136 protein-coding genes, 1 tRNA gene and 1 pseudogene (2 of these 138 cut by a window edge) are annotated in these 230,686 nt (G+C 42.2%); 63 read left to right on the forward strand and 75 right to left on the reverse strand.

All coding sequences use genetic code 11. The features are described from left to right. From HC965_RS16160 to HC965_RS16190, 7 genes are all read right to left on the reverse strand, one after another. On the reverse strand, positions 1–148 hold the 5' portion of the coding sequence (locus HC965_RS16160; protein ID WP_191032423.1) for a RagB/SusD family nutrient uptake outer membrane protein. It extends 1,604 nt beyond the left edge of the window; only the first 148 of its 1,752 coding nucleotides appear in the window; it begins with the start codon at positions 146–148; the stop codon falls past the left edge of the window. Positions 149–170: 22 nt separating this feature from the next. Further along, positions 171–3,716 carry a TonB-dependent receptor gene (locus HC965_RS16165; protein WP_191032424.1) on the reverse strand — a complete coding sequence of 1,182 codons (3,546 nt, stop codon included), beginning with the start codon at positions 3,714–3,716 and terminating at the stop codon, positions 171–173. 23 nt (positions 3,717–3,739) lie between these two features. Continuing rightward, positions 3,740–4,726 (reverse strand): FecR family protein, encoded by a 987-nt coding sequence (locus HC965_RS16170; protein ID WP_191032425.1) that lies wholly within the window; start codon positions 4,724–4,726, stop codon positions 3,740–3,742. Positions 4,727–4,893: 167 nt separating this feature from the next. Next, positions 4,894–5,826, reverse strand: coding sequence for a glycerophosphodiester phosphodiesterase family protein (locus HC965_RS16175; RefSeq protein ID WP_370539985.1), 933 nt, complete (start codon positions 5,824–5,826; stop codon positions 4,894–4,896). A gap of 19 nt (positions 5,827–5,845) precedes the next feature. Continuing rightward, a complete protein-coding gene (locus tag HC965_RS16180) occupies positions 5,846–6,727 on the reverse strand; it encodes a PL29 family lyase N-terminal domain-containing protein (protein ID WP_191032427.1) in 882 nt (293 codons plus the stop codon). Positions 6,728–6,745: 18 nt separating this feature from the next. Next, positions 6,746–9,166: a PL29 family lyase N-terminal domain-containing protein gene (locus HC965_RS16185; RefSeq protein WP_223854918.1), complete on the reverse strand. Its 2,421-nt coding sequence runs from the start codon at positions 9,164–9,166 to the stop codon at positions 6,746–6,748. A 30-nt stretch (positions 9,167–9,196) separates the two neighbouring features. Beyond that, on the reverse strand, positions 9,197–12,541 hold the full coding sequence (locus tag HC965_RS16190) for a PL29 family lyase N-terminal domain-containing protein (protein WP_191032429.1): 3,345 nt from the start codon (positions 12,539–12,541) through the stop codon (positions 9,197–9,199). Positions 12,542–12,846: 305 nt separating this feature from the next. On the opposite strand from HC965_RS16190, the gene HC965_RS16195 reads away from it, so the two are divergent. Further along, entirely contained in the window at positions 12,847–13,434 is a 588-nt protein-coding gene (locus HC965_RS16195) for an RNA polymerase sigma-70 factor (RefSeq protein ID WP_191032670.1), read from the forward strand. An 86-nt stretch (positions 13,435–13,520) separates the two neighbouring features. On the opposite strand, the gene HC965_RS16200 is transcribed toward HC965_RS16195, so the two are convergent. The 11 genes from HC965_RS16200 to HC965_RS16250 form a co-directional block, all read right to left on the reverse strand. Beyond that, positions 13,521–15,152, reverse strand: a complete 1,632-nt coding sequence (locus HC965_RS16200; RefSeq protein ID WP_191032430.1) for a beta-N-acetylhexosaminidase — start codon at positions 15,150–15,152, stop codon at positions 13,521–13,523. A gap of 5 nt (positions 15,153–15,157) precedes the next feature. Then, a complete protein-coding gene (locus HC965_RS16205; protein ID WP_191032431.1) occupies positions 15,158–16,711 on the reverse strand; it encodes a family 20 glycosylhydrolase in 1,554 nt (517 codons plus the stop codon). A gap of 10 nt (positions 16,712–16,721) precedes the next feature. After that, positions 16,722–17,531, reverse strand: coding sequence for a glucosamine-6-phosphate deaminase (locus HC965_RS16210; RefSeq protein WP_223854920.1), 810 nt, complete (start codon positions 17,529–17,531; stop codon positions 16,722–16,724). Beyond that, complete coding sequence (gene nagA, locus HC965_RS16215) at positions 17,515–18,699, reverse strand: N-acetylglucosamine-6-phosphate deacetylase (RefSeq protein WP_191032432.1); 1,185 nt, start codon at positions 18,697–18,699, stop codon at positions 17,515–17,517. Before nagA ends, HC965_RS16210 begins: the two co-directional genes overlap by 17 nt. After that, on the reverse strand, positions 18,675–20,009 hold the full coding sequence (locus HC965_RS16220) for a sugar MFS transporter (protein ID WP_191032433.1): 1,335 nt from the start codon (positions 20,007–20,009) through the stop codon (positions 18,675–18,677). The genes nagA and HC965_RS16220 overlap by 25 nt, the downstream gene beginning before the upstream one ends. Positions 20,010–20,015: 6 nt before the next feature. After that, the gene (locus tag HC965_RS16225; RefSeq protein WP_191032434.1) at positions 20,016–21,137 is read right to left on the reverse strand and encodes an acyltransferase family protein; all 1,122 of its coding nucleotides are present in this window, start codon (positions 21,135–21,137) and stop codon (positions 20,016–20,018) included. Between the two features lie 20 nt (positions 21,138–21,157). After that, a complete protein-coding gene (locus tag HC965_RS16230) occupies positions 21,158–22,492 on the reverse strand; it encodes a glycosyl hydrolase family 18 protein (RefSeq protein WP_191032435.1) in 1,335 nt (444 codons plus the stop codon). 62 nt (positions 22,493–22,554) lie between these two features. After that, the gene (locus HC965_RS16235) at positions 22,555–24,138 is read right to left on the reverse strand and encodes a SusD/RagB family nutrient-binding outer membrane lipoprotein (RefSeq protein WP_191032436.1); all 1,584 of its coding nucleotides are present in this window, start codon (positions 24,136–24,138) and stop codon (positions 22,555–22,557) included. 17 nt (positions 24,139–24,155) lie between these two features. Continuing rightward, complete coding sequence (locus tag HC965_RS16240) at positions 24,156–27,296, reverse strand: SusC/RagA family TonB-linked outer membrane protein (RefSeq protein ID WP_191032437.1); 3,141 nt, start codon at positions 27,294–27,296, stop codon at positions 24,156–24,158. Between the two features lie 90 nt (positions 27,297–27,386). After that, complete coding sequence (locus tag HC965_RS16245) at positions 27,387–28,460, reverse strand: family 16 glycosylhydrolase (protein WP_191032438.1); 1,074 nt, start codon at positions 28,458–28,460, stop codon at positions 27,387–27,389. A 285-nt stretch (positions 28,461–28,745) separates the two neighbouring features. After that, positions 28,746–29,918: a DNA-binding transcriptional regulator gene (locus HC965_RS16250; protein WP_191032439.1), complete on the reverse strand. Its 1,173-nt coding sequence runs from the start codon at positions 29,916–29,918 to the stop codon at positions 28,746–28,748. 232 nt (positions 29,919–30,150) lie between these two features. On the opposite strand from HC965_RS16250, the gene HC965_RS16255 reads away from it, so the two are divergent. The 3 genes from HC965_RS16255 to HC965_RS16265 all read left to right on the forward strand — a co-directional run bounded on the left by HC965_RS16255 (position 30,151) and on the right by HC965_RS16265 (position 32,874). Next, a complete protein-coding gene (locus HC965_RS16255; RefSeq protein WP_191032440.1) occupies positions 30,151–30,654 on the forward strand; it encodes an HU family DNA-binding protein in 504 nt (167 codons plus the stop codon). 103 nt (positions 30,655–30,757) lie between these two features. Beyond that, complete coding sequence (locus HC965_RS16260; protein WP_191032441.1) at positions 30,758–32,299, forward strand: glycine--tRNA ligase; 1,542 nt, start codon at positions 30,758–30,760, stop codon at positions 32,297–32,299. An 11-nt stretch (positions 32,300–32,310) separates the two neighbouring features. Continuing rightward, the gene (locus tag HC965_RS16265) at positions 32,311–32,874 is read left to right on the forward strand and encodes an FKBP-type peptidyl-prolyl cis-trans isomerase (RefSeq protein WP_191032442.1); all 564 of its coding nucleotides are present in this window, start codon (positions 32,311–32,313) and stop codon (positions 32,872–32,874) included. A 133-nt stretch (positions 32,875–33,007) separates the two neighbouring features. Here HC965_RS16265 and HC965_RS16270 read toward each other — a convergent pair whose 3' ends face one another. The 7 genes and pseudogenes from HC965_RS16270 to HC965_RS16300 all read right to left on the reverse strand — a co-directional run bounded on the left by HC965_RS16270 (position 33,008) and on the right by HC965_RS16300 (position 39,864). Continuing rightward, entirely contained in the window at positions 33,008–33,913 is a 906-nt protein-coding gene (locus HC965_RS16270; protein ID WP_191032443.1) for a hypothetical protein, read from the reverse strand. 27 nt (positions 33,914–33,940) lie between these two features. Continuing rightward, positions 33,941–34,963: a thioredoxin domain-containing protein gene (locus HC965_RS16275; RefSeq protein WP_223854921.1), complete on the reverse strand. Its 1,023-nt coding sequence runs from the start codon at positions 34,961–34,963 to the stop codon at positions 33,941–33,943. A gap of 8 nt (positions 34,964–34,971) precedes the next feature. Beyond that, the gene (locus HC965_RS16280; RefSeq protein WP_191032444.1) at positions 34,972–35,346 is read right to left on the reverse strand and encodes a DUF3244 domain-containing protein; all 375 of its coding nucleotides are present in this window, start codon (positions 35,344–35,346) and stop codon (positions 34,972–34,974) included. A gap of 161 nt (positions 35,347–35,507) precedes the next feature. Continuing rightward, positions 35,508–37,064, reverse strand: a complete 1,557-nt coding sequence (locus HC965_RS16285) for a tetratricopeptide repeat protein (protein WP_191032445.1) — start codon at positions 37,062–37,064, stop codon at positions 35,508–35,510. A gap of 192 nt (positions 37,065–37,256) precedes the next feature. After that, a pseudogene (locus tag HC965_RS16290) lies at positions 37,257–37,385 on the reverse strand (LacI family transcriptional regulator); the annotation flags it as partial. 12 nt (positions 37,386–37,397) lie between these two features. Continuing rightward, the gene (locus HC965_RS16295; protein ID WP_191032446.1) at positions 37,398–38,717 is read right to left on the reverse strand and encodes an ATP-binding protein; all 1,320 of its coding nucleotides are present in this window, start codon (positions 38,715–38,717) and stop codon (positions 37,398–37,400) included. A 115-nt stretch (positions 38,718–38,832) separates the two neighbouring features. After that, positions 38,833–39,864: a LacI family DNA-binding transcriptional regulator gene (locus tag HC965_RS16300; protein ID WP_191032447.1), complete on the reverse strand. Its 1,032-nt coding sequence runs from the start codon at positions 39,862–39,864 to the stop codon at positions 38,833–38,835. Between the two features lie 178 nt (positions 39,865–40,042). Between HC965_RS16300 and HC965_RS16305 the strand changes: the two genes are divergently transcribed. The 17 genes from HC965_RS16305 (at position 40,043) to HC965_RS16390 (ending at position 71,048) form a co-directional block, all read left to right on the forward strand. After that, entirely contained in the window at positions 40,043–40,975 is a 933-nt protein-coding gene (locus tag HC965_RS16305; protein WP_191032448.1) for an aldo/keto reductase, read from the forward strand. 15 nt (positions 40,976–40,990) lie between these two features. Then, positions 40,991–41,914: an amidohydrolase gene (locus HC965_RS16310; RefSeq protein ID WP_191032449.1), complete on the forward strand. Its 924-nt coding sequence runs from the start codon at positions 40,991–40,993 to the stop codon at positions 41,912–41,914. 18 nt (positions 41,915–41,932) lie between these two features. Further along, the gene (gene fucP, locus HC965_RS16315) at positions 41,933–43,198 is read left to right on the forward strand and encodes an L-fucose:H+ symporter permease (protein WP_191032450.1); all 1,266 of its coding nucleotides are present in this window, start codon (positions 41,933–41,935) and stop codon (positions 43,196–43,198) included. Between the two features lie 24 nt (positions 43,199–43,222). Next, positions 43,223–44,239, forward strand: a complete 1,017-nt coding sequence (locus tag HC965_RS16320; protein WP_191032451.1) for a zinc-binding alcohol dehydrogenase family protein — start codon at positions 43,223–43,225, stop codon at positions 44,237–44,239. A 167-nt stretch (positions 44,240–44,406) separates the two neighbouring features. Further along, a complete protein-coding gene (gene xyl3A, locus HC965_RS16325; protein ID WP_191032452.1) occupies positions 44,407–46,992 on the forward strand; it encodes a xylan 1,4-beta-xylosidase in 2,586 nt (861 codons plus the stop codon). A gap of 441 nt (positions 46,993–47,433) precedes the next feature. After that, positions 47,434–49,161, forward strand: a complete 1,728-nt coding sequence (locus tag HC965_RS16330; RefSeq protein ID WP_191032453.1) for a glycoside hydrolase family 43 protein — start codon at positions 47,434–47,436, stop codon at positions 49,159–49,161. A gap of 158 nt (positions 49,162–49,319) precedes the next feature. Further along, positions 49,320–50,747 (forward strand): DUF1593 domain-containing protein, encoded by a 1,428-nt coding sequence (locus tag HC965_RS16335; RefSeq protein WP_223854922.1) that lies wholly within the window; start codon positions 49,320–49,322, stop codon positions 50,745–50,747. Between the two features lie 673 nt (positions 50,748–51,420). Further along, positions 51,421–52,752 (forward strand): glycoside hydrolase family 43 protein, encoded by a 1,332-nt coding sequence (locus HC965_RS16340; protein ID WP_191032454.1) that lies wholly within the window; start codon positions 51,421–51,423, stop codon positions 52,750–52,752. An 88-nt stretch (positions 52,753–52,840) separates the two neighbouring features. Next, entirely contained in the window at positions 52,841–54,226 is a 1,386-nt protein-coding gene (locus tag HC965_RS16345; protein ID WP_191032455.1) for a glycoside hydrolase family 43 protein, read from the forward strand. 662 nt (positions 54,227–54,888) lie between these two features. Continuing rightward, positions 54,889–55,095, forward strand: coding sequence for a glycoside hydrolase family 97 N-terminal domain-containing protein (locus HC965_RS26875; RefSeq protein WP_191032456.1), 207 nt, complete (start codon positions 54,889–54,891; stop codon positions 55,093–55,095). A gap of 1,031 nt (positions 55,096–56,126) precedes the next feature. Next, a complete protein-coding gene (locus HC965_RS16360) occupies positions 56,127–57,821 on the forward strand; it encodes a glycoside hydrolase family 43 protein (RefSeq protein WP_191032457.1) in 1,695 nt (564 codons plus the stop codon). Positions 57,822–57,908: 87 nt separating this feature from the next. After that, entirely contained in the window at positions 57,909–61,889 is a 3,981-nt protein-coding gene (locus tag HC965_RS16365) for a two-component regulator propeller domain-containing protein (RefSeq protein ID WP_191032458.1), read from the forward strand. Between the two features lie 195 nt (positions 61,890–62,084). After that, complete coding sequence (locus tag HC965_RS16370; RefSeq protein ID WP_191032459.1) at positions 62,085–65,369, forward strand: TonB-dependent receptor; 3,285 nt, start codon at positions 62,085–62,087, stop codon at positions 65,367–65,369. 13 nt (positions 65,370–65,382) lie between these two features. Continuing rightward, positions 65,383–67,233: a RagB/SusD family nutrient uptake outer membrane protein gene (locus HC965_RS16375; protein ID WP_191032460.1), complete on the forward strand. Its 1,851-nt coding sequence runs from the start codon at positions 65,383–65,385 to the stop codon at positions 67,231–67,233. A 12-nt stretch (positions 67,234–67,245) separates the two neighbouring features. Beyond that, positions 67,246–68,607: a glycan-binding surface protein gene (locus HC965_RS16380; RefSeq protein WP_191032461.1), complete on the forward strand. Its 1,362-nt coding sequence runs from the start codon at positions 67,246–67,248 to the stop codon at positions 68,605–68,607. A gap of 25 nt (positions 68,608–68,632) precedes the next feature. After that, positions 68,633–70,606: a glycan-binding surface protein gene (locus HC965_RS16385; protein WP_191032462.1), complete on the forward strand. Its 1,974-nt coding sequence runs from the start codon at positions 68,633–68,635 to the stop codon at positions 70,604–70,606. Between the two features lie 22 nt (positions 70,607–70,628). After that, positions 70,629–71,048: a hypothetical protein gene (locus tag HC965_RS16390; protein WP_191032463.1), complete on the forward strand. Its 420-nt coding sequence runs from the start codon at positions 70,629–70,631 to the stop codon at positions 71,046–71,048. Between the two features lie 411 nt (positions 71,049–71,459). On the opposite strand, the gene HC965_RS16395 is transcribed toward HC965_RS16390, so the two are convergent. Beyond that, on the reverse strand, positions 71,460–73,928 hold the full coding sequence (locus HC965_RS16395) for a glycosyl hydrolase 115 family protein (RefSeq protein ID WP_191032464.1): 2,469 nt from the start codon (positions 73,926–73,928) through the stop codon (positions 71,460–71,462). Positions 73,929–74,224: 296 nt separating this feature from the next. On the opposite strand from HC965_RS16395, the gene HC965_RS16400 reads away from it, so the two are divergent. Continuing rightward, positions 74,225–77,026: a glycoside hydrolase family 98 domain-containing protein gene (locus tag HC965_RS16400; RefSeq protein ID WP_191032465.1), complete on the forward strand. Its 2,802-nt coding sequence runs from the start codon at positions 74,225–74,227 to the stop codon at positions 77,024–77,026. A gap of 16 nt (positions 77,027–77,042) precedes the next feature. After that, the gene (locus tag HC965_RS16405; protein ID WP_304522378.1) at positions 77,043–80,012 is read left to right on the forward strand and encodes a glycosyl hydrolase 115 family protein; all 2,970 of its coding nucleotides are present in this window, start codon (positions 77,043–77,045) and stop codon (positions 80,010–80,012) included. A 95-nt stretch (positions 80,013–80,107) separates the two neighbouring features. Here HC965_RS16405 and HC965_RS16410 read toward each other — a convergent pair whose 3' ends face one another. The 7 genes from HC965_RS16410 to HC965_RS16445 form a co-directional block, all read right to left on the reverse strand. Continuing rightward, positions 80,108–82,474, reverse strand: coding sequence for a beta-L-arabinofuranosidase domain-containing protein (locus HC965_RS16410; RefSeq protein ID WP_191032466.1), 2,367 nt, complete (start codon positions 82,472–82,474; stop codon positions 80,108–80,110). Between the two features lie 194 nt (positions 82,475–82,668). Then, entirely contained in the window at positions 82,669–85,101 is a 2,433-nt protein-coding gene (locus HC965_RS16415; RefSeq protein WP_191032675.1) for a glycoside hydrolase N-terminal domain-containing protein, read from the reverse strand. 27 nt (positions 85,102–85,128) lie between these two features. After that, complete coding sequence (locus tag HC965_RS16420; protein ID WP_191032467.1) at positions 85,129–87,081, reverse strand: glycoside hydrolase family 97 protein; 1,953 nt, start codon at positions 87,079–87,081, stop codon at positions 85,129–85,131. Positions 87,082–87,086: 5 nt separating this feature from the next. Next, positions 87,087–88,481 (reverse strand): glycoside hydrolase family 43 protein, encoded by a 1,395-nt coding sequence (locus tag HC965_RS16425; protein WP_191032468.1) that lies wholly within the window; start codon positions 88,479–88,481, stop codon positions 87,087–87,089. A gap of 48 nt (positions 88,482–88,529) precedes the next feature. Beyond that, positions 88,530–92,594 carry a family 43 glycosylhydrolase gene (locus tag HC965_RS26705; protein WP_223854923.1) on the reverse strand — a complete coding sequence of 1,355 codons (4,065 nt, stop codon included), beginning with the start codon at positions 92,592–92,594 and terminating at the stop codon, positions 88,530–88,532. Positions 92,595–92,673: 79 nt separating this feature from the next. Continuing rightward, positions 92,674–95,214 carry a glycosyl hydrolase 115 family protein gene (locus HC965_RS16440; protein ID WP_191032469.1) on the reverse strand — a complete coding sequence of 847 codons (2,541 nt, stop codon included), beginning with the start codon at positions 95,212–95,214 and terminating at the stop codon, positions 92,674–92,676. Positions 95,215–95,233: 19 nt separating this feature from the next. Next, positions 95,234–95,683, reverse strand: a complete 450-nt coding sequence (locus HC965_RS16445) for a hypothetical protein (protein WP_191032470.1) — start codon at positions 95,681–95,683, stop codon at positions 95,234–95,236. Between the two features lie 372 nt (positions 95,684–96,055). Between HC965_RS16445 and HC965_RS16450 the strand changes: the two genes are divergently transcribed. The 11 genes from HC965_RS16450 (at position 96,056) to HC965_RS16500 (ending at position 121,643) form a co-directional block, all read left to right on the forward strand. Beyond that, a complete protein-coding gene (locus HC965_RS16450; RefSeq protein WP_191032471.1) occupies positions 96,056–100,036 on the forward strand; it encodes a hybrid sensor histidine kinase/response regulator transcription factor in 3,981 nt (1,326 codons plus the stop codon). A gap of 417 nt (positions 100,037–100,453) precedes the next feature. After that, the gene (locus HC965_RS16455; RefSeq protein ID WP_191032472.1) at positions 100,454–103,612 is read left to right on the forward strand and encodes a TonB-dependent receptor; all 3,159 of its coding nucleotides are present in this window, start codon (positions 100,454–100,456) and stop codon (positions 103,610–103,612) included. Between the two features lie 16 nt (positions 103,613–103,628). Continuing rightward, the gene (locus HC965_RS16460) at positions 103,629–105,500 is read left to right on the forward strand and encodes a RagB/SusD family nutrient uptake outer membrane protein (protein WP_191032473.1); all 1,872 of its coding nucleotides are present in this window, start codon (positions 103,629–103,631) and stop codon (positions 105,498–105,500) included. A gap of 32 nt (positions 105,501–105,532) precedes the next feature. Beyond that, complete coding sequence (locus HC965_RS16465) at positions 105,533–108,376, forward strand: SusC/RagA family TonB-linked outer membrane protein (RefSeq protein ID WP_191032474.1); 2,844 nt, start codon at positions 105,533–105,535, stop codon at positions 108,374–108,376. A gap of 24 nt (positions 108,377–108,400) precedes the next feature. Then, positions 108,401–110,170: a RagB/SusD family nutrient uptake outer membrane protein gene (locus HC965_RS16470; RefSeq protein ID WP_191032475.1), complete on the forward strand. Its 1,770-nt coding sequence runs from the start codon at positions 108,401–108,403 to the stop codon at positions 110,168–110,170. Between the two features lie 31 nt (positions 110,171–110,201). Then, positions 110,202–111,236: a DUF5627 domain-containing protein gene (locus HC965_RS16475; protein WP_191032476.1), complete on the forward strand. Its 1,035-nt coding sequence runs from the start codon at positions 110,202–110,204 to the stop codon at positions 111,234–111,236. A 36-nt stretch (positions 111,237–111,272) separates the two neighbouring features. Next, a complete protein-coding gene (locus HC965_RS16480) occupies positions 111,273–113,504 on the forward strand; it encodes an endo-1,4-beta-xylanase (RefSeq protein ID WP_191032477.1) in 2,232 nt (743 codons plus the stop codon). A gap of 50 nt (positions 113,505–113,554) precedes the next feature. Beyond that, positions 113,555–116,350 carry a glycoside hydrolase family 98 domain-containing protein gene (locus tag HC965_RS16485; RefSeq protein WP_223854924.1) on the forward strand — a complete coding sequence of 932 codons (2,796 nt, stop codon included), beginning with the start codon at positions 113,555–113,557 and terminating at the stop codon, positions 116,348–116,350. Between the two features lie 116 nt (positions 116,351–116,466). Next, positions 116,467–118,044, forward strand: coding sequence for a glycoside hydrolase 43 family protein (locus tag HC965_RS16490; protein ID WP_191032478.1), 1,578 nt, complete (start codon positions 116,467–116,469; stop codon positions 118,042–118,044). A 58-nt stretch (positions 118,045–118,102) separates the two neighbouring features. Next, a complete protein-coding gene (locus HC965_RS16495) occupies positions 118,103–119,002 on the forward strand; it encodes an alpha/beta hydrolase (RefSeq protein ID WP_370539986.1) in 900 nt (299 codons plus the stop codon). 10 nt (positions 119,003–119,012) lie between these two features. Then, positions 119,013–121,643, forward strand: a complete 2,631-nt coding sequence (locus tag HC965_RS16500; protein ID WP_191032480.1) for a glycoside hydrolase family 2 TIM barrel-domain containing protein — start codon at positions 119,013–119,015, stop codon at positions 121,641–121,643. A gap of 429 nt (positions 121,644–122,072) precedes the next feature. On the opposite strand, the gene HC965_RS16505 is transcribed toward HC965_RS16500, so the two are convergent. The 24 genes from HC965_RS16505 to HC965_RS16620 all read right to left on the reverse strand — a co-directional run bounded on the left by HC965_RS16505 (position 122,073) and on the right by HC965_RS16620 (position 153,065). Continuing rightward, positions 122,073–124,148, reverse strand: coding sequence for a hypothetical protein (locus HC965_RS16505; protein WP_191032481.1), 2,076 nt, complete (start codon positions 124,146–124,148; stop codon positions 122,073–122,075). Positions 124,149–124,434: 286 nt separating this feature from the next. Continuing rightward, positions 124,435–125,241 (reverse strand): N-acetylmuramic acid 6-phosphate etherase, encoded by an 807-nt coding sequence (gene murQ, locus HC965_RS16510; RefSeq protein ID WP_191032482.1) that lies wholly within the window; start codon positions 125,239–125,241, stop codon positions 124,435–124,437. 67 nt (positions 125,242–125,308) lie between these two features. Continuing rightward, positions 125,309–126,157: an ATPase gene (locus HC965_RS16515; RefSeq protein ID WP_191032483.1), complete on the reverse strand. Its 849-nt coding sequence runs from the start codon at positions 126,155–126,157 to the stop codon at positions 125,309–125,311. Between the two features lie 47 nt (positions 126,158–126,204). Further along, a complete protein-coding gene (locus HC965_RS16520) occupies positions 126,205–127,488 on the reverse strand; it encodes an MFS transporter (protein WP_191032484.1) in 1,284 nt (427 codons plus the stop codon). A 15-nt stretch (positions 127,489–127,503) separates the two neighbouring features. Next, positions 127,504–128,844, reverse strand: a complete 1,341-nt coding sequence (locus HC965_RS16525; protein ID WP_191032485.1) for a SpoIID/LytB domain-containing protein — start codon at positions 128,842–128,844, stop codon at positions 127,504–127,506. Then, complete coding sequence (locus HC965_RS16530; protein WP_191032486.1) at positions 128,841–131,306, reverse strand: DUF4922 domain-containing protein; 2,466 nt, start codon at positions 131,304–131,306, stop codon at positions 128,841–128,843. Before HC965_RS16530 ends, HC965_RS16525 begins: the two co-directional genes overlap by 4 nt. Further along, positions 131,306–132,799: a sodium:solute symporter gene (locus tag HC965_RS16535; RefSeq protein WP_191032487.1), complete on the reverse strand. Its 1,494-nt coding sequence runs from the start codon at positions 132,797–132,799 to the stop codon at positions 131,306–131,308. Before HC965_RS16535 ends, HC965_RS16530 begins: the two co-directional genes overlap by 1 nt. Before the next feature lie 306 nt (positions 132,800–133,105). Further along, complete coding sequence (locus HC965_RS16540) at positions 133,106–133,303, reverse strand: DUF2007-related protein (protein WP_191032488.1); 198 nt, start codon at positions 133,301–133,303, stop codon at positions 133,106–133,108. A 215-nt stretch (positions 133,304–133,518) separates the two neighbouring features. Next, a complete protein-coding gene (locus HC965_RS16545; protein ID WP_191032489.1) occupies positions 133,519–135,174 on the reverse strand; it encodes an AMP-binding protein in 1,656 nt (551 codons plus the stop codon). Between the two features lie 7 nt (positions 135,175–135,181). Beyond that, positions 135,182–135,736: a helix-turn-helix domain-containing protein gene (locus HC965_RS16550; protein WP_167961623.1), complete on the reverse strand. Its 555-nt coding sequence runs from the start codon at positions 135,734–135,736 to the stop codon at positions 135,182–135,184. Between the two features lie 39 nt (positions 135,737–135,775). Beyond that, positions 135,776–136,549, reverse strand: a complete 774-nt coding sequence (gene proC / locus HC965_RS16555; protein WP_191032490.1) for a pyrroline-5-carboxylate reductase — start codon at positions 136,547–136,549, stop codon at positions 135,776–135,778. 144 nt (positions 136,550–136,693) lie between these two features. Beyond that, positions 136,694–137,815, reverse strand: coding sequence for an aspartate aminotransferase family protein (locus HC965_RS16560; protein ID WP_191032491.1), 1,122 nt, complete (start codon positions 137,813–137,815; stop codon positions 136,694–136,696). A gap of 124 nt (positions 137,816–137,939) precedes the next feature. Then, positions 137,940–138,908, reverse strand: a complete 969-nt coding sequence (gene argC, locus HC965_RS16565) for an N-acetyl-gamma-glutamyl-phosphate reductase (protein ID WP_191032492.1) — start codon at positions 138,906–138,908, stop codon at positions 137,940–137,942. Further along, complete coding sequence (locus HC965_RS16570) at positions 138,905–140,113, reverse strand: argininosuccinate synthase (protein ID WP_191032493.1); 1,209 nt, start codon at positions 140,111–140,113, stop codon at positions 138,905–138,907. Before HC965_RS16570 ends, argC begins: the two co-directional genes overlap by 4 nt. Positions 140,114–140,128: 15 nt before the next feature. Continuing rightward, the gene (locus tag HC965_RS16575) at positions 140,129–140,707 is read right to left on the reverse strand and encodes a GNAT family N-acetyltransferase (RefSeq protein ID WP_073346749.1); all 579 of its coding nucleotides are present in this window, start codon (positions 140,705–140,707) and stop codon (positions 140,129–140,131) included. Positions 140,708–140,731: 24 nt separating this feature from the next. Continuing rightward, positions 140,732–141,205: an arginine repressor gene (locus HC965_RS16580; RefSeq protein ID WP_008776404.1), complete on the reverse strand. Its 474-nt coding sequence runs from the start codon at positions 141,203–141,205 to the stop codon at positions 140,732–140,734. Between the two features lie 107 nt (positions 141,206–141,312). Next, positions 141,313–143,193 carry a hypothetical protein gene (locus tag HC965_RS16585; RefSeq protein ID WP_191032494.1) on the reverse strand — a complete coding sequence of 627 codons (1,881 nt, stop codon included), beginning with the start codon at positions 143,191–143,193 and terminating at the stop codon, positions 141,313–141,315. A gap of 2 nt (positions 143,194–143,195) precedes the next feature. Then, a complete protein-coding gene (locus HC965_RS16590; protein WP_191032495.1) occupies positions 143,196–145,349 on the reverse strand; it encodes an O-antigen ligase family protein in 2,154 nt (717 codons plus the stop codon). Continuing rightward, positions 145,346–146,176 (reverse strand): hypothetical protein, encoded by an 831-nt coding sequence (locus HC965_RS16595; protein WP_191032496.1) that lies wholly within the window; start codon positions 146,174–146,176, stop codon positions 145,346–145,348. The genes HC965_RS16590 and HC965_RS16595 overlap by 4 nt, the downstream gene beginning before the upstream one ends. A gap of 382 nt (positions 146,177–146,558) precedes the next feature. Continuing rightward, complete coding sequence (locus HC965_RS16600) at positions 146,559–148,865, reverse strand: carboxypeptidase-like regulatory domain-containing protein (RefSeq protein ID WP_191032497.1); 2,307 nt, start codon at positions 148,863–148,865, stop codon at positions 146,559–146,561. 158 nt (positions 148,866–149,023) lie between these two features. After that, a complete protein-coding gene (locus tag HC965_RS16605; RefSeq protein WP_191032498.1) occupies positions 149,024–149,254 on the reverse strand; it encodes a hypothetical protein in 231 nt (76 codons plus the stop codon). 22 nt (positions 149,255–149,276) lie between these two features. Continuing rightward, the gene (locus tag HC965_RS16610) at positions 149,277–150,602 is read right to left on the reverse strand and encodes a radical SAM/SPASM domain-containing protein (protein WP_223854925.1); all 1,326 of its coding nucleotides are present in this window, start codon (positions 150,600–150,602) and stop codon (positions 149,277–149,279) included. 38 nt (positions 150,603–150,640) lie between these two features. Next, positions 150,641–151,021 carry a DUF3244 domain-containing protein gene (locus HC965_RS16615; protein WP_191032500.1) on the reverse strand — a complete coding sequence of 127 codons (381 nt, stop codon included), beginning with the start codon at positions 151,019–151,021 and terminating at the stop codon, positions 150,641–150,643. Positions 151,022–151,148: 127 nt separating this feature from the next. Further along, complete coding sequence (locus HC965_RS16620; RefSeq protein ID WP_191032501.1) at positions 151,149–153,065, reverse strand: lipopolysaccharide assembly protein LapB; 1,917 nt, start codon at positions 153,063–153,065, stop codon at positions 151,149–151,151. A 1,232-nt stretch (positions 153,066–154,297) separates the two neighbouring features. Here HC965_RS16620 and rhaB point away from each other — a divergent pair. The 17 genes from rhaB (at position 154,298) to HC965_RS16705 (ending at position 183,110) form a co-directional block, all read left to right on the forward strand. Then, positions 154,298–155,755, forward strand: coding sequence for a rhamnulokinase (gene rhaB, locus HC965_RS16625; RefSeq protein WP_191032502.1), 1,458 nt, complete (start codon positions 154,298–154,300; stop codon positions 155,753–155,755). A gap of 42 nt (positions 155,756–155,797) precedes the next feature. Then, entirely contained in the window at positions 155,798–157,054 is a 1,257-nt protein-coding gene (locus tag HC965_RS16630; protein ID WP_191032503.1) for an L-rhamnose isomerase, read from the forward strand. A 3-nt stretch (positions 157,055–157,057) separates the two neighbouring features. Further along, positions 157,058–158,077 carry an L-rhamnose/proton symporter RhaT gene (gene rhaT, locus HC965_RS16635; protein ID WP_191032504.1) on the forward strand — a complete coding sequence of 340 codons (1,020 nt, stop codon included), beginning with the start codon at positions 157,058–157,060 and terminating at the stop codon, positions 158,075–158,077. A 93-nt stretch (positions 158,078–158,170) separates the two neighbouring features. Then, positions 158,171–158,980 (forward strand): rhamnulose-1-phosphate aldolase, encoded by an 810-nt coding sequence (gene rhaD / locus HC965_RS16640; RefSeq protein ID WP_191032505.1) that lies wholly within the window; start codon positions 158,171–158,173, stop codon positions 158,978–158,980. 97 nt (positions 158,981–159,077) lie between these two features. Beyond that, positions 159,078–160,232, forward strand: coding sequence for a lactaldehyde reductase (fucO, locus tag HC965_RS16645; protein ID WP_191032506.1), 1,155 nt, complete (start codon positions 159,078–159,080; stop codon positions 160,230–160,232). 140 nt (positions 160,233–160,372) lie between these two features. Next, positions 160,373–161,272, forward strand: coding sequence for an AraC family transcriptional regulator (locus HC965_RS16650; protein ID WP_191032507.1), 900 nt, complete (start codon positions 160,373–160,375; stop codon positions 161,270–161,272). A gap of 103 nt (positions 161,273–161,375) precedes the next feature. After that, positions 161,376–165,401 (forward strand): hybrid sensor histidine kinase/response regulator transcription factor, encoded by a 4,026-nt coding sequence (locus tag HC965_RS16655; RefSeq protein WP_191032678.1) that lies wholly within the window; start codon positions 161,376–161,378, stop codon positions 165,399–165,401. Positions 165,402–165,734: 333 nt separating this feature from the next. Then, on the forward strand, positions 165,735–168,872 hold the full coding sequence (locus HC965_RS16660) for a TonB-dependent receptor (protein WP_191032508.1): 3,138 nt from the start codon (positions 165,735–165,737) through the stop codon (positions 168,870–168,872). A 13-nt stretch (positions 168,873–168,885) separates the two neighbouring features. Continuing rightward, complete coding sequence (locus tag HC965_RS16665; protein WP_191032509.1) at positions 168,886–170,346, forward strand: RagB/SusD family nutrient uptake outer membrane protein; 1,461 nt, start codon at positions 168,886–168,888, stop codon at positions 170,344–170,346. Positions 170,347–170,359: 13 nt separating this feature from the next. Further along, complete coding sequence (locus HC965_RS16670; RefSeq protein WP_191032510.1) at positions 170,360–170,968, forward strand: fasciclin domain-containing protein; 609 nt, start codon at positions 170,360–170,362, stop codon at positions 170,966–170,968. Positions 170,969–170,995: 27 nt separating this feature from the next. Continuing rightward, positions 170,996–172,531 carry a hypothetical protein gene (locus HC965_RS16675; protein WP_191032511.1) on the forward strand — a complete coding sequence of 512 codons (1,536 nt, stop codon included), beginning with the start codon at positions 170,996–170,998 and terminating at the stop codon, positions 172,529–172,531. Positions 172,532–172,814: 283 nt separating this feature from the next. Next, positions 172,815–174,359 (forward strand): hypothetical protein, encoded by a 1,545-nt coding sequence (locus HC965_RS16680; RefSeq protein ID WP_191032512.1) that lies wholly within the window; start codon positions 172,815–172,817, stop codon positions 174,357–174,359. A 54-nt stretch (positions 174,360–174,413) separates the two neighbouring features. Continuing rightward, a complete protein-coding gene (locus tag HC965_RS16685; protein WP_191032513.1) occupies positions 174,414–175,406 on the forward strand; it encodes a DUF6528 family protein in 993 nt (330 codons plus the stop codon). A gap of 38 nt (positions 175,407–175,444) precedes the next feature. Then, a complete protein-coding gene (locus HC965_RS16690) occupies positions 175,445–177,238 on the forward strand; it encodes a glycoside hydrolase family 71/99-like protein (protein ID WP_191032514.1) in 1,794 nt (597 codons plus the stop codon). A gap of 8 nt (positions 177,239–177,246) precedes the next feature. Then, a complete protein-coding gene (locus HC965_RS16695) occupies positions 177,247–179,604 on the forward strand; it encodes a TIM-barrel domain-containing protein (RefSeq protein ID WP_191032515.1) in 2,358 nt (785 codons plus the stop codon). Between the two features lie 19 nt (positions 179,605–179,623). After that, complete coding sequence (locus tag HC965_RS16700) at positions 179,624–182,299, forward strand: glycoside hydrolase family 2 TIM barrel-domain containing protein (protein WP_191032516.1); 2,676 nt, start codon at positions 179,624–179,626, stop codon at positions 182,297–182,299. A 16-nt stretch (positions 182,300–182,315) separates the two neighbouring features. Then, a complete protein-coding gene (locus HC965_RS16705; protein WP_191032517.1) occupies positions 182,316–183,110 on the forward strand; it encodes a sialate O-acetylesterase in 795 nt (264 codons plus the stop codon). A gap of 342 nt (positions 183,111–183,452) precedes the next feature. Here HC965_RS16705 and HC965_RS16710 read toward each other — a convergent pair. Next, positions 183,453–183,525, reverse strand: a tRNA-Met gene (locus HC965_RS16710). A 237-nt stretch (positions 183,526–183,762) separates the two neighbouring features. Between HC965_RS16710 and HC965_RS16715 the strand changes: the two genes are divergently transcribed. The 4 genes from HC965_RS16715 to HC965_RS16730 all read left to right on the forward strand — a co-directional run bounded on the left by HC965_RS16715 (position 183,763) and on the right by HC965_RS16730 (position 188,220). Beyond that, positions 183,763–184,353, forward strand: coding sequence for a TetR/AcrR family transcriptional regulator (locus tag HC965_RS16715; protein ID WP_191032518.1), 591 nt, complete (start codon positions 183,763–183,765; stop codon positions 184,351–184,353). A gap of 16 nt (positions 184,354–184,369) precedes the next feature. Beyond that, positions 184,370–185,116 (forward strand): 3-oxoacyl-[acyl-carrier-protein] reductase, encoded by a 747-nt coding sequence (gene fabG / locus HC965_RS16720; protein ID WP_191032519.1) that lies wholly within the window; start codon positions 184,370–184,372, stop codon positions 185,114–185,116. Between the two features lie 9 nt (positions 185,117–185,125). Continuing rightward, positions 185,126–185,797, forward strand: a complete 672-nt coding sequence (locus tag HC965_RS16725) for an RluA family pseudouridine synthase (RefSeq protein WP_191032520.1) — start codon at positions 185,126–185,128, stop codon at positions 185,795–185,797. 152 nt (positions 185,798–185,949) lie between these two features. Beyond that, on the forward strand, positions 185,950–188,220 hold the full coding sequence (locus HC965_RS16730; RefSeq protein WP_191032521.1) for a GH92 family glycosyl hydrolase: 2,271 nt from the start codon (positions 185,950–185,952) through the stop codon (positions 188,218–188,220). A 179-nt stretch (positions 188,221–188,399) separates the two neighbouring features. Here HC965_RS16730 and HC965_RS16735 read toward each other — a convergent pair whose 3' ends face one another. The 5 genes from HC965_RS16735 to HC965_RS16755 form a co-directional block, all read right to left on the reverse strand. After that, positions 188,400–189,563, reverse strand: coding sequence for a glycoside hydrolase family 130 protein (locus tag HC965_RS16735; protein ID WP_191032522.1), 1,164 nt, complete (start codon positions 189,561–189,563; stop codon positions 188,400–188,402). Between the two features lie 530 nt (positions 189,564–190,093). Continuing rightward, a complete protein-coding gene (locus HC965_RS16740; protein WP_191032523.1) occupies positions 190,094–191,539 on the reverse strand; it encodes a glycoside hydrolase family 125 protein in 1,446 nt (481 codons plus the stop codon). Positions 191,540–191,674: 135 nt separating this feature from the next. Then, positions 191,675–192,832, reverse strand: a complete 1,158-nt coding sequence (locus HC965_RS16745) for a glycoside hydrolase family 76 protein (protein ID WP_191032524.1) — start codon at positions 192,830–192,832, stop codon at positions 191,675–191,677. Positions 192,833–192,884: 52 nt separating this feature from the next. After that, a complete protein-coding gene (locus HC965_RS16750; RefSeq protein WP_191032525.1) occupies positions 192,885–193,835 on the reverse strand; it encodes an endonuclease/exonuclease/phosphatase family protein in 951 nt (316 codons plus the stop codon). A 53-nt stretch (positions 193,836–193,888) separates the two neighbouring features. Beyond that, complete coding sequence (locus HC965_RS16755) at positions 193,889–196,171, reverse strand: GH92 family glycosyl hydrolase (RefSeq protein WP_191032526.1); 2,283 nt, start codon at positions 196,169–196,171, stop codon at positions 193,889–193,891. Between the two features lie 210 nt (positions 196,172–196,381). Between HC965_RS16755 and HC965_RS16760 the strand changes: the two genes are divergently transcribed. The 7 genes from HC965_RS16760 to HC965_RS16790 all read left to right on the forward strand — a co-directional run bounded on the left by HC965_RS16760 (position 196,382) and on the right by HC965_RS16790 (position 212,141). After that, positions 196,382–200,422, forward strand: a complete 4,041-nt coding sequence (locus tag HC965_RS16760) for a response regulator (RefSeq protein ID WP_191032527.1) — start codon at positions 196,382–196,384, stop codon at positions 200,420–200,422. A gap of 260 nt (positions 200,423–200,682) precedes the next feature. Further along, the gene (locus HC965_RS16765) at positions 200,683–202,638 is read left to right on the forward strand and encodes a LamG-like jellyroll fold domain-containing protein (RefSeq protein WP_191032528.1); all 1,956 of its coding nucleotides are present in this window, start codon (positions 200,683–200,685) and stop codon (positions 202,636–202,638) included. An 18-nt stretch (positions 202,639–202,656) separates the two neighbouring features. Continuing rightward, complete coding sequence (locus tag HC965_RS16770; RefSeq protein WP_191032529.1) at positions 202,657–203,904, forward strand: SusE domain-containing protein; 1,248 nt, start codon at positions 202,657–202,659, stop codon at positions 203,902–203,904. 14 nt (positions 203,905–203,918) lie between these two features. Then, positions 203,919–205,313: a glycoside hydrolase family 76 protein gene (locus HC965_RS16775; protein ID WP_191032530.1), complete on the forward strand. Its 1,395-nt coding sequence runs from the start codon at positions 203,919–203,921 to the stop codon at positions 205,311–205,313. Between the two features lie 36 nt (positions 205,314–205,349). Continuing rightward, a complete protein-coding gene (locus HC965_RS16780; RefSeq protein ID WP_191032531.1) occupies positions 205,350–208,595 on the forward strand; it encodes a TonB-dependent receptor in 3,246 nt (1,081 codons plus the stop codon). Between the two features lie 15 nt (positions 208,596–208,610). Next, positions 208,611–210,539 carry a RagB/SusD family nutrient uptake outer membrane protein gene (locus HC965_RS16785; RefSeq protein ID WP_191032532.1) on the forward strand — a complete coding sequence of 643 codons (1,929 nt, stop codon included), beginning with the start codon at positions 208,611–208,613 and terminating at the stop codon, positions 210,537–210,539. A 36-nt stretch (positions 210,540–210,575) separates the two neighbouring features. Then, positions 210,576–212,141, forward strand: coding sequence for a LamG domain-containing protein (locus HC965_RS16790; RefSeq protein ID WP_191032533.1), 1,566 nt, complete (start codon positions 210,576–210,578; stop codon positions 212,139–212,141). A gap of 116 nt (positions 212,142–212,257) precedes the next feature. Here HC965_RS16790 and HC965_RS16795 read toward each other — a convergent pair whose 3' ends face one another. The 5 genes from HC965_RS16795 to HC965_RS16815 form a co-directional block, all read right to left on the reverse strand. Further along, positions 212,258–212,524: a hypothetical protein gene (locus HC965_RS16795; RefSeq protein ID WP_191032534.1), complete on the reverse strand. Its 267-nt coding sequence runs from the start codon at positions 212,522–212,524 to the stop codon at positions 212,258–212,260. A 312-nt stretch (positions 212,525–212,836) separates the two neighbouring features. Next, positions 212,837–214,393, reverse strand: coding sequence for a sulfatase (locus HC965_RS16800; RefSeq protein ID WP_191032535.1), 1,557 nt, complete (start codon positions 214,391–214,393; stop codon positions 212,837–212,839). Between the two features lie 60 nt (positions 214,394–214,453). Beyond that, entirely contained in the window at positions 214,454–215,836 is a 1,383-nt protein-coding gene (locus HC965_RS16805) for an alpha-L-fucosidase (RefSeq protein WP_191032536.1), read from the reverse strand. 291 nt (positions 215,837–216,127) lie between these two features. Further along, the gene (locus HC965_RS16810; RefSeq protein WP_191032537.1) at positions 216,128–217,999 is read right to left on the reverse strand and encodes a RagB/SusD family nutrient uptake outer membrane protein; all 1,872 of its coding nucleotides are present in this window, start codon (positions 217,997–217,999) and stop codon (positions 216,128–216,130) included. Between the two features lie 20 nt (positions 218,000–218,019). Beyond that, complete coding sequence (locus HC965_RS16815) at positions 218,020–221,238, reverse strand: TonB-dependent receptor (protein WP_191032538.1); 3,219 nt, start codon at positions 221,236–221,238, stop codon at positions 218,020–218,022. Between the two features lie 176 nt (positions 221,239–221,414). Here HC965_RS16815 and HC965_RS16820 point away from each other — a divergent pair, with 176 nt between their 5' ends. Continuing rightward, on the forward strand, positions 221,415–225,521 hold the full coding sequence (locus HC965_RS16820) for a hybrid sensor histidine kinase/response regulator transcription factor (RefSeq protein WP_191032539.1): 4,107 nt from the start codon (positions 221,415–221,417) through the stop codon (positions 225,519–225,521). 96 nt (positions 225,522–225,617) lie between these two features. Here HC965_RS16820 and HC965_RS16825 read toward each other — a convergent pair whose 3' ends face one another. The 7 genes from HC965_RS16825 to HC965_RS16855 form a co-directional block, all read right to left on the reverse strand. Continuing rightward, positions 225,618–226,904 carry a lamin tail domain-containing protein gene (locus HC965_RS16825; protein WP_191032540.1) on the reverse strand — a complete coding sequence of 429 codons (1,287 nt, stop codon included), beginning with the start codon at positions 226,902–226,904 and terminating at the stop codon, positions 225,618–225,620. 87 nt (positions 226,905–226,991) lie between these two features. Beyond that, on the reverse strand, positions 226,992–227,402 hold the full coding sequence (locus tag HC965_RS16830) for a HEPN domain-containing protein (RefSeq protein WP_191032541.1): 411 nt from the start codon (positions 227,400–227,402) through the stop codon (positions 226,992–226,994). Beyond that, a complete protein-coding gene (locus HC965_RS16835) occupies positions 227,393–227,719 on the reverse strand; it encodes a nucleotidyltransferase domain-containing protein (protein WP_191032542.1) in 327 nt (108 codons plus the stop codon). The genes HC965_RS16830 and HC965_RS16835 overlap by 10 nt, the downstream gene beginning before the upstream one ends. 73 nt (positions 227,720–227,792) lie before the next feature. Then, positions 227,793–228,827 carry a DUF4857 domain-containing protein gene (locus HC965_RS16840; RefSeq protein WP_191032543.1) on the reverse strand — a complete coding sequence of 345 codons (1,035 nt, stop codon included), beginning with the start codon at positions 228,825–228,827 and terminating at the stop codon, positions 227,793–227,795. Positions 228,828–228,867: 40 nt separating this feature from the next. Continuing rightward, positions 228,868–229,536, reverse strand: a complete 669-nt coding sequence (locus HC965_RS16845) for a hypothetical protein (RefSeq protein ID WP_191032544.1) — start codon at positions 229,534–229,536, stop codon at positions 228,868–228,870. A 22-nt stretch (positions 229,537–229,558) separates the two neighbouring features. After that, on the reverse strand, positions 229,559–230,446 hold the full coding sequence (locus tag HC965_RS16850; RefSeq protein ID WP_191032545.1) for an ABC transporter ATP-binding protein: 888 nt from the start codon (positions 230,444–230,446) through the stop codon (positions 229,559–229,561). A gap of 22 nt (positions 230,447–230,468) precedes the next feature. Further along, a protein-coding gene (locus HC965_RS16855; protein ID WP_191032546.1) for a PepSY-associated TM helix domain-containing protein crosses the window boundary here: on the reverse strand, positions 230,469–230,686 show its end. It continues 349 nt past the right edge of the window; only the last 218 of its 567 coding nucleotides appear in the window; the start codon falls outside the window, past its right edge — the gene reads right to left on this strand; it ends in the stop codon at positions 230,469–230,471.

The following is a 230,686-nucleotide window of genomic DNA, read 5'->3' on the forward strand; positions in this document are numbered from 1 at the left end:
AAAACTGGTTTGTCCATAACTCCAGGTCGGACTTGTTTTTAAAGTAATTATCCGGTGTCACTGCATTTTCCGGCAGAAGGGTTAAGTCACAACTACTGAATAGTGCGGTGACCATTCCCAAAATTATTATTTTGTTGATAGCTTTCATACTATATCTGATTAGTCATTAATTAAAAAGTAATATCTACTCCGACCGTGTAAACGCGCGGATAAGCATAGCCGGAACCCGTGTTGGATGAATAAGTACTGCTGGAGATAGCCAATTCCGGGTCAATCGTTTTATTATGCTTCTTCAAAGGAGACCAATAGTATAGATTCTCTCCCGATACGTAAACGCGGACTTTCTCAAAGATACGTTTGCTGACAGGCAGGGTATATCCGATAGAGAGATTCTTGAAACGCAGATAAGCAATATTCTGTATATACCGGTCGTTGACTGTGCCGAGCGAACCGCCTGAATAGGATTGATATCCCCTGATGCGTGGGAAGAAGGCATTTCTGTTATCTTCCGTCCAGCAATCTTCCGGGAACGACTTCTCAACAAAAGAGGTGGAAGGGAAGGAGTAAGGGCCCCAAAAAGAATTGGAACCTTGTGATGTCGAACTGTAAGTCGGATACCAGTCTCTTTTTCCGATTCCCTGGAAAAAGGCGGATACATCAATGCCGTTCCAGCTTGCACTCAGGCGGAAGGAGTAGTTATATCTCGGAGTTGTATTTCCGATGATACGTTTGTCACCTGGATCGTCCACTGTTCCGGCTCCGGCTCCGATCACATTGTCGCCATTCAGGTCGGCAAAGCGTACGTCGCCGGCACGCAGATAACCGTCTACCTTGCTGCTGTAAACACGTCCGTTAACAGCCTTGTCGTTGATTTTAGCCTGATATTCCGCAGCTTCCTTGTCCGTTTTGAACAATCCGTCTACTTGATATCCCCATATTTCACCCATCTTCTTACCTACATAATGGTCGGAAATCAGCTTGTCGGGATTGTTGTACTTGGTGATTGTACGCTGATAGTCGCCTAAAGTGGCTTGTATCCCGTATCTGAAAGGCTTGTTGGCTACTTTGAACGAGTCATTCCAGGAGACGGATAATTCCCAACCGTTTGTCCGTAAGTCGGCACAGTTGGCTTTCGGAGTGGAAGCGCCATATACATCGGGCAGAGTCAACGAAGTAGTCAGCATATCGGTCGTTTTACGGACATAGTAGTCGGCAGTCACACTTAACCGGTTGTTCAGGAATGACATATCTACTCCGGCATTATAGGTTGTAACAGTTTCCCAGGTCAGGCCGGAAGAGATAGGATTGGATATTTTTGCATAATATGCCTTGCCTTCTCCGTCGAAAGTGTAATTGAATTGGTTATCGGAAGTGATGGTTTGCAGGTAGGCATAATAATCTACCTGTTGATTTCCCAGGCTACCTACGGAAGCACGCAGTTTGAGACTGCTCCACCAGTCGCTTACCGGCTTGAAGAATTTCTCTTCCGAGATTCTCCAACCGGCTGAAACCGAAGGAAACACTCCCCATCTGTCTCCCTCCGCAAACCGGGAAGAACCGTCGGCACGGCATGACACTTCAAGCAAGTATTTACCCATGTAGTCATAGTTGATACGTCCGAAGAAGCCGAGTGTCTTGTAGGCATTGATATCCTGTGATACGGTAAGCACACTTTCCGGAGTTACAGCAGAAAATGAGTCCAGGTTGTCATTGGACAAGTTAGTCATGGATGTGTCCTTATTGACATTCCGATAGGTTTCATACTGACTACCTGCCACTGCTTTGAAATTATGCTTTTTTGCCCATGTATGTTCATAGGTCATATAATAGTTCAGCATATGAGTGACCGGGAAATATTCATCTTCTTCGTAGTTGTTGAAAATACTTCCGGAAGTAAAGGTCTGTGTCACTCCCTCGCTGCGTGAATAATCGAATGAATTATTCCGGTAGCGATATAGCTGCTTTCTTTGTTGATAACTGTAATTGGCGGTCAGTGTCAGTCCTTCCAGCAGAGTCAGGTCTATTTGGTTGACTACGGACAGAAGAGTCCTTGATTTCGTGTTATGTCCCCTCCGGGATGTCAGATATCCACCATCGCCGGCTCCGAGAGGAGAGTTGGCGTAGAGTTGGTTGGTGTATTGCACGATGCTGCCATCCGGGTTGAAAGGCACGAATGACGGACTGATATTCGATTCCAGGCGGGCGATGGTCATGGCATAGTTGGACGTACCATTATATTTATAATTATTATTGTCCAACCCGACGTTTGTCGACCATTTAATCCACTTGTTCAGTTGAGCATCCATCTTGGCGCGGAAAGAATAATCCTTGTAAAGGTCCTTGTCAATATTGAACATGCCATACTGTTGATAGTAACGTCCGCTGATGTAGTAATTAACCTTTTCACCTCCGCCGGTAATGGAAACATTGTGCTCCATTTGTGGGCGGGTACGATTGTAGAAATAGCCATACCAGTCTGTATTACCATAATAATAGTACTTGCCGTCATCTCCGGTTTCCACCCACGGACGTTCCGGATTTTCAGTCATATCGTTCCGGCGGTCGTATAGCTTCTGGAGTTCTTCATCTTCGTACAAATACATGTTAACCCCATTGTATGCATTGTAGAATTTGTTGGCGAACGTGACATAATCGTATCCGGTGCGGATAAAGTCGGTAGACGTCGTATTCTGCGTCCATCCGAAACGGCCGTTATAACTGATTTTTGCTTTCCCTTTCGCTGCCGCGCTACCTGATTTGGTCGTGATAAGTACGACACCTGCCGAGGCTTTTGCTCCGTAGATGGCACATGATGAAGCATCCTTCAACACTGAAATAGATTCGATATCATTGGCGTTTACCTGATTCAAGGGAACTTCCACGCCGTCACAAAGTACCAACGGAGAACCGCCGTTAACGGAAATACCCCCACGGATATTCAATGAATATCCCGATTCGGGAGAGCCGGTTCCGAAAGTCAGGTTGACAGCCGGGTCAGCCCCCTGCAACGCATTGGCGGCTGATACTACCGGGCGGTTGTTCAGATCCTTGCTCGAAATCGTTGATACCGCACCTGTCAGGTTACTTCTGCGCTGGCTGCCGTAACCTACTACGACCACTTCATCAATCATCAGACTGGAAGGAACCAACCGGATGGTTTTCATCTGTCCGTCTTTGGCATGAACGGTAATCTTCTCATATCCCACATACGAAACTTCCAGCGTGCAAGGAATGAATCCTTCCAGGGAAAACTTGCCATCCAAATCGGTAATTGCTCCCTGTGAGGTTTCCTTGATAATCACGGAAGCACCGATGACGGGATTACCCTCTTCGTCATAAACAATGCCGGCAATTGTCTGTTGTTTCTTTTTCTCGCCGGGTTTCTGCTGGCTTGTCCCCGTTTTCTTACTGATAATGATGCTATGCCCGTTGATTGTATAACTCACGTTCTGTCCCACGAATATCTGATCCAGGATCCTGTTGATGGGCGCATCTTTTGCATTGACAGACACTTTCCTATTCATGTTGATCTCGGATGATTTGATTACAACTGAATAATTTTTGGTCTTATGTAAAGCTTCTATCGCTTCTTTTACTGTAACATTCTGTAATTGTAAGGTTATGTCTTGTGCTAGAACAGGTTGAGAGAAAATTATCATCACACAAGCAAACCAGATTGTTGATATATATTTTCTATAAATATTAGTTTGCTTCATATTAGGTTACACTACTGCTGATTTTATTGAGTCGCAGAGGTAATCATGATTACTCCTTGACTCCGGGTTATGGACATTTGTCCGTCTGTATTGAGATTGGATAAAATCTCGTCGAGAGTTTCCCCGTTAGTGAAGTAAGCAATGTAGTTGCTGTCGCCTAACTTTTGATCTAATATGATGATTCTGGTATCGAAATAATATTCCAGTTCCTTCACAATGTCACTGAGGGGAAGATTACTGAAATAGAATCCTTCGTTTTTTGCCGGACACTTGTACATAGTAGCAAGGAACGTATCGCGGACAATCTTCTGTGAAGTCCGGTTATACTGAATCATCTCTCCTTTTTTCAGAATCTCATTGGGATGAGCGGGAGTTTTGAACAGTACCGAACCTTCTACGAGCGCAACTTCCACGGTTTCAAGGTTTCCGTAAGCGCGAAGATTGAATTTCGTACCCAGCACCTGCACATGGACGTCACCGGCAGAGATGATAAAAGGCTTGCCCGGGTTCTTGGCCACTTCGGCAAAGAGTTCTCCACTGACAAATATTTCTCTTTTATCTTCTGTGAAGTCGGATGGATAGATAACCCGTGTGCCTGAATTGACATGGAGTTTGGTGCCATCCGAAAGAGTGAGTGTCTGCTGCATACCGTGCGGTACGGTGATATCATTCCAGTGTGTATTCGCTTTCTTGTCAAGAAGCAAATATCCGGCTAAAAACAAAAGTGGGATGAAAAGGACTGCTGCCACCCGTTGTGTCCAGCGAATAGTACGCCGGAACTTAGGCTGTAATGTGCGAACCTGTTTGGGCTGAGTCGCTTCTTGAAATTTCAGAAAGGCTTTTTGAGATAACTCGCGATCTTCCACCTGAATTTCAGAAATGATCTCACGGAAACGTTGGTCTACCTGATCGTTATCATTTTCTGTCAACCACTTTTGGATTTCTATTTCTTCCTCGTGAGAACACTTGTCGTAGAAATAATCTTTTAATATGTCGTTGGTTATCTTCATAGCGTATCTGTTTAAAGTACAAAAATGCATCTTTTTTCTTGATCTGTGAATATATTAGTTGATTATTTCCGAATAAGGTGTTCTATCAGGGATAGATTTATATTCTTAATCTGATCTCATGTTCATAAGCATTCGTTTTTCTCTTATGTAAATAATAAATTTTCAGGTTACTCGTGGCGTCCGATTTTCTTCAGGTAGCCAATCAGTAATTCCGGACGATCTGTCTGTATAATGGACGTTCCGAGGTCGAGTACTTTCCGATAGGCTTCCGCTCCGTGTTCGAAGGCGTAGTCATCGTATATACAGGCTTCTTCTCCTCCGCAGAGAGACGGCCACAGTGTATTTACCCAAATCTTGGAGTTTTGTGCGAGGATATCTTTCATGCACTTCTCAACTTCGGGAGTATTTTGTTGCCAGCATACTTCATAAGCCAAAGGGATGATTTTCTTGCTTATGTATTGCTGGAACAGTTTTTGTCCGCTGGGCTTATTGATATCAATAATAGGCATATACATCATCTCATGTTTATACTTCTTTGCCTGGGCTTCTACAAAGTCAACGGACTTTTTTCCTTTGATAAGGATTTGTTCCGTAACACCCAATTCTTCCGTGATAGCCATTACAAGGTCATAATACTGATAGCCCTGGTCGATATTGACGACAATCCGGTCTTTGCAGACTGCCAATGCTTCTTTTAAAGTCGGCATTTTGTATTTTGTCGGGCAGTTATGTCCTGTTTTCAAGTAACAACTTTGGATGTAGTCATAAGTCACTTCGCTTACTCTCCCTTTTCCGGTAGTCGTCCGGTCGATTGTTCCGTCGTGGCAGAGCACAAGTACGCTGTCGGCGGTCAGTTTCAAATCAAGCTCCATGACATCGACTCCCATCCGGATAATGGATTCGATGGCAGGAATCGAGTTCTCGGGATAGTCCCGCCAGTCTCCCCGGTGTGAAACCACTACTACATAATTACTTTTGGGATTGTGGATTTCATCTACAATCTTTTGCGCATGTGTCCTTTCCGGAGAAACAGGATTTGCGGCAAAAGAACTTAGGGTGAGCAATGCCAAAAGTCCGGCGTAGAAGATTCTTCTTTTCATATTCATATCGTTTTAAGGATTAATTTTTCTTGAATAAAAGTGGTCTGATAACCAAATGATGCAGGTCATAAGCCGTGATAATAACATGTCCCTCGTCAAATCCGTTTTCAAACGTGACCGTAAGAATACGGGTTTCTTTATCAAGCGTTGCTTTTACGTTTACTGCCTGGGCAATGGCGACAATAGCGTCTTCTGCCGATGCTCCCGTCACTTCGTATTCTATTTTTAAGGACTGGGATGTGTCACTTACAGAAGTGGCGGCATCCGATTTGAGTTTAAGATTCAGAGAGTTGAAAACTTCCAGTGTGAACTTCTCTCCGTTGCCTAAGGTGATTTCAAGATACCCGTCTTTGGTTTTGGTTATATTCTTGAAGATGCTGGTTTCGTCGGTTGTGGCTGTTACCGGGTTTCCTTTGTTGTCTTTCAGGATTTCACCGTCGACAGTCCAGTAACCGTCTGCATTTACCCCCATTTCGGGGGTATATCCGCAGACCGGGACTTTCTTGCCGGCATTATCCTTGAGCCAGTCCGTCGTATTGCCGGTAGTCGTTGTCCAGTAGTACAACTGGTCTTCGTCATTGAGACGTACACCCAGTACGGGAATTTCTATGACGTCTTCCCGGGTTGCCACAACGACAGCTTTTTCTTCATTATTACTATCCTTGTAAGTAATGACATATTGCCCGTCGGAATTTTGTGTGACGGAAGTGATGACATTTCCTCCTGTCAGATAGCCTAGTTTGGAAACTTCTTCGTTGAGTTTATCCGCTTTCTCCTGAAGGGCGGCAATCCGCTCCTTAAAGTCGTTGAGCTTATCTTGAATAGCAGAGTCGTCGTAATCCTTGCAACTGCTTACCAGCAGAGTCAGGAGCAGCGAACAGAAGATATATATTCTTTTCATGTCTTATTCCTTTCTTTTTTAGAAGTTTATACTAGGATCATAGTTCTTGTTTGAATGGCAGAATGCATTCTCGTTAGTTGCGTCCGGTGCGGAAGTCGGATCGTCTTTGTATTTGCTGTAGTCACCTACGTAGCCGCCGCATACACAGGCTTTACAGTTAATCCAGGTGGCGGTAGAAGCTCCCGAATAGCCGCATAACCAGCCCGGGCCGTGTCTGTTGGTTCCGTTTCCTTCGGTGAATACATCTCCCAAGACTGCTCCCTTGTTCACACAACCTATAATCTGTATGTTGGAGTGGCCGATAATACCTCCTGTGCGGACACTCAGGTGAGTCATAACGTTGCCGTAGTTCGTACATGATTCTACTGTACATTCCGGTTTCGTGCGTAGGTCATCCGTACCGCCTATAATTCCTCCCATACGTTTATAATTGTAGGTGACGCTCATTTCTTTACCTTCATATTGTCCTGCCTTGTCGTCCTCGATGGTTCCTCTGTTGTCGCAGTTATATACATTGCCATACATCAATGTGGCTACAATGCCGCCTGTTCTTCCGGTCGGACTGCTGATGTCGCCATGGTTGGTGCAATAACTTAACTTACCTCCTTCGGCTTTTGCCATGAAAGCGCAGATTCCTGCCGTTTGCATACCTGTACCGCCGTTGGCAGTGTTGCTGATACGACCGGTACGGACGAATCCCCTGTTGGCACAACCCTGTGTCTTGGATTCTCCTCCGATAGTGGTATTTATAATAGCACCTGCAAGGCCGGAAAGAGCTACGAATTCCCCGGATTTATTGTCGGCGGTAAAGTCTATATTATAATAGTTTGTACAGCCTTCTATCACAGAATTTTTGGCAAAGCAGACAAGAGGTGCGATGACCGTATATTTGGGGGCTGTTCCGCTCATTGTCCAGGTAACAGTCGTACTTGCATCTCCCAATGTCAGATTTTTGACAGTCGCATTCTCTATTGAACCGAATAATCCGTAGGATAATCTTCCGTTGGTGATATCCGAACTGCCATTCAGATTTTTAATCGCATATCCCTGTCCGTTAAAGACTCCGGTGAATGGATGTACGGCCACATAAGGTTCTGCTGTTGTGTGGTTGGAAGCGTCTATATCGCCTATCGGCGTCCAGTCCGTCACGGATGCCATGTCTATATCATTCAATAAGACGACTTCTCCTGCGTCGTTCTGCCAGCGTGAAGTGCTCGAGCCATTATTTACAGCTTTGGCAAAGTTCACAAGATCGGCTGTAGAACTGATGCCACCTTTATCTTCCACTTCTTTTGCTTCCTGTATGACGTTGATGCTGGAAGAAATATTGTAGAGCGAGTTGGAGAATGTTATCTTCCCGGTACGCTCGTCACCTGTCTCGTTGGACAGGATGGTGAAGGCATGAGTGGTTGTCACCAATGCACGGGTACCTTTATAAGTGATCCACTCATTTTCAGTGCTGACCTGATAAGATATATTGGCGGATATCTGCATCTCTATCTCCATTTGAGTTCCTTTGAGCTGGATAGGGCCGACATGTCCCTGATATTGCGGCTCATCCAAAATAGCAGTTCCGTATGTGAAATACACCGGTTTCAGCACGGTATTATTACCTGCACTTGCCAGTAACAGGATGTTTCCTTCTGTTGCCCCTTCTTTCATGGTGGCAGTAAGAGTAGAGGATGCTTTGTCTATTTTTACTTCCATATTATAGGCGGTGAACAGATCCACATATGCGTTCTCTGATTGGGTTCCATATATTTCGTATGGAATATTGACAGGAGTGGCATAATCCGTTACGGCATTGTACACCGGGCTGTTGAACCGGATGCCAAGTGCTTCTTGCAGGGTCATCCGCAACTCTTGCCCGTCAGCCAGAATAAATACGGCTTCTCCTGTCTTATCGTCTATATAGGCCGATTTGAATAACAGATTGCTTACATCATTAGCCAGTACACCGGTACTGGTTCCGTTTACACTCCAATATCCGTTTTCGTCTATCTGAACTTCGGGCATGATTCCGCCTACCGGAAATTTTTTTCCGTCACCATCAAAGATGAAGGTGTAGTTCTTGCCTTTGTCAGTGGTCTGTGCCCAATAGAGTTTGCCGTCATTATCTTGTAGGGCGGTGATGATGGGCAGTTTGGTTACTTCGTCCTGGGTGGCAATGGTTACAGTATGGGTTTCTCCGCCACTGTTACTGTAAGATATGACATAATTACCATCGGCATCCTGGCTGATTAAAGTAATGAACGAACTTCCCAGCACTTCGGACAGTGAAGCCATCTGTTCGTTCAATGTACGGGTCAGAGACTCGTAATCTCCAATCGTTTGTTCTATATCGTTGAGATCCTGCCATATCCGCTCGTCATCGTAGGAACTGCAACTTCCCAGGAAGCAGGCAGATATAAATAATGAGATTCCTATAAACTTTTTCATATATTCAGTGATTAACATTCGTTTGATTCGTTATTCAAGTACTCTGACATGCAGATAATTCATACAGCTTCTTTCTCCGTTGGTGTCGGATACATGATTTATAACCTTGCCGACGCCATTCTCATATGTCCACATCACCGTAGAACCACCACCGTCGAAGCGGATTACGTCATACAATCCCAACTTTTTGGAGACTCTGTATGCTTCATAGAAATCGAGTCCTCTGTCATTATCCGTTCTTCCGTCCACACAGAAGATAATCATCTTCGATTTATCCTGTGTCATACCGAGATTGGTGGTCGGATTGATTGTTTCCGCGTCTTCTTTCTTGGGTGGTGCGGCATATACTCCGTTGTAGAGGAAACGATACATACTGGAATTATGAACCTTGATCGGATCAGTGGAGTTACCGATTTTCAGTTCTGCGCTGATCTTTACTTTATCTCCGGTTTTCAGGCTTTGCGCCAGTTCATCTGCTTTGTCTCCTGTCACTTGTAGTACCCATTCGTTTTTACCTGTCACGTACGGAGCTTCTACGACAGCATTTCTTCCGTCAATAATTTGAGTGACAGTGGCATCGAACTCGCCGGAATTTACTTTTAGTGGCTGGTCGTTTCTACCTGTTATAAACAGCGCTTTGGCGCCTATCGGATTAGTCAGTCCCGGATGAGGCTCTTTTACATATCTGAATGTGTACAGATTGGCGTCATAAGATGGCTTGCCGCCCAGGCGGACGATAGTGTCATTTACTGAATAGTACTCATATTCTTTGGTGCCCACTTTAATTTTACCGGTGAAATCCCTTTTCTCAAAGCTGACTGTACGATTATCAAAGTAAGTGAATCCCCAAACGTGATTTGTCAGGGTAGAGCGTACATAAGGATTATTGACGAATACCGGTTCTCCCTCTTCGATATGCATACCCCTTGGAAAACCGTCATGCGAATTGAAGAAGCCTGTATTAATTCCCATTACGATGTTTCTTCCTTCACCTCTCCGTCTTACACAAGTCTCGGAAAGAGTCTCACGAAGTATTTTCCCATTGTTCGAGTTGTTATTTCCATTAGGATTCGGACAGATTTCATCTGCCATCACCGTTTCGAATGTAACTTTCGGGTTGTTCATATCAATCTCGATAGCATAGATGTTCTGATTGAAATTGGTGAAAGAATAATGCTTGTATGTGACTCCCGATGCTATCTCACGATCCTCTGTTATCGTCCAGTCATAGTAAGACTCATCCTGATTGGAGAAATTATTGGCTTCTTTGGAGAAAGCTCCGTGGCGGACTGCATTGCTGTAAGTAGCTGCGGGAGTATCGTCCGGATTATCTTTATACGTGCTGTAATCTCCTACTTTTCCACCGATGTGACAATCGGCGATATAATCCACACCTGTTTTAGTGCCGCTATATCCGCATGCCCATCCGGCGCCATGCTTATTGGAACCGTCTACAGTTGCATCAGACAGGATAATGCCGTTATTAGTACAGGATTCGACATACCCGGCATTGTGTCCGACAAATCCTCCTGCCCGGCTTCCGTTTTGTGAATATACATTGCCGTTGTTGATACAGTATTTCATGTATTTGTCGGTATTTATACCACCGGCAAGTCCGCCTATGCGTTTTACATTATATCGTTTGGCTGTGCCGTCAAAGGTGTTATTGACATCATCCTGAATGAGTCCTTCATTGGTGCAGTTTTCGATACTTCCTTCCTGAAGGGTTCCCACGATTCCGCCGCCACGTCCTGAAGGTGCGCTGATTGCGCCTCTGTTGATTGCATATCCGATATAGGCTTCGTCATTTTCCATGTATCCGGCAATACCACCCTGGCTGAATGCGGAATAAGCGCCGGAACCTATATTGGTAATTGCCCCGCAGGTCAACGTACCTTCATTGATACATCCGTTCTCCTGTGTTGTACCACCTATCTTATTTCCGAATAATACACCGGTCAAACCACCTAGCCGGACACCGAAATTGGCTGCATCTGTTCCTTCGAAAGATAAATTAATCTTATTGGTACATGCCAGTAGGTTTCCTTCACAATAGCCTACTAATCCGCCGATTGCAGCCCCTTGTGGAGCATCTCCCGTAATGGTGACTTTGCCCGAAACCGTCAGGTTCTTAATAATACCGGAACTACCGAGCGCATTGAATAGTCCATGAGCGATGTTTCCGTCTTCAAGATTGTAAGTACAAGTCAGATTGGTAATGGAGAATCCCTTACCGTCGAATGTACCGTTGAAGGTCTGTTCCCCGACTGTATAGACGACTTTCGTATTGGCTTTGATCGTACTGCCGGCTACCGGGCTTCCTGCACCGCTTGTCAGCGTGATGCCTTGCATATCAATATCACTTAGAAGAACTACCTCTCCTTCTTTATTCTTGAACTTACGCAGGCTGCTTCCGCTAGTGACAGCATCTATGAATTCTTTGAAATCAGCTCCGGTGGCGATACCTCCGTTTTCAATAACAGGCAGTGTAAAACGTACGGGTTTAATCAGTATATTGTCCTCGGTATCATAGAGCATAATCATCGTTGCACCTTCTTCGAAACCATCGGCGAAAGTAATAGCCAGTGTTTTATCGGTACTGTTCAGCTTGGCTTCCAGTCCGTCGTCACTACGTGTTATCAGCATCAATGCCTGCGCAGCTTTTTTTCCGATGACGTTGTAGCTCAACGTTAAATTCTTGATTCCTTCTTCTATGGTAACAGGAGAAACGGCAGGTTGCTCTCCGTTCTTGAATTCTACATTGAATAAGGTAAAAGTATTGACCGACAATGTCTCTCCGTTTCCTAAAGTGATGGAAGCCGTTCCATTATCATTCATCTCTACTTTTGTAATTAGCGAGGTCGTTTTTCCCTCGGCCTTGACAGGCTTCTGATTACTGTCCAGGATTCTTTCTCCGTTCACTACCCAGTATCCATTTTCGTCCACTTGTATTTGTGGCGCACTGCCTGTCACGGGAATTTTCTGATTATTGGCATCGGGCAGGAAGGATGTTTTTCCTCCTGTTGTAGTAGTCCAGTAATAGACTCCGGCTTCTTCCTGTATCCCGATAATCGGGCTGGAAATCATTTGGTCGGAAGTAGCGATTGTGAAGTTGTGTTCTACATTATCAGTACCTTTATAAGAGATGATAAAGCCCCCATTACTCGCTTCTGTAACAGAAGTAATGGCGCCACCTTTAATGATTTCATTCAACGCATTCGCCTGCAATTGCAAACTGTTGAGTTTCTCTTTCAGTTGGTCGAGATCTTTATAGATTTCGTCGATGTCCTTCCATGCAGCCGAGTCATTATAATCGTCGGAGCAACTGCCAAGCATGGGCATGAGTAACAAGAATAAAAGTAGAAAATTTCTCATGTTCTTTAAATAAAATTGATTCAATGGTTAATAACAGGCTATAAAATGAGCCGTCTCTATAGTGAAGAACACATCATCCGGCAAGGGTACGTAATCACTAATGAACTTTTTTTTAATTTCGTTAGTATTTGCTGTAAGGCTTGAATTTTTCATATTAATTTCATAGTTTTGTCATCTGAAGTGTGCTGTCCCTTACCGATTTCCCCTTGATATATTACAATATGATGTGATTTCTTAGACGGGATTGGTCTATCTTCTATTTATTAATAGCTTTGTTGACTAAAATCTTTTTCGGAATATAAATGATGGATAAAACTGAATTATCTTCTGCTATTGAGGAGCAACTGTTGTTACGTCAGTTGAGGGAGGGAGACATGGCTAGCTATGAGATCCTGTTTCATCGTTATTATCCTTCCTTTTTTGCCTTTGCCAAAGGAATGCTTAAAGACGAAGGGGCTGCTGAAGATATTATCCAGAATGTATTTATGAAAATTTGGATACACCGCGAAGCTCTCGTTGAAACCATGTCCATCAAGAACTATATTTATGTCCTCTCCAAACGGGAAATATTCAATCATTTACGGGCAAAATACAATACGCATGTTGTACTGACAGAAGATATGATGACATTGGAACATTCTTCGGAACATGAAGAAACGCAGTCGGATTATAGAGAGCTGCGCGAAGCAGTGCAGAGTGTGATTGATGCCATGCCGCCCAAGCGTAAGAGTGTGTTTTGTCTTAGCCGCTTCAAATCATTGACCAATCAGGAGATTGCAGACAAATTGGGAATTTCTATCCGTACGGTGGAAAAGCATATTGAACTGGCGCTTCGCACGTTTAAGGAACAGTTGGGGGGATTCTTTACGCTGTTTGTAGGTTTGTTTATCTGATGAATGTCAGAGAGGATATAAATAATAAAAGAGATATGACAGAAGAAATTTCGTCATATCTCTTTTATTTCTAAACGGGGCACATGCTACGGAAGCACATGCTTGGCATAATTGAACCCATCTCTTTGATACAATTTTACTAACCATGGAAGCCGTTGCAGGAAACTTTCATAATCTTTTGATTGTGGCTGTGTCCATAATGCTTCGCTAAGAGCTGCCATACGTGGTAACAACATATACTCTACCTGTTGGGTAGTCGGTATATATTCCGACCATAAGTTCGCCTGTGCTCCGAGAATATGTTTTTGCTGTTCGGGCGTTAGTTCGGCAGGCACAGGATTCAGGTTATATACATTTTCTACCGGAACAAATCCACCGATAGCAAGAGGTTCTTGTTTTGTATCTTTAGCTTGATAATAATCGAAGTAACAGTGATCTTTAGGAACCATGATAACATCATGTCCCATTTGAGCCGCTTTGATTCCACTCTGAATACCGCGCCAGGACATGACGGTGGCATTAGGGGCCACATCACCTTTTAGAATCTCTTCCCATCCGATGATTTGTCGTCCTTTACCATTTAGAAACTTTTCGATACGTGTCATGCAGAATGTCTGCAAACGATCCTCGGCAGTATGGTCTTTATCTGCTTTCAAACCTTCGGTTTTGATACGTACCTGACATTTGGTACATTCTTTCCATCGGGTACGTGGTGCCTCATCACCACCGATATGAATATATTTCGATGGGAAGATTTCTATGATTTCCGCTAATACATCTTCCAGGAATGGCAAAGTCTTATCATTACCAATGCATAACACATCATCAAAAATTCCCCAGTCGGGACAAACCTCATACGGCCCGCCTGTACATCCTAATTCAGGATACGCAGCCAGTGCAGCCAGCATATGTCCGGGCAAATCAATTTCAGGAATAACAGTGATAAAACGTTCTTGAGCGTATTTTACAAGTTCTTTGGCTTGCTCTTGTGTGTAGAAACCGCCGTAAGGCGTATTATCGTACTTTCCGCTCCCGGCTTTCCCTATCACGGTTTTGTTGCGTATAGAACCGATTTCGGTCAGCTCCGGATACTTTTTAATTTCAATTCTCCATCCCTGGTCTTCCGTCAGATGCCAATGGAAGGTATTCATATTATGTAGGGCTAACAAATCAATGTATCTTTTTACGAACTCCACAGGATAAAAATGGCGGCATACATCCAGATGCATCCCCCGGTAACTGAAACGTGGTTCATCTTTAATTTCTCCGGCAGGCAATGATATTTCACCCTTTTGTGCAGTGGCGGGAATGGCTTTCCGTAAGGTTTGGATACCATAGAATACTCCGTTGGCAGTTTGTCCGCTGATACGGATGCCTTTCGAGGTAGTAGTCAGGATATATCCTTCCTTGTTTTTTACAGTAGAATCCAATGCCAATATTATTGTATTATTGGCTTTTCTTTCTTTTATATAGGTACGGATGGCGAGTGCTTTGCCTGTCGCTTGCCCGATATATTCGGACAAGAATTCAGCATTACGTTTCAATAGTTCATCACCTTTTGGGTAAACAATAGTTGTATTCTCTTTCAGGTGAAAAGAATCTTGTCCGTCAGTATTGACCATTTGCGGGGCAGGTATAACAGAATAAGACGCTGTCTGCCCATTAGAGTTGTATGTTGAAAATATACCTGCCAGTATAAGTAAAAATAGTTTTTTCATATCGTTTAGATTTTAGTCTGCCTTAGCAAAGCGTGATATAGTTCTTTCATCTTTTCTGTTCTCAAAGAATTGATCTCTTCTGACTGTCCGGGTTTTAAATACTCTTTGTTGATATGTACAAAACGTTTGTCCAGCTTATCAGCTTCGGATATTATTTTATTCAGTCTTTGAGCAAGTTCTGCTGCTTGAGTAATATCATAACTGTTTGAATTATAAATAAACTCAATCTCTTTATAACTAAGATAATTAATGCGCAGATCCAGCATTAACCGATAATGTTCAAATTCGTTGGAATGTTGCCGTGGCGAGAGCTTATCGAATCTGTTTCTGAATTCTTTGTTGCTTGAGATAACCTGCTCGATAGCCGTTCCTTTAGTATCCTTTCCATTGCGAACCAATTCTTGGGGAAGGGAGAAATAATCAAGGAAGATCTGTGCTTCTTCATTGGAAAGTCCATACCGTTGTTGCGCGTATGATAAGATAAAATCCCGTGAGTTTAATGCTTCCTGGGAGTTAGCTGCCTGGCAATAAGCATCTACCAATATCTGGAAACCGGACATCGGGTAAACCTGACGTACAGGCTGCATGCTGATAACTTCCCAGCCATTATCGTAATGAAAGCCGTACGTGCCGCTGGTAGACCAGGATGTTTCTATAATTCCTTCATACCCATGTGAACGGGCGAAAGGTAGAAACGTAGCTAGATTATCAAAGTGCTTCATCCATTGGGTTAAATACACATTGTCCGGTGCAGAGCGTAAAGCCGTTGCTCCCCACATCTTTACACCCAGTTTCAATAGATTCTCGAGCTTACCGAAACGATCCGGTTCCCAACCATAGTTCCAGTCTACGAAGATGAGGTCTTTGGGTAATTCCTGTACGGCTTCGGGATGCATCAGAATAATATCTGCCCAAATGATAGGCTGTTTTCCCATCTCTTTGACTACTTCATACATCGTCTTTATATAATCAACAAAAAGGCGTGACTTTTCTACTTTGGAACATTGTGCACAACTTCCCAATAAATAAGTTTCGTCAGCTCCTATATGAAAGTAAGGAGAAGGATGTAGCTCTGCCACTTCCCGAAATATTTCCCGGAATACTTTTTTCGCTTCTTCTTTTTTCAGCGGACATACCTGTGATATTTCTTTTCTATCTTCCCGCAAATGGGCATACCGATCATGACGCAGGATATATTCACTATGCCCGAAGCAATTCTGTAATGGTATTACATCTATTCCCAACGAAGTGCAATGCTTGATAATGTCTTTGACTTCATTGCGGCTGAAAGCCAAGTGGTTGCATAGAGTAGCATGTTTCTGAAAAGGAAAAGTTGCCTCATATTCTATCAGTAGGGTATTAATTCCTTTCGTGGATAAATCGGAAGCGAAATCTTTAATAGCCGAAACCGTCATTACTTGCGTACGGCAATCCAGGTAGAAAGCTCTGACTTTAAAGTCAGAAGAGGATTGCGCACTTTTTGCGGGAGCGCACGAACACAAGAAAATACCTAGCAGAAACAGGCTTTTGTATATAAAATAATGTAGATTGTTATTCATGGTTACTATTTTAAATGGGTAAAAGTGATGCGCTGTCTAAATCGCAATAAAGTATCGCATGCGGATGTGTACGCAGTATGGATGCCGGACAGTCTGTACTGACAGGGCCATATAATGTATTCTTCACAGCCTTTGCTTTCGGTTTTCCCGGAACCATGCAGAAAATATAGGTAGCTTTTAGCATGACGGGAATAGTGACAGTGACAGCCTGCTGGGGAACTTCATCAATATGGGAGAAACAACCGTCATGTACTTGTTGCATACGGCAGACTTCATCTAATGATACGATTTTAACTAATTGAGGATCATCGAAACGGGCTACATGCGGATCATTGAAGGCGATATGCCCATTTTCTCCGATTCCCATAAAGATAATGTCGAGAGGATGTTCCTGAAGGATTCGCTCATAAGTATTACAGATTTCTTCGGGTGTTGCTCCTTCCCTGAACAAGTAGTTTACCGACTGAAAAGGAACAGAATCGAAGATATGCTCTTTGAGAAAATTTCCGAAACGCTGTGGGGCGTCAGGTTTTAGCCCGACATATTCATCCATGTGTAAAGCATGGATACGATGCCATGGAAGGTCTTGTTTTTGCAGGACAGCAAGAAACTCGTTTTGTGAGGGAGCTGCTGCAAATAGAATATTAATTTCTTTCTTTTGGGTTAATAGTTGGTTTATGACTTGCGTTGCAGTTTGGGCGGCATCCATGCCCAGAGTGCAACGGCTGTCGCATATACGGATGCGTAAGTTGTCTTTTTTTAATTCTTTTATTTCTGTTGTTTCAATAATCTCCATAGTTACTCTAATATTGTTGTCCATTAATAAATACTTGTTGAATTTGAATGTCTGCATTGAACACTACAATGTCAGCATCATATCCCTTGGCTATTTTTCCTTTTTGCTCCTGGATTCCCATAATGGTGGCGGGAGTCAGGGACATCATGCATACAGCTTCCTCGATAGAGCGTTCTCCCAATTGGTACATATTCCGTACCAGGCGGTCGGCTGTTGCCACACTTCCCGCAAAAGACTGTCTGTCGGGCATTTTGGCTACTCCGCCTTCAATAATAATTTCCTGCCCTTTCTCGCGGCTTCCCAGTATACTTTTTCCTTCGGGCATACCTGCGCCACGCATAGAATCGGTTACTAAGGCTATCTTCTCCGCTCCTTTGTTTTTAACAGCCAATTTCATAAGAGGCGCCGGAACATGTATTCCGTCTGCAATCAGTTCAATAGTTACCTCGTCCAGCAAATAACCGGCTTCGATGCATCCTGCATAGCGGTACGCATTCCTGCGGGTGATTCCATTCATGCAGGAATAGAAATGAGTGATATGCGTAAAACCATGACGAACAGCTTCTACCACATCTTCATATATGGCATCGGTATGGGCAATGGAAGGAAGAATTCCCCTTTCTCGCAACAGATCGCCGAATTCTAAAGCACCGGGTAATTCGGGAGCGATGCTCCAACGAACAATATCCTGACTTCTGTCCAATATCTCCATATACTCTTCGGGGGCAGGATTGCGCAAATAACGAGGGTCTTGCGCTCCCCGGAACGCATAGGCAAAGTAGGGGCCTTCCAGATGCAAACCACCAAATGCGGCGCCGACATTTTGTCCTTTCACGCGATCATATACATCAAGGAAACGAAGCAATTCCTGATTATCCGAAGCCAAAGTAGTGGGATAGAGCAGGGTCGTTCCGTGTTTGAGATGCTCACGGGCAATGGTAAGGCAGTCTTCTTCCGTGCAATCCATGAAATCGGAGCCGCCTGCGCCGTGGGTATGCAGGTCAATAAAACCGGGAGCGATAAAACCGCCTTTGACATCATAATCCACACTGTCTGCCACTTTATAATTTCCAGGTTCCACGCCTATGATTTTTCCTTCGGAAATAAGTACGGTACCTATTCCGAGATTCTTTTCCGGAGTGATGATTTCTCCGTTGAATATTCTGGTTATTTGTTCTTTTTTAATTTCCATAGTTCTGACCAATGATTAATTTTATATCCATAGAAAGCATAAAAAATCAAGTAAAGAAAGCAAGGTATCAGTACAATATATCCGCTACGCAGTCCGTGATGATCTGCTATCAATCCATAGATGACAGGCATAAATGCATTTCCGCACAAAGCCATCACCATAAATGAAGAGCCTAAGTTTGTCCAGCGTCCCAGGTCGTGTATGGCAAGCGGCCATATTCCGGCGTATATCAATGCGTTACAGACTCCCATTAAGCTCAAGCACCAGATAGAAAGTGAAGTTGTATGTCCGGACATCTGTATCGTGCCGGGGATGAATAGTACGCAAACTGACAGAATCAATCCGCCTACGGTAGAAATCCGAAGCATGAGTTGCTGACTGGCAAAGCGCGGAATCAACAGGATACCCAGAAAATAACCTACAAGAGCACACGACAATGTAATACTCGGGAAGATTTTGGCTTCCTGAAGATTGAACCCCATACTCTCCGCATAGCTGATAATAGTATCAATAGAGATCACTTGTGCCGCTACGTGAAAGAAGATGGCAAATACTCCCATGATAAGATAAGGATATGATCCGATAGATTTGCGGTCTTTGCTGGCATGGGCGATATCTTCCTGCTGGTTATTCCCCACTTCCGGCAACCGGATGAAATAGATGGCGCAGCCAAATAAAAACAGGAATAATGAAAGTACGGAATAGGGGACAATGACTCTGCGGATTAAGCCATCCAGCAGAATATCTTTCTCTACGCCCGTAACGCTATTGTTTTTAAGTACTTCGAATAATTCATTATCTGTCGATTTCAGGATGACAGCCGCGAATAATAAAGGTGCGAGAATACCGGCAATCTTATTACAAAGTCCCATAATACTGATACGCCGTGCCGCGGATTCTATCGGGCCGAGTATGGTTACATAAGGATTGGCTACCGTTTGCAGTATGGACAACCCGGTTCCTATGGTGAACAATCCGGTCAAGAATATAGAATAGGCTCTTGTATAGGCGGCAGGAACAAACATGAGCGTTCCTGCTGACATCAGCCATAATCCGATCATAATGCCCCGTCTTGAACCTACCCGACCAATCAGCCGGGCGGCAGGGATAGACATGACCAGATAGGCAATGTAGAATGCCAGGGCTACCAAGTAGGATTGTGTATGCGTCAATTCGCAGGATACCTTGAAATAAGGTATCAGGATGGAATTGACCCATGACACCAATCCGAAGATGAAAAACAGCATCCCCAGCATAATCATCGGGATCAGGTTGGACGGTTGTCTTGATTGAACGTTATCCATAGACATCTCTTTTTACAGTTTTATATAAATGTGTTTACGATAGAGGACATATCCACATCCCCAAATGATAATGATGAAAATCAAGGCGTAAATGAATGAACCCAGATAATCGCCCAGCAAAGGTTGCAGTGTCTGATTATAGAGTAAACCACGTATGCTGATAACCCGATCGTCCCAAGGTATGAACGACAGGCTGAACAGTACACTGGCAATCCAGCCAACACAGTACATGAACAGGGGATTCACGCCAAAGGCTTCGAAGAAACGGCTCCATCCTTTCCGTTGGCGGACATCTATGACATCTATCAGCAGGGCGAGGAGAAGCGAGGCTGCTCCGCAAGTCACCAGCGTGTAAGAACTTGTCCACAACTTCTTGTTGATAGGGTCAAGGTATTGCAACAGGAAGCCCGCAAAGAGCAGAATTGTCCCGAACAACGCAATTTTGCGGACACGTTCTCTATTCTCGCCTGTATTGGTAATTAGACTGCCGACATATGCGCCCAGCAATACATGTGCCCAACAAGGTATAGTACTAAGTAATCCTTCCGGTTCGAAAGCGAAGCTGCCGCCATCGGCAGCTTCCTTAATCAAGTGACTGGCTCCTAATAACTTGACGTCAATCATTGCAATCAAGTTGTCGGCAGAATGTATATACCCATTGAAACCCTGTAATAAGCCGACATATACCAGCAAGATACCGCCAGCCACACCCAGATAGTATTTTTTCGGAACGATGATGGCAAGAAACGCACCTCCCGCATAGGCAAGGGCAAGTCGTTGCATCACGCCGAGAATACGCAAATTTTCCCATGAAAACGTTCCGTAGCAGAGTTTGGAAAAGCAGTCCAGGGCGATTCCTACGGCAAAGAGTGCCACGGTGCGACGGATGATTTTCATGCTGACGCCAGCGTCCAACTTCTCAAACTTATGTAATGAGAAGTGGATAGCTACGCCCATGATGAACATAAAGAAAGGGAAAACCAAGTCTGTGGGGGTTAGCCCATTCCACTGTGCATGCTTTAGCGGGGCATAAACAGACTGCCAGGAACCGGGATTGTTAACCAAAATCATTCCGGCAATGGTAATTCCTCTTATTACGTCAAGTGCAAGTAATCTATTTGATTGAGTCGACATATATCCTGAATATTGGATTGTTATTTTATAAAGGTCTTATAGATGACGTTCAGCAGACTTGTTGCGTCGTCTTCCGAGTCGTCCGACAGGTCATTCAGCAAAATTCCGCCGAAGCCGTTATCCACCACATAGTCGGATTTCTGTTGTACGAGCGGGTGACCGTTGTAGAAGACAATTTTGCCATCTTTTTCGATTTCATCTTTTTCGGTAGGACTGTCCGCAGCATATTCCGTTAAAATAACCTTGTATGCTTTGCGTACGGCGCCGGTCGGAACGGTGGTACTTTGGAACTGGATTCCATAGGCCGGTAAGCCTAAAATAATCTTACCCTTATCAATTCCGTTGATAGTGCTCCATTGAGTTGCCGCGGCAGTGAAATGCTCATAACTTGCGTGTTGGGCTACTGCGGATGAAGCCCAGGCTCCGGTAAAGTTATATATCGCCACATTGATATAATCCACAGATTCGAACATTGAGAAATCACCGTTGTAGGCATTCTGACTTCCCCACATGCCTTCACTGTCCCCTTTTACGCCGGCTGTTAATAACTTATCGCCCAGTCCGGCTTTCAGTTGTTGGTAAAGCGCTTTCAGATGGCTTGCGTAGGTTGCGTTCTCTGCTTTGTCGGAACCACCTGCGCCGCTGCCTGTCCATCCTTCAAAGAAAACATTGATTCCGTCCAGACCACAATCTTCCACCACTTGCAACGCTCTTTCTCCGAGTGATTGACGGAACTCATCCGTCATGGTTTTCATTACGCTGGCGAGATCCATGGATAGTAAGATTTTCACTCCTTTAGCCTGTCCTTGCTTGATGAAATCGGCATTTGCCTGAAGAGTAGTTGCCGCCTGGATAGTTCCGTCAGTCGTGACACCACCTACAACGCATAAATGAGACATCTGATCCCATGCGATTTCGCGGCTGGCGATAGCACCATTTGACAAGTAGCAGAATATTTTCTTCTTTAGTTCGGACGGTGTCGGTTCTTCGGGTGGTGTCACCGGCTCTTTTACCGTCAGGGCAAAGTTTCTGTAATTTAATAATCCGTTTCGTCTGACTTCGATACGTAGCCTGAAAGAACCCGCCTCGGGGAAAGTATAAACCAGTGAAGCGCTTGTTCCTATCTCTTCACCGTCCAATAACCATTTTACGGAAGTCTTTTCATCTGCCGGAGATACCAGCACTTTGAATTCCGTCACTTCACCCGCTATGGCCGATGTTGTTTCCTGCATATCCGTATAGATATAAGGTATTTCGTCGTCACCGAATACCGGATTGTTGGCAGAATCATCCTTGCAACTTCCTAACATTATACCGATGAGGCATAATAGTAAAAAAAGGTAATTTGTTTTCATATAGTATCTTATTTTATTTATTCCTGGTTTGATATTCTTATAAATCTTCAGTCTCATTTTTATTATTTGTCCCACCACATACGTTTTGTCCAGTCGTCCGTACCGCCCATGCGTTCGAGGGCAGCTTCCAGATTAGCCTTGTTTTTGGTCTGTTCTTCTATCGGATACATCATGCGGGCAGGACGTTTTCCGTTAGACTCATTCTCCGTAGGGGCGAGGTTCTTGAACATGACATATTTGCTCGGCATTTCAGTGCGGCGGATGTTCGACCATGCTTCAATCGGGTCGAGGATGTAGAGTATCCATAATTGCTTGTTTATTTCCTCTAACGCTCCGGTAGTTCCGGCATCCAACAACACAGCTTGTTTATCTACAAACGTATTGATTTGCGCATCTGTTGGCAGAGTGGCTCCGAACAGTTCCCATTGTTTGATTGCCGCTTTCAAGCCCTTCTTATAATGTTCTTTGGCACTTTCAGCCGATACGTTCCACTGGCGGACAGCCGCTTCGGCTAAATAAAATTCGGTTTCCGCATAGCTGAGATGAATATATGGAGAACCCGGATTAGTCAATAGTTTGGATGGCTGCATCTTTTGATAATTATGAGTGACGCTTACATCTTTTCCGTCAACCGTGAGCGTTAATGCCGCCGACCATGCATTATAAATAAAGTCCTGTGCGGGAACTCCCTGATAGGCTCCTAACTTTTCATATACTTGCGTGGTTATATCTACGCGGTCACCGTCGGTATAAGCGCCCCCTATATATACGGTACGCGGGTCGTTAACGGAAGTCAGCGCATCCAGCAGTTCGGTAGTCATGCGGTAATTACTGTGTTGCGGGTCTTCCAGCAATTGGTTGGCGAATCCGTTCCCCGGTCCTTCTTCCAGTCTGCTGGCTTCGTGCTCCACATAGCAGATGTCCTGGCTGGAGTTCATAACTCCTGCTTCGTAGGCAGCCTTGGCTTCCTGCTGTGCGAGTGTCGGGTTTACTTTCAGAAGCCGCATGGAGATACGCAGCCACAGAGAATTGGCAAAACGTCTCCACTTCTCTATGTCGCCGTTGAAATAAAGGTCATTCTGAGGCGCTATGGCTGCCGGGGTTAGTTGGGCGGAAGCCTCACGCAGTTCTTTCAGAAAATCCATGTAAATATCTTCCTGTTTGTCATACTTCGGCTTTACAATATTTTCCTGATAGACTTTACCTGCTTCAAAGTAAGGAATATCGCCGTAATAATCGGTCAGCTTCAGGAAAGCTTCCACTTTCAGGATACGGCCGATGGCATTCAGGTTGGTTTCTTCCGGGTTGTCGGCGGTCTGGTCTATCAGGGCGACAGCGGTTTTGATAATTTCCGGATAATAGATTGTCCAAAGACGTTCCATGTAGTCGACACGCTTTTTGCACTTTCCACCATACTCCTGCATACTCCAACCGCCAATCCAGTGGTTGACAAACGCTCCTGGAAAAATCATATAGCGGAGAGTGCTCTGCAAATATTGTGAATGAGTCAATTGTATGGTAGGTACCAGCAAATGGGAAGAGATGCTGGTTGCCTTGGTCGGATTTTCATTCAACTCTGTGAGGTCGGCACAACTGCACAGGCAGAAGAAGCAGACAATTAGGAAATTCCATTTTATTCTTTTCATATTCGGTGTGCGTTATATTAGAATTTAACATTAATGCCGAATCCGAAGGTGCGGCGTGAAGGTAGCGAGCCATACTCAAATCCTTGACCATTGCCGTTATTATAAGAAGATTCCGGATCTATATTGTCGACATTGGAATAGATTAACAATAGATTACGCCCGTAAGCAGAGAGGGTTATCGACTCGATAGGAGTGTGTACGAACCATTTCTTGGGACAGGTGTAAGAGAGTGATATTTCGCGTAGCTTAACGAATGAATTATCGTAGATGAACGGTTCAGGAGAAGTCGTTTGCAGTGCCTGCCAGTATTTCGCAGGATCTACACATACATTATTGGGCACATACATCATTTCGCCATCGTCATTCTTTATTGCCATCACTCCTTTACCCACATAACCGCCGGTAGCAATCCAGTTTCCTGCCGGAACACCTGCCGATTGCCGTTTTTGCTCGGAACTATACCATTCCTGGCGTCCTTCCAACGTTTCTTTCGACGTACCGTTTACGTGAGACTGCATAGCACTCATGGAATAAATATCCGCACCGAATTTCATATCGAACAATACACTCATCGAGAGATTTTTGTAAGTGAACGCATTGCGGAAACCCAGCGTGAAATCATAGTTGCCATTTCCTAAAACGGAAACCTTGTCGTCGAACGTGGGCAGCCCGTTTTCAAAAATAACATCTCCTTTTTCCGTACGTTTCAGTTTCTTGCCAACAATAACGCCATAAGGCTGTCCTTCGCTGGCATAGATGGAAGCGTTTGCCCAACGGGCGGAAGCCAGTTCGAAGTCTTTTACTTCATCATGCAGTTTTACCACTTCATTATAGTTTTTCGCGAAGTTGACGCTGGCATCCCATGTGAAATTCTTCGTTTTTACGGGGACAAACGAGAGAGAAGCCTCGATACCTTTGTTCGCTATTTCACCGGCATTGATAACGGCACGTTTGTATCCGGTAGCTTGTGACAATGGAAGAGACAGAATCTGGTCTTTGGTCGTCTGTTGATAGTAAGTCAGATCCAATCCTAAGCGGTTGTCAAAGAAGCGTACGTCCAATCCTACTTCGAACGAATAAGTAGAGGTCGGTTTCAGATTGGCGTTGGGTACGGAACCGGATGCTATGTACCCCAGGGATGTACCTTTGTTGGTATATGCTTTCAGACCGTATTCCAATTGCAACTGATAGGGACTTGTATCACCGCCCACTTTCGCCCACGAACCGCGTATCTTACCGAATGTCAGCCAGTCTTTGTGTTCAAAGAGGTTGGAGAATATCAAACTTCCCGATACGGAAGGATAGAAATAAGAACGGTTGCTGGCACTTAATGTAGAAGACACGTCGTTGCGGAAAGTAGCATCGATATAGATCAGTTCCTTATATCCCAGACTTACCTGTCCGAATAGGGAACGTACTGCCTTGCGCACCAATGCGTGTTCTGTCTCTATGCTGGAGTAATTGGTAATATCCTGCAGGTCGGGTATCACTTGTGACTGTCCCGTTTGTATCATTGATTCATACTCGTAACGCATGACATTGCCGCCGGCAAAAGCCGAAACATCAAAATCTTTGAAACGTTTCTGGAAACGAAGCATCATTTCGAAGTTGTATTGCATCACGTTGTTGGTCATTTCTTTCATCAAGCCGTCCACGAAACCGGGAGTGTATATGGGAGTGAAGTCCGTAAACCGGAACGTATAAGAATCCAGCCCTGCCTTGAAACTGGCTTGCAGACAGTCCATAAAGGAATAATAGACACGTCCTTGACCCATCAGACGGTCGCGTTTCGATTTATTGGTCATTTCATTGATTACCCAGTAAGGATTGATACGGTATTTGTCCCCGTTCCAATCGTTGTAGCGTCCGGCTTCGTCTTTGTAGTTGGCTGCCAGCCATTTCTGGTCGAAGTTCGGAGCGATACCGATCAGGGCATTACCTATATTGCTGGGACTGTCGGACAATGCCGGACGGTTCTTTACAGTCTCGTAGCTATAAGTACCTTGTGCTTCTACGGTCAGGCGTTTGGTCATTTTGGCACTTCCCTTGAAAGAAACACTTGTACGGTTCAAGTCCGATTCGGGAACGATGTCCCAGTTGCGCATATCCGATATGGATACACGGAAAGATGTGTTATCATTGGTCTTGTTGAAAGCTACGGCATTGGTCGTTGTGATACCGGTACGGAAAAAACTCAATATGTTATTGTTTACATTTCCGTAGTTGCGCAGTTCTCCGTTATAGATGTTGGCTTCCAGGCTCGGATCCAGTTTGCCACCCCAAGACACTTGCGACGTATTCGAGGCTGTCTCTGGGGACATGGGCGGACGGCCGTCGCGTCCCTGTCCGTAGACACGCTGGTAATCGTCGAAGTTGCTTAACAGTTTTACGATACTGAGATTGGATGAAAATTCCACTCCGATTCCCTTCTTCTTGCCGGCGGACTTGGTCGTGATAAGTACGACGCCATTGGAAGCTCTTGAACCGTAGAGTGCGGATGCCGAAGGACCTTTCAGGATAGAGATGTTTTCAATGTCATCCGGATTGAGAGAGGAAAGCACATCGCCGTAGTCGTATCCGCCCCATTTTCCGGCTCCTTCCAGTTCGGTATTGTCTACCGGCATACCATCGATGACATACAACGGTTGGTTGGAACCGCTCAACTGTGAATTACCACGTATGATGACGCGTGTGGAACCTGAAGGACCTGCTGTGGTGGAGGAAATATCGACGCCTGCCACTTTACCGGAGATGGCAGACATCACATTCTGCTCGTTACCGGCAGTCAGTGTTTCGTTATTTACTGAAGATACGGCATATCCCAAAGCTTTCGCTTCCCGTTTGATGCCGAGTGCCGTGACCACTACTTCGTCTATTTTTACTGTATTCTCTTCCAGGATTATTGTTAGTGTGGACTTTCCCTCCACCTTGACTTCCGTAGATTTCATACCTATATAGCTGACGTGGAGCGTGGCGTTGCGTGAAGATGCCTTAATGCTGAAATTACCGTTTATATCCGAGATTACTCCGATATTATTGGCTTTATCCTGAATGGTGGCGCCGATAATGGGTTCTTTGTCTGCTCCGATCACTTTGCCGGACACCGTGAACTGGCTTTGGGCAAATACTGTCAGGCTGAAGCAGCATATATATACCATTAGAAAAAAACTCCTTAGGAAAATTCTTCTTTCGGACGAATGGAATGAATGAATTGAGTTTTTCACTTTTGTATCTTTTAGGGTTAGTAATTAGTTCTTTTTGAAAATACGTACATAGTCAATTTCCATTTCCAGAGGAAATTTATCCAGGTCTATGCCATACCGGCTTCCCCAGGTTCCGCCGACGGAGACATTTATAATCAGATACAGCTCGCTGTTGAAAGGCCAGAAGCGGGGATTGTCTTTTTGCGACGGAGTGAAACTCAGGTACACATTTGACGGGTCGTCTACATAAAACTCCACTTTATCGTCTGTCCAGTTCATTCCGTAGATATGGAAACTGGTTTCTACATCGTTCACCATGATGGTGCCGGACGAAACGTTTGTTTCTTCTTTCGGATCGGCAAGTGTCGCGGTAGTGTGAGCAGTGCCATGAATCTTATTCTTTTCATAGGCTACATATTCCATCATATCCAACTCTGAATAGCAAGGGTATGCGTTTTTACCATAAAACCAGATAGCGGGAACAGTACCTTTTACTCCGGGCACTTTGGCGCGTACTTCCACACGTCCCCGGTTGATTTCTATCTTTCCTTTCGTCATGATACGTGCAGAAGTGAAATCCCCTTTCTCTTCTCCGGTTTTCCCGTCTAACTTCAGGGCTCTTATCACTAACTTCCCGTCTCTGATAAAGGAGTTTTCCGAACTGCTTGTATAGTTTTGCTTTTCGCTATTGCCCCATCCTTCAGTACCTATATCATAATTCCAGGCCATTTTGTCGAGAGTGTAGGAGGTGAATTCATCATTCCACCAGAGCTGTTCGCCTTTCTGATGGTAGTAAGAATCGTTCTCCACCGTAATTGTCTTGGTAATCGAGCCTTTCTGCGAATTCCACTCACTTGTCAGGGTGACTTCATACGTTCCTTTCTGTTCGAAATAGCATACTACGCTTCTACCTGTCAATCGTAAGTTCTTGCTGGGAATAGACCATTCGAATGATGCGTCTTTTGCATCCCCGTCCGTAATGGCTGTCAGGGTGACAAAGTTGGAATTGTTTTCCATTTGTATGGTCTGGAAAGATAGAGGTAGCGTATTTCCCGCGTCAGAGTCATTGCACGCAAAACATAGAAACAGCATGCATACATAAATTATACCTTTATTCATAATCTGCACATTTAAATTAGTGATTCATAATATTATTCTAATTGGTGAAAATGGAAATATAGTTTTTCAGACGTCTTCTATATCTGCAAAAGTATGGGTATTTTTAATCTATTTACGCACAATTTGCGCAATTGAATCTTCATTTTGCGCAAGATTGCGTGGTGATTGTGTTAAAACAATAAATAAAGTACGGGATGACGGTTCAGGTGAATCTCAAAAAACAGTGTAATGGCTTCTTCGAAAGGTGCAATCTAATAAAAGTGGGAGTTCGCTTCTTATTCTTTTTTATTCTATCGTCGAACTTCCCACATTATGTATTATCAAATTTCGTTTTTGGCGATATTCGATAGGCGAACAACCTTTGTATTTCTTGAATACACGCGAGGTGTTATTATAATCTTTGAAACCTACTTCTATGGCTAAATCGCTCAGTGGGCGATCTGTCGTAAGTAGCAAGTCCGCAAGATGGTTGCATCGGCAAGTCAGGATGTACTGATAGATAGAAGTATTCAGCGCATTCTTGAATTTCATTTCGAAGTTCCTGCGTGACAATGGAATGTTTGCAAGCAAAGATTCTATTGTCAGGTCGGAATTATAATGGGTATCGATGTATTTCACGGCTGCCAGGATATGAGGGTCTTTGATATTGTGTTTCTCCGTAGATTGCCGCAATTCGATGCGGATAGGGTTGATGACAATATTGAAAGTGCCTTCGTGTTCCTTTTTTATTTGTTGATGGATAAGTCTGCCGATGGAGTATCCGCCTCTTTCTACTTCGAGCTCTATGGACGAGATAGGAGGGTCGGAGATATTACACATCAGTTCATCATTGTCCACACCCAGTAAAGCAACTTCTTCGGGAATACGGATATTGGTCATTCGGCAAGTTTCCGAAATGAACAGGGCATGCGCGTCATCGCAGCAGAATAGGGCGACAGGCTTGGGGAGTTGCTGTAACCATTGACTCACTTCCATTCTTATTTCGTCTTCCTGTTTATCAGATTCGAAACTGAAAAACTCACCGCCAATGCGTTTTACTTCCTGGCGGTAGCCTTGGCAGCGTTCATCTGACCAGACTACTCCTTTCACACCAAAATAAGCGAAGTTGCGAAACATTCTTTTGGCAAAGAATTGGGCTGCCATTCTTCCTGTTCCTTTATAATCGCCTGTTAAGTTAGAGTAAGTGACGCTTCGATGATGATAGTTTTGTAGTACGACGGGTATATTCAGTTCTTTCTGTAAGTCTATTGTATCGTTATTCCATTGCCCGATGATGGCATCGGCTTGCCATTCTTTCGCCCATTTCAAAATTCCTTGCTCCCCATACATGGCACTATAATAGGAAGGGAGCCGGTAGAAAAGCCAGGGGCCGTTTTCTTTCGAGTATTGGACAAGCCCCCGCAGCAGCTTCCTGTCGAACTCGCTGGAATAGTCTATCAGTAGAAGGATCTTAATCATAGTCTAATGTTTTTCTTTAGTATCATGAAAGGATGCACAAATATAGAAGAATTCCTTTGTTTTCCTACAATAAAGAATTAATTTTGTTGCAGCCAACATTTGTATGACACCCGGGTCTCATTACCACTGACACCCGGGTGTTGGTATGCTTGATACCCGGGTCTCAAGGGTGTTGACACCCGGGTGTCAGGTAGAACGGAAGTATAAACGAAAAAAGAAAGGAGTATAGACGATGGCAGTGCCTTATGTAGTGAGAAAAAAAGCCGATTTAACGTCGGGAGAGAGAAAAGAATTATGGTATGGTGTACCTAAAAGACTGATTGACCCGATTCGGAATAGGGAATTTGCCGAGTACATGGAAAAAAGAAGCGGATTTCATCGAGGGCAGATAGATGGCATCTTGACGGAAATGGTCGATGCTATCCGTAGCCTGTTGGCTATCGGACAACCGGTTACTATCGAAGGACTCGGAACGTTTCATACGGCATTGACCAGTCCGGGATTTGAACGCCCCGAACAGGTAACTCCGGGTAAAGTATCCGTTTCACGCGTCTATTTCGTGGCTTGTCCTGAATTTAGCCGGCAAGTGAAAAAGATGAAATGCACGCGTATTCCTTTTAACCTGTATATGCCGGAAAGTATGCTGACCAAAGAAATGAAGAAGGCGGATAGGGAACAAGAGTTGGCGGAATATAATATGGAAGGGTCAAAAATGGATGAAGAAGTTCAGGAATAAGATAAATTAATACCCTCGCTGTCTTATTTATGAGATAAATCCCTATCTTTGTGGCACTTTTTACGAAAAAAGGAAAATCAAATTAATAGATATAGAAAAGAAAATGGCACAAGAAGACGTTTTTAAGAAGCTTGTATCGCATTGCAAAGAGTACGGTTTCGTATTTCCTTCAAGCGATATCTACGACGGACTAGGCGCTGTGTATGACTATGGTCAGATGGGCGTTGAATTGAAAAACAACATTAAGAAATATTGGTGGGACAGCATGGTGCTGTTGCACGAAAACATTGTCGGTATCGACTCTGCCATCTTTATGCACCCTACTATTTGGAAGGCTTCCGGACACGTAGACGCATTCAATGACCCTTTGATTGACAATAAAGATTCTAAAAAACGTTATCGTGCTGACGTACTGATTGAAGATCAGTTGGCTAAGTATGATGATAAAATCAATAAGGAGGTAGCGAAAGCTGCCAAGAGATTCGGTGAAACGTTCGATGAGGCTCAATTCCGTTCTACTAACGGACGTGTGCTGGAACATCAGGCAAAGCGTGAAGCTCTTCACACTCGTTTTGCAAAGGCGCTGAATGATAACAATCTGGATGAACTCCGCCAAATCATCGTTGACGAAGAAATCGTATGTCCTATTTCCGGTACTAAGAACTGGACAGAAGTTCGTCAGTTCAACTTGATGTTCTCTACTGAAATGGGTTCTACTTCAGACGGTGCAATGAAGATTTATCTCCGTCCGGAAACTGCTCAGGGTATTTTCGTAAACTACCTGAATGTACAGAAAACAGGTCGTATGAAAGTTCCTTTCGGTATTGCTCAGATTGGTAAGGCTTTCCGTAACGAGATTGTTGCCCGTCAGTTCATCTTCCGTATGCGTGAGTTTGAACAGATGGAAATGCAGTTCTTCGTAAAACCGGGAACTGAACTCGAATGGTTCAAGAAATGGAAAGAAATCCGTCTGAAATGGCATAAGGCTTTGGGCTTTGGTGATGGCAGCTATCGTTATCATGACCATGATAAATTGGCTCATTACGCAAATGCGGCTACTGACATTGAATTCCTGATGCCGTTCGGATTCAAGGAAGTGGAAGGTATCCACTCCCGTACTAACTTCGACTTGTCTCAACACGAGAAATTCTCAGGAAAGAGCATTAAATACTTTGATCCTGAATTGAACGAGTCATATACTCCGTATGTAGTTGAAACTTCTATCGGTGTTGACCGTATGTTCCTTAGCATCATGAGCGCATCTTATTGCGAAGAGCAACTGGAAAATGGTGAAAGCCGTGTTGTTCTGAAATTACCTGCTGCCTTGGCACCGGTGAAACTGGCTGTTATGCCGTTGGTAAAGAAAGATGGTCTGCCTGAAAAAGCTCGTGAGGTTATCGACGCTTTGAAATTCCACTTCCATTGCCAATATGATGAAAAAGATAGTATCGGCAAGCGTTATCGCCGCCAGGATGCTATTGGTACTCCGTTCTGTGTAACAGTCGATCATCAGACATTAGAAGATAACTGTGTGACATTGCGTAACCGCGATACTATGCAGCAAGAGCGTGTCGCTATCTCTGAACTGAATAATATTATTGCAGACAGAGTAAGCATCACTTCTCTATTGAAAACTTTACAATAAACCTTTGACGAATGAGTAAAAAGATCTATTTATTCTCCTTAGTATTGATTGCCTTGGCGTTTACTGCTTGTAGTGAAACGGAGGAAGCTAGTAAATTTGATAACTGGAGGGCACGTAACGAAGCTTTCATGGATTCTTTGCAAACAGTATATGATACTGCGCCGGATCATGGTGGATTAGATTATATCCTTCCAGAGAAGAACAAGAATGTAAAAATTTTCTATAAAAAGAAAATAGCTAAAGATACAGGTAATAGCCCTTTATATACAGAAACGGTTACAGCCTATTATCGTGGTTATTATATATTTGGTGAAAAGTTCGACGAAAACTTTTCAGGTGTTGATCCTGATGTGAATTTTGATCAACCAGCTACATTCTCGGTGCAGAATTTTTATACTACTGCTGCTGTATCAGGTTGGGCGGATATACTACAGAATATGAAAGTTGGCGAGCGTTGGATGACTTATATTCCGTGGCAGGTTGCTTATGGTAGTTCTGATAAGGATGCAATACCTGCTTATTCAACTTTACTCTTTGATATTCAATTACAATCAATAGTGGAAGAAGATAAATGATAAATTTTCTTAGAAAGAGATATTGATAGATATAAACAGTAGATACAAATATTATAGAATGTATCTACTGTTTATTTTTATGTAACTTTTTTTGTAATAGTGTTCCAATCAACCTTATTTGTAAATGAGGGTATTATTGAAGAGTATATCTAGTATTTCTATCAACAGTAATGTTTCTAAAAGTTTCTCCTTTGTTTAACATACGAGTTTCTGTACCGATAGTATTTATTCGGTGTAACCATACCCTTGCTGTATTAGCATTACTACCATTTTCATCATCAATGAACAGTGAAGGGGGAGTTACTTCTGGAGCGCTCCAAGGTTTACCTCTTAATACTTTGTATTTTATACCTAAAGGTTGAGCTGGATTGTCACTAAATCTCCAGCAAAACTCTGTATTTTTGTCGAATTTAGATACTCCTGTAGATGCTAATCCTCCATTGTCTACAATATGGTTCTTATTATTATGATCTTCGTTATCATGATGTCTTAATATAATATCTACATTTCCTTCTCTACGATTCCATGTGTAATTATATAAAAGTAAAGTTCCGCCACCATAATCACCAGCAGGAACTAAACAAAAATGAAATGTCACATTTCCATTCCCATCTACTCGTGTTGCCCCGATATCACCTGTCGATTTTGTATCACCGCCATCTTCGCAATCCATATCATATACAAATTCACGGTATCCTCCACAATTATCAACTTTAAAAACTCCGACCATATTTGCAACACTAGCGTAAGCTTTAGCTTCACTTCTTACCTTACCATAATTAGAAACTCTAGCTTCTTCTGCTGCTTTTTCTAAGGCATTAATTAGCCATGGTTCTGCATCCGTTTCTTCTTGTGTTGTCGGAGTCGATTCATCTTTTTCCTTTTTCAATTCATCAAAAGAATATCCCTTCAATACAAGTTCGTAGTCATTGGTCATGTTTGCCAATTCTTCTTCATTTGTGCCCATATTTTGCAGTTCTTCATCTGAAGAACAAGAAGCAAAGAAAGCACAGAAACATAAAAAGATAATTTTCTTCATAATACATTTTTTTAATAGTGAATACTGTTATTTTGAGAGCTCTTCATCAATAAGGTGGCAGATTTCTTCTTTAGAATCTGAATTAACAATTAGTCGTCCATTGATAATAATGGTTGGAGTAGCATATACGCCAAGAAGGACTAATTGATTAATTGTATTCTCGATTGATTTTTTTCCATTATCATCTGCGATATCTTTTTGTAATTTGTTTATATCCATAGACATATTATGTGCAATTTTGAATACGGCGGTAGAGTCAATATACCCTTTATATGCATATAGTGAATCTTGAAATTCCCAAAAACGGTTTTGTTTATTGGCAGCATCACTTGCTATTTCGGCAAATGTTGGCATTGTTGAATAATGGATATATCCAAACTTTACTTTTTCTTTGTAATCTTCATATATTGAGTTATAAAGAGGGTGAGCTTTGATACATGATTCACAATCAAAATCAGATATTATGGCAACAGAAACTTTTGACTGTAAGTCACCTCTATAATAAGCATGTAAGTTATTTAGGTTGATTGATGGGCTTTTGGGTGGATAGAGATATTGAACTATTTTTTTATTCCTTTTTAGAGAGTCTAGTAAGTCATTGACAATAGCTCCTTTTAAATGAAATGAACGTGTGGCTTTACCAGTAGGAGAATCTACAGTTACGCTATATATACTTTTTTCTCGAAATTCTGTAATTGATTCTAGCCTGTACCGTTTTAAAAGAGAATCTATTCCGAACTGCCCTATTTGAGTGTTTGTATAATCGTCTATGTATTCTTGATAAGTCATCTGTTTCTTATCAGCTTCTTTCTGTAAAAGTTTGACGTTTATCAGTTGTTCAAGGGCTTTTCTTTTAATCTCATGAATTCTACAGAGTTCATCATAAAGTTCTTGCTTTATAATTGTATTGATTTCATTAGCGTATATAACTTCTCCATCAAATTCAGCTATAATGTCTTTTGTGGCATTTGCTGAATTTGTTGGGGAATTGCAAGAGGCATAGAATAATATTATCAGCATTGCTGATATACAGTATAAGGTCAGTTTCATAATATGAGTCAATCTATGGTGAACACTCCTGTAATGAACCATGAAGGAGAGGAAATCTCAAGAGTGTATTCTATGTTTTTATCTTCTCCAAATAAGTCTACATATCTTACTTTTTCCAGGGATATAACTTTTTCATGGTATATTGTTTCCCCTGTCGCGGAATTGATAATTGTTATTGTTGCATCTTTTACCGGATACTCAAATTCGATTTCCAATAATGCATTGCTGATATAAACCTGTATTGGGTCTAAATGATGTGTAGAACGATGTTCTATTTTCTGCTTCACTTTCATCTTAATTTGTTTTCTTGTGTCTGATGGCATTGAAAAGATAAAACTGGAGCAAATAGCCATGAAGATAAATAAAAGTAAGTTTCGTTTCATAATAGTTTTATTGTTATTGATTTTCAGCAAATATACACTGGTTATCTATGTGAATCAATAACATAAAATAACAATATAACTATATGTGTATATTGTTAATCAGTATGTTATGTAATATTTATAACAAAAAACTAATAGTGATAACAGAAATAGATGTCTATTTATTTGGTCTCGAAAATAATGGAGAAAGTTTGGTCTGATAATTGCTTTTTTATGCGATATTTCCTTTGGGTCAGTGCAGATTGACTTCCTGCTTTCATGCAAATTCTGATTGTATCATTAGATAATCGAAGATAATTAAGTACACAATAATAGAGGTCATCTTGTGTCAGATTGGGGTATTGTTCTAACAACTCCTGCATAGCTTCGATGAAGGTTTCCTTTATTTCCTGATAAATAAAGGATGCTTCTTCTTGAGATATTTCTTTCTCTTTTTTAGTCTTGGATGTTTCTATTGATTGAATTCGCTTATAGGACGTAGTTGTTTTATATAGACGCATGCATATCTGGAGAGTTTGATACCATAGCTCTGTTCTTTTATTTAGTATATCTGTATATTTCTGTTCATTGATTTCATTTGTTTGAGCTAGCGTTTGTATTTCCTCTTTTAATAAGGCTTTCTCAGCTTGGTTTTTTATAAGTAATTGCTGCCAATGAATATATGTTCTCTTATTATGATTACTAATATACATTAGTGTGCCAATAAAAAGGAACACTGTAATTAATACGCCTATGAAAAGTATTAATTTCGTTTTTTGTGATTGCTTTTTTATTTGTTGCTCGTATATTTCTGTTGAATGATTTTTTATGAGTTTGCTAATCTCTGTATGATGAATTATATTTTGTATGGAATCATAATAGATTATGGCAGTATCATTGTATGAAATAGCCTGTTCTAAGTTTTTTCTTTCCTTACAGATTTCATATAAAGTTTGATAAATAGAGGCTTTGGTGTATATATCAGCGTTGATGCTGGCTCGGGAAAAATAGTAGATTGCAGAGTCTGTTTCTTCTAAATTGTAGAATATAGTTCCTTTCCAAAAGTATGTTGGAGATAAGTTTATGTTGGAAGGAGCATATTTTAATGCAAGTTCTATTTGCTTCTTGGCTTCTATATGCATTCCTTGACTGTCATACACTTTTGCTATATCACAGAACAGGGCATTCTCCCACAATGAATCTTTAATAGATTGCGCTATTGATAGGGATTTCTGATAATAGGATAATGCTTTTTCTTCTTCATCTTGTATTGCATAAATACTACCTAGTCCACGGGTGGCGTGCAAAATTCCATATTTATCTTTTATTCTTATTGCTGCTGAGTAGGATTCTTTATACGTTTTTATAGCTTGCAGATAAAACTCCTGACTTTCATAGCACGAAGCCAGATTGTTGTAGATTTGCAATAATAGAGTTTGGTTAGGGGATACTGTTTTTAATGCTGATAAATAGGCCTCTGTTGCTTTTACATATTCTTCATTGTCTTGATATACCCTTCCAAGATAATAGTATGCTTTTGTTTTTAGATTATTATCGTTATTATCTTTATAATAGTTAGTTGCTATTAATATTAGAGAATCACTATGATGGGAACTGAGATTTTTGTCTAAGGCTTCTGTCAGAAGCAGTGCATACATGGCTTTTGCCGATTTGTTCGGCATCTTCTTGATAGATAGTTTTTCTAATATAATTAATGCACTGTCAGAATGATTACCCATCAATGAGTCTGCTAGCCGAAGTTGAGGAATAATGTTTGAATTATGGCATGCGTTAGAGATAATGCAGAGTATAATAATTAGTATGGTTATATAGTTTGGTCGCATAGTATCCTGTTTTTACAAAGGTAAGCATTTATAAACAAATAGCAGAAGCATTTGTCTATAAAAACTCATTAGAAAAAGAAATAGCTTTTATTTCTTTATACTACTCTCTCTAATCTGCAAATGAGTAGGAATCATCACCTGTCTGACAGTTTTATCTCCTTTAATCTGCTCAATCAACAACTGGCAGGCTGCTTCTCCCATTTTGTGTTGTTGGTAAAGAAAGATTCCTTACATATCTTGCATAGAAAGTTTATCTATAGACAGACTATATTTTTTCAACTCTTTTTCTGCCTCCAACAAGTTTTCAACTTTCTTTTCTAATAGTGTTCGACTATACCGGGAGGCATCTCTTTTTATTTCATAAATAGCAGCGGTTTTATCAATTTCGTTCATAACTATCAGGTCAATTTCGTTTTCTCCTTTCCGATTCCAATACATACCGATATGAGTATACATTCCTGATTGCATGAACTTATCACGGAAATAGCGTTCCAGCATTATTCCTGAGAATACTTCATAGTCTCGGCGAATGATATTTTCCACAAGTTTTAATGCTCCGGATTCTATATAGCTCTGATAACGATAGATAAACCGAAACCAAAAAGTAAGGAAATTGTCAGCAATACAATACCTTACTTGCTTGGAACTTTCCTTTGAGAACATAGGCCGTTTCTTACTGATTAGAGAGTAGTATTTCTCCAGTCTACTTAAATAACCACCAATCTCAGCTTTACCTAACCGGTTTTCAATTTCTCCACGTGTGTAATCTCCTCCTGCTATACATTCTAGTATGGAGAAATAGATGGAATAGTCCGGGCCGAACTCTTCGATAAGCAAGTTCTTTCCTTCATTCAGAAATGGAGAGTTGACTCGTGTCAACAATGTTATCATTTTATCTTTAGTATAAGCTTTGTTAGTCATAAACAAGTTGACATACCAAGCAATTCCTCCTGTGAAGGCGTAGAGTGCTAATAGATCTTCCGATTGGAATGATGGATGGTAATCTCCCAATATCTCTTTAAGTACTTCCACTTTGAAAGGCTGTAGATGTATCATTTGACCTGCACGAGAGAAAAGGGGCTCTTTACGATCTTCGAATATTTGATGCATCAAAGAATAGATGGAACCACTAACGATTAGATTGACTTTGGATGTGCCTTTATTTAGGTCCCATTCATGTTGTATCTCACTGAATATGGCGGGATTGGCACGTTGGAAATCCTGAAACTCATCTATGATAAGGCTAAACGGTCGTTCGGCAGATATGATAAGTAGGTGTCGAAATAGCTTTGAGAAAGATGTATAACTGCCAATGGGTACTCCTAGCTTGTTTTCCGCTTCATATATAAAATCCTGACATAGTAAGGCTTCTGCTTTACGAGCTACAAAGAAATAGAGGGTTAAGCTGCCAGCAGTGCATTGTAATGCCAATTGTGTTTTTCCAATACGTCTTCTTCCGAATAAGACGGTCATTTGTGACTCTTGTAGAGATGCCTCACGGATATTGTTTAGCAATTCTTGTTCTTCTTCACGATTATAAAATTTCATGGTAACATCATTCTTTTGAGTTAGCTTAGTGGATGATTATCGTAACCGTCATTACCGTAATGTCGGTTACGATAATGCAAATATAGCTTTTTGTTTTGTTTCTTCTGTATAAAGTTTAAGATAAATTCGTCTTGTTCTTTATACTACTCTCCCTAATCTGCAAATGAGTAGGAATCATCACCTGTTTGACCGTTTTATCTCCTTTAATCTGCTCAATCAGCAACTGGCAGGCTGCTTCTCCCATTTTATACGTCTGATGGGATACTGCTGATAATTTAGGTTCTACATAATTAGCGTGCTGTTCATCCGTATATCCGATAATGGCAACATCATCCGGTATGCGAAGACCGTGGCTTTTGATAACTTCCATGGCTGCAAAAGCCAATGTGTCATTCATCGCAAGGATGGCATCGGGCGGTTGGGGGAGAGACAGTAACGTTTCTGTTGCAATCTTGCCTTCTTCATAATCAATCTTCCGGCAAACAACCAATTCTTTTTCGATAGGAATCCGATTCTCGCGCAATGCTTCCAAATAACCGTGTTTTCTTCTTTTTACAATATCCAGGTGGTTGGCTCCGCCGATAAAGGCTACCCGTTTGCTGCCATTATCCAATAAATGCTGCGTAGCCATTTGTGCGGATTGTACCCCGTCCGCTACGACCGATGAGAATTGCTCTGTCAGGCAAACACGGTCAAAAAGGATTAAAGGCATATTGATGTCTTTCAAGGCGGATAAATGAGAATAATCTGTCGTTTCTTGGGATAGGCAGGCAATAATGCCTTCCACACGCATATTGACCAAATTCTCAATGTTCCGCTTTTCATGCTCGTAAGATTCGTGTGATGTGGTGATAATCACAAAGTATCCGTTGGCGATAGCCATGTTTTCTATCCCGTTCAGGATAGAAGCAAAGAAATGGGTAACAATATCAGGAACTATCACACCGATAATGCGCGGAGCATTTTTCCGTAAACTCATGGCAAAAGGGTTGGGACGATAATTCATCTCTTTGGCTAGTTCCTTTGCCTTGGCACAAAGTTCACGACTGATTTCAGGGCTGTCTTTCAACGCCCTGGATACAGTGGGAATCGAGACACCCAATGCTTGGGCAATATCTTTGAGTGAAGTATGTTTCCGGTATTCCATTTAAAGGTCTCTGACTTTGAATCTTTTACAAAGAAAGCACATTTCCGGATAAATAAAAGCATTGGAAGCAATATTTTTTACGTAAACCGTTACGTTGCTTTTTACGCTCTCCTCTGTCCGACGACAATCATTCCTGACCTATTTTTGTCGCATACAAAACTATTTAAAACCCAAAAGTATGCAATACCATGAAATCGGAAAGACAGGGATGAAAGTTTCATCTCTTAGTTTCGGAGCTTCTTCCTTAGGAGGAGTTTTCCATGATTTGAAAGAGAAAGAAGGGATTCAGGCAGTGTCTACTGCTATTGAATCAGGAATGAATTTTATAGATGTTTCTCCTTATTACGGACACTATAAAGCGGAAACGGTATTGGGAAAAGCGTTGAAGGAACTTCCTCGCGACCGCTATTATCTCTCTACCAAAGTGGGACGTTATGGAAAAGATGGTGTAAACCTGTGGGATTATTCCGCCAAGCGTGCAACTGAAAGTGTATATGAGAGTATGGAACGCTTGAACATAGACTTTATCGATTTGATAAATGTGCACGATGTTGAATTTGCTGATTTGAATCAGGTTGTTAATGAGACGCTGCCTGCTTTGGTAGAACTGCGTGAAAAAGGAGTGGTAGGTCATGTTGGAATCACCGACCTGCAACTGGAAAATTTGAAATGGGTCATCGACCATTCCCCAAGCGGTACGGTTGAATCTGTACTTAGTTTCTGTCATTATTGCCTGTGTGATGATAAGTTAGCGGACTTCCTGGATTATTTTGAATCTAAAGAAATTGGTGTCATCAATGCTTCTCCACTTTCAATGGGATTGTTGAGCGAACGGGGTGTTCCCGCCTGGCATCCGGCTCCGAAACCACTGGTAGAAGCTTGTCGCAAAGCCATGGAACATTGCAAGGCGAAAAACTATCCGATAGAGAAACTGGCAATGCAATTCTCTGTCAGCAATCCCCGTATTGCTACCACTCTGTTCAGTACGACCAATCCTGAAAATGTGAAAAAGAATATCGCTTTCATCGAAGAACCGATTGATTGGGAACTCGTTCGGGAAGTGCAGGATATTATCGGAGAACAGAAACGCGTAAGCTGGGCAAACTCATAAAACGAGATCTTTTGTATGGAATACACAATTATTGATGCACACGCCCATCTGTGGTTACGACAGGATACTGTTGTGGACGGACTGCCAATCCGAACTTTGGAGAATGGACGTTCGGAGTTTATGGGAGAAATTCGGCAGATGGTTCCGCCTTTTATGATAGACGGAGTGAATAGCGCGGAAGTCTTCCTATCGAATATGGACTATGCTCAAGTGGGAGCGGCTGTTATCACCCAAGAGTTTATCGACGGTATTCAGAACGACTACCTGTCGGAAGTTGTCTCCCGTTATCCCAACCGTTTCTTAGTCTGCGGAATGTGCGAGTTTCGCAAACCGGGATTTTTGGAGCAGGCGAAAGAACTTATAGCAAAGGGTTTCAAAGCTATAAAAATTCCCGCCCAACGCCTGTTGTTAAAAGAAGGACGGGTGATGCTGAATAATGAGGAAATGATGCAGATGTTTCATTATATGGAAGAACGGAATGTGATGCTCTCTGTCGACTTGGCTGACGGAGCAACACAAGTGCCTGAAATGGAAGAGATTATTCAGGAATGTTCCCGGTTAAAAATAGCTGTCGGACATTTCGGAATGGTGACACGTCCCGACTGGAAAGAACAAATCCGCCTGGCACGCCATCCTAATGTAATGATTGAATCCGGTGGAATCACCTGGCTTTTCAATGACGAATTCTATCCTTTCAAAGGAGCGGTAAAAGCGATTCGTGAAGCCGCGGATTTAGTTGGCATGGAAAAACTGATGTGGGGTTCGGATTATCCGCGTACCATTACAGCCATCACCTACAAGATGTCTTATGATTTTGTGCTGAAGTCTACTGAACTGACGGAAAATGAAAAGAGACTTTTCCTGGGAGAAAATGCAAGGGACTTCTATGGATTCACCGACCTTCCGGTACTTCCCTATATCAAAAACATGTCTGAATAAGAAGAATACAACTATACCATGAAAAAAAATACATATACAATACCTTTAGCACTGGTCTTTAGCCTGTTCTTTCTGTGGGCGATAAGCAGTAACCTGCTTCCTACCATGATTCGGCAATTGATGAAGACTTGCGAACTGAATACCTTCGAAGCTTCTTTTACGGAAACGGCCTATTGGCTTGCCTATTTCATCTTTCCCATCCCGATAGCCATGTTTATGAAACGTTACAGCTATAAGGCAGGGATTATCTTCGGATTGATATTGGCAGCTATCGGTGGTTTGCTTTTCTTTCCGGCGGCTATCCTGAAAGAGTATTGGGCTTACCTTTGCATCTTCTTCATTATCGCCACCGGAATGTGTTTCCTGGAAACAGCCGCCAATCCGTATGTCACCGTTTTAGGAGCTCCCGAAACAGCTCCCCGCCGACTGAACCTCGCCCAATCTTTCAATGGGCTCGGTGCTTTCATCGCCGCCATGTTCCTGAGCAAGCTCATTCTTAGCGGAACTCATTATACACGCGAAACTCTCCCGGTAGATTATCCGGGTGGTTGGCAAGCCTATATCCAACTGGAAACGGATGCCATGAAACTTCCCTACCTGATATTGGCTTTACTGCTTATCGCAATAGCCATTGTCTTTGTTTTCTCCAAACTACCGAAGATTGGAGATGAAGGCGCCGCAACTTCTTCGGAAAAATTGGATAAAAAAGAAAAGCTGATTGATTTTGGCGTATTGAAACATTCGCATCTGCGTTGGGGAGTTATTGCGCAATTCTTTTATAATGGCGGACAGACGGCTATCAACAGTCTTTTCCTCGTATATTGCTGTACGTATGCCGGACTGCCCGAAGATACGGCGACTACCTTCTTCGGATTGTATATGCTCGCCTTTCTTTTAGGACGCTGGATAGGTACGGGATTGATGGTGAAATTTCGTCCGCAGGATATGCTCTTGATCTATGCCCTGATGAATATTCTTCTGTGCGGAGTGGTCATGATATGGGGCGGAATGGTCGGACTGTATGCGATGCTGGCTATCTCTTTCTTTATGTCCATCATGTATCCTACACAGTTCTCCCTGGCTTTGAAAGGATTGGGAAATCAGACAAAGAGCGGTTCGGCTTTTCTTGTCATGGCGATTGTCGGCAATGCCTGCCTTCCGCAGTTGACGGCTTATTTCATGCATGCGAATGAGCATATCTATTATATGGCTTATTGCGTGCCGATGATTTGCTTTGTCTTCTGTGCCTATTACGGCTGGAAAGGCTATAAAGTAATCGATTAATAAATTTATAATCAAACATATCAAATGAAAGCAGTTCAAATTGTCAACCCCTTCGAAATGAAGGTGGTTGAACTGGAAAAACCGACCGTTGGAGCCGGTGAAGTATTAGTAAGAATCAAGTATGTAGGCTTTTGCGGGTCGGACTTGAACACGTTTTTGGGCAAAAATCCGATGGTGAAATTACCCGTGATACCGGGACATGAAGTAGGAGCGGTGATTGAGGAAATCGGTCACGATGTTCCGGCAGGTTTCGAAAAAGGAATGAATGTGACGCTGAATCCGTATACCAATTGCGGTAAATGCGCTTCCTGTCGTAATGGCCGTGTCAATGCCTGCGAACATAATGAAACATTAGGTGTACAACGCAATGGAGTGATGTGCGAATATGCCGTATTGCCTTGGACGAAGATTATTCCCGCAGGCAATATCTCCTCCCGTGATTGTGCGTTGATTGAACCGATGAGTGTCGGCTTCCATGCAGTATCGCGCGCCCAGGTTATTGACAACGAATACGTAATGGTGATTGGCTGCGGTATGATTGGCATAGGAGCGATAGTACGTGCCGCCCTGCGCGGTGCAACAGTGATTGCTGTCGATTTGGACGATGAGAAACTGGAACTGGCAAAAAAAGTCGGTGCATCCTACGTGGTTAACTCTAAAACAGAGAATGTACACGAACGGATACAGGAAATCACGGAAGGATTGGGAGCCGATGTCGTGATTGAAGCGGTCGGCAGTCCGGTCACTTATGTGATGGCGGTAGACGAAGTCGGATTCACCGGACGTGTGGTTTGTATCGGTTATGCCAAGAGCGAAGTCGCTTTTCAAACGAAACTTTTCGTTCAGAAAGAACTGGATATCCGTGGTTCGAGAAATGCATTGCCGGCAGATTTCCGCGCGGTAATCAATTATATGAAAGAAGGTAACTGCCCGGTAGAAGAATTAATCTCGAAGATAGCCAAACCGGAAGCTGCTTTGGATGCCATGCAAGAATGGACAGCTAATCCGGGAAAAGTATTCCGTATTTTGGTGGAATTCTAAGATTCTGTCTATAAGGATGATAATAAAGGTGAAAGGTTTTATACCTTTCATCTTTTTTTATGCGCAAATGTAACGTGAATGATAGTCTTTGATACGCAGAAGTATGTATGGTTAAGTGAAATGGGTTAACTTTGCGCAGAAACATGATAACCTATAAATATAGTAGAATGAATACAAAACTAAAATTTACACTTGGACTTTGCGGCCTTTGCCTGCTTTTTTCCTGCGCTCAAAAACTACCTTACCAAGACACTTCTTTATCGGCAGAACAACGGGCTGAAGATTTATTGCCCCGATTGACTTTGGAAGAGAAAGTGTCATTAATGCAGAATTCATCGCCTGCTATTCCGCGACTGGGAATCAAAGAGTATGACTGGTGGAACGAAGCACTGCACGGCGTAGGACGTGCCGGACTGGCTACTGTCTTTCCACAGGCTATCGGTATGGGTGCTTCTTTCAATGATTCGCTATTATATGAGGTTTTCAATGCTACATCCGACGAAGCCCGCGTGAAATCACGTATCTTCAGTGAAGAAGGTCTTTTGAAACGCTATCAGGGATTAACCTTCTGGACACCGAATGTCAATATCTTCCGTGACCCTCGTTGGGGACGCGGTCAGGAGACATATGGTGAAGACCCCTATCTGACAGGACAAATGGGAGTTGCCGTTGTCCGTGGCCTGCAAGGGACAGAAGACGGCAAGTATGACAAACTACACGCCTGTGCCAAACATTATGCCGTTCATTCCGGTCCGGAATGGAACCGTCACAGCTTTGATGCGGAAAATATCGACCCTCGTGATTTGTGGGAAACCTATTTGCCCGCTTTTAAGGATTTGGTGCAGAAAGCAGATGTCAAAGAAGTAATGTGTGCCTACAATCGCTTTGAAGGAGAGCCATGTTGTGGCAGCAATCGTCTGTTGATGCAGATTCTGCGGGACGAATGGGGATATAAAGGCATTGTTGTCTCCGACTGCGGAGCAATCTCCGACTTCTACCGCCCGGGAACACACGGAACCCACCCAGACAAGGAACATGCTTCGGCAGGCGCTGTGATTTCAGGTACAGACCTGGAATGTGGTGGCGAATATGCTTCCCTGACGGAAGCCGTGAAAGCCGGACTGATTGATGAAAAACAAATAGATGTTTCACTGAAACGCCTGTTGACTGCACGTTTCGAACTGGGAGAAATGGACGAAAAGCCTGCCTGGTCTGAAATCCCTTCATCCGTATTGAATAGTAAGGAACACCAGGCACTGGCTCTGCGTATGGCCCGTGAATCATTGGTACTCCTACAGAATAAAAACAATATCCTGCCATTGAATACCAATCTGAAAGTGGCTGTCATGGGACCGAATGTCAATGACTCCGTGATGCAATGGGGAAACTACAATGGCATACCTGCACATACGGTCACTTTACTGGAAGCTGTACGTGCTAAACTTCCGGAAGGGCAAATAATCTACGAACCGGGTTGTGACCGCACCAACAGGACAGCGCTTCAAAGCCTGTTTGATGAATGTAGTATCAATGGAAAACCCGGTTTTGCAGCAGAATATTGGAACAATCGTAATCAGGAAGGTGACGTTGTTGCTACCGACCAAATTTCCACCCCGTTCCATTTTGCAACAACAGGAGCTACCACGTTTGCTCCCGGTGTGGAACTAACTGATTTCTCAGCTCGTTATGAATCCGTATTCCGTCCTTCAAAGTCGGGTAATGTTGATTTCCGTTTCCAACTGGATGGCGAAGTGGTACTTACTATCGACGGTGAACAAGTCGCTCAAAAAGCATACGTGAAGAACCCGACGAATCTCTATACATTGCAGGCAAAAGCCGGAAAAGAATATCGTGTCGAAATCCAGTTTAAACAACGGAACGAAAGAGCAACGCTCGACTTTGACTTAGGCAGAGAAGTAAATGTCAACCTGAACACCGCCGTAGAAAAAGTGAAAGATGCTGATATCATTCTCTTTGCCGGTGGAATCTCCCCAAGTCTGGAAGGAGAGGAAATGCCGGTTACTATCCCCGGATTTAAGGGTGGTGACCGTACGGACATCGAACTTCCGGCTGTTCAACGCGACTTATTGAAAGCCTTGCAGAAAGCAGGAAAGAAGATTATCTTCATCAATTATTCCGGTTCGGCTATGGGATTAGTGCCGGAAGCAGGTATCTGTGACGCTATTTTGCAAGCATGGTATCCGGGACAAGCCGGCGGAACGGCTATCGTAGATGTACTGTTCGGAGATTATAACCCAGCAGGACGTCTGCCGGTAACCTTCTATAAGGATGCCGGTCAGTTGCCCGATTTTGAAGATTACTCAATGAAAGGACGTACCTATCGCTATATGCAGCAAGAACCGCTTTTCCCGTTCGGACATGGTTTGACTTATACTACATTTACTTATGACGAGGCTAATTTAAGTAAGAATACAATAGGAGACGGAGAAACTGTTACATTGACTATTCCGGTAAGAAATGCCGGACAGCGGGACGGGGACGAAGTGGTTCAGGTTTATCTGAGATGTATGGCAGATAAAGAAGGTCCTCGCTATACATTGCGTGCTTTCAAACGCGTTCATATTCCGGCAGGTGAAACTAAACAGGTGACAATCCCCCTTACAAATGAAAGTTTTGAATGGTTTGATACGGCGACTAACACGATACATCCGCTGCAGGGTACTTACGAACTGCTGTATGGAGGATCTTCTGATAAGAATAAGTTGAAAACGATTGTAATGAACGTACAGTAATACCGCTTTTGGATTTTGTTTATTTTTACAGATAGACAATCCGGATTTATTTATTGAATGAATAAAGAAAGAACGACCTTGTTCCTTTAAAAGGAACGGGTCGTTTCTTTTAAACCAAGACCCCGTTGCTTTAAAACCAACGGGGTCTTTCTTTTAAAGGAAAATGAGCTTTTGATAGTATCTGATATTCAGTCTTTTACATAAGGAGAGATAAACGTGTTGAAGGCTTGGCTATATTAGGTAGTGCAGTCATTTATCTTACCATTTTTCTAGTTTAGAGGCCTTTTGTAACACCAAGAAAGAATTATGTTACGTGTATATGATAAATGTAACCTCCATATAGAAGCCAGTAACGTGATTGTTAGACATCGTGAAATCAAATCGATACATTTGCAAACACTACTATGGAACAGGAAATTATAGAAAATGAAAAGTTATAATATGAGAACATTAAAAATGATTTTGTCAGGCTGGCAATCAGTAAGCTTAGTCGTATTTATTATGCTGTTTTTTAATATGGAGGTAAGTGGCAAGGGTAAAATAACGAAAAATGCTCCTGTCTTTACGCAATTTATTTATCAGGGGGAGGATGCTATTTATCAAAATAATCCTTTAAAGCCGGGTGAGTTTTACAACCCTATTTTGCAGGGTTGCTATCCCGATCCGAGTATAACGCGGAAAGGTAATGATTATTATTTAGTGTGTTCATCCTTTGCCATGTTTCCCGGAGTGCCCATTTTTCATTCTAATGATCTGGTGAATTGGAAACAAATCGGTCATGTGCTCGACAGAACCTCACAATTGAAGGTTGAAGATTGTGGTATCAGTGCAGGTGTATATGCTCCTGCAATAAGATATAATCCGAATAATGATACGTTTTATATGATAACCACTCAATTTTCCGGTGGTTTTGGAAATATGATAGTAAAGACTAAAAAACCGGAAAATGGCTGGAGCGATCCTATCAAACTTCAGTTTGACGGCATTGACCCTTCTATCTTCTTCGATGATAACGGTAAGGCTTATGTGGTACATAATGATGCTCCTCCTCATGGGGAAGAGCGTTACTCGGGACATCGTGTTATAAAAATATGGGAGTATGATGTGGAGAATGATCAAGTGGTTCCGGGTTCGGATCAGATCATAGTCAACGGTGGAGTCAATATTGAAGAAAAACCGATCTGGATTGAAGCGCCTCATATTTATAAAAAAAATGGACGTTATTATTTAATGTGCGCGGAAGGAGGAACTGGTGGCTGGCATAGTGAGGTGATTTTTGTGAGCGATCATCCTAAAGGGCCTTACCAGCCTGCAAACAGCAATCCTATTCTGACTCAACGTTATTTCCCTGCCAACAGAGAGAATAAAGTAGACTGGGCCGGTCACGCGGACTTAGTGGAAGGACTGGACGGTAAATATTACGGTGTATTTTTGGGAATACGCCCCAATGAGAAAAGCAGAGTAAATACAGGACGTGAAACTTTCATTCTGCCGGTGGATTGGAGTGGAACATTCCCTGTCTTTGAGAATGGACTGGTACCTATGAAACCTACCTTGAAAATGCCTTTGGGAGTAGAGAATCAAACGGGCAAAAATGGTTATCTGCCTAATGGGAATTTTGTGTTTGACGATGATTTTTCAACGAAGGCGTTGGACTTTAGATGGATCGGACTTAGAGGTCCTCGTGAAGAATTCGTAGATATGACAGGCAAAGGTTTACGCATCATTCCTTTCATGACCAATCTTAAGGAAGTGAAACCGACTTCTACCTTGTTTTACCGTCAGCAGCATAATCATTTTACCGCCACGGCAACAATGGAGTACAGACCTAAAACAGAGAAAGATTTTGCTGGTATCACTTGCTATCAGAGTGAGCAATACCATTATGTCTTTGGTATGACTAAAAAAGAAAAAGACTATTATCTGATATTGGAAAGAACGGAAAAGGGACAAACGACAGTTTTAGGTGAAGTGAAAATAGAGACGGAACAACCTGTGACGCTACAAGTGACAGGTAAGGGAGATGAGTATCGTTTTGACTATTCGACTGACGGGAAGGCGTTTACCAATGTAGGGGGAACCGTTTCCGGTGATATCCTTTCTACAAATGTAGCGGGAGGATTTACGGGAGCGATGATTGGTCTGTATGCAACATCTGCCGGTAATTAATTAGAAAAATATATCTTCTTTATTAGTTTCTCTCACTGTAAATGTGCTGAATTAAAGTAAAATACATAAATGGTATTGTATATAAAATTATCAATTTTATTCATGTGGAATTAAATAAGTTAATGGACATTATACGAATAATCATAAATTAAAATATTATGAAGATTTTTTCTGAAATATTTATCGTACTGTTGTTTACTCCTTTTATGTTGCATGCAAATGTGATGAATAGCAATAACAGAAAACAAAAGGATAAGCCGCGTATCGTCGTACTGACCGATATTGCGCCAGGCAATATTGAACCGGATGATATGGAATCAATGATACGCTTATTGGTACATTCTGATTTGTTTGAGATTGAGGCTCTAATAGCTACAAGCGGGTGGAATAATAGTGGTGGAGATTATCCGCGTGAATGGATGGATAGTTTGCTAGTATGTTTGAGTGCTTATGAAAAGGACTTGCCAAACCTAATGAAACGATCCGGGCAAACATCATTTCTGTCGTTGGAAGAAGAGGAAAAATCGCAGAAGATAGGTTATTGGCCAAGTTCTGTCTACTTGCGTAGTCGTACTATGTCAGGCAGTCAGGGATTGGGTTTTGCAAGAATAGGTAGCAATAACGATTCTGAAGGTAGCGATTATATCATCCGGCTTTTGCAAGAGAACGATAATCGCCCGCTGTGGATATTGGCATGGGGGGGAGCTAACACACTGGCACAGGCTGTTTGGAAAATGCAACAGCAGTATAGCGAAACTCAATGGAAAGGTATGATGGAGAAACTGCGTGTTTATACTATTACTGACCAAGATGTGGGTTGGGGAGAACGGAACAACCATCTCATCAGTTCGCACTACTGGCTGCGTAAAGAGTGTGGTAAATCGCTTCGTTTCATTTGGGATGAGAGTGCTTGGCTGACACAGAACGAGATAGGTAGCAAGAATTGGAATGAATATGCTAAACACATACAGGGACATGGGCACTTAGGTCGTATTTATCCTAAAAATAAGTGGGGAGTGGAAGGAGATACTCCTTCATTCCTTCATGTAATGCCTATGGGACTGAATGACCCGTCTGTTTTTGATCATGTAGGTTGGGGAGGCTTTTTTCAATGGGGATTGAGTGCGGATGGTGAAACCTCGTGTTATACTAACATTGATCCAGAAGTGAAGCGCATATCACGCAAGTATGAAGAGTATTTTTATCCTGCAATTTTTAATAACTTTGCTGCTCGCATGGACTGGGCAAAAGATGGTAAAGGTAACCGTAATCCCGTTGTTTATATTAATAAGAATAGCCAACCGGACATTATAGATCTTGCAGCTAAAGCCGGAAAGAAACTGGTAATTAATGCTTCAAAGTCGTATGATCCTGATGGTGATGTTTTGCTGTACAAGTGGTGGGTACTGCCCGAGGCCGGTACATATAAGAAATCTGTAGCTCTTGAAAATGCAGATGCTGACAGGGTGACAGTAACGGTACCTGGTGATTTGGGTAGGGAAACAATACACCTCATTCTGGAAGTAACTGATACGGGTACGCCTGCCTTGACAGCATATCGGAGAATAGTGATAACAGTACGCTGAAATAGTAAACATTAATTCTATAATGATGAAAATATATTGTATATTCTGGAGAGATGGAAAGGCAATTTCTGTAAAATTTTAAATCAAAGAGACACAATTCCGTGAGCAGAGATAGAGAAGGGAATAAAAATAATATGATCTGGTTTAATGCCCCGCATTGGAAATACGAGGACTTTTTCTTTTATGAATTTATGCCTTACATCGAAACTCATTATAGATAAAGTCAGATAATAAATATCGTTCAATAGCTGGATACTCGATGGGAGGGCATGACTGGTGCTATTGGCGTATAGCGTTGCGTGATGCTATCGTATATGTTTCGCAAAAAATGGAATAATAACAGTACTATTTATGAAAAACCGGTATAGGCTGGAACGATTTCTTCATTTACGGTATATGAGGGTGAGGGGGACAATTATAATTATGAAAAGGGGAAGTCATCAAGTTTTGAAATGAAATAGGATGATAAAAATAACATATTGACCCTTTCTGATTGTAAAGGTAAATATCCTGATATGCCTGTATGCCGCAGACTGAAGTTAGTAAAGGTTGATAAGAAATCAGGAACAGATGTAGAAGAAAATGTCGATGGAAAGGCCGTTGAATATAGAGGAAAACATCTGAAAATAAAAATATGAAATAGTAGAATCTAAAACCATTTAAAATAAAGAATATGAGAAATTTAAAATTCCTAGGTGTGTCGTTCCTATTGGCTATGGCTGCCGCCACTTCGGGAGTGGCACAAAATCCTATTATCCAGACAAAATATACTGCCGATCCGGCTCCGATGGTATATAATGATACAGTTTACCTTTATACCACTCATGATGAGGATGATGCCGAAGGATTTAAAATGCTGGACTGGCTGCTCTATACATCCACAGATATGGTGAATTGGACCGATCATGGAGCGGTTGCTTCTTTGAAAAGCTTTAATTGGGTGAAACGCGATAACGGTGCCTGGGCGGAACAGGTGATTGAACGTAATGGTAAATTCTATATGTATTGTCCGATTCATGGTAATGGCATCGGTGTGTTGGTGGCAGATTCTCCTTATGGTCCTTTCAAGGATCCTTTGAACAAACCGTTGGTGTGGCAAAAGGAGCATTGGGACGATATTGATCCTACCGTGTTTATTGACGATGACGGACAAGCTTATATGTATTGGGGGAATCCGAATGTTTACTATGTGAAGCTGAATGAGGACATGATCTCGTATTCAGGAGAAGTTGTAAAATTGGCTAATAAGCCGCAACATTATCAGGAGGGACCGTGGGTGTATAAGCGTAACGGGCATTATTATATGGCTTTCGCTTCGACTTGTTGTCCGGAGGGGATTGGTTATGCGATGAGTGATAAGGCTACCGGACCATGGACTACAAAAGGATATATTATGAAACCCACAGAGAGATCCAGAGGTAATCATCCGGGAATTATTGATTATAAAGGAGATTCTTATGTGTTTGGACTGAATTATGATTTACTTCATCTTGAGACTTTCGATCATAAGGAACGCCGTTCGACATCTGTTGCAAAAATGTATTATAATCCGGATGGAACAATTCAGGAAGTGCCTTATTGGCAGGATACAAAATTGGATCAAATAGAAGATTTCAATCCTTATCGTAGAGTGGAAGCTGAAACAATGGCTTGGGGATATGGCTTGAAGACCGGAAATTTTGAGAAAGGCGGTTTATATGTGACAGATATTGACAATGACGAATACTTGTGTGTGCGGGGTGTTGATTTTGGAACAAAAGGGGCGAAGAAGTTTAGTGTCAGTGCCGCTTGTGTTGAAAAAGGAGGAAAAATAGAAATTCGTTTGGACAAGGTGGACGGTCCGATAGTTGGTAGTGTCAGCGTTTCGCCTACAGGAGGAATGGATATCTATAAATTGATGTCATGCCGGATTAAGGAGGCTAAGGGAGTGCACGACCTTTATTTTTGCTTTCAAGGAGAGAAAGGGAGAAAGCTTTTTAATTTGGATTATTGGGAGTTTAAATAACCTCAATGCTATAAGAGTAACATCTCCTTTCGGTTGATAGGAGATGTTGTTTGAAGGAGCTCATATATCAATTTTAATATTAAACAGTATGCGAATGAAATCTAAATTTGTGGTGGCGGCATTGCTGCTCTTGGGGACTTTGCCGGATAATCTATCTGCGCAAAATCCGATTGTGCAAACTTGTTATACTACAGATCCTGCCCCTATGGTACATGATGGTACTTTGTATGTCTATACAGGGCATGATGAAGATAAGGCCGACTTTTTCTGGATGCAGGAGTGGCGTGTATATTCTACCAAAGATATGGTGAATTGGACCGATCACGGTTCTCCCCTTGCTATTGAATCCTTCGATTGGGCGGACGACCGTGCCTGGGCAGCACAGTGTATCGAGCGTAATGGAAAGTTTTATTGGTATGTCTGCCTGCACTCTAAACTGACCAATGCCATGGCAATCGGGGTAGCAGTTGGCGATACTCCTCTAGGGCCTTTTAAGGACGCTATCGGTAAACCGCTTCATGATGGAAGCTGGGATTATATTGATCCTACTGTATTTGTGGATGATGATGGGCGTGCTTATTTATACTGGGGGAATCCGAATATCTATTATGCAGAACTGAATGAGGATATGATTTCACTTAAAGGTGAAGTTACTAAACTGGAACAAACTGTTGAGAGCTTCGGTGCACCTAATCCAGAAAAGCGTATCAAAGATATAAAATACAAGGACAGCTATACTGAAGGTCCGTGGCTTCATAAACGGGAAGGAAAGTATTATCTTCTTTATGCAGCTGGAGGTGTACCCGAGCATATTGCTTATTCTATGAGTGACGGACCTCTTGGCCCATGGAAATATATAGGTGAAATCATGCCTTTACAAGATACGGGCTCATTTACTAACCATTGTGGAGTAATAGACTACAAGGGTAATTCTTACTTTTTCTATCACACAGGTAAGTTACCGGGTGGCGGAGGTTTCGGACGAAGTGTGGCGGTAGAACAGTTCAAGTATAATACAGACGGCACATTTCCCATAATTAATGCTACCCGGGAAGGGGTATCACCGGTAGGTACACTCAATCCTTACGAACGGGTAGAAGCTGAAACAATTGCATTCTCGGAAGGTGTAAAGTCCGAAATTAATGCAAAAACAGGGGTGTATATTTCTGAAATTCATAATGGTGATTATACGAAAGTACGCGAAGTGAACTTCGGTGATAAATCTCCCAAACGGTTCACTGCTACTGTGGCCAGTGCTCTGCGTGGTGGCGTACTTGAAGTACGTACTGATAGTATAAGTGGACCATTAATTGCAGAACTAGCTGCTCCTACAACGGGAGGTTGGGAATGCTGGAAGACCTTGCAGACTGATATTGTAAAACCAGTCACAGGAATACAAGATGTTTATTTTGTATTCAAGGGACGGAAAGGTTGTAAGTTGTTTAATTTTGATTGGTACAAGTTTGGTAAATAATTATATATAGAGCAGTGGGCTACTCTTCTTTGTTGCCCAACTGCTCTTTCGTATACATCGAAGGTGGCATTCCATACAGTACCTTAAGCGTAGGTGAAAAAATATTGGGATCGGTAAATCCTGTCAACGTAGCTATTTCGGAGATGAACTATTGTTTTTCAGACAATAATCGTGATGCTTCTTTCAGGTGTAATGGATATGTTGTAACATTTCCTGATGCATTCTATAGCGGTGTCTAATCTGAATAATAGTGATAACAGGCAATAGATGTTTTTTTTGAATCTGCGGAAACGAAAGTGTTGGGCTCTGTTTTATAGATAAATAATCATTTTTTTATGCTTCCTACATAAATGTAGGCTTATATGTCTTTGTAAATATTGTCGATTGATTGAACTAGTGTATAATTCGTTGTCTGTAGTGAACAGTTTGTTGGATTGTCCATGACATAGTAATGACAATAAGGTGCCCAGTATATTTTTCATAGTCTTATTATATTATTAGCAATCTTTGTAGCCTTATTTTCTCATAGCTCGAAGATAAATGATACGGTTTCTCCTAATGGAAAACTAAAGATTACGGTTTTAGCCATGAAAAATAAATCCTACAGTGATGTGGGATTTAGAATAGAATACAAGGATAAATGTATTTTATCCCATTAAAAATTGGGATTAGAAACTAATAGTCGGATTTACGCTGGTAATTTAAGACTAAAATCTATCTCGGAGGCCCGCTTGGTGATAGATGATTATAAAATGATAATCGGTAAGCGCAGGCATTGTGTAAATGAAGCTAACGAACAAGTTTATTATTTAGAGAATGACAAGCAACAAGAGATAGAAATTACTTTCAGGGTGCATATGATGGTATAGCTTTTAAGTACAGGCTTACTACAGATACACCTGAAGAATATATCATAAATTGGTTCATAATCAATCCCTAGTTGTAAATTGGTTATATCTATTTTTTTCAATTATAATAAGAGGCAGGTATGTTGTCTTTTTTATTGCATCATCTGGTGGGAATGAAAGCTTTGATTTGATGTACTTTCTGATTTTCCCATTTAGGTTTTTAATGAGATTTGTGGCATAAATGGTTTATCTGATTTCAAGTGTAAACTGGAAAAATATAGTTAAAATCCTCTCAATTATTTCTCCCTGACAGGATTGCATAAGGATACTTACTATCCTATTTCATTTCCGGATTATTCAGTTTGGTAGGCACTTCTTAATGGGATGTATTATAAATATTCTTCATATCAGTTATAAACACCTTTTGATCTTTATGAACGACATACCTGCAGGAATTCCTGATTTGATGAATTACGTATATTTGAGGGAGGATTGAGGGAGAATGGTTCGGATTGCATCAGTAAGGTCATTCAAGTTTCCATGCAGATAATAAGTATATCATGTATTCCACGGGCTTTCATATTTAGGTATAATAATAGTCGCAAATGCGCTATTGCAATCATGAGGAATGTCAATCACTGATTCACAGTGTTTGGTTTGAATCTTCTTGGGGACTTACCATTACGGGAGTAGCCGTTGTTAGTCCTGATACAGGATTTTTCTGATAACCTAAATGAGCGTTCAGTTCACCTTCGGTCATTTTCTCCAATATTTGCACATGGAACTACTTGAGGAACTTACTTGCATCGGCTTCCGTTTTTAAACTGGCTAGAGAAATCTTTGTTCAATACCTCATCCGGCACTACTTTGTTACGTTCTGATATAATCTTAAGCTTTTTACAGTCTTTTGTAAGAATGAAACGAATCTAAAATAAAATGTAACATCGGTTTACATTTTGAAATATGTATGTAACACTGTATAATGTACTTTGTTATAATGGTTTGTATCTTTGGATGGATTTTAAAGGATATAATTAAATAATAAAAGTACCATGAAAATTTTTCAAAAAATATTGTTTACAGTAGTGCTGATAAGTAATGTTTCAGTGTTGCCATCACAGAATGTTGCCGTGTTTGATGAATTTCTGTATAAAGGCGAGAGTCAAGAGGAAATTACAAAGAACCAGTATCTGAATCCTATACTCCCTGGCTGTTATCCGGATCCTAGTATTTGTCGGGTGGGTAAAGATTATTATTTGGTTAATTCAAGTTTTAGTTATTATCCGGGAGTGCCGATCTGGCATAGTACGGATCTAGTTCACTGGACTCAATTAGGCTATGTGCTCAACAGACCTTCGCAGCTGTTAATTAAGAACAGCAAGATGTCTTGGGGAGTATATGCTCCTGATATAAAGTATAATCCTCATAATAAGACATTTTATATGATAACTACGGGTACAGGGTATGGTAGTACTACTTATGTAAAAACAGATGACCCGAAGAAATGCAATTGGAGCGATCCAGTAGCACTTCCCTCTGTGAAAGGCATTGATCCGAGCTTCTTCTTTGATGAAGACGGAAAGGCATATATCTTAAACAATGAACCTCCTGCATATGAACCGTTATATGATGGGCATCGTGCAATATGGATACGTGAGTTTGATTGGAAGAACGACCGGGTTGTCGGAGAACCGAAAGTTGTGATTGACGGTGGTCTGGATATCACTAAGAAACCTTCTTGGATTGAAGGTCCTCATTTGTATAAAATAAAAGGGAAATATTATCTGATGGCTGCGGAAGGAGGTACAGGACCCAATCATCGGGAAGTGATTTTAACCTCTAATTCTCCGATGGGGCCTTTTACTCCTTGTTCTATTAACCCCATTCTAACTCAAATGGGGCTTCCGTCCGATAGAAAAGACCCGATTACTTGTGCCGGACATGCCGATTTAGTTGAAACGGAAAACGGGGAATGGTTTGCTGTGTTTCTAGCAGTCCGTCCTTATCAGAACGGACATGAAAACACGGGGCGTGAAACTTTTTTATTACCAGTAAAATGGAATGATGAACAACCGGTAATATTGGATAAAGGAAAGGAGGTTCCTTATGTCGTAGATATGACTCCTGAAATGAAAGAACTGTCAAAATTAAATAAAATACAGGGATATGATCCTTATGCTTCAGCTTTACTATGGACTTCTGAGGGATTGTCGAAGGAGGCCACTTTTATTCGGACACCAAAGGATGAATTTTTCCGAATACAGCGTGATGGTAAATTAATCTTGGAGCCACGGGAAGTGTATATTGACCAATTTGGTAATCCTTCTTTCATTGGACGTAGGGTGAATAGTAAAAAGTTCTATGCCCAAACAGCTTTTGTTTATTCTCCTAAAGAAGAGTTGGATTTTGCAGGAATGGTTTGCTTTCAAAATGATTATTGCTATATTCAGTTTGGTAAGACGATTAATGACAGGGGGGATATGATTCTTTCTTTGAAATCATATAGTGGGCGTGGTAAGAAAGAAATCAAAGATAAATATGAATATCATTTATCTGCTAAGGAGAAAAAACAAAAAGTCAAATTGAAAGTTGAGGCTCTGACTCCAGATGAATATACATTTAGTTATGCGTTAGGCAAATCAAAGTCATGGCAAGTGTTAGGAAAAGTAAAATCAAGCCTTTTGAGTACAGCTACTGCCGGAGGCTTTACAGGTACTACAGTCGGGGTGTATGCGGCGGGACGATAATCTATATAAAGTCTTAAAATAGAATGAATGTGCTCCAACTTACAAAAAAAATAGTTTATTTGCAGAATGAATAAAATATAGATTACTATGAAAAGACTATTATCATTGATGGTTATTTGTTTGGTTGGATTTACTCAGGTGGTAGCAGAGAATATATTGTTTTATGATTCCAAGCAATTGACGTGTGATCTTGTTACATCTATCTGCCAAGATAAAGATGGTTTTATATGGATTGGGACTGACTATGGTTTGAATAAATTTAATGGAACGCAGTTTACCCATTACTATAGTAATCCTAAAGATAGCACTTCTTTGTTAGATAATTCTGTTAAGACGTTAATGCTTGATAAGGAAGGAACCTTATGGATTGGCAGTATTGGTGGGTTACAGTATTATGTGCCGGAGGAGAATATTTTCAGGCATATTATCTTTGATGAGGCTGTCCCATTACATGTTAAGAAGCTTGTTCAGTTGCGCTCTGGTGATATTTGGGTAGCCTCTTCGGGAAAGGGATTGTTTTGTATTCCTAAAAATAAAAAAGTAGCAGTGCGGATTACGAATATTCCCAAAGTTTCGGACTATCATCGTTACGGTTCTATTTATGAAGATGAGAAAGGTATAATTTGGATCGGAGTGGATAATGTAGGATTATTGTGTTATGATCCGTTTACTAACACGAGTAAAATATATACAAATACTGATATTAAGGGTGGTTCTATAATTTCTTCGATGACTGAAGATTCTGTGGGTAACTTTCTAGTCGCTACTACTACCGCAGTTTGCCGCTATGATAGGGAACATGACAAATTCATTGAAATAAAATCCAATGAGAATTGGTTACCAGCCCGTTCTATTATAACTGGTAGGAATGGAATAAGTTATTTAGCTACTTATGGAAAAGGTTTGAAAGTGGTTTCGTCCGATTTGACAGAATTATATTCAGAGTCGGTTTCACTTCCATTTTTTGATTTGAACTATGCCAAAATATCAATTATTTATGAAGATCGCGATATGAATTTATGGTTGGGATGTTACCATAAAGGTGTAGTGATGATTTCAAAAGAATCTACTCCGTTTCATTTTTGGAATGTTCCAGAGCGAGATTATCCGACAGCAAGTGTTGTTACGGTTATTAGTAAAGATAGAGAAGGCAACATACTGGGGGGAGTGGAAAATGGGGGTGTTTTTCAAATCAATTCAAAAGGTCATATTGTTGGTCATTTATTTGAGAAACAGACATTTTCTTCTATATATAAGGATAATAAGGATAATTTATGGTTCGGGGGAAGATATTGTGGCATTTTTATGGAGGAACCTAGTGGAAAAATGGTCTCCTTATTCCCGGAAATAAAATCAAAAGAGCTTAAAAGTATAATTGGTGATGATAAAGACAATTTATATTTTTCTGTTTATGGTACTGGGTTTATGCAGTATCATGTACCTACACAGACTGTCACTAATTATAAGAGTTCCTTGGGAGGATTAAAAAATGACTGGATTAATACATTTATGTATAGTTCTAAGAATCTTTTATGGATAGGGCATTGCTACGGTATAGATTGTTTTGATCCCCAAACTCGGGTTTTTGAACATTTGTCTGCAGAACTTAGTGGCTTTATTACTTACTCATTATTAGAAGATGTTAAAGGTAATATATGGGGTGGCACCAGTAAAGGACTACTCTGCTATAATCCATTGGAAAAGACTCTAAAACATTATGGTGTGGAAGATGGTCTATCTAATAATTTTGTATATGGATTGGCGGAAGATGAACATGGAAATATCTGGTGTAGTACTTTGAAAGGAATTAATCTAGTGAATGTAGATGAAAACAGGATTGTATCTTATTATTCTGAACGCGGCCTTGTTGATAATGAGTATATGCCGGGAGCCAGTTATCAGTCTATGAATGGAATGATTTATTTGGGAGGAATAAAGGGGATAACTTACTTCCATCCTGATAGTATTGTTCGGCAGCAGAAGAAACTAGAAGTTATGTTATCCAATATCTACCTTGGTGGTGAAACAGTAACGGTAAGGCAAAAGTCAAGAAAATACTCTATTATTGAGACTGTTGCAACACAAACAACTGATATAAATTTAGCCTACGAAGATAATACATTCACGCTTGAATTTTCTACGCTAGATTATAAGAATGTGGATAATATATTTTATGAGTACCGTATTCGGGAATATGGGAAAGAATGGACTGCCACTCAACCTGGTGTTAATCAGATTACATACAATCACTTAAACTCCGGCAATTATACATTCGATGTGCGTGCCTGTGAGAATGGCCAATATAGTCCGGTGAAGGAACTTCGTATTCATATTGCAGCACCTTGGTGGCGATCTGTTCCTGCTTATATTTGTTATATATCATTGTTGCTTATCGCCTTAGGACAAATCTATTTAATGATAAAACGTCGTCATCAGAAAAATTTGAATGAAGAAAAAATTAAGCTTTTTATAAATCTTTCTCATGAGATACGTTCACCAATGACTTTAATTATTAGTCCGTTAGAAAATCTCTTAAAACGTGATTATGATCCTGAAACAATGAAGCTATTGCGTTTGATGCAGAAGAATGCTAATAGAATAGTCAATCTGATGAACCAATTGTTGGATATACGTAAAATTGAAAAAGGTCAACTGCGTATACATTGTAGGGAAACAGATATGGTCAGCTTTATTCAGGAATTGGTTTCTTTGTTTGGTTATCAGGCACAAATGCGGAATATTAACTTGCTTTTTGAATATGACAAGGAAGTGATGTTGGCTTGGGTTGACCGTAATAATTTTGATAAGGTATTAGTGAATCTTTTATCAAATGCTTTTAAATATACGCCAGATAATGGTGAAATTAAAATATGTTTGCATGAAAAGGTTGACGAACGTACAACAGGTATCTTATGTCATTATATGGAGATAGAAGTGATAGATAGTGGGACGGGTATTGATACTAATAAACTTGAGAAAATATTTGAACGCTTTTATCAGGCTCCCAATAATTCAAATGGAAGTTTGGGATTTGGTATAGGATTAAATTTGTGCCGCATGATTGTCAAACTGCATCATGGTATTATTTATGCCCGTAATCGGGAGGAAGGTCAGGGCAGTAGTTTCATCATTTGTTTGCCGTTTGGAAAGGAACATCTGAAAAAGAATGAACTGGCGGAGGAAGATGGAATAGTTCAACGAATAGCACCATCGGCATTTACAATATCTAGTACAGAAGAAGATGAAATTGCCAAAACGAAATATCATAAGACAAATAACAAAATCGTCATAGTTGATGATGATGATGAAATACGTAACTTTTTAGAGGCGGAGTTGGGGCGGTTCTATAAGGTTTATGTTTGTCGAAATGGTAAAGAAGGACTGCAAACCATATTGAGGTACCAACCGGATCTTGTCATTTCTGATGTTATTATGCCTGAGATGGATGGGATTTCTTTGTTGAAAGTACTTCGTACAAATCCGAATATCGGCCATATACCAATAATTTTGTTAACGTCAAAAGCAGATTATAAAGATCGTATACAAGGATTAAACAAAGGCGCTGATGTATATTTGGCTAAACCATTTAATATAGAAGAATTGAGGGTGCATATAAAGAATTTGATTGAAACCCGGCTTTTATTGAGAGGAAAATATTCAGGTGCCCAAGATCAGGAAGGAAAGATTGAGTTTATAGAAAATAAGTCTGGGGATGAGCGTATAATGGAACGTGTAATGAATGTCGTTAATAAATATATGGCTGACTCTGATTTTAATGTAGAGATGATGGCTAAAGAAGTGGGATTGAGCCGTGTTCAGCTTCATCGTAAACTTAAAGACATAACTGGTGTTTCAGCTTCGGTTTTTATCAGGAATTTGCGTATGAAAAAAGCGGCTATCTTGTTGAAAGAACGTAAATTGAATATAGCAGAAGTTGCTGATGCTGTAGGGTTTGATAATCAGGCAAACTTTTCTACAGTCTTCAAAAAACAGTATGGAGTAACTCCTACAGAATATATTGAATCATCTCGAAATATGGATTTATTTCTTGGAAAAGAAACAGAATAAGCAGTGGGGAATCATTTTAAAAAAGGATTGAAACATTCTAAAAGGTTTATAATACGAATAAACAATCTCTTGTAACACGGAACGGCATGCGATAAGGTATAAGTTTATAATTTTGTATCGGTTGAAACTGTATAAGAATCAACCAATACAAAATTTGTTGGCTTATAGTTTATTATCAGTTTAAATATAATATGTATGAAGAACAATTATTTATTTAGATGTACAATGCTCGCAGGATTGCTTTCGGCCGGTGTCGTTTATGCAGTCACTCCTGCGTCTATTGCAGTTGGAACTTCGTCATTCCCTATCGCACAGTCTGTATCGGAAGAGAAGATTACGATTACCGGTACAGTTACCGATGAGAATGGAGAACCTTTGATTGGAGTTAGTATTCAAGTCAAAGGAACGAGTAAAGGGACTATTACCGATGTAAATGGTAAGTATACTTTGAGTCTGTCTCCGGGAGCTACCATCTCATTCTCGTATGTCGGGATGAAACCGATGCAACGTAAAGTGACCAAAGGTGGTCAATTGAATGTATCGATGGAGAATGATGCGAAAATGTTGGATGAAGTTGTTGCAATTGGGTATGGAACAATGAAACGCGGGGACTTGACAGGATCTGTTGTTTCAGTGAACGCTAAAGCTATTGAGGAATCAATGGCTTCTACTATCGACCAGGCTTTACAAGGACGTGCTGCCGGTTTGCAAATGACGCAAAACTCAGGTGTTCCGGGTGGTGGTACATCCATTCAGATTCGTGGTGTGAATTCTTTGAACAGTACCAACGAACCTATTTATGTGGTTGACGGTGTAATCATTTCCGGTGAGACAGGGTCGAATACAAGCAATGCGATTGCAGGTATCAACCCGGCCGATATTGAAAGCATCGAGATTCTGAAAGATGCTTCTGCTACCGCTATTTATGGAGCTCAAGCGGCTAATGGAGTGATACTTATATCAATGAAGGCGGGTGTCAGCGGAAAGCCTAGGATTAATTTTCAAGCCTCTGCCGGTGTGCAGGAACTACCTAATAAGATTGATATGATGGATTTGAGAGAATATGCCCGCCATTATAACGAGTTATATGCACTTTTAGATGTAAGAAAAGTAAAGGATGCTTTCAGTCATCCTGAAACTTTGGGAAGTGGAACCGATTGGCAAGATGAAATATTCCGTAAAGCTTTGTTGCAAAATTATAATATCTCAGTTCGTGGAGGTACTAAGGCAGTAACTTATAACATCTCAGGTGGATATACCGGACAGGATGGTATTTGTATAGGTTCGGATTTTGAACGTTATACATTCCGTATGGCTACTGAAGTACAGGCTACGTCGAAGGTACGTTTTGGTGGTACGGTGAATGTTTCTTATACCAAGCAAAGCACGGGGATGGCCAGCTGGTCTATTATTCCGAATGCACTTTATCAGGCACCGGATGTTCCGGTACGTGATAACGGAGGTAATTTTACGGGGCCTTCGGATAATGATCAGGAGTTCTTAAGTGGTTATAGTAATCCGGTAGCGTTAGCATCATTGACCCAGCGTAATAATGAAAAAGGTGGAGTACGTGCCAATTTATTTATGAAGATCAATCCTGTAAAATGGATTACATACCGGACGGACTTTACGGCTGACGGGAATTTGGATAATTATCAGTACTTTCTGCCCCAATATAAGCTAGGATGGTCTAAGAATCCTTATTCGACCAATGAACACTCCAAGAACTACGGTTTATATTGGGGATGGAAAAATGTATTGACGATGGATAAGACTTTTGCCAGAAAGCATAAGGTAAGTTGGATGTTGGGACATGAGATGACCTCGAGGAAGTCCGACTATCTTCAAGGTAAACGTACTCATGGAGATGCAATATTGACAGATTTGGATGCAGGTGATGCAGTTTATGCTACAAATAGCGGAAGGGCAAGCAAAACGACTTATCTTTCATTCTTTAGCCGTTTATTCTATAGTTATAATAATCGTTATCAGATGACTGCCACTATACGGCGTGATGGGACTTCAAATTTTGCCAAGGGCAATCAATGGGGAACTTTTCCTTCAGTAGCTTTGGCATGGCGTGTTTCTGAAGAACGTTTCTGGCGTCCGTTGAAAGATGTAGTCAATAACCTTAAGTTCAGAGTCAGTTACGGGGAGGTTGGCAACTCGAATGTCAGTTCGTTTGCTTACCAACGGATGGGGAGTTTTGTTCAGTCCATCTGGGGAAATAGTATACAAACGGCTAATATAGCCAATCCGGATTTGACATGGGAAAGTACACGCTCATGGAATGCGGGGCTCGATTTGAATCTCTTCAACAATCGTGTGGAATTTATCTTTGATGCTTATATAAAGAAAACCAAAGATCTGTTATTACAACAAGACTTTCCCGGTTACGTTGGAACCACTGGTACCGGTGCTGCAACTGCACAATGGGCAAATATAGGTTCCATGCAAAATAAGGGATTTGAATTTACGTTGAACACAGTCAATATTTCTAACCGTGATTTTCAATGGCGCACGAATGTGACATTCAGTTTGAATCGTAATAAGGTAGTATCAATGAATACGGAAAACGCTTTCATTGATAAGACTTACCAGCAAAGTGGGGAGACAAATGTGGTCACTCGTACGGCAATAGGAAATCCGGTAAGCCAGTTCTACGGCTATAAAGTGATAGGACGGATAAATACGGCTTCAGATTATCTGATAGATAACGGAGACGGAACCAGTACTGTGAAAATAGCGACCCCTGTATTGAGAACAGGTGATTGTGTAGTGAATGCCGGTACGGATAAAGGTAGCTTGGTGAAGCAAGTATATATTGGAGATTATATTTTTGAGGACGTAAATAATGACGGTATCATTGATGAGAAAGACCAGACTTTCTTGGGAAGTCCATTACCGAAGTTTACTTATGGTATTAATAATACATTTAAGTATAAGAACTTCGATCTCTCCATCTTCTTATATGGTTCACAAGGGAATAAGGCAATGAATTATTTGTCTCGTCGTTTGAAGAATCCGAAATCAACTGGTAATGTACACCAGGAAGTTAATAATTATGCCCGTTTGGGATATATTGACGGTAACTCTGCCAATAATGACGTTTGGAACATTTGTGTTTTGCCAGGGGCAAACCCGAACCAATGCCGTATGTCTGTGAATGATGCGAATGATAATGACCGCATCAGTAACCGCATAGTTGAAGACGCTTCTTTCTTGCGTATACAGAATATTGTTTTCGGTTATACATTGCCTAAAAGTTGGTTGCGTAAATTGAAAATTGAGAATGCACGTGTCTATGCGAATATTAAGAATGTGTATACATTTACTGGCTATAGTGGTTATGACCCGGAAATAGGCTCTACTCAAGCGCAATATTCATATTCCGGTCAGAGTATGCTGATGTATGGTGTAGATACAGGGCGTTGTCCTTCTCCGAGAATTTACACGTTTGGTATAGACTTAACTTTCTAAATAGAATATTTTCATGAAAAAATATATATTATCAATAGCATTAGGACTGACAATAGCAATGTTTACATCTTGCGATGATTTCTTGCAGGTCGATGCTTCCAGTCAAAAAGAAACCTTAAAAGCGTTTACTACTTACGATGAACTGCGTCAGGCAACAGCTTATCTCTATATGAGGCCGTGGTTTGGTTTTCACAGTACTTATTTATTCAGCTTTGGCGATGCCCGTGGAAATAATATCTATGGAGACAACAATAATGAACAGGGATATGCCCCTTACTGTCTTTTTACGAATAAGCCGAATACCCCGGGATTGAGTAATGCATGGAATTCGCTTTACACGGTCATTACCCAAGCAGATTATATTATCAATGACTATGCTCCGCAGGGACGTCAGCACTTTGATGAATCGCAAGCGAATATTTGCGAAGGAGAAGCACGTTTTATGCGTGCAGCGGCCTATTATTACCTGGCCTCCTATTGGCATGATGTTCCTTTAATTGAGGATCCGGTAGCATATACCCAAGCTGTAAATGTAGCTCCTACGCGTTTTGAAGACGTGATTCGGTATGGTATACGTGATCTGGTTTATGCAAAGGAGTATTTACCGGTTTCAGATGTGGACGGACGAGTGACCAAGTATTCTGCTGAAGGTCTTTTGGCACGCTATTATGTGACATTAGCTGCTTATGCCCGTGGCGGGCATTGTTCACAAACAACGATGGATTATTATGAAGCGAGTGATAATCATGATTTGGCGGAGAAACTGTACGCTCTAGCGAAAGAAGCTGCCGGTAATGTAATCACCAGCCAAAGCAGCTACGGACTGATGGAGGATTATGAGCAGATTTTCCGTGTTCAGAACAATAATTGTAAGGAAGTGCTATTCGCATTGCAACCCTTGAAAGGTGTGGATGTTTATGGTATGGGGAATAGCAACGGGCAGAGTCTCTGTTCTTATTCGGATTTACTTAATGGGCTCAGTGCTTATAATGCATCCTACATTTCTTATGATTGTTTGCGTATGATGATAAACTCCGGAGGACTTTCACGTCTGCGTGCCAATGTACTTTATCCGGGACAAACATATAGTTATATTGGTACTCATACGGCGGAAGGAGCTTGGAGTGCAGGTTATAAGAGCGGGCAGAAGTCGAATGGAATAGAAACCGGCAAGAAAACAGCATTTAAAAAACAGATAGTCGGTAGTCCGGAAGATACAAACAATATCGCTCTTAACGGCAATTCGGGATTCAGTACCCCAATGTTACGTATGGCAGAGGTTTACCTGCTCTATGTGGAAGCTTGTATGGGAGTAAACGATGAACTGACAGATGAAGAGGCGTTGTCATATTATGACGATGTGAAGCGCCGGGCTTATCGGTTGGAAATGGAGAGTGATCCGGAGTTTAAGATTAAGACTTACTATCTTACTCGCAATGACTTGATGAGAGAGTATAGAATGGAACTTTTCATGGAAGGGCTTTGGTGGTCTATTCTGGTCAGACGTTCATTTTATGATATGAACTGGGTGACTCAATTTATAAATAATGAGTTATTCTATACAGTAACTAATGATGAGGGAGAAGAAGTACGTGGAGACGAGTGGGATAGCAATCGCTGGTACGCTTATAATTATTCATTAAACAATACGACTCAGACTCCGGAATTCAGTTCCGATAGTCCCCGTCAGTCCGATGGTTCTAAACTGGCAATTCGGGCTACTCATACTCCATTGGCGGAAGGCGACTACGTTCATTCGGACAAGTCGAATGATAATGTATGGGCTTTCCCTTATCCGGAAACAGAGAGCACACGTGATCCGTTACTGAAAACGGCGCCTATCATTTATGACTTTAATAAATAATTGAATACTGTTATGAAAAAGACAAATAATATACTTTGGAATTTCTTGTTGACCGGTATGCTGTTGTTCCCGTTATTGGGGGTGTACTCATGTTCGGATGATGATGACGATGTAAGGATATATAGTGTATGGAGTAATATGTTGGGTGAAGAGGCGAAACAAATTACTTCTGTATACACTGGTAACTGGATTCGTTTGGATGGTTGCGGTTTTAGTGGGTTACGTGCCATTTACTGTAATGGGATGCGGGTTACTGAATACAATGCTACTTATATGGACGATGCACATTTGACATTTCGTGTCCCAAGCGGTGTCCCGATAGCGAATGAAGTGGAAGATGAATCCTTGCGGAATACAATTAAAGTAATAACTTCACATGGGGAGGGAATCTATCGGAACTTTATCTTTAAGAATATCAATAAAATGCCGGGTGTCACAGATGTCTCTTTTACTTTGCCTGAATCCGGTGATTTTATTACTATTATCGGTAAATATCTGAATGGTGCCACGGCTGTTTATTTTCCCGGAAATGATGGAAATGAAGTAGCTGTTCCTTTTATTGAAGGTGGTGAAGATATGACTGTGACTGAAGATGGTACACGGATTCGTGTAAAAGTTCCTCAGGGAGTGGGCGAACGTAGTGGCTCTATTCGCGTTGAGCTGGCAGATATGGGTGAGAATTATTATACCCCTAATTATATGTTCTATGATAAAGCCATGTTTGTGCATGACTATGATGGTACGACTGCTTTGGATTATGGGCTAGATGAGAGCTTGAACAGTCCGAAGAACTGTAAATATTATCCTATATCTTCAATCACTATACCCTCCTTACCCGAAGGGGCTAGAGATTATATCTTCTGTATGCCGGAAGTCCCTGCTACACTTCCGATAGCAACAGGGAATGACGATACGTTCGGTTTCTTCCGTTTCAGTACGGGCAAGCAATTAGCTTATTTAGTCGAACATAGCAATGGGGAATTTGCGAGAGAAACCGATGCACGTAAAGTTGCTCTGCAAGCTGATATTTATATCAATCAGCCTTGGAGTACCGGAGTGGTAGCTTGGCGTATGGACAAGGGTGGAAGTAAGGGGAATAGTGCGAGTGCATGGAATGTTGCTGCGTGGGCAAACAATAAGCCGTACGATTTTTCCGGAGGTTGGAAAACGGTGACTTTCCCTATACATACTAAATATTCAATATTGGGAGAAGCCATTGATGCTTGGTCAGGAAGTAAGGTACATTCATTGTTTGCTTTTTTGAACTATAACATACAGAATGAAGCCAATCTTACTGATATTAAGCAGCTTGATAATTTCCGGTTGTTTGTCACTAATCTGCGCTTAGTGCCTTATGAAACACCGGAAGAGTAATGTATAATTATAAAAAATGAAGAATATGAGATATTTACGATATATACAATCTGTGATGTACATCTTTATGATGACTGTCATATTGACGGGAGTATTTTCGTGTAGTGATGATGAAAAAGATGTGGAAGAGATTCTTCCTCCTACCATAACGAAAGTATGTGTATGGAATGAGGAAAGTCAGGAGTGGACAATTCCAGAGGCGGGTCAAATGGTACGTATTGGTTCTCCTTTGCGTATTGAGGGAACCAATATGGATAAAACAATTGCTGTTTATATCAATGGCGGGCAGGTTGCTGGTTTTCAGGCGGGAATGGATGAGATTGAACTCGTGATTCCGGAAATTCCTGTGGATGAAGAAGATGTAAAAGAGGTCAATCTTAATTTGGTCAGAGTTGTAAATAAAGCTGGGGCTGCAACATGTACGGCAGAGGATTTCCAGTTTTTTGGAAAGCTGATTTCTGTTAGCGGATTGTCGCTGACAGAGAATGGAGGCAGGACATGGACTACGGTGGAAGAAGCACCGATTGGTAGCCGGATTCGGATTGAAGGTGATGGACTGAAGACCATAAAAGAATTGCAGATGAATGGTATGTACATAGATTTGGCAAAGGCTACCATTAATGACGATGCTTTGATTGTGGATATTCCGGAAGATATGCCTTTTGGAAAGGCAGTGAGCGATCCTGCTAGTTTAAATAAGTTGGTAATAACAACTGCTTATGATGGTCCGAAGATTTTTGATTGTGTAGTAGCAGGTAGACAAATTGAGATTACTGAAATAACAGATGGTAATGGTAATAAAATAGAAGAAGCCGGACGAAATACTGTGGTTAAAATTGTAGGAAAATACTTCGCGACATTTCAGGGATTGCGCTTTAATGGGCAGAAAATAGAGCCCACCTCTGTAGAAAGTTCTTGTATTACATTTACAGTTCCGACTGATACAGAGAATTTTAAAGTAGGTGAAGGAACCTTGGAGATAGTAAGTGCTTATGATGAAGTCGGAATTAGTCGGGTCTTCAATTTATTAGGATTTGTCCCTAATGTGACTGCTGTTTCCTACACAATGCCTAAACCTGGTAATGTAATTCGTTTGACAGGCGTAAATCTACTTCAAGAAGCAAAAGTGTTCTTTCCTTCGTCCAGTGGAGAAAAAGAAGGTCATGTTCAAGAGGCTGCAAATGATGGAACTTCAATTGATGTACTTGTTCCGGAAGGAGTTGGTGATAAGGCGGGCTATCTGCGTATAGTAAGTGAAGGGAATGAAGCGACAGTAAAAGGTATCGTAATGTTTTATAATCAAGGAGTATTCTTACGTGAATTTACGGATGATGAATTAAAATTAGGATCAGTTTCAGGGGCTATGACGCAAAATAAGTCTGCATTATATACTCCGACTTCTCGTCCCGCCATGGATATACAACCTGTAAATCCTGATTATTTTATATGTTTCAAGAATACTTCTGTTCCGGTGAGCACTAGTAAACATGGTGCATATTTAAGATTCTCTACTAAAGCACAGATTGAAAAAGTATTGGAAAGTAGTAATGCCCAAGAAATAACAGCAAATACTTTGGTGAAAGATATAGTGCTGCAGGTAGATGTCTATATGCCCAACTCTTGGAGTAGTGGAACGTTAGCTTGGAGAGTTGATAAGGATAGAAGTATTGATGGTCCTAGAGTGCTAAATATGGCACCTTGGAGAAAGGAAAAAGAGTTTGCCTTTGGGAAGGAATGGCATACCTTTACTTATAAATTCACGGATTTTGCATTGACAGACAGTGAGAAAGAAACCTTAACATTAGGTGTGTGGTTAAGTAAGTATGCAGCGAAATCTGATGGTGCAGCTTATGTTTCCCTCTTTACTTTTGTTAATGGCAATTTGATGTATAAAGATAAAGAGCAACCGGATCCTCAATGGGATTGCGTAGATATCACAAACTTTGAAATGAACCTTGCCAATATGCGTTTGGTGCCGCTTTCATTAAATGCCGAATAAATAACTTTTAAAATAGATAACGATGAGAAAATTATTATTAGTTTTATGCTTATTCGCAGCGATAGCTGTGAATGCAAAGGAAGAACCAATTCAACTGTTTCCACGTACTTATGGCTATTTCTCCAAGGGAGATAAAGAGACACAGACAATTACTTATGACCATGGTTACGGACAATATGGCTGGAAAAATCGTAAAGGTGTGGCACTGTCTGATTACAATTATATTGTGTTGGAAATAGAACCGACTGATTCACGTGTAGAAGTTCATGTCCTTTATGACGGGGATGATAAAAGCATTTGTGTGGGAAAGATTGAAGGAGGAAAAACAAAGGCTGTCTGTGAATTTGACGGTATGCGTAAAGTTACTGCTATTTATATGGTGAAGTCGAAGCCGGGACTTACCAAGATCGTCAGATTTGCGTTGATGGATCAAGTGGATTAATCAAATCATTAGGTAGTTAGTTTAGTAGTTAAGGAAAGAGCCGTCACAATGCAATGTTGTGACGGCTCTTTTGAGCTTCTTATCTAGGCATATTTTCTACTACTTAAGATTTTTCCTACGGAGATTAAAGCTTTTGAGCGCACAAATTTAGCATGGTTTAGGTAGTCGGGTAGTTGTTGCGTTATAAGGGGATAATGGGCACTTTATAAAGAGATAAATGTCACCTTATAGAGTGATAAATATCATCTTATAAGGTGACTAACTATCTTTAAAAGAATGGACTCCCTAAAGATACAAAATTAATCAGTGAAAAGCAATAGCAAGATAGGAAATTTCACTGTATCACAAATAGCTTTATCCTGTTTTCATACTATATAGTTCAATGCTTATTACTCTTTTTTACAGCAAATGTTATTTGCAGGTCTCTGGTGCACCTAAATAACTGGTTTTCAGTCCTCCGGCATGAATCATGATTTTCTCAATGACAATACCTGGATTCAGTGGGCGAATGCGTAAAGTGTGTTTACCCTTCTTATCCAGTTGATGGATAGAGCGTGATTCGATAATCGGGTTAGCCTGCCATTTGCCTAAACCGCCTTTATAATGACCGTTAAAGTTGATAATCTGTTCTTTTTCTCCATCAATGCTGACGGCATAACTTAGCCCCTTATTATCATTGAAATTAAGTGTGGGTGCAAGTAGAAGTTCTACTCTCACTTTACCCGTCTTTTTCATCTCGATATCATACTCTAGATACATCTTCTCAGGCATTTTAGTGACAGGAATAGTGGTCACTCCCGACAATGTTTTTCCAAAATCAGGGATAATGCTCCAAGACGTTTCCCCTTCAGCTATGGCACGTGTGAAATGTTCGGCTTCCATCGCTACATACCCGTCAACTTCCTGGAATGTATATGTTTTTTCTTTCTCCGGCACACGTATTACTTTAGGCATAATCTGTTTTTGAGGATTGTTCCATGAAGTATATCCGATATGAATCTGATCCATCATGTGATTCCACTTTCCATTGGATATGACTTTGTTATAATGGTGACTCAATAGAGAGTCGCGTTGATAACAAGCCTCTACCTTATCTGCCCATTGATTCGCTTCCGGGGCTAGTTTGGCAGCCAATGCGTGATTCTTAGCCTGTGCATAGTACATATTGTAGAGGTTGGAACAAGCTTGTACAGGATATGATATGATTTGGTCGTATGTATCTCTATATGTTGCCGGTAATAGGAAACCGAGATTGTGGGCATCCAATGCCAATGCGTTGTATTCGTCTACAACCCGTTCCCATTCTCCGTAGTTAAAACTGTAAGTTTTGGCGTTCAACATTTCAGGGGTGACGCGACGATTATATTTGGCATAAAGAGAAAGGATACGCGCTGTTTCTTTGGCATATTGGTTTCCGAACAGTTGTGCGCAGAAATCTTCTGTATGCTGTTTTAAATTCTGTGCATTGAATTTCTCCGGATTCCATGCCATATCCAGGAAAAAGGTGATAGGGTACTCCATCGGTTTCAAATCTCCTACGTTGACAATCCAAAGTTTGCGTACACCGTATTCGTAGGTGAGATTCATCTGTTCCCATATACGTGGTATCGGGTTGATATTGATCCATTTAGAGTTGCGTGGAGCACCTACATAGTCAAAATGATAATACATTCCGTAACCACCGGAGCGGGGCTTCTCGTTCAAATTGGGAAGTTTCCTCACATTTCCCCAATTATCATCGCATAATAATAAGGTAATATCATCGGGAACACGCATTCCTTTATCATAATATTCTTGCACCTCTTTGTATAGCGCCCATACTTGTGGAGTCTCTTTTGCTTTTTTACCTGTTACTTTCTCTATAATTTTTCGTTGGTCTTTTACTATATTCTCCAATAAACTGATATTGGCTCCTTCACTCATGGGCTCGTCTCCATCACCCCGCATGCCGACAGTAATGACTGATTCCCAATTTTTGGCGCGTTCTATTCCGTATGTCCAAAACTCTCGTAGATTCTGTGCGTTATGGTTGTAATCCCATTCGCCTTTTCCACGTCTTTTCCAGTCTTGTTGTGCCAGAGCCATTGGTTCGTGATGGGAAGTTCCCATCACGATTCCCATGGTGTTTGCCAACTGCCCGTTTTGAGGGTCGTCATCGTAAAATGCACTTCCCCACATGGCAGGCCATACAAAGTTACCCTTCAAACGTAATACCAATTCGAAAACATGTTTATATACTTTGCTGTTAATCCCACCGAATTTGGCCTTAGCCCAATTTCCGAATGACGGCCATTCGTCGTTGATGAAAATTCCCCGATATTCTACTTTCGGTTCTCCGTCTGTGTACACTCCCGGTTTGATATATACATTCTCCTGTTGGATAACGGGTACATCTGCCCACCAATACCATGGAGAGACACCCATTTGCTTGGAGAGTTCGTAGATACCATATATCGTGCCTCGTTTGTCGCTTCCGGCAATGACTAATGCTTCGTCAACTCCATCAGCCGGCTTGGCAATAACTTGCAAAAGGAACTTTTCATTTTTGTTGATTAATTGTTCCTTATCTACTTTACCGGTAGCGATTAGCTTTTGAATGATGGCTGAATGATAGCTGCCTATAATAACACAACGATTTGCAGGAATATTATTCAAGAGTGCAGGTTGCTTATTGCATACTTGCCGGATGTCCTGTTGCAGATTGCTGATGGCCATTTTGACCCCTTCATCTTCTGTTGCATCCATTACGATGGAACAAGGAGCTCCTTTCGTGATCAGTGGAAAGTGATGTGGTTCCGGTGTGAATACAACAAATGTATCCGATGCGAAACAGGTCAAACTAATTATTGACAGATACAAGGCTAAGAATACTTTTCTCATGGTTTAAAAATTAAAGAATGATTGGTTATTGATATTTTAGTATGCTACAAAGATAATCAGTATTGGAGTAGTGTAGGTTTTTGCGTGTTTCATTAGTATTTGTTATTGATACAAGTATTACTTTTTAATGGAACAGGTATATGAGTTTGGAGGATTTCGAGAAGGAAATGCTTTTGGTTATGTTTCAAAATCTTTTATTCTTGTATGCCGCTCTTGCTTGCTAAGCAGTTAAAACTTATGTTTGTAGGACTGATTTATTGTATAATACCATCTTTGAATGGCTAAATTATTAACCTATGAAATTTATATTTTTGAAAAACAGACAGTTCCGTTTATTTATTCTATTGGGAGTGTTGGGGAGTATTGTTCTCTTGGGTAGTTGTAAAGATGACGAACTGCCGCCTACAGAGACGGATTTTCATTATACTGAACAAATGTTGGATGAAATCAATGCAAATGCGAAATCGTTGAAATTGATTGTAAATGCTTTGAAGCAGGGAATGTGTGTTAAATCGTATACCGCTTTGACCGGTGGTACAGGATATGGACTGGAATTTGCAGATGGCTCAACTACTGATATCCGGACTACATTGACAGCCTTGAATACGGAAGGTGATGAAATCGGATATATACCCCAAATAGGTACTGATGAATATGGAGGTATTTATTATTGGACCTTGGATGGGAAATGGTTGTCTGTGGGAGCTACTGATAAAAAGATTCCCGTAATAGATGGAGTGGGACGAACGCCTGTAGTCGGCATTACGGAAGATGGCTATTGGAAAGTAACCAGTGGAGGACTTACCCGTATCTTGCCGGAAAAGGTACAAGTATCAAAAGGAGAAAGTAATTTTAAACGTGTAGATGTGTCCGATCCGAAGTATATTGTATTTATATTTGCGGATGGAACACCTGCGATTACATTACCTGTAAATGCGGACGGTGGGGATGGACCCTCTCCGGTTACGGGAAATATACGGCGGGTGATTTCTCCAGAACAGCCGGCATGGTTGATTCATATAGATACATGGCTTACACCTGACCCGCAGAAGATAATAGATATGGTCCCCAAAGATATTCTTCCTTATGTAATATTCAATATCTCACTATCTGTCAGCCGTGATGGGCAAGGAGTGTGGAATCAGGTGCAATATGGCTATGAGACGGCAAAATCGTGGTTAAGGACGTGTGCCGAAAACCGGGTGTGGGCAATGGTGCAACCTGCCAGTGGGGCATATTGTCATCTGCCGGATTTGTCGGATGATTCGGAGATAGAGAATAGTCCTTATAATGAGTTCTTTCGGGATTATCCTAATTTTCTCGGCTTTAATTATTGCGAGCAGTTTTGGGGATTTGGAGATGCTGCTACTGTCAGCTATCCTCAACGTTTGGTGCATTGGACGCACTTGATGAAATTATGCCGGAAATATGGAGGTTATCTTATGGTCAGCTTTTGTAATGCTTATTGGGGAGCTGCTTTGAATCCTATTGCAATGATGAAACGGGATGCAAACTTTGCCAATGCTTGCGGACAGCACCCGGAGAATTTTATCTTATGTGAGAAATATACTTCTAAGAACGGCTTTTTTGATACGGAGAGTGCCTGCCTCGGTGCTTATTTATCGGGATTCTCTGGACAGTATGGTATCCGTTTTGATCAATGCGGATGGAAAGAGGGATTGAATGGTGATCAGAACTTTCCGGTACCGGCAGGGGCTATACCTATAGTGGAACATGTAATGTTGACGGGACAAACAGTCATCGACGGTCCGGAACTTATTACCAAACAGTGTTATCGTGAAGTCTCCGCTACGAAGGCAGACGGTGGGTATACGACCAGAAAGTGGGAGTTCTTTTCACAGTTTGATAATATCAGTGTAGATATTTTCCGTAAGATATTGGATGGAACAATCCGTATTATGAGTCGGAAAGAGGTGATTGACCGTAGCAAAGTGGTAATCATCCACGATGTCAATTCAGGTAATGATATAGATAAATATTGCACTCCAGAGACTTTGTATGAGGGACTTTATCGGATGGATGATGATGGAAATATCCGCTATAATGAGAATTTCTTTAAAAAGACAGGACGTTATCCGACTATTCCGGTTGCTTATCAGTTGAATGATGCGGAGGCGAATTCGTTTGTTTATAAATTGAATAAATCGGAGTATACGGGCAGATGGAGTAATACGCAAGCGAAGATCAGGGAGTTTAATTCTTGGTTCCCACAGGAGTATACCGGTGAGCTATATGCCGGACGGAGTGAAAACGGATGGGTAACTTATAATCCCGGACAAAGATCGGAAGCTTCTATTCCTTTTAAATATAATACGTGTGAACGAATGGAGCTTAGCTACTCTAAATATTCGTTGGGAGTGATTCGTGAGTATGTCGACAGGTTGACTTTTTATTTGACGAATTATGATAATGTGGATACTTCATTGAAGAAAGACGTTATCAAAATTTATGGTAGTTCTTCGAAACCGGGTTATTCGTATACTGACAGGGCGAAACATACTGCTAGTAAAGTGACGGAAGACTGGTCCAATGGAGTTTTTACACTGACTGTGACACACAATGGGCCATTGGATATTACCATCAATTGTTCTGGAAATGCTACGGGGAGGGAGACTGTTTATAGATCTGCGACTGTAACAGTTCCGGAGTCGCCACAAATATATGAGGGGGAACTTCAGTATGAAGCAGAGTATTTTGATTATAAGAATATTGCCGGGATACGTAAAAATGCTGTTGCTGCGTCAATCAATAATTATACAGCTTTGGGCTATCTCGAATTCGGTACCAATTCTTCTGCAGCAGTCAGAGATAAGGTTCATGTTTTGAGTGGAGGAATGTATTCACTTCGGATAAAGTACAGATCACCTGTTGCGACAGTGAACTCTATTGACTTGTATGTAAATGGGAGCAAAGTTGGGACGCCGGAGTTCGTTCAAACGGAAAATAGTGACGGTGCATGGGGGACAATTACTCAATCGGTAAACTTACGTGCAGGAGTCAATAGCATTGAGCTTCGTGCGAATGCCGGTACTCCGGGAGACTTTTATTTGGATCATATCATTATAAAGAAAATGTAATAATAAGAAATGTAAAATGAGAAGTAAACAACAATTTTTCGTATGCTTGATAGTAGCACTGTCGAGTATGTCAATAAAAGCCAATTCTATTGTTAATGAATTGGGGTTCGGTATGCCTTCGTATATCCAGCAAACAAGAGCGGAAGGTTCTTTTATAATAGCAGGCAATGGTACTGCCGCTATGATATGCGTCGATCCCTCTGATTGGAAAGGTGTGGTACGGGCTGCCAATGATCTTGGCGATGATGTATGCAAAGTATCGGGGCTATCTGCCAAAGTAATTGCAACAACATCTATTCTGCCTTCTTCTGTAATAGTGGGTACTATCGGTAAAAGTAAATTGATAGACCGATTGGTTTCTGAAAAGAAGATAGACGTTTCGGGGATACAGGGTAAATGGGAGTCCTTCTTGATACAAACAGTAGATGGGAATCTGGTGATTGCGGGAAGTGATAAACGGGGAACCATTTATGGAATTTATGATGTCTCTGAGAAAATAGGAGTATCTCCTTGGTATTGGTGGGCGGATGTCCCGGTAAAGAAGAGTGAGGCTATTTATGTTAAGTCGGGAAGGTATATTCAACCATCTCCAAAAGTAAAATATCGGGGTATTTTTATAAATGATGAAGAACCGTCGTTCGGACAGTGGACTCGTGCTAAATTTGGAGGGTTCAATTCCAAAATGTACAGTCATATGTTTGAATTGCTATTACGTTTGAAAGCCAATTATCTATGGCCTGCCATGTGGAGCAGTGCTTTTAATGAGGATGATCCGATGAATCCGGTTGTGGCTGATGAATACGGTATTGTGATGGGCACATCACATCATGAACCTATGATGAGAGCGCACAAAGAGTATACTAGGAGGAGAAAGGAAGTAGGCCCGTGGGATTACATAGTAAATAGGGAAGGGGTAGACCGTTTTTTCCAAGAAGGTCTTGAGCGTAATAAGGCTTATGATAATCTGATAACTATCGGTATGCGTGGCGATGGTGATGTGGCTATGGGCAAAGGAAGTGATGAAGAGAATATGGCTACGTTGGATTCTGTCATAAAAGGTCAGCGTGAACTGATACATAAGGTTTATGGTAAAGATCCTGCAGAGGTTCCACAGACATGGGCGATTTTTACAGAGGTACAACGCTATTATGATAAGGGATTTACGGTACCGGATGATGTGCTTTTGATGTTTTGTGATAATAATTGGGGATATATTCGTCGTATCGGTCCCGCAAAAGAAAAGGAAAGAAAAGGCGGAATGGGCTTGTATTATCATATTGATATGAATGGCGGACCGTGGAATGACCGTTGGATTAATACTACAACAATTCCGAAGCTAAGAGAGCAGTTTAATTTGGCTTATCAGACCGGAATTGATGATCTTTGGGTTGTAAATGTAGGAGATCTTAAACCCAAAGAACTTCCCATTGACTTTATTATGCGTTACGCATGGAATCCAGATGTTATTCCGGCAAATAAGGTATGGGATTATATGGTGAACTGGGCAGCTGGTATATTTGGTGAGAGATATGCGGAAGAGATAGCTGATATAGTTTCTAAATATAGTAAGTATAATCTTTGGAGGAAGCCGGAGGTGCAGGCAACGACTGTTTTTAGTGTAGTGAATCATCTTGAGGCGGATCGTGTTATCAGTCTTTGGCGTGATGTTGCGACGAAGGCTGAGGCTTTGCGAGACAAAATAGCTCCGGAAGCACAGGATGCTTACTATCAACTGGTCCTTTATCCGGCAAAGGCTTCGGCCGGAGTTGCCGAGATTTATTTGGCGGCGGCTAAAAATAATCTTTATGCGGAGCAGGGGCGTGTGAGTGCGAATGATTATGCCGGACGGGTGCGAGAGCTTTTTGAAATAGATAAGAAGTTGGGGGAATATTATAATACTTTTATGGCGAATGGGAAATGGAAAAATATGATGAAAGATGTACATTTGGGGTACGTGAAATGGAGTATGCCTAAAAAAGACTCTTTGCCAAATCTGAAAGAGGTAGTTCCGGAGGAATCTCCGAAGATGGGAGTGGCTGTGGAAGGTTGTATAAAGTCATGGCCCGGTTCTGATAATAAGGCAATTTTACCGACATTTGATTGGCTGAGTAATCAAAGTTACTACATAGATGTGTTTAATCGTGGTAACGACTCTTTCCGGTTCAAGGCTAGGGCAAATAAATCTTGGGTAAAACTGAGTCAAACAAAAGGAACGGTAGAAAAGGATGCTCGGATTCAGGTAAGCATTGATTGGGGAAAATTACCATTCGGTGAATCGGAAGCTATGATTGAAATCGTACAGAAACAAGTGACTGTTCCTGTTTATGTTCATGTCGTTAAGACTGAGCTTCCCAAAACTCAGGAACCTTATTGGGGGAATCTTGCAAATGCTGAATTCTCCATACCGGCAAATCAATATAACGCAAATATAGCGGGAAAGAATGCACGATGGATTGTTCTACCTGATTTGGGTAGAGATGAGGCCTGTATGGGGATTCAACCGGTTACAGCACCGAGTGCCGAACCGCGGAATGCACCATGTCTGGAGTATAAAGTCTTTTTACCTAAAGTAGGAAAGACTACTGTTTGTTTAGGAATATTGCCTACTCAGGATGTATATCCTCAACGGGGACTGCGCATTGCAATGGGGCTCGATAACAACGAACCGCAAATCATTGATGCCCGTAAAGGATTTGTGGATACATTTAGTGAGTATAACTCTAAAAACCTGGCAAAGTCGAAGGTGCTGAAACCATTACCTTCTAGGAATAGAAGCATAAAATTGATAGCTACCGGACAATCACGCCGGAATGAAGTATTCGATAATTTACGTTGGCTTGATGTGGAGGTTGAAGTGGTAGAACCGGGAATGCATACTTTGAAGATATTCATGATTGATCCGGAGATTGTACTTGAAAAAATCGTCGTTAACCCGGATAATAAATATCCTAGCTATTTTGGTGCTCCTTCGGTACGTCACAATTGAAGGGAGTATAAATAAAATATATAGAGCGAGACTACTTTTATAGGCAGTCTCGCTCTATTAATATGTTAAGGTTTTAATGGCTTATTTGTGGTAGTCTATTTGAGTAAACGTACTGTGGCAACTTTACCGGCTGTATTATTATTTTTACTTTGAAAAGTAACGGTGATGTATTGTTTGTTTTTCAACATTTCAGTAGGAATCGGATATTCTACGTTAACAAATGCATTTTTGTTCCATTTCTTAGCGATATTTTCTGTTACCAGTTTCTTTCCATCAATTAAAATGTCAAATGTCCGGCTCCCGGTTTCTCTTCCCCAATAACGTACCATCAGTGATAGTGCTTCATTTCCTGCTGTATGAAGCTTGTATTGGAAAAATCCGTTTTTAGCTTCTCTCCAGGCTTCTTTTTCTAGGTTTCCTGTACGTGATTTTTCATTTTTCATGAGATGATCTGCTTCCGGTTGTTGTTCGCCGGCTATGACGAAATCTATTGTCCTACGGTCAATTTGCAGTTTTTGCATCTCTTCTTCTTTTTTACTTGCTTGGTAGTACTCAAATTCTTTTTGAGACATAGACTGCCAGTAAATAACATATCGACTATCATGTATCCGGAAGAAAGGCTCAAATATCAAATCCTTGTATTTCTCTTGTTGTACAAGACCGGGAATGGTATAGCTTAACGGTTTGCCGGCTATCGGTTGCATATTATTCAATTTGTCTTGTATCTCATCTCTGCTGCCAATGATAAAAGGAGCTTCAAATGAGGGGACTAATGAACCGTAGGCAACATGTCCCATACGGCTGTCGTTAGCAATAAATCTTTTCATATTTCCCTTTTCGGTCTTAGCTCCTAATAATATCGGACCACGTAAAATGGATATATAATTCGGTACATTAGGCATCTCTTCGATAGAGACCTTCATGGGAGTATTGATATTGACAACGTCTCCATTTCTCCATATTTTGTCTATTTTTATATATGACGATGGAGACGAGCCTATGGCATAGTTCTTACCATTATGCGTTACTTTCATATCGGATGACGATACCCAGCGTGGATGGCGTATCAATAGAGTGAATCTTGTAGGCTTTTTTACATTGATTGTTATTTGACTGTTTTCTTCATCTGGGAAGAGAGTCTTTTGTGTGAGGGTGACCTTTTTATCTTTCCAGTTTAATTTAGAGGCTATGAACAGGTTAATAAATAGAGAATCTGTAGTATGGCTATAGATGAATTCACCATATTTGCCATGATTTTCCATTCCTGTTCCGACACAACACCACATTGCAGAATTCGGGGCTGAATATACCCGATAATGGCAAGGCCGAGCAGGGGTAAAATACACGTATCCACCATGTTCAGGATGTTGTGATGACAGGATATGATTAAATACTGCTCTTTCGTAAAAGTCAGAGTAACTGGCTGAAGGATGCATTCTGAACAATCCTTCTGTTAGCTTTAGCATATTATATGTATTACAGGTTTCCGGACCTTCCCGTTCTTCTGCATAACTGATACAGTCATCTTTTTCAGGAAAGTGTTCGCGACGACTGTTACCCCCTAGCGATAAAGAGCGGTGATTTACGACTCTATCCCAGAAAAAGGTAGCTGCGGTGGTATAAGTTGTATCGTTCGTTAGTTCCGCAATACGTTGGTAGCCGACAGCTTTAGGAACTTGAGTATTGGCATGTTTGTTATCTAAATTGTCTTTTCCGGCAGCCATACTGTTAAGTAGCCATTTGTGTGAAAAGCGTTTGGCCGCCTTTAGATATTGAGCATTCTTTGTTATCTGGTATGCGTCTGCATAGACTTCGGCCATCCCTCCAAATTCATTAGAGAGCATTTCTTCCATTTGCTTTTCGTTCAAGGGAGAAATGATGTCTATTCCCCAATCACATAACTTTAAAAACATATCTTTGGCCTCTTGGCTATTTCCATATAACCATGCATCTCTGAGCCCGGCAAAGGTTTTGTGCAAATTATACCAGGGAACCCATGATTCCCATACAATTTTAATATTTCCTTTTTTTATTTCTGCCCAAAGGTGTTTACTGTCGGGGACACCGCCTATGTATCCATTACCATTTGCCTTCTGACAGCGTTTAAGTTCTGAAAGCATATATTCCATCCTTTTTTTACAATCAGGATTTCCGGTGGCGGCATAATGGATGGCTAATGCACTCAAATAGTGACCTCCTACGTGTCCGCTCAGCCTTACCCAATTAGGAAAAACTTCTCCTTTAGGAGTTAATCCAGCCTCTTTAAGGAAGGGAGCAAGCAGTCGATCTGTATCATACTTTAAAAGATTCTGTGCATTCAAATTACAAGCATACTTGAAAGGTCCATCAAGCAATTCTACATCCCTTAAGGGAAATGTATTATGATATAACTTATCTTGTGCTGCAACATAGAATAATGCAACAAATGCTAAAAAGAAAGAGAGAGTAATTTGTCTTTTCATGGTCTTCATATAAAACAGTTAATAATAATTTATTTCATTCTTTACCAGTAGCAAATATACAGCTTCTTGTATTGGTTGATTGAGAAAATTGTTTCTGTTCCATATTTGAGTGTAATTGCTGTTTTTTTATTTGTAACAACTGTTTTTTTATTTGTAACATTGTATATGTTTTCTCTTTCTATAACATAAGAATTTTATATTTTCTCTTTTATTGCAGTTATGACATAGGGCTTATTAGCCTGTGTTGCAATGTCGTATTCATAAACCTTTCTCAATTCCGGCGATTGAGGAGTTATCTCTTTACTAACCAAAGGCCTTTTCACAGGAGTAGTAGCAAATAATGAGTTCGGGCATTCTCCATTCGCTTCTTTCAGCCCTTTTCCTTTCAGTGGTACATAAGACCGGATGCGAAGCGTGCCTCCTATCTTTGAGTGAATCACGGCTTTGTTTAACAGGTTATTTTTCCAATCCATTTCCACCTCGAAATTACCACGTGCCACTAATCCTTTCACATTTCCCTCTTTCCACGCATCGGGTAATGCTGGCAATAAGTGCACAGCGCCATCGTGACTTTGAAGTAACATTTCCGCTACTCCGGCAGTATATCCAAAGTTACCATCAATCTGGAAAGGCGGATGAGCGTCAAACATATTCGGATAAGTACGCCCCTCCGGATATTCTTTGGCCAGATTATCACTGGGCAATAACTGAATCATGTTTTTGATAATCTGGAAGGCATGATTCCCATCCTGCATGCGTGCCCAGAAATTGACTTTCCAACCGATACTCCAGCCAGTAGCCTTATCTCCGCGTTGTAGCAGCGTGTTCCGTGCAGCCTGGAATAATTCCGGATTGGCATAAGGAGAAATCTGATTACTCGGATATAGTCCATATAAATGAGAAATATGACGATGCTCATTTTGGGGATTGTCTACATCTTCGAGCCACTCCTGTAGTTGATGATGCTTTCCTATTTGCATAGGAGGCAGTTTATCCAATATTTGTTGGAGTGAATCCTGAAAAGAGGAGGTTTCACCAGTGATCCGGGATGCTAATAATGTATTATGCAAAGCATCAAAAGCAATCTGATTGTCCATGGTGCAACCGGCAGTAATCGGTCCATGTTCCGGCGATACGGAAGGAGCCACTACCAACCATTTAAAATCAGGATGTTCTACCAGAAAATCCATATAGAACTGTGCCGTTCCTTTCAGTATCGGGTAATATTCTTTCAGAAATTCCTTATCTCCTGTGAAAAGATAATGTTGCCAGATATGTTGGGCTAACCAGGCACCGCCACTGGGCCACATTCCTGCTGCAGCAAAGTCTACAACACCACAGATTCTCCATAAGTCAGTGTTATGATGAGCCACCCATCCGCGACAATTATACATACTTTGCGCTGTTTTTGCTCCCGTGACGGACAAGTCTTTCAACATAGAGAATAGCGGACTGTGTGTTTCACTTAGATTAGCAACTTCTGTCGGCCAATAATTCATCTCCGTATTAATATTGATGGTATATTTACTGTCCCAGGGAGCATGTGTACTGTTGTTCCATATCCCCTGTAAATTGGCGGGTTGCCCTCCCGGTTGTGAAGACGAAATCAGCAGGTAACGTCCGAACTGGAATAAAAGAGCCGCCATTGCCATATCTTCTCCTTTATTGAAATTCTCAATACGTCGGGGAGTTTCCGCTTTGGATGCTTCACTTGAAGGAAGATTCAAACGGACACGGTCGAATTGCTTCTTATAGAAAGCAATGTGATCTTTTAAAGCCTTATTGTAAGGCGTTTGAATCGCTTTTTCCAGGAATTTATTTGCCCGTTCGGATGCATTGGCGCTGACATTCTGATAATTTACGTAATTAGTAGCTGCAGCAATGTAGAGGGTAGCTTCCGTAGCTTTTTCTACCTGAAGAACTTTCCCGGCGGGACTGATTGCTCCGTTAGTTTTCACCTGAACTACACATTCCGCCTGGATAGCAGCTTTGATGCCCTCCTGTTCTTTTCCCTGGCAAGTAATAATAAGCTTGTCATCTTGAGCATTTACGTTATATTCAAGCGGACAATTATAGGTCACATTGAAATTCAGTGCCTGTGTTTTATCTGCTTGAATATGTACGATGATGACATTGTCTGTGAATGAAGCGAAAGTGGTACGGGTATAAGTCACACCGTTTACTTCATACCGGGTGGTAGTAGTCGCATTCTCGAGGTTCAAATCCCGATAGAAACCAGATGCATCTTTATGTCCGGGGAAATCTATATACAAGTTTCCCAGCGTCAAATAACTCATTCCATGCTGCTTGGTCAGAAAGTTGGCATCTACCAGACTTTGTGCTTCCCTGTTCTTACCGTCGAATATAAGATTACGTACGACAGGTAATACATACTTTGCATTTGAATTGTTGTTACTATAAGGTCCGCCAGCCCAGAATGTTTCTTCATTAAGTTGAAGTTCTTCACGTTCGGTTCCGCCATATACCATGGCACCAAGACGGGAGTTACCGATAGGAAGTGCTTCCGACCAATTTCGGGCAGGTTGACTGTACCAAAGTTTCAGGTCCTGTCCGAAACTAATGTTGCTTATTAATAGAAGCAAAAAGATGAGTGTGTTTCTATTCATCATAAAGTATGACTTAAATAATATAGATTAATTTGCGATTACGATGCCCCCATTGCAAGGTATTGAAACTTGTAACTGTTGATGTTTATTTAGTTTCTCTGTCGAAGTCTTGCCTGTCAGTCTGGTATTATCAGTATAAACGCTAATTGTTTCTCCCGCAGAAATCATCGGTAAATGAAGTTTGACTTTGATTTCTTCGGATGAAGCATTAATGCCTGCAATATACCATTTGTTTTGATGTCGTCTGGCCAATATGATATATTTTCCCGGATACCCATCCAAAAAACGTACTTCGTCCCAGGTGCTCGGAACCTCTTTCATGAAATTGATAGCCCATTCAGGAGCATCAGTCAAATTGTTGGGAGTAAGTGCGAAATGTTGTACAGGGCTTTGAAAGAGAACAGCCGTAGCAAGTGCAAATACATCCGAAGTGATCCGACGGCTGGTTCTTGTGGTTGAATCATTTCTTGCATTATAATATTTATTCAATGTGCTGCCGCCGAAGTCCATGCTACCAACCGTGTTGCGTATAAACGGATGCAAACAGGCATTGAATGCTTCAGCATCACAACTGCCTTGTGAGAAATGTAAATTTTCACTCGCTAATACCGCTTCACTTGAAGCAAAATTGGGGTACATACGTTCCCAACCGCGTGGTAGCGTACATCCGTGGAATATAACTAATAGTCCATAGTCGTTGGCATCTGCTAAAATATCTTCGTAAAGTTGCATAGTCACTTGTTTATCGCTTCCTATGAAGTCTACTTTTATCCCACGAATCCCGATACTTTGCATCCATTTCATTTCCTTGCGACGATTGATAGTAGTATTCATGATACCTCTTGGACTTTGAGGCGCATCATTCCAATAACCATTGGAGTTATACCATAAGTAAAGGGCGACTCCTTTGCTTTTTGCATATTCGGCTAATTTCTCAATACCTTTCCGTCCTATTTGCTTGTCCCATAAAGCATCGATTAAAACAGACTGGTATCCCATGGCTGCACTGAAATCGATATATCTTATCTGTTCGTCGTAATTACAACTGCTATCTCCACCGATAATCCAGCTCCATGAACCTTTTCCATATTTATATTCCTGCGAAGCTTCATAAAGTGGTTTTACAACATCGAAAGCTACTGTTGTTTCAACGATGGGGGCTAATGTCTCACCTATGGTTATGGTACGCCAGGGAGTTTCTCCGGGCAACATGATGCCGGGATTGGTAGTACCGTTACCATTATATTCGCCTGTTTGCGGGAATCCGATTTGATACACGCCGTCTGGTTTTCCTATCAGGCGACTGCCACAATAAGCGCTGCTAACCCCGGTTTCGGATATCAGTATCCAACCTTTATCATTGTTACGGAATAAGCATGGGAAAGTATATCCCTCGCCCCATCCGTTTTTCCCAACAGCATCATCCACTGTGTACGGGGTCTCATAACTGGGTGACGTACGGGCGAATCCCCCCATTGGTTTGCTTTGCGGACATAGGAAAGTTGTGCTTCCGGAAGGAAGTACGAATCCTGTCGCTTCTTCATTAATCACACAGCAGAGAGTCTCCTTTTGCGGATACATGTTATATTTGAATACGACATCCCAGTTGCTTACCTGAAAGACCACGTCATATATTACTTTTCCATTTTGAGAAAAAGTAAAAACTCCTCTATTGGCCTGATAATGTACGTTGCTTTGTTTGATAGAATGTAATTGGTACTCTTCATCCAGTTGTTCTATCGGACTTGCAGCACTCAGTTGCATTTCTTTGGTAAAGTCACCTATATTAGTATTCAATCCTAATGGCGAAGCTAGTATAAATGACACATTATTATAAGAAATGCTGTAGGATGGTACACCATTCTCATCGGTTATGCGAACTGACAGTTTCCCGTCGGGACTTGTAATTTGACTCTGTTCTGCATGGATAGACTGACTGAACAGCCATAAGATACCTGTTAATAATATTATTCTGCTCATATCTATTAGTGATTAAATGTCCAGTAATCTACGTTAAAAAGCTCTTCATCACCGCCTTTGAATAGTAAATACAAATCATGTATTCCTTTGACGGCATTCACTTGGGTTGTCTGTACTTTCCATTGTTCCGGTCCGCCTGTCGGTGAGACCTCTAATGTTCCGACAACAGAACCTCCCAGTGCATCAATGCGTAGTTCTATGCTGCCTCCCTGAATCAAACCGGCTACGCAGGCGGAGAAGTTTGTCGCCCCTTTTTCTCCGAAATCGACGGAACGAACTTTCAGCCAGTCACCATTATGAATGGAAGTGATATAATGTTGCGAACCAGCCCTGCGATTGGTCTTCAATCCATAGCTGAAAGCCATTGTTTCTGCTTCTACCCGCTGATAGGGATTCAGGTTACGAACAGGAGTACGGACACCCTCTTTGGTGAAAGGAATAAAGGGAATCTTTCCATCTTCGCCAAACTTAAATTCCTCTATACAGGTTGAACGACGGAAACCACCTCCATTGGGTAATGCTCCATTGTGATAGAACATAAAATGGCGGTTATGATATTCGATGGAGCCTCCATGAATGGTGAAACTGTTTGCTGCTTCATTCATGATACGTCCCTGATATTTCCATGGGCCATGGATGCTTTTAGCAGTGGAGTAAGCCATGTGTTCCGGAACACCACCGGCGGCATATACCATGTAGTAAAGCCCGTTGCGTTTGAACATCCATGGTCCCTCTTCATAATTTGTTTTCAGCATACGTTTATTGAACTGATAGTCTCGCTTCATAACCAATGGACCAAAAGCGATGGAATCATTCAGTTCTTTAACGGGAATGACTTCGCTGCCTAACGATATCATGTCCTTGTTTAGTTTGGCATACCACAATCCGTTATTTCCCCAGAAAAGATAGGCTTGTCCGTCATCATCAATGAATACAGAGGGATCGATATAACCGAAAGCTCCGGGGACAAGAGGTTTTTTCAAAGGATCGGAGTAAGGTCCCTCCGGTCTGTCGGCTACAGCCACACCTATACCATGCAGCTTTTTTATGGTATCATTGGCACAGATATACCAGTACCATTTACCATCCCGTTCGATAGCTTGAGAAGCCCAGGCGTTATCTCCCTGCACTGCCCACTGAAACGTTGCTGTGGAAATGGGTGTTCCCCGGTAAGTCCAGTTTACCATGTCCGTGGTGGAGTATAACTGCCATTCTTTCATCTTGAAGTATTGCGCATCATCCTCATCATGATCGGTGAAGAGGTAAACGGTGTCGTTATGCACCATAGGTGCCGGATCAGGAGTGAACCATGTTTGTATAATAGGGTTTTGCGCCAGGCAAAAAGGACTCAATAATAGGGAAAACAGGCTTATAGCCATTACTTTCTGTAAGTTTTTCATGTCTTTATTATCTTTAATTTCTATACTTTACGTACTGTCGGCTATTTTCTATTGGGCCGATATGCGAAAAATAGTATATGAGAGTGGAAGGAATTCATAATTAAAATGTTTATTGAATTCATTGTATTCGCTCTGCCGTGGATAGATCTTTTCGGGCTCGTCAAATGAGTTCTCATCTTTGCCGTTGTTGGCTGATAATGTGATAATACTTCCTTTCTTATCTATCTTCGTTACACCATCCAATTTGAAACTTGTAGAATAAGGAACATCTGCGGCATTGACAACTTTGATAATGATTTCTTTGCTTTTTTCATCGTATCCGGAAGATATGAATTGGAGCGGTATGGAATCTGGAGTGTGGACAATATTGGAGTTCCTGTCTCGACTTACACTACGGCTATGCTTGATATTGTAAGTCGGTCGGTTTTCGGCTGCCATTTTCTGTACATAATAGGAAGAACGCCCCAACACTTTGTCAGAGTCAATCCAAATAAGGTTCGTTGACCACGAACGATCGTGGCGGTTCTCAAGAAGCGGTGCATATGAAGCCATTTTCACCAAATCACCATTACGTTCCATTCCTGATATGAATGCGGCTTCAGACAGTGCGGCTGTCATGTTTCCACCGCCGACTCCCCGGTTACAAGCGTATTCGCCTACGTATACAGTATATTTGCCACGCGGATGTTGGTCAAAAATAGTAGAGTTCCGAAAGAAAAAATCAGGAGCGACATACCAATGCGGGTCAACCATATCTGTTTGGGTTATTTTGCCGGTTCCATTGATCCCATGGTTGGAAATCAATGTCAGTTGCGGATATTTTTCTTTGATTGCCTTGTAGAAGATGTCGAAACGTTTGTCATATTCATCTCCCCAGTTCTCATTACCGATTTCTACGTATTGTAGTGGAAAAGGCTTGGGATGTCCGTCAGCAGCACGTCGTGCTCCCCATACGGTCGTTTTGTCCCCCAAAGCATATTCGATAGCGTCCAGACAATCATTCAGATAAAATTCAATTTTATCTTCCGGACAAGCATCTCCCATACGGAATTGACATCCCAAACCTACATTACACACATACATCGCCTTGGCATTGATGTCTTCGCAGAACTGGAGCATCTCATAATATCCGAATCCGTAAGAACATCGGTATCCCCAAGTACTATATTCTCCGGGACGTGCGGCAGGGGCGCCCAATGTTTTTTTCCATTCAAAACGATTCTCCAGTGATATGCCTTCCACTACACAGCCGCCGGGCCAACGTACAAAAGCCGGTTTTAATCCTACTAACATCTGTGCGACATCTTTGCGCAAACCATTGGTGCGTTGATTGAACGTATTTTCAGGGAAAAGCGAAACGTAGTCCAGCCATACCTTGCCCGGTGCGTCAAATATGAGGGCTAGCTTCCCTTTGGCTGCTGTTCCGTTCGCTTTGACTTTTATTTTGAGGTCATTCCATTCTCCCGATGTGTTGAACGTAATGGGTACAGAAGCCAGCTCCTCGTTTTTTTCAGAAAGAAGTTTGGCAACGATATGACCTTTATATTCGGGAGCGATACGTACAATGATACGTAGCAGGTAGTTTTCTTCTGCCACTAGATTCATTCCCCAATATCCCTCATTGATTAGTAACACCGGTTTGGAAGCGTCTTTTATGGTTAGTTCCAGATTATTGGGGGCTATGGCGAACTTTGGTTGGTGTTTGGTTAGCCGCATCTGCGCGGCCGATGAATCCTTTGCTTGTAAGCTCCATGCCGGTATGGGTGACGTCGTCCACCTGTATTGTTCAGGACGTACTTCCCCGGTAATATGATTCTTCACAGGTTTGGGATATAATGTTTTTTCTTCGGCATGGTAACCTTCTGGCATTTCCAGTTCTTCAAAACTCCGGTTTTGCACTAATTCCGCATACAAGCCGCCATCTCCGGCATGATTGATTTCTTCGAAGAAGACTCCGTACATAGAGGGGGACACTTCCGCCCCTTTCTCCTGCAAATTGATTACTATGTCTTCTTTGGGTTGGCAGTCATTCCATATAAACACGGTTCCATTTTCACGACTGGGTGAAGCGCCTGTCCAGTCGGCAGAGTATGGCTCTCCCGTAGCCGGGTCGAGACCAACGTAACGGTTTGTTTTTAAGGACAACAGCATACATTGTCCATGCAGCATGTCCTGCCATTGGAACAGGCAACCTTCCGATTCTTTCTTTATCAGACGTACATCGGCCGAAAGTCCAGCTCCGACCACCGTGATAAATCCGGTTCCGTTCATGGCTTCGAGTGCCACACGTCCTTGTCCACGATCGTGAACACGAAAACGGCAAGCTTCTGTTTCATACTCTTTTGCTCCCTTGTCCTTAAAGTGCAAAGTGCCATGTGGATGTGCAAATATACGGGTGTTGTTTCCACGATTGAAAAGAGTGATGACTTTCCCTGTCGGAATGTTTTTGGAGCGGTCAGCCAGTGGCTCGTCAATTAGGAAATTGTCGAAGTCGGCATAGCCACCTTGTTTCCCTTCCGAATTATAAGCGAAAAGAGCATAGCGGGTTCCCTGAAATGTTTTCAATTGGTAGGGCATCAGGACACTGTCTCCTATGTTCATGAATGATTTTCCGTCTACGCTGTAGCTGAACCATGCAGTATCTTCATCAAAATTTCCGGTAACGCGGAGATAGATAGGCTGGGACGCTAATGGTTTGGAAGCGGCTTCTACCCACTTGTTATGAGTCTGGTCATACCAGCGGATTACCAACTCCTTATTTATCCGTGAAACTCCCATCCATGCATAAGGGATATTGAGCAAACCGATTCCGGCGATGTCCCCCTCTTTGAGACGTGAAGCGTCGAGAGTTACTGTTGCAGATGATACCGGGCCGATACCTCGTTGGGTGAGTGTATTCTTTGCCCATAAGAAATCTTTGGCGGGAAGAGTATGAAGGCGTAACTTTCCTTTGGTGAGCGACCATTTGGAAAGATCCGGTTCATGATTCCATTGCCAAACAGGCAACAATGTCTTTCCGTTAAAATCGTCACTGCGCTGATAGGGAGCGTGTGGTTCTACCTTTGCGTTAACAGCCGGTTTTATCCAAGTACGGGGTGAGCGTCCCAAATTACCGGGAAGTCCGAAGTATGGCCATCCGTCTTTCCAAGTGACAAGTGAGAGACAGGTGGTACGTCCTACAGCACGAAAATCCAGCATCGAAACTCCCCACCAGTCTCCGTTAGGCAGGTCTACTATTCCACCTTGATGCAGAGTGGCGCATCCCATATTATCTTTTGAAGGCTTGGATATTTTGAACTTGAATCCCATTTCCGGTACTGACGAGCCGAGGCTGATATTATCTGTCCAGTGTACACGTTCTGTACCCAGTGTTTCCTTTACGCTGATGGCCGCTGTCTCATAAGGACCTTCTATTTTATCGGCACGGGCGCATTGCATACGTCCCATAGGGGAGTAATCCGCACTGATGATATAATATTTTCCTTTAATCTTATAAATATGGTGACCTTCTCCCATTGCATTCCCGGCAGGGATAATCACTTGTTCACTACCTTCTACGTAGCCGCTGAAATCCGGCTTGATTTCGATCATCTTTACCTCGTCATATTTATATACGGCATAGATTTTATCATTGTCATCGAATAAAACAGATAAGTCGTAGATATTACCTCCCATATTTTTATGTTCCCAGGGGCCGGCGGGGTTATCGGAGATGAATACTTGCATACCGTGTCCGTTGATATTGGAGAAGATATAGAATTTTCCTTTGTGATAACGGATACAAGGAGCCCATATACCTTGGCCATAGGCTTCTTTGCCGTTAGAAAGCCGAAATTCGTCTCCCATATCCAGCCGGTTGAAAGCGTAACTAAGGAACTTCCAGTTGACAAGGTCTTTGGAGTGTAATACGACCAGTCCGGGCATACAGTGCATCGTTGTGCCGGCCATATAGAAATCTTCTCCGACGCGGATAATATCCGGATCCGAAAATTCGTCATAGAATAGAGGGTTGGTGAATGTTCCGTTCCCATTATCGGCAGTCCATGAAGTCTGGGCTGCCAAAGGACATAAGATGGAAATATTCATCAGCAATAGTAATACAATGTTTCTCATGGTTCTTGTTCTATTATGATTATAAGTGATAGATATTCTTGTAAAAATAAAGAAGCTTTATCTGTTCTTTTCCAAATCATTATTTGAGCTTTCTATAAGGACTTTCCTGAAGATTGAGCCGACTGGTTTCATCGCTGCCACAGTCTATAATGATTTTATGTAGTACAATGGCAGGACTTAGCGGACGGATAGAGAGAGTATGCTTCCCTCTTTGCAGGTTTACATCCGGGAAATTGACAACAGACTCTATGATTCGGGCAGCACCTGCCGGATACATTTTTGAATAGCAATTGGCCCAGGTCATTTCGGAATTGTAATTGATAATCTGTTCTTTACCGCCGTCTAAACTGATGGCATAACTGTGACCTTCTTTCACAAAAGGGAGAGTACTGTCCAAAATTAGGCGCAAACGTACATGTTTCAGTTCTGATTTGAAGTTCATTTGGTAAGTTAATGAAGCTCCTTTTACCGGCTGAGTATAAGGCATCAACGTTATGCCAGAAAGCGTGCGGCCTAAATCAGGAATGATTGTCCATTGGGTGTTGTCACCTTGCGTACATTTGGCAAAACGTTCTGCTTCCATAACTATCACTCCTCCTTTTTCTTCGTACTGATAGTTTCCGGGTTTGTAAAGTGACGCATCTACTCGTGCGACTTCGGGCATTATATTCCCGTTTTTGGGCTCATCCCAGCTGGTGTAGCCGATATGGGTCTGGTCCATCATGTGCTTCCACTTTCCATCAGCTATATGGTCATTATAATGGGAGCATAATTCTGCATCACGTTGAAAACAGTATACCACTCTGTCTGCCCACTCGTTGGCACGCGGATCACCGTCTGATGCCAGTTTGCGATTCATGGCGACGGCATAATACATTTCATAAAGGTTGGCCATTGCCTGTACCGGGAAAAGAATCAGTTCCTGGTAAGCATCCCTCATATCTTGGGGTAACATCGTAAACTGACGATATGCATGTGCTTCCAATGCAAGGAATTCGTCCGTTACGGCTTTAAACTCTCCATTGGTTAGATTATATGTTTTGTGGTCTAGCATTTCGGCTGTAATACGGGCAGAATATTTACAGTAAAGGTTTAAAATGCGGGCAGCTTCTGCAGCATATTTTGAACCGAATTGTTGTTGGCAGAAATTATAGGTATATCCATTTAGATTGTCTGCCGTGAATAAACCGGGATTCCATGCCATATTTAGGAAGAAATCCGTAGGAAATTCATTAGGTTTCAAATCCCCTACATTCAAAATCCACATTTTATCTACTCCATAGGTATAAGTCAGGTATAACTGTTCCCACATATGTTGGATTTGTGTCATATTAAGCCATTGGTAAGCTCGAGGTGCTCCATGAAGGTCTACATGATAATACATACCATATCCTCCTGGATGTCTTTTCCCGTTTAGCTCCGGTAATCGGCGCACATCTCCCCAGTTGTCATCGCAAAGTAGAATCATTACGTCATCGGGAATCTTCATGCCTTGGTCATAATATTCCAGTACTTCACTGTAAAGTGCCCATAGTTGAGGTGTCTTATAGGCTGGCTTTCCTGTGATTTCAGCGATGATTTTACGTTGTTCTTTTACAATGTCCTCTAATAAACGGGTATCCGTATCAGCTCCCATCGGGGCATCTCCATCTCCTCTCATGGCGATGGTGACAACTTCTTCTTTACCTTTCATCCGTTGGATTCCCTCACGGAAAAAGCGGTCTATACCTTCTTTGTTTGTCTGATAATTCCATGCGCCATACTCTTTTCGGTTACGGGCATATTCCTGGTGGTTGCGGGCCATAGGCTCATGGTGTGATGTCCCGATAATGATTCCCATTTCATCTGCTAAAGAACTGTTCAACGGATCATCGGCATAAAAAGCGGCACTCCACATGGCGGGCCATAAGAAGTTAGCTTTCAAACGTAACAGAAGTTCGTATACATGTACGTACATTTTGCTGTTGAAACCACCGAACTTCCGGGTTGTCCAGTTCCCCATACAGGGCCACTCATCGTTAATGAAGATACCGCGATATTTTACAGCGGGTTCTCCATCTGTGTAGGTTCCTTTCTTTATATATATGGCATCATGGCGAGCTACCGGGACGTCCGCCCACCAATACCAGGGTGAAACGCCTATTTGGCGTGATAATTCATAAATACCGTAAATCGTTCCGCGCTTATCACTTCCGGCTATGAGCAGAACTTCACCATCCAAACCTTCCAATGGTGCATGAAGGGTGGTGATGATAAATTTCTCATTCTTGTTCTTTAAATCTTTTGCATCCAACTTTCCCGCTTTTACCAGTTGCCGGATAAGTGGACTTTTGTCGAATGAACCGATAATGATACGAATATCCTGCCTTTTTTCATTTGTCAGAACAGGAGTGACAGCAGTCACCTTACCAAAGTCTGTTTGTAGATTATGAACGGCAGACAGTACTCCCTTGTGGTCTTTTTCATCGCACCAGATTGCAAACGCTTGTGACTGTGGAGTGACCAGTGGAAATCCTGTATTTCCCGAGATGAAGTGAACAAACGTCTCCGTAGCTTTTAAGGAGGGCGTTAACGTTAGGAAAATCAGTAAAGCTATTATTATTGATGTTTTCTTTTTCATGTTGTTTTCATTATGATGTTTAGTTGACAAGGTAGATGGACTTAATATGAAGGGTATGGTAATTCCCACTTTCGTCTATGCTTTGGGCTGCTTCTATCCGGATATCTTTCACATCATTAATAAAAGGTACTAAGGATAAATTGACTTCTCGCTTCAGTTCTGACTTTACAGCAGGTTGATAAAACTCCTTGCATAGGCCGTCTTCCCCTTCAAATTTAATGCGTATCATAACCGTGCTTTGAGGTATATTTATGATCATGAACTTATAATTGGGCAGTTCCTGATTGATAGAAGCAGGCAGTTTGATAAAGCTATTCCATTTTCCACCTTTAAATGTTACTTTACTCTGTACTTCACTAAATACAGACCTGGTGAAACTGAGTTGATTTAATGGGACCTCTTTGCTTTCTTGTGCATGGCTCATTAATGAGGTGGAACATATAAACAGATACAAAAACAGTTTCTTCATAATACTCTTTTTTTGATTTATAATGAAAACTTGTATGTGGCAAAGGTAGCTTATTGTCTTCTATTGAAGGGTTGTTCGTGTTTCCGATTTATAGCCGTAAGTTGCCTCCTGTCTTCTATTTGTTACCAATATTATCGCGTATGTTACATCCATTCTGTTTATGACGGTGATGTAACATTTGGATAGCTTGAATGAAACGAAATGCCTGTTTGTTGTTACATAGGCTTTTGGTTATTGTATCGGGTGTTTTTGCTTTTTATGTAGCAGTGCTGTATCTTTGTAGTATTAAGACTATTAATTGAGAAATTGAATAGTAAGATTGTTGGGAACCAAGCTTTTTCTTAATTTTGCAAAACATAATAACTAATACTTATGAGAAGAAATCTGATACTAATCACAACCTTTCTGCTATTGCTGGTCGGAGTTTGTAGTGCCCAACAGGTCCGTTCGTATGGCTCGGGAAAGTTGTCATGTAGCCTGATAAGAAACATTGTGCAAGATACTCATGGCTTTGTATGGATAGGGACAGAAAACGGGCTGAATAAATTTGATGGATGGACTTTCGTCAATTATTTCCATAATAAACGGGATTCTACCTCATTACTGAATAACCTTATAGAGTCTCTCCTTTGCGATAGTCAAGGTAACCTTTGGGTGGGCTCAGGCAATGGGGTGCAGTTATACTCTCCTTATGAAGATTCATTTAAAAAGGTGAAGTTTCTAGATGATAGCAAGCCTTCTGTTTTGCATCTACGGGAATTGAGCAGTGGAGAAATCTGGGCAGTTACGGCTGGATATGGCGCATATTCTATAGACCGAAAAACAATGGTCGCTACTTCCTTGGTTCGTGTGAATGACCTTTGCAGTTCTCCCTATATGCATAATATCTATCAGGACTCACACCGTAAGATTTGGATTGCTTTGCCGAATGGGCGTATTGCCCGTATTGCTCCCGATTTGAGCGATGTCGAATTTTTAGTTTCTTCGGTCGATGCGTTAGGCAAAATATATACCATATTGGAAGACCGGAAAGGGCGGATGTGGCTAACTACTGTTTCAGGCGTTTATTTATGGAATGAAGAAGAACGCCTTTTTGTGAAAATGGGGCAAGCGACGAATGAGTTTATAGGTGTGCGGGGAATGGTATGTACCAGGAACGGAGAGCTTTATGTAAATACGACAAATGACGGGCTTTATATTGTAGATGTAGAGAATAAGATGCTGAAACCCTTTAGCGGCAAACAGGAAATAGAGAAGGATAAGAACTATGCTTTGATGGAAGATAAGAATGGAAATTTGTGGATGGGCGGTTTAAAGAAAGGTATTACCATGCTTTCTAATGAAACTTCGCAGTTTAAATTCAAGTCTCTTGCTTCTTTTTCTTCATCTATGGGAAGTACCCTTTTATTTGTTTATGAAGATAAGAAAAATCAAGTTTGGGCTGGTACAATAGATGGAAAACTTGTCCGGATGGATGGAGATATGCAGGACTATCACTCATATACAGTAGGGGAGGGTGTTTTGTCTATGCTTCATGATAATGAAGGGACAATCTGGCTGGGCAGTTATTCGGGACTTTCCCGGTTTGATGAGCAGACAGGAAATGTTCATAGAATACCTTTACTGCAAGGGAAAATCATTCATAATGTTGTAGAAGGCCCTGGAGAGACCCTTTATGTATCTGTTTCGGGAGAAGGTTTTGCGGAGTACAACCGGCGAACAGGTGCATTGAAACAAATATGTGATACTACCAGACTGAGAACGACGATGCGGCTTGCGAATAACTGGGTTAATAAGGTATTATGTGATTCGGAAGGATTGGTCTGGCTAGGACATTGTATGGGAGTTAATTGTTACGATCCCGTAAAGCAGGAGTTCTTGAAGTTAGAGTGTGAAAAGGATTTGTTGACATCTTTGTGCTTCTCACTCTTGGAAGACAAGGAAGGGCATATTTGGATGGGAACTAATAATGGGTTATTTGAATATGATAAGAAAACCTTGAAGATGAAACATTATGGCATTGAAGAGGGAATACCCAGCAATATGGTTTGCGGACTGGGGCAAAGCAAGAATGGCGATATATGGTGCAGTACATTCAATGGATTATGCAAATTGAATTATCCGGAAAGGAAGGTCGCCAATTATTTTTCCGGTAATGGACTGGTTGATAAGGAATACCTGAAAAGTGTTTATTTCCAACGTGAATGTGGAAGCATCTATTTAGGCGGTTTGCATGGTATCACAAAACTGATACCCGATTCGATAGGAAAACAATTACCTTTATGTATTCCTTTATTAACCCATGTGTATTTGAATGATAAAGAAGTCAGTGCGAATACCCAATTGGGAGGGAAAGCGATTGCAGACCATGTTTGGATGGATGCCCGGCAAATCAATCTGACTTATAAAAATGATATTTTCTCTTTCGAGTTCTCTACAATGGAGTACCATGACCGGGAAAATATAAAGTTTGAATATCGCTTGGCTGAGCTGGATGGAGTGTGGCGGAGCACGTCTTCCGGAGAAAACCGAATTACTTATAATTACTTGCCGCCAGGACATTACACATTCGAGGTTTGCGTAAGCGAGAATGAACGTAAGTCACCGGTTCGTTCCTTTTCTATTTATATCGCTCCTCCCTGGTATGATACTTTATGGGCGAAGATTGGTTATCTGTTGATCTGTGCCGGACTTCTATTCTGGGTATTTTATGCTTGGTATATGCGGCAACGTCGTCGTCGTCAGGAAGAAATGAACGAGGAAAAATTGAAGTTCTTTATTAACATCGCTCATGAACTTCGTTCACCGATCACTTTGATTGTCAGTCCGTTGTCAGCTTTGATAAAAACCGAGCAGGAAGAAGGTAGGAAGAAAGCCTTGTTAACCATGCAACGGAATGCAAACCGGATTCTTAATCTGATCAACCAGCTGCTGGATATCCGTAAGATAGACAAGGGGCAAATGAAAATAGAGTGTCGGGAGACGGAAATGGTTGGGTTTATTGAAGAATTATTCCTGATGTTCGATTATCAGGCCACTAAACGTAATATCCATTTCTCATTTATTCATACTATGGAGTATTTGCCGGTATGGATTGATCGTAATAATTTTGATAAAGTATTGATGAACCTATTGGTCAATGCTTTTAAGTATACCCCGGATGGTGGTGAAGTCACATTGTTGCTCACTGTGGGTGAAGACAAAAGTGTACATGACTCTCTGTCCCAATATGCGGAAATAACTGTGAAGGATTCGGGTATGGGGCTGGACGAGAAGAAATTGGAAAAGATATTTGAACGATTCTATCAGGCTTCCACCAATTCCCATGGTTTCGGCATCGGGTTGAACTTGACTAAAATGTTGGTGGAGTTGCATCATGGTTCCATAGCCGCTGTCAATCGTATGGATAAGCAAGGAAGTTGCTTTATAGTACGTATCCCGTTGGGCAAAGAACATTTAAATTCGGAAGAACTGGTCGAAGAAGCGGCATCACTGGCTGAAGAACCGGCACGTTTAATCCTGAGCGAAGACACTTGCTGGGAAGAGGAAGAAGAAAGTAAGGCTTCCACATCGAAAAGTAAAACCCAATGGAGAGTTCTCATAGTGGATGATGACGAGGAAATGCGTGAGTATTTGAAATTCGAATTAGGAACCTACTATAAAGTGGTAACAGCTTGCAATGGTGTGGAAGCTTATCAAATAACTTTAAACCAGCGGATAGACTTGATTATCTCGGATGTCGTGATGCCGGAAATGGATGGATTCGAACTGCTTAAGAAAACCAGAGGAAATGCGAATATCAGTCATATACCATTTGTACTCTTAACTTCACAGGCGGAATATGACAGTCGTCTTAAAGGCTGGAACGTAGGGGCGGACGCTTTTCTGGCTAAACCTTTCCAAATAGAAGAGTTGCTTTTTATCTGTGAAAACTTGATTGCCGGCAGAATACGTTTGAAAGGACGTTTCGGCATGGATCAGGAAGTTGAAGAGAAGATGAAAACGATTGAGGTAAAGGCTAATGATGAGTACTTTATGGAACGGTTGATGAAGGCTATCAATGAGAATTTGGAGGATTCGAAATTCAGTGTTGAGGATTTGGCTGAGGCAGTAGGTGTGAGTCGTGTCCAGCTACACCGTAAACTGAAGGTCTTAACAGGGAACACGACTACTGAATTCATCCGTAATATCCGCCTGAAGCAAGCAGCCAAACTGCTGAAAGAAAAAAAGGTAAACATCTCTCAGATTGCCTATCTGGTTGGATTTACGAATCCCACCTTGTTTTCAATCGCTTTTAAGAAATTCTACGGATGTGCTCCTTCGGAGTATGTCGACAGGAAGACAGAGGAATAAACACTTCATATCAGATCTTTTCTCTCTCATTAATTTTAGTTTGTAATAAAGCTTTTCACCCGCTAGCGCCTTGCTTATAGACGTTAGCGGGTGAAGGCTTTTTTTATTTTCCCTTTGTTGGTTTTATGCTTTAGGAAGCCTGTGCAAGGGGGATGAAACATGTACATATGATAATTGTAACACTCGGTTACATGTCGGGATATGAATGAAACAATAGACAAGTTTACTTTGATATCATCACGTTACCTTTGTGCTGTTCCGATGACAACTTCTGCCGGGACTGATAATAAAGATAAAAATGAGTATCAACCTTAAATGAACGATTTATGAGAAACAAGTTAGATGACAGTTGAAGAGATGCCTTCTCTCACCTGTAGATTAAAAAAGAGATTATCATATTATTAAAATCTTAGACTAATGGTAATGAAAAATGTAAGATTACAAATTCAAAAGATTCCCTGCCTGGTTTTACTTCTGATTTTTAGCTGCATATCGGCTTATGCGCAGCATGGATTTGTGGTAAGCGGAACGGTTGTCGATTCAAATGGCGAGTCGATTATCGGGGCAAGTATTGCCTTGAAAGGTAATAAGACAGTAGGAACAATTACAGATTTGGATGGAAACTTCAAGTTGAAAGTTCCCGATGACAAGGCGGTACTCGTAGTGTCATTTATTGGTATGACTCCGCAGGAGGTCAAAGTTGCGGGAAAGAAAACGATAAAGGTAACTTTGGTTGATAGTAATGTACAATTGGAAGAAGTGATTGTTGTAGGTTATGGACAACAAAAGAAGGCAAGTGTGGTAGGTGCTATCACGCAAACCAGTGGTAAGACACTGGAACGTGCAGGAGGTGTAAGTAGTTTGGGTGCTGCATTGACAGGCTCTTTGCCGGGTGTTATCACTTCTGCTTCGACTGGTATGCCGGGTGAGGAAGATCCCCAGATTATTATTCGTACACAAAGTTCATGGAACAATAGCGAACCGTTGGTGCTGGTAGATGGTATTGAACGTGAGATGAGTTCTGTTGATATCTCTTCCGTAGAGAGCATTTCCGTGTTGAAGGATGCTTCCGCTACGGCAGTGTATGGTGTGAAGGGTGCTAATGGGGTTATTCTTATTACTACCAAGCGTGGTAAGGAAGGCAAGGCTAGCGTGCAGATAAAAGCCAATATCACGGCGAAGGTAGCATCCAAACTTCCGGAGAAATATGATGCCTATGATACTTTCTATCTGATGAATAACTCTATAGAGCGCGAAGCTTGTTTGAACCCGTCCGGATGGGCTAACTATAATCCTGTGGCTATTATCGACAAGTATCGTCATCCTGCCAATCAGGAAGAGTGGGATCGCTATCCGAATACAGATTGGGAAGACGTCCTCTTCAAAAAAAGTACGATGTCTTATAATGCCAGTGTCAATGTGGCGGGTGGTACGAAAGTAGTCAGTTATTTTGCCGCAGCGGATTTTGTGAGTGAAGGTGACTTGTTCAAGACATTCGACAATCATCGTGGATATAATTCGGGATTTGGTTATAACCGAATAAATGTACGTAGCAACCTCGACTTCCAGCTTACGCCGACTACCAAATTCTCGACTAATCTGTTTGGCTCTAATGCAGAACGGACAGTGCCATGGGAGTATGGAGACCAGGATGCATCTTATTGGTCTTCTGCCTATAAATCGGCTCCTGATGCAATGCGCCCTGTTTATTCCAACGGAATGTGGGGCTACTATGCACCACGTAATGCCGATGTACCCAACTCTGCATATAGCCTGGCAACTTCCGGTATAGAAAAACGTACCACAACTAAAATTACAACCGACTTTATCTTCGATCAGGACTTGAAGATGATTACCAAAGGGTTGAAATTCAAGGCTAACTTTTCTATGGACTATACGTTCAAGGAAGCCAAACGTGGTATAAACGATATGCATAAAGATGCGCAACGTATGTGGGTAGATCCGGACACAGGCTTGATTAAATTTAAAGAGGACCCAGATACAGGAACAGGACTTGATTATCCTATCAATAAGATTTATTGGGCAAGCCAGGCAGGTAGCGTGGATGTCAATGCTACTTACCGCAAGCTTTACTATTCGATGCAACTTGACTATGCCCGCACTTTTGGCAAACATGAGGTTACGGCATTGGGACTTTTCAGTCGTCTGAAAGAGGCTCAAGGTAGTGTTTTCCCCATTTATCGTGAAGACTGGGTATTTCGTCTCACATATAACTATGCATTGCGTTACTTTTTCGAAATGAACGGCGCCTACAATGGTTCTGAAAAGTTTGGTCCCGACTATCGTTTCGATCTGTTCCCTTCTTTCTCTCTCGGATGGATGCTCAGTGAAGAGAAGTTTATAAAGAAAAATCTCAAATTTCTGGATATGCTGAAGTTCCGTGCTTCATGGGGACGTGTAGGTGATGATTCATTGGTATTGCCTTGGCAGAGATTTGCTATGGGGAACCGGTTCTTGTATAAAGATCAGTTAAGCTATGGTGGTAATACTCTGATGGGGGACATCAATCCTGCCAACACTCCTTATACATATTATACTATAAGTAAACTTGGTAATCCGGATATTTCATGGGAAACTGTAGAGAAGAGAAATTTCGGTATTGACTATGCACTGTTTAATGGACTTATAGCCGGTTCGGTCGATATCTTCAACGATACCCGTACGGATATCTTGGTGAAAGGTAGTGAACGTGCCATCGCTTCTTATTTTGGACAATCAGCTCCCGATGCTAATTTGGGTAAGGTAAACAGTCATGGTTACGAACTTGAACTGCGACTGAACCACACTTTCAATAATGGTATTCGTGCTTGGTTGAATACAAGTATGACCCATGCAGTCAATAAAGTGAAATTTCGTGATGACGCGCCTTTGAAACCTACTTACCAGAGAGGGGCAGGGCATACTATTGATCAGACATATGCTTATATTGATCATGGCAATCTTGCCACTTGGGATGATGTGATAGGTAGTTCTGCATGGACAACAGGCAACGATATGAAACTTCCCGGAGACTATAATATTGTGGACTTCAATGGAGATGGTGTTATTGACGCCAATGACCGTGCTCCTTATCAGTATTCCAAGATGCCACAGAATACTTATAATGCTTCTATCGGAGCAGAATGGAAAGGCTTCAGCATTTTTGCCCAATTCTATGGCGTGAACAATGTTACTCGTGAAGTGAATTTCCCTACTTTTCGTAGTACTGCTCATGTGGCTTATGTTGAGGGTGAGTATTGGACACCCAGTGGTACGGCCGCATTACCGACTCCACGTTGGGGGACGACTGTGGATCCTGCGGCGGCAGGAACTCGCTATCTCTATGACGCCTCTTACCTGCGTTTGAAGAATGTAGAACTGTCTTATACATTTAACAATACTAAGTGGTTGAAGAAAATCGGTCTCAAGACTTGTCGCATCTATCTGAATGGAGATAATCTCTATATGTGGACAGATATGCCTGATGATCGTGAGTCTAATACCGGGTACTCTTCTTCTGACGGTGCTTACCCTACCATGCGTCGTTTCAATTTAGGAATTGACATAACTTTATAATATGAAAGTTAAGATTATGAATAAATATATCAATAAAATATTCCTGGCATCGGCGATTACCTTGATTGGCGTGCTGATTACCACCTCTTGTACCGATTATTTGGATAAATCGCCCAATAGCGATATTGCAGAGAATGATCCATACAAGAACTTTAAGAATTTCCAGGGTTTCATAGAGGAGCTTTATAAACGTGTACCAATTGTCTCTAATAACGACTATCACACATGTTTCAACTATGGTGAAGAAGAATATTGGGAACCGCAAGAAATCCGGCTTTTTGCTCGCAACATAGATTATGGTGATTTTTGGGGATGGACTACTTGCTTTTATTCTTATCCAACGACACGTAGTTCTGGCGGCCTTGCCAGAAATTCACATGGAAATCTGTGGCAGGACTGTTGGTATGGTATACGTAAAGCTAATATAGGTATTGCCAATCTGGATAAGTTGGTAAATGTTACTGAAGAAGAACGCCAATTGCTTGAGGGACAGCTCTACTTTTTTCGAGCATGGTTTCATTTCATGTTGATGGAATGGTGGGGTGGAATGCCTTATATTGATGAAGTGATTCCATCAGATGTGACTCCCACATTGTCCCGACTCACTTGGCAAGTGTGTGCCGAGAAGTGTGTGGCAGATTTTGACCATGCCATACCCCTGCTTCCTGTAGATTGGGATCAAACTACTGTCGGTAAGGTTACACTGGGCAATAATAATAGCCGTATCAATAAAGTTATGGCTTTGGCGTATAAAGGCAAGACACTGCTTTGGGCAGGTAGTCCATTGATGAACTGGGCTTCCGGAGGTACAAAAGAGTATAATGCTGGACTTTGTAAGCGTGCTGCCGATGCATTTGGAGATGCCTTGAAGATAATAGAAGAAACAGGCAGATATGAATTGGCTCCTATGGCAAACTATAATGAGATTTTTCTTGTGCATAATTCCAATGGTAAACTCAATGGTTTGAAAGAGGCTATTTTTCGTGAGAACCTTGTAGACTATGATGGACGCTGGCGTTGGAACATGATTAATGATTTCCGTCCGACAAGCATTGAATCTACCGGTATCAAAAGCTATCCTACAGCAAATTATGTCAACTATTTCGGAATGCAGAATGGTTATCCGATAAAGAATATGACTCAGGCAGATCCGGAAGCGGGTTATGACCCCGCTTATCCATGGAAAGATCGCGATCCGCGTTTCTATAAGACTATTATGTTTGATGGTGTGAAGTGGCAGAGTACGGGTGGTGCCGGTGGTTCCAGCGAACTGTTTACCAACGGGCGTGAAAGCGAAGAGAAAGATGAAAAGAAAGGTTGTTTCACCGGTTATATGAATTGTAAGCTTTGTCCGCAATTGATGAATACGGTTGATGGCTATAAGGAAAACAACATCATGGTGTTAAGCCTGATGCGTCTTGCCGATGTTTATCTGATGTATTCGGAAGCGACCGCCGTAGGCTACGGAACTCCTCAAAGCAAGGCTCTTACATTCCACAAGACTGCGGAAGATGCTATTAATGAGATTCGCAGGCGTGCCGGTGTGGAAGATGTGCTCGACCGGTTTACCGGCAATACCACGGATTTCCTAAGCGAAGTACGTCGTGAACGTGCGGTGGAACTGGCCTTCGAAGGTTTCCGTTTCATGGACCTCCGTCGATGGATGCTTATCGGACAGGCTCCTTACAATAGAAAAACGAAGATTGAGTTTGACAGGGGAGTATCTGCCGATGATTATAACTACGACAAGCCCGAAGAGAATAGGATTAAGAATCTTCGTGAAGAGGTACTGGTGGAAAGAAAGTTCACAGACCGGCACTATTGGCTGCCGTTGCCTAAGAATGATGTTTATCTCTATGAAGGCTTCGGCCAGAACCCGGGATGGTAATCTTGACGTATTAACTAATAACTACGTAAAAAATGAATAGAAAGTTTATATATATTGGCTGTACTGCTTTGGCAATGGCGTTTCTGAATGTTAGAGGCGTTGTGGCGCAAGAAGCACAGGACAGTCTTGTGAATGTGGCTTTCGGCAAAGTTGCGAAGGAAGACTTGACTCATGCCGTCTCTACCGTCAACACGTCGGAACTGTCGAAGATATTGTACAATAATAATAGTCTGATGGGACTTAACGGAATGGTGGGCGGATACAACGGTAACATTTGGGGACAAGGTGCCCTGGTACTGGTTGACGGTGTGCCACGTAGTGCCAGCAATGTCAAAGCGACAGAGGTAGAGAGTGTGTCGGTTCTGAAAGACGCTGCCGCCGTAGCGCTCTATGGCAGCCGTGCTTCGAAAGGAGTGATTCTTATTACTACCAAACGTGGTAAAAATGCGCCTATGAGCATAGATATTCGTGGTACAGTAGCCGCCAATGTTCCGGTTTCTTATCCCAGGTATCTGGACTCGGACTGTTACATGACTCTTTATAATGAAGCGTGCCGTAATGATGGAATAGCAGAGAAATACGATGCTTCTACGATTTACCAGACAACATTGGGTACCAATCCGTACCGCTATCCGGATATTGACTTTTATAGTTCGGACTATTTGCGGAAGTTTAATGTTAATTCGGGTGTCGTAGGTGAAGTGTATGGTGGAAATGAGAAGACCCATTATTATTTGGATTTCGGCATGGATTACAACAATAGTCTGTTGAAGTATGGTGAAGCGAAAAAGGCATACGATATGAGTTTCAATGTACGTGGTAATGTGGATATGTCACTTGCTTCCTGGTTGAAGGCTAGTACTAATGCTGCTGTGGTATTCAACAACAGTTATGCCGGTCGAGGTAGCTTTTGGGGAGTTGCCTCAACGCTTCGTCCGAACTGGTTTGCGCCATTGCTTCCTATCGATATGATGGATCGTACGGTTGCTACTATTGACGAGTATATCACAAACAGTAATCACTTGATTGATGGTCAATATTTGCTTGGTGGTACTTCTGCTGATACGACCAACCCATTCTCGGAATTGTTGGCCGCAGGATATACGAAAGAAAAATCGCGTATGTTTATGTTTGATGTTGTCTTGATGGCTGATCTTGACAACCTGCTCAAAGGGTTGTCATTCAAGACTGCTTATAGCGTAGACTATACGTCTTACTATTCTGAAGCATTTGCGGAGGATTACGCTGTATACCAACCTACCTGGGCGAACGTAAATGGTAAAGACATGATTGTCGGGCTGACTAAGTTCGGAGAAGATAAGAAGAGTATTAATGAATATGTAGGTAAATCGACTTATGACCAGACACTCACTTTCAGTGCACAGTTTGATTATGCCCGTACATTCAACAAATACCACAATGTGTCCGCCACATTGCTGGGATGGGGGTATCAAACTCAAAGTTCTTCGGATGAGAACAACAATGCTATCGGCAGCAGTGTAGCAGGTAGTAATTATCATCGGACCAGTAATGTGAATCTTGGCCTGCGTGCGTCCTATAATTATGCTCATAAATATTATGTAGATTTTACCGGAGCATTGGTTCATTCTGCCAAACTTCCCGAAGGTAAACGTAATGCTTTCTCTCCCTCCGTCACTTTAGGCTGGAGACTTAGTAAGGAAAAGTTTATGAAGGATGTGGACTTTGTGGACGATTTGAAATTGACAGCGTCATATGCTAAGTTACATCAGGATTTGGATATCTCTGATTACTATATGTATAAGGGTTATTACTTGATGGAGCAGAAGAAGACCGGTTGGTATCAATGGCATGACGGAACAGCAGGTGGCGTTCTTTCAGGTTCCATACGTGGTGGAAATCCGGAATTGACATTCATTACCCGCGAAGAGTACCGTGTGGGAATTGATGCGACATTGTTTAATAAACTGTTTCAGCTGAATGCCAACTATTTCACGCAGACAACCGGTGGACTGTTGACGCGTGGTGCTTCTACCATCTTCCCTTCTTATTTTAATTTGAATGATACTTCCTCATTCCTGCCTTGGATAAATAATAATGAAGACAAGCGTTCCGGCTTTGATTTTGGAGTTACTGCCAATAAAAAGTTTGGTCAACTGGATGTGACTCTGGGTTTTAATGGCATGGTTTTCTCTTCAAAAGCTACTAAGCGCGACGAAGTGACGGAATATGATTACTTACTTGCTGAAGGGCATGCGCTCGATGCGGTAAGAGGTTACGTGTGCGAGGGGTTCTTCCAAAGCGAGGAAGATATTGCGAAACACCCGAGACAAACTTTCGGAACCGTTAAACCCGGTGACCTGAAATACAAGGATATCAATGAAGATGGTGTGATAGACAGTAAAGATCAAATCGACCTGGGTAAAGGTGGATGGTGGGCAGCGCCTTTCACATTTGGTATCAATCTGAAACTAAAGTATAAAAACTTCTCGTTGTTTGCGCTTGGTAACGGACGAACCGGTGCTATTGGTATGAAGGATAACTCTTATTACTGGAACAGGGGTACAAGTAAGTTCTCCGAAGTCGTATGGAACCGTTGGACCTACAAGACTGCCGAGACGGCCACTTATCCTCGGTTAACGACAGGTAACGGTGATAATAATTATCGCAGCTCTACGTTCTGGATGTACAAGACGAATATGTTCAAATTGGCAAACGTACAATTTAGTTATGATTTCCCGGAGAGCACATTCAACGGAACGTTTGTTCATGGACTCAGCTTGTATTGTGGTGGCAGCAACTTGCTCACCATCTCAAAAGAGCGCCAATATATGGAGTTGAGTACCGGTTATCCCCAGATGCGTAACTTTTATGTAGGCTTTAAAGCTGCTTTCTAAATCTAACTAATAAGAAAACATAATATGAATAAGAAGATATTACTTTTTGTAGCCGGTGCTCTGATGTTGAGTGGTTGCGATGACCTCTTCAAACCGGGGCTCGAAAACTTCAAGGATGTAGAGCAGATGTACGAAGATGCCCAGTATGCACAAGGCTTCCTGATGAGTACATATAGTCATATCCCGGGCTACTATGACAATAGTGAATATGCTACGGACGATGCTGTGGTTAATCAGAAAAGCGATGCGTTCCTCACGATAGCTACCGGTGGATGGACAGCGTCTACGTGGACATCTCTCAATCAATGGACGAACTCGTTCAGCTCCATACAGTACCTCAACCTTTTTCTTGAGAATGTTGACCAGGTGAAGTGGGCGGATGACGCGGAGAAAAATGCTCTTTTTGCCCGTCGTACTAAAGGTGAGGCGTATGGACTTCGTGGTATGTTCCTTTATTACCTACTCCGTGCTCATGCCGGATTCGGAGAAAATGGCGAGTTACTGGGTGTGCCTATTTTGACAGAATCACAAACTGTAGAATCTGATTTTAACCTTCCACGTGCCTCTTTCCAGGCTTGCGTAGAACAAATTTACAGTGATTTGTCGAAAGCGGAAGAAATGCTGCCTTGGGAGTATGAAGATGTAACGACAGTTCCTGTTGAGTTCCAGTCTGCCACACAGGATATAAGTAAGTATAACATAGTAATGGGGGCAAAAGCACGTCAATTGTTCAACGGACTGATTGCCCGCGCCTATCGTGTACGTACGGCTATCCTTGCTGCCAGTCCTGCATTTCAAACTCCATCAAATACTTCTACTTGGGAGGAGGCTGCTATGGCTGCCGCCTCTGTTATAGACTATAATGGTGGAATTGACGGCTTGGCTGCTGACGGTGTTACTTATTATGAAGCAGCCATTGCGGATGCAATAAAAGATGGTGTGAACCCCAAAGAAATACTTTGGAGAGAAAATATCAGCAGTGGTGATACGAATCAGGAAGGAAGACATTTTCCGCCTTCATTGTTCGGTTCCGGCAATATGAATCCCTCGCAGAACCTGGTAGACGCTTTTCCTATGGCTAATGGTTATCCGATTGATGATGTTACTAACAGTGGGTATGATAAGAGTAAACCTTATGACAACCGTGATCCTCGTTTGGCTAAGTATATTATTTATAATGGCTCTACTGCGGGCAGCAGCAACAAGACTATCTATACTAGTTCAAAGTCGTCTACAGATGATGGAATCAATACTGTGGAACAGAAATCAACCCGTACAGGTTACTATATGAAGAAACGTCTGCGCATGGATGTAAACTGCGATCCTACCTCTACTTCTGCAAAAGCGCACTACAATCCCCGTGTCCGTTATACCGAAATGTATCTTGACTATGCGGAGGCTGCCAACGAAGCTTGGGGCCCAAAGAATGCCAATGGCAACGGCTACTCTGCTTATGATGTTGTGAAGGCTATCCGCAAGCGCGCGGGAGTAGGCGGTGATAATGATTCGTATCTGGAAAAATGTGCAAATGACCCGAATGAAATGCGTAAATTAATCCGCAATGAACGTCGTTTGGAACTATGTTTTGAGGGATTCCGCTTTTGGGATCTCCGTCGTTGGAACGAGAATCTTAACGAAGCGGTACGTGGCATTGACTGGACTTCTGACGGACAGAGTTATACTACGTTCACTGTAGAGGAACGGGCTTATGAGGATTATATGCGTTATTGTCCCATTCCGTATTCAGAGACACTCAAATTCAGCAACCTTATTCAGAATAAGGGCTGGAAGTAATTACAGAACATACACATAACATCTATAGATAATGAAAAAGAATTTAATATATATCGGACTAGCCTCATTCTTCCTCACTTTTACTTCTTGTGAGAATGGGGAGAATGAGTTCCCTGATTTTGATTATCAGACTGTATATTTTGCCAACCAATATGGTCTGCGTACTATTGAACTTGGTGAGGAAAACTTCTATGACAATACTCTTGATAATCAGCATAAGATGTTGATTAAGGCTGCATGGGGTGGTGGTTATACCAATCGCAAGAATGTGATTATCGATTATGTGGTAGAAGAGTCGCTGTGTGACGGACTCTATTTCAAGGGTACTGATATTCCCGTCACTCCAATGCCGTCTTCCTACTATGCGTTGGCTTCCAGACAGATCAGTATTCCTGCAAATGAGATTTCGGGTGGGGTGGAAGTGCAGCTCACTGATGCTTTCTTCGCTGACGAAAAGTCTATTGACCGGTATTATGTGATTCCTCTCAGAATGGACGATGTACAGGGGGCTGACTCAATTCTTCAAGGCAAGTCTGCTGTGGATTCTCCTGCATGGAATAATGCCGATGATTGGAGTATCCAGCCAAAGAATTATGTACTCTATGCTGTAAAATATGTCAATCCCTGGCACGGGCAGTACCTGCGTCGTGGAGTGGATCAGGTTACCATTGGTGGCGAATCCAAACAGCTTGTCCGCCATGCTGAATTTGTAGAGAAGGATGAGGATGTAGATGTTACTACTGCTGCTTATAAGGAAGATCTCCTGACACTGCAAGTGAAAGATGGTGGAGGTGATGCGCATAGTTTCACATTACATCTGACTTTTAATGAGGAGGGGGCTTGCTCCATCACCTCAGGTTCACAGGACGTAGTAGCTAGTGGAAGCGGCAAGTTCGTAAGTAAAGGGGAGAAGAACAGCCTTGGCGGGAAAGACCGTGATGCTATTTATCTGGAATATAATGTCGAACTGAAAAATCCGGGTATTCAGCTGGCCACTAAAGACACATTGGTGCTTCGTACCCGTAATGTGTATGGCGGTGGGACATTTGAGGTAGAACGGAAATAGTGTTTTATCCGATATAAACGTTAAAACTAGAAGAATATGAAATACATCAATAATAAGATAATCTTTTTTGTATTGGTAGCCACTGTAGTGGTATCGTGCAAGGATGAGTACGCTTGTCATCTTCCGCTGGAAAAGCCGGAAGAAGTAGCCAATAGCGAGTATTTGAGCACATTCGACCTTTTGAAGTCGTATGTTAACAGCAATAGCTCTTTTCAACTGGCTACTAATATGTCTGCAAGCCTGCTTACCAAGAAAGACATTGCATATAGTACTTTGTTGGCAAACTTCAATGCGGCCGATGTGAATGGTTCGTTTACCCCGCTTAATACATTGAAGGTGGACGGTACTTATGACTTTGGCGGTATGCAGTCGGTGACTGACCTTACAGCCAGAGCCGGTATCGCACTTTATGGTGGTTCACTCTGCTCAGACCAAGGACAGCGTGCCGTCTATTATAATAAGCTCATTGAACCGATTGATATACCGGTGGAAACAGAAACGGGTAAAACGAAGTTATTCAACTTTGACGATGATGCAATTGGTAAAACTTACCCTATGACTGGTAATAGTTCGGCTACTGTAGAAGAGGACCCCGCTGGTGAAAGTGGGCACGTACTTCATGTAGGTACGAACGATGTAAAGGCTAATGATTCATATGCCAAGCTCCATGTTGTGCTGCCCAGTGGCAGAATGTTGGGTGATTATGTGAGGTTGAATATAGACTTACGTCATGTTGGTGAAGATGGTATCCATGGGCAAGGTATGAGGGTTCTTATAAATGGAACTAAGTTTGCTTTGGGGAAAAGTGCAGCTGACCTTGGTGCAACCGATAATAAGTGGAAACGTAGTCTTGTAATAAAACTAAATGATGCTACTGCTCCGGGATTTGTGATACCGGAAAACATGAGAGGTCTTACAGAATTTGATCTTTCTATCGGTTCTCAATCTACTGCTGCTCAATATTATCTTGATAATATTTCTATGGAATATGAAGTGTCAGGTAAAGGAAGCACTACTATTAGTTTTGAGACTGACGCGATAAATGACACATATCCTATGACCGGTAGCGGAACAGCCACAGTTGTAAAGGACCCGGCCGGAGAGAGTGGGAATGTACTTTACATCAACCAAGCTGCATGGGCATTTCCAAAGTTTACTGTTAAATTGAAAGAAGGCATGACACTGAAAGATTATACCGGCATGATGATGGATATGCGTCTTATCAAGGGAATGTATGGCGGCGGTATGAGCGTAATAATAAATGGACAAACGATCTCTCTTAATACGAATGCAGCCAATTATGGTTTTCAGGAAAATGATACCTGGAAACGTGGTGGGATACTTGTGACATTTGTAAAGGAGGGTACGTATAGCGCTTTGGGTGAAGATATTCCCAAAGGAACGATTGAGATACCTGATGCCATGAAAGACCTTAATGAAATGGAGTTTTCAATCGGCTCAAGTTCAAGTAACTGGACAGCATACATCGACAACTTAAAGTTTATGTGGGAAGCCCAGCCGCAGCATATAGAGAAAACTCCTGAAGAAAAGAAAGAAATATTCACCAAGGAAATGGAAAAATGGATTGGGGGAATGGTATATGCTGGCGTTAATGAAGTGAACAGCGTGAAGTTGTGGAACATTATTAGTGAGCCGCTTGATAATACGACTGATGAAAATACATTCAAATGGAGTGAATATCTGGGTGAAATAGATTATGCACGTACTGCTGTGAAGATTGCACGGGATACAGTGAAGAACGTAGGGGTGGAACTTGAACTTTTTGTCAGCCAAACTATCAACCAATTTGATGATATGGGAAAAGTAGCCGATGAACTTATCACATTGGTCGATTCGTGGGAAGCAGACAATGTAACCAAAATTGACGGATATAACATTTTGCTTCATGCTATTTATTCCCAAAATGTCACAGACCAGGAAGGTAATGAAGAAATTATAACCGGATTGTTTGAGAAACTTGCAGCAAGTGGTAAAACGGTGCGCGTCTCTGATCTCAGTATGATGGTGCAGGACACCAATAGAAACTTCATTGTAGCCAATAAGCTCACTTTGGAGGAACGTGCTGCTGCTGCCGAATATTTGGCTTTCATTATGAAAGAGTACAGAAGGCTGATTCCTGCCGACAAGCAATATGGCATTTCGATATCCGGCATGAGCGAAAGCAACGGTGGAAATACGGTTTGTCCATGGACTTCCGGCTACAATCGAAATGGTATGTATGAAGGAGTAGTTGAAGGATTGAAATAACCTTGGGTAACGTGAGTTTAATATAAACATGTTCCGCTAATAAAATATATATGATGAAATATTTACTTTTTAATGTACGCCTTTTCCCGGCTCTGCTTTTTTCTTTCTTGCTCGTTTGCTTTTACAGTTGCAAGGATGAGGAAATACTTCAAATAGTAGTAGGTCCCGAACCTCCAAAGTCGGAGAATACGATAGATGATATAAATTCCAACTTAAAGGCGCTGCAACGAATGGTTGTGGCGCAGGAAAAAGGGCTGGATGTGAGATCGTGTGTGACACTCTCTGCCTCTTCTTACAATGTGGAACTTTCAGACGGAAACAGTTTTACCGTACGTACTGAAATTACGCCTTTGGATAAAGGAGAAACCTCTGTTTACGCTCCAAAGCTTAGCGTGAAGAAGGATGGAGATACGTATTATTGGACTATCGATGATGATTGGTTGAGTATAAAAGATGCCAAAATTGCTGTTACATCAGAACTGTCCTCTATTCCTGTGGTAGGGATGGATGAAGATGGATATTGGACCGTGAAATGCAACGATGATGTAAAAACACTGAAACGCAGGGCGGAAGCCGGAACGGTGAAGAGTATTTTTAGCCAGGTGGATGTAAAAGGCAAGTCAGTGGCTTTCAGGTTTAGTGACGGCTCTTTGCCTCTTACGTTCACGATAGATGATAAGGACAATCCTGATGAACCGGTAATGGGGGATTTGCGTCGTCTTATCTCTCCCGACAAGCCGGCATGGATTTTCCATATCGACACATGGAATCATGCTGACCCACAGCGTATCATTGACATGATACCGGCAGACATCCGCCCATATGTAATCTTCAATATTTCACTTTCTGTTCTTCACGATGATGATACCGGCAAATGGGGACTGGTAGAATATGGGTATGAAGTCGCAAAATCATGGCTTCGCACTTGTGCTGAGAATAATGTATGGGCTATGGTGCAGCCTTCGAGCGGCGGTTTCTCCCATTTCCCGGATTTTGCGACATATGGTCAAATGGAAGGAAGTCTTTATGAAGAGTTCTATCGTGATTATCCCAACTTTCTGGGTTTTAACTATTGCGAGCAGTTCTGGGGATTTGACGACCAATTCTCGGTGTCATATCCTCAACGTTTAAAGCATTGGACTAATTTGATGAAGCTTAACGCTAAATATGGTGGCTATCTGACCATCAGTTTCTGTGGTCCGCATTGGGGAGCATCCCTTACCCCTGTGGCTATGTTTAAGCGTGATGCGGAGTTTGCCGCTATCTGCCGGGAACATCCGGAAAATTTGATAGTATGTGAGAAATACACCTCTACTTATGGGTTCTTCGATATAGAGAGTGCTTGTTTGGGAGCTTGGCTTTCCGGATATGCGGGACAATATGGGATGCGCTTTGATGAATGTGGTTGGAATGCAATATATTGGAATGGAGATGAGAAATTCCCGGTTGCCGCAGGTGCCATTCCTGCAATAGAGCATATCATGTTCACCGGTCAGACAATCTTTGACGGTCCCGAGACTATCCCCGAACAGGTATGTAAAGAGGGTAGTGCCATAAGTGCCGGAGATGGATATACGAAGCGTAATTGGGAGTTTTACCCCCAGCTTTACAATATCAATATGGATATTTATCGTAAAGTTCTGGATGGTACAATCCGGATTATGAGCCGTCAGGAAGTGATAGATCGTACGAAATATGTAATTGTCAATGACATTACGCCTAACAATACAGCTTCTGACCCGGGGTATCTTGCTCCTAAAACATTGTATGATGGGCTCTATAAACTGGATGAGGACGGCACTAATTACGAACAGCGTCTCTATTTCAAGAAAACGGGCCGTTATCCTACTCTTCCTGTGGTTTATGGGTTTGCTGACGATATTGCCAATTCATTCAAGTACAAAATTAATGCTTCGCAATATAATGGTACGTACGGTGATGTGAAACTTAAGCAGAGTATATTCAACCGTGATTTCCCTGAAGAATATACCGGAAACTTGTATGCAGGGCGTCATGAAAATGCGTGGGTGGCTTACAATGCATATTCAGAAGTGCGCAATGCCGCTATTCCATTCAAGTATAATACGTGCGAGAAGATGGAACTTGCCTTTGCCAAATACTCGGTGGCTGCCATCAAGGAGTATTCCAACAAAGTGACTTTCTATCTTACTAACTACAATGAGAAGGGAGTCAAGCAGACGGATGTAATCAAGATTTATGGCAGTACAGGTAAGCCGCAGATGACTTATACAGACCGTGCTACTCCTGCTTCATGCAGTATATCGGAAGATTGGACGAATGGTGTGTATACGATGACCGTTGTTCATAATGGTGCAGTTGATATAACAGTGAATTGTGTCGGTAACGCTACTGGTAGGGAAACTCAATATACGAAAGCTACTATCAGTATTCCTGCCAGTCCGAATATTTATCATGGTGCCCGCCAATATGAGGCTGAGAACTTTGAATATAAGAATATCAGCCGTGTCATCACGAAAAAACCTTATAGTGAAACGGAAGGGATTCTGCCGGATTATACAGCCATGGGCTTTCTAAATTTCGGTTCCAGTGGGAATGCTGCGGTACGTGATGAAGTTTCTGTGACTGATGCTGGCAATTATTCACTTCGTATCCGTTATTGTGCAGCTGCGACCGTCAATACTGTTGACCTTTATGTCAATGGTGTAAAGGTAGCTACTCCGGAGTTTGCCCAGACGGGCGTTGGAAACTGGGAAACAACCTCTGCGGGTGTGTCCTTGAATGCCGGAAAGAATAAAGTGGAATTGATTGCGAATGGTAGTAGTGCCTCTTGTGACCTCTACTTGGATAACATTGTAATAGAATAGGTATGTACATGTAAGAATATAGTCTGCATAAACTTTTAAGAGAGTGCAGACTATATTTGATTCATACGCCTGTTCATTGTCACAACGAGGAAGGACGTATATATAAATTTACTGAGATGAATCGAACAATTATTTTATTATTGATACTTTCTTTGTGCGGAGGTTGTAAAGTAACTTCTGTATCTTCAACTTTCACTAATCCGGTTGTCTACGCTGATGTTCCTGATATGGATGTAATCAGAGTCGGAGATGATTTTTATATGATGAGTACCACTATGCATTTGATGCCGGGCGCTCCGGTCATGAAGTCGAAAGATTTGGTAAACTGGGAAATAATCAGTTATGTTTTTGACCGCTTGACAGATACTTCCAATTATGACCTTATAAATGGTACCGTTTATGGGCGTGGGCAATGGGCTACATCGATTCGTTATCACCAAGGGAAGTTCTATGTGTTGTTTTCTCCTAATGATAAGCCTTATCGTTCATATATTTATACGGCGACAGATCCTGCCGGAAAATGGGAACTACTAACACGGACACAGCATTTTCATGATTCTTCTCTCTTTTTTGATGACGACGGACGGGTGTATGTTTTCTCGGGTACGGGTTCTCTGAAAGAGCTGAATGCCGATCTTTCGGGTGTAAAGCCGAATGGCGTGGATATGAAGATTTTTGAACGGGATGAAACCGAAACCGGACTACTGGAAGGAAGCCGGGTGGTGAAACATAATGGAAAATATTATTTGCTGATGATTTCGTGGCCGAAAGGTGAAAATCGCAGGCAGGTGTGTTATCGTGCCGATAAGATCACCGGACCATACGAAAAGAAGGTGATATTGGAGGATAATTTTGCCGGATTCCCTTATGTGGGGCAAGGGTGTATTGTAGATGATACGAAAGGAAATTGGTACGGAATGATTTTTCAGGATCGCGGTGGCATAGGAAGGGTGGCCACACTGATGCCTTGCCGTTGGATTGACGGATGGCCGATATTGGGAGATGACAACGGTAAAGTGCCTTTACTGATGGAAAAGCCTGTGCAAGGGTATCCGGAGAAATCTCTTGTTGTAAGTGATGACTTCAGTGATTCAAAACTGAAATTAAACTGGCAGTGGAATCACAATCCGGTGAACGAGGCTTGGTCGTTGACGGAACGTCCCGGTTTCCTGAGACTGAAAACAAGCCGGGTGGTTGATAATCTTTTTTTAGCTCCAAATACGATTAGCCAACGAATGGAAGGACCGGAATGTAGCGGTGTGGTTGCACTGGATGTCGCTCATATGAAAGAAGGAGATGTGGCAGGCTTTAGTGCTTTTAACGGGGATGCGGCTCTTCTGTCGATCGTTATGAGAAATGGAAAGAAATATCTTGCGATGTCTGTAGACTCTGTCAATTTGGATAGCTCTAGCAAAGCCGTTCTCGGTGTGAGAAGTGAAGAAAAGGAACAACTGGAGCTTAACCAATCTGTCATTTACTTGCGGATTGACGGGGATTTTCGTTTGGACCATGATATAGCGGCTTGCTATTATAGCTTGGATAATAAGGATTGGAAGAGAATAGGGGACGACTTCAAGATGAGGTTTGATTATCGAAGGCTTTTTATGGGAACTAGATTTGCTATCTTTAATTATGCTACCAAGTCACTTGGAGGATATGTGGATATAGATTATTTTGATTATAAGAGGAACTGAAGAGTTATTTCATATCTTTGTATGTGAGGAATGCTTTATATAAGAAAATGAAAAGATAATGAAGATGAGAAAGTTAGGTGTATTGGTAGCCTTGTCTATTTATATCCTGTCATTGCAAGCACAGTCGAATTTTCAAAGTCGGGTAGTTACTGATACGGTTTATAGTGAAGTTTTAAAGACGAAGCGTGCGTATACGGTGTATCTGCCTAAAAGTTCTGAACATAATAAAGAAAAGAGCTATCCGGTTCTCTACCTCTTGCATGGTATGTGGGAAAAGAATGATGTGTGGGCGAATCGTGGATATGTAAAAGATGTAATGGATTGCCTTACTGAGAGTGGGGAAGCCTGTGAAATGATTATCGTCACTCCTGATGCCGGAGGTGGAGACCCGAATATCTATCAAAATGGATATTTTGATATGGCGGGATGGAAATATGAAACATTCTTCTTCAAGGAGTTCTTGCCATTTATAGAGGAGCGTTATCGTGTCATTGGGGATAAGCAGCATCGTGCCATTGCAGGGCTTTCGATGGGAGGCGGAGGGGCTACCGGTTATGGCCAGCGTCATGCCGGGATGTTTTGTGCAGTTTATGCAATGAGTGCGTTGATGGATATACCGGAAGAAGGAGCGGCCCGTTTTGATGATCCGAATGGAAAGTTGGCAGTATTAACCCGTTCGGTGATAGAGAAGAGTTGTGTGAAATATGTAATGTCATCCAATGAAGAACGCAAGGCAGAACTGCGTAGTGTCGCTTGGTTTGTTGACTGTGGTGACGATGATTTTCTGCTCGACCGGAATATAGAATTCTTTCGTGCGATGCGCGGAGCGAATATCCCTTGTCAGTTCCGTGTACGTGATGGCGGTCATACTTGGGAATACTGGCATTCGGCTCTTTACACTTGCTTGCCTTTTGTGAGCCGTATGTATCATGGCCTGTCTTTTACTCAAATAAAATAGGTGTTGCTGTATGATGAATATGATAAAGCGTGTATTATTGTTAGGTGTGTTAATCGGCTTGCTGCATTCAACCGCGTATTCTGTCGGGGATGTACGTTTGAAACAGAATATTAATCGTGAGTGGAAATTTGTATTGTCCGATGTCAAAGGTGCTGAGGCTACGGATTTCAACGACGAGGATTGGCAAAATATATCTCTGCCACATTCTTTCTCGATACCCTATTTTATGTGGAGTAAGGTTTATAACGGCTACGGTTGGTATCGCAAGGCGATTGACATCCCCATTGAATGGAAGGATAAGAATGTGACACTGGAATTTGAAGGTTCCTTTATAGAAACTGAAGTATATATTAATGGAACTTATTTAGGTAAGCATATCGGTGGCTATACAGGATTCTTTTTTGATATAACCCGTTACCTCAATACAGGGAAGAATGTTATTGCCGTTCGGGTCAATAATCTTTGGAAACCGGATGTTGCCCCGCGTGCCGGTGACCATCAGTTTAGCGGAGGGATTTATCGGGATGTTTATTTGAACGTCACAGATAAGTTGCATGTTGATGTGTATGGAACTTTTGCCTATACTACTGCTATTAGTAAAAAAGAAGCCTTGTGCGAGATGCAGACGGAGATAAAGAATAATTATCCGTCGGGTAAGAATTGTGTTGTACAAACGGAAATCAAATCACCCGCGGGTAAGGTGGTATCAAAGAGGCAAACGAAAATCTCTGTGAAGGGGAATGAAGTAAAGCTTGTCAGGCAGGTACTTCCCGGGATAAGCAAACCGCAGTTGTGGTCTCCTGAATCTCCTCAACAGTACAAGGCTGTGACAACAGTTGTGGCGGATGGAAAAGTGATGGATAAATATGAGACTACTTTTGGACTTCGTTGGTTTGAGTGGACAGCAGACAATGGCTTTTTCTTGAATGGAGAACATTATTATCTGTTGGGCGCCAACGTGCATCAAGACCAGGCCGGATGGGGAGATGCTGTGACAAATGCGGCTATGCGTCGTGATGTACAAATGATAAAAGATGCCGGATTCAATTGTATACGGGGTTCTCATTATCCGCATGATCCTGCTTTCGTCCAAGCTTGTGATGAGATTGGGCTTATATTCTTCTCTGAAAATGCTTTTTGGGGAACAGGTGGTGCGTTTGGTGACCGTTTTAGTTGGAATCATCCGACTTCCAGTTGCTACCCGGCAAATCCGGAATATCGTCCGAAATTTGATAAAAGTGTTTTGGCACAGTTGAAAGAGATGGTAAAGATTCATCGTAACCATGCTTCTATTGCCGCATGGAGTATGTGCAACGAGCCGTTTTTTACTGATTGGGAGACTTTCAAAGACATGAAGTCCTTGTTGAATCAGGCTACCGACAGTGTGTCCGTTTGGGATCCTACGAGAAAAGTGGCAATCGGTGGGGCACAACGTGGCGAAATAGATCGGTTGGGGAAAAATGCTGTTGCTTTTTATAATGGTGATGGTGCGTCGCGCACTGAATTTCAGAATCCGGGAGTACCTAACCTTGTGTCAGAGTATGGTAGTACGACTTCTCATCGTCCCGGGCGTTTCTTTGCCGGTTGGGGAGATGTGGTGAAAACACCCGGATATGCTGATCCCTGGAATCCTCCAACGTGGCGTAGCGGACAGATTATCTGGTGTGGATTCGACCATGGCACTATTTTTGGAACAGGATTGGCTACCATGGGAATGATAGATTATTTTCGTTTGCCTAAACGCCAATATTATTGGTATGTAGAGGCGCTAAAGAAAGGGAATAGGAAGCCTCAGGAACCCGAATGGCCGGTTGAGGGCATACCTGCAAAACTGGAATTGAAGGCGAGCAATACTATCATATCATCGACAGATGGGACGGATGACGCGCAATTGGTGGTCACTGTTTTGGATGCACAGAATAGGCATATTAGTAACAATATACCTATAGAATTGAGAATCCTTTCAGGCCCGGGTGAGTTTCCTACGGGGCGGACGATACGTTTCATGCCTCCTTCTAAGGAAGAGGCTTCGGATATAGCGATTCGTGACGGACAGGCGGCTATTGCCTTTCGCTCTTACCATGGAGGAAAAACAGTTATTCAGGCGACGGCCGATGGCTTGAAACCGACTGTTATTGAAATTACTACTTTGGGTACTCCTAGGTGGAAAGAAGAAATCACAGTTCCTGTTGCCGAACGTCCTTATCACCGGTATGAAGGGAAAGTCGGTGGACAAGTCTCGGATACGGATCAAATGTTGCTGGCTACTTATCGTCCTACTTGGGTTAGTTCTTCTTTAGAGGGGACTAATAAGGCTTATGTAAATGATGGAGATGTGGCTACTGTATGGAAACCTGTTGCTTCAGACAGGGAAAAATGGTGGAAGTTGGCTTTGGAAGCTTCTTATTGCATTAGTAAAATTCAAGTGGAATTGCCTGAAACTGATGTTGTATATCAATATAAAATAGAGGTCTCTGTTGATGACTTGCTTTGGAAGGAAGTCATATCGGATAGGGTGGGGGCTAAAGATTCCAAGAGCAGGACTTTCCAAGGTGATTTTGGATGTAATATCGCTTTTATTCGTATCAGTTTTATTTCGGATGAGGCTGGACTGGCCGAAGTCCGGGTGGATGGAAAATGAAACATATTTATTTCATTCAAAACCGGTACAGAAAGAAGTAATCATTAACTTGTTAGCTCTTTGTGGTTATCCTGTCGTTCATTAAAGGATAGCGTGTGTTTCATTAAGGGATAGCATATAAATCTCAGTTAGGTTGCATGTACGAGATGAGCATCTTATGCGCTACCAGATGAGCATCTCGTACATCACCAGATGAGCATGTGGTACATGACGAGATGAGCATCTCGTATATGTAATCTTATAATTATTGACGTGTCATCTCTATATATTCCAGTTGCTATGTCTTAATAATCTGCATATTGCATCTTAATATCTGGGTGCTGATATAAGAACATGTGAGCTCAAGTAATTCAAAACAATACAGTTTAGTTCAAAATGGTACAATAATGAGTTCGAAATAAGAACTCATCGTTGTACCATTCAATAATACTATTCTGTCAGTAGAATGGTATAGGTCTTTACAGAACCTTTGTGGTTAAACTTGACTACTGCTTTTCCTTTTTTTGAAGTGGGTTGGCTGATGTCTATTTGAACATCAGGCTCACTTGAAGAAGCAGAGATTACAGGCATACTTGTTACATTTGCAGGAACGGCATATTGGGTCTCATAGTGATTAAAACCAGTAATACCATTTGTATTGGTTGACCTCACCGGGGTGGTCGGCAAATTCACTTTCTGGCCATTAACAAGAATTTCTATCTTTGGAACTGCCGGATATTCCAGGCTTTTATTCTTTTTACTGAATCCCACCCCTTGAAGTACACACAATTTCTCCTTAGAATTACTTTCGGCAACTAGGAAAATTGCGTGTTTCTTGTCTAGCTTGTCGACAGCTTCGGCGTTAATTGTATATTTTGTAATCTTTTGGGCAGAACCGGCAGGAACAGTGATTTCGCCAATCTTTTTCCCTTTCCAAACACTATTATCCCAAGGCCCGTCCAACCAAATGTTTATTTTGAAAGAAGCATCGGTCGTAGGAGTTAGAAAGAGATTGAATGATGTCTTATTCCCCTTTTGGGTTCCTTCAAAAGGTTTTAATCCTTTTTGAGCTTTCTTCAAACCGCCAAAACCAAAATATTTATAACCGATGATATCGCTGCCTCGTACATCTACAGGCATATTATTATCCCAAATATCCCAGGAATCCTGTTGGCTACCGATATTTGATAAATAGCAGGCATATCCGGCAGAATAGTATTTGTATGGATCCAGTCCAAAGATTTGGAAACCTTCGGAAGTGACTTCCGCGCCTGTATACTCATTGCCATTTGTTGCTTTAGCTTCCCATATCCCTTCTTTTGCATAAGGGTCGTATCCGCGAATTACCACTTTACCACCTTCCGCTACGGATTGTTCATCCCATTCGATGGTGACAGGAGCGACCATTGCCTGGCGTGCAAAACCAAATCCGCGTGGCGGACGATGATAGAATACATACCATTGACCATTAATATCTTGCAGACTGCCATGCGTATTATGTGCCGCGTTAGTTGCCTGTAATTTACTGCCATCCTGATTGGGCACAACTCCGCGGGAGTCAACAAGTACCCCGCCACTACGCCATGGACCTAGCGGAGAATCACCAAAAGCATAACGAAGAGTCGAATTGGAATTTCCTAAGCCATACTCCGGCCCTGAATATCCGGAAAAGATCATAATATATTTATTACCAACCTGGCGGATAGACGATGCTTCGAAGAAGTTAAAATCTTTGGGATTCTGCTCTTTGTGCAGTGCAGGATAGGTCGTACCGGCAGGATCTCTTATAATACCGGAATTTGTACTTGCAGGGATGAAGTAAGGTATAATCTCTGTCCCCGGTCTGACGGAATACATCGTGCTCTGATCCAACTGGGCAGCCAACGACCTTTGAAATCCCCAAAATCCGTAAGCACGGAATCCGATTTCATAATCAGGGTCATTAGGGTCGGTAATATTTTCAACAAAGATGGAAGGATCGAATCCAAGAAAACTACCGGGCAGTGTTCGTGTGCCATCTTCGTTCAGGTTGATGGGAGTAAAAGGGCCATCCGGACGCTTCCCTTTACAAACCATCGCTTCACGGTTACGGCCACGGCTGTGCGGGAACAAGTAATATTCTTTGGTTCCGTCTTTTCTCTTTATTTCAACAAGATCCGGAGCATACATTACGTCCCACTGATTTTGGACATGGTACGTAAAAATAGCTCCTTCATCTCGCCAATCTGTCAAATCTTCTACGGGGGCTGACCACATGCGAATATCCGCACCACAATAACTATTGAAGCGAACATCGTGCGAGCCGATAATGTATGTGCGATATTTACCGGGATTATCCGGATCTTCAAATACACGGGGTTCTCCGTCAGGAAGATGTTCCCAGAGCGGAAGATAAGGGTTGCCTGTTCCTATGATGCTAACTCCTTTGTTACTTTGGTTTGCTCCTACTATGTTTTGCGTAGTGAACAATATCATCGCTGTACATAACAAAATTATATACGGCGTTCCATATTTTTCCCTTTTCATATTTATTGGATTTTTGTTTCCGGCAAAGTTAGTCTGTTGTGTGTAGACTGTGCTTTGAATTTGATTCTGATTATCTCACAGGTGTTACTGTGAGTTTCATTTTATATCCTTCATGTTACATAAGGTCTAATCTCAGAATTTCCGGTGCTTCCAGATAACTATGCTTTAATCCGTCGATAGTGAACAGGATTTTTTTAAATTACGATTTCTGGGTCTAACGAACGGATGCGGAATGTATTCTTTTCTTTTTTTGTCTTACAAGTGAAGATATTATGTTCTTGCTGTTTCATCTGCTCATGTAAGCATCAATCGCTTTCTTTACCGAACCATGAAGCAACAGTAACTTTTGCGCATGGTCATGGTCCAGTCCCAACTCTTCCATAATCATCCGCGTCCCTCTTTCCACTAGCTTCTGATTACTAAGCTGCATATTTACCATCTTATTCCCTTTTACCCGTCCGAGTTGAATCATCACCGAAGTACTAATCATATTCAGAATCATTTTCTGTCCGGTGCCGGATTTCATTCTTGAACTTCCCGTGACGTATTCCGGACCGACAATCATTTCAATGGCTACATCCGCTTCCGCTGCCATCGGAGAGTCGGGATTACTGGTGATGCAGCCTGTCAGGATACCCTGTTTGCGGGCTTCCCGTAAAGCGCCGATTACATAAGGAGTAGTACCGGAAGCGGCAATACCGATAACAGTATCTTTATCATTGATATGATGTTCGGTAAGTTCTTCCCATCCCCGGTTCATATCATCTTCCGCACCTTCTACGGGATTACGCAACGCAGTGTCTCCACCGGCTATTAATCCGATAATCCAGGTAGGCGGCATTCCGAATGTCGGTGGTATCTCCGAAGCGTCCAGTACTCCCAGGCGACCACTTGTGCCTGCACCCATGTAAAAGATGCGTCCGCCCTGTTTCATACGGGGAACAATTTGATTGACGAGCAGTTCAATCTGTGGAATGGCCTTTTGAACGGCGAGTGCCACTTTTTGGTCTTCCCGGTTGATGTCTTCTAATATTTCTCGTACAGACTTCTTTTCCAGATTATCGTAGAGCGACGGTTGTTCGGTTATCTGCATGGGGATGGTTCTGGTTATAAATTACTATTGGTTTGATAGATATTTATTGGTTGGATAAAATAGATACTTATTGGTTGGATAAAGTGGTATGATATTGAATTAATCCTTCCATCGGACTTTGGAGAATCTTTCCGATTTTCACTCCTGTCTCTTGGGCAGCTTCCTGCAATATTTCTTTGTAGAAGTGTGCTATTGAGCCAATGAAATGAACAGGATACTGAGTATAGTTATATTGCATCACATTCCTGCGCAGAAAAGCAATGAAACTATTCAGAACCAGTTGGCGGATACCCGGTTCATCCAAATGCTGCGCAATGAAAGGAGAGAGACTTGCCAGGAAACGATTCGGGAAAGGCTGGCGGTACACCCGGTCGATAATTTCGGGAGCCGTCAGGTCGAATTGCTTCAGAAAGGCTTCTTTCACAGCAGGGGAGAGTTGATTCTTCAGAATATCGCCTACTAATAATTTTCCTAAGACAGCCCCGCTTCCTTCGTCGCCTAAGATAAAACCAAGTGGGGAGATGTTGTTAACAATCTCCTGTCCATTGTAAAAGCAGGAGTTGGAGCCCGTTCCCAAGATACAGACAATGCCTGCCTCGTGTCCGCATAATCCGCGGGCAGCAGCCAACATATCCGAATTGGCTTTGATATTCCCGACAACAGGTAAACTGTCGGCAATCGCTCTTCGGAGAACGGGAGCTTTTTCGGGTGTACAGCCTGCGCCATAGAAAAAGACCGAATTGATAGTTCCTTCCGGTAGCTGTGGCAGGAGAGAATGTGTCAGTTCCTGTTGGACTTCTTCTTCCGATTGAAAGAAGGGATTAAGCCCTTTTGTACTAATTCGTTTGATAGGTGTACCGTTGAGAACAACACACCAGTCGGTTTTGGTAGAACCACTATCTGCAATGAGTATCATATCTTATTATATATTTTCAGTTTAATGCGCTAAGTTATCAAGTGAATTTATTGCTTCTTTCCGAAAGAATCATCCAGTCGGTTACGAATCATTAATGAAGCAATAATGCCGGGTATCGTACAAACGCAGACCCAGATAAAGAAATTGGTGTATCCGATATGTTCCTGTATCCATCCTGCCGGCATGCCCGGAATCATCATGCCGAGTGCCATAAATCCGGTTCCGATGGCATAATGGGCGGTCTTATGTTCGCCTTCAGCAATATAAATCAGATAAAGCATATAAGCTGTGAAGCCGAAACCATAGCCAAGCTGTTCAACGGCTACACAGATGGAAATCAATATGGGATTGTCCGGTGTGGCGGCAGCCATCCATACGTATAAAATGTCGGGAAGGTTGATAGCCAATGCCATCGGTAATATCCATTTCTTGAATCCGTCTCGTGAAACGAGAAAGCCGCTGACAATTCCGCCGAGTAAAAGGGCTATGACACCAATAGTTCCGTATATCATTCCGACTGTTGCTGTGGATAGCCCCAGTCCGCCTTTATCGGCATTGTCGAGTAGGAAAGGAGAAGCTATTTTGGCTAATTGCGACTCTCCCAGCCGATAGGTGAGCAGAAAGAAGAACATAAGCCCCAAGCGCTTCTTCTTGAAGAAAGTGACGAACGTCAGGAGAAAATCCTCTAATAACTTACTTGGTGTCAGTCCGGGACGTTTAACGTCAGTATCGGGATGCGGGAGCATAAAGCGATGGTAGACGGTAAGGGCAATAAATAATCCTGCAAGGAAGTAGAACGTGATACTCCATGCCAGGGGAATATTGTTTTGTGATGTTTCCAACCATCCCGCTAGCATTACAAGGATACCTTGCCCGAAAATATTGGCGAGGCGATAGAAAGTATTCCGAATACCGACAAAGAAAGATTGCTCCTTATTATTTAATCCGAGCATATAGAAGCCATCCGCGGCAATGTCATGCGTGGCCGAACTGAATGCGAGTAACCAAAAGAAGGCAAGAGTAAACTGCACATAATGTGCCGTTGGGATAAATAAGGCTATACCGGCAAAACCGGCAGCAATGAATCCCTGCATGGCAATAATCCAAGAGCGCTTCGTTTTAATTAAATCAACGAAGGGACTCCATAAAGGTTTGATAGTCCAGGGGAGATAAAGCCATGAAGTATAAAGGGCTATTTCAGTATTGGATAATCCCAGTCGTTTGTACATGATAACGGCAATAGTCATTACCGCTACATAAGGCAACCCTTCTGCAAAATAGAGGGTTGGAATCCAGCTCCAGGGGTTTCTTTTTATTGTTGGCGTTGTCATGGTATGGGTTCTATTTTATTTATATTGTTTTTCAAGTATGCTGCCGGGGTAATAATGAGATAGAATTTCTTCGTACTTATAACCCTGTTCTCCCATCACGGCAGCACCAATTTGGCAAAGTCCTACCCCATGTCCCCAACCGGCTCCGGTAAGGGTGAAACGGGAAGGTATTTCTTCTTCATCTTCTTTGTATTCCTTATCTACAACGAAAGCGGAACTATAAAGATGGGAAGTCGATAGTGTCCGACGTATTTCCAGTTCTTTTCCGAGGATGAGCGTCCGTAAGGTTCCTACTATTTTCAGGCGGACGAGACGACCCGATGTTCCCCGTTCTACAGGAATTAAATCAATAATTATCCCGAAATCAATTCCCGAACGTTTGTGAATCAACTCTGAAAGTTCTTGTTGTGAATAGCTGACTTTCCACCGGTAGAAGTCTGCGGTTTCCTGGTCGTAGTTATTGAGTACCTGGCTTAGAATCTTTTTGTCCTGCGTATTGCAGAAAGCAACAGGTGAAGTGCGTATCCATTTATCAGCTTCGGCTTCTATGCTCAAGTCAGGAAGTCGGTGCTCTGTTTGGCTATCTCGTTGTCCAATAAGATAAGGATGCTTTACGTTTTCCCAACAGTTCTGAAATTCTTCAAAAGCTCCGCCACAACATTTGGAAAAACGGGTATCGCAAATCTTTCCTTCGTACATAAGTACTTCCCCCCGTGTAGCGGAAACAGCCTCAATGGCTTGCGGAGCTGAGGCACGTGTGATTCCTTGATAACGCTGGCAATGGTCATCGGCACATACATCAAAGTTTTTGTGTGCTTCATGGTCGTACCATTTTATAAATTGAGAATTGAGAATTGAAAATTGAGAATTGGCTGCGCTGCTTGACGGCATCGTATTTCTTAATTTTTCATTCTCAATTCTCAATTTATCAAGCAGCCAGCTTCGGGAGATAACGGCATGTGCTTTCAGGAGTTCCAAAGAAGCTGTTGCACTCATCTCAGATGAAATCACACTGGTGAGATATTCTTCGATAGAAATTACATTGATAGCGGTCAGCTTGTCATCTTCGATAATAATTTTCAGTTCCCCCTTGAATCTCTGAACTTCTTTACGTTCCCAATGGAAGTCGATACCGATAGTTACGTCTTGCAGTTCAAAAAAAGAAGAAGTATTTCGTTGGGGAGTGAAGGATAATTCATCATATTCTTTTTCCTGCCAACAGATTTTTCCTTTCCGATAAACGGCTTGCTGCATTCCGGAGATTGCCATTCCATCAGAAGAGATGAATTCATCCGGGAAAAAGAATTGAATCTCTTTCCCGGAAAGAATACCAACTGCTATTTGAGGCTCTGTCATAAGGCGGCTTTAATGCGTTCTGCTATTTCTTGTAGTTTTTCTTTAGATATGGATACTTCCCGATAGATATCATATACCTTTTCAGGAGTCAGTTTCTCCATATCCTCTTCACGTACTATAGGGAATATGCCGTTCATTTCAGCAATAGCAGGACTGATGAGAATTTGTTCGTCTCCTTCTGCGTAATAGCAGTCAGGGCGATGTTTGCTGCGTAGGAAGATTATACAATTGTAAGGGCGTTCGGCCACTGATTCAAATTCATCGTCGTAGTACTCTCCAAAATCCTCTTTGGTGCGTTCCAGACCATACCAGGCAAGAATGTTCATCATCGGTTCTTTTCCGTTATTATTGGCAGCTAAGATGTCGTAAATCAGATGAAAGGTTTTCGACATTGTTTTCTTATTTTCCGCCTGAATCTTGATAAAACTGAGCGGGAAATCTTCATAACTAATTTGCACCTTATCGTTATCTATTAATTCTATGCTATCGTAATATGGTCCCTGCATACTTACCTCTTTACTGCAAGCTTGAAAATGGGCATGGTCGGGAGCGGAAGCTCCACATTCCGGTCCATTATACAAAAGGAAGTATTCTTTCATTATGTCGGTGAGTTCTATCATATCTTTAAAACGCCCGGCTATGGATTGCGACTTGTGTTCCTTATCTACAATCGTAAAGTGGTGTTTAAATATGGGATAGGGGTTAACCAGTATCTGATAATTCTCATAACTGAGGAACTCCTGTTCTTGCGGTCGGTTTGTTTGGCAGAGGAAGCAAGGTCGTGAGTGAATAGAGACCGTATCTATCTGTGCGGTAGCCGAAAGAATACGTTTCGGATTAAGGAATAGTTCCGCACTTAAACAATTGTTACCTATCCATTTTTCTATTTCTTTTGTTCGTGACTGATACTGCTCCAGTGCCTGATAATTCTCTTTGGCAAGTTCCCAAGAAAGGGTTTGCTTTTGGAATAACTGTTCGACTTTTTGCTGAAATTTCTCTAAAGTCGTTTCTTTTTGCAGGATGCGCTGTTCCAATTCCCACGTACGAAGTCGGTCTTTATATAGATTATTCTGGTTGACTTTCTCAACAGGCAATGCAGCATCCGAGTTGCCTTCCCAACGGCGGCAAAGGTAAATCACGTCGTATATTCTGCCTATCTGATAATCGTGTGAAATTTTCAATCCAAGGGCATAGTCTTCCCCATAGCTTGTGTTCGGGACTTTGATTTCCCGAAGAATGGGCGTGTAGAATGCACGGGGAGCTCCCAGACCGTTGATACGTAATGCATTATTTCGTCCGTTGTCGGGCGTCCATTCCTTATGGTCGATGATGCCGGGGGCAATTTCCTGCATATCAAAATTAGTCATCATGTAAGTGCCGATAACCATCGCGCAATTCTGTTCATAGAAAGCATCAATGATGGTTTGCAGGCTATATTCGTCTTTATACACGTCATCGCTATCCAGTTGGACGGCAAACTTTCCGCATTTTTCGTGATGGATACCTATGTTCCAACATCCGCCTATACCGAGGTCATCTCTTTCGGGAATGACGTGAATCAGCCGCTTATCCGAACTAAGTTCGCGGAGAATCTCACTGGTTCCGTCTGTCGAATGATTGTCGATGACAATGACATTGAACGGAAAGGTCGTTTGCTGGTTCAGTGCCGAGCGTAAGGCATCTTTGATTGTGCGAATACGGTTGCGTACAGGTATAATGACAGAAGCTTCATACTCAAAAGTGTGGGAAGAGAAGTCTACGGGACGGAAGAAAGGATACAGATATCCGCCAATCTCCTTCAAATGGTTGGTGCATGCTTGTTCCATTTCAATCTGTACCTGACGGTTTTTAGGGTCTACATAATCGAACTGCTTCTCACCGCTTTTCCGCTTGTCACTTTCTACTTCGGTATATAGATATTCGTTGATATGTACCAGTTTGCTCTTTTGGGATATTTTGAGTCTCAAATCATACAAGCCTGCATATTGATATTCCTCTTCCGTATTTTTTATAACTTCCTTGAATGCGTTGGCATTGAACAGTAATACCGAGCCGAAATTGAAGTCATCACGCAGGCTGCCGGGTTGGTAATCAATGACCGGAGCAGGTTTTTGCACACCATCCATCTGTTGGTAATGGTCTGCATATGCCATGCCAGCATGTGCCATTTCCATTACTTGAACCATTCTTTCAAGAGCGAACATGCCTATTTTTAGTGCGGTGCGTTTGGTATAAAGTAAGGTATATGCTTTATCTGAATGTTCGGCAATAGCCCGCATCGCTTGTGTGGACTGCATTCTCTCTACAGAGATGAGTTCGCATCCGGGAATACAGACATTGGTAATTGGGGATGCCAATAAATAAATCTTGTCTACCAGCGTTGATGCACGCAACTCCTTAACCGTCTGCACAGTTTCTTCCAACCGGCTGAAAGGAAGAAAACAGTTGATTGTTGTTTTCATTATTTTACTTCTTGTTTTGTAGTATGAGTTGTGTAAGATGTTTCTTTGTCTTGTCTTTTGATGAACAAACAAAGTCCGAGGAATGTGAACAGGGCATTGATTATCAACAACTCGTAACTGATTTGGTAACCGTTGAACCACGCTTCCGAATTTCTTTGCAGAATATAGCAAAGGACAGGGGAAGCAATAGCCACCAACGGAATATATTTATCATAAACTTGTTTCTTAGTAAAAATGCCGAAGGCAAACAGCCCTAAGATAGGGCCATACGTATAACTGGCCAACGTATAGATAGCATCAATCACACTGGTATTGTTCAGCAGATTGAAAACGAAAATGACCGCCCCCATAACGACTGCCATACCGATATGCACATGCTTGCGAATCTTGCTAAGTGCCGCGTCCCCTTTTCTCTGTGCATGTAAAATATCCACGGTAAAGGAGGTAGTCAGCGCTGTCAAAGCAGAACCCGCCGCAGAATAGGCGGAAGCTATCAGCCCGATAATGAATAATACCCCGACTATACCGGGAAAATAGTTTCCGGTAGCGACCATTGGGAATAACTCATCGCTTTTTGCCGGATTCTCAATGCCCTGCTGCGCTGTAAAAGTATAAAGCAATACCCCCAACATCAGAAAAAGCAGAATGACAAAGAACTGGGAAATCCCACTGGTAATCATATTCTTCTGCGAGTCCCGGAAATTCTTGCAACTAAGATTGCGCTGCATCATGTCCTGGTCGAGTCCGTTCATGGCAATGACGGTAAATACTCCTGCCAGGAACTGCTTGAAGAAATATCGCTTGTCATTGACATCATCGAAAAAGAATGTCTTGGAGAAGTCACTGTCCGAAATCGTACTGACCAAACCGCTGAAATTCAGATGCAGACTGGAAGCAATATAATAGATACAAAGCACGACCGAAACTACCAGGCAGAATGTTTTCAGGACATCTGTCCATATCAATGATTTCACCCCGCCACGGAATGTATAGAGCCATACGATAAATACCGTAAGAATCACATTCAGCAGGAACGGGAGATGAAAAGGCTCGAAGATAAGCAATTGCAATGTCAGGCAAACGAGAAAGAGCCGGACGGCTGCCCCCAGCATCTTTGAAATAAAGAAGAACCATGCGCCCGTCTTATAGGATGAACTTCCGAACCTGTTCTCGAGATATTCATAGATGGAAACCAGGTTCATGCGATAGAAGAGGGGAACGAGTACAAACGCAATGATAATCTGTCCTACTATAAATCCCAGTACCATCTGCAAATAAGAAAAGCCGCTTGCCTGCACCATACCCGGAACGGAAACGAAAGTAACTCCGGAAATAGTGGAACCAATCATGGCAAAGGCAACGATATACCAGGCTGATTTACGATTCCCGACAAAGAATCCCTCATTGTCGGCTTTGCGTCCTGCTATATATGAAACAGTGAACAGGATTATAAAGTATGCCACAATAGTAATAGATATAACGGCTGGACTCATATCTGCTGTTTAAGTTCGTTTTAGGATTGATATCCGAATTTGTGAGACAAAGATAGTTTTTTTCAATGATACAATCCAATAAACAGTTCAAATAAAGAAGTAGCTTAAAGTGTTATCTGTTATCAGGGAATCTGCGTTATCTATGTTACTAAAAAGAATCATTCTCACTATTATGAGAATAAATACTTATCGCATTGAGAATTTTTTCTCATTGCAGTGAGTATTTTTTCTCATCACGGTGAGAATGATTGAGAATTCATAGCCCGTAAAAAGTGATGATGGGCTATTTATATGTAAACCTAAAACCTATGAAATCTTGTTGTTAATAACGCGTATGGCTGCTGAATAATATTCGCATGGCACCATAAGCTGAATACCTTTAATTCCCTTGTCTTGCATTGACACTTCAATATAAGCTGCATTCAAACGGCTTTTGATACTGGCCACTTCCCACGGACTACCAGCAAAAACATTAATTTGAGAAACCTTTCTACCTGTAATCATAATCTTTTGTGTTTTTAATTGTAACTGTTGCAAAGATAGGGGAAGGAAATGAATTATTAGTGTAATTTTGATTCATACATAGTATACAAATGATTCAATGGCACATATTTGTTATGAATTGATTAGTTTATTGTATTAGCCATAAAAATTCCCCCTTTAGTTGCGTGAAGGCAGCTAAAGGGGGAAATATGTCGATGAATTGGTCGTTTTTTTACTTACTTTTCATCATTCTGACGAATTTCTACGCGGCGAATCTTACCGCTGATTGTTTTCGGAAGTTCTTCGACGAATTCAATCACACGCGGATATTTATAAGGAGCAGTCACTTTTTTCACATGATTCTGCAATTCCTTAATCAGTTCTTCTCCGGCACGGTCTTTATAATCTTTGGATAGAACAATTGTAGCTTTTACCACCTGTCCGCGAATCTCGTCAGGTACTCCGGTGATAGCACATTCTATTACTGCCGGATGAGTCATCAAGGCACTTTCCACTTCGAACGGGCCGATACGGTAACCGGAACTCTTGATAACGTCGTCCGCGCGACCTACAAACCAGAGATAGCCGTCTTCGTCTTTCCAGGCAACATCGCCGGTATAATAAATGCCGTCATGCCAAGCCTCGTGGGTACGTTCCGCATCACGGTAGTATTCTTTGAAAAGTCCGATAGGTTTGCCTTTGCTGGTACGGACAACAATCTGTCCCTGTTCTCCGGCTTCAACTGAACGGCCTTCGTGGTCAATCAGGTCAACATCATACTGTGGATTCGGCAATCCCATGCTTCCCGGTTTCGGTTCCATCCAAGGCATAGTGGCGATAGTCAGGGTCGTTTCTGTTTGTCCGAAACCTTCCATCAGTTTGATGCCGGTCAGTTTCTTGAAAGACTCGAATACTGCAGGGTTCAAGGCTTCTCCCGCAATCGTACAATATTTGAGTGAAGACAGGTCGAACTTCGTCAGGTCTTCATGAATCAGGAAACGGAAGATGGTAGGCGGTGCACAGAGGGAAGTGACATGATAATTCTGTATCATTTCCAAAATAGCGGCGGGAGTAAATTTCTCGTGGTCATATACAAAGATGTTTGCTCCGGCAATCCATTGTCCGTAGAGTTTTCCCCATACTGCTTTTCCCCAGCCTGTATCGGCGATGGTAAGATGAAGACTATTCTCATCCAGATTGTGCCAAAAACTACCTGTTACGATATGGCCTAACGGATAAGTAAAGTCATGTGCCACCATTTTAGGCTCACCGGTAGTACCGGAAGTGAAATACATCAACGAAATATCATCGTTGGTATTTGCATGTCTCGGACGTACAAATGGAGCGGCATTCTCAATTCCCTGGTGGAAATCATCGAATCCTTCAGGAATTTCCGGGCCTACGCTGACTAGCTTCTCGACAGTCGGACATTCGGGCAGGGCATCTTTGATATGTTGCAGGACGACTCCTTCGCCGGCAGCCACAATCATCTTGATGTCGGCAGCGTTGCAGCGATAGATAATATCCTTCTTTGTCAACAGGTGAGTGGCGGGAATAACGGTAGCTCCCAATTTGTGAAGGGCGATAGTGCTGTACCAAAACTCATAACGGCGTTTCAGAATCAGCATCACCATATCGCCACGACCGATACCCAGGCTCTGGAAGTAAGAAGCAGTCATGTCTGTGTAACGTTTTATGTCGGCAAATGAGAACTGGCGGCTTTCGCCTTTGTCATTTGTCCAAAGCAAAGCGTTCTTATCGGGCTGTTCGGCAGCCCAGACGTCTACTACGTCATAGCCGAAGTTGAAGTTCTCCGGGACGTTTATTTTTAAGTTCTTGTTGAAGTCCTCTTGCGAACTGAAAGAGGTCTGTGATAAAAATCTTTCTACCATGATATTATTACATAATTACTGCCAGAAAACGTACTGTCTTGCCATCGAGCGCTTTCATGCCATGTGGGAGTTTAGAATTAAAATAGATGCTGTCGCCCTGGTTGAGGATGATTTCTTTGCCTTCGATGTTGATAAGCATACGCCCTTCAATCACAAGGTTGAATTCTTGTCCGTTATGTTTGTTATAATGAATCGGTTCATCATCCCCTTTCGGTTCAACGGTAACGATGAACGGGTCGGCAGTGCGATTCATAAATCCCGATGCCAGTGACTGGTATTTGTAGGCTTTCGTACGTTCGATACTGATTCCTTTACCTGCACGGGTTACGAAATAGCTGCTCATTTTGGGCTCTTCGCCGAACATCAGGGCGTCGAGGGCAACATTATAAGTACGGGCTATCTTTTGTAGCATGCTGACGGAAATATCGTACTCTCCTGTTTCTGCAAGTCGGTATTCTTCAGCAGAAATATCGCTGTCGCGAGCAATATCTTCAGAAGTCAGTTCCAGTACATCACGTAGTCCGCGAAGACGTTCTGCTATCTGTTTAATTTGGTCATTCATACAAGTGGTTGGTATTTTATGATTAATAATTTTGCGGTTTTATTTGGATGCTTTCATCGCCTGGATGATAGCGGAAGTGAAGCCGTTATGCTCCAGTTCATTGATTCCTTTGATGGTGATTCCGCCTGGGGTAGTCACTTTGTCGATTTCTACGCTGGGGTGGGTGTCGTTATTCAGAATCAGTGCGGCGGCTCCTTTCAGTGATTGTGCTACCATGGTCATCGCGTCTTTCGGGCGGATTCCCATTTCGATACCGGCTTGCATGGCTGCCTGAACATATTTCAGGACGTAGGCGATGCCGCAGGAAGCCAGTGCGGTGGCGGCTGTTATTTTATCTTCGGGGATAAGCATGACAGTTCCCATTTCGCTGAAGAGTCGGAGAATGAATTTATCCTGTTCGTCATTAGTGTTACGTGCAGAAACGAGTGTCATGCTTTCCAGTTCGCTGATGGCGGTATTGGGAATAAGACGGAACATCGGCATTTCCGGTGCCACTACATAATGAGCCAATTCTTCGAAACTGATTCCGGCAGCTACGGAGATAAGTATCTGCTTACTTTTTAATTTCAACTCACGCATTACCGGTTCCACTAACCACGGTTTTACGGCGAGAATAACAATATCTGCCCCCGTGGCTGCTTCAGCGTTATCCTGCGTTATGGAAAGCCCCAGGTATTCGTTTCTCAATTTCTTTAGCTTGTCTACACTGGGATTGGATACGATAATGTCCAAATCTTCTATCATACTTCCTTTTGTCAGGCCACGGGCGATAGAGCCCCCCATGTTTCCTGCGCCAATAATAGCTATTTTCATATTACGCTTGTTTTTAATGAGTTGTCATAGACAAAGGTAACGGTAAATTGCGAAAAAACAAAAAGCAGCCTGAATAAGAAATAAATTTCTATTGAAGGCTGCTTTTATCGTTGGCTGTTTATTAATCAAATGAGCGATTAGCGATTAGAGTACTTTCTTGAACCGTGCAAGGAACTCGTCTGCTTCTTCCATGCTGAGGCAAAGAGGGGGCAGAAGACGAAGTACATTCGTACCGCTTGCTCCGGTAAATACATGCTCGTCATAGATGAGACGGCTACGCAGTTCTTTGATTGGTTCCTCGAATTCAAGTCCAATCATAAGTCCGCGTCCGCGTACTTCCTTGATTTGCGGGAATTTCTTGAGTTCTTCCAGCAGATAGTTACCTACTTTAGCTGCATTTTCTACCAGACTTTCCTGTTCGATGGCATCCATCACGGCGAGGGCTGCCGAACATGCCAGATGGTTTCCACCGAAGGTTGTTCCCAGTTGTCCGTATACAGGTTTGAACATCGGGCTAATCAGAACGCCTGCCATCGGGAATCCGTTTCCGATACCTTTGGCTACGGTGATGATATCCGGCTTGATGTCATTGTATTGATGAGCGAAGAATTTACCGCTACGTCCGTATCCGCTCTGGATTTCATCGAGAATCAGGATGGTTTCTGTTTCGGTACATACCTTGCGAAGTTCCTGCATAAATTCGGTAGTCGGTATCTTGATACCCCCTACACCTTGTATTCCTTCAATGATAACGGCACAAGTATCTCCTTTGGAAAGTTCCTGCTTCATCGCTTCGATGTCGTTCAGCGGAAGATAGGTTACGTGTCCGTTATTGTTGATGGGAGCGATGATAGACGGATTGTTAGTTGCTTCTACTGCCAATGAAGTACGTCCGTGGAAAGCTTTGTTGAAAGAAACGATTTTAGTACGTCCGTTGTAGAACGAAGCCAGTTTCAGGGCATTTTCGTTTGCTTCGGCACCGCTGTTGATAAGAAACAGGCTGTAATCATCATAGCCGGAAATCTTTCCCAGTCGCTCGGCTACTTCCTGCTGAAGCTTGTTGATTACCGAGTTCGAGTAGAAACCAAGTTTGGCTACCTGGTTACTAATCATCGCTACATAGTGGGGATGTGCGTGTCCGATGGAGATAACGGCGTGACCACCATAGAGGTCCAGATATTCTGTTCCGTTCTCATCCCATACCTTGCAGCCATCACCTTTGACTATGTTGATATTATATAAAGGATATACGTCGAATAAATTCATGTTGATTAACGTTTAGTGATTAACGATTAGTGGTTAATGTTTGGTGGTTAACGATTAAGTGGTTAATGATTAACTTCATTATAGCGTAGCCGCTAATCATTAATCACTAAACGTTATCCCGTTATTAAAACGCACTTGGCTTTAAGCGTAGTCCTACGGTTTCTTCCAGGTTGAACATCAGGTTCATGTTATGAACAGCCTGTCCGCTGGCACCTTTCAGCAAATTGTCGATGCAGGAGATAATCAATAGCTTGTCGCCATGTTTCTCGAGATGTAACAGACACTTGTTGGTGTTGACTACTTGTTTGAGGTCTATATTCTTGTCTACGATGTGTACAAACGAGTCTTTCGCGTAATATTCTTCGTACATGCGGACGATTTCTTCCAGTGACACTTTGGTCTTTACTACTATCGTAGCGAAAATGCCGCGTGGAAAGTCGCCCCGGTACGGAATAAAATCAATATCCGAATCAAAACTGTTCTGCAACTGTTGCAGTGACTGTTTGATTTCCGGCACGTGCTGGTGGTCGAATGCTTTGTACACACTCATGTTATTGTTTCTCCAACTGAAATGACTGGTAGCTCCCGGTTTCACTCCGGCTCCGGTACTTCCTGTAATGGCGTTTACCATTACATCGTCTGTCAACATCAGATTCTTTGCCAATGGAAGCAAGCCTAACTGTATGCAAGTGGCAAAACAACCGGGATTCGCTACATGCTTCGCTGTACAGGTAGCCCGGCGGTTCAGTTCCGGCAGACCGTAGATGAAGTCATGGTCGTCACTCTTGATACGGTAGTCCATGGAGAGGTCGATAATCTTCAGGTCTTCCGGCAGGTTGTGGCTTTCGATGAATTTCTTTGTGTCGCCGTGGGCTGTGCAGAAGAAAAGAACGTCGATTTCGTCCAAAGGTAACTGGTCGGTGAATCTGAGGTCTGTTTCTCCATATAAACCTTCGTGTACGTCGGTAATTTTGTTTCCGGCATTACTGCTGCTGTTGATAAATACGATTTCAGTTTCCGGATGGTTGAGCAGCAGGCGGATTAATTCGCCTGCCGTGTATCCTGCGCCACCAATGATTCCTGCTTTAATCATATCTCTTCGTCTTTATGGTTGTTATAGTAAACACGTAGCGGAGTAGAGGTCACTTTGATAAAGCCTTTTGCGTCTTCGGCTGTCCAGCCTTTCTGCATTTCACCGTATTCTCCGAATTTAGTTTTCACGAGGTCGTCTTCCGATTCTACACCTACGGTAGAGAAGGAAAGCGGACGAAGTTCGAGGATAGCCGTACCGTTTACGTTACGCTGGCTTTCCTGCAACATAGCTTCGATATCACGCATTACCGGTTCCAGGTACTGGCTTTCGTGCAGGAACATTCCGTACCAGTTGGCTACCTGGTCTTTCCAGTATTGCTGCCATTTGCTCAATGTATATTTTTCAAGGAAGCGGTGAGCGCCGATAATCAACATCGGGGCAGCAGCTTCGAAACCTACACGGCCTTTGATACCGATAATCGTATCACCTACGTGCATATCACGACCGATACCATAAGCGGCACCGATTTCTTCTACTTTCTGAATGGCTTTGATAGGGTCATCAAACTTCTCGTCGTTGACCGCCTTCAGTTCACCCTTTTCGAAAGTAAGACGGAGCTGTTCGCTGCCTTCTTTTTCTACGTGCTTCAGGTAAGCAGTTTCCGGCAGTCCCTGTGCAGAGTCGAGAATTTCGCCGCCGCAGATGGAAGTACCCCACAAACCTACGTTATAAGAGTATTTCAGTTTGGTGAAGTCTGCGCTGAAACCATGCTTGTTAAGATAGTCGATTTCTTCCTGACGGCTCAATGCCATGTCACGGGTCAGTGTGATGATTTCCACATTCGGAGCCAGCACAAGGAAAGTCATGTCGAAACGAATCTGGTCGTTACCTGCTCCGGTAGAACCGTGGGCAACAGCGTCTGCACCGATTTCGTTGGCATAACGGGCGATAGCAAGTCCCTGGAAGATACGTTCGGAACTAACCGAAATCGGATAAGTACCATTACGCAGCACATTTCCGTAAACCATATATTTCAAGCTCTTCTCGTAGTATTCCTGCGTAACGTCTAGCGTTACGTATTTCACGGCTCCCAGTTTGTAGGCGTTTTCTTCATTCGTTTTCAGTTGTTCTTCACTGAAACCGCCCGTATTGGCACAAGCTGCATATACTTCGTAACCTTTTTCTTTGGCGAGGTACATAACGGTGAACGATGTGTCCAGTCCGCCGCTGAATGCCACCACTACTTTTTTCTTCTTTTCTTCCATAGTGCTGTATATTTTTTAAATGTTATTTCTTTCTTGTTCCTTTTTTATATTCCGCGGGTCTGTCGGGTCGTACAGCATGGCTGTACAGATGCAGAACTTGCGGTTCTTGGCTACCAGAATGTCATGGTTGGTGCATCCTTCGCAACCTTTCCAGAATGCCTCGTCGTCTGTCAGTTCGTTGAAGGTGACAGGAACGTAGCCCAGTTCTGTATTCATCTTCATCACGGCTGCGCCGGAAGTCAGACTGAATATCTTCGCCTTCGGCCATCGGAGACGTGCCAGTTGGAAAGAAGCCTGTTTGATACGCTTTGCCAACCCTAAACCACGGAAATCGGGATGAACAATCAGACCGGAAGTAGCTACATATTGCTTGTTTCCCCATGACTCGATGTAGGTGAATCCTGCGAATTCTTCTCCGCGGAGTGCAATAATGGCTTTTCCTTCTCTCATTTTTGTCGCTACGTATTCGTGTGTGCGTTCCGCAATTCCGGTTCCTCTTACGGCGGCAGCATTTCTGATAGTTTCCAAAATAGTGTCAACGTAAACCTCATGTGAGGCGTCGGCTACCATAACATCTATTTGTTGAGTGTCCATTTCTTTATATATAATAAGGTATAATTATTCGATATTTGGAATGATGAGTGACAAAAGCTGACGTATCTTGCTGATAGCAACTCCTTCACGCAACACCAACATTATCGTATCGTCTCCGGCAATAGTTCCGAGAATTTCGGTGAACTCATTGTTGTCGATGTCATATGCCATGCTGCTGGCATAACCGGGACGGGTGCGGATAACGGCAATGTTACCGGAAAACTGCAAAGAGATAAATCCGTTGTTGCGTAACATATCGCCGGCACTCTGGTCGGTAGAACGTTTATACATAATGTTGTTTGGCAGTACGTATACATACTTTCCGTTCATACTGGCAGCTTTAGCTACTTTCAGTTGTTTCAAGTCGCGGGAGAGGGTGGCCTGAGTCAGTTCGAAGCCTTCGCGGTTCAGCTCTTGCAGGAGCTCTTCCTGCGAACCGACCTCTTTGCTTGAGATAATCATTTTGATGGCGTCTAACCGATTTGCTTTCTTCTTCATTGTATAATTATTCTAAGAATGGCGCAAAAGTATGCATTATTTCGGAGAATACATGCATAAAACCGTAGTTTTTTTGCATAAATGTGAAGAATATGCAATGTTAGAGGCTAGTTTATTGGTAAACTATTAACAAAGACTTGTTCTCCATTTTGCAGAAAAAAGACTTCTTCCTCTTTTCCTCGAGTCTCATCATGAAGAAAAAGTAGTGTATTTTGTGGAATATTTGAGAATTGTAGATAAGGGGCTTTCGCTTTCTGTTTACCGAGTGAACTCCATTTCTTATCTTCCCCCCAATAAAAAAGTTCATAGATATCTCCCGGGCGGATAAAATTGTCATCGTTGCGTGGAATACATAAAATTCTATTTATCACTACTTCTGAGCCAAAGTCAAAAATAAGTTCTTGTCCTTCTTTCTTAGATAGAAAATAGGTAAGTGGGTCATAATCGAAGCAATTCTCTAATTTAAATTCATCATCATTGGCATAATATGGTTCGCATGCTACAATATTCGCGGGTTTCATTTCTTTGTTATCTTGATAAAAATGCAATTCTGCTAATTCAAGAAAAGCATTTTCCCTCACTTTGTATCGTATGTAACGGAATTTTTGCTTGTTAGGCAAACTGAATTTATTAAAGCAAACTTTAGGAGTATCACATATATGATATAGTATTTGAGAGTGTTTGAAATCGATCGTATTACTTCCTTCGAACTTCGAATTTATAATTCTGTACATTCTGTCTTTGTTCCATGCAAAGAATGGGAATTTGCGATAAATCTTAATATTGTTAGGTTCCTTTTTTATATTATTCGTCGGAAAATAATTGAGTTGTTTACCATCGAAGATAAATGGATCTGTAAAAGGGATTAGTTCTTTTCCCTCTTTGGATAATATGATATAGATACAATTAGCTTCCACATGTCCAAATGATACATTGTTACCGTTGACAGTTGATTTGGCTATCGGACAGAATTTGTCTCTGTTGAAAACGCCCAGGTATAAACTGTTTGTTTTCTTGTTGTGAGAGACATACATCGTTAAGGTGTCTTTGAAATACTCGTCACTTACATCTTTTTGCCGCAATCCGTTCAGTTGTTGTGCATAGGTTTGTCTGTATATCTTACACATCTTGCGGAATTCTCCGCCTCTGTATCCGCGTATGGGGATGTTTTCCGTAAAGTAGAATGAGGCATTTTCGTTTGTAGTATCCCTCACTACACACCATGCGTGATTGTTGAGTGATTCGGGAGAAAAAGGGTAGTAATCAATATTGACCGGTATTCCTAAAGCTCTCATTACATACATCGTGAGTTCAAGTTCATCCATACATTTTCCTATCCGGTAATTTAACGCAAATCCGGGGCCGGCACTTGTGGTATTAAATATGTGTGTATGGTGAAAATCCTCTTTTTTGAGATATTCGCATATTGTTTTTGTTGCTTCTATCACGTCCGTTCCTGTATAAATGGAATCCAGTAAGAAGGAATACCGTTGCTTATATGCTTTTCTCCATTGTTCCAAAGGCTCGTACTTTGCTTTATAGGGCAGAATATATTCACAGAAAACATCGAAGGGTATATGTTTTCCCCATGGACGCTCATGCCATGCTTGGAAGGCATCATCAATATTGCTTATCAGAAAGTCAGCGGTAATGTATTCAATATCCTTTCGTATATCCGGTTTCAACCATTCCTGTTCCATCTTCTTGATATCTCCTGCTTTGACGAATCCGTTTTTTATCCAGTCCTTTTTTAATGCTTGGATGCTGTCTATATATTTATAATGATAAGCTGTATAACCGGGCATATTTTCAATTAAGAATATCGCGGCTTTTAGTTTTAAGGAGTCATTCTTATAATGCTCAAGGACTTTGAGAAGTTCCGAACGGTTGCTTTTTGCTTCTCTCAGAGCTTCATCCAGTTTACTGTTTCTGCCGGTGCATGATACAACGGCGAAAACCACTAATGCTATAGCGATAATCTTATTCATTTTTATTCTATTTGAAATGGGTATAATTTGTCGGAATACCATTGGGTGAATTTAATGTTGTAGTTTCCCAGTAATATTCTATTTATAAGACGAGGTTTCGATTGCATGTCAGTGAATTTTTTATGCATGCTCTCTGTGGATAATACTCCCATGCTTAATACGCAAGCCCGCTTTTCATAAATACAGGCTTTTTCCTTATTTCCCAAACTTAATTCCACTTTACCTAAATTATACCATGCCATTGATAGATTGGGTAATTGTGCTAAAGCTTCTTCGAGATACTTCTTGGCCAGGGGGATATTATTCAGGCTTAACGCTATTTTTCCTGATTTGGCTAGTGTAATAGGATTTTCTTCCCGATAACTTGCTATGTGGTTATATAAGTGTGTTGCTATCTCTTGGCAAAAGAGAGAATCATTCTCTTTGAGCTTTGCCCAAAATTCGGTATCCAGTATCGCAGGCGATAATGTGATTGCTTTTACTAGATGGTTGCATGCAGTTGCTTTATTTCCGGTTCGATATGCTTGTTTGAACATATCCCATTGGAACAAAGTGTTTTCCGGGTAACGTTTGACCAAATCTTTCTTTATCGCAATAGATTCTTTCTCGTTTTGTCGTTTTTCTAAGATAAGTGAAAGGAAGTAAGTCAAATGAATATCGGATGGATTTTGAGAAATGGAACTTCTGATTGCATTCTCCGCCTTCATCAAATGGAGACTGTCTTTTGTTTCCTCAAAATTGTTCAGGTAGAACAATGAACGGTTAAGCAAATATGCAGGAACTCTTTTTGTTTGTTCTATTTCCTGAACAGCTTGCCGGGTGTTGCCATTTTCTACGGCAGTCAGAAATGAAGAATTGTGTTTTTTATTTCGTACATTCCATTGTATGCCTATAAGTAAGAGTATCCAGATTCCTACTGGCAGCCAATATGTATAACGGTTTTTGGGTAAGGCATGCCTTTCTTTGATAGTCTTTGGGGACAATAATATTGCCAATAATGTGTATACGAGCAGGCACGCAGGTACAGACATAAAAAAGACAGAGAATGTTTGTTCCCTAAAAAGATATGTTATCAATATAAGCCCAATCCCCCATGCTACAATATCTTTTCTTCTACAGATTGTTATTAATACTACTATCAATAATAGTAGGTAGAGTAGAGAGCCAGCCCAACCTTTTTCTACTAAAATCTGACTGATTAGGTTGGAAGCATACGACGTAACTCCTGCTTCATCATTTTCGTACAGATAGCTATCCATTGATAGGGTGTAGTTGCCGTTTCCGCCACCCGAAGGGTGATTCTTGACAAACTGTATAGTCGCGTCCAATTCATTAACCCTACTGTGTAAACTTCTTTGTTGTGAGACAGTGCGGTTCATTCGTAATGTGGTAAGTATCTCTTGATGGTAAGTGACAAAGAGTGAAAGCAATACGACAATAATGCCGGATGACAGCAAACAGAAATAACGTTTACCTATTGACTTCCAAGCGATAAAAATGAGACAAAATAAGTATGGGAATAAAGCCAGATATATTCCTCTGGAAAAAGAAACTACCATTTGGAAGAGAATCAACAAACTGATGACACTTATAATAAAAAGCATTTTGTGTGATTCCCGACAATAGTACATACATAGTATAGCTATTCCACCTGACAGGATTTGAAGATTCGCCCATTCATTGCTACTAATACCCAAAGGTTGATAAAAATGCCTGAAAGGATATAAGTCAGAGAATCCTATCGAGCGTATTGACTGAGTGAATAATACAAAATACGTAACTGCAAGTATGGAGAGAAGACCGAATATCCAACAATATGAGGAGAGTAGTACTTTAGTTTTCGAATCATCTGTAAGTAAGAAACGGAGTATCCAGTAGTAATAAATACAAAACAGGGACGTTTTTAAATAAGAAAAACTCCTTAAAGGATTGACGGAGACAAAAACAGAATACAAATCATACAGTCCTATCAGCAGGATACAATAGTCTAAAGGAGTGAGAGTTATATATCCATTCTTTAGTTTTAGACTTAAGATGATAGCCATGACAAGTCCGCAGATAAAATAGGTATCACCTGCATAAAAGAATTGGAGTAAAAACAAAAAAGTCAATATGATAATTTCCAACCAATCATGTAACTTTAAAGAGGTTTTCATTTACTTCTCCTTTTGAATAATGTTGAAAATGAACGATATAGCAGATAGATAGTCAACGCAAGAAAGAAGATTTGAGTTGCCATCTTTTGTAAATTATAAAAGTCTGGAACCTGATGATTTGCCAACTCTGTGATAAAGTTTCCGAATGCTTCGGGAAATGTCTTGTAAAATTTGACAAGAAAGGCCGGTAACACATATAAAAAGTAATAGCCGAAAAAAAGATTAACGAGACAGGTATAAACAGTCATCGCAATTTTCTCCCGTTTTCTAAGAGAGAAAAGGTAAGGCTTTTGGTTGACATCTTTTCTTTTCAGACTTTTAAATAAGTAAGTGATATACTCTCCGCATTTCTTTCGCAAGTTGGCGACTCCTAACAAGTCTGTCATCAACCAGTAACCATCGAATTTGAAGAATGGGTTAAGTGTGATTATAAAATTGATATTTGTCATGATAATGACACACTTCAGAATATCGTTTTGTGTATGGAAATAGATAATCAATAATGGTATAAGCAGTAGTATCTGAAAGTAAACTCCTGCAACGTTTACGATACATCTTTTTTTGCGGGGCAGAGTCCACGTATTGGAAACGTCTGTGTAAAAAACCGGAAAATTCAGGTATAAACCGAAGCCAATTCCACCGTGTTGTATGTTGTAGAATTGGCAGGCAGAGGCGTGGCCTAACTCATGGAACAAAGAAGATAGAATGAAAAACAAGAATAATCCGCATATTGTGTACAGGTCGATGGCAGGCATATTCAAAACAGATAAAGAAGTAGCCATAAAATAACTTTCCATTCCCAATAACATGCATAGAACTATGACCATGATCTTTTTTTTAAATAAAAAGCTGAAGAATGGCGTACACTTACTTATGACTTGTTGTGGTATTAATTCCTTGTTTAGTAAGAACGTTTTTTTATTAGAAGGTATTCCTTTTAGCTTTTGTATAAGCTTGTCTGCTGTCTCCATAACTGACTTTTCTGTATATTTTCCGCCAGTCAATTGAATGAATGAGTATACGGCCTCTTCTAAAGTATTACTCCTTTTCATGGTGTCTATTAATAGAGCCATCATCTGGCTTACTTCAAAGAATCTGTCCTCATAATGTACTAAATAGGATTCATTAGTAGAGGATGTAGAAAACTCACAGACTGATAGTTTCTTTATATTTTCAAAATCCATAAATACTCTCCTTTTTATCTTTTAATTAATAAGCTTTTAATATGGCTGATTTACTTGTATTTTCTATATTAGGTTTGGAAAAGTCATATTTCTTTCCGAAGTTGAAACGATAATTGGCTTTTATGTAAAATACGTGATCTTCTGTTCTAGGGATATATGAATCGGTGTAATTTCTATAACATGGAGTTATAAGCTCAATATGTTTAGTTATAATTGAAAAAGGGTTGCGAGTCCCAAACTGTATATTAAAGTTCCGAAGGGTATATCCGAGATTAAAATGATAGGTTAATGGGGTTTTGGTAGTATCACCAAAGCCCAACGTTTTTGTTGGTGCATAGATATCGGCTGACGCTATAAAATCTTTATGCATGAATAATAAGTTGACATTATATATCCAGTTAGTAATGGAGTTTTTTCTCCAGGTTGTATACCATTGTTTTTCCCAACCTGTATTTAACTTTATGGTCAAAATTTGTGGTATTAGTTTTAATTTTAGTGTTAAGTAGGGGCGGAAGTATTGGAGAGTTCCTCCTGTGGCATATGAGTGAACATAGATATTGTTTTCCCGAATTACGGATTCATAGAGGTAATTGAATAAAGGGCAATATGCTATCTGTGGTATTAATGTTGCCCATTTTTTATCAATGGAGTAAGAAAAAATGATTTGTAACACATGTCTGTTTTTGAGGTTTGGATTGCCTCGCCGAATTTGTAGAGGATCAATCTGTTGCTCTGTATCAGTGAGCCAAGCCATCCGCGGTGTATCGTGTGAATATTGAGCAACGAGTTGCAAATATTGTTCATGTGATATCCGGTAGTCGAAACTAAGTTGCGGATATAAATTAAATCTTTGTATTGTCCTGTTATTCTTGCTTTTTTGAGTTTCCATGCTATTTGCCCACCTTAAGCGGAAAGATACTTTCTCTATAGTTTGTTGGTAGACGAAATGCAAAGAACCTCCTCCATACTTCAAATAATCTTTCTTATTCGTTGCATTCTGAGATAGTTGTTCGGTATGAGAGTTATTTTGTATGTAAATAAAACTAGTGCTGAGTATACCGTTGTTTGCGAAAGTTTTGGCATAAGAAGCAAATAATTTCAGGAAAAAATAATTTTCTGTTATATTCGTGCTATAAGAGTTCTGATCAGGAGAAACTGTTTCTGAATAGTCTCGTATATATTTATTATAGTTATAATCGGATGAAAGAGTAACTTTTAAAGTTTGTTTTCGATTGAATGTGCCATTATAAAAAAGTTCAATCCCAGGATTGATGTTATTCATTTGGGAAAAGTCTTGTACATTATGTTGGCCTTTTTGATTATTATATGATTGAACACTATTATTTTTATCTTGAGTCTTTCCAATATTATAGTGTAAGGCGGTATAAAAATGATTGCCTTGATTTTTATAGCTGTAATTCAGATAGGAACTGACCGTATTACTCCATTGTTTGGAAGGTAGAATTTCGTTCTTTCTGATAAGAATGTTATTGGGAGATATAAATTGTGTATTGGATGTGCTTCCTTGGCCGATTGTAAAATTATTATATGCATCGCTTATATAAAATGCCACTTCCGATTTCTTTTTAAAGAATTGGCCACTTATATCATAGCTACCAGTAGCTCTATTTAGATGTTGTTCTCCATTCATAGAAATTGTTCCTCCGGCATCTTTAGACTTCAGAATATAGTCTATAACAGCGTATTTGTCAGGGAATGCAGAGTGACCGTGATCGTAGAAGTCTATACGCACAATGTCGTTAGAATTAATATTCTTTATTTCTTCTTCGCTCGCTTGTCTGCCATTTATACATGCTATAACAGATCCTTCTTTCATCGAAATTGTTTTTTTGAACGGGTCTACTTCCAAAGTAGGAATTAATAGATGCGCTAATGCTTCGTAACCACCCACAGAATGATGTAATTGTTGTTTGGTAGGATATATTATCAATTTATTTGCAGTATGGATTGTCTGTTGTGCGGTAATTGAAATTTCATGCAGATTAATAGAAGTGTTTGTTAGTATAATGTCTCCTATATTTATTTCTCTTTGTATGTTTTTCCAAAGTGATGTATTAGTTTCATATCCTATATAACTAACTTTTAGTTTATAGTCTCCTTTATGGGATAGTTGTATGCTGAAATGACCTTTTTCATCACTTATACTTCCATTTATAAGGAGAGAATCATGTTGAAAACATTGAATAGTAGCTCCGATTATAATATTGTTGTCAGTATCAATAACTCTTCCATGCAAATTGATATTTTGGGCATGAGAGTGTATAAATGAAAATAATATAATGGTGATAGTAAGAATCGGTGCTTTCATCATAAAAATCTATTTTTAGTTTTCTAGAAATCCGAAAAGTGTGCTATTGAGTATGAATTTATACGGAATAGCACATTCTTTCTATAGAATTCAATGATTATCAGAATGGATAACATTGAATAAGAGGTCTCTACTGAAAAATATTTTTTTCCTGTAAAGGATTAATTCTGACCACATTGTTGTCCGTCACAATTATTGATATCACATCCCATGTATACTGTTCCTACTTGATCATTGTGAGTAGAAAACAAATCTAGTAATCCACCAATAATTAATGGGTCAGTTTCCAATCTTTGTTCTAGCTCTTCCACGAAAAAGTCAGATAATTCAGTGTTCATAGGAATAAATTCTTCTGAATCTGTTCTTTGGGGAATTTTCTTGTTTTTCATCATAAAAATGATTTTAATTGATAAATTATATGTTGTTTACTTTTCGAAAAGCCCTATTCGCTGAATAATTAATAATTGCTGAGAATTGATTACATTGAGTCGAATTAATAAAAGAATGAGCAGGACACCCTCCTCTACATAGTAATGCATATTTGCAATTCTTGCACATAAGGGAGCTGTTGGTGTTATATTTCCTCCAATGCTCAATAATTTCGCTATTCCAATAAATTTTGTCTCTATTGTAATCTCCTATTTGTGAATCTGTTTTTCCGACTACTTCCCAACAGGGATATATTTTGCCAAATGGATCAAATACATATGAATTGGACTGTGCTTTACAGAAGATAGGACTAAATACTAGAGGATTATGGTTGAATATCGCTGAATGAATCTTATAGAAAGTTCCATAATCCTGGCATCCATAATTGAAATTTAATTGTTTGTGTTTTTCCATAAACTCTTTCTGTGAAAACAGCTCAGAGGGAATAGTACTGCTATTATATTTTCCTTCTTTATCATAGTCACGTAGTAATGCAGAATTAATCTTGAAATTTTTATATTTTGAATAACCTAACTTGTTGAAAAGTGTATCTAACCCTATTAAATCGTCAAAATTGTTCCTATCTGTATTAACTCTAATAGTCACTCCGGTACCTCGCTTTAATGCTATACCAATATTGGATACGATTTTATTGAAAGTTTCGTGACCTTTGCAATGTATTCTTTTAGAGTTATGAAGCTCTTTCATTCCATCTATGGTTATTTGCACATGATTAATTAATTCTGGAGATAGTAATTCTTCATATGTATCTAAATCATATCCATTTGTTATAGCATTGAATTTAAAGCCCAGTTTCTTTCCTTTAAAGACGATATATTCTACAACTTTTTTATTTTCTTTCAATAAGGGTTCCCCTCCATAAAGGGTAATATTTTTAGCACGTAACTGTTCGCGTGGCTCTATCTCCATAATAGCATGATATGCTTTATCTGCCATTTCTTTAGTGAAAGCTATACTGGTTGAACCGCTGTGTAGTTCCGCTTCATAACAATATGGACACCTGAAATTACAGTTATAGGTAATAGCGAAAGTAAAAGCCGTATTCAAGATTTTTTCTTTGCGATGTAATGCTTCAGCCAGTCTTTCCACGTGTGCATATTCTTCTTCTTGGGTTTTATTGGTGATATACCCTCGTTTTTCCAATGCAGTAATTGTTTTTGTTGAAAGTGGGCATTCCTCTTCTGTAAAACCATAGTGAGTATTTTTTAGAAAAGAAATAATATTTTGACTCACAATATCTATTGCTCCTGTATAGCCGTGAATCAGCATATACTTATCGGTATCTTCCAATTTTACATCTATAATGTACGAAGAATTGCGTAGTATCCTCATAAGTTAAAATTTCCGTAGAATTGCCAGTTTGCTGACGACAGTTCAATTTTGTATTCTCCCGTTCCTTCTATATCTAAATCAATAGTTGTATACTTTGTATTAGCATTATAAGATTGCTCATACACGATTTCACCTGTTGACATATTCGTTATGGTTATTTTAAAATCAGATTCGAAATCTAATGATTCAACCATTAATAGGTGATTTAATAGAAATACTTGTGCGGGAAACAGACTACGTTGTGCAGAATGTTGTACCGAATCATGTATTATAACGGTTTTGCGTGTTGAATAAGTATCAATCTCATTATTGGCAAACCCCGGTAATTGCACAAATAGCATACTAAATAGTATGAAAATAAATAGATAGTTTTTCATGTGTTTAAAATATAGATTCAATTTTTTCGTTTTGATGTTGCAAACATAGAGCTTAGTCTTGATTTGGTTTGTGTAGTGTTTGGTTAAAAAGAAATTAACACATCGCTATTTGCTGAAAATCAGTATACTAAGATTGAATTTCTTCTATTAAAATTTCAAATTTAACCTTTGTTTCTACATCCATTCTCTTTAAAATAGCATCTCTTCTTTTATATACAGCATTAGAAGTACAACCGAATACATATGCAATATCGGCATATTTCATGCCAATTTTAACTAAGCAGCAGAAGTAGACATCTTCTTTTGATAGTCGTTCGTATTTTCCCATCAATCCCTTAATGAATCCGTGTGTTAGTTGGTCTATTTCATAAAGTAATGTTTCCCATATTTCGGTCGGTATTTTTTTGTTTTCATCTGGATTTTCATAATTGTGTTGTTTTATGGTTATTAAGGTCTTGTAGGCGACAGAACGGCTTGTTAATAAGCTATCAAACAAATAGTTTTTCTCTTTTTTTATATTAGTCAATTGCTCGGCCAAATGTATATTATGTCTGGTTTCATCAGAAGATTGTATTTGTTGCGTCAGTAGCTCTATCTCTTTCTCTTTATTTGTAATAGCATTTTCTAATTTTGTACATATCCTATTTTTTTCTTCTAATAATTCATTGAGACAACTATTTAGTTGATCTAATTTTTGTTTGTCTCCATTATACCTATTACATTTTTGTCTCAACTCCTCTAACTCAGCGTCTTTATTCTCCACTTCTTTTTTCATTTGAATGGATTGTGCAGAGATGGTTTGTAATAGAGAGTCCTGTTTTTGTTTTAGTTGCTGTGTCTTTTGGCGGTATTTGATTCGTTTGTATGCAAAAAAAACAGTGAAGATTATTATGAAACTAATTCCTGTGTAGATATAATAAAAGTATAATGATATGTTGCTTCTGTGTTTTTGTTCACTTTGTTGAAGAAGAGTTTCTTCTTCAGCTGATAAAATTTCCTTTGTATGTTCGAGCTGTTTTGTACTATCCATATACGCTTCATAGTTATCCTTGAAATGTATTGCTTCAGCAAAGTCTCCTTTTTTGCGTGCTACATCTTCTAATATAGTACAAGCATTAGCCTTAGTATAAAAACTAGGAGAAGCAAGGCTTTTGTAGGCATAGTAAACAGCTGAATCGTTTTTATTGCTTCTGCGATAAGCATCGCCCAAACTTAGATATATACCATATAGCTGAGCGGTGTCTTTTTGTAACATAAGCTCACGCCTGATATATGAAATTGCTTTTTTAGGTTCTCCCATGTCGTTATAGAGACATCTTAAAACACCCAAGACCTCGATTTCTACATATGTATTATTTAGTTTTTCGGCAATGGATAGTGCCTGGTTTAAAAACTCTTCAGCTTCGGCATGAAAAGCATGGCCTTTCATAATGCAAATACCTGCTCGTTGTACAAGTAGCGTTGCTAAATGGGCGGAGTCAGCCTCTTGTTTAAGAAGTTCTTCTTCGCATACATAAAGAGAATCCGCTTTGTCCAATAAATCTTGTTGGAAGTATACATATCCAAGGTTTCCATACAACATGCATAATAGTTTGTGATCTTTCGATTGTTTCACTAATGGCATTGCTTTGAGAAATTCGCGTATGGTAGCAGGATTATTTCCTAATTCTTGGTACACTCTTCCGAGATAATAATGGGTTTTTGCCTGCATTGCTATATCATTGTTTATCGAATCATAATACTCAGTGGCTATGCGGATTAATGAATCCGTGGTTGGTGTGATGTAGTTTTTGTCCTGTGCCTGGGTTAGTAACAAGATATATTTAGCTTTTTGCGCAGGTGTTTTTATCTCTGATAGGCAGATATTTTCCAGTAGATACAATGCGCTGTCCGGACGGGTGGACATTAATGAATCTGCAGTAGATAAAAGTAAATTTCCACTTCCTTTTTGTTGGCAGGCAAAGGTTACGAATATCAGATTAAATAAACAGAGGTAATATATTAGTCTGTTGTGTTTTTTTGTTTGGTGCTTGAGGCTTTTCATAATACGGCTTTATATATAGTACAATTGTGGAGATTATACTGCTTATCTTACCGTCTCTATTTTATATTTATTTAAAAGACTAGTTTGGATTAACTTTTCATCCCCATCTCTGATTAAAATGTGAAAAAGACCAAATACGACAAATAGCATATTAAATCATTCTATTTTTTCAAAAAATGTACCTTTCTCAATCGAAACGGGGAAAATTGGCAGGATTTGCCTTTAAAGGGTTTTGTTTGTGTTCTTATAATGGCTTATTGCCTGTTAAATATGATGCGTATAGCTGTAATGGGTGTGAAAATGAAAGTAAAAAATTGGATTAATTGATGTATTGATATTTTGAAAACCTCTTTGTTACTATGAGAACTAGTGTAAAAAAACGCTTTTTGCGTTTTCTATAATCCTTTCTTTGCATTGCCTGGTATATCCCATTTAAAGGAACGAAGTGTTCCTTTAAATGAAATGCTTCGTTCCTTTAAATGGAACACTTTGTACCTCACCGGGAAACGAACATAAGAAGTTCTCTGTTTATGCATATTCCAACAATTTATATGCGAAAAACAACTTTGATTATGTATATCTATACGTAGATTTGTGCATCGTTTTCTCTCATTAGGAAAATATAGCCGCTATATGCATGGCGTAAATGCGACAAACAGGACATTTTTCTGCAGAGATGTTACGAAAGTTAGAATAGAAATGATTAAGATATACTTGACATTCATGATAAATATAGTAAAAAGTTCAATTATAATTGAATCTTTAATCTGGCAATGGAAACAAATGTAATATTCGAGTATCTGAGAAATGTCTACTCTACCATCTTGTTGAAAGATGTAGTTGCGAAGGAAGCTATTCGGAATGTATCTTTTCTGGAAAATCTGGTAGCTTATTTGATAGACAATACCGATTGCACAATGCCATACGTCATTTTGATTTTCGAAAAGATATCAATAAATTGATAGAGAATGCCATCTGCATTGATTTGCTAAGCTCCGGCTATGAGGTATATGTCGGAAAGTACGGAAATAAAGAAATAGGTTTTATTGCCTCAAAAAGCGATCATCGGATTTATATTCAAGTAACATATATGCATTCCTAAAAAATCCGTTTCGGATTTTTGTGTCAAAATGTATACCCTTTCAATCAAAATGCGTAAGGCATACGAGGAAGGAATCGTCTATCTTTGCAATGTAGGTAAATGGATACCTTAAATATATAGACAGAATACCATGAAACAAAACTTTTTTGCAGTCGACCTGGGCGCAACGAGCGGCCGTACAATCTTAGGAACTTTCATTGAAGGCGGATTGAACCTCGAAGAGATTAACCGCTTCCCCAACCATCTGATAGAAGTCGGTGGTCATTTCTATTGGGATATTTATGCATTATATCGTCATATTATTGATGGCTTGAAGTTGGTAGCTCACCGTGGTGAATCTATCGCTTCTATCGGTATTGATACTTGGGGAGTGGATTTTGTATGTGTCGGAAAGGACGGAAACCTGCTTCGTCAGCCTTATGCATATCGCGACCCTCATACGGTAGGAGCGCCGGAAGCTCTCTTTTCCCGTATTTCCCGTAGCGAAGTATATGGTAAGACGGGTATTCAGATAATGAATTTTAATTCACTTTTCCAGTTGGATACTTTGCGTCGTAATCACGACAGTGCACTGGCGGCAGCCGATAAAATTCTGTTTATGCCGGATGCATTGAGCTATATGCTGACCGGGGAAATGGTGACGGAATATACAATTGCTTCAACAGCCCAACTGGTGAATGCGCAAACACGCAATCTTGAGCCGGAGTTGCTGAAAGCAGTCGGATTGAGCGAAAAGAACTTCGGCCGTTTTGTGTTCCCGGGTGAAAAAGTGGGAGTATTGACAGAAGAAGTACAGAAAATTACCGGATTGGGCGCTATTCCTGTGATTGCGGTAGCCGGACACGATACCGGTTCCGCCGTTGCCGCAGTCCCGGCACTCGACCGTAACTTTGCTTATCTAAGCAGCGGAACCTGGTCGCTGATGGGTGTTGAAACAGATGCTCCGGTGATTAATGCTGAAACGGAAGCGTTGAACTTTACGAATGAAGGTGGTGTGGAAGGAACTATCCGTCTGCTGAAAAATATTTGTGGAATGTGGCTGTTGGAACGTTGCCGCTTGAATTGGGGGGATACGAGTTATCCTGAACTAATCAGTGAAGCGGATTCCTGCGAACCGTTCCGTAGCCTGATTAATCCCGATGATGATTGTTTCGCAAATCCTGCCGATATGGAGAAAGCCATAGCAGAATACTGCCGGGCTACCGGACAATCAGTTCCTGAGAGTCGTGGACAGGTGGTACGCTGCATCTTTGAAAGTTTGGCTTTGCGTTATCGCCAAGTATTGGAGAACTTACGTTCGCTTTCTCCCCGTCCGATTGAAACATTACACGTGATTGGTGGCGGTAGCCGGAATGATTTACTGAATCAGTTTACTGCCAATGCGATAGGGATTCCTGTGGTAGCCGGCCCGTCCGAAGCGACTGCTATCGGTAATGTGATGATTCAGGCAATGGCGGCAGGTGAAGCAACGGACGTTGCCGGTATGCGCCGCTTAATCAATCGCTCCATCCCGCTGAAAACCTATCAGCCGCAAGACACGGAAGCTTGGGATGCGGCTTATATCCACTTTAAGAACTGTGTTCGATAAATAAACAACCGACAGAATAATCATTTTAAATTATAGAATATCATGAAAAAAGAAGAACTGATTCAGAAAGCGTATGAGATTGCTGTGGAACGTTATGCAGCAGTAGGTGTAGACACCGAACAAGTATTGAAAACTATGCAGGATTTCCATCTGTCACTTCATTGCTGGCAGGCTGACGACGTAGCAGGATTCGAAGTACAGGCAGGTTCACTGACCGGAGGTATTCAGGCTACCGGTAATTATCCGGGCAAAGCTCGTAATATCGAGGAATTGCGTGGCGATATCCTGAAAGCTGCTTCTTATATTCCGGGTACACACCGTCTGAACCTGCATGAAATCTATGGAGATTTCCAAGGTAAGGTCGTAGACCGTGACCAGGTAGAACCGGAACATTTCAAGAGTTGGATAGAATGGGGTAAGGAGCATAACATGAAACTTGACTTCAACTCTACTTCTTTCTCTCATCCGAAATCAGGTGATTTGTCACTTTCTAATCCTGACGAAGGCATCCGCCAGTTCTGGATTGAACATACAAAACGCTGCCGTGCAGTTGCCGAAGAAATGGGTAAGGCACAGGGCGATCCGTGTATCATGAATCTTTGGGTACATGACGGAAGCAAGGATATGACAGTAAACCGTATGAAGTATCGTGCGTTGCTGAAAGACTCTTTGGACCAGATTTACGCCACTGAATATAAGAATATGAAAGACTGTATCGAATCTAAAGTGTTCGGTATCGGTTTGGAAAGCTATACAGTAGGTTCCAATGACTTCTATATCGGATATGGTGCTTCCCGCAACAAGATGATTACATTGGATACCGGTCACTTCCACCCGACAGAAAGTGTGGCTGATAAAGTATCTTCACTGCTGCTTTATGTTCCTGAACTGATGTTGCACGTAAGCCGTCCGGTTCGTTGGGATTCAGACCACGTTACTATCATGGACGACCCGACTATGGAACTGTTCAGCGAAATCGTTCGTTGTGGCGCATTAGACCGCGTACACTATGGACTTGACTATTTCGATGCTTCTATCAACCGTATCGGTGCTTATGTAATTGGTAGCCGTGCTGCACAGAAATGTATGACTCGTGCGCTGCTTGAACCGATTGCCAAATTGCGCGAATACGAAGCTAACGGACAAGGATTCCAACGCCTGGCTCTGCTTGAAGAAGAAAAAGCTCTTCCCTGGAATGCAGTATGGGATATGTTCTGCTTGAAGAACAATGTTCCGGTAGGCGAAGATTTCATTGCGGAAATCGAAAAGTACGAAGCCGAAGTAACTTCTAAACGATAAGTTATGGATATTTTAATCGGCTTGTTGATTATAGCCATCGGTAGCTTTTGCCAGTCCAGTTCCTACGTACCTATCAAAAAGGTAAAGGAATGGAGCTGGGAAAGCTTCTGGTTAATACAAGGTGTATTTGCCTGGTTAGTGTTCCCGTTCCTGGGTTCACTGCTGGGCGTACCCCAAGGGGGCAGTTTGCTCGACTTGTGGGGAGCGGGAGGTGCTGGAATGAGCATCTTTTATGGTATATTGTGGGGAGTGGGCGGTCTGACTTTCGGACTTTCCATGCGCTACCTGGGTGTTGCGTTGGGACAAAGTATCTCATTGGGTACTTGTGCCGGCTTCGGAACACTTCTTCCGGCTCTTTTCGCAGGGACAAATTTGTTCGAAGGTAACGGACTTATTCTTCTTTTAGGTGTTTGTATTACGTTGGCAGGTATCGCCGTTATCGGATATGCCGGCAGCTTGCGTGCGCAGAACATGAGTGAAGAAGAAAAGCGCGCTGCCGTAAAAGACTTCGCATTGACAAAAGGTTTGCTGGTTGCTCTCCTGGCGGGTGTGATGAGTGCTTGTTTCGCTTTGGGACTGGATGCCGGAACGCCTATCAAGGAAGCGGCATTGGCTGGCGGAGTGGAAGGACTTTATGCCGGACTTCCTGTAATCTTCCTGGTTACATTCGGCGGATTCCTGACGAATGCAGTTTATTGCCTGCAACAGAATGTGGCGAATAAATCTATGAGTGACTATACGAAAGGAAAGGTATGGGGCAACAACCTGGTGTTCTGTGCGTTGGCTGGTGTACTATGGTATATGCAGTTCTTCGGACTGGAAATGGGTAAGAGTTTCCTTACGGAAAGTCCTGTATTGCTGGCTTTCTCGTGGTGTATCCTGATGGCGCTGAATGTCACATTTAGTAATGTTTGGGGAATTATTCTGAAAGAATGGAAAGGCGTGTCAAACAAGACCATAACTGTGCTGATAGCTGGTCTGACCGCACTTATCTTCTCATTAGTGTTCCCAAATTTGTTTTAAAAAATTTAGGTGTGGATTACATGGATTACGCAGTTTTTTTATAACTTGCGACGAAATCAGTGTAATCCATGCCTAATTAAAATTATATATAGAATGAAATCAATCTTAGAGAATCGTCCGGCACTTGCCAAGGAAGTAAATAAGGTAGCAGAAGTTGCCGGATACTTGTGGCAGAAAGGATGGGCTGAACGTAACGGTGGTAATATCACTATTAATATCACAGAGTTTGTAGACGATGAAATACGTCAGATGAAACCGATCAGTGAAGTAAAGTCTATCGGTGTGACTCTTCCTTATCTGAAAGGATGTTATTTCTACTGCAAGGGAACTAATAGACGCATGCGCGATTTGGCTCGTTGGCCGATGGAAAATGGTTCGGTGATCCGTATTCTGGATGACTGTGCCAGCTATGTAATTATTGCGGACGAGGCTGTGGCTCCGACATCGGAATTGCCTTCTCACCTCAGCGTGCATAACGACCTGTTGAGCAAAAACTCTCCTTATAAAGCGTCTGTACATACACATCCGATTGAACTGATTGCCATGACGCATTGCCCGAAGTTCCTGGAAAAAGATGTGGCTACCAATCTGTTATGGAGTATGATTCCCGAAACAAAGGCATTCTGCCCGCGTGGTTTGGGTATCATTCCTTATAAATTGCCTAGTTCTGTAGAATTGGCGGAAGCTACCATCAAGGAATTGCAGGATTATGATGTTGTGATGTGGGAGAAACATGGTGTCTTTGCAGTTGATTGCGATGCGATGCAGGCGTTCGACCAGATCGATGTACTTAATAAATCAGCTCTAATCTATATCGCAGCGAAAAATATGGGTTTTGAGCCGGATGGCATGAGTCAGGAACAGATGAAAGAAATGACAGTTGCTTTCAATCTGCCTAAATAATATTGTTACTAGTCATTGAATTTATAAACTTTAGCAACCGCAGCATTTTCTACCCTGGAAGGTGTTGCGGTTAACCCTTTAAACAAATAGCACAACCATGAATCGCATTATTTTAAACGAAACTTCTTACTTCGGTGCCGGATGCCGGAGTGTGATTGCTGTGGAAGCAGCAAGACGTGGCTTTAAGAAAGCCTTTTTTGTAACGGATAAAGACCTGATTAAGTTTGGGGTAGCTGCCGAAATCATCAAAGTATTTGATGAGAATCAGATACCTTACGAACTTTATAGTGATGTAAAAGCCAATCCTACTATTGCCAATGTGCAAAATGGTGTGGCTGCTTACAATGCTTCCGGAGCCGATTTTATCGTAGCTTTGGGTGGTGGTTCTTCTATTGATACCGCCAAAGGAATCGGTATTGTTGTGAACAACCCGGATTTTGCAGATGTGAAATCTCTGGAAGGTGTGGCTGATACGAAACACAAGGCAGTGCCTACTTTCGCATTACCTACTACTGCCGGAACGGCTGCTGAAGTAACCATCAATTATGTGATTATCGATGAAGATGCACGTAAAAAGATGGTTTGTGTAGACCCGAACGATATTCCTGCGGTGGCTATCGTAGACCCTGAACTGATGTATTCCATGCCGAAAGGTCTGACTGCTGCTACGGGTATGGATGCTTTGACGCATGCCATCGAAAGTTATATTACTCCGGGTGCCTGGGCTATGAGCGATATGTTCGAGTTGAAGGCTATCGAAATGATTGCACAGAACCTGAAGGCGGCTGTGGATAATGGCAAAGATGTAGTTGCCCGTGAAGCAATGTCGCAAGCGCAATATATTGCCGGCATGGGATTCTCGAATGTAGGTTTGGGAATCGTTCACTCGATGGCTCACCCGTTGGGGGCTTTCTATGATACTCCGCATGGTGTGGCAAATGCTTTATTGCTACCTTACGTGATGGAATATAACGCCGAATCTCCTGCTGCTCCGAAATATATTTATATTGCGAAAGCGATGGGCGTAGATACTACCGGAATGAGCGAAACGGAAGGCGTAAAGGCGGCTATCGAAGCTGTAAAAGCTCTATCTCTCAGCATCGGTATTCCTCAGAAACTGCATGAAATCAATGTGAAGGAAGAAGATATTCCTGCATTGGCTGTGGCAGCTTTCAATGATGTTTGTACGGGTGGCAATCCCCGTCCTACTTCGGTAGAAGACATTGAAACTTTATATCATAAGGCTTTCTAAATCTGATTGTATAGGTTTGTTTTAGATAGACATCCGGAGATGCTTCACGGTATACTCCGGATGTTTTTTGTTTCTTAGCGTGTGTTTTCTGAAAATAATTCCTATTTTTGTCCAATTCAATTGCATGAAAACACGCTGATATGACCGAGGATAATAGCTTAGGACTGGAATTTAAGTATCTGATTGTAAATGACATGGACCGTAAGTTTGGTTTATGGGTCAATACAGTTGGCTATCAGTCTATCCCGCCCGATTCACCTTACCCGTTGAAAGAACATCCTTCCGGTTACTTTTTTAATGCAGAAAAAGGCAGGGTGCTTCGTGAATACCAGTTGGTCTATATTACGAAAGGGCGAGGTTTATTTTCATCAGATTCTACTTCCGAAAAACAAGTTTGTAAAGGTCGGCTGATGGTATTGTTTCCCGGACAGTGGCATACGTATCGTCCTTTGCGGCAGACCGGTTGGACGGAATATTACATCGGATTTGAAGGGCCTGCGATAGATGCTATTGTGGATAATTCTTTTTTGTCACAAGAACAACAGATATTGGAAGTCGGTATCAATGAAGAACTGGTATCCTTGTTTTCCCGTGCTCTTGCAGTGGCCGAAGCGGATAAGATTTCCGCGCAACAATATCTTTCCGGCATTGTACTCCATATGATAGGTATGATTCTCTCCGTTTCCAAGAATAAGATTTTCGAGATGAGTGATGTCGACCAGAAGATAGAGCAGGCAAAGATTATAATGAACGAAAATGTATCCAGCAATGTAGACCCGGAAGAACTGGCGATGCGGCTCAATATCAGTTATTCATGGTTCCGTCGTGTCTTCAAGGAATATACGGGCTATGCCCCTGCCAAATATTTCCAGGAGTTGAAACTTCGCAAAGCCAAGCAAATGCTGGTGGGCACTTCCCAATCGGTGAAAGAGATTTCTTTTTTTCTCGGTTTTCAGTCTACCGAATACTTCTTCTCCTTCTTTAAGAAGCGTACAGGGCTTACTCCGCTGGAATATCGCTCATTCGGACGGGAAGAATAAAACAGTGGACTGTCCGATACTTATTGCTTCTATTTTGGGAATATCATAAAAACTGTTACTTTTGTAGCAAGATTAATGTATGTTACAAACCTTATGTCTTCATATGCGCAAACATAGGCTACTTATATTTCGTCTATTTATTCTTCTGTTTCTCTTTTGGTTTGTATTCCCTCTCAAGTCACAGGAATACAAGTTCAAGGCATTGGGGGTTGAAGATGGATTATCCCAAATAACGGTCAGCGATATTTGTCAGGACGAGAAATCACGCATATGGATTGCTACTTTGGACGGTCTGAATTGCTATGACGGCAATCACATCAAAGTTTTCAATCATTTCCATAATGACTCTATCAGCTACGGCAATCTGTATGTCACCCAAATGATAGAAGACGGTCAGGGAAGCCTTTTCCTGTTGACTTCTACCGGACTTTTCCAATTTGACCTTGAAACAGAAAAATATTATTTGCTTCCGGTTTCTTCTCCTTCTACTATAACGAAGGGAAAACAGGGGGTGTGGATTGCCGAAAAGGGAAAATTATTTTTATACGACAAGGACACCCGTCATCTGAAACAGATGTATAAAGACCTGAAACTGCCTGATACCGGGCCGACTATGGTAGAGGGCGTGGAAGGAACTTTGTGGATTGCGTTGAAAGACGGTGGGGTAATGCGTGTGGATACTTGTGGAGGAACATCTTTGGACATTCCCGGAATAAAAGTCATGAAATTGATTAAAGGTAATGACCGGAATATTTGGATAGGTTCCCAAGAACATGGGGTTTTCTGTTTTTCCCCACAGGGAGAGATGATACACCACTATGAATATAATGACAAGAGTATTTATGCGGTCCGGGACGATATGGCAAGAGCTTTGTGTCAGGACTTGGAAGGCAATATATGGATAGGATATAGAAGCGGACTAAGTAAGATAGAAGTAGCTACCGGTAAAATTTTCCATTATCAGGCAGACCCGAACCGGGTAGGTGCCATGTCCAACCGTTCCGTAACCTCTCTTTATACGGATAAGCAGGGAACTGTTTGGGTGGGTACTTATTGGGGTGGAGTAAACTTCTTCTCCCCGGAATACCAGCATTTTGTCCATTTTCATGCTTCGGGTAAAGGATTGTCTTTTCCGGTTGTAGGTGCTATGGCAGAAGATAAAGCCGGAAATATATGGATATGTACGGAAGGTGGTGGACTGGATTTATATCAACCGGAACAAGAGACATTCAAGCATTTTAATGCACATACGGGCTATCATTTCAGCACGGACTATTTAAAAGACATTGTCTTTGATGAGGCTAATAATTGTTTGTGGATTGCCGCCGACTTTACCAATAAGATAAATTGTTTTCATCTCGATACTTATCGGAATGACATATATGCTCTTGAGTTACCCGGAGAAGATAAGGTGGGCGAAGCTCTTTTTGCATTGGCTGATACTCCTCGGAAATTATATATTGGCACTACCTCGGCGGTTGTCAGCCTGGATAAACAGACTTTGAAACCTGAAATACTAATCCATCAGAAAGAACTGTTTACACATAATTATAATACCTTGCTGCTTGATTCGAAAAACAGACTGTGGTTTGCTTCCGACGAGGGTTGTGTTGCCTATATAATTGATGAAAAACGGTTTGAAACATATAAGATAAACCTGAAAAAGAAAGTCAGGTCCCAAAAAGAACTTGTCAATGTTATCTATGAAGACAGGGCAGGGGATATTTGGGTAGGAACACATGGAAACGGACTTTTCTTGTTGGATAAGAAAGACGGTCTGTTTCACTTACATACACCTGAGAATGTGTTGTCGGGAGAAAATATCAGGGTGCTGGGCGAAACTCCTTCCGGCAATTTGCTGATTGGTACCGGTCATGGATTGTCGATGTTGGAAAAGAAAGAAGGGAAGATTATTAACTTTAATTCCAATACAGGATTCCCGCTGACTCTTGTAAACCGGAAATCCCTGCATGTATCTCGCAATCATAATATTTATATGGGAGGAGCTACGGGAATGGTTTCAATCCGTGAGAGCAGTTTGTATTATCCCCCGAAAATATACGATTTGGAATTGGCGCATCTATATGTCAACAACAAAGAAATAACGACCGGCGATCCAACCGGTATCCTGAATAAATCCTTTGCATATACTGACCGGATTAAATTGAACTATTCACAGAATGTCTTTTCCATCGGCTTCTCCACGGACAACTTTCTGCATATAGGTGGCGGGGAAGTGGAATACCGACTGATTGGCTATAATGACGAATGGAGTGAGAACCGTTCGGGAAATGACATAACTTATACGAATATCTCTCCAGATAATTATGTTTTCGAAATCAGGCTGAAGAACTTTCCGGAAGTTATCAGGTCGCTGAAGATTACGATAACTCCGCCTTTCTATGCTACCTGGTGGGCATATACTATTTATGTATGTGTGATTCTGACTATTCTTTTCTTTGTTATCAGAGAATACAGAATACGTCTGTTCCTGAAAACCTCACTCGATTTCGAACTTCGTGAGAAACAATACATTGAAGAGATGAACCAGTCCAAACTGCGTTTCTTTACTAATATCTCACATGAAATCCGAACCCCTATCACGCTTATCCTGGGACAAGTCGATTTACTATTGAACTCCGGGAAGTTGTCTACCTATGCTTATTCGAAATTGCTGAATATACATAAGAATGCAGGTAACCTGAAATCTTTGATTACGGAACTACTCGATTTCAGAAAACAGGAACAGGGACTTCTGAAACTGAAAGTTTCCCAGTTCGACTTGTATTCCCTGCTCAAGGAACATTATGTGCTGTTCAAGGAATTGGCTGCCAACAGGAATATTTCATTTACTTTGCATGCCGACTGCGAGCAATGCCTGGTGTGGGGCGATCGCTTACAAATACAGAAAGTTGTTAATAATCTGCTGTCGAATGCTTTTAAATATACTTCAGACGGTGGAAGCATCGCCCTTGAACTGGCTGACGGAACGGATGAATGTATGTTTTCAGTCTCTGATAATGGCGCAGGCATATCTGAAGAAGACTATGTGAAGATATTCGAGCGATTCTATCAGGTCGAGAATATCGGGCAGTATGGCGGAACAGGCATCGGGCTTGCTCTTAGTCAAGGTATCGTAAAAGCCCATCAGGGAGATATTACAGTAGAAAGCCAGCTGGGAAAAGGCTCTAGCTTTAAAGTCACCTTAAAGAAAGGGGATGCTCATTTTGATTCTTCCGTTTCCCGGATTGAACCGGAACAGGATAAAGAATACATTTATTACTCGGAAGATAAAGAAGCGTTGATTAAAGAGGTTCAGTCGGCAAAGAATGAGAATGGAACTACTGACTGCAAGCTGTTGGTCATTGATGATAATGAAGAAATCAGAAACATTCTGGTAGATATATTCTCTCCGTTATACACCGTTGAAACAGCAAGTAATGGAGAAGAAGGCTATGAGAAAGTAAAAGTAATGCAACCCGATTTAGTAATCTCGGATATTATGATGCCCGGAATGCCTGGAACGGAGTTGTGTGCCAAAATCAAGAATAATATAGAAACCTGCCATATCCCGGTCGTACTGCTGACTGCGCTTAGCGCTCCCGAACGTGAGCTTGAAGGGCTGCGAATCGGGGCGGACATCTATGTGGTGAAACCATTCAATATGCGCAGACTGGTTATGCAGTGCAATAACCTGATTAATACCCGCAGGATTCTACAGAACAAATATGCCCGCCAGTTGGATAATAAGGCGGAAAAGATTGCTACGAATGAACTCGACCAAAAGTTTATCGAACAAGCTACCCAGGTAGTGGAAGATAATATGGAGAATCCCGAATTCAGCGTGGAAACTTTCTCACGAGAGATGGGAGTGGGGCGTACCGTTTTATTTCAAAAGATAAAAGGCATCACTGGCAGTACGCCAAATAATTTTATCATGAACCTGCGTCTGAAGAAAGCTGCGTATTTTCTGCTGAATGCTCCGGAGATGAATATCTCGGATATTGCTTACCGGCTGGGATTTGGAAATCCGCAATACTTCAATAAATGCTTTAAGGAACTTTTCAGTATTGCCCCCACACAGTATAGGAAATCGCAGAATCCCCTTTCACAGGACTCTGCAAAGTGAATAAAAAATAGTCATCTGAATTTTTAGACCTGATAAAACGAACAATCCGATAGGGTGGATTATGCCCGAATGCCATACTTTTGCGGTGTTGGACAATACCAACTTGTACTTGTGTTTTCTTTTATTTGGTGTGTACGCACACACGGATTTTAGCAAACCGGGTATTGTATAAACTTTATCTAATATAATAATAATTGTATAGTATTATGAAGAACATGTACGTCTATGATAAGTATAAAATAATATCTTATTGAAAGAATCCATACATTTCTTATGATTAAATAAGTAGTGAGTTAAACCTTGATAATTAACCAATTTAATTTTATTCTAGTTATGAAAAATTTGCTGAATGGGGCAAAAGTGCGGTTGTTGCAGTCGTTTCTTTTGATTTCCTTGAGTCTCTTTTTCCTTGCCGGTCCGACTTATGCACAAGGTGGATTTGCAGTGAAAGGAGTGGTTGTGGATAAGACAGGATTTCCTTTACCCGGTGCCAATGTGATGGAGAAAGGAACATCTAATGGAGCTATAACAGATTTGGATGGAAATTTCTCTTTGAATGTTTCAAAGAAAGGAGTTACTCTGACTGTATCGTTCATGGGATACACTGCTAAGGATGTAGTGGTGAAAGATAAAACGACGAATATAACACTCGAAGAGAATTCCAAGTTGCTGGACGAAGTAGTGGTAGTCGGTTACGGTACGATGAAAAAGCGTGATGTGACGGGAGCTATTACCTCTATCTCAAGCGAGGCTATCGAGCAGAAGATGGCAACTAATGTGTTTGAAGCATTGCAGGGTACTACTGCCGGTGTGCAGGTAGTCTCCGGCTCAGGACAACCCGGTGAGTCTTCTTCTATCAAAATCCGTGGTACCTCTACTTTCTCTGCCGAAGGAGTCACTCCCCTTTATATCGTGGACGGTGTGCCTTTGGAAAGTATCGACGGTATCAACACCAATGATATTACTTCCATGGAGATTTTGAAAGATGCCGCCTCAGCGGCAATCTACGGTTCCCGTTCTGCAAACGGTGTGATTATTATCACCACCAAGAGCGGACAGGAAGGTAAAGCACGTATTGACATAAAGTATAATCACTCATGGGGTACATTATCTCATAAAGTGCCGCAGGCGAATCGCAGAGAACGTCTTTTGTACGACCAATACCGTAAAGAGTATTTTGAAACGTATGGTGGCGGTAATCCGAATGAAAGTATCGACATCCTGGACGACCCTTTGAACTCGTTCTTCAATGTAGATAACGATTATTTGGATATGATTACGACCACTGCACAAAAAGACCAGGTCGATGTCAGCGTTGGTGGTGGTACGAAGAAACTGAAATACTTCATCAATACCGGTTATTATAACGAAAAAGGTATTATCTCGAATACCGGTTTCCAAAGATTGAACACCCGTATCAACTCGGATTATTCACCGACAGACTGGATGAATATGGGTAGCCGTATCTCTCTGACATATTCCAAGAAAAAAGGATTGAACGAAGGAACATTGTTGAGTGCCGTGCTAACCCGCCGTCCTTATTTCAATACATACTACCCGGACGGTTCTTTGGTCGGAGTTTTCAACGGACAGAAGAACCCGATTGCGCAGATTAATTATACGACAGACTTTACCGATTCTTATAAAGCCAACTTCTTCCAGTTCTTTGAAATCAAGTTTAACAAGTATCTGAAGTTCCGGGCAAATATCAATGCCAACTTCTATCTCGATAAACGTAAGAAATTGGAACCGAGTCTAATCACCGACGAATGGCAGAAACAGAATAAGGGATATTCTTATAATTACCTGAACTGGAACTGGATGAACGAGGACTTCATCACTTATGCCCGCAAAATAAAAGGTCACAACTTTAGTGCGATGGTCGGTGTCAGTGCCCAGCAATGGCGTTATGAAAACGAAACTTTTGTGGGAATAAATTCTTCTACGGACTTTATCTATACCATGAATGCATTTGCCGCAAACTTGGACTTATCGGCTACGGGCTCAACATTGAGCAATCACTCTATGGCTTCCGTCTTTGCCCGCGTGACTTACGATTATCTGGGGAAATACCTGTTCACAGCCAATATGCGTCGTGACGGTTCGTCCCGTTTCGCCAAAGAAAACAAATGGGGTAACTTCCCTTCAGTATCCGTAGGATGGCGTTTTTCTGATGAGAACTTTATGAAATTCTCTAAAAAGTTCCTTGAAGATGGTAAGATTCGTGTAAGTTACGGTATCACAGGTAATGAAGCTATCGGAAACTATGACTATATCTATTCTTATTCTCCCAGCTCTATTTATGATGGAATTGGTGGCGTGATTCCTACCCGCATCGGTAAAGACAACCTGAAATGGGAAGAGACTAAACAATTCAACCTTGGTTTGGACTTGAACTTTTGGAATAGCCGCCTGACGATTACTGCCGATTATTACGATAAATACACCGACGGTTTGCTTGCCAACTACCAGTTGCCGAAAGAATCGGGATTCTCTTACATGAAAACCAATGTGGGTGAGATGAGTAACCGTGGTTTCGAAATTGCCGTCACCGGTGATATTATCCGTACGAAAGACTGGAAATGGAATGCCTCATTCAACATCTCCAGGAACGTCAACCGTATCGAGAAACTGTCTGAAGGCAAAGCCTATATGGAAGGTGATATCTGGTGGATGCAGGAAGGTGGCCGCGTCGGTGATTTCTACGGATTCAAGAGTGCCGGTGTGTTTGCTTACGATGAATCGAATGCCTTCACAGAAAAGTGGGAGCAACTGACTCCGGTCTTCGAGAATGGCGTATTCCAATATAAATATTTGTTGGATGGAAAAGAATATGCTGGTAATATTCGTCAGAAAACATTGCCGAACGGCAAACCGTTCCGTGGTGGAGACTACAACTGGGAAGAGCCGGAAACTACTCGTGACGGTGTGATTGATGATAATGACCGTATGGTGATTGGCAATGCTATGCCTGACGTGACCGGTGGTCTGAATACAACACTGACCTGGAAGAACTTGAGCCTGTACTTAGGATTCTATTATTCACTGGGTGGAAAGATTTATAATTCGGCGGAACATAACCGTAATATGTTCAAATATACCGGAACGACTCCTTCACCGGAAGTAATCCACAACATGTGGCTGCATCCGGGCGACCAGGCCATCTATCCCCGTCCGTACAATGACGATTTCAACAATGCCCGTATGGGTAACTCGTTCTACCTGGAAGATGCTTCCTTCATCCGTTTGCAGAACGTACGCATAGCTTATGACCTTCCTGGAAACTGGATAAAGAAGCTGATGCTGAAGAATGTGAATGTCTACGCTTTTGTTAACAACGCTTTGACATGGACTAACTATTCTGGATTCGACCCTGAATTCTCTACAAGCAATCCTCTTCAGGTAGGTAAAGACTCTTACCGCTACCCGAGAAAGAGAGAATATGGTATTGGTTTTTCTGCTAACTTTTAATTGAGAATATAGTATGAATAAGATAAAATATTTTGTTGGAGCTGTATGCCTGGCTCTATCATTGAATAGCTGCTCGGATTTTCTGAACGAAGAACCGGTAAGTGAAATCCCGGCAGGCGATATGTGGCAAACTGCCCGTGACGCCAAGGCAGGAGTGAATGAAATCTACGGATTGCTGCGTTCTACTTTGCGTGAAAACTATTTCTATTGGGGAGAATTCCGTTCGGACAACGTAGCCCCCGGTGCTCCGGTAATGGCAGACCAGGCACGTGTTATCAACAACCTGATGTCTACAGACGAGAAATGTGCGAAATGGACTACCCTCTATCAAATGATTAATCAGACAAACCTGGCTATCAGGTATATTCCTAATATCAGCATGCCGGATGTTGCCGACCGTAACGATTATCTCGGACAAGCATATGCTTTGCGTGCTTTGGCCTATTTCTATGCTATCCGTGTTTGGGGTGATGTACCTTTGTTTACCGAACCGACAGAGAAATACTCTGATGCTATCTACAAAGAACGTACTGATAAGAATTACATTTTAGACAATGTCATTCTTCCCGACCTGAAGAAAGCGGAAAGCTTGATTAACCGTAATAAGAACTTTGAGCGTAAACGTATTTCTATCTGTGGCGTATGGGCTATAATGGCAGATGCTTACATGTGGGTTAAACAATATAATCTGGCAGATCAAACCATTGATAAAATGGCTGATATAAAATCCTCTAAAGGTCGTTTTGTCGATTTTGAGCCATCCATTCAAACCTGGCATACCATGTTTACGGAAGAACTGAATAATAAACCATCGGACGATACCCCCGAAAATGATGAATACTCTACAAAAGAGTTTATTTTCCTCATTCACTTTAATATGGATGAAGTGGGTGTAAACGGATATAGTTATATGTATCAGTGGTTCTCCGGTTCGGGCAACCGTGCAGCCGTTTTATCAGATCAATTGATGAATATTTTCAATGAACCGGATATGCAGGGTGATTTGCGTAAAGCATACACAGTGAAGGATTATCAGAATGGAAACGAATTGCGTAAATACATGGCTGGCGATATCAGTAATTCATTGAACAAGACTTGTGAAGTTGCTTACCCGGTTTATCGCTATACGGATATGTTGTTACTGCAGGCAGAAGCCCGTGCCCGTTTAGGTAAATGGGAAGAAGCCCTGGATTTGGTGAAAAAAGTGCGCGACCGCGCAGGCTTGGCTACTCCTACAGCACTTAGTTTTGCATCGGAAGATGAGGTCATTAATTACATTCTACGTGAACGTCAGGTTGAGTTGGTTGGTGAAGGCCGTCGCTGGTTCGACCTGGTACGTACAGGAAAATGGAAAGAAGTGATGGAGTCTGTCAACGGTATGAGTCAGGATGGCAATGAACTATTCCCGATTCACTACTCACACATATTGGAGAATCCGAAAATAACTCAGAATACATATTATGGTAATAACTAAAAAGCTTGAAACGATGAAAAAGACAATATATAAAACGCTTTTCTTTTGTCTGGGTATGATAGCACTGGCCGGGTGCGATTTGGACTTGCAGAAGAATTATGATTATGAAGCATCGGTTGACGATCCTCATGTGAATGTGACTGCCTGGGAGTATTTTCAGGATCATCAGAATGTTTTCTCTGAATTTACGGCGGCAATAGAATATACCGGTCTGAAGGATTACTATACTCAGACTGAAAACAAATATACTTATCTGGCTCTGAATAATACGGCTATGCAGTCCTATCGTGAGAATGTTTTTCCGGGTGTGGCTTCCATTACTGACTGCGATAAAGCAACAGTGAAAGATATGCTTTTGTATCATATTGTGGATGGTGAATATAGCTCGTATGGACAATTACAAGTAGAAGCCATGTTTGTATTGACAATGCTTCCCGGTGAAAAAGGCTTGATGACCATGTCCGTTTGGAAGAATCCATGGCAAGCTGCCGTAGGAAAGATTTTGGTGAATGAAACAGGCAGCAATGGTAAATCGCCTCAACGCAATGCTAAGACTAGCAATATCTTGCCGACAAATGGAGTAATCCACATATTCGAGAAATATTGTTATTATCAGAAATAATCAGTATTAAATAAAAATGAGTTTATTATGATTCGTAAATTATATACCATCTTATTAATCGGGCTTTGCTTGAACTTTGTGGCTTGCGGTGACGATAATGAAAATATTGACCCTAATGCCGCTGCTCCTGTTATCAAATTCCCGATGGAACAATTGGCTGTCGATCTGAATAAAGTCGACAATCTGCCTGTAGTAGCTGTAATCAAGTCACAAGCCGGACTGCAGAGTGTGACAATGAAAATTCAGACAGTGGAAGGAACTGTTGATTATAAGACTATAACGGATTTCTTTAACCCGAACTCCTACAGTTTATCTGAAAACTTAGAATATGATGCGAATTATCAGGCTTTTATTATTGAAGCCACCGATAAATTGAATCATGTAATTACGGGTACACTGCCTATATCTGTGACCGATGTTGTAGAACGTCCTGTCATTACTTTCGACCCGGAAGAGATAATCTATGATGAAATGGATGAAAATCCGACTATTCCCCGCACGACGTTTAAAGTAACTTCAGAAGCCGGTCTGAAAACGGTTGAAATGTACCTGGTTTCAGCCAGCGGACAGGAATCGCAAGGTACTGCAAACTTGAGTGGCGAGAAAGCGTATGCATACGACGAAATGATAAATTATAAAGAAGGTGATAGAGGTTTTAAGGTCAAAGCGGAAGATACATATGGATATATTACAATTTCGACACTGCCTGTGACTTACAGAACTATCCCCGGCCCTGTACTGACTTTACCTGAAAAGACCATATTTGCGGATACCGACGCAAAGAAAGGTGTACCGATGAAAATCGAGTCAGTTCGTGGTGTTCATGAAATTATAATCTATCGTATTGAGAATGGACAGGAAGTCGAAGCTCTGAGAGAAACAAAGAATGGTGAAACAAGTTTGGATTATTCACCTGAAATAAACTTTACTGAGGCTACCTCACAACTTAAGATTGTAGTATCGGATGGAAGAGAGGATAAGAATACGGTAGGATATGTGACAGCGTATGTCAATATGGACGTTGCTACAGTTACCATAGGCAGTCACCCTATTGCCAATACTCCGAATGCCAAGTATCCCGATACATACGGTTTATTGTCATTTAACGACTTAAAAACATATTCTATTGATTATGCGATTGCTAACGAGAGTAATGCGAAGAATGTAGACTTTAAGTTCTATTGTTTTGGTGGTTCGGCTGTACCTCGTTTGTATTCTATGAGCTTCAAAGATAAGGATGGGGAATTTTCAGGTTCAACAGGTAAACTGAGTGCTATAAGTGTGAAAAATGATACCCGTTTTGCCATATTGTCAAGCTTTGATTTTGATAATGCAACGGCTTCTTCCATAAGTACAATCTCATCAAGCATCATCACTGCCAATCAATTGAATCCTGTTGCAGTTGGGGATATTATCGCATTCAAGACAGCGGATACCTCAACGGCAGGAGAAAGGGTAGGCGTTATGAAGATTATTAGCATGACAGAACCCAAGGAATTGGTGTCCAGTAATGCGACTGTACGTGTGATGACCTTGGAAATCAAGTTCCCTAAGAAGAAGTAACGGTTCTCCTATATAGAGCCAACAAGTACATTATAGGAAGATAATAGGTGGATTGTATAGGGATAAGAGTTCTTTGATAGTTAGATACTGTGTACGAGATGAGCATCTGGTACTGTTCGGGATGAGCATCTCGTACTGCTCGACATGCTCATCTGGTAATGCACGAGATGAGCATCTCGTATATGGTTACTAACTATAAAACACTTCCTGTCTCTCTATGAAACAGATACTGGCAAAGCTTTATCTGCTTCTTGAGTAAGTAGATGCATTAATTAAAAGTAATATGGATAGACATATATATCATTGTTTCCTCTTTTTCTGTTTAATCGGACTGATGTCGTTCGTGACAGGTTGTTCTTCTTCCGATGCAGGAGAACCTTCGGAACCGGAAACTCCCGCTACACCTGCAACAGATGAATATACTTATCTGAATGTAGAATATAGAAAGTGGCAGAACGGAACTTTCCAATCATGGACAACTGCCGATTCCCGTGAAACCCGCATCATTGATAATATGAACCGCTATACTCCTTCATTAGAATATAGCCGGACTGCATGGGGCGGACGAATCGGCTTGCAACCCTCTTCTGTGACGGGAAAAGATGGTTTCTTCCGGGTAGCCTATTGCGGTGGACGCCCTTATCTGCTCGACCCTGATAATGGTGCTGTGATTCTTCATGGAATCCAGCACGTTCGTCCGGGAGAATCTGCTGCCCATCAGAAAGCTTTCAGTACTAAGTTTGGTAGTGAAGCTCGGTGGAGCGAGGAAACAGGAAAACTGATAGCGGATAACCATATCAACTATATCTCGTATGGCTCAAATCGTATTGAAGCATTTCCCGCCACTATGCGTGCTAACCTGTTAACACCGAAGACACAGAAGATTGCATATGCGGAAACCCTGTATTTGCTTCGCACCTTTATGTGGGATATGAGTAAGAATTTAGGTTATGCTTTTGATGACGATAAGTACAATCGCCTGGTTCTCCTTTTCGAACCAACATTTGAAACCTATATCGACGACCTGGTACGAGAGAAATCTGCCTTGTTTGCAGGTGACAAACACTTTGTCGGATATTATCTCGATAATGAACTGCCATTTGCGAGTTATCAGAATGCCGACCCTCTACGGGGGATTGACCTGAAACATTTCCTGGCTTTGCCCGACCGTTACAAAGCGGCCCGAACCTATGCCGAAAAGTTTATGCAGGACAGAGGTATAGTCCCTTCCGCAGCGATAACCAAGAAAGAACAGGAAGATTTTAGGGAAGTTGTTGCTGATTATTATTATCAGTTGACAACGAAGATCGTCAGACGTTACGATACGGAACACTTGATTTTGGGTACGCGTCTGCATGACTGGAGTAAATACAATCAGAAAGTAGTGGAGGCTTGTGCCCGCTATTGCGATATTGTTTCCATCAATTACTATGGACGCTGGCAACCGGAAACAGATTTCCTGGGCAATCTGAAATCATGGTGCGGAGTGAAGCCCTTCTTGGTTTCCGAGTTCTATACAAAGGCTGAAGATGCCTCCTACAAAGGAACTAACTATTCGAATACCGAGGGAGGTGGCTGGCTCGTACGTACACAGAAAAACCGGGGAGAGTTTCATCAGAACTTCTGTTTGCGTCTGCTTGAAACGAAGAATTGCATTGGATGGATACATTTTGAATATAATGACGGTTATGCTTCAAACGGTAGTGCTTCGAATAAAGGGATTGTCTCATTAGAGTACGAACCTTATGAAGATTATCTTTCATATATGCGGCAATTGAATCTGTCTGTTTATCCTTTGATTGATTACTATGATACCCGGTCACAGTAAGAAATTAGTAGAGGCTTTAATAAAGAAAAAATAGAAAGTAAAATAGTTATGAATATGAAGAAAATAAGTTTATTAGCCATTCTTTTGGGCTTTAATATAGCTTTCGGGGCTTGTTCCGATGACGACGCAACTCCTGTTGCACAGAATGAACCGTTTCAACTTCCTGCGAAAGCATATGTTTTGGCAGAGCAGACGAAACGTGCCATTGTGATAAGAGATGCGGAGACAGGACGTAATGTTTGGAGTTGGGACCCTTATACGGCTTGTGTTCCTTCGGCACATCAGGACTGGTTCATCAATCCGAGTGAAGTGAAGCCGGTTTTCAATAAACGCTATATATTGATGACCGCTTCCGGCGGAGCGGTCGCATTAATTCGCATATCAGACCATAAATTAATGTTCTACGCCAATTGCGGACAGAACCCTCACTCCGCAGAAATATTACCGGATGGAAATATTGTTACAGCAGAGTCAAAGTCCGGTGAAATTAATACCTTTGTGGTAGATACGATAAAAGTACTCGGAATGAAAGCTAATACGGTGAAATTGGGTAATGCCCACAATGTCGTGTGGGATAAAAAGAGAGAATGCATATACGCTACGGCTACTATACAGGCCGGTACTACGGCATTATTCCGCTTCAAATATAACAATGACAATCCTGCCAGCCCTAAACTGACCAATCAGTCACGTATCTACACATTTGACAAAGAATCGGGCGGACATGACTTGTTCCCGGTCTACGGTGAAAATGATAAACTATGGATGACAGCAGCTTCGGCAGTCTATAAGTTTGATGTTTCCACGGATACTCCTACTTGCGAGAAAGCCTATGACACCGCCGATATAAAAAGCGTCTGCAACAGCCCGGAAGGAATCCTGATGTTGAAACCGACCGAAGAATGGTGGGCGGAAGGACTCGTTAATGAGAAAGGCGAAGAACTTTTCAAGATGGGCGGAGCCAGGATTTATAAAGGACGTTGGATGATTGACAATACCTTCAGCTACCCGGAAGAGCACGACCTGGTACTAGGGCAGGGCAAATAGGATTGGATAGGTAAAATAGAATAATAAAGTTTGATACAATGAGGAAATTTCTTCTTTTAATATTGATGTTTTCAGCCGTACAGGCTTGGGCACAGAACGGAAAGAAAGTATATGCAGACTTTCATGGTGTGCGCTATACCCGTCAGCATGATGGTAAACTGGGGCGTTGGGAGATGTATGCCAATACGGAAAAATCAAGTACCGGAAGAAAATCGCTATGTTACAATGCCGACCTGATAGACAGTGAAGGACGGCATGAAATCGCGGCAGTCGCTTATCCGCAAGTCGGGATGCAGTCAAACCTGGACTTCGACTATATCGAATATCAGATATTGTCGGCCAAAGCAGCCAAGATAGACGGCTTCTTTATCGAATGGGGATTCAAACCTCATGAGAATGACATCTTGCTGCGTGAAATGCAGAAAGTGGCGGCGAAGTATGACTTTGAAATAGGCGTAAACTGGTGTGACGGCTGGCTGTATTATGACTGGATTACTAAAATCTATCCGCAAGTCAACACCCGTGAAGCCAAGACAGAATACATGGCGAAATGCTATCAATATCTTGTTGATAGTGTTTTCACCGGCCCCACCGCACCTGTTGTAAAAGGAATGCCCGTTTTCTACCACTTCGGCCCGGGAGCGAAAGTCGATGAATACCGGAAAATATTATCAGAAGTAAAACTACCTCAAGGTATGAAACAGCCCGTTGCCTTGCGCCGGTGGGCTGATTGGGGAAAACTGGAGGATAACAAATACATCCCCGTCACCCGCAGTGATGAAATGGATGCATGGAAACAAATCGGAGAAATCCCGACCGCATGGCTTCCCGCACGTGTCCGGTCAAGAGACCAGGAACATGCCGAATGGGACAATTACGCTACTCAGGATGATGTTATCGAATTTATGAAACCTTTCCGTGATTCGATTTGGCACAGTAACAATCCTGCCTATACCATCAAATCAGGATTTGCCATGCCCGGCATGGATAACCGGGGATGTGCAGGCTGGGGACGCGGACACTTCTATTATATCCCCCGCAATAACGGAGAAACATATAGCAGTATGTGGAAATTCTGTATGGCGGAGAAAGACAGCCTGGATATGATGTTTATCGCTTCCTGGAGCGATTACACTGAGGGACATGAGATTGAACCGACCATCGAGAACGGTGACCGGGAATTGCGTACCACTTTGAAGTATGCCGCAGAATTCAAGGGAGAACAAGCGGACGAACGTGGCTTGACCTTGCCATTGATGCTTTTCCGTTTGCGGAAAGAAGCCCGCTTCTTGGAAAAGACGAAAATGGATGTATCCGCCTGCCATCGTTCGCTTGACAAAGCAGCATTGTTGATTAGCCAGGGGCGCTATCCGGTAGCGATAGGTCTGCTGTCTCAAATAGAGAACGATGTCAAGACAGCGAAATCAGCCCTGACCGTTGAGATGAAACGTTTGCGTGAGTCGGATATGAAGATTCAGGGAAAACGTAAATCCGGTGGATATACAGCCGAAGAAACGCTTTCCATATCCCTGCCCCAAGAGTTAGTTTCCAAGCTACAGATGAATAATTATGTCGGATACCTGTATTTTGAATACCTGGATAAAGGAAATGAATCCCTCTTTATTCGGTCGTCCACGTTGCGCGAACCGAAAGAACCGTTCAAAATCGTGTCCCGGATACGTACCGATAATACAGGAGAGTGGAAGAGCGCGAAAGTGGAATTGTATAAAGACAATATCGTCAACGGATTTAACATGCCTACTTTCTATTTGAAAGGAAACGTCGTCATCCGTAATTTGTCATTAGGCTATAATATCTACACAGTCAAATAAATCTATTGATGAAGAGTTTGAAATATTGGTTATTGGTTTTATCCGCGCTTTCATGGTTCGGATGTTCCTCTTCGGTACATGAAGATAGCAGAGGTTGTTCTTTTATCTGCGACAGCATTCAATATAGGATTGAATTTATGTCGGCGGGATGCGTACGGGTTTTATCTTATCCCGAAGGTGATACCTTGGTCACAAAAAGACTGGTTGTCAATGCGGAGAAGCCGGCATTCAACGATTATAAATGGGAAGAAACGAAACAGGCATTCGTCTTTCGCACCCATGAACTTTCCGTGACTTTTGACAAGGCGGATGCTGCCTTTGCTTTTCAGGAAGTATCGACAGGTAGATTGCTGTTAAAAGAAAAAGACCGTAAAAAGGCACGAAACTTCAAACGTTCGGAAGCCGGTGGCGAGCAATGTCTCGAAGTAACCCAGCGCTTTATGCCTACTGCCGATGAGGCTATTTACGGACTTGGACAGTATCAGAACGGTGTTATGAACTACCGTGGAAAGTCTGTGCTTCTCTTACAGGCAAATATGGATATTGTAAATCCGTTCCTTGTCTCGACCAACGGATACGGTATCTTATGGGATAACTACTCCTCCACAAAATTTGAAGATACGAATGAAGGCTATTCATTTACTTCCGAGGTAGGTGATGCTTCCGATTACTACTTCGTATATGGCAAGAATATGGATGAAGTCGTTTCCGGTTACCGGGAGTTGACGGGAGACGTGCCGATGTTTGGAAAATGGGTGTACGGCTTTTGGCAATCCAAGGAACGTTATAAATCGTTCGATGAGCTGAAAGCAGTCGTAAAGGAATATCGTAAACGGGGAATCCCTTTGGATAATATCGTGCAGGATTGGGAATACTGGGGAGACAAACCCCATTGGAACAGCCTAGCCTTCCATCCGGCTCATTTTGATAACCCCCGGCAGGTCATTGACGAACTGCATCAACAGGATAATGTCCACTTCATGCTTTCCGTATGGCCTGGTTTCGGTCCTGAAACGGCAGTGTACCACTCGCTGGATTCCATCGGAGCATTGTTTAATGAACCTACATGGGCGGGTTATAAAGTTTTTGATGCTTATAATCCTGCCGCACGGACTATCTTTTGGCAATACCTGAAGAAGGGACTCTACGATATGGGTGTGGATGCCTGGTGGATGGACGCAACGGAACCTTCTTTCCGTGATGGGTTTACCCAGTTGAAACAGGAAGAAAAAACGAAATCGGCAGGGAACACCTGCTTGGGTAGCTTCCATCGTTATCTGAATACCTATTCTTTGGAAATGCTGAAAGACTTCTATCAACGCCTGCGGACTGAAAGCAATCAGAAACGTGTATTTATCCTTACCCGTTCCGCCTTTGCCTCGCAACAGCATTATGGCACGGCCGTATGGTCGGGCGATGTCTCGGCATCTTGGGAGAATATGCACAAACAACTGGTTGCCGGACTCAACTTATCCATGTCCGGCATTCCGTACTGGACTTCCGACACCGGTGGTTTCTTCGTCACCGAACGTGACGCCAAATACCCCGACGGACTGAAAAGTAATGATTACAAAGAACTGTATTCGCGCTGGTTCCAATTCAGTACATTCACTCCGATTTTCCGTGCCCACGGCACGAATGTACCGCGTGAAGTATGGCAGTTTGGTGAGAAAGGAACACTTTACTATGACAATCAGGTGAAATATATCAACTTGCGTTATCGCCTGCTGCCTTACATTTACTCAATGTCTCATCAAGTAACGGCCAACAATTATACCCTATTGCGAGGACTGGCAATGGACTTTACAACAGATACCCGGACTTTTGACATTGACAATGCCTATATGTTCGGTACGTCTTTCTTAGTACGTCCGGTATTTCATCCGCAATCGGAAGAAAAGAATGTCACCGTCTACCTGCCGGAGCATGAAGGCAAGTATTGGTATGACTTTTGGACAGGGCAACCCTTGGACGGTGGAAAAGAACACATACAGGCCAATATCACGGACATACTTCCTCTGTATGTGAAAGCCGGCTCCATTCTTCCTTTGGCAGAAGTGAAACAATATGCAATGGAATATCCCGACCGTGAACTGGAACTTCGTATTTATGGCGGAACAGATGCTTCCTTCCTATGGTATGAGGATGAAGGTGATTCCTACCGTTATGAGGAAGGTATCTGCTCACAAGTTCCGATGCAATGGAAAGATGCGGAACGGACATTGACTATCGGTATGCGTGAAGGCAACTATCCCGGCATGCCGGAACAGGTAAAAATGCATGTGAAATTATATCTGCCTGAAGGAACTGTTCTTGAGAATAAGGAATGTGCCTACATGGGTGAAGAGATGAAAATAAAGTTTTAACTATAAGTGTTTTTAGATTATGAAGAAGTTTCTCTATATCTTTATTATGTTGTTTATTGTGGGATGGGTACAGGCGCAACAGCGTGTGATATACACAATTAACGACGGATGGAAGTTTACAAAAGGTTCTCCGTTTGAAGCGCAGTTGGATAACTGCGACGATTCTTCCTGGGAGACAGTCAATATACCTCATACCTGGAATGATAAAGATGCAGACGATGAAACTCCGGGATTCTATCGAGGGCCGGCCTGGTATCGGAAACAATTGTTTGTCGACAAGAGTCAGGAAGGACGTCAGGCTATTATTTACTTTGAAGGTGCCAATCAGGAAGTACAACTTTATCTGAACGGGCAATTCATTGGGGAACATAAAGGCGGATATACCCGTTTCTGCTTTGACATCACTCCTAATCTTCGCTATGGACAGGAGAACCTGTTTGCCATTTGCGTGAACAACGTCTACAATCCCAATATCCCGCCCTTATCCGCTGACTTTACCTTTTTTGGCGGTATCTATCGCGATGTCTATCTGCAATTTATGAATCCCGTACACATTGCGACGAATGACTACGCTTCATCGGGAGTCTATCTCCGTACCCCCGAAGTAAACAAATCCGCAGCATCGGTAGAAATAACCACTCTGCTGACGAACGAACTGTCTCAAACTACGGAAGTCATTGTAGAAAACATAATCTGCGATGCCGACGGCAAAGAGGTCAGGAAAACCAGTACGGAAGTCAAACTGGCATCCGGCGAAACCAAGACAGACGTATCCAAAAAGATAAAAATAGACTCCCCCCGCTTGTGGGATATAGACGACCCTTATCGTTATATAGTATATACACGTATCCTTGATAAAAGAAAAGGAACCTTACTCGATGAAGTCGTAAATCCCTTAGGTCTTCGCTGGTTTGAATTTGATTCGGAAAAAGGTTTTTTCCTGAATGGTAAATGGCGCAAACTGATTGGTACTGCCCGTCACCAGGATTACTTCCAAAAAGGAAATGCGCTACGCGACGAACTGCATGTACAGGACGTACTCTTGCTGAAAGAAATGGGCGGAAACTTCCTGCGTGTTTCGCATTATCCGCAAGACCCTGTCATCATGGAGATGTGTGACAAACTGGGTATTGTTACTTCAGTTGAAATACCCGTTGTCAATGCCGTTACAGAAACGGAAGAATTTCTGAACAACTCCGTTGAAATGGCAAAAGAAATGGTACGTCAGGACTTCAACCGCCCTTCTATCATGATTTGGGGATATATGAATGAGATTTTCCTGCGCCGTCCCTATACCGAAGGCAAGCAACTCGAAGACTACTATCATTTTACTGAAAAAGTAGCCCGTTCCCTGGAAGCAACCATACGTAAGGAAGACCCTTCAAGATATACCATGATGGCCTATCACAACGCTCCTCAATTCTACGAAGATGCCCATCTGACGGAAATCCCGATGATTCAGGGTTGGAACCTGTATCAGGGTTGGTATGAACCGGATATCAATGAATTTCAACGCCTGCTCGACCGTGCTCATAAAATGTATAAGGGAAAAGTGTTGATGGTTACGGAATACGGCCCGGGCGTAGACCCGCGTACACATTCCTACCAACCGGAGCGTTTTGACTTCTCGCAGGAATACGGACTAATCTATCATAAGCATTACCTTAATGAAATGATGAAACGTCCTTTTATAGCAGGCTCCAGCTTGTGGAATCTGAATGATTTCTATTCCGAATCCCGTGTTGACGCAGTTCCTCATGTCAATAATAAAGGTGTTCTCGGATTAGACCGGGAAGTGAAGGACACCTATTTGTTTTATAAAGCAGCCTTGATTCGTCGTCCGATGCTTGTTATCGGTAACAGGGAATGGAAAACCCGCGGCGGTGTTGTGAATACGGAACAGAAAGAATGTATTCAGTCGATTCCTGTGTTCTCCAATGCAGAGGAAGTCGAATTGTTTGCCAATAATAAAAGCCTGGGAAAGAAGAAGATAGAAAGTGGTTATGCACTTTTTAACGTGCCGTTCGTCAATGGGGAAAATCAATTAGAAGCCTTTGCGGTAACAGGTGATACGAAATTGCATGACATGCTCGAAATTCGGTTTCAGTTAATAGGCTCGCAATTGAGAGACAATACCCTGCCATTCACGGAAATGAATGTAATGCTGGGCTCTCCGAGATATTTTGAAGACCGTGCCGCCAATGTAGCATGGATTCCCGAACAGGAATATAAACCGGGAAGCTGGGGATTTGTCGGTGGAACTCCTTATCGACGTAAAACAGGCTTCGGCACTATGCTCGGTTCAGATATTGACATTTTCGGAACGGATATGAATCCAGTCTTCCAAACCCAACGTGTCGGCATCGAATCTTTTAAAGCCGATGTGCCGGACGGGGAATATTCAGTATCTTTGTATTGGGCAGAATTGGATTCGGACAAAGAGAAAGAAGCCTTGATTTATAATTTGGGAGCCGATTCGGAACAGACGCTTGTCGGAAATCGCCGTTTCGGAATCTCAATCAATGGAACAACTGTTTTAGACGACCTCAATATCGCCCGTGATTATGGCTATGCCCGTGCTGTAATCAAGAAATTTATAGTAACGGTGAAAGACGGAAAAGGATTGAATATCGACTTCCATAAAAAAGAGGGAGAGACTATACTGAACGCCATCCGTATCTATAGAAACTATTAATCATAAACACTGTAAAATGATACGAACTATTTATTTATTGTCTTTTCTGCTTGTACACTCCCTGTTTGCTTTTGCCGGGAATGGAAAGGAGACTGTTCCGTCCTCACTGGATTTGTATGTATGCATCGGACAATCCAATATGGCAGGCCGTGCAACATTGACACCGGAAGTCATGGATACTCTGCAAAATGTGTATCTACTGAATGAGAAAGGAAGTTTCGAACCGGCAGTAAATCCCCTGAACCGTTATTCTACCATCCGGAAAGACATGTCAATGCAACGTTTGGGACCGGCCTATGGCTTTGCCAAAGAAATGTCCCGTCAGGTGAAATGTCCCGTCGGCTTGGTAGTGAACGCGCGTGGCGGCTCTTCTATCAATTCCTGGCTGAAAGGCAGTAAAGACGGATATTACGAAGAAGCCATCTCCCGGATTCGGATTGCCGTGCAGCAGGGTGGTGTTCTGAAAGCAATTCTATGGCATCAAGGTGAAGCCGATTGCTCCAACCCCGAAGCATACAAACAAAAACTCATCTCTCTGATGAAAGACTTGCGCGAGGATTTGGGCATGCCGGATTTGCCGGTTATCGTAGGGCAAATATCTCAATGGAACTGGACGAAAAGAGAAGCAGGAACAGTACCTTTTAATAAAATGATAAAGAAAGTATCTTCATTTATCCCCAACTCCGATTGGGTATCTTCGAAAGGCTTGGGATGGTACAAGGATGAAACAGACCCTCATTTCAATACCGAGGGACAATTATTATTAGGAAAACGCTATGCGGAAAAGGTTCTGAAATTCTATAAACATTAATAAGCCATCTTCTACGGAATAAAATAAAAGCCGATTAGCTCATACTAGAACTAACCGGCTTTTATTATTTACTTGTCTTTTATCTACTTGCTTTTTAAGGAACTTCCTTTTCTCTCCCGAATATCCCCGGCGACCGTATACATCACAGTGAATAACTAAATCGTAACCTGTTGACAGAAAATAGCCGAATATGGTTAATTGCCTTATCCCTAATAAATTAACCTGTTAATAACTCTGTTAATATCCTTGTTGATAACTAAAACGGGGTTGTGAATAAAACCAGTAGGGAAGAATCGTCATAAAAAAGAAGAACCGCATTTCTGCGATTCTTCTTTATCTTAGTTGCGGAGATCCGACTCGAACGAATGACCTTTGGGTTATGAGCCCAACGAGCTACCAACTGCTCCACTCCGCGATGTTTAACGGGTGCAAAGGTACGGCATTATTTGGAATATACAAATTATTTGCAGAATATTTTTCTAATAAATAATCTATTTTCTCTTATATAGCTGAAAATGAGTAGAGTAATATGGAAACTTTTTTTTAGTACCTATTAATATACAAATGTTAATATTCTCTCTGTTTTCTTGTATGGTCTAAAGAAAAGAATTACTTTTGCTCAAAATATTCAGCAATGTGCAATTTGTAACCTATGACCGTATCCAAGACAAAAGCCAAGTTAGTAGATGTTGCCCGTCAGCTTTTTGCGAAGATGGGGGTAGAGAACACGACTATGAACGATATCGCTCTTGCTTCTAAAAAAGGTAGAAGGACTCTGTATACCTATTTTAAAAGTAAGGATGAAATATATTTAGCTGTTGTAGAATCAGAACTGGATATGCTGTCGGATATGATGAAGCGGGTAGCAGAAAAGAATATCTCCCCGGACGAGAAACTGCTGGAGTTGATATATACCCGGCTGGATGCGGTGAAAGAAGTCGTTTACCGGAACGGGACGTTGCGTGCTTACTTCTTCCGTGATATTTGGCGTGTAGAGAAAGTACGTAAGAAATTCGATGCGAAGGAAGTGCAACTCTTTAAGGCGGTGCTCCTGGAAGGACAGGCCAAAGGAGTGTTCCGCATTGACGACGTAGAGATGACAGCCGATTTGATACATTATTGTGTGAAAGGAATCGAAGTCCCGTATATCCGTGGACATATAGGCGCACACCTGGATGAAGATACAAGAAATAGATATGTGTCCAACATTGTGTTTGGCGCACTGCATAGAACAGAACATTAATTAAATAACTTTTAGTATGGGATTATTAGACGGAAAAACAGCCATTGTAACCGGTGCTGCCCGCGGTATTGGTAAGGCTATCGCTCTGAAGTTTGCTGCCGAAGGTGCAAACGTTGCATTTACTGACCTTGTCATTGACGAAAACGCAGAAAATACAGCCAAAGAACTTGAAGCATTTGGCGTGAAAGCCAAAGGTTACGCTTCCAATGCTGCTAACTTTGAAGATACAGCCAAAGTCGTAGAAGAAATTCATAAAGACTTCGGACGCATTGATATTCTGGTAAACAATGCCGGTATCACTCGCGACGGTCTGATGATGCGTATGAGCGAACAGCAATGGGATATGGTCATCAATGTGAACCTGAAGTCCGCATTTAACTTCATTCACGCTTGTACGCCTGTCATGATGCGTCAGAAAGCAGGTAGCATTATCAATATGGCCTCTGTAGTAGGTGTTCATGGTAATGCAGGACAGGCTAACTACGCAGCTTCCAAAGCCGGTATGATTGCATTGGCAAAGTCTATCGGACAAGAACTCGGTTCTCGTGGCATCCGTGCCAACGCTATCGCTCCGGGATTCATCCTGACAGATATGACTGCCGCTCTTTCTGACGAAGTGAGAGCAGAATGGGCAAAGAAAATTCCTTTGCGTCGTGGTGGTACTCCTGAAGATGTGGCAAACATCGCTACCTTCCTTGCTTCCGATATGTCTTCTTACGTATCCGGACAAGTGATTCAGGTAGATGGTGGTATGAATATGTAATCGAACAGAATGACTGTTGTATACGAAGACAACCATATCATTGTAGTCAACAAGACCGCTTCCGAGATTGTCCAGGCAGACAAGACGGGCGATACACCACTTTCGGAAACTGTAAAGCAGTACCTGAAAGAGAAGTATCAGAAACCCGGCAATGTTTTCATCGGTGTGACACATCGGCTGGACCGCCCCGTAAGCGGTCTTGTTATATTTGCAAAAACGAGTAAGGCACTGACCCGTCTCAATGAGATGTTCCGCACCAGTGAGGTGAAGAAGGCCTATTGGGCAGTCGTGAAGAACGCTCCGAAAGAAACGGAAGGCGAACTGGTACATTTCCTGTTGCGCAATGAGAAGCAGAACAAGAGTTATGCGTACGATAAAGAAGTACCGAAAAGCAAGAAGGCGATTTTAGATTACCGCTTAATCGGCCGTTCGGAGAATTATTACCTGCTCGAAGTTGATTTGAAAACCGGACGCCATCATCAGATTCGTTGCCAGTTGGCAAAGATGGGATGCCCCATCAAGGGAGACTTGAAATATGGTTCTCCACGCTCCAATCCCGATGGCAGCATTTGCCTGCACGCCCGGAGGGTGCGATTCACGCATCCGGTATCCAAGGAACTGATAGAGCTTGAAGCTCCTCTTCCCGAAGGAAATTTATGGAAAGGATTTGAACTGTTTTAATCAGTGCAAATCCTTTTTCTTTTTGCCAAAAGAGTAAATCTGGCTGCCATTTCTTCAGTTAATTTCAGTGACAGCCTGTAAATTCCCCAATACCTGTTATATTTGCATCATTCGCTAATTACTATATTCAAATCTACCAAAGAAAAATACGAATGAAGGCATTTAAACTACTCGCACTTACTTCCTGCTTTTTACTTGCAGCGGGAAATGGAGTTGCACAACGTGATTATTCAAAAAGTGAAGGACTGCTCCAATATGTAGACCTTTATATCGGTTCCGGCTATCACGGACATGTATTTGTAGGGACAAGCGTTCCTTACGGAATGGTGCAACTGGGGCCTAACAATATCCATAAAGGTTGGGACTGGTGCTCCGGCTATCATTACTCCGACAGTATCTTGATAGGTTTCTCCCATACCCATCTGAATGGTACGGGATGTACCGATTTAGGCGACATCCTCATTATGCCTTTGAATGAAATCCGCACTCCCAGGGGAAACCAGAATGATATACGTGACGGCTATGCTTCCCGCTATTCGCACGACAACGAAACAGCCCGTCCCGAATATTACTCCTTACTTCTCGACCGTTATAACATCAAAGCGGAACTGACAGCAACAGACCGTGTAGGCTTCCATCGCTACACATATCCTGAAGGTAAACCGGCTTCCATATTGATAGACCTGCGTGAAGGGAACGGCTCGAACGCCTATGATAGTTATATCCGCAAGATAGACGATTATACAGTAGAAGGCTACCGCTACGTAAGAGGCTGGAGCCCTTCCCGTAAAGTTTATTTTGTACTGAAGAGTGACAAGAAGATAGAGCAGTTTACCGCCTATGATGACAACACCCCGAAGCCCTGGGAGCAACTGAAAGTGGCATCTGTAAAAAGTGTCCTCACTTTTGGCAATGTAAAAGAGGTAAAGATTAAAGTCTCCCTCTCTTCCGTGAGTTGTGCCAATGCAGCCATGAATCTGCAAGCGGAACTTTCTCATTGGGACTTTGACAAAATAGTAAAGATGAGTGCCGACCGATGGAATAAAGAACTGGCAAGAATGAGCGTCGAAACAGATAACGAGCCTGCCAAACGTATCTTCTATACCGCACACTATCATACCATGATTGCTCCTACACTCTATTGTGACGTAAATGGCGAATACAGAGGTATGAACGACATGATTTACACCGACCCGAAGAAAGCCAACTACACCACCCTTTCTTTATGGGATACCTACCGTGCTCTGCATCCTCTGATGACTATCGTTCAGCCCGAAATGGTAGACGATGTAGTCAATTCTATGCTTTCCATCTACCGCCAGCAGGATAAACTCCCCATATGGCCTTTGATGAGTGGCGAAACCAATCAGATGCCGGGTTATAGCTCCGTGCCTGTGATTGCCGATGCTTATCTGAAAGGATTTACCGGATTCGATGCGGAAGAGGCGTTGCAAGCGATGAAAGCGACTGCTACTTATGAAAAGCAAAACGGCATCCCTTATGTGATGAAAAAAGGATATATCCCTGCCGACAAAGTCCATGAAGCTACTTCGATAGCCATGGAATATGCAGTAGATGATTGGGGCATTGCCGCCATGGCACGTAAAATGGGAAAGCTCGAAGATGCGGCAACTTACGCCAAACGTGCGCATTACTATAAGAACTACTTTGACTCTTCCATCCACTTCATCCGCCCGAAGTTGGATGACGGCTCTTGGCGCACTCCTTATGATCCGGCACGTTCCATCCACACCGTCGGAGACTTCTGCGAGGGTAACGGCTGGCAATACACATTCTTTGCCCCGCAAGACCCGTATGGATTAATCGAATTATTCGGTGGCGACAAACCGTTTGTCGCAAAGCTCGATAACTTCTTCACCAACAACGACAGCATGGGCGAAGGTGCATCCAGTGACATTACCGGACTTATCGGTCAATACGCGCATGGAAACGAACCGAGTCATCATGTTGCCTACCTGTATGCATATGCCGGCGAACAATGGAAAACAGCAGAGAAAGTTCGTTTCATTATGGATGAATTCTATACGGATAGACCGGACGGAATCATCGGCAATGAAGATTGCGGCCAAATGTCTGCGTGGTATCTTCTTTCATCCATGGGACTTTACCAGGTGAATCCGTCAGACGGTATATTTGTTTTCGGTAGCCCATGCTTTAACAAAGTCGAAATGAAAGTACGTGGTGGCAAGACATTCACAGTAGAAGCCCCCAACAATAGCAAAGAAAATATTTATATCCAAAAGGTTTACTTGAACGCTAAACCTTATAATAAGAGTTATATCACATACGATGATATTATCAATGGCAGTACTTTAAAGTTTGTGATGGGAAAGAAACCCAATAAGAATTTTGGTAAAGCTCCGGCAAACAGACCGATTGTTTTGAACAAGATAAATGAATAACAAAATTAATGAATAAAGGAAAGATAGTTTTCAATAGGTAGTTAGATTCAGATAGTTTTAATTGATTCCCGTTTAAAAATCCCAAAAGAATATCCTGCTTTCATTCCTATTCATTAGAAAGAATAGAATTTGAAAGCAGGATATTCTTTTTTATAAATAACCGTTTGTTATTTCATCGCTTATGGCAACGGATCAGCCGCTGCGGGACGTTTCGGATCATAAACAGCTACGCCTACTTCAGAGTCTGCACAGCCGTAGTACAAGTACCATTTGTTTTTGAAGTAAACCATTCCTTCGATAAAGACAGTGCCGTCTACATACTGACCGCTCTTTTCAAAGCTGTCCATCGGACGGAAGAAAGGTTCGTCAAGACGGGTGATGAAGCGGGTAGGCTCGTTGGCGTCAAAGAGGGCTTGTCCGGCGGCGTAGACATTGGCGGTGTAGCGTTTGTCGCCTCTTCCTGTGTGATTCTTGCCGTTGTAGAGAAGTACGATACCTTTCGGCGTGTAGATAGCCGGAGGACCACATTCAGTAAGATGGCTGTCGAAATATCCATCGCGGGGTGAGAATAGTTTCTTTAGAGAGCCGTCGATGTTGACTACTGGTGTCCAGTCGATTAAATCATCGGAAGTGGCGGCGAATACATGCTCCTCTCCCCAATACATAAAGTATTTCCCGTTGATTTTCTTGATAATCTGCTTCCCGTTGACAACTTCGGTCAGGATAGATCCGGATTTGCAACCCAGGTTGAAGAACTTCCCGTCAAATGCTTTGGCAAAGGCAGGGCCATGCTTCGTCCAATCTTTCAGATTACGGGAAGTGGCTACGGCTAGACGGGGGATATGGCGGTTCCACTGGGTGTACATCATTACATACAATCCATCTTCTGTTACGGCAATGCGCGGATCTTCGCAGCCACCCGGCCATTCCAACTCTTTTTGTGAATCATTGGCAGGATAGAATACAGGAGTTTTTTCCCGTTGGAAATGCGTACCATCAGTGGAAGTTGCGTAACCGAGACGGGAAGTACGGTGACCGATGCCGACGCCCGATTTATCTTCCGCACGATATAATACGACAATATCCCCTTTGTAGAGTGTAGCAGCCGGATTGAAGGTGTCATTCGATTCCCATGCAATAGAATCTTTGGCTAAGGGACAATAAAACTTGGTATTTTCTATGGGAGATATTACCGGATTCACGTTCTTCGGACGTTCGAAACCACCGAAAGCCCAATCGGGTAATTTGTTCTCTCTGTGATTGGAAGATTGACTGGAAGATTGCCCATAGGCTGTACAAGCCATTATTGACGTAGCAAATAGGAATAATAAAGTTGATTTCATATAGTCTGTATTACATTAATAGTTGATTGCTTCAGGAGTAATATCCTTCTACATATAAATTAAAAAAAGAAATATGCTGTCATCTGTCACATAATTGAGCGTAAATAATTGATGGATTGTTAATTATAGTGTGACAGCATGCTGTGACAACAGGGTGACGGCAGAGTGATAACAGCTTTGCTGTCACACATTCCGGAAATAGAGAGTATCTTGTTTTCCCGGCTATAAGAGAAGTTATTCTCTATACCATGTCAAGATAGTGTTCATAGTTTGAAACCGATGGTGCCAGCAAAGCGGAACTTTAGTTTCAACGGTTCGAAACTTTGGTTTCAACGGCTTGAAACTTTAGTTCCATCGGTGAGAAACTCCAGTTTCATCAGCTTGAAACTTTAGTTTCGTACGCTTGAAACTCTTGTTCCCAAGGCATGAAACTATCTGTTCCATGCGGTGAAACTATTAGTTCCAAGGCATGGAACCATTGGTTTCACCGTATGAAGCACTTATTGTATCAGTACGATAGGGATAGAAACTTACTGGATACTATTCAGTAAGTCTACCTTTCCTTCGTTGACAAGTTTCAGGATTAGTTCTCCGAATAGCGTATTTTGCCAGGCAAACCAGGAACGCGTGAAATTTTTCGGGTCGTTCTTGTGGAAAGATTCGTGCATAAAGCCCGTTCCGGCATCCGTATCCATCAGCATTTTGATGCAAGTCTTGATTTCTGCGTCGTTTTGGCTGGTGAATGCTTTCATCATAATACTCATCGGCCAAATCATATCATATCCGATATGCGGGCCGCCGATACCCTCTCCGGCAGTACCTTTGAAGAAGTAAGGATTATCCTCACTCCATACAAATTTGCGGGTATTCTGATAAATAGGGTCACTCACTTTCACATCTCCAAGATAAGGCAGAGCGATGAGACTCGGCACATTGGCGTCATCCATTAACAACTGATTGCCGAAACCATCCACTTCGAAAGCATAGATTTTGCCATATTTCGGGTGATTATAAACAGCATACTTTTTCAAGGCTTTTTCTACTTCGTCCGCTAATGTAGTACATTGTTTGGCCAAATCCGGTTTCTTGTTGACCGTATTCAGGATTTCAGCCGCTTTGCGCAATGAAGTAACAGCGAAGAAGTTAGACGGAACGAGGAACTGGAAAGTAGTAGCATCGTCAGAAGGACGGAAAGCGGAAGCAATCAGTCCGACAGGCTTAACAGGATTACCCCAGCCGTCGTTAGTCATTGTGTCGAGAGCACGTTCCGTCTTGCGTTGGAAGCGGTAAGGACCTTTCGCGTCTTCTTTTCGTTGCTGTTCCTTAAACGTTTTCAGGACGTTGGCGATGGCTGCAAGCCATTCGTCGGAGAATACACTGGCATCTCCTGTTGTTTTCCAGTAATGATAAGCGAGACGGATAGGATAACAGAGTGAGTCGATTTCCCATTTCCGTTCGTGCAGTTCGGGCTTCATGTCCGTAAGGTCGCTCATCCATTCGCCGCCTTCGGAATTCATGTTGAAAGCATTGGCATACGGGTCGATATTGATACACTTGAACTGGCGTTTGATAACGCCGGCCAGCATCTTTTTCAGTTCCGCGTCTTTGTTGGCGAGTTGGACGTAAGGCCATACTTGTGCGCCCGAATCGCGCAGCCACATAGCATGGATGTCGCCCGTATATACAAACGTATCATCTTTACCGTCAAAATGAACAGTGGTATCCAACGTATTTGGAAAACAGTTTTCGAACATCCATGCCAGGCGGGCATTCGTCAGCAGTTGCTTGATGTGCGCAATCTGTTGTTCCACAGCTTGCGAGACAAACAGGCGTTTCGATGCTTCCGGACGGTTCGTCTGATAATTGTTGATTTTGGTATTATCTTGTTGGATGATAAAATCACTGTTCCCCATAGCCTGTATATTGGTAGCACCCAAAAGCGCCATAGACAAGCAAAAGGCTTTAGTTATATTCATGGTAATCGTTTTTTTAATTGGTTAGTATTGGTTAATTGGTTAATAAGAATATTGCGAAATGCTGAAAAACATTTCATTGGGCTTTGAATGTCAGAAAGATAACCTTCAAATGAAAGACAACCTTCAAATAAACGGTTAAATCTCTGCGAAGAATTCGATAAGACAAGCATTGTCCAGCAGCCATTTATACTGCTCCTTGTTGTGTCCCGACCAGTCTCTGCCTAATAGTCCGTTCTCGTCCCGGTAATTTTCCCAGGCGTGAAGCGCATTCCCTACCATAGCATCGACATACGCCGGATTTTTGTCAACCTTATACAGAGCTTTCAGTCCTCTGAATAAAATCACGTTAAACCACGCCATATCTTTATGTACTTTGACAGTCGGGTCTTTCATGTCGGCTTTTGTACGGAAAAAAGCATCCGTTCCTGCAGCTGTCTGCTGTGCGTCGCGCAAGTACTGTTCGTCCCCTGTCTCCTCATAGAGCAATACACCTGCCTGAATCATTTGTCCACTGTTGTAGGCATATTTCTCTTTGGAAACTTTCCCTTTCAGGTTGACATTATCCCAGTAAAGATGGTCGGTAGGGTCGCACAGGTGCTTTTTCGTCCAGGCGTAAGTCTCTTTCGCTTTTTCCAGGTATTTGGCATCCTTCGTCAGCCGGTACAGTTTGACACCGAGTACAGTCGACGGTGCATTGGAACAAGTATGCTTCGCTTCCTTCTGCTGTTCACACCAAAAGATACCGCCGCCCATCTCATCGCTCCATCCACTGTAAATATATTGATACAGTGCAATCGCTTTTTCCAAAGATATGGGCTTGTGCGTCAGTTGGTAATAATCGCAGTAATCCAGCGCAATCCAGATGTTATCGTCATAATAACGTCCGTGTTGCCCGTACTTGGTAGGATACGATTGATAACAGGCCGGCAGACGGCTGTCATCCCAATACTGCTCCATTCCCGGCAGAATTCTTTTCTCGAGAATCTTCTTGTACTTCTTGTTCCCGGTAGCTTTATATAACGCCACACAACCCGACATCATCCCCGAATACGGCCACAGAAAAGAAGCCTTCAGCGTTCCGTTCTGCTGCGTTCCGCCCGCCAGGTAAGTAATCTTTTGGTCGGGATTGACAGGATACGTTTCTGTCAGTAGTCGGTCATTCGTCTGATAGAGATTCAATACATTAGATAGAATCGAGTCGGCAATAGAAAGATAACGGGTATTTCCCGGAGTCTTTCCCACTGCGGAAGTAAGGCCAAATAACATACAGGCTACAAAACATATATTTCTCATAGGAATATCGGGTTGTGTGGTGAAATTTTCAGGTTATAACTAGATACAAAGATTATTTCTGCTGACGCTGGTCAAACTCCAGTTCCACCTTCACAGGGAAATGGTCTGAAGGAGTGCGCGCCTGATACGTCTTGATGTCGATTTCTTCCGGGCAGTCGTTCGCCTGCTTCTTTTCTCCCTTGCCTACGATGCTGCGGTAAGTATCCGTCAGCACACCGTATCTTTTCACTTGGAAAGACGGAGAAACGAACACATGGTCGATACGGCTTTCCGTAAAGCTGTTCGGGGCGAAATCGTTGAACGTGCCGTTGATGGCATAGCGGAAACCAGCCTTCTCGTAAGAGTCGCACAGCACCCCTTTGCTCACAAAAGCATCATAAGACTGGTGAGTCTGGTCTACATTAAAGTCACCCGTCAGGATAGCCGGAAGCTCTTTGCCTTTGCCAAGCTCTTTCATCTTGTCCTGTACGAGGAACGCACTTTCCACGCGTGCCTTCTTGCCGATATGGTCCATGTGCAGGTTGAAGAAAAGGAATTCGAAACCGGTATCCTTGCACTTGAAGTGTCCCCAACTGCAAATACGCGGCAGCACGGCATCCCATCCTTTGCTCGGCACATCGGGCGTTTCCGACAACCAAAAATCACCTTTCTCTATCACATCAAACTTGTCCGTGCGATAGAAAATAGCAGAATGTTCACCTTTCTCTTTGCCGTCGTCGCGGCCTACGCCGATATAGTCATAACCGGGCAATGCTTCTTTCATGTCTTTCAGCTGATGAATAAAGCACTCCTGTGTGCCGAAAATATCGAAATCATGGTATTGCACCATTTGGGCAATGACCGGGTAACGTTGTCCCCAACCGTTTCCCTTGACTGAATCGCCGCCGTTGGCGTTTCTTAGATTGTAGGAAGCAACAGTGATAGAAGTAGGCTGATAGTTACTTTGGCAACCGCAAAAGACTATCGCAACAATAGCAATAAATAAAAGGCTCTTTAGTTTCATGTTTTTATAGTTTGTTTGATAGATTAATTCTCTGACTTCAAAAGTACGATATTTTATTCAAATGAAAGAGAGTAAGGTACATCTTTTTCTGTGATTCCCCGTTGTTTGTTGGGCACAGGGCTCATTTGGAATTGAATAGTAGCACCTTTCATCAACTGTTCGTGTGTGAGATAATTGCGTGACCAGGACTTGCCATTCACCTTCATATCCTTGACATACCGGTAGTCGAGCTGGTTATTATCCGACTTGATGGTGATGGTTTTTCCGTTCTCCAAATGCAGTTTTGCCGATTTGAAGAGAGGAGTTCCCACGATATACTCATCCGTTCCCGGACAAACAGTGTAGAACCCTAAGGCGGAGAATACATACCAGGCGGAAGTCTGACCGTTGTCCTCGTCACCGCAGTAACCATCCGGTGCGGCGGTGTATAACTTATTCATAATTTCACGCACCCAGTACTGGGCTTTCCAGGGTTCGCCGGAATAATTATAAAGATATACCATATGCTGAATCGGCTGATTGCCGTGTGCATACTGCCCCATGTTCATCACCTGCATTTCACGCATTTCGTGAATCATGCCGCGGCTTTCCATTCCCAGTTTGCCCGGAATCACAAATACGGAATCCATCATCGTGTTGAATTCTTTTCTACCGCCCATCAGGTCGATAAGTCCTTGTGTGTCATGGAATACGCAGAAACTCCAGTGCCAACTGTTACCTTCGCAGAATTCGCCACTCCAGTCTACCGCGTCAAAGTTCGGATTGAATTCCCCTTTGTCGTTTTTGCCTACCATCAGTTTGCGTTCCGGGTGATAGACGTTCTTATAATTCAGCGCACGTTTCTTGAAAATGTCGATTTCGCTTGCCGGCTTGCCCAGCTTCTTGCCTAGTGCGTAGATTGTCCAGTCGTTATAAGCATATTCGAGAGTGCGGGCTACATTCTGTCCGATTCCGATGTTGTTGGCTACATATCCCAGTTGATTGTAGGATTCGTGACCAAGACGACCGGAAGCCGTTCCGCGAAGATGTGCGCTTGTTCCGTGTTTCAGCGCTTCCCAAAGCGTTTCGATATCATATCCGCGCAGTCCTTTGATATAAGCGTCCGCTACTACGGAAGCCGAGTTGTTGCCCACCATGGAGTCACGATGTCCGGGACTTGACCATTCGGGAAGGAATCCGCTTTCTTTATAAGCATTGACCAGTCCTTCCTGCATCTTCTGATTCATCGACGGATACATCAGGTTGAGGAAAGGGAACAGGCAGCGGAACGTATCCCAGAATCCGGTATCGGTAAACATATAACCCGGAAGCACTTTACCGTTGTAAGGGCTGTAATGCATCACTTCCCCCTTGGCGTCTATCTCGTAGAAACTACGTGGGAAAAGCATGGAACGATACAGGCACGAGTAGAATGTACGCAGGTTGTCGATGTTATCGTCCTCTATCTCTATCTTGCCCATTTCACGGTTCCAGGTGTCTCTGCCGTTGGCAACCAGTTGGTCGAAACTCTTGTTGTCGAGTTCCTTCAGATTCAGTTCCGCCTGTTCGGGGCTGATAAAAGAAGAAGCGACACGGGCATAGACGATTTCCCCTTTCTTCGTTGCGAATCCGATGACCGCTCCGGTGTGGTTCCCCTTCGCTTCCGTTTCATTCGGAAGAATATTATTCTCCGAAACAGCTGAAACGAAAGTAAACGGCTTGTCGAACTGTATGACGAAGTAGTTTTTGAAGTTCTCGGGCACACCGCCGCTGTTCTTTGTCGAATAGCCGATAATCTTGTTTTCTTCGGGAATCACTTTGACGTAAGAACCCTTATCGAAAGCATCCAGGATGACATAGGCATTCTTCGTTTCGGGATACGTAAAGCGGAACATGACGGCACGCTCGGTGGGGACGAGTTCGGTGGTCACGTCATGGTCGGCCAGATATACCTTATAATAATAAGGCTTGGCGACTTCCGCTTTGTGAGAGAACCAGCTGGCGCGCCGGTCTTGGTCGAATACCAGTCCGCCGGTGATTGGCATGATGGCAAACTGGCCATAATCGTTGTTCCATGGACTGGGTTGATGTGTCTGTTTGAACCCGCGGATTTTGTCGGCATCGTACGTGTATGCCCAACCGTCGCCCATCTTACCGGTCTGTGGTGTCCAAAAGTTCATTCCCCACGGCAAGGCCGTAGCCGGATACGTATTTCCGGTGGACAGTTCGTACTTGGATTGTGTGCCTACCAGCGTGCTGACATAGTCTACCGGATTCTTTACAGCAGAAGATTGCAGGGTGTACAACACGGCACCTCCAAGAAATAACAAGTGTTTAAATGAAAAATGTGTTTTCATGAACAAATGAATTTATAGATTTGAAAATAATTTCTACGACGAAAATAGGGAGAAAAGGAATGTGCTCTCAGGAATGGAGTGGGGAAATCACCTGTTGGCGCTAATATTAACCACTATGGCGCTAATGCTTACCTATATCCCTGCCAAAAAAAAGTGTGGAATGTTTTTTTGTTTACCTTTGTCATATATCAAATCTAAGAATGACACGCTATGAACAGACCAATCGTTTTTATCCTTGTTTCTGTCTTTAACCTGCTGATACATACGGCTTCTGCCTATAACTTGAAGCAGATTGCGGATAAGGAATATATGTCCAACAGTTCTATTACATCTCTGTGCCAGGACGAGCGCGGACTGATGTGGATTGGCACTTGCGACGGACTGAATATTTATGATGGACAAGAAATCGAAGAATTTAAAACGCGTGACAAGGAGGATTACTTATCCGGTAACCTGATTGACAATATTGTGTATACCGGTGACGAAATTTACTGGATTCAGACGTACTACGGATTGAACCGCCTCGACCGGCGAACCAATACGCTCACGCACTACAACGAGTTTCAGAAACTCTTCTTTATGAACAAGGATAACAACGGCAATCTGTTCATTATCCAGGATAGCAACTGCATCTATTATTATCATAAGAACGAAGGCGCTTTCAAGAAAATCAATATCACGGGAATTCCCATCTCGGACATCGTTGACTTCTTCATTGACGGCAACAACCGTATGTGGGTAGTGATGAAAGGATACAACCGTTGTTATGACATTCAGCAGGAAGCCATTTCAGGGGATATTACCTTACTGCCGCAGAAAACCAGCTTGCAGTATCAGACCTCACTACTTTACTGCTTTAACGACGAACAATCCCTTTATTATATAGATAAAGACTACAACTTCTACGCCTTCCACATCCCGACCAAAAAGAATGAGTTCATTGCCAACCTGGGCAAAGAGATACAGGCGCGCGGCAAAATCTCTTCCATCGTCCACTACCACGACAGCTTCTTTGTCGGCTTCCTGATGGACGGTATTCTGCTGTTAGAGAAACAAAAGGAAACAAATACCTATCAGATTCAGCCGTTGCCTATCAACAGCGGCGTGTTCTGTCTCAAGAAAGACCGCTTTCAGGATATTGTGTGGATAGGTACGGACGGGCAGGGTGTTTATCTCTATTCCACCCCTCTCTATTCCATCAAATCAACGGTACTGAGCAATTATAGTGAGAAGATAGAACGCCCCGTGCGTGCACTATACCTCGATGACGACCGTACGTTTTGGGTAGGCACAAAGGGAAATGGTATTCTTAAAATCTACGATTATGAAGTCGATAAGAATATCTCCGACTGCCGGGCGGAGATACTGACCACTTCCAACAGCCCGTTAGGAAGCAACGCTGTCTATTGTTTTGCCAAAAGCCACCGAAATCTGCTTTGGATAGGTGATGAGGAAGGCTTGAACTACTACTCGTACAAGGAAAAGCGCATCAAAAGCATCCCTGTCCAGGTAGCAGGCGAAGACTTCAAATATATACACGATATTTACGAAACAGCCGATTCCGAACTATGGCTGGCAAGTGTCGGTATGGGAGTGGTGAAAGCCCGTATTGCCGGAACACCGGACAATCCGGTCATCGTGGACGCGCAACGTTATGTTATCAACGACGGCGAACTAGGCTCGAACTATTTCTTTACTATCCATGCGGAGAACGACTCCCGCCTGCTCTTCGGTAATAGAGGATACGGAGTGTTCCGCTTTAATAAGACAACGAACGGACTGGAGCCTATGTCTACTCACAAATATGAGAACATGACACTGAATAATATACTGGCTATCAACAAAGACAGCAGCAACAATTATCTTTTTGGCACGAGCTACGGACTGATAAAATATACTTCGGAGACTTCTTATCAACTCTTTAACGCTAAGAATGGCTTCCTGAACAACACCATCCATGCCATTCTCAAAAACTCACCCGATAACTTCTGGTTAAGCACCAACCTGGGATTAATCAACTTCGATACTCGCCGGAATGTTTTCCGTTCGTATGGCTTCGGTGATGGCTTGAAAGTGGTAGAGTTCAGCGACGGAGCAGCCTATCGTGACCCTCAAACGGGTACACTGTTCTTTGGCGGAATCAATGGATTCGTAGCCATCCGTGCAGACGGCCGTCCCGAGCAGCTTTATACGCCGCCCGTTTATTTCGACAAACTGTCTATCTTCGGTGAGCAATATAACCTGGGTGAGTTTCTTACCCGCAAAAAAGGTACGGAAGTCCTGAACCTACAGTACGACCAAAACTTCTTCTCCGTCTCTTTTGCTTCCGTGGACTATCTGAATGGCAACAACTGCACCTATTTCTATAAACTGAAAGGTCTGAGCGACCAATGGGTGAACAACGGTTCGGAGAGCGGAGTCTCTTTTACGAATATGGCTCCCGGCGAATATACGTTGCTCGTGAAATATTATAATAGTGTCTTTGATAAGGAAAGCGATGTCTATTCCCTGGTTATCCGTATCGGTGACCCGTGGTATGCGTCCTGGTGGGCGTATCTGATTTACGCCTTGTGCCTGCTTTTGATGGCTGCTTTGTTGATACGTTCGTTTATCCTGCGTTCCAAGCGCAAAAAGCAGGAACTGCTGAACGAGATAGAGAAGCGCCACCAAAAGAATGTATTTGAGTCCAAACTCCGCTTCTTTACCAATATCGCCCATGAATTCTGCACTCCGCTGACTTTGATTTATGGCCCTTGCGGACGTATCCTTTCATCCAACGGACTAAGTAAATTTGTAGTAGACTACGTGCAAATGATTCAGACCAACGCCGAACGTCTGAATAACCTGATTCATGAACTGATTGAATTCCGCCGTATCGAGACGGGTAACAGGGAAGTGCGCATTGAAACGTTAAATGTATCGTCCATCGTGAAGGGAATAGCCAAAACCTTTGTTGAAATGGCGAAATCCAGAAACATTACTTTCCTGAGCAAGATACCCGAACACGTGTCCTGGAACTCGGACAAAGGCTTTCTGAATACGATTATTATCAATCTGATTTCGAATGCGTTCAAATATACTCCCGACGGGCAAAGCATTAAGATTGAAGTGGATACAACCGGAGAGGGGCTATTGGTGCTCCGCGTAGCCAATGAAGGAAGTACCATCAAGGAGAAAGACTTTCAGCATATCTTCAACCGATATTCTATTTTGGATAACTTCGAGAACCAGGACGAGAAGAATTTCTCCCGCAACGGGCTCGGACTTGCCATCTCATACAATATGGCGAAGTTGCTGAACGGTACGCTGAAAGTGGAAAATACCTCTGACGGCTGGGTGATGTTCACCTTGACCCTGCCTGCTATGGAACCGACCATCGGAGTGCCGGCAACGAAGCGGATTACTTCGGAATATATCCCGAAGATAGATACGCAATCTATCCTGAAACTTCCTCATTATGAGTTTGATAAGATGCGCCCTACCTTACTGGTGGTCGATGATGAGATAGAGATGTTGTGGTTTATCGGAGAAATCTTCTCCGGTGATTTTAATGTAGTCACCCTGCAAGACCCCGAACGGGTGGAACAGGTGATGAACGAAGTGTATCCGAATGTGATAATCTGTGATGTCATGATGCCGGGAATCAGTGGCATTGAACTGACGGCACGAATTAAAGCGGTGAAGGAAACGGCTCATATTCCTATTATAATCGTATCCGGACGGCATGAGATGGAAGAACAGATGGCGGCACTTTCGGCAGGAGCGGAGATGTATATCACGAAACCGTTTAATGCGGAATATCTCCGTATATCGGTAGGGCAGGTGATGGAACGGAAAGAAGTGCTGAAGAACTACTTCAGTTCGCCTATCAGTTCTTTTGAAAAGTCGGACGGTAAGCTGACGCATAAGGAATCGAAGAAATTCCTTCAGTCGGTTCTGAAGATAATCAATGATAACATAACGAACAAAGAACTGACTCCCCGTTATATTGCCGACCGGCTGGCAATCAGCCCGCGCAGCCTGTACCGGAAAATGGAAGAAATAGGTGAAGACAGTCCGACGGATTTGATAAAGGAATGTCGTTTGCACATCGCGAAGGATTTACTGTTGACGACTAAAAAGACGATTGATGAAATCGTGTTCGATTCCGGGTTCTCCAATAAGGTAACTTTCTTCAAAGTGTTCCGTGAAAAGTACGAGTGCACGCCAAAAGAGTTTCGGATGAAACATTTGGAAGAAGTTCGTCAGTAGCTTGTGGCGGGGTGCTTTCCCCGACTTTCGTTTCCTTCTGCCCGTAAGGACGGGAAACGGCTCTGTAATATGCTCTGACGTATGTTTAAGATAGAAAAAGAAGAAGTAAATTTCCGTGTTAATATGGTAAGTATCCGTGCCAAAAGGTAAAAAAGTACAGTTAGATTTCTTTTGGTAGAGTTTAGTGATTTTATCTTTGCTTCATCGAAACATTTAAGTAGATGAACTTGAAAAGTATTAATTTATTAATCTTTAATCTAATGAAAAGGAAACTTAGTTTTTTATTCTTGTCAGCAATTACCCTTCCATTTTTTATGGTTTCGTGTAGTGATGATAAAGAAAGTCAGGAAGTGGAACCGGCGACTGATTTGGTGGTCGATAATAGTTCGGTGACACTGCTGCAAGGAGACGAAATTACGGTAGGTATTACTTCCGGTAATGGCGATTATTATGTGAAACCATTTGACGAAAGTGTGGCGACAGCTACTGTCAATGGTAATAAAGTAACTATCAAAGCAAAGGAGAACAGCCACCTTGAAGAAAATAACCGCATCGAAACAACTGTATTAGTAGTAGACGGACGCAAGAAAGTGGCTAGAATCCAAGTGCAGGTAGCCAAACTGTGGGACTTGACAGCCGACTCGCCCGAAGATGGCTTCGACCTGTTTATCGGTGAAAAGCGACTGGTGAAGATTCTGACGGGTAACGGTGATTATGAGATTTCCATCCCCGATGGCGCTGACAAGTATCTGGAAGTCGGAGAACTCTCCGGTCAGGTATTCCCCGTAACTGCCAAGTTTGAAACGGGAGCTGAACCGGTAGAGATTACGGTTACTGATAAGAAAGGAAAAATGATAGTTATTCCTGTGGTGGTGAACATCGTAGACCTTACGTTGAAAAGCAATGAAGCCCTTTTCTCCGAGCCTGATGCGGAAGCCCAGTATATCACGATTGAGAAAGGTAACGGCGGTTATAGTTTTACCTATCAGGTGGGAGACGGCGAGCCGACTACGGAAGCTACGATTGTGGAAGCTACCGAAAAAGAGAACCTGATTACCTTGAAGCCGAAAGCAAGAGGTGAAGTGAAGGTGATTGTGACAGACCAGAAAGGTTCGGAAAAGGAGATTGCGGTAACGGTGAATCCGTATGAGATTAAACTGGAAGATAATGCCACTTCAATGACTATCAACGGATTTGAAGTCTCTGAAGAAGTAGCTATTGCCCGTGGTAACGGTGGTTATCAGTTGGCAGCCTTGACGGACGATAATAAGAAATACCTGAAATCGGCGGAGATTGACGAAAACGGACGCCTGAAAGTGGAAGCAGCCTGGCTGGGTACGACTACGCTTACCATTACAGATGCTGCCGGAAAGAGCCTGGAACTACCGGTCACTGTCATGCCGATGGCTGCCTTGCTGGAGGCCGACCGCTGTTTCAAGATTGATATAAAGAAGTTCCTGGAGACGAATCAGTCTTTGGACAATATGCAGCAGCTTACTTTCGAGATGGTATTTTATCCTACCTACTCACGCGCGTTACAATCATTTATCGGTTTGGAAGGAGTATTCCTGCTCCGTTGCGAGTCAGCCGGCGATACCGACCTTCGTTTTGAGATAGCTACCAAGATACACAAAGACCCTAATAATCTGAGTGGCGACAGATACAATGACCCTCGTTTCCGCAGTCAGCAGAAAATGGGTAATGACCGCCAGGGAAATGGAAAGTGGTATCATCTTACTATTGTGTTCGACGGCACTCAAAGTAGTACAAAAGAAGCGTATAAGATGTATATCAATGGAGTGCGTGAAGAACTTACCCCGGCGAGCAGCGACTATGCCGATGTAAGACCTGACCCGTATTTGGTTCTCTCTTCCGTATCCGGTGATAACGCATTGATGATTGGCCGTTCCGGTAATAATAGATATCGTTTGGGATATTGTGGCGTTGCCCAGGCACGTATGTGGAAAACCGCCCGTACCGAAGAGCAGATAAAAGCGGATATGTGCAAATTTTACAGTCGGGAAGAAGCTCAGGCAAATGCGGATTTATTAGGCTACTGGGTACCTTCCAACGGTGTTGGTGATATCAGCGTTTTCCCGAACTATGGTTCGGCAGGCGAAGGACTGGATGCAGTGGTTTATAACAATGATGAGAGCATCAAGGCTGTGACTTTCCCCAACCGCTATAAAAAGGTAGAATGTCCTCATTCATACTAAAACAAGGAATATAATAATATGAGAAACAATATGATAACAAAGAAACTAATCAAATTTGCCCTGCTGTTTTTCCTTATCGGACTGGCAGCTTGTGACAATACCTTAAATCCGGGATTTAACCCCGACGATTATGAACCGATTGTTCCGCCTGAACCTGTTCGTACCATGGATGCAATGGCTAGTGGTGAGCGTGTCGTACTTTCGGGTGCTTCGCTGACGGACATCACCCTGAAATGGACGCCTACCGAAAAACACGGAAATACTGTATATCGCTATGAAGTACTGATAGACACTATCGGCGGTGACTTTACCGAACCGGTAGAAACTGTCTTCTCCGATAATAACGGCTTGGAGCCTCAACTCACTTTGACGCATTATCAGGCGAATACGATTGGCAAACTGGCGAAATTCCGTTGCAACACGAACGGAACATTGCGTTGGAAAATCCGTGCTTATTGCGGACTAGACCAAGCTATCAGCAGCCTGGAAGGATATTTCGTAATCTTTATGATGGACGGCATCGACGATATGCCTTCGGAAACAGATCCTGTTTACATCACCGGTATAGGAACGGAAGACGATGGAGACGAATCGGCAGCCTTGCGGATGCTCCGTCAGAATGAGGGAATCTACCAAACCTTTACGCAACTGAAAGCAGACCAGCCGTTTGTATTCATGTCGACCATCGAAGGACGCAAATGCTACTATTATATAGACAGCAACGGTGTGCTGCGTGAACGCAATGACGGCGAGGAATATACAGTTACGGTTCCAAAATCGGGCATCTACCGTATTACCATCAATATGGGCGAACAGACCATCAGTTACGATGAAATCGGGGCAGTCTATCTATATAACCAATCGGGTGGATACCGTCAGAATTTCGACTATCTGGGATATGGCAAATGGGGCGTGAAGAACTATACTGCACGGAAACAAACGGAAAGTTGGGCAGGAAGTGGCGAAACCCGTCATAGCTTTAAGATGGAAATCAACGGAACGACCTATCGTTGGGGACATAAGGACAAGGATAAAAGCCAGCCTACACTGACTACGGATGGCAGTTATTATAACTTATATCAACTGGCATTGGGCACGGACGCCTGGGATTACAGTTTCCGCTATTGCGACGAACTGCTTCAGTGGGGCGCTGCGCAGGGAAGCGTCTTCTATGCAACGGTAAAAACGGATGTCACCCTTTATTTCAATGCGGAGTTTGGAGCTTATACCCACCGCTGGGTGCTTTCAGAAACAAATGAAGATTAAAACTGAATAATAATATGAAGAACTATATAGTATCATTATCAAAAAAGGCTTTGTTGCTGAGCGGTGCCGCATTAACCATGTTCACTGCCTGCGACGACGGAGATTTGAGTGACATCTACAAGGGAAGTTCGTCCGGCGAATATGTGTCGGATGTAAACTGGACGGATGCTGCCAACAAAAGTACAGGAACCTATATCAAATATTTCTTTGAGAATGCCGGCGGACGGGATACCTTCTGCGGAAGCATCTACTGGGAAAAACCGAATACGCCGGAAACCGGAGAGCCTTCAAGCACAAGCGGCAGTGGCGGATGGTCACAAGGACATGCGCTGGATATAGTTATCGACTCCTATGTACGTCATGCCAATGACCCTGCTTATCAGGCCGATTTGTACGAAAATATAATGAAACCATTCCTTCCGGCTTTCGACGACTGGAATGAACATTGCGGCTATGGCGGCAAAGACTTTTGGAATAACTTCTATGATGATATGCAGTGGATGGCACTGGCTTGCCTGCGCGTGTATGAACTGACAGGCGATGAGGATTATTACAGTGCCACAATGAAGATGTGGGACCATATCAAGGGAGCGAAGAATGATTATAAAGGCGTAGGCGGCCTGGCGTGGAAAACGGACGCACCGGCTTCACGTATGGCTTGTTCCAACGGCCCCGGTTGTCTTTTGGCTATGAAACTGTATAAACTGACAGTGATGGAAGCCAAAGACGGATGGGAAGACAAAGCGGCTTATTACCTGAACTTTGCCAAAGAGGTATATAACTGGATGACTGCTTATCTGTGTGATACTTCTACGGGACAGGTATATGATAACCTAAGTGTCAAAGACGACGGTACTCCGGGCGACCCCGATAAAGTGGCTTTGTCTTATAATCAGGGAACATTTATGGCATCTGCCCTGGAACTTTACAATGCTACCGGTGAAGATGAATATCTTCGTAACGCTGTCGCTTTCGGTTCTTATCAGGTGAATAAGAAAATGGATTCCAACTATCCGGTATTCAGTGGCGAAGGAAATTCGGGGGATAATCTCCTGTTCCGCGGCATCTTTGTCCGCTACTTCCTGGATATGGTGAAACAGCCTACCAACAGCCTGTATCCTGAAAAGACAAAGAATAAGTTTGTTGCTGCATTGCGCAGCTGTTCCGATGTACTTTGGACATTGGCGCATCCGGAAGGATATTATGTATGGGAATACGATTGGGCAAAAGCCCCGACATTCGGCAACCGTGACAACAGGGAAGACCGCCTGACGATTTCCCTGAACGCAGAAGTTCCCGGAGCGACCATGATTGAAATTCGTGCCCGCTATGAAGACTGGGTGCAGGGAAAAGCTTCTGAAGAAGCCAACTGGGTCGGACCGGAATTCGGCAAGAAAGCAGGGGAATAAGATTGATTCATTATACATCGAAAATTGAAAATAAAAATGATACATATAAAAAGAAATATTTGTCTGATGGCTGTTTTTTCTGCTCTGCTGGCGGGTATCCCTGTGCAAAGTATGGCACAAGCAGGCAGAACTGCAAGGACACAGGCTTCGCAAAGCAATAAGATAACGGTATCGGGTACGGTATTGGATAAGTCGACAAATGACCCGTTGATTGGTGTGTCTGTTGTGGTGAAAGGTGTAGCCAATACAGGAACGATTACCGATATGGATGGTAAGTTTACGCTTAAACTGCCTTATGCGGAAGCTCCGCTGGTATTCTCTTACCTCGGTTATCAACCGCAGGAAATCGTTCCCGGCGCTAGGAAAGACCTGACCATCTTATTGCAGGAAGACGCAAAAGCTTTGCAGGAAGTAGTTGTAGTGGGTTACACCAAGCAACGCAAGGAAACGATGATTGGCTCGGTAGCTACCATCACAACGAAAGACCTGACGCAAAGCCCTACCGCCAATATCAACAACGCGCTCGCCGGACGTTTGCCGGGTTTGATTGTCAACCAGTATGCCGGTGGTGAACCGGGCGTTGACCAAAGTGAATTGTTCATCCGTGGTAAAGCTACTTACGGCAATCAGAGTGCTATTGTCATTGTCGACGGAATCGAACGAGACATGAGCTATCTCGCACCGGATGAAATTGAAACATTCACTATCCTGAAAGATGCTTCCGCAACTGCTGCTTATGGTATCCGCGGCGCGAATGGTGTAATCGTTATCACAACCAAACGTGGTAAGGCCGCCGAAAAAGCAACTGTGAATCTGAAAGCATCTGTCGGTATCAATCAGCCAATCGGCTTCCCCGAATACTTGGGTTCTGCCGATTATGCCACCTTATATAATGAAGCAAGACTGAATGACGCCAAGATGACGGGAGCGGACATCAACAGCCTGAACCTATTCTCTCAACAGGCTATCGACAACTTCCGCCGTGCGAAAGGTGACAACTCCGACGGACTGGGATATGACTGGGATTATTATGATTTCGCCTTCAAGCCGGGTATGCAGGAAGATGTCAGTCTTTCTATCCGTGGTGGTACGGACAAGGTACGCTACTACGTGTTGGCTAATTATTTCTCGCAAGGCGGTAACTATAAATATGCGGATGCAGGTGAATATGACTCACAAACCAAATTCACCCGTTACAACTTCCGTTCGAACATCGACATTAACATTAACCGCTATTTAAGTACCCGCCTCGACCTGGGTGCCCGCATTACCGACCGTAATGCACCGGGTACGACTGCCGGACGACTGATGACTATCTGTGCCACGCAACCTCCGTATCTGCCTATCCTGGTAGAAGAAAATTCGCATCCGCAGAATGAGGAATACATTCAGCAGAATTCCCGTGGTATGCTTTATGGTGATAATATCTACCGCTATAACATTTTAGGAGAATTGAGCCGTACCGGTTATCTGAATGAAAAGAACACCTATCTGAATGGTAGCTTTGCCATGAACCTGGATATGGGATTTCTTACCCAAGGATTGAAAGCGGAAGTGATGTTCTCTTATGATGCTTCCGAAGGACGCTGGATTAATCGTAAACTGGATACTTACAAGGACGGCTACCGTGAATATCCGATGTATGCAACGTTTATGCCGATTGAAGGTTCGGATGCCTATATGGCGGGCGGACACTATACGGGTGCCTACAAGACAGGTAACAAGTACGACATCGACCAGACTATCGGCAACGGTTTCAGTCATAATGCTTCCGACGGACGTACGTATATACAGGCACGTGTGGACTATAACCGTCTATTCAAAGACCGTCACGAATTGACCGCCATGTTGTTGGCAAACCGTGGCAACCGTACTGTCAACAACGAGTTGGCTTATCATAGCCAGGGTATCACCGGACGTTTTGCTTATTACTATAACCAGAAGTACCTGATGGAATTTAACTTCGGTTACAATGGTTCCGAGAATTTCGCTCCGGGCAAACGTTACGGATTCTTTCCCGCAGGTTCTATCGGTTGGGTGGTGTCTGAAGAATCTTTTATGAAGAAGGCTTCCTGGATTGATTTCCTGAAAGTGAGAGCTTCTTATGGTTTGGTAGGTAGTGACAATGTCAGCAGCCGTTTCCCTTACCTAGCTTTCTACGGTGGTGGCAGCAGTTACAGTTTCGGCAATAATTTCGGAACGAGCGTAGGCGGTACTTCCGAAGGAAACCTGGCTAATGAGAGCCTGACTTGGGAAAAAGCCCGCAAACTGAATGTCGGTATTGACTTTACTACTTTCAATCAGCGTTTGGCTCTGACTGTCGATGCTTTCTATGAATATCGCTTCGATATTATCACAAATATGAACAGTGACGGTATCATGGGATACCCGGACATCGTAGGTAAGGATGCGGCTTTGCAGAATTTAGGTGAGGTTAGCAACCGTGGTGTGGACATCGAATTGAGTTGGAATGACAAGATAGGAAGACATTTCCGCTACTATATCCGTCCGAACCTGACTTTCTCACGCAACCGCTTGGAATATAAGGCGGAAGTAGCCCGCAAGAACTCGTGGCGTAAAGAGACCGGCAAGCGTCTGTATGAGAACTTTGTCTATGTATTCGACCACTTTGTGGCGGACCAGGAAGAAGCCGACCGTCTGAATAAGATTGGTTATCAACCGTGGGGACAACTAATTCCGGGTGATGCGGTTTACAAGGATTTGGACCGTAACGGTGTGATTGATGACGAAGACCGCACAACAATGGGAAATCCGCGTAGTCCGGAACTGATGTTCGGTATTCCTTTCGGATTCCAGTATAAGAACTTTGACTTCAGTGTGTTATTGCAGGGAGCTACCAAGAGTTCTATCCTGTTGAACGGAGCCGCGGTATTTGATTTCCCGCAGTTCGAACAGGACAAAATCGGTCGTGTGAAGAAGATGCACCTGGACCGTTGGACACCGGAAACGGCTTCTACGGCAAAATATCCGGCATTGCACTACGGAACGCATGATAACAATAAGAATGGAAACAGTAGCCTGTTCCTGTATGACGCTTCCTATCTTCGTCTGAAGAATGTGGAAGTCGGTTACAACGTATCGCCGAAATGGTTGCGTAAATTCCATGTACAGCAGGCACGTATCTATGTACAGGGCTTGAATCTCCTGACCTTCGACAAACTGGGTGATGTGGACATTGACCCGGAAACGAAATCCGGTGACGGTGCTTCCTGGTATCCGATTCAAAAGGTATTCAACTTCGGTATTGATATTACATTCTAAAAACAGTATAGAAACATGAAACAGTTATATAGATTTTCAGCAATCGCTTTATCGGTCCTGACGTTGTCTCTTGCTTCGTGCAGTGATTACCTCGACCGGGATGATGATGACAACATTACGGAAGCAGATGTGTTTGCCCGTTACGAGAAAGTGAACGGACTGGTATCGGATGTATATGCCAATGCCAAGAAGGCGGACCGTCCGCTGGTATTCTTCGAACACTTCAGCAACAGCGCCATCACAGACGAATGTGAAGGTACGAATGTGGAAGGGAATATTACGAACAACTTCAATAACGGTGCCTGGAATCCGAACTCCCTGCCGGGTAGCGTAGGGCAATATTGGGAAGCTCTCTATGAAGGAATCCGTAAGGCAAACCTCATTATAGAGAATGTTCAGAAGTATAATACGCCCGATAATCCCCAGCAGGACGGTGACTTGCGCAACCGTATCGGGGAGATGTACTTTATGCGTGCTTATTTCCATATGTTGCTGGTGCGTATGTATGGAGAAGCTCCTTATATCGACTATGTGATTCATGCCGGAGACAATATGGATTTCAAGAAGGAATCTGTTCATTCAATGGTGGAAAAGATTGTTGCGGATGCGCAGGTTGCGTATGGCATGGTGCCTAATAAATATGTGAAAACTTCGGAAAACTTCGGCCGTGTAGATAAAGGTGCTTGTCTGGGATTGATTTCCTTTGTTCGCTGGGTGGCGGCAACTCCGTTGTGGAATGGGGCTACCCAATATGGTTACAACTTGCGCCGTGTGTTTGAGGGTGAATATGCGTATGATATAAATCGTTGGCGAAAGGCGAAGGAAGCGGCTAAGGCTGTGCTGGACTTTGAGGTCGGCGGTACGAAGCGTTATTCTCTTTATATGAAACATGATGCAAGTGATTTCAAAGACCCGGCAGACGGAAACTTGAACGACAGTCGTGTATATGCCCGCTTGTGGGATATGTTCTATGATATGGATGCATTTGCCAATGAATGTGTATTCTTCATGACGAAAAGTAAAGACCAGGCATGGCAGGGCGACATTTATCCGCCTAGTCGTGAAGGTAGTTCCCGTCAGCAGCCTGTGCAGGAGCAAGTGGACGAATATGAGTATATTGTAGGTGATTACGGTTATCCGGTTTATTCGGCAGAAGCACGCAAAGGTGGCTATGACGATACCAATCCGTATGTGAAAGGAACTCGCGACCCGCGCTTCTATCGGGATATAATTTATCATGGAGCTCCTTATCGCAACAATAAGAATGAATCGAAAACAATGAACACCGCTAGCGGGTCGGATAAGATTGGCGCGACCAATGCAACGACTACCGGATATTATTTGCGTAAAATTCAGCAGGAATCCTGGAACAAATCAGGTAATTTCAGTATCAATGCGCCCGCTATCTGGCGTCTGCCCGAATTTATCTATATCTATGCGGAAGCTTGCAATGAATTGGGAGAGGATTTGGATGAGGCTTACAAACTGGTGAATACTGTCCGCGAACGTTCGTTTATGAAACCGATGCCGCCGGAAGTAAAGACCAACCAACAGTTGATGCGTGAATATATCCATCGCGAACGCCGTGTAGAACTCTTCTATGAGGGAAAACGTCCCTGGACTTGCCGTTTGTATCTGGAACCGACAAGCAAGGAGGAACTGGCGAAAGAAAGTCTTTGGAAATCCAGTGGCAGCGATAACTCAAAGCGTACGCAGAAGTACTGGGCGGCTAATTACGGAGCATTACCCCGTTGTCAGAGAATGATTAACGGTATGCGCCCGGTACAGGATGAGAATGGCTCTATCACGGTGGATGGTGTGAAGTACAGAATGGAACGTTTCTGTGTGGAAGAACGCACGTTCTCCATCCAGCATTATCTGTTCCCGATTCGTCAGAGCGAATTGCAGAAGACGCCGTCTATTGAACAAAATCCCGGATGGTAAACCGATAGGAATGTATAACTTTAAAAAGAAAATCAGATGAAACGAATCTATACATATATGTGTCTGTTGCTTTTATCGGTGTTGTCGTTTGCCGTTGCCGGTTGTGATGACGATGATGATGACGATGTAGCTCAAGACCTGATAGAGTTGATAGTGAATAAACCGGTGGTACGTATCGGGCAGAATGAGGAAGCCAAAGTGAGTGTGGTGGTTGGAAACGGAAACTATTCGGTGAGAAGTTTCAATACGGCTATCGCGACGGCTGCGGTTTCCGGTGAATTGATTACGGTGAAAAGTGGCTCGCAGAACGGAGCCACTACCATAGAAGTGATGGATGGCGAGGGAGTAGTTGCCAATATCTCTGTCAATGTAGGTGTTTTCGCACTGGAAGTGAATGAATCGCAGGTAACGCTGGAAGTAGGGGATGAAAAACAGTTGATTGTCAGTATGGGAAATTTCTCCAGCAATGATGAACTGTCTTATGTGGTGGAAGATGAAACGGTTGCCAGCATGGTCAATACCGATGTGTTCCGTCCTTTCTATACATTGACGGGACTGAAGAGCGGGCATACAGCGGTGACTTTCACTGACCATAAGGGAAAGCAAGCTACGGTTCAGGTGACTGTAAGTCCTATTTCCATTGATGTATCCAACTTGACTCCGAGAGTCGGCGTGAATAATAAGATGATGATTACCGTAGAGAAGGGGAATGGCGGCTATAGCCTGACTGCCGAAGATAATTCGATTGTGGATATACAGCAGGTGGATGATACCCGCTTCAACCTGATTGGTAAGAAAGCCGGAGTGACTACGGTATATGTGAGAGACCAGGCAGAACAAGAGTTACCTTTGACGGTGACGGTTGTACTGGCGGATAAGGTGGCGAATTTAGGCAGCAGTAATTATTTCAAAGTGCCGTTTACCTATAATGGTGTCGCAGACGAGTCATTGAAAAGTCTGAATACAATTACGTTTGAAGCTCGTTTCAATATGGAATCATTGAATGGAAGCGGCGATGCACGCATCAATACGGTGATGGGAGTAGAGAAGAAATTCCTCTTGCGTGTGGATATCCATAAGGGTGGCAGCAATGATGAGGAACGTTTCCTTCAGTTGTCGGCAGATGATAAGGGAAGTATCCGTTATGAAGGTTCAACGAAAATAGAGACTAACCAGTGGTATGATGTCGCTGTGGTATTGGATGATAGTAAGAGTGGCAGCGACCGGATTGCAATGTATGTGAACGGTATCAGAGAAACTCTCCAACTTTCAAGCGGTGAACCGGATAAATTGAAAGAGGTCGACTTAACTTCAAACTTCTTTATCGGTCAGTCCGACAGTAAGCGTCGCTTGAATGGTGCACTCAGTTATGCCCGTATCTGGACAACTGCCTTATCTGATGAACAAATTGCTGCGCAAAGTGGTAAGATTCTGAATGAAGATAAGGAAGGATTGGTTGCCAACTGGCTGTTCAACAATGGAAACGGTAATACTAAAACATTTGTTTCCCTGGCGGACAAGAGTTTTGAAGCAGAAGCTGCGAATGTGGTTTCTACCTGGAAAGCGGATCCAATATTGGAAACAAGTACTCCTACGGAATGATTGTAAGAAGATAGGATAATAAAAAAGCCATCCCCGGAATAGACGTAAGTGGGGATGGCTTTTTTTGTAGTGTGCTTACTATTATTCGGCAGACTATGTCCTGCTTGTCGGCAAGGTTATTCCTTGACAGGCTCAGCCGGTTTGTCTTTGGATGCAGTGTCTTTGACTACTGTATCATTGACAAAAGCGGTTGGTGCGCACAGTTCTGTTTTCACAGGCTCGTCTTTAGTTACAGTATCTTTTACTACTGTATCGTTAACGATAAGTGCTGCATTAACTTCTGTCCGGGCTGTCACAGCTTCTGCAGAGTTCTGAGCCTTTACAAGGAATGAACCACCACAAACAAACATAAACATTGCTACTACTAATACTAATTTTTTCATAATCATTTGCTTTAATGATAATTAGACATATGTTTTCAATTCTCTCTTGTGTTAAGGAATCGGTTGTTACTTTTACATTAACTCCTAATAAAGGTCAAAGTGCGTGCCAAAAAAAATAATATATTTGTAAATGGTTGATAAATAGGATGGTAATAGTAATGATGAATAATGGCCATGTGTAGAAAGCAATGGGGAATGTGTGGAAAGTGTGGCGGGAAGTGTAGAATTATTCCACACTTCCCGCCACACTTTATGTTCCGATTATGCTCCGGTTATATTCCGATTATGTTCCGATGAGTCTATGCGATAGAGTTAATTGATTTCATCTGGCCATGGACAAGGCTTTCCAGTTGCTTTGACAGTCGGACGCTGTGCGTCTACTTTTCTCAAATAGTTACCTAGTTCTTTAGATAACCTTTTTACAATGTCCGGATGTTGTGCGCTAAGGTCGTTGCTTTCGCCTATATCATCCGGGATGTTGAACAGTTCTTTCTTCCCGGTGCCATAATAATAAACCAATTTCCAGTCTCCATTGCGCACTGCACAGTTGAAGTTGATGCCCGGCCCGTCATTTCCCCAATTATTGGGCATATTCCAAAAGAGACTGCGTCCTTTGGATGGATTTCCCGTTTGTTTCAGTAAAGGTAGGAAGCTCACGCCGTCTATCGGTTGCACTGTTTTGTAGTTTTTGACACCTGCCATTTCAAGAATAGTAGGGTAGAAGTCCTCTATCAGCAAGTAGTTATTGCATTTGCTTCCCGGAGCGACTACTCCCGGCCAACTGACTATCATCGGTTCGCGGATACCGCCTTCGTAAGTAGAACCTTTACCGCTGTTCAACGGATGGTTTTGTGTGTGCAACTTTCCGTCACGCCAGTAGGATTCGGAAGCGAGTCCGCCGTTATCGCTCATAAAGATGATGATTGTGTTATCGGCTTCTCCGTTCTTTTCTACCCAGTTCATTAAATCACCCAGACTTTTATCCATACCTTCAATTAGCGTGGCATAGGCAGCTTCATGGTCTGTCATCCCTTTCTTCTTGTACTTCTCATAGAAGCGCATATCCTTGTTCAGGGGAACATGGATGGCATATTGTGACATATACAGATAGAAAGGCTGATTATACTTTTTCGCTTTATCCAATGCTTTGACGGCTTCCAAAGTCAACGCTTCGGTTACAAACGTTTCCGTTCCCCAATATTTTTCTAATCCGGGAACAGCCATCAGTGATATTGGTTTCCCGTCTTTGGTATGTCCGTAGTTCTCTTCGCCCAGGTAACTGGCAAGTCCGCCGGCGGCATGTCCGGCAATATTTACCTCGAATCCCCAATGATGCGGGTCTTCTCCCGGAGTATCTATGGCTCCGAAATGAGCTTTCCCGCAATGGATAGTATGATAACCGCTGTTCTTTAGCAGTTCCACGAAAGAAGTTCCTACAAAAGTATTGTTAGTGCCGGGCACCTGGCTCACTCCATTGTAATTCCAGTCGGGAACAGCCAGGGTACTATCTTTGCGGTCGGTCATTGTATTCTTTTGCAGCGTCCAGTTAGTTACCCGGTGACGTGCGGCATTGGTTCCTGTGATAAGGCTGCATCGGGTAGGGGAGCTGATACTGCTGGCATACGCTTGGGTGAACATCATCCCTTGTTTCGCCAACCGTTCCATGTTGGGAGTTTCGTACAATTCGTTGTAATGTGTCTTTTGCGTCCAAAATGGGAGTGAGGTGTCTTGCCATCCCATATCGTCTACCATAAAGAGAATGATATTCGGACGCTTGTCCGCACGTTCTGTTTGGATATTGCTTTGTGCTTGCAGACTGGTTGCTGCGAGCGGCACAAATGCGAGGGGGAATAATGTCTTTTTATTCATGAGGGTAGTTATTTGGTGTTATCGTTATGTATTCTTGACTGTTCTATTCTTAAAACTTTTTCAGTTTATAGAATATGCGCTGAAATTAATAATGTCCGGCAATGCAATAGATTCGGTTATAGTCAGTCTCAATGCGTCCGTATCTACAGGATTGAACTTCTCTATGCGTTTATGTCCTACGGATTCTCCGTTACAGATAGTCTGCCACTTTCCGTTTACTTTAGCTTCTATTTTATATTGCCGGATGCGTTCTCCGTTTTTGATGTTTTCTTGAATAATACAGTAGTTTACTCGTTGCTTATGACCTAATTTCAATGTGAGGCTTTTCTTCTTTCCCGAAGTAGTAACTATCGGGGTAGAGAAACGATGGTTGATTTCGTCACCCATTTCTTTCAATCGTTCTGCGTCTCCAACAGGAATCAATCCGGTAGGGTCGGGAGTCAGTCCGAGGATAAGAGTTGCATTTCGTCCCACCGACTTTTCATACTTATCCATCATTACATCTAACGGGTAGATATTGTTTTCATCATCCGGTTCCCAAAACCATTCATGGCGACCGTTTGCCCCTCGCAGTGGTGTGTCTGCCATAGCAGGAACCCAATACTTCCCCTCCTTATCTCCATGCTTCAACAATTCCAATTGGTCGATATTGCTTTCAATGCGTTTGTGATGTGAACAGGGAACAGGGAAAGTAGACCAACATGGATATTCTACCGTACCCGTTTCCGAACCACCCCAGCGGAAATCGGCACGGTCAATATTATGATAAAAAAGGCAATTCGGCTGATATTTGTTTACGATAGGTTCTACATCGGGGCCATCCTCGCGTGGGTCATCGGCTCCACCATCAAACCATATCATATATAGGTCACCATATCGGGTGCAAAGTTCCGTCACCATCTTTTCACAAAGTCGTTTATACCATGCCTGACGGTTGCGGGCAAATTCTCCTTCTCCTTCCGCTTTGAAATTATGAATACCTAATAAAGAATTCCATCGAATACCTACATAAATACCCGGTTGCAGACCATATTTGCGACAGGAATTAACGAAGTCGCGTACAATATCCCCTTTACCATCGCGCCACTTGACCGCCTTTAGGCAGTAAGGATTAACATTGCTTTGCCAAAGTCCGAAGCCCGTTTCATGAGTCGCAGTTATTACAGCGAATTTGCATCCGGCAGCTTTGGCTGCTTGCACCCATTGGTCGGTATTCAGTTCGGTAGGATTAAAGATGTTATAATCTTCGATAGGATTAATGCGGTTATTGCCTTGTCCATAGCGAATGCCATCGAATACATGTAAGTCGTAATGAAATACAGCTCCCATTTCAGCTTCGTGCCATTTTAATTGATGAGGCTTAGGGATGGGAATATTTTGTTGCTGTGCGAAACAGCAGACAGAGCAGAATAGTAAGAGGGAAAGATAATATAATTTTCTCATGATATCTATTTATTATGGTTTTAAATACTTTGCAAATAGGTCATCAATTTGGATAAGCCCGTTTTTAATTGTGTTTTGGACTTCTGAACTTTCTGAGTATGTTGTTTGGCGATATAATTCATTTGATGTGGGGCTTTTGTCCGGTTAAAAAGAATCCATGTACTTCATATGCATATCAAGTATTGTGTGATGGGGTAAAGATAAGCATTTTATTTAAAATTAGGAAAAAGGGTGTGCCAATAATAGTCAGAACTATTTGTCACACCCTTTGCCGGACGTTATCAGTAACACCTATTGAAGTGCAAATCCGTCAGACTTGACCGGCCATCCTGGATTCTGATATACGACAGAAGTTGAAACATCACCCCCCTTTTCTGGAGTAGAGGTTGTGAATACATCTAATGATAGTGGGCTCAAATAATTCGCTTCTTCGAAGTTGTATCCGTCTTTGGCTAAATTATTGTTGTGATAAGGGCGCAGATATTTGCTTACGCTCTTGTCAACCGGGGTAAATTCAGTCCATTTTGTATAGGTCTCATAGTTTTTATCCCAATAATTAAAACCTTCTATCTGATAGTTTTTCATCTTATCCAATGCTCTCCAACGGTAGAGATCGTCTTTGCGCATTCCTTCTGCGATAAATTCACAACGGCGTTCACGACGAATGTTATATAAGGTGGCGTCTACTAATTCAGAACCGGAATATCTTGCCAGATCTATTTCTTTGGATAAATCGGTATTCTCGATAGTAGTCTGATAATTCACGTCTACCTTGGCTCTCTTTCGCAGTGCTTTCCAATATTTATCACTGTTGGTGTCTAGAACTTTATCTTTTAAATAATCAGCTTCAATGTAATTAAGATAAGCTTCTGCAGCGCGAAATATAGTCAGGGCTAATGGGTATGGAGCATTGTAGGCAATATCATTATCTATCCAGCCTTTGCGAATGAGATATCCTGTAGTTGACCGTTCTGCATCGGTGGCAGCTAGTGCAGGCTGAGTGAAATTCTGCTCTTTGAATATTTTATCACCAGGCTTTGCCATTGAAAGGGTTAATCTTTCGTCTCTATTATCGACTACATTTTCGAGTGTTTCATCTCCTTTATAGTAGTCTCCGGCTGCATAAATAGGTTTTCCATTATCCATTAGATAGCTTTCAATTAGCGATCGGGTATATCCGGTCCCATTTCCGATTACTCCATACTCATTGATCCCATGAAGTACTCCCAATACACTATTCATAACTTTAGCATTTGAACTATACATACGCCACAGTAATACTTCACTTTTGTCTGATAGGTCTGATTGGTTGAACATGCTTGCATAATCTGTTTCCAGTTGTATGGCATCGGCTACCGGTTGTGCCGCTTTCATGGCTTCGTCAAGGAAGAAGGCAATTTCTGTGTCCAGATTTCCTTCGAATGTTCCACCTGGCCATCCGGGACCTCCGGGAACACGCGCTGTGCCTTTATGATAGGTTTCCCATGTCCCTTCATACAATGCTACACGAGATTTGAATAGTAAAGCACTTTCTTTATTGATACGGTGTGCAGTAATAGCGTTAGAACGTGGTTGTAATCTTGAAATCGCTTCGTCTAAGTCTTTGAGAATGAATCGTGCCACTTCATTTCGTGGACGTCGTTTGTTGGCTTCTACATTGGCTTTATAATCTCCGTCATTTAAGAAGGTGGTTAGAATGGGAAAATCACCATACGATTTTAAATAATTGAAGTAAATATATGCCCGAAAGAAATACATCTCACCGATATATTGTTGAACGGCAGTTGAACTTGTTAGTGTTCCATTCTTTAGGTTTTCTTCGGTATAATACAAGAAACGGTTACAATCTCGCAGATGACCATGGTTATTGTAACTACCCGATGCTGCAACTTTTATCTGTTGGGGTATAAAATTATTTTCGGGAGTTGTAGCGGCCATATCATCGCTATTGTTATCAGCTTTGAAACGACCCAGATTGAGACTTGTCCCATGGTCGGGTAATAAGTCATATTTCTTGTTACAGTAAGGTTCCAGTTGATTCTCGGCCGTGAAGAAGCCTTCGTCAACATTGTCGGACAGGGGCTGTCTGTCTAAAAAATCATCGCATGACGCAAACAGTAGTAATGCGGCAGTGAAAAAGATGGATATATTTTTAATTTTCATAATTACTCTTCTTATAAGGTTTATAATACGATGTTGATACCACATGAGATTGTACGGCTTAACGGATAGGTCATACCATTCTGATAAAGAGCTTCCGGGTCAAAGTTAGCGTTGATCTTGGTCCCTGTCCATAAATTGTCCGCAGAGAAGAAGATACGCACTTTTTCGAGATAAGCCTTTGCTGTCCAAGTTTTTGGAAGAGTGTAGCCTATTTGTAAGTTTTTCAAACGGATATAAGCTGCATTCTGTAAATAACCGGATTGTTTCTGGCGATTCTGTCCGCTATTCATGATCGGACGTGGAAAATAACCGTTTGTATTAGCGCCCAGTTCATCTCCTTCGGGACGGAAGAAATTCATGTGCTCTTTATAACCTGTGGATGCCCATTCATTACCATTGATTCCCCAAAATATCATACCGTCCAACCAGTAGTCGCGTTTCATTACACCTTGGAACATAACACTGAAATCGAATCCTTTATACTCTGCTCCGAGATTAATGCCAAATCGATAACGGGGAGTACTGTTACCTATTATGCAAAGATCGCCAGGATCTTCTGCAGTGGTCCCTTTGGTAATGGCGGGATCGTCATCTAGATTAGCATACATCATGTCTCCGGCTTTCCAGGTCTTTGTTCCACCGGCAAGTGTGTTTTGGTCATGAATAGCTATATAATCAGCAATCTCTTGGTCTGTTTTAGCCATGCCAAGTGTTTTTAGCCCCCAAATTTCACCTAATTTCTTACCTGTCCAGTATAATTCATTGCCATTACCGTCAACAAACTGTTTATTTGCACTGGGATAGTCGGTAACCTCCGTTTGTGAATCGGAAACATTGAATCCTACATAATAATTTACTTGTCCTATACGGTCTTGCCAATTGATTTGAAGTTCCCAGCCTTTAGTTTGTAAAGAAGTGTTATTCTTTTTGGGAGACCCTGCTCCTACGATTGGTGAAATAACTTCAGCAGGTCCTACCATGTCTTTGGTGTTGCGGACAAAGTATTCGAAGTAACCTGTTAAACGATTATTTAATGCTCCGAAATCGACTCCGTAGTTATAACTATAAATTCGTTCCCATGATAACAGTGAACTGACCAGTCCTGGTGAGGATGCTATATTCGACTTATTCGTTGTATTGGTCAACCATCTGCCTCCGGCATCTGGAGTACCTACAGTGATATTCTGAATAGAATAAGTAGGATACCAGTTATCTGTATTTTGATTACCTAGACTACCATAGGAGAATCGTGGTTTTAACAGATTTACGTATTTTTCAAGCGGTTGCCAGAAATTTTCCCGAGCTATGTTCCAACCAATGGATACAGAAGGAAATGTTCCCCAACGGCGATCTCCTCGAAAGCGTGATGTACCGTCACGACGTATATTAAATTCAAATAAGTAACGGCCTTTGTAGTCGTAATTCACACGGCCGAAATATCCAAATGTTGCCCATTCGTTTATGGTTGCATCGTTACTGCTAACTCCATTAGCTGTGTGCACGGTTGCTACATTATCATTGATTACATCAGTACGTTTTGCCCATAATTTATTGATGAAATACTTTTCACTATTCATACCAATCATAATTTTAAAGTTGTGATCGTTGAAGAGAGAAAAAGTATAATCTGCATAGGCTGATGTAGTAAATAAGGAACTTTGATTAGCTTCACTGTAAGCTTGTGTTTTACCTGCTGCTAAATCAGTATCTCCTCCTAGCCATTGCTCTGGAACAGGTTCATTATTTCTATTATATAAGTATATTTTGGCTACATTGTAACGGTTTTGGAAACTTTCTGTGCGTAATGCTACGTCCCCATGTATTGTGAGTCCTTTTAGAGGAGTGAGTAAAACACTTGCTTGCGTATAATAGTCATCATTGATAGTCTTGGAACGTCCGCCTGAAGTTAATTGCATCAGTTTAGGATTACGTGTGTAGTGACCGTTATTATCATATAATGGCATGTTAGGGTGTAGTTTGGTTGTCTCAGAGAAGAAACGGTCTCCATACAATTTTAGAAATGTAGGCATTTCTATATCCTCTCGTATGAAACGAGAATTAAATTCAACTTTCATCCATTTAGTGATATCTGCACTGATTTTAGCACTGGCATTGAATCTCTTTTTAGAATCATCCGTGTAATTCATTTGTCCTTCTTGTCCCATGTATGCTCCGGACAAATAATATCTTACTTTCTCACTACCACCGGAGAAGCTTACGTTATGTTCTTGACCGAAAGCAGTTTTATCAATATAGTTTCGTGTCCAGTTTTGGTTGTCATTAGATCTAATATTAAAGACAAAGAAGTTATCGCCTTGGCTTAGTGAAGGGTCGGCAGTTTCTGTAATTTCTCCTCGCATATATTGCTGGATTCTGTCCATTGTTTCTTGAGAGAAAATTGGGGCTCCGCCGTCATCGTTATTTGCTTTTGCCCGATTGAAGTATTGGGCAAATGTATAAGCATCGAGCATATCAGGAATATTAGTTGGACGAGACCAGCGAAAGTTTCCTGAATATTGAACGGAAACTTTCCCTTTTTGTCCAGACTTGGTTGTGATAAGCACAACACCGAATGGGGCACGTGAACCATATACAGCAGAAGATGCGGCGTCTTTTAAGATGGAAATGTTTTCAATGTCCTGAGGATTTAATGTGTTGATGTCACCTTCTACTCCATCAATCAATATCAAAGGTGAAGATTTTGAACCGGTTCCCAAATTACCTGTACCACGAATGTTTATAGAGGGATTGGCATCCAGCTTACCACCGGCATTAGGCGTGCTGATATTTAATCCTGGCACTGCTCCCTGAAGAGCCTGTGCTACGGAACTTACCGGGCGCGATTCCAATACTTTGGTATCTACTGTTGCTACTGCTCCGGTCAGGTTTACCTTCTTTTGCGTACCGAAGCCTACCACTACAACTTCATCCAGATTCTGTGTGTTTTCGACTAAGATAATGTTAATGGTCGTCTGATTTCCATTGACTGTGATTTGTTGAGGTTGATACCCTATATAGGATATCTTTAGTACGCTTCCTTTCACGACATTTTTGAGTGAGAAGTTACCATCCATGTCTGTAATGGTTCCGTTGCTGGTGTTTTCTACTAATACACTGGCGCCGATGATAGGCTCATTGAGCCTTTGGTCCATAACGGTGCCTTTGATACTGAGTTGCTGGGCATATATAAAGCTAATACCTAGCAATAGCATGATGAGTAATGATGTTAGTTTTCTCATTGCATTTCATTTAAAGTTAAACATAGTGTTATATTGCAAAAGTACGTGAGCGTGGATTTTCGAGATATGCATGTTCTTATCATTTAGCATACATGTTTAATTCAAACATTATTTCTTTATAACTTTTTTTTGTGTATTTGAGTGTGACTTTGTTTATTTGCATTAAAACAAATGCAATGAAGTGCTTAAATCCAATTCTTCTTTTTTTAATTGTAAGTAGTCCAATAAGTCTTGTTCATGCTTTTTTTGATAAGGATATTCGTATCTTGACAATGCAAAATGGATTGGCCGATAATACAATAACCTCTATATATAAAGATGATGATGGATTTATGTGGTTCGGAACAAGTAATGGGTTGAGCCGTTATGACGGCAGAACTATCAGAAATTTCAGACCGATAGAGGAGTACCTTCCTAATACCGTTATTATGCGATTATCGAGTGATTATTTAGGAATTATTTCTAATGGGACTTTTCATTCTTTTAACCGGAAGCTGGAAGCTTTTATTCCTGTGTTCTCAGATTTTAGGGAGGAGAAATTAACCTTTGAACATATATTGCCAGCTGATGAGTCTTCTTTTTGGGGAATATCGGGAAAAAAGTTACTATTGTGTCAATGGGAAGAACAAACGAAATCGGAAAAGAATACATTTTCTATTCATGTTAGAGTACAAAAAGAGTATAACTTATTATCGGGGAATGATGTTTTTTTTAATACTCTCTGCTATGACGAGGAGAATAAAAATAAACTTTGGTTGACAACTAATAAAGGGGATTTATTTCTATTCTGTCCGGATACATCAGAGGTGTGTCTAAATATTTCGCTGGATCATGAAACCCCTTTGAGAATAACTTCTATTTTAAGTAGAGAGGGTATTGTTTGGGTTTCAACTTTAGTTAGAGGTATTATTCGCTACCATACACGCACCGGGCTTATTGATCGTATTTCTTATGGCGGAGTGGAAAAAGAGAATCTCCTGTCGCATACAGATGTGTATGAGACGATATACATTGGTAATAATCGTTACTTAGCGGCTACATGGAGTGGATATACCTTATTGATGCCTGATAAAGACAAAAAGGAAGAGTTAGTTTCAGAGATATACAACTACACACATACACAGATTTACCGGAATCTTGAGACAAGGATGATTTCCGCTTATTATGATCCAAATGGTGTCCTATGGATAGGTACCAATGGAGGTGGAGTAATGTACTCGGACTTGAGGTCTCAGTTTTATAACCGCTATAATCAGGACAGGCATAATGAGATATGTAGTGTGCTCGTGGATGATGAGCAGTATATATGGCTGGCTACTTTTCATAAAGGCATATTGCGGAGCGATATGCCGTATATCCAAGGGAAAAAGCTGAGCTTTTCTGAAGTGAATATTAAAAGTTCAGAGTCGGAAGAAACTATATTATGTGCTTTGAAAGATTCTGTCGGAAATCTTTGGTTTGGAAATAAGAATGGTATGCTGTCTGTTTATAATGTTAAGTCCGGTAGCTTTATAATCCGCCCTCTATTGATAAACGGGATTGCCAATGAGTCTCCTGTATGGGCTTTGTATATGGATGGGAAGGAACGACTTTGGGTTGGTACTGAACAAGGACTTCTTTTATATGAGCCTCAGATAGGGACATGTGTAAAACTGCCAGTAGAGTGCTGCTTAGACGAAAAAAGTCCTCTTTGGGTACGTGCCATCGCCGGAACAAAAGATGGGACAATATGGCTGGGGACAAGTGAACAAGGGGTATGTCGGATTACAGAGTCAGCTTCCTGTGATATAATGGCACAAAATGGTTATGAATGTAGTATAAACTTGGATTATCATTCTGTACGTTCATTATTGGCATCTTCGGATGGGAATTTATATGTAGGTTATACTGATGGTTTTGCTATTCTGTCACCTTCTCAAGACAAATTCTGCGAGTTTTATACTACTGACGATGGATTGTGCAGTAACTTTGTCGGATGTGTAGTGGAAGATGGTAAAGGTCATATTTGGCTGGGTAGTAATTCAGGAATATCACGTTATAGTCGTCATCAACATCTTTTTTATAATTATTATATTACAGGAAGTAATCGTTCTGCTCTATTCAGTTGTAACACTTTGTTTTTTGGAAATAATCAGAGTTTGACTTATTTTGACCCGGATGAAATAGACGCTTATCCGAACAATGAACGCGTTTTGATAACTGGTTTGGAGGTTGATAGTCATCCGGTTGAGATAGGTGAAAAGGTGAATAATCAGATTGTGCTTGACAAAATGATTTCTTATACGGAACAGGTGATCTTGAATAATAATAATCGGGATTTTTCTTTAGTGTTCAATAATTTGTCTTACTCTAACGAACAACAAAAATATAACTATCGGCTTTTGCCTTATCAGAATGACTGGTCGATATCTGATGATGGGGAAAAAGCGTCATATACTAATTTGCCTACTGGAGATTATGTCTTTGAAGTAAGAAGTATTTATCCGGATGGACAGACAGGAACTGTGACTTCTTTGAAAATCGTGATTCTTCCACATTGGAGTAATACCTTAATATTTCGCATTTTCATATTCTTGTTAGTATTTGGAGGGATAGTTTATTGCATACGGCTGATAAAAATACGCCATAAACGTTTAGAACGAGAAATGCAGATGAAACATGAGTTATTAACTATCAATATGGAACGTGAAAAGGAACATCAGATACGTATGGAGCGTGATAACTTCTTTATAGGCGTTGCACATGAACTGAGGACTCCACTAACTTTGATCTTGGCTCCATTGCAAGAGTTAATGAAACAAGGTCATTCGTCAGAACCTTTTTATAAGAAATTGCAGGTAATATATAAGAATGCAACTTCGCTGCATACTTTGGTCGATCATTTACTATATATACAAAAAGTAGGGGCTGGAATGGTGAAACTTCGGATATCGGAAGTAGATTTGGTACAATTGATAAAAAATGTGTCGGATCCATTCCGGCAAATGGCAGAAATCAGGGGGGTGCATTTTGATATAAATCTACCGGAAAAGAAACTTCTGTTTTGGGTAGACGAGAACAAGATTTTTTCAGCTGTACAAAATCTGCTTTCAAATGCTTTTAAATATACACCATCTTCGGGAGGTGGTAGTATCTCGCTTTCTGTTTCTTATGTGATGAGGGACGGGAATGGTTATTGTCAGATAGTTGTATCAGATACTGGTGTAGGAATCTCGAAAGATTTACAGAAACATGTTTTTGAATCATTCATAACAGGAGAGAATATACCGGAGATTTCGACAAGGGTAGGAATGGGGTTACACATAGTGAAAAACACAATGGATTTGCATCATGGCTTGGTTACATTGGAAAGTATGCCAGGTGAGGGAAGTACGTTTGTATTGTATATTCCTGAGGGCAAAGAACATTTCTCTAAAGATACTTATGAGTTGACGAATTGTCAACAGAAAGAAATAAGGCAGGAAGATGAATTTGAACCGGAATTGTTCTTGTCGGTTTCGTCTGATGAAACGCAGAATGTGACATCAAAGAAAAGTCTGTTAATCATTGAAGATAATGAAGATGTTCGTGATTATATTCATGGTTTATTTGCCTCTAAATACGTTGTCCATGAAGCAGATAATGGCGAGAAAGGGGTGTCTATGGCAAAGGAACAATTACCGGATCTGATAATTTCTGATGTGATGATGCCTGTAAAAGATGGTTTTACTTGTTGCCGGGAGATTCGTGCACAGCAGGAAACTGCACATATTCCTATTCTAATATTAACAGCTAAGGCGGAAGATGCGGATGTATTACAAGGTTCGCATAGTGGGGCGGACGATTATATGATGAAACCTTTTAATCCGGAAATCTTGAAGGCGAAGGTGGATAACCTGATTTTACAGCGTGAACAATTAAAGCGGATTTACACAAAAGCTTTGATGCTGAAACAAAAATCGGAAGAAGGGGAGCATGATGATGCTTTCTTGCAGCAGCTTATTCATGTGATAGAAGCAAATCTTTCTAATGAGAACTTAAATGTCAAGATGCTAGCCGAGCAACTGAATATGAGTCAGCCTACATTATATCGTAAAGTGAAACAACGTAGTGACTTGTCTGTAATAGAAATGATTCGCAGTATCCGTATTAGTAAAGCCGCTTCGCTAATATTGGAAAATCACTATTCGATTCAGGAGATTACAGAGATGGTCGGTTATTCGGATACCCGTACTCTTCGCAAGCATTTCACAGAACATTTTGGGGTATCTCCTTCTAAATATATCGGGAAAAAGAATTTATAAAACTGTAATGGCTTGATAAAAGTTGACTACTATTGGTTTTATCTTTGGTTTCTGTAGACAAGATATCTGTCTTATCTCTAACGAGTGTGGACAGGTTTAGTCTTGTGAATTTTCTTTTCCCGGAGTTCCGCCAGTAGAGTCTTTGGAAGAATGCCAGTTCTTTTTAGTCGAAGAGGTTAGTTCCGGTGAAATCTTCTCAAGAGATATGCCTTGATGCCTTTTATTGTTGGAACTGTGCATAGATTCAAAGTAGCTGCATTTGTCGATAAGTCGTGACTTCTCTTCATTTGTCATAATAGCTAGGTGGCTGTCCTCATTTGTCAATACAGGGAATTTGGGAATATCGATGATTGTTTCTCCGTTTACTTTATGTTTCTTGATAAGAGTGGCGGCTGATTTAGTAAGACATATATATCCATAAGGCGGAACGCTTATTTCCTGCTTGCCGTCCATCTGTTGGAGAATAACACTCGTCTTGGTTTCTGTAGAATTACCTCCTGTATCAATATACCTCATAAGTTTTAATGACGGAATAGATACTGTGGAGTCGGACGGATTATACAGTTCAATATATTCCGCACCGTCTTTTGCATTATCATACATCACTTCATTGAACAACAGTATGTTCTTTACTTCTTCCGGATAATCGGGAAGAGTCGGGTCTACCGGGACGTCCGGCTCATCCGGTGTGTCATCGGGATTAGTAGTCGTTTCTACATCATTAGTCAATCGTATATGATGAAAAGTGAAGCCTTGGCATCGTGTTTTTGTATAAACACAATATATTCCTGAGCAGATAGAATTTTGTATGCTGATGTCTTTGATTTGTTTTTCTTTGGTATATTCGTTTTCAGATTCCAATCGTGTCCAAAAAGTCCAGTAGCCGTTATTGTCACATTCTACCTTTATGTATAGTTTCGGTGAATTGTCTCCTTTCATCAATTCTCTTCCCGATGCCAACAGTTTCGGTTGGTCACCATTCTGACGATAGAGTGCTACATTATCTTTAGCTCCGCCTATTTGTATAAAATAACCGTTTAAATTGCCGGTTAGAGTGTTGGATGAAGATGTCAGATAAAAACGTGCGTAATTATTGGCGGAAGGATTAAAAGTGAAGTGAATCCCAAATTCCCAACAGGTATTTCTGACAGTAGTGGAAGGGATTGTAATATAGGCTGTTCCGGCAGTCTCTTCCGGATCATTCAGATGCACTCCTTCTTTAGCATTGATAGTGAATTTATCGGTTTCCCCTGCCCAGGGAAGTTCGGATGTAAGATTGTCTTCTTCAAAATCTCCCTTTTCTTCGTCGTCGGCAGGAAGTGAACAACTATGGATTGTAGTAATAAAAAGACTCAATAAGAGAAATGCCTTATAAATTCTCATACGGTTTAATTCTTAGATGATTCTCAACTTCTTTAACCGTATTTGTTTGTGTCTAACGCAGAGGCAATTGCGGCTTCAACTATTTCTTTATTCTATCTCCTTAAGTGAAATAAGTTCTTTGATTTTTAATATAAACAGTTCTGTCTTATCTAGCAAAGGTATGACATCCTCTTTCGTCCAATCGAATAAGTCATCATAATCTCCTGATTTTCTCATATTTTGTAGTCGGGAAACTAAATGAGCATCTTCTTTACTAACAAGTCCTTTAGTGACGAATATTTGCCCGAATAGGCAGATAACCCCATTATGAGTTTTTGAGAATAGCCCCTTATCGGTAAGTAAGGCGGAAACAATGTGGAATGCTGCATAATATAAACGATTGGCAACTAGATTCCAATGTCCCAATTTTGCATTATCTTTAGCTTCAATCATTGTAGCTTCCGCTTTTTGGATGCGGTAGGCTATAATGGCTTTTTTTTCTTCAAGACTTAATGACATAGTACGATTCCTTCTTGTTCTACATTTTTATAAAAGAAAGTGAAGCTTCTTTTTTGCCAATCCTTATATGTATATAAAACGGGATTTATCATTATTCCCATTTGCCATCCAAGTTCGATAAGCGGATAGGCCACATCATTAAAATCAGTGTTATTGATTCTATCCTTATGAAGAAGAATGAGAATATCCCAATCGGAGTCTTCTCTCGCGTCACCACGAGCTTGAGACCCGAACAGCACAATCTTTGCCCCTGACGGAAGCAACTTCTCGGCTGTTTCACGAATGGAATATATCACTCTTTCTTTTTCTTCTTGCATAAAAAACTTCCTTTTATGCAAAGTAACAATATATTTTCTTTTTATCCTATTAAATCCGGCACTTTTTCCAGTCCTATTCGAAGCGCGGCATTACATATTTATCCTTGTAGGAAGTGAAAGTAATACCCGGCATGGGATGAATATTCGATTCATTCTCTAACGACTTAATCAATGAATAATCATCGGCATTCAATGCATAATAATTATCGGAAGCCTGAGTTGTTACCCGGACAGTCCAGTCGAACATATTGCCTATGATAGTCAAAGCGTCCGTTTCGGGATTGAATGTGGGAATACCTGTTTTTACTAGATCGTATGTGCGATTCTTCAGCACGTAAAGGGCATTGTTGACGTCTGTCATAAAAGCAAGCGTCTTTTTATTTCTGAATTCTGTCAGGTATAGATGATTCAATGTCAATCCTTCCGGCAACGTGATGGCACGGACATAAGGACGATCTTTTACCTGTTTCAGATGAAACAGACGACCGTCGGCATCCAACAGGAGATACCCTTCGTCATACTCTTTCTTTACAGTCGGATTTCCTGCTATTTCCGTAGCGGGAAAGCGGAAACCTTTCTTGGACATAGCTTCCGTGAACAGAAGACTTTTATCTGCCTTTACACTGTTGGTGCCCATGTCGATAAAGTCAATCCCTTGGGAAGTGATGCGAAATACATCATCCGGCATCTTCAAGTCTACACGGCCGGACATCGATTCGAGCAAAGGATAAAGACCGATAGAAGGCGCATTGATATCCGAAGGCACACTGCGGAAGTTGAAATTCTCCATTTGCACCAACTTAGGATTAACCGCTACTCCTTTAATCGTATCCGGGAAACGCTCGTCGGACATCAACTGACGGAAATAGAACATCGGGAGAATACTGTCGAAAGCAGCTTCCGAGTACACATTCCCGGCAAGGTCACGGCGCACCGTTCCTTTTCCTTCCTCCTGTCCCATCTGGGCAAAATCCCCAATCACGAAACTATATAGCGTAAAGGGAGTCTTCTCCGGCTTTATGACAAAGAAATTGTAACACCAGGGCAACTGCCATAGAAGCAGGAAAGCAATGGTGACATATAATAATATTGTACTGAAACGTCTCATCTTTAATTCTTCATTATTAATTCTTCATTCTTCATTTCTTTTAGTCTTGTTTCCCCGCTTTGAACCGTACGATAGAAAGCCAGGAGAAGGAAGCCGTCAGCAATGTGTAGACCAGCAGATAAGGCAGGAACTTATTGTATGCTTCCGGTGTAGGCGACAAAAAGAAGATTCGCAGTAAAAGCACGGCGATGACAAGATTCAGGATACGACGTTTCCATGCCGGTTCGAGACAAATCCAGGCTACGAGCAGATAGCCGGAGATTCCGGCAAGATACCACGTCAGGGCAGTGAGCAATATGTGGTTCTTCAACTCGTGGGCAAGTATCCCGTTCAAGTATATCTCCATCAACAGGAAATTGGAAGCAAAGCAGACGAGAAGCAGAATCAGGCCGGAGAGTAACATGTTCCCCGTCATTTTCAGTTCAGGATAAGGCAAATGAAGAGTCAGCTTCAGACATTTGCGTTGCATCTCGGGCACAAACTGCACGATAGCCATCAGGATTCCCGCAATCAGCGGAATATATTGCAACATATCAATGAATATGACATCGCGTTGCAGCATGACTTCCCATACATGAGCAGCCCCTTTCATTTCTACCACCCGGTTGATGCGGAGCATACAGTAACCTGTAAAACCGAGTGTGGCGAGCACGGCAAGCAAGAAATACCACCGTGTCTTTATCCATTCTTTATAAAATATAGCGTACATTCTTTTGAAAGTTATAAGTTATTTAGTATTTCCCTGTCAGACCGATAAAGGCATCTTCCAGATTCACCTGTTCGCTATGCAAGTCCGTATAAGGAACTGACATTGATTTCAGCTTCTCCTCTGTTTCCGCAGGCGGCAGGAAGGAGAAAGTCTCCAGCGTATTCCGCATGACGGAAGGATGATAGAAATCCCCGGATGCGGGAAACTCATATCCTTCGGGAACCGTAAATGTATAGCGGCGTCCCTTCTCCAGTAACTCGGAAATAGGTTTCTGAATCAATATCTTTCCGTAATCCATGATGATGCAATCATCAACAAGACGTTCCATATCCTGGATGATATGTGAAGTCAGAAAGACGGTTTTTCCTTCAGAACGGGCATAGTCGCGGAGATAGTCTACGAACAAGCGGCGGTAACCCGGGTCGAGTCCGAGGGAGAAATCATCCAATACCAAAAGTTCGGGATTCTGCGCGAGAATCAGTCCGAGGGCTACTTGTGAGCGTTGTCCGCAAGACATACGTGAGATACGCTGTCCCGGAGCAACTTTCAACTTATTCATCAGTTCATAATACGCTTCCCTTTTCCACTGGCCGGGATAGAAAGCGGCGTAGAATTTCTCTATTTCGGTGATGGTCATAAACTGATACTGTACATGACCTTCAATCAGCAGCCCGATGTTGCGACGCAGGGCGGGTGCCATGGTTTGTATCTCCTGTCCGAAGATACGGCATTCTCCCGAACGAGGCTTGAGGTAGCCGCTCAGGATATTTATAGTGGTGGTCTTACCCGTACCATTTTTTCCCAACAGTCCCAGGATACGTCCTTTGGGCACTGTGAAACTAAGGTTCTCGTAAATCAACCGTTTGCCGTAGTAATGCGTCAGGTTGTTACATTCGATAATTTGTTCCATTTGATTTTATCTGTTATTCTATTCAAAAGAAGAAGAGGAAAAGCAGGGGAATCAAGATTCCGACAATGAGTTCTATTCCTCCTCTACCGATAATACCTTTATTCCCTTTCAGCATGATGACACCGGAAAGAGTGATGATGATAAGTCCGATAGCGAAAATATCGGCAAAGTACGTCCACCACTGTCCCGGATTGTAATGCAGACGGGACATCGCCCCGATAAGCGGACGGCGGGTGACAG

It is taken from the genome of Bacteroides sp. GM023 (genome assembly GCF_014750685.1).
GTDB lineage: Bacteria > Bacteroidota > Bacteroidia > Bacteroidales > Bacteroidaceae > Bacteroides.

What these genes read in the sequence shown, in the direction of transcription:
- HC965_RS16165 (WP_191032424.1), bottom strand. Translation starts at nt 3,716, where the DNA reads ATGAAGCAAACTAATATTTATAGAAAATATATATCAACAATCTGGTTT.
- HC965_RS16170 (WP_191032425.1), bottom strand. Translation starts at nt 4,726, where the DNA reads ATGAAGATAACCAACGACATATTAAAAGATTATTTCTACGACAAGTGT.
- HC965_RS16175 (WP_370539985.1), bottom strand. Translation starts at nt 5,826, where the DNA reads ATGAAAAGAAGAATCTTCTACGCCGGACTTTTGGCATTGCTCACCCTA.
- HC965_RS16180 (WP_191032427.1), bottom strand. Translation starts at nt 6,727, where the DNA reads ATGAAAAGAATATATATCTTCTGTTCGCTGCTCCTGACTCTGCTGGTA.
- HC965_RS16185 (WP_223854918.1), bottom strand. Translation starts at nt 9,166, where the DNA reads ATGAAAAAGTTTATAGGAATCTCATTATTTATATCTGCCTGCTTCCTG.
- HC965_RS16190 (WP_191032429.1), bottom strand. Translation starts at nt 12,541, where the DNA reads ATGAGAAATTTTCTACTTTTATTCTTGTTACTCATGCCCATGCTTGGC.
- HC965_RS16195 (WP_191032670.1), top strand. Translation starts at nt 12,847, where the DNA reads ATGGATAAAACTGAATTATCTTCTGCTATTGAGGAGCAACTGTTGTTA.
- HC965_RS16200 (WP_191032430.1), bottom strand. Translation starts at nt 15,152, where the DNA reads ATGAAAAAACTATTTTTACTTATACTGGCAGGTATATTTTCAACATAC.
- HC965_RS16205 (WP_191032431.1), bottom strand. Translation starts at nt 16,711, where the DNA reads ATGAATAACAATCTACATTATTTTATATACAAAAGCCTGTTTCTGCTA.
- HC965_RS16210 (WP_223854920.1), bottom strand. Translation starts at nt 17,531, where the DNA reads ATGGACAACAATATTAGAGTAACTATGGAGATTATTGAAACAACAGAA.
- nagA (WP_191032432.1), bottom strand. Translation starts at nt 18,699, where the DNA reads ATGGAAATTAAAAAAGAACAAATAACCAGAATATTCAACGGAGAAATC.
- HC965_RS16220 (WP_191032433.1), bottom strand. Translation starts at nt 20,009, where the DNA reads ATGTCTATGGATAACGTTCAATCAAGACAACCGTCCAACCTGATCCCG.
- HC965_RS16225 (WP_191032434.1), bottom strand. Translation starts at nt 21,137, where the DNA reads ATGTCGACTCAATCAAATAGATTACTTGCACTTGACGTAATAAGAGGA.
- HC965_RS16230 (WP_191032435.1), bottom strand. Translation starts at nt 22,492, where the DNA reads ATGAAAACAAATTACCTTTTTTTACTATTATGCCTCATCGGTATAATG.
- HC965_RS16235 (WP_191032436.1), bottom strand. Translation starts at nt 24,138, where the DNA reads ATGAAAAGAATAAAATGGAATTTCCTAATTGTCTGCTTCTTCTGCCTG.
- HC965_RS16240 (WP_191032437.1), bottom strand. Translation starts at nt 27,296, where the DNA reads ATGGTATATATATGCTGCTTCAGCCTGACAGTATTTGCCCAAAGCCAG.
- HC965_RS16245 (WP_191032438.1), bottom strand. Translation starts at nt 28,460, where the DNA reads ATGAATAAAGGTATAATTTATGTATGCATGCTGTTTCTATGTTTTGCG.
- HC965_RS16250 (WP_191032439.1), bottom strand. Translation starts at nt 29,918, where the DNA reads ATGATTAAGATCCTTCTACTGATAGACTATTCCAGCGAGTTCGACAGG.
- HC965_RS16255 (WP_191032440.1), top strand. Translation starts at nt 30,151, where the DNA reads ATGGCAGTGCCTTATGTAGTGAGAAAAAAAGCCGATTTAACGTCGGGA.
- HC965_RS16260 (WP_191032441.1), top strand. Translation starts at nt 30,758, where the DNA reads ATGGCACAAGAAGACGTTTTTAAGAAGCTTGTATCGCATTGCAAAGAG.
- HC965_RS16265 (WP_191032442.1), top strand. Translation starts at nt 32,311, where the DNA reads ATGAGTAAAAAGATCTATTTATTCTCCTTAGTATTGATTGCCTTGGCG.
- HC965_RS16270 (WP_191032443.1), bottom strand. Translation starts at nt 33,913, where the DNA reads ATGAAGAAAATTATCTTTTTATGTTTCTGTGCTTTCTTTGCTTCTTGT.
- HC965_RS16275 (WP_223854921.1), bottom strand. Translation starts at nt 34,963, where the DNA reads ATGAAACTGACCTTATACTGTATATCAGCAATGCTGATAATATTATTC.
- HC965_RS16280 (WP_191032444.1), bottom strand. Translation starts at nt 35,346, where the DNA reads ATGAAACGAAACTTACTTTTATTTATCTTCATGGCTATTTGCTCCAGT.
- HC965_RS16285 (WP_191032445.1), bottom strand. Translation starts at nt 37,064, where the DNA reads ATGGGTAATCATTCTGACAGTGCATTAATTATATTAGAAAAACTATCT.
- HC965_RS16295 (WP_191032446.1), bottom strand. Translation starts at nt 38,717, where the DNA reads ATGAAATTTTATAATCGTGAAGAAGAACAAGAATTGCTAAACAATATC.
- HC965_RS16300 (WP_191032447.1), bottom strand. Translation starts at nt 39,864, where the DNA reads ATGGAATACCGGAAACATACTTCACTCAAAGATATTGCCCAAGCATTG.
- HC965_RS16305 (WP_191032448.1), top strand. Translation starts at nt 40,043, where the DNA reads ATGCAATACCATGAAATCGGAAAGACAGGGATGAAAGTTTCATCTCTT.
- HC965_RS16310 (WP_191032449.1), top strand. Translation starts at nt 40,991, where the DNA reads ATGGAATACACAATTATTGATGCACACGCCCATCTGTGGTTACGACAG.
- fucP (WP_191032450.1), top strand. Translation starts at nt 41,933, where the DNA reads ATGAAAAAAAATACATATACAATACCTTTAGCACTGGTCTTTAGCCTG.
- HC965_RS16320 (WP_191032451.1), top strand. Translation starts at nt 43,223, where the DNA reads ATGAAAGCAGTTCAAATTGTCAACCCCTTCGAAATGAAGGTGGTTGAA.
- xyl3A (WP_191032452.1), top strand. Translation starts at nt 44,407, where the DNA reads ATGAATACAAAACTAAAATTTACACTTGGACTTTGCGGCCTTTGCCTG.
- HC965_RS16330 (WP_191032453.1), top strand. Translation starts at nt 47,434, where the DNA reads ATGAGAACATTAAAAATGATTTTGTCAGGCTGGCAATCAGTAAGCTTA.
- HC965_RS16335 (WP_223854922.1), top strand. Translation starts at nt 49,320, where the DNA reads ATGAAGATTTTTTCTGAAATATTTATCGTACTGTTGTTTACTCCTTTT.
- HC965_RS16340 (WP_191032454.1), top strand. Translation starts at nt 51,421, where the DNA reads ATGAGAAATTTAAAATTCCTAGGTGTGTCGTTCCTATTGGCTATGGCT.
- HC965_RS16345 (WP_191032455.1), top strand. Translation starts at nt 52,841, where the DNA reads ATGCGAATGAAATCTAAATTTGTGGTGGCGGCATTGCTGCTCTTGGGG.
- HC965_RS16360 (WP_191032457.1), top strand. Translation starts at nt 56,127, where the DNA reads ATGAAAATTTTTCAAAAAATATTGTTTACAGTAGTGCTGATAAGTAAT.
- HC965_RS16365 (WP_191032458.1), top strand. Translation starts at nt 57,909, where the DNA reads ATGAAAAGACTATTATCATTGATGGTTATTTGTTTGGTTGGATTTACT.
- HC965_RS16370 (WP_191032459.1), top strand. Translation starts at nt 62,085, where the DNA reads ATGAAGAACAATTATTTATTTAGATGTACAATGCTCGCAGGATTGCTT.
- HC965_RS16375 (WP_191032460.1), top strand. Translation starts at nt 65,383, where the DNA reads ATGAAAAAATATATATTATCAATAGCATTAGGACTGACAATAGCAATG.
- HC965_RS16380 (WP_191032461.1), top strand. Translation starts at nt 67,246, where the DNA reads ATGAAAAAGACAAATAATATACTTTGGAATTTCTTGTTGACCGGTATG.
- HC965_RS16385 (WP_191032462.1), top strand. Translation starts at nt 68,633, where the DNA reads ATGAGATATTTACGATATATACAATCTGTGATGTACATCTTTATGATG.
- HC965_RS16390 (WP_191032463.1), top strand. Translation starts at nt 70,629, where the DNA reads ATGAGAAAATTATTATTAGTTTTATGCTTATTCGCAGCGATAGCTGTG.
- HC965_RS16395 (WP_191032464.1), bottom strand. Translation starts at nt 73,928, where the DNA reads ATGAGAAAAGTATTCTTAGCCTTGTATCTGTCAATAATTAGTTTGACC.
- HC965_RS16400 (WP_191032465.1), top strand. Translation starts at nt 74,225, where the DNA reads ATGAAATTTATATTTTTGAAAAACAGACAGTTCCGTTTATTTATTCTA.
- HC965_RS16405 (WP_304522378.1), top strand. Translation starts at nt 77,043, where the DNA reads ATGAGAAGTAAACAACAATTTTTCGTATGCTTGATAGTAGCACTGTCG.
- HC965_RS16410 (WP_191032466.1), bottom strand. Translation starts at nt 82,474, where the DNA reads ATGAAAAGACAAATTACTCTCTCTTTCTTTTTAGCATTTGTTGCATTA.
- HC965_RS16415 (WP_191032675.1), bottom strand. Translation starts at nt 85,101, where the DNA reads ATGAATAGAAACACACTCATCTTTTTGCTTCTATTAATAAGCAACATT.
- HC965_RS16420 (WP_191032467.1), bottom strand. Translation starts at nt 87,081, where the DNA reads ATGAGCAGAATAATATTATTAACAGGTATCTTATGGCTGTTCAGTCAG.
- HC965_RS16425 (WP_191032468.1), bottom strand. Translation starts at nt 88,481, where the DNA reads ATGAAAAACTTACAGAAAGTAATGGCTATAAGCCTGTTTTCCCTATTA.
- HC965_RS26705 (WP_223854923.1), bottom strand. Translation starts at nt 92,594, where the DNA reads ATGAGAAACATTGTATTACTATTGCTGATGAATATTTCCATCTTATGT.
- HC965_RS16440 (WP_191032469.1), bottom strand. Translation starts at nt 95,214, where the DNA reads ATGAAAAAGAAAACATCAATAATAATAGCTTTACTGATTTTCCTAACG.
- HC965_RS16445 (WP_191032470.1), bottom strand. Translation starts at nt 95,683, where the DNA reads ATGAAGAAACTGTTTTTGTATCTGTTTATATGTTCCACCTCATTAATG.
- HC965_RS16450 (WP_191032471.1), top strand. Translation starts at nt 96,056, where the DNA reads ATGAGAAGAAATCTGATACTAATCACAACCTTTCTGCTATTGCTGGTC.
- HC965_RS16455 (WP_191032472.1), top strand. Translation starts at nt 100,454, where the DNA reads ATGGTAATGAAAAATGTAAGATTACAAATTCAAAAGATTCCCTGCCTG.
- HC965_RS16460 (WP_191032473.1), top strand. Translation starts at nt 103,629, where the DNA reads ATGAATAAATATATCAATAAAATATTCCTGGCATCGGCGATTACCTTG.
- HC965_RS16465 (WP_191032474.1), top strand. Translation starts at nt 105,533, where the DNA reads ATGAATAGAAAGTTTATATATATTGGCTGTACTGCTTTGGCAATGGCG.
- HC965_RS16470 (WP_191032475.1), top strand. Translation starts at nt 108,401, where the DNA reads ATGAATAAGAAGATATTACTTTTTGTAGCCGGTGCTCTGATGTTGAGT.
- HC965_RS16475 (WP_191032476.1), top strand. Translation starts at nt 110,202, where the DNA reads ATGAAAAAGAATTTAATATATATCGGACTAGCCTCATTCTTCCTCACT.
- HC965_RS16480 (WP_191032477.1), top strand. Translation starts at nt 111,273, where the DNA reads ATGAAATACATCAATAATAAGATAATCTTTTTTGTATTGGTAGCCACT.
- HC965_RS16485 (WP_223854924.1), top strand. Translation starts at nt 113,555, where the DNA reads ATGATGAAATATTTACTTTTTAATGTACGCCTTTTCCCGGCTCTGCTT.
- HC965_RS16490 (WP_191032478.1), top strand. Translation starts at nt 116,467, where the DNA reads ATGAATCGAACAATTATTTTATTATTGATACTTTCTTTGTGCGGAGGT.
- HC965_RS16495 (WP_370539986.1), top strand. Translation starts at nt 118,103, where the DNA reads ATGAAGATGAGAAAGTTAGGTGTATTGGTAGCCTTGTCTATTTATATC.
- HC965_RS16500 (WP_191032480.1), top strand. Translation starts at nt 119,013, where the DNA reads ATGATGAATATGATAAAGCGTGTATTATTGTTAGGTGTGTTAATCGGC.
- HC965_RS16505 (WP_191032481.1), bottom strand. Translation starts at nt 124,148, where the DNA reads ATGAAAAGGGAAAAATATGGAACGCCGTATATAATTTTGTTATGTACA.
- murQ (WP_191032482.1), bottom strand. Translation starts at nt 125,241, where the DNA reads ATGCAGATAACCGAACAACCGTCGCTCTACGATAATCTGGAAAAGAAG.
- HC965_RS16515 (WP_191032483.1), bottom strand. Translation starts at nt 126,157, where the DNA reads ATGATACTCATTGCAGATAGTGGTTCTACCAAAACCGACTGGTGTGTT.
- HC965_RS16520 (WP_191032484.1), bottom strand. Translation starts at nt 127,488, where the DNA reads ATGACAACGCCAACAATAAAAAGAAACCCCTGGAGCTGGATTCCAACC.
- HC965_RS16525 (WP_191032485.1), bottom strand. Translation starts at nt 128,844, where the DNA reads ATGACAGAGCCTCAAATAGCAGTTGGTATTCTTTCCGGGAAAGAGATT.
- HC965_RS16530 (WP_191032486.1), bottom strand. Translation starts at nt 131,306, where the DNA reads ATGAAAACAACAATCAACTGTTTTCTTCCTTTCAGCCGGTTGGAAGAA.
- HC965_RS16535 (WP_191032487.1), bottom strand. Translation starts at nt 132,799, where the DNA reads ATGAGTCCAGCCGTTATATCTATTACTATTGTGGCATACTTTATAATC.
- HC965_RS16540 (WP_191032488.1), bottom strand. Translation starts at nt 133,303, where the DNA reads ATGATTACAGGTAGAAAGGTTTCTCAAATTAATGTTTTTGCTGGTAGT.
- HC965_RS16545 (WP_191032489.1), bottom strand. Translation starts at nt 135,174, where the DNA reads ATGGTAGAAAGATTTTTATCACAGACCTCTTTCAGTTCGCAAGAGGAC.
- HC965_RS16550 (WP_167961623.1), bottom strand. Translation starts at nt 135,736, where the DNA reads ATGAATGACCAAATTAAACAGATAGCAGAACGTCTTCGCGGACTACGT.
- proC (WP_191032490.1), bottom strand. Translation starts at nt 136,549, where the DNA reads ATGAAAATAGCTATTATTGGCGCAGGAAACATGGGGGGCTCTATCGCC.
- HC965_RS16560 (WP_191032491.1), bottom strand. Translation starts at nt 137,815, where the DNA reads ATGAATTTATTCGACGTATATCCTTTATATAATATCAACATAGTCAAA.
- argC (WP_191032492.1), bottom strand. Translation starts at nt 138,908, where the DNA reads ATGATTAAAGCAGGAATCATTGGTGGCGCAGGATACACGGCAGGCGAA.
- HC965_RS16570 (WP_191032493.1), bottom strand. Translation starts at nt 140,113, where the DNA reads ATGGAAGAAAAGAAGAAAAAAGTAGTGGTGGCATTCAGCGGCGGACTG.
- HC965_RS16575 (WP_073346749.1), bottom strand. Translation starts at nt 140,707, where the DNA reads ATGGACACTCAACAAATAGATGTTATGGTAGCCGACGCCTCACATGAG.
- HC965_RS16580 (WP_008776404.1), bottom strand. Translation starts at nt 141,205, where the DNA reads ATGAAGAAGAAAGCAAATCGGTTAGACGCCATCAAAATGATTATCTCA.
- HC965_RS16585 (WP_191032494.1), bottom strand. Translation starts at nt 143,193, where the DNA reads ATGAATAAGATTATCGCTATAGCATTAGTGGTTTTCGCCGTTGTATCA.
- HC965_RS16590 (WP_191032495.1), bottom strand. Translation starts at nt 145,349, where the DNA reads ATGAAAACCTCTTTAAAGTTACATGATTGGTTGGAAATTATCATATTG.
- HC965_RS16595 (WP_191032496.1), bottom strand. Translation starts at nt 146,176, where the DNA reads ATGGTCATAGTTCTATGCATGTTATTGGGAATGGAAAGTTATTTTATG.
- HC965_RS16600 (WP_191032497.1), bottom strand. Translation starts at nt 148,865, where the DNA reads ATGATGAAAGCACCGATTCTTACTATCACCATTATATTATTTTCATTT.
- HC965_RS16605 (WP_191032498.1), bottom strand. Translation starts at nt 149,254, where the DNA reads ATGATGAAAAACAAGAAAATTCCCCAAAGAACAGATTCAGAAGAATTT.
- HC965_RS16615 (WP_191032500.1), bottom strand. Translation starts at nt 151,021, where the DNA reads ATGAAAAACTATCTATTTATTTTCATACTATTTAGTATGCTATTTGTG.
- HC965_RS16620 (WP_191032501.1), bottom strand. Translation starts at nt 153,065, where the DNA reads ATGAAAAGCCTCAAGCACCAAACAAAAAAACACAACAGACTAATATAT.
- rhaB (WP_191032502.1), top strand. Translation starts at nt 154,298, where the DNA reads ATGAAACAAAACTTTTTTGCAGTCGACCTGGGCGCAACGAGCGGCCGT.
- HC965_RS16630 (WP_191032503.1), top strand. Translation starts at nt 155,798, where the DNA reads ATGAAAAAAGAAGAACTGATTCAGAAAGCGTATGAGATTGCTGTGGAA.
- rhaT (WP_191032504.1), top strand. Translation starts at nt 157,058, where the DNA reads ATGGATATTTTAATCGGCTTGTTGATTATAGCCATCGGTAGCTTTTGC.
- rhaD (WP_191032505.1), top strand. Translation starts at nt 158,171, where the DNA reads ATGAAATCAATCTTAGAGAATCGTCCGGCACTTGCCAAGGAAGTAAAT.
- fucO (WP_191032506.1), top strand. Translation starts at nt 159,078, where the DNA reads ATGAATCGCATTATTTTAAACGAAACTTCTTACTTCGGTGCCGGATGC.
- HC965_RS16650 (WP_191032507.1), top strand. Translation starts at nt 160,373, where the DNA reads ATGACCGAGGATAATAGCTTAGGACTGGAATTTAAGTATCTGATTGTA.
- HC965_RS16655 (WP_191032678.1), top strand. Translation starts at nt 161,376, where the DNA reads ATGCGCAAACATAGGCTACTTATATTTCGTCTATTTATTCTTCTGTTT.
- HC965_RS16660 (WP_191032508.1), top strand. Translation starts at nt 165,735, where the DNA reads ATGAAAAATTTGCTGAATGGGGCAAAAGTGCGGTTGTTGCAGTCGTTT.
- HC965_RS16665 (WP_191032509.1), top strand. Translation starts at nt 168,886, where the DNA reads ATGAATAAGATAAAATATTTTGTTGGAGCTGTATGCCTGGCTCTATCA.
- HC965_RS16670 (WP_191032510.1), top strand. Translation starts at nt 170,360, where the DNA reads ATGAAAAAGACAATATATAAAACGCTTTTCTTTTGTCTGGGTATGATA.
- HC965_RS16675 (WP_191032511.1), top strand. Translation starts at nt 170,996, where the DNA reads ATGATTCGTAAATTATATACCATCTTATTAATCGGGCTTTGCTTGAAC.
- HC965_RS16680 (WP_191032512.1), top strand. Translation starts at nt 172,815, where the DNA reads ATGGATAGACATATATATCATTGTTTCCTCTTTTTCTGTTTAATCGGA.
- HC965_RS16685 (WP_191032513.1), top strand. Translation starts at nt 174,414, where the DNA reads ATGAAGAAAATAAGTTTATTAGCCATTCTTTTGGGCTTTAATATAGCT.
- HC965_RS16690 (WP_191032514.1), top strand. Translation starts at nt 175,445, where the DNA reads ATGAGGAAATTTCTTCTTTTAATATTGATGTTTTCAGCCGTACAGGCT.
- HC965_RS16695 (WP_191032515.1), top strand. Translation starts at nt 177,247, where the DNA reads ATGAAGAGTTTGAAATATTGGTTATTGGTTTTATCCGCGCTTTCATGG.
- HC965_RS16700 (WP_191032516.1), top strand. Translation starts at nt 179,624, where the DNA reads ATGAAGAAGTTTCTCTATATCTTTATTATGTTGTTTATTGTGGGATGG.
- HC965_RS16705 (WP_191032517.1), top strand. Translation starts at nt 182,316, where the DNA reads ATGATACGAACTATTTATTTATTGTCTTTTCTGCTTGTACACTCCCTG.
- HC965_RS16715 (WP_191032518.1), top strand. Translation starts at nt 183,763, where the DNA reads ATGACCGTATCCAAGACAAAAGCCAAGTTAGTAGATGTTGCCCGTCAG.
- fabG (WP_191032519.1), top strand. Translation starts at nt 184,370, where the DNA reads ATGGGATTATTAGACGGAAAAACAGCCATTGTAACCGGTGCTGCCCGC.
- HC965_RS16725 (WP_191032520.1), top strand. Translation starts at nt 185,126, where the DNA reads ATGACTGTTGTATACGAAGACAACCATATCATTGTAGTCAACAAGACC.
- HC965_RS16730 (WP_191032521.1), top strand. Translation starts at nt 185,950, where the DNA reads ATGAAGGCATTTAAACTACTCGCACTTACTTCCTGCTTTTTACTTGCA.
- HC965_RS16735 (WP_191032522.1), bottom strand. Translation starts at nt 189,563, where the DNA reads ATGAAATCAACTTTATTATTCCTATTTGCTACGTCAATAATGGCTTGT.
- HC965_RS16740 (WP_191032523.1), bottom strand. Translation starts at nt 191,539, where the DNA reads ATGAATATAACTAAAGCCTTTTGCTTGTCTATGGCGCTTTTGGGTGCT.
- HC965_RS16745 (WP_191032524.1), bottom strand. Translation starts at nt 192,832, where the DNA reads ATGAGAAATATATGTTTTGTAGCCTGTATGTTATTTGGCCTTACTTCC.
- HC965_RS16750 (WP_191032525.1), bottom strand. Translation starts at nt 193,835, where the DNA reads ATGAAACTAAAGAGCCTTTTATTTATTGCTATTGTTGCGATAGTCTTT.
- HC965_RS16755 (WP_191032526.1), bottom strand. Translation starts at nt 196,171, where the DNA reads ATGAAAACACATTTTTCATTTAAACACTTGTTATTTCTTGGAGGTGCC.
- HC965_RS16760 (WP_191032527.1), top strand. Translation starts at nt 196,382, where the DNA reads ATGAACAGACCAATCGTTTTTATCCTTGTTTCTGTCTTTAACCTGCTG.
- HC965_RS16765 (WP_191032528.1), top strand. Translation starts at nt 200,683, where the DNA reads ATGAAAAGGAAACTTAGTTTTTTATTCTTGTCAGCAATTACCCTTCCA.
- HC965_RS16770 (WP_191032529.1), top strand. Translation starts at nt 202,657, where the DNA reads ATGAGAAACAATATGATAACAAAGAAACTAATCAAATTTGCCCTGCTG.
- HC965_RS16775 (WP_191032530.1), top strand. Translation starts at nt 203,919, where the DNA reads ATGAAGAACTATATAGTATCATTATCAAAAAAGGCTTTGTTGCTGAGC.
- HC965_RS16780 (WP_191032531.1), top strand. Translation starts at nt 205,350, where the DNA reads ATGATACATATAAAAAGAAATATTTGTCTGATGGCTGTTTTTTCTGCT.
- HC965_RS16785 (WP_191032532.1), top strand. Translation starts at nt 208,611, where the DNA reads ATGAAACAGTTATATAGATTTTCAGCAATCGCTTTATCGGTCCTGACG.
- HC965_RS16790 (WP_191032533.1), top strand. Translation starts at nt 210,576, where the DNA reads ATGAAACGAATCTATACATATATGTGTCTGTTGCTTTTATCGGTGTTG.
- HC965_RS16795 (WP_191032534.1), bottom strand. Translation starts at nt 212,524, where the DNA reads ATGAAAAAATTAGTATTAGTAGTAGCAATGTTTATGTTTGTTTGTGGT.
- HC965_RS16800 (WP_191032535.1), bottom strand. Translation starts at nt 214,393, where the DNA reads ATGAATAAAAAGACATTATTCCCCCTCGCATTTGTGCCGCTCGCAGCA.
- HC965_RS16805 (WP_191032536.1), bottom strand. Translation starts at nt 215,836, where the DNA reads ATGAGAAAATTATATTATCTTTCCCTCTTACTATTCTGCTCTGTCTGC.
- HC965_RS16810 (WP_191032537.1), bottom strand. Translation starts at nt 217,999, where the DNA reads ATGAAAATTAAAAATATATCCATCTTTTTCACTGCCGCATTACTACTG.
- HC965_RS16815 (WP_191032538.1), bottom strand. Translation starts at nt 221,238, where the DNA reads ATGAGAAAACTAACATCATTACTCATCATGCTATTGCTAGGTATTAGC.
- HC965_RS16820 (WP_191032539.1), top strand. Translation starts at nt 221,415, where the DNA reads ATGAAGTGCTTAAATCCAATTCTTCTTTTTTTAATTGTAAGTAGTCCA.
- HC965_RS16825 (WP_191032540.1), bottom strand. Translation starts at nt 226,904, where the DNA reads ATGAGAATTTATAAGGCATTTCTCTTATTGAGTCTTTTTATTACTACA.
- HC965_RS16830 (WP_191032541.1), bottom strand. Translation starts at nt 227,402, where the DNA reads ATGTCATTAAGTCTTGAAGAAAAAAAAGCCATTATAGCCTACCGCATC.
- HC965_RS16835 (WP_191032542.1), bottom strand. Translation starts at nt 227,719, where the DNA reads ATGCAAGAAGAAAAAGAAAGAGTGATATATTCCATTCGTGAAACAGCC.
- HC965_RS16840 (WP_191032543.1), bottom strand. Translation starts at nt 228,827, where the DNA reads ATGAGACGTTTCAGTACAATATTATTATATGTCACCATTGCTTTCCTG.
- HC965_RS16845 (WP_191032544.1), bottom strand. Translation starts at nt 229,536, where the DNA reads ATGTACGCTATATTTTATAAAGAATGGATAAAGACACGGTGGTATTTC.
- HC965_RS16850 (WP_191032545.1), bottom strand. Translation starts at nt 230,446, where the DNA reads ATGGAACAAATTATCGAATGTAACAACCTGACGCATTACTACGGCAAA.